Genomic DNA, 226783 nt, shown 5'->3' with positions numbered 1-226783 from the left:
GTGTCCGATGGATCTGATTCGGTTGCCGGCAGTCACACCAAAAAGCCGCGCGAGAAAACCCGCGCGGCTTGTCAGCGAACAGGACCTGCGTCAGGCGGCGTGGCCGTGCAACCGGTTGTGGAACATCGGGTTGTTACGCGTGCCGGAGAACGTCTTGGCGAGCGCCAGGACGCCGAGATCGGCCAGCGGTTCGATGATGATCACCAGCATGTAGGCCGCGCCGAAGGCTGCGATCTGCGACAGGTTTTCGGCGCCGAAGCCATGGCCGTACAGTGCCCAGAAGCCGACCCACATGACGATGCCGCCCTGATAGCTGGTCGACAGCGCCAGGGCCTGCTTGTAGCTCACATCCTTGTAGGCGGTGCCCGCCGGGATGATGCGCTTTGCGATCAGCGACATGGCATAGAGCGGCACCAGAAGCGTGGTGACGTTCATGCCGTATTGCGGCAGGTCGAAGGGGGCGAAGGCAACACCCTGGATCAGCAGGCCAAGTGCCAGACCGATTGCCGCCGGCCCGGCGCCGAACAACAGATAGAGCGTCGAGCCGAGGATCAGGTGAACTTCGGACACGCCGACCGCGTGATGCGGGAACACTTCAAAGAAGGTGAAGACCATAAGCGTGGTGACGACCGAGCGCATGCCAAGGGCTGCAAGGCCGCCATCGTTGCGGATCGTGTCCCAGGACATTTTCATCATCAGGCCGCCTGCGGCAGCGGCCGTGGCATAGCTCAAGGCCAGTTTTGCGCCGTCAACGACGCCAGGTTCGATATGCATGGTGTAATCCTTTCCGCACCCTTCGTGCGACAGGTTGAATTCGGAAGCTGTTGTGCTTCCCCGAAATCCGGGCAGGTCTCCTGGCTCGCGCTTGATTGCCGGCATCCGCCTTCCCGGGTTTCCCCAGTGGCATTGTGGATGCGGCTCACGCTCACAGTTGCGAGGGCAGCCACGGATCGGGCCCCTTTATTGGGTCGTCCCTACCGTGTTCCCTTTTCATCCCAAAGGCTTGGCCTTCATGGAACCCGAATCCGCGCAAGCTACGCCGCCGGTTTGAGATTTGCAATTGTCAGAAACGACGGTTTTTGCCGTAGGGCTGGTAGCGGTGCGCGACTTGAAACTGTCCTTGCGCGAACGCGGAGAGGGCCGCCGCGACGGTCGGCTCCGGGCCCTTTTCATAGCCTCGATCTTTAGCGGTGACCGGCACTCACGGCCCAAAGCCGACCTACGTTTTTAGGCAGCCCAGGCGCGGTTGGAGCCCATACCTACCCAGAACGCTGTCGAAGTATGCTGACAATCGGAAGACATGCTTTCGACGGCAAACTGATCAGGGCAGGGCCGACAACTGGTTCACTCAAGTGCCACGAGTTCGCGATCATGTCGCGGCGATCGTCCAAATTTTCGGGAATATTCCCTCGAAAATTGTGCCGAGCTTTCGTATCCAACACCGAATGCGATCTCCGACACTTTCGCGCTGGAGGTCTGAAGCGCTTCGCGCGCCCGGAGCAGGCGCAAATCCTTCTGGTATTGCAGCGGAGACGTTCCGGTCACAGCCTTGAATTGCTCGAAAAAGGCCGAACTGCTCATGCCTACATCCCGGGCCAGTTCCTTGACGGCTATGGCCCTGGCGAGATGGGTTTGTATGTCCCTCGTCGCCTGAAAAATGCGACTGGCCGTGCTCTCATGCCACAGCAGTTTATGAAGCGTCTCGCCGTGCGGCCCCATCAGCAGGCGGGCGTGGATTTCCCGGGCGGTGATCGGGGCCAAAAGGCGGCGGGTCGCGTCGGTATCGCATTGGCTGAAATAGCGCCATAGTGCATCTTCGATCTCTTCGTCCGTGTCGCAAAGGTGAATTGAAAACGGTTCCGAAGCCCGCGAGACTGACGAAGGCAACACTGCCGGGGCCAACGAGCGGAGCAGGTCCAGATCAAGCGGGAAGACCAGCGCAACATAGGGTAAATCGGGCGCTGCCTCGGTAATTCGTGACACAACCGGCAAGGCGTGGCTGACGATCAAAGACTGGCCTGCGCGCACGGTTATTGTTCTTTTATTGGTTCCAACCTCTTTTGCACCTTGCAGGATGAGGCAAATCAGTGGCCGATAGACGGTGGGATTCTGGCCCGTGGGAGCCTCGTGGCGAAGAAGGTGTGTTCCACTGTCCTCATGGAAAAGCGCCCCCTCGCGCAATCCCGATTGATCAAGCAGTGACGACACTCGGGTGACCAGTGCCTTGCGTATCATGACAATTTCCTTTGCTCAGGCGCTACGCATAGCATGGAAAGGCGAACGAAATTACCAAAAAAGTCCGGATCTGGAGGATCGTGCAAGAAATCAAGACAAATCATAAAGATTAGGGCGGTTGCGTCGACTATCGTGCTGATATCAACACGAAGGGATAGCAGAGATGAAAAATGTCTTCATAACCGGTATCGCAGGTGGCTTCGGCAAACCCACGGCGCTGGCTCTCTTGGCAAGGGGCTACGTCGTCGCCGGAAGTGTCCGCAGCCGCAGCGGAAAGAATGCCGCGACTGTTGCCGAACTGGAAGCGGCCGGCGCGAGGATTATCGAGATGGACGTGACCGACACGGCGAGCACCGAACGCGGTGTCTCTGATGCCATCTCGCAACTTGGCGGGCTCGACATCTTGTTCAACAATGCGGGCATTGGCTCCTATGGCATCCAGGAGCTGATGTCTCCAGAGGACATGACACGGGTTCTCGACGTGAACGTCATGGGCGTTCAACGGGTCATGCGGGCAGCGTTGCCGCATCTGCGGGCGCAGGGGCGCGGCACCGTGCTCTACACCTCCAGTTTGATCGGACGGATTGCGACCCCGTTCTACGGCACCTATTCGGCATCGAAATGGGCGCTGGAAGCTATCGTCGAATGCTACCGTACCGAGCTATCAGGGTTCGGGATCGAATCCTGCATCATCGAACCCGGCGCCATGCCGACAGCCTTCTTTGATGGCATGGTGACACCGAACGATGCTGCACGCGAGGCCGAATACGGCGACTTCGCCGCTGTGCCCGCGATGTCCAGCAACGGACTGGTCCAGATGCTCGACGCAACTCCCGATCAGCGGCCGGAGCGCATTGCGGAGGCGGTCGTCGCTCTTCTGGACAGGCCGCTTGGTGAAAAGCCCTTCCGCACGGTGGTCGACTATGTCGGCGTCGGCCCTGAGATCGAGCGTTACAACGAAGTGCTCCACGACGTCACCCGCAATATCTTCACCAGTTTCGGCATCGAACAGATGCTCGATCTGAACGCTTGAGGCGGCTTACATGAAAACCATACTGATCACAGGAGCCTCATCGGGCATCGGCGAAGCAACGGCGCGGCACTTTCAGGCAAGAGGTTGGAACGTCATCGCCACGATGCGTGCTCCGTCCGAAGACAGCACACTTGCCGATCTGGACAATGTGCTGGTGACGCGACTGGATGTCACCGATGCCGCCTCCATCCCGGTGGCAGTGGCGGCGGGCATTGAGAAGTTCGGTAAGATCGACGTGCTGCTCAACAACGCGGGCTACGGCGCTTACGGTGCGCTTGAGGCGTTTACGATGGAGCGTATTCGGCGACAGTTTGACACCAATGTTGTCGGTCTCCTGGAAGTAACCAAGGCCGTTCTGCCCCATATGCGCCAAAATCGTTCGGGCACGGTCATCAATATCTCTTCCATCGGCGGCCAGATCACCTTTCCCCTTGGCACCTTGTACCACGGCACCAAGTTCGCGGTCGAAGGTCTTTCAGAGGCCCTGCACTACGAACTTGAACCGCTTGGCATTCGGGTGCGCATTGTTGAACCCGGAATGATCAAAACGAACTTCGGCGGCAGGTCTTTCGATTTCGCGATGGATGAGGGCCTTTCGGACTATGCACCGACCGCCGAGGCGATGGGCCGCCTGTTCGGCAAGCTGGCATCAAACCCTTCCGCACCTGAAACGGTAGCGGAGGTCATTTGGGAAGCCGCGCATGAGGACGGAGATCGTTTGCGTTTCCGCGCCGGAGAGGATGCCGCACGGCTGTTGGAAGACCGAAAGAGCCAGGATGACGGAACCTTCATCGGTGGCATCAAGAAGTTGATGAGTGGCTGAGCCAATGTTTGCTACGTTCGCATTCTCGGCAATGGTTTCCGGTGCACCAAATGTCCGCTCCCCGCCCTTTTCGCGTTTACGACCATATCAGTGGCCGTCAATAACGTGGCCGTATTGAAAATTGCCAAAGCCAAACGTGAATGGATAGGATTTGCGGCCAACGTTCTGTTGGTGCTGCGGACGGTAGGGGAGGCATGGAGAAAGCGCCATGTCTGCTTCGAACCTACCTATGGTTATACCCTCAAAGAAGGCTTGGAATAACGGCCGCATCATAGGGCAAAAACGACCACTGCTGCCTAAGCATGTCTGGGCTATCCGCGTGCGCCTCGAATTGGCAAATTGTGTCCGCGATCTGGCGCTCTTCAATTTGGCCGTCGATAGCAAACTCAGAGGATGCGATCTTGTCAAACTCAAGGTGGCGGATGTCTATGCATCCGGGACGATAAAAGAACGAACCTCAATTCTGCAGAGCAAGACCAAGACCCCCGTCCGGTTCGAGATTACCGAAGGTACCAGGAAGGCGCTCGCAGACTGGATCAATGATCCGCAAATGCGTGGGCATGATCATCTTTGGCCTGGACGAGTGCATAGTCGGTTGCACATATCGACCCGCCAGTATGCGCGACTTCTCAAGAACTGGGTATGTTCCATTGGTCTCGAACCATGTGCCTACGGAACGCATTCAATGCGGCGGACCAAGGTAGCCCAGATATACAAGAAGACTGGCAACTTACGCGCCGTCCAGCTCCTACTTGGACATACGAAGATGGATAGCACTGTCCGCTATCTCGGCGTGGATTTAGAGGATGCTCTGACGATCTCTGAAGCTGTCGAAATTTGATAGTTAAAGGGCCGACGTTTTTGTCGGCCCTCGGGAGACAGTCAGCCATAATCCGGCGTGCTGCGGCACGCCCCATCGATGCGGCCATTCGTTACTGGTGCAGAATCTCAGGGGTCGTGGTGTCATCCTGTGCTGACAGCATGGAACTGCAGCGCCTTCTGTGGCAGCATCTTGACATGATCGAATTCCGCACTCTCGCCGATGACCATCCCGATCTCGCGCATTCTCCCCTCCTTCGGGGCGCTCTCCTGACCCTGCAATATGCGCAGGAACACGGATCAATCGGCCTGACCAAAACCAAGGCCTTTAAGCGCGTTTTCGTCCATTGGGCCGTCGAGAATTTCAACTGGCCAGGGAAAAGCGCAGAAGAGATGTTCCGCTACAACAAGGTAGTCAATGAATATGAGTTTCCCCCGGTCGAGGTTCTTCATTTCCTGCTGATTTCCCTGCGCCTGGGACGCCATATCAAGGGTGAGTTTCGGTTGACCAAGCGTGGCACAAAGCTGGCGCAAGCCCCTGGCCACCTGTTTGCCGAGTTGATCCCATACTTTGTGCTCCAGATCGATCACGCTTCTTATGCGCGCTTTGACAACCGACCCTTCGGAAAGTGGGACGTCTGGATGAACGTGATTAACGTCGAAGCCGATCATGGCACGACCGAGGCTGCCTTGTTCAAAACGTTCTACGGTGAGCCGCAAGACTGGCACACCGTGGGGTGGCGAGAGATGGCTGCGTTCTCAGCTTGCGTGCTTCGGCCGCTCGAATGGGCTGGATTGCTGATGGAGACTCGCAAAGACGACGGCGGCAAGCATGTGTGTCATGTGTTCAAAACCCCGCTCTGGCGCAGCGCAATCAAACTCGACACCGACGACATGCTGCGACCAATGTCCCTTCAGTGAGAGAGCTTTTCCCTGTTCGCAAGACAAAGCGCTGTTTGCGCATAGCGGCCCAAAGCCGACCTACGTCTATAAGCAGCCCAGGTTCAATTAGAGCCCATACCTACCGAGAGCGCGGTCGAAGTATGCTGACGATCGGATGACATGCCTTCGACAACTGGTTCACTCAAACGCCACAAGTTTACGGTCTTGTCGCAGTTATCGTCCGAATTTTCGGGAATATTCCCTCATTTATGGAGATGTCTTTGATTTCAGATGTTTTTTGTCGATTTTATTTTTGCCCATATTGCATTGCGTTGCATAAACCTTTGGGTCCGAAATCATTGACTCACTTAAAAAATGAGGTTTTGTTAATCCTTATTTCCAGTCGACCATGGGTGCAATATGAACTTTCTTATTCGCTTTTTGGCAACTCTCGCTCTGGTTTGCTCTGTCACTTCCACAATGCATGCTCAAGAAAACGCTGTCGCATCTGCCGAAGTCGGCAAGGTGATGATCGTGCTTGATGGCTCCAACAGCATGTGGGGGCAGGTCGATGGTGAGGCCAAGATCACCATTGCCAAAGAGGTGATGACTGATCTCATCACAAATTGGGATGACAGTGTGGATCTTGGCTTGACGGTTTATGGGCATCGCCGCAAGGGCGATTGTGCAGATATCGAGGTTGTTGCCATGCCTGGAAAGGTCGACCGGCAGGCTCTCATCGACAAAGTCCAGTCTATCACCCCCCGCGGAAAAACTCCAATCAGCAAGACGCTGTCGCTGGCGGCCTTAAGCGTTGGCTTTTTTTCCGGCAAATCATCCGTGGTGCTTGTCAGTGACGGGTTGGAAACCTGCAATGCAGATCCATGCGCCCAGGCCAAATCACTTGGGATCATCAATCCCGGATTTGATGTTCACGTCATTGGTTTTGATGTGACTGAAGAGGAGTTCAAAAGCCTGCAATGCATCGCCACCGAGACCGGCGGGAAATTTTTCCGAGCCAACAACGCCGAGGAACTCAAGGATGCGCTTCGTCAGACAGTTGCCGCCACTCCGGCTCCAGATCCTACGCCGCCTGCGGAGCCCGAGCCTTCATTCTTTCTTTATGCAAAGCTATGCGAGACTTGCGATCGGTTGCCAAATCTAGATGTAAGCTGGGATGTAAAACGCGGTGGTGCGGATTTTTATAAGGGCTTGGGTGTTCTGTATCCGAACGACCCGGTGTTTGAACCTGGCTCTTATCCGGTCACAGCCCGCTATTTCTCCAGTGCATTGGCGAGAAATGCGGAGATTGTGGTTGGCCAGAACGGTCAGCAGATCGGAGAAGTCAATCTTGATGGCGGCGGTGTAATTCTCTCTGCTTATGCTGGTGATGACAAGACTCTTGCCGCGGATTCCATGTTCTACGAGTTCTTCCCAATTGTCGATGGAGCTGTCTCAAGCAAGAGAATCAACATTGCTGTTGAGGGCGGCGGAGTGACGTGGCTGCCTGCTGGTAATTATAAGGTGGTTGCAAAACACCAGTCGATTACGGAAACGGTCGAATTGGAGATTGTTGCCGGCGAGACCATCAAGCATACCTTCGATATGCGGTTTGGGTACTTAAAACCAAGTGCCGTGATGATGCCTGGCGGTCCGACAGTGCCAAGTATGGCCTTTGAGGTCTATTCGAACCGGGATGCCGCGAACGCAGGTGGTGGCGACAACCTTGCATTTGGTCTTCTTGGTGCCAAGATTGCCCTCAAACCTGGAGCCTACTTTCTTAGGACATTCTACTCGGTTTCATCGGTATATACGGCGCGGGTTGACCCTGTGAACGTCGAGTCCAATGCAATCGCGGAACCCGTTATCAATCTGAATGTGGGGCTGGTCGATTATAAAATCGTCAGTGCCGAGAACGCTTACAAGTATTTTGGTGTGGATCTGCTGAGAGTAACGGCCGATGCGCCGGATGGTGCCGAGCTAAGTTTTTCCGTTAATAGGATAGGCAAAGCAGTTCTTCCAGCAGGCCAGCACCGATTGGGAATTTACAACCGCGGTGAGTATCAACTCAGTGATGTCTTTGAGGTGGTTGCAGGTGAAACAACCAAGTTGAACGTCAGTATTCCATAAGGATCTTCTTCAATGATCATGAGCTCAAGGTCAACGATCATGGCTGTCGCGTTTGGATGCGCTTTCGTGGTGCAGCCGGCAAATGCCCAGTCGCTTGATGTGCCAGTGATGGAATACGCGTCTGATGATCTGGATACCTGCGCCTTGGGAGAGGTTTTCGGCCTCAAATCCGATGGCGATGGATTCCTTGCAGTGCGATCGGGGCCCGGCAGTGATTTCGCCAAGCTTGATGAAATTCACAATGGAGACCGGGTCTGGCTGTTTGAACAGCGCGGCGATTGGATTGGCATTTTGTATGGTGCAAATGAAGTGAGCTGTAGCCCCATAAAAAAGGACCGCATTGTCCCATATCCAGGCAAAAAGGGCTGGGTGCACCAAAAATGGATCGCGGTTATCGCGGGCTAACGGTTTATTTTCTCGAATAGAACGAGCGGAGCGCTGCAGATGTCCAAGATTTCAAGGCCAAGGAATTTCAATGCCCGTTCAGTTGGTCGCGTTTTATGCCTCACATTCTTGCTGAGCAGCACACCCCTTGCCAACGCTGATACATGGGAGATCGAAGGTCTGGAGCCCGCAGGTGAACTTGCAACTGCGGAGTTCGAGTTTTTGAAGGTGCGTCGTGCCGAAAACGCCATAGGCGACACGCCCCAAAACGCGCTGGATACGGTTGCTTCCATTCGGGAAGAGCTTTCTGAACTTAACCGGAAAATCGATGAAGGAACATCTGCCTACAATATCCGCCGAGAAGCGATGCAGGATGAAATCGCCCATGACGAAAACCTGCTCGCAATAGCAACAAAACGTGTTGCAGCGGAACGCGCCGAACTCAATCAGCGGCAAGACACCATCCTCGCTGCGCTGAACAGAATTCTCGACAATGGCGACGCTACGGCCAGTCAACTGGAGGAAATGCGCACCAGATTTGGCGGCGAGTTGACCGAGATTGAGGATAGGCGGGCGACGCTTCGGCAGGAATTGACGAATGTTGAAACAGCACTCAAACGCCGGGATGCCCAGCGCGAAATAGAACTTGATGAACTGAGAAGCCAAATCCCTGACGCTTCCGAGCGAATGAGTATCGAAGAGCGGCTCAGGCTTGCGAGCCGCATCGGGTTTGAGGCTGAGGAGAAGTTGTCGAAACTGCGTGCCCTTGCGCATGAGAGGGCAACAACGTTTTTGGAAAAAATGTTGGAAACTGCCCCGGAGCACCTTGAAAGTGTCACTGCCAGCTTCAAAGGCGAGGAGTTTTACAGCGCCAGATGGGTTCCCGAAGGAGAAGCTGAAGCTTCTAGTGAAGCGGAACAGGCGGCAGCGGCGGCGATCCTGATGAAAGAAGAAGAAAACCTGGCCATTCTTGAGAATTCGACCCGTGTCTGGCGCAGCAAGGTGCGCGAATTGGCTCAAGCTATCAAGCAGGAATCCGATACGGCGACGCAGATGCTCAATCTCATCGCCGAGGAAAACATCCGTACGATCTATATCAATACGGCAGTGGAAATGGGCGGTACCATTGCAGGCGCGCTGGCGACCGGTGGCATAGCTGCGATCACCAAGTTCGCAGCTGAAACCAGTACCTTTGTCGACGGTATCGGCAAGGTTCGAAGATCATTTGCCGAAATGCCACTGATAGACGAAAAATCTATCGTGGAGACAGTGGGGGCAACTGTTGCAAAGATTATCAATTTGGAGGCCGTGGAAACACTCACGCAAGCTGACAATATCTACGATTTGGGGACAACCATAACAGTCAATCAAAAAACGGGCTTGCGATCTGATGCAGCTCTGCTCATTGCCGGAGACATGTCGGAAATGCTCGCGACAAAAGGTCTTGAAGCGGGTGTCGCGATAGCAACGAGCTACCTCGGCAAAGTGTCGTCCAAAGCGGCGGAAAGCACCAGTAGTATTGTGCGCGGCGCTGGTATTGATTTTGCCACAACGGGTATTAAAGCAGCGGTTACTGCTCGCGCCCAGGCGGTGAATAAAGCGCGCGCGGAAGCCTATTTTGAAGCTCATTTGGCCGCGCAAACGCTGCATGTAACCTTTTTGGAGGCCAAGCGCATTTGGTTGAGGCTGGATGCAGTTTCCAAAGCGCAGAAAGAGTTGGTCGATGCAGCGCGGGTCATCGCAAAAAACGGTCCGCAACCCCTGAAACTTGACGTGCAAGGCAAGGCTGCCGGGGCGGCAAAAGGCGATACGATTGAGCTAGAACTGACGTTTTCGAAACCCACGATCGCAGCTCCGCAGGTTCAGGCGAGCGGGCTTTCGTTCACAGACTTAAAAAAGAGCGATGCAAGCAACCGACGCTGGAAAGTGACTGCAACGCTCGACGAAGATATTGAAAATGTCACCCTTGATATTGGATATGATAAGCAGGAACGCCCCTGGTTTTTACTTGACAGCAACCCCGCGACACCGCCCCGTCTTGCCTCGCTTCTAAAAGATCATTGGGAGGGGTATGAAGCGGGAGCAGACCAAAACCACGTCATCACACTGCAAAACAACAGCACAAACTATGTCTGTGCCCTACCGGAGGTCGCCAACAAACCAAGTGATGAAAACACTATCGTGGCGGGCATCGTTCAGCGCGAAACGCTGGCCGATTGCAGCTACTGGGGGGTCGAAGGATTCGGCGTCCTTGCAATGCAACGCAGTGGCGATGAATTCACGCTCGAATGGGCCAAGACATTCAAATATGACCCGACTTCAAGTCATGACACACGCAGGGTTCTGAACCGTCGAGCCAGTGGTATTAGATATTGGGATTTCGACAAAGGCCCGTTCGTAAAAGCAAGAATAATCCCGCCGCCTACTGACGATGACATTTGGGATGACGATCACTTTGTGCTGACCGGCACAGCGCAAGCCAGCGTCAGTCGCAACTGCGGAATGAGAGATGCGCCGGAAAAATACGTTCAGGAAACGCTGGGCGAGACGGTTTACATGCTGATGAGCCCCTTAGTTTCCGGTCACTACGATGGCCTCATCGGGCGAGGCGCGCTCACAATCGTTTTTGATCGTTCAGAGATGTTTAAGCGGGAAACGGTTTATACGGTGCAGGCCAGTGAATTCAGGACCGAGCGCTATATCGGAATACCTGACTGTGTCCGTCATCTCTATCCCGCCACGCCGACGAAGACAGATGGCGGCGGTCTTGATTTCCAGAAGGACACGTCCACTCCAAAAAGTGGGCGGATCCCACTTCATGCCAGGCGGTTGGATGCTGGCATTAGCCTGGATGACGTTACGCTCGACAAACTTGCAGAGCTCACCTCCGATGATTCCCTGAAAAACATTCCCTATGTCGCTCCCGACCCTCAAAAACAGATCGAGCTAATGAACCAAATACTGGAAAGGGGCGAACATCCAGGCGAAGCCAGGTGGCGCCAATTCATGGTGAGCGTGGATGACCATATTCCATTCACAGGCGCGGAATTGGACCAGATCAAGAAGCATCAAGATTCTCTGAACGAGTAAAGTGTAGTGGTTCAGATGGTCACGAACAAATCAAAGACAAGTGGAGGTCGACGCAGAACGTCCACTTCCCGCCCGCTTCAGCCGTTGGTGGAAAATCCGCTCTTGGTCGATTCGTCGGCTCAGCACCCGTCGATGCACAGCCCTATGGCCGGTGTTATGCCGGTTCCCCAACACACCGATTGCCGCAGCCTCCAGTGGCTGATACCGAAATCCAATGGAACGGCGTGATTCAGACCGGTGGGATGTGATGGGGAGCGGGCTTGCGACCGCCGGGATCATCCTGGCGTCGGCCGGCTTTGGGCTGGTGCCGTATTTCGCGCGCTCGCTGACGGCGGAGGGCATGGCGCCGCATGCGGTTGCCTTTTTCCGGTATGCCATTGCTGCAAGTGTGTTGCTGCCGTTTGTCTGGCAGGCGCGGGCAAACTGGAAAGCGCTTCTGTGGGGGCTGTGTGCCGGTGTCTCGATGGGCGTTGGCTGGATCGGCTATGTGCGTGCGGTGGAGGTGGCGCCTGTTTCGACGGTGGGCGTTCTCTACATGACCTATCCGGTGTTCACGCTGCTGATCGCCTGGCTGGTGTTTGGCGACCGGCCCGGCAGGTGGGCCGTGACCGGAGCCATCATGATCATTGTGGCCGCTGCGCTGGCCTCGTCGCCCGCGGCGGTGGCGGCAGAGCATCTTCCCGCCCTTGTGCTGTCGCTTGCCGCGCCGTTGGGGTTCGGCTTCGGCATCAATGTGCTGGTGCACAAGCTGGTGGTGCTCAAGCCGCTGGCGCGGATTTCCTGTGTCAGTCTCGGTTCGGTGCTGGGGCTGTTGCCGCTGCTCGCGGCAACGCCGATTGAGGCTTTGCGGCCTGTCAGTGCTGAGGGCTGGTGGCTGGTCGTGGGCATCGCGCTGGGCTCGGCGCTGGTGCCGCAATTGCTCTATACGGTCTGCGCGCCGGTGATCGGAACCGCCCGGACATCGATTGCCGGAAGCTTCGAGCTGCCGACCATGTTTCTGGTGGGCTGGTTCGCCTTTGCCGAGCCGGTGGGCCTTGCGCAATGGGCGGCCTGCGCCATCGTGATATCGGCAATTGTGCTCACGCCCGGAAAGCCGGTCAGGAGCATTGCCGGCACTGCCGCGGTGGGCATTGATGACCGCGGAGGCCGCTGAGTTTTTTGGTGCAATGCAGCGTAAATCCAGCCGCGGCCTTGACATGGCCGCATTTGTAAGGCCTAAGAGGGCAACTGGATAGGGGCCCTTTCGGCCGCTGCACGCCGCCATGATGCTGAGCGTGTTCTGACTTCCCCTAAAATCCACCTTGAAATTTTCGCGTCGGCCAGCGGCGATGCGCCCAACCCGAACACCTCCGATCGCGGCTTTGCCGCACCGGCGGGATTGTTGTTATCGGGCATGGTCCGCGTTTGGCGGCGCTGAAGCGCACGCCCCGATGCCTGCCCCCATTGAAAGATATATCATGTTGTTTTCCCAACTCGGCCTGTCCAAGGCCCTTCTCGATACGCTTGACCAGTTGCACCTGACCACGCCGACGCCGATCCAGACGCAGGCGATTCCGCCCGTCCTTGAAGGCCGCGACGTGATCGGCCTGGCACAGACCGGCACCGGCAAGACCGCGGCGTTCACGCTGCCGATCCTGCACCGCCTGGCGCCCGGCAAGCCCGCCGGCCCGAAAAAGGCGCGTGTGCTGATCCTTTCGCCCACCCGCGAACTCTCGGCGCAGATCGCCAAGACCGTCAAGGATCTCGGCCGCAAGCTCAGCCTGCGGTCCGCCGTGGTTGTCGGCGGCGTTTCGATCCGTCCGCAGATCAAGACACTGGCCTCGGGCGTTGATGTGCTCATCGCCACGCCGGGCCGTCTGATGGACCTGATCGAACAGCGCGCCGTCTCTTTGAACGAGATCGAAGTGGTTGTCCTCGACGAGGCTGACCAGATGCTCGACATCGGTTTCATGCCGGCGATCAAGCGGATTCTGGCGATGACGCCTGCGACGCGGCAGACGCTGTTGTTCTCGGCCACCATGCCCAAGGAAATCCGCCAGCTTTCCGACCGTCACCTGACCGATCCGATCGAAGTCTCGGTGATCCCGGCCAAGAAGACCGCCGACCGCGTCGAGCATTCGGTGATGCACATGCAGCCCGGCGCCAAGATGGGCGCGCTGGCGAGCCTGATCCGGGACCGCAAGGGCGAGCGCGTGATCGTGTTCACCCGCACCAAGCGTGGCGCCGACAAGGCTGCCAAGCGGCTTGAGGGTGACGGCATCAATGCCGCCGCCATTCACGGCAACAAGTCCCAGGGCCAGCGCGAGCGCGCGCTTGCGGGTTTCCGTGCCGGCACCGTGCCGGTGCTGATCGCCACCGACATCGCCGCGCGCGGCATCGACGTGCCGGGTGTGAGCCTGGTGGTCAATTACGAGTTGCCCAATGTTCCCGAAGTCTATGTTCACCGCATCGGGCGCACCGCGCGCGCCGGCGCCGAAGGCACGGCGGTGACGTTTTGCGCACCGGATGAACGCTCGCTGCTGCGCGACATTGAAAAGATGCTGAAGGTGGCGATTCCGGTCGAGAATGCGCCGGAAGGCACCTATGTGGATGCGCTGGCCGATCCCGATGGCGATTTCGCGCCGCTCAACCGCACCCAGCGTCCGCGCCAGGGGGCGCGTCCGCAAGGCGCCAAACCGCAAGGCCAGGGCCGCAACCGGTCCGGCAATGGCCAGGGCCGCGGCAAGCCCGGCGGCGGCCAGGGCCGCAAGCCCGGTGGCAACGGCCTTGGCCGTGCGCCTGCTGAGGCCCAGGGTGAAGGCAAGCCTGCCGCCAACCGGCATCAGCCGGCCGCCAATTCCAACCGCAATGGTGAACAGCCCGCAGCCGCAAAACCGCGCCGCCGCCGCCGCCGCCGCAATGGCGAAGGCGGGCAGGGCGCAGGCCAGGGCGGCAACCAGGCTGTTGCGCGCGGCTGAGCCCACGCGTTTGACAGTGGTCTGACAAATCAGGATCCCAGATATGCCCTCCGGCGCGTGCGTTTGCCGTTCGCGCCGGAATGCTGTCTGGGGTTCTGTTTAACCTTCCTTTGCGCTCTGCCATTGTTTCGCGGGCTGGTTCGTACTATCTGCGAAGCACAGGAATCACACGGAGACTGGCCATGAGCGACGACGACGACAAGACAACCGAACTGCCACTGGGCAAGGAGGCGGAAGCCAACCTTTTCAAGTCGCGCTCGATCTTCATCTATGGCGGCATCACCCAGGAACTGGCGCACAAGGTCTGCGCCCAGCTCGCAGCCCTGGCAGCGGCCAGCGACGATGATATCCGCATCTTCGTCAACTCGCCCGGCGGCCATGTCGAATCGGGCGATTCGATCCATGACATGATCGGCTTCATCAAGCCCAAGGTGTGGATCATCGGCACCGGCTGGGTCGCCTCCGCGGGCGCGCTGATCTATGTGTCGGTGCCGAAAGAGCAGCGGCTTTGCCTGCCCAACACCCGCTTCCTGCTGCATCAACCCTCGGGCGGCACCCGCGGCATGGTCTCCGACATCGAGATCCAGGCCCGCGAGATCATCAAGATGAATGCACGGCTCAACGCGATCTTCGCCAAGGCCACCGGCCAGAAGATCGAAAAGATCGCCGCCGACACCGACCGCGACTACTGGCTCTCTGCCGAGGAAGCCAAGGATTACGGCCTGGTGGGCAAGATCATCACCAATCAGAGCGAAATCTGAAATCAGTCAATCAACTGACTTATGGAAACCCCGCAGGTGAAAGCCGGCGGGGTTTTTTGTTGGGCTCGCTTTTTGGCCTATCTGGATTTGTGCTTCTTGGCCTGCTTGACCATCTTGCCAAACGCCTTGTCCTTCGAGCGGCGCTGGGCGAGGGTTGCGGTGTTGTGCCGGTCTTCGGCCAGCAGTTTGCGCCAGCGCGCCAGCCGCGCCTCGTCGATCAGGCCCTTGTCGAGGGCGGCGAGTACCGCGCAACCCGGTTCGCTGACATGGCTGCAATCATTGAAGCGGCAGTCGCCGGCCAGTTCATCGAGATCTGAAAACACCTCGGCCACGCCGGATTCGGCATCGGTCAATTGCAGCTCGCGCACGCCGGGCGTGTCGAGCACGGCGCAGCGGCCGGCAATGATGTGCAATTGCCGGTGCGAGGTGGTGTGGCGGCCCTTGGCATCATCCTCGCGGATCGAGTTGGTGGCGGCGACCTCGCGGGCGGAGAGCGCATTGGTCAGCGTTGACTTGCCGACGCCCGACGAGCCGAGAAACGCCACCGTCTGGCCGGGCTTGCACCAGGGGGCGAGCAGGGTGAGCGGATCGTCGCTCCTGGCGTTGAGCGTGAGCACCGTGACCGCATCGGAAATTGCCTGGGCCTCGGTGACATAGGGCAAGGTGTTGCGGCACAGATCGGCTTTGGTCAGCAGGATCACCGGCGTCACCTCGGCCTCGAAGGCGAGCGCCACGTAGCGCTCGAGCCGGGCGACGTTGAAATCGGCGTTGCAGGAGGTGACGATGAAGGCGGTGTCGATGTTGGCGGCGATCAGCTGCACGCTGACATCATGGCCCGCGGCGCGGCGCTTGATCAGGCTCTTGCGCTCGAGCAGCCGGCTGGCGCTCGGCAATTCGTAATTCAACAGCAGCCAGTCGCCCACCGTGGCATCGGCGCGCGGCGGCACCACCATGTCGATCCCGTCGCCCAGCACCCGCAAGCCGCTGCGATGCACCTCCGTCACCCGCACCGGCGGGGTCGTGGCGAGCTCGTCGACGCTGGTCTGCCGGGCAAAGAAGGGCTGCCAGCCGAGTTCCTGCAGCTGCGAAAGCGCGGGCGTTTTGCCCGTATCGTCTGCGCCGGGCAGCGTGAATTTGGAAAAATCGCGTGGCATGCATCATGGCTTTCGACAGGAGAGCCGCCCGGTGCGGCGCCCGGACAATCCCTTAGCAGACTTGCGGCGGGCGCGCACCTTCAGCGCTTGGAAAGAGTGCATGTACGGTATCGCTCAATGGAATCCAGTTGAGTGCGGCATGCATCGCCATGAGCGGGGTGAGGGCGGAACGCGGGCAGGTTCCAGGCCACGCCAAATCCTCCGCGCGCGAGATTCTCGCCAGCGGGGTTGATCAGTGTCCGGAGGGCCGCACGCGGGCTTTGCCTTACGGAATGGTTTTGGTGTGTGCATGCGCGTTATCGCTAACGCTACATGCACGGGGTGGCGCAGCGCGCGCGCGGCCCAAAGATTGCCGGATGATGTCCGCATCCGACAGGCAGATCCTCGCATTCCCGGGATTTCACCCCCGCCCGGATTGCTCCGGCCGCAGCCTGGACAGGCCGCGGGAATGGTTTTCTCGGAGTCCGGCACGGACCCTGACGCGCCACGATTGACGCCTCATGTCCGCCACAGGCCCGCACCGGTGTTCCATCACACAGCCTGCCTTTCGGCCGGCATGATGCGAAACCCGGCCCGGTGGCTGGCTTTGCACGGTCCTCAAGCAAGAACCGCCCGCCAGCGGAGCTCCGATGGTGTCCGCCTCCTCAAGCGACCTGCCGCACGTTACGCCAGATCCCAAGAGGCCTTCCTCCCGCCTGGTCCGACACGTTCGCGATCCATCCGGCAGCGGGAGTACGAAGATGATGGCATGGCGGCTGAGGGTGGGGATGAAATTGGCGTGGGTTTTGGATAAGGGGTTGTTTTGATTGAAGCTGATTGCTTTTCCCCTCCCCCTTGAGGGGAGGGGTCAGGGGTGGGGGTAAGGCCACAGCACAGATGTTGATGGCGGCTCACTGGCTCCAGCAAAATACCCCCACCCGGATCGCCTGCGCTGACGCTTGTCTCTCCGACCTCCCCTCAAGGGGGAGGTGGGGTGCTGCGGGCGCTACGTCCGATCTCCCCCTTGCGGGGGAGATGCCCGACAGGGCAGAGGGGGGTATTGATCCGGCTTCGGTGCTTGCGGCGTCACCCCCCCTCTGTCACCTACGGTGACCAAGGGCGAGCCACGGGTCTCGCCCGTCCTTCGGACCCCGCCGCAGGGGGGGGAGATTGGGGCCGTGGACCCTCACACACCGTCATGCCGGACCCCGAGCCGGGAGACCCATTCTCACCAATATTGAAAAGAGTCTCTCACCGCGCGGACGCGCGGTGGCTGGATCCCGGATCAAGTCCGGGATGAGGGGGGAGGGGCGGTACGAAATTCTTCAAAGACAGTGGAGAAAGTGGGCGATGTCATTCCAATCCGGATTCATTGTCTCAATCAGATCGATCTTCCATTGCCGGGGCCAGTTCTTGATGGTTTTTTCGCGTGCGATTGCTTCCGTCACGAGGTCGTGCTCCTCGAACCAGACCAGCGTTTTCACCCCGTATTTCGAGGTAAAGCCCGGCGTCAGGTTGTTCTGGTGCTCATAGAGGCGGCCCGGCAGGTCGCTGGTCACGCCGGTGTAGAGCGTGCCATTGCGCCTGGAGGCAAGGATATAGACATAGCCTTTCCGCATTCAGTCATGATTGCATGACATGTACCTGCTCGCAAAAGTTTTGAGGCTTGTCGCAAGGGTTGATTGCGCTTGCCTTTCCCGGTGATGCCAGACTTTCCGGTACCTCCCTCTCCTCCGTCATGCCGGGCTCGATCCGGCATCCAGCAGGCGAGCGTCTGCGAGCCGGAAAACTGATATGTTTATGAAGTGAAGGAGTCTCTCACCGGGCAGACGCCCGGTGGCTGGACCCCGGATCAAGTCCGGGGTGACGGTTGGAGGGGATGCCGATGAAAGCGGTCATTGGCGGCAGCTGCGACCATAAGATCTGATGTCGTTGACGGAGAACGAGAAATATATTGTGGTCGTGAAGGACGCATTGGAGCGTGATTCCCCGAACCGGAAGACACTATCCGGGCCAGTTACAAGAAAAGTCTCTCACCGCGCGGACGCGCGGTGGCTGGATCCGGGGGCTACGACGTCGCTTCGCTTGTTTGGATCAAGCCCGGTATGACGGGGTGAAGCGGGAGAGTGCTTTGCTCTTCTAAATTTTCTTGCCATCCCCCCGATCCCGCGCTATCACGCCACCCATGAACACCAACGCGCCCAAGTTCCAGTCGTCCTTTGCCCGCTTTGCGGCGGCGACGGCTTTGCATGCGCGGCTTGGCGGCCTGCTTCTTCTCGCACTTAGCGGCGATCGCCGGGCCCGTTGAGGAGCGTCCGGCGGTCGAACCGCCGCTGATGCGCTCCTGCTCCTCTCCAGACTTTACATTTTTCCGACAATGCAACATGACGGCCTGAGGCCTGTTGACGCCGCGCGATACGCGGCCTCCGGCCGGGCCAGGAACGAGAGAGCACAATGACCGCACATACCGCATCCGGACCCAAGGGCATGCCGAAGGCAGCCGAGAAATACCACGCCTATCCGTTGATCGATCTTGCCGACCGGACCTGGCCGTCCAGGCAGATTACTCAAGCGCCGATCTGGTGCTCGGTGGATCTTCGCGACGGCAATCAGGCGCTGGTTGATCCGATGGGCCATGACCGCAAGGCGCGGATGTTTCAGCTGCTCTTGGACATGGGATTCAAGGAAATCGAGATCGGGTTTCCCTCGGCCTCGCAGACCGATTTCGATTTTGCGCGCTGGTGCATCGAGGAGGGCAATGTGCCCTCCGATGTGTCGCTGCAGGTGCTGGTGCAGTGCCGGCCCGAGCTGATCACCCGCACCTTTGAAGCGCTGGAGGGCGCGCACCGGCCGATCGTGCATTTTTACAATTCGACATCGGAATTGCAGCGCCGGGTGGTGTTCGGCAAGGATGTGGCGGGCATCAAGCAGATCGCGGTGGATGCGGCGAAGATGGTCAGCGACATGGCGGCGAAAGCGGGCGGCGGCTACCGGTTCGAATATTCGCCCGAGAGCTTCACCGGAACCGAACTCGAGGTGGCGCTGGAGATCTGCAATGCGGTGATCGAGGAGATGCAGCCGACGCCTGACAACAAGTTGATCCTCAACCTGCCCTCGACGGTGGAGATGTCGACGCCCAATATCTATGCCGACCAGATCGAGTGGATGTGCCGCAACATCGACAGGCGCGACAGCGTGCTGATCTCGCTGCATCCGCACAATGACCGCGGCACCGGCGTGGCGGCCGCCGAGCTGGGGCTGATGGCGGGCGCCGACCGGGTCGAGGGCACGCTGTTCGGCAATGGCGAGCGCACCGGCAATGTCGATGTGGTGACCATGGCGCTCAACATGTTCACGCAAGGGGTGGACCCGATGCTCGACTGCACCGACATCGAGCGGATGAAGGCGGTGTATGAATATTCCAACCAGATGGCGATCGGCGAACGGCATCCTTATGTGGGCGAACTGGTCTATACCGCGTTTTCCGGCTCGCACCAGGATGCGATCAACAAGGGCATGAAGGCGATCCGCCAGGCCAACAAGCCGGACTGGGAAGTGCCTTATCTGCCGATCGACCCGCAGGATGTGGGGCGCACCTATGAGGCGATCATCCGGATCAACTCGCAATCGGGCAAGGGCGGCATCGCCTATATCCTGCAGGAGGATTACGGGCTCAACCTGCCGCGGGCGCTGCAGGTGGAGTTCCGCGAGGAAATCCAGAACATCACCGATGTCGAGGGCCGCGAGCTGCCATCGTCGCGGATCCATGAGAGCTTCATGGAGATCTATGTCAACCAGCCCGGCGCGCGGCTCGGATTCGTCGATCATCACACCCACACCGATCCCAACGCCAAGGGTGTGCGCGTCATCTCCGCCGAAATCACCGACAATGGCGAGACCAGGCGTATCGAGGGCCGCGGCACCGGTCCGATCGACGGGTTTGTGAATGCGCTTTCAACCTACCTCGGATTTGAGCTGACGGTGGCCAACTATTCCGAGCACTCGATGCAGCATGGCTCCAATGCGGCGGCGATCTGCTACATGGAAATGGAAACGCCGTCGGGCAAGCGGTTCGGTGTGGGGATCAACACCAACATTGTGGCGGCCTCGCTTGCGGCCATCGTGTCTGCCGCCAACCGCACGCTTGCGGCTGAGAAGAACTGACAGCCTGAAGACCGCCGCCGGGCTGGTGCCTGGGCGGCGGTCTCTCCATCTGCCGGGATGCACAAGTGACGTGCAGGGACAGGGTGGCTGGCGACAAGCTCTTGGGAGGAGCGCGCGATGAGCGGGATTCACATGACGGTATCGGGCGCGCCCGAGGGGATGTCCGGGGAGATACCGCTGGTGCTGCTGCACGGCTTTGGCGGATCGGGCCATGCCTGGGATGGGGTTATCCCCCATCTGCCCGGGAGTGTGCGGGTGATCGCGGTGGATCTGCCGGGCCATGGCAAGTCGCTCAACTCTGAAGGCCGTGGCGGGGCCGGGCGGATGGCCAAGGCCATTCTTGCCGCCCTTGATGAAGCCGGTGTCGAGGCGTTTCACATTGCCGGGCATTCGATGGGTGGTGCGGTGTCGGCGCTGATAGCCCTGCGTGCAGGTGCGCGGGTGAAATCGCTGACGCTGGTGGCTCCGGGCGGCATGGCGCGCGAGATCAATGCGGATCTGCTGGCGCGCTACGCCAAGGCTGCGAGCGAGGCGGATATCCGCGCCAGCCTTGCCGAAATGTCGGCGCCGGGCTTTGTCATCCCGCAGGCGGTGATTGACGGATTTGTCAGCGAACGTGCCCGGCCCGGCGCGCTCGAGGCACTTGCCGAGACCTATGAGGCGATGTTCCCGGACGGGCCCGAACACGGGCAGGGCGTGTTGCCGTTTGATGCGCTGGCCGCGCTCGACATGCCGGTGTTCGTGATCTGGGGGCTGGCGGATGCGGTGCTGCCGTGCCCGTCCCCCGCGGCTCTTCCGGCGTCTTTCGCCTTCTCCGTGTTGCCGGAGCTCGGCCACATGCTGCCCGAGGAAGCGCCCGAGATCGTGGCCGGTGTGCTGACCCAGGCGGTGTCGGCCCCCTCCTGAGGCCGCTTTCCGGGCGATCCACAGGTCTTTACCATGCGGGAAGAGGGTTTTGGCCTGATTGTCGCCATCAGGCGCCGGCTGTGCTAAGAGATTGTTAACCAATCGAACCCGTTCCAACCAGCAGAAGCCAAGGCCATGACCGACACTTCAAAACCGACTTCGTTCGACCGCCGGCTGGCGGACATCGTGCGTGACGTGAAGATTTCCGCGGCCGACCGCACCGATGTCGTGGTCGACATGCGCGACGCTGACCGGGCGCGGCTCGAACTTCTGGCGCAGGAACTTCAGCCGGTGATCAACGACATCGACCCAACCGACGACCGGTTTGATTTCGGCGTGTCGGCCGGGCTGCAGCCGCGGCTTTGGGTGGATGCGGTGGCGCATGTGCATATGGGCCATGACCGGCGGATCTATCGCTTCGTGCGCGACACGCGGCTGGGGCGCAAGTTGATCTCGGACACCAGCGACATGGCGGCAACCGCGGATGCGGTGGCGCGTTACATCGCCGAGCGGGTGATCGAGCGTGAGCGGATCCTGGCGGGTGATTTCGAAACCCTCAAGGAGTCAGCCGGGAAGAGCATTGAGCCTGCTCCGGCTCAGGCGGCTGATGAGGCCGGTGGCGATGCCGGCAGCGCCACAACGGCCAATGAACCAGCTCAGAGCGAGGATCAGGGCGCAAGCGCGGCGAGTGCTGTTTCCAAGGCTTCGCAGGTGCCCGAACCTCAGGCGCGCAACAGCAGCGGATTTGCGCTTGGCGCGTCCTGGTTCATTCTCGGCTGTGTCGCGGGAGCTGCGGCTCTTGTCGTGGCGTTCTGGGACCGGCTCTCGGCACTGATCAGCTGATCGCCGCGGATTTGATCTGACCGGTTGAGGTTTGGCAAAGCCCTGCGCCGTCACCGGACAGCTTCATGCGTCTGTGCACGAGTTTCCAGGTGTCCCTGTCGCCATCGATCTCGAACATGTTAAACCCTGCAGTCGGCCTATGCGAGTCGGGTCCCTGGCTGGCGGATGCGATTCCGACCACCGGAACATCACCATGCCTGCCGGCGAGGTAGTGCAGCGTGTCGAGATGGGTGTGACCGTGCAGCACCAGTTCCGCGCCGTGAAGCTTGAGCATTTTCGAGAAGTGGCCGGTGCCGCGCATCCGTTTGTGCCAGCGGGTGGCGCCCCGGACTGGCGGATGATGGATCATGAGAACACGGAACAGCCCGTCATCGTGGGCCTGATCGAGCAGCTTTCCTGCGGCAATGGCCTGCTTGTGGCCGAAATCGCCGGTCGCCATGAAGGGCAGGGTGGCATTTGCGGTCGACAGGCCGATCAGCGCCACCGGGCCGCGACGGCGGCAGTTGGGAAACAGCTTGCCCTGACTTGCCGGGTTGTCGGAGGCAATCCAGGGCTCCCAGGCTTCCGTCGAACGGGCAAAGGCGCCGGGCACATAGGCATCGTGGTTACCGGGAACGAATGTTGCGTTGGCGGGATCGAAATGGGTTTCCAGCCAGAGCCGGGCGGCTTCGATCTCCGTGCGGGTCGCCAGATTGACCAGGTCGCCGGTGATCGCGACATGATCGGGGGCCTCGGCGCGCATTCCGTCGAGCAGCTGTTCCAGCGTGTTGCCAAAAAGATGCTTGCGGCGGTTGCGCTGCCAGTTCAGATAGCCTGTGATCCGCTTGGAGGCGAGCTCGGCCGGGCTTACCCGAGGCAGCGGTCCCAAATGAATGTCGGAAATATGCGCAAGACGAAACATGATGTGAGCCATAACGGCAGGCAGGGCGGCCCGCAAGCGGCTGTCGAAGACAGCGTGGCGCCGCCGGAGTTGCGCAACTGGCGCGCACTGCTGGTGACGCGGCTGATCCATGTCTGGTTTCTGCTCACCCGCAGCATGACGCTGGGTGTTCGTGCCGCCGCCTTTGACGACACGGGCCGGGTGTTTCTGGTGCGTCATTCCTATGTGCCGGGCTGGCATATGCCCGGTGGCGGGGTCGAGCGCGGTGAAACCACCGGCGACGCCCTGGCAAAGGAGTTGCGCGAGGAAGGCAATCTGGAGATGGTTGGCGCGCCCGAGCTCGTCACCATCTATTTCAACCAGCGCACAAGCCGGCGTGACCATGTCGCTTTCTACCGGTGCACGGTCCGGCAAACCGCGCCGAAATTGCCGGACAGGGAAATCCTGGAATCAGGGTTCTTCGCGCTTGACGCTTTGCCCGATGGCATCACTGCGGCCACGAAACGCCGGCTCGCCGAACTTGCTGGAGAGCTGCCGTTTCGCGACATCTGGTAGGGTGGATGGACAGGCGGTTCGTTCAGGCCGCCTTGCCCAGGATCTCCCGGCCATGGGGCGCGGACAGGTCAAGCGCCGGTCCAACAGGGACGATTCCGGTTGGATTGATGCTGTCGTGGCTGCCGTAATAATGGTTCTTGATGTGGTCCATGTTCACGGTCCCGGCGATGCCCGGCATCTGGTAGAGCTCTCGCAAATAGCCTGACAGGGACGGATAGTCGGCGATCCGGCGAATGTTGCATTTGAAGTGCCCGACATAGACCGGGTCAAAGCGCACCAGCGTGGTGAACAGACGCCAGTCGGCCTCGGTCAGATCACCGCCCATCAGGTAGCGGTTTTTGCTCAGCCGTTCGTCGAGCATGTCGAGGGTGTCGAACAGGGCGCCCACACTTTCCTCATAGGCTTCCTGAGTGGTTGCAAAGCCTGACTTGTAAACCCCGTTGTTGACCTTGTGATAGACGATTTCGTTGATCTCATCGATGCCCTCACGCAGTGCAGCGGGATAGTAGTCCGGGCCCGGCTTGGCGATCGCGTTGAAGGCGGAGTTGAACATCCGGATGATTTCCGAGGATTCATTGGAGACCACGGTGCCGGTCTTCTTGTCCCACAGCACCGGCACGGTGACCCGGCCCGAGTAATCCTTTTTGGCGGCAACATAGACCTGCCACATGAAGTCCGCCCCGCCGATATGATCGCTGGTGCCGCCGTCGCGGTCATGAAACTCCCAGCCGTTCTTGCCCATATAGGGATCGACGATGGACACCGAGATGGCGTCCTCAAGCCCCTTGAGCTTGCGGAAGATCAGGGTCCGGTGCGCCCAGGGACAGGCAAGCGAGACATAGAGATGATAGCGGCCGGCCTCCGCAGCGAAGCCGCCGGTTCCCGATGGTCCAGGTGCGCCATCAGCGGTCACCCAGTTGCGGAAGGCGGCTTCCGAGCGCTTGAAATGGCCGCCTGTCGATTTGGTGTCGTACCATACGTCGTTCCAGACGCCTTCAACCAGCATTCCCATGAGCAATCTCCTTTGATTTCTGACATAGGCCGGAAAAGCAGAAATGCGAAGAAAATCACGGTGAACGGTGCGTTTTGCATTGGACGGGGCAGACCGGCTTTGCTAAAGGCAAATGAGAAAAGGATTTCCGGATGCCTGCTACGGCCTTGCGACGACGCTGAACGAGAACACCCCGCGCCCTTGCGCGCGCCTTGTCACGTCCCGTTGTCTCTACCTGGAAACATTTCCATGCCCTGCCACGATTTTGTCTTTCTCACCGAAGACGCGTCTCATGACGCGGCCATCAATCACATCAACGAAGAAGCCTTTGGTCCGGGGCGGTTTGTCCGCTCGTCCGAACGTGTTCGCGAACAGGGGCCGCATGACCGCCAATTGTCCTTTGTGGCAACCGATCGCGGCGAAACGATTGGCTCGGTGCGGATGACGCCGATCCTTGCCGGGACCACAACGGGGTACCTGCTTGGTCCGCTGGCTGTTCGCCCCTCGCACAAGAATCTCGGCATTGGCCGCGAACTGGTCCGGATTGCCTTGGCTGCCGCAGAAAAATCGGGAAGTCCGATGGTTCTGCTTGTCGGGGATCCGCCTTATTACGCGCCGCTCGGTTTTGCGCCGACAAAGCCTGGCGCGTTGACAATGCCGGGGCCGTTTGATGCGCACCGGCTTCTTGCAGCCTGTTTTGGCAAGATCGACCCGATGGCGCTTGAAGGTGAAATCCAGCACATGAACCGCCATCCACAGGTTTGACGTTTGCTGACGTGGCAACCCGGGCGCCGGAGCCAGTTTTGCCTTGAATCCCAAGGGGTGGTTGCCTTGCGGAAACTGGGTGATATTGGGCAATTCCTGCCGGTTTCCCTGGTGTTATGCTGCGTTGCGGCGACTGAAAAGTTGCAATGCAGCAAAAAGGACCCTACATAGGGCCATATGACTTATCTAGGCACACAAGCCGAAGACCTGTCCTCTCCGTCCCTTCCCTTCCGTAAAATCTGCGTTGTTGGCGCGGGTTCATGGGGAACAGCCTTGGCCTCAGTGGCGCGCAGCGCCGGCCGCGAAACGTCGATCTGGGGACGTGACGAGGCAACGGTCGAGGCCATCAATTCACGTCTCGAAAATCCGAAATATCTTCCCGGCATCCCACTGCCGGAGGGAATCCGGGCAACAACCGATATCGCCGAGGCGCTTGATGGCGCAGAGGCCGTCCTGCTGGTGACGCCGTCGCGCACCTTGCGCGACATCTGTCTTCAGATGCGCCCGCATCTGGGCAAGGGCGTGCCGATCGCATTGTGCGCCAAGGGCATCGAGGCCGGAACGGGATGTCTTCTCAGTGAGGTGGCGTCGGAAATCCTGACCGATCACCAGATTGGCGCCCTTTCAGGCCCGACCTTTGCCTCCGAAACCGCTCGTGGTCACCTGACTGCGGCGACCATTGCCTTTCAGTTCTCCTATGCCGACCGGCTCGACACCGCTTCGAGCCCCGCAGCCCGGTTTGCTGTTTCGCTCGGGTCGGACTTCTTCAGGCCCTACATCTCCGACGATCTCGTCGGCGTGGAAGTGGGTGGTGCAATCAAGAACGTGATCGCCATTGCCTGCGGAATGATGACCGGCGCCGGCTATGCCGAGAACACCCGCGCGGCGCTGATCGTTCGGGGCATGGATGAAATGAAGACGCTTGCGGATGTGTTCGGCGGCCGCCGCGAAACAGTGACGGGCCTGGCCGGGGCCGGCGACCTGACACTGACCTGCTCTTCGCAGACCTCGCGCAACATGTCGCTCGGGGTTCAGCTCGGAAGGGGCATCCCGCGCGAGCACTGCTTTGACGGCAAGGCCGTTGTGGTGGAGGGCGAGGTGAACTCGGTTTCCGTCATGGACCTTGCGCGCCGGATGAAACTCGAAATGCCGATATGCGAATGTGTCTACCGGATTCTGCACCAGGGCGCAGATGTGAAGGAAACATTTGCGGAGTTCTGGGCGCGCCCGATCGAAGGCGAGCGCCGTGGGCTTTCGATCTCAATAGATCGCCCCGTTGCAGCAGCCGTGGAGATAACCCAATGACGCTTGCGAAGACCCAGACACCTGATCTGACCACCCGGAAACTTGTTCTGGCGACGGATCTGGACGGCACCTTCCTGGGGGGCAGCGATGAAGACCGAAGCCGCCTCTACGGCTGGATTGAAGACAATCGCGCCACTGTCGGCCTGATCTTTGTCACTGGGCGGGATCCCAAATTTATCGGCGAACTCTGCCGCGACCATGGTGTGCCCTGGCCGGACTATGCCGTGGGTGATGTCGGAACAACCATCGCCACGGTCTCGCCCGAGACCGGCGTGGAACCGATCGAGCACCTGGAGCAGGAGATCTCCGCGCGATGGGGTGATGCCGGCGACAGGATCCGGGCGCGGCTCGACGGCCATCCGGGCCTGAGTTTGCAGCCGACCGATTTCCGCTACCGGGTCAGCTATGACATCGACAGCGACCGTTTCGACGCGTCCGCCTGGGACATCGTTCTGGACATGGGATTCCAGCCGCTGATCTCCGACAACAGGTTCTTTGATGTGCTGCCCGATGGCGTCAGCAAAGGCCCGTCACTGCGGCGGCTGGTGAGTTATCTCGATATCCAGCAGGACCGCGTTCTGTGCGCGGGCGATACGCTGAATGATCTTTCTATGCTCGAATGCGGTTTACCGGCAGTCGCCGTCGGTAATTCGGAACCGGACTTAATCTCGCGCGTTGCTCACCTCGAGCACCTGCACATGGCTCAAGCCCATGGTGCGGCAGGCATTCTGGAGGCAATTCGTGCCTTCGACATGCATGACCTCCCGAAAGGATACTGACTCATGGCCAGTGATCTCGTCATTGTTTATCATCGCCAACCCTACGAGGAAGTCGAAGAGGACGGTAAGATCGTCCTCAGGGAGAACAAGAGCCCAAATGGCATCGTGCCGACCCTGAAGGGTTTTTTCGGCCGCGTCGACAAGGGGGCCTGGGTTGCCTGGAAACTCGCCGAGGATGCGGCCAATCCCGATTTCGAACGGGTCATCGACATCGAGGACAGTTACGGCAAATACTCGGTCACCCGGCTGCCTTTGACGCCCGACCAAGTGTCGAGCTTTTATCACATCACCTCGAAGGAAGCGTTCTGGCCGATCCTGCATTCGTTCAAGGAACGCTACAATTATGACCCCGTCGACTGGCCGACGTTCCGTGAAGTGAACTGGGCCTTTGCCGAAGCCGCCGCCGCTGAAGCGGCGCCGGGCGCTGTGGTGTGGGTGCATGATTACAATCTCTGGCTGGTTCCGGGATATCTGCGCAAGCTCAGGCCCGATGTGCGAATTTCATTCTTCCACCACACGCCGTTTCCTTCAGCGGACATGTTCAACGTGCTGCCGTGGAGGCGCGAGATCGTCGAAAGCCTTTTGGCATGCGATGTGGTGGGGTTTCATATCCCGCGCTATGCGGTCAATTTTGTCCATGTCGCGCAGAGCCTTCTGGAAGTCGGTCCTGTGGAACGCAAGGATGTGAACCCCGATTTCATCTGGGAAGGAACAGCGCTGTCGGACCGGCGGGTGCCTGAAGCGGTGATGTATCAAGGACGCCGGATCAAGATTTCCAGCGCGCCTGTCGGCATTGACTGGGACTATATCCAGGAATGCGCCGCTTCCGAGGAAACCTGCGAGAACGTTGCGGCGATCCGCTCCGAGCTGGGCGATTGCAAACTTGTTCTTTCGGTCGGCCGAACGGACTACACCAAGGGCGGTGTGCAGCAGCTCGAGAGCTATGAACGGTTGCTGCAGGCCCATCCGGAGTTGCATGGCAATGTGCGGCTGATGCATGTGTCCGTCGGCGCCAACCGCAACATGGCGGCCTATGAAGAGATTCAGGGCGAAATCGAACAGGTTGCCGGTCGTATCAACGGCACTTTCGGATCGTTCGAATGGCAGCCCGTGGCGCTGATTTCGACGGCGGTATCGTTCAAGGACCTGATTGCCTATTACCAGCAGGCAGATGTCTGCTGGATCACACCGCTGGCCGACGGCATGAATCTGGTCTGCAAGGAATATGTGGCGGCCCGTACCGATGGCGATGGCGTGCTGGTGTTGTCCGAATTTGCCGGTGCTTCGGTTGAACTGTCCTCGGCGGTCATCACCAATCCGTTTTCTCACCGCTCGATGGATCAGGCGATCGAACAGGCTCTGGCCATGCCGGAGGAGGAGCGCCGTAAACGCATGGCCATGATGCGCGAAACCGTGAAGCGTTACGGCATCAAGGCCTGGGCCGAAGACCAGATGGGGTATTTCGACAGTATCGAGACAACGCTGTCAGAAGCGAGCTGAACGCCATTTTCCAAAACAGCAGGATGTTTGCGGTGGCCACGACATTGTCGCCGCCGCTTTCTTTGTGCAGACTTAGCGGCCTTCGCGGAACCAGGTTGCACCCAGCGCCAGGATCAACAGGGCCAGCCCCAGAAACCCGCCGAACAACGGCACGGCGCGCACGCCCTTGAGCACGCTTTCGTTGCTGGCGCGCAGACCCATGCGGTCGCCTGCGTTCACCGAGGCCGCGCGGGTGGGCAGGATCTGTGGCAGATTGGTGGCCGCCGCATTGACCCGGGCCACAAGTCCACCGCTCTCAGCTGCAACCGGGTCCAGAACGCTGGTTGTTGAAACAGTGGCGCGGAATTCGGGTGCATCGACTGCGCCGACATGGGCCAACGCCGTCAGCTCGCCCGATGTCACTTCCACAAGGCCGGGTTCGTCAAGTGCCAGTTCTGCAGTGAACAGCCCTTCTTCGGTGGGCTGGAGCTGCACATCGCGGACTTCGCCCGAGGGCAGTTTCACGGTTGCGGGACCGGTGGTCTCGCTCATGGTCTGACGCTCGATGCGCAAGGTCCGGCCCAGGGCCGTGGCACGCACCGCTTCCTCTTCGAGAGACGGTTCCTGCATCAGCCAATGCGCGATGCGGCGGTAGAGCGCGACATGCGGGCCGCCGCCTTCAAAGCCGCGGGCCCAGAGCCAGCCATGATCGGACAGCAGCATTGCCACCCGGCCGTCACCAAAGCGGTTGAGCACCAGCAATGGTTGGCCGTCAGCGCCCTGCATAACCTCGTCGCCGATCGTGTCGCGTACGCCGACGGTGCGGAACCAGCGGCCCCAGCCGGGCGGTTCGATGCCGCCGCCGGGCAGATCGCGGGTGACGGGATGACGCCGGCCATCATCGGAGAGACGGGGATAGAAGCCGGACAGCGTCACGTCGCCTGTCGGCAACGCCGGAAGTGCGGGCGCCAGCGGGGTTTCGGCAATGGATTCGATGCCCGCCAGTTCCGGCCCGGCCGCAACCAGCAGCGCGCCGCCTTCTTCGACATAGCGGGCGATGTAATCGTAGTAGAGCACCGGCAGCACGCCGCGGTTCTGGTAGCGGTCAAAAATGATCAGGTCGAACTCGTCGATCTTCTCGACGAAGAGTTCGCGGGTCGGAAAGGCGATCAGCGAGAGCTCGGAGATCGGCGTTCCGTCCTGTTTTTCCGGTGGCCGCAGAATGGTGAAATGCACCAGATCCACGGCGGCGTCGGATTTGAGCAGGTTGCGCCAGGCGCGCTCGCCGGCATGGGGCTCGCCGGACACCAGCAGCACCCGGAGATTTTCGCGGATGCCCTCGATCAGCACCACGGCGCGGTTGTTGGCGGGCGTGACCTCGTCATCAATCACATCGACGGAAAGCTCAACGATGTTCTCGCCGCCGCGCGGAAGGTCGAGATAAAACGAGCTGTCCTCGCCGGTGTTGGCGGTTTCGACCGCAATCTCTTCTCCATTGACCCGGACGGTGACTGCAACCGGAACAGAGCCCTCAGACGCACCGTCATCGCTGACCCGGTAGACGATCTCCTGATCCTCCCCGACAATGCCGAAGCGCGGGCTGCGCACGACATCGACCCGGCGGTCGATCTCGTTTTCATCGCCGACGATGAGGCCGTGCAACGGTGCATCAAGACCCAGAGCGCCAAGTGAGCCCGGCACATCATGGATCTGGCCGTCGGTGATCATCACCGCGCCGGCGAGACGTGAGCTCGGGACATCGCGAATGCCCGAGGCCAGAGCCTCGAACAGCTGGGTGGAGGGCGATTGTGCGTCTGGATCGGTGACCGCCTCGATGATCCGGGTTTCGAAGGACGGGTAGCGGGCCAACCGCTCGGTCAGCGCCTTGAGCGCCGCATCGGTGCGCGCGGTGCGGTCCATGCTCATCTGGCTGGGGCTGCGGTCGACAACGATTGCAACGATGCTGGTGACCGGTTCGCGCTCCTCGAAATTGGCGACGGGATTGGCAAGCGCCAGGACAAGGGCAGCAAGCGCGAGCGCGCGCAGCAACGCCCCGCGCATCCGTCTGAACAGGGCCCAGCCGACCAGAAGGGCGGCGGCCAACGCGAGCACGGCAATCAATGGCAGAGGCAGCAGGGGGCTGAAGGCGATGTTCATCTCACTGCCCCAATCGTTCGAGCAGAGCTGGAATGTGCACTTGGTCGGCCTTGTAGTTGCCGGTGAGCATGTACATCACGATGTTGACGCCGGCGCGATAGGCGTATTCGCGCTGCCAGGGATCGGGCGGCACCGTCGAGAACATCGGATAGCCGCGTTCATCGAGCGCCCAGGCCGCGGCCAAGTCGTTGCCGGTGATCAGGATCGACGAGACCCCGTCGCCCGCGCGCGCAGGCCGTGTCGCCGGATCCTCGGTTTCAGGGATTGCCTCGACCCAGAGCGGCCCGTCCGCATAGCGCCCTGGGAAGGCGTCGAGCAGGAAGAAGGATTTTGTCAGCACGTGGTCTTCCGGCACCGGCTCGAGCGGCGGGATGTCGAGATTGGCGAGGATCCGCTGCATTTTCAGCGTCAGGCTGCTCGAGCCGCCGCCAAGTTCGGCGATCCGGTCACGGGTGTCGAACAGCACCGTGCCACCGCTTTTCATATAGGCGTCGATTCGGCTGATGGCGGCGGGGGAGGGATCATCCGCATCCTCGCTCATAGGCCAGTAGATCAGCGAGTACAGTGCAAGCTGATCGGTCTCGATGTCGACGCCGATGGCCGTTCCGGGCTCCAGCGCGGTGCGGCTTGTGAGGAAATTCGACAGGCTGTCGAGGCCCATCTTGCTGGTCTCGTCGGTGTCGTCGTCGCCGGTGATCACATAGGCGAGGCGGGTTTGGTCAAGACTTTCGAGGAGCTCGGTGTCGCCAGGCTGCGAATCCTGGGCATGGGCCGGGCCCGGAGCGAAGCCGAGGCCAAGCGGCAGGGCAATGGCCAGCAGCAGTGCCGCGGCTGCTGCTGCTGAAGCGGGTATGACGCCCCGGCGGCGCATGCCACCGCGGAAGCCGCCATTCAGGACCAGCACGATCAGCGTGTCGGCGAGCAGCGCGGCAAGGGCAGCGCCGAACAGCCAGGGCCTGAAATCCACAGCGCTGTCGCCGGTCAGTTGCGCCCGGGTCACCGGTGCATCGAAGGCGGGAATCTCGATGGGTGCGAGCGTTTCGCCCGGGGCAAACAGGTTGAGGGCGACGAAACCGTCCTCGGTGCCGTAGAGCCCGGGCGGATTGTCATGGCCAGCGCGGATCGTGTCTGTGCCGGTCAGGTCCAGCGGTTTGGCGTCACCGCTTGCAGGAAGCAGCGCGCCCGAAGCGTCAAGCAGGCGCCATGGTGGCAGAATGCCGGATCCGGCCTCGCCGCCGCCGCTGACGGCGCGGGACAATTGAACGACGCGGCGGAGCATATCAACGAAATGGCCAGAGATCGGAAGCGTCGACCAGCTGGCTTCCGCGGTGACATGAAACAGCACGATCCGGCCTGAACCGCGCTCCGACGCGGTCACCAGTGGCGTTCCATCCGCAAGACTGGCCCAGGTGCGCGCCGCGAGCTCTGCGGAGGGCTCGGCCAGAACCTGGCGGCTGACTGTGACGTCGCGCGGGGTCGGCAATCCGGCAAAGGGACTGTTGGGCGGATAGCCGGCCAGCGGCTGTGGCTCGATCCAGGACAGCGCGCCGCCCAGTTCGCGCTCGCCCTTGCGCAGCAGCACCGGCGCCAGCGGATCGTCGGCGGGTGCTGCGGCCAGCCGCGGTCCGGCGAAGCGTATCAGTGTACCGCCGCGTTCGATCCATTCATTGAGCGGGCCTGCGACCTCGCCGGGCAGGGTGCCGATGTCGGCCAGCACGATCACGGCCGGCGACAGTCTGAGTAGTTCGGGGACTGCCGTGGTCATGTCGGCGGTCTCGGCCTCGATCAGATCGGCATAGGGGGAGAGCGCACGGTTGATGTAGTAAAGCGGTGAGAGCAGGGGCTGGGCGATGTCGGCTGCCTCGCCGGAAATCAACGCCACACGGCGGCGGCGAAAGCTGTCGTCAAGTAGCTGGCCTGCAGCGCTTTCGCGTCCGAGGACATCGATCCGGGCAATGTCGTTGCGGATTTCGAAAGGTGCGGTGATGGTGCCGCTGGCACTCGCTTCGCCTGCATCGAAAGCCAAGGGACCGGTGGCAATCTCGCGGCCCTTGCTGTCGCGGGCGACGAGGCGGAAGTTTTCGGAGTCCTGGGTTTCCAGACGGCTGGCCTCGACGGTGAGAGAGTCTGCGCCATTGTCCGATTGGGTCAGGATCAGGCCTGCAGGGTCGTCGGCGCCAATGATGCGGATGGCGGCAGGATTGAGGCCCGAGAGCCGGGTGAGTGCCGCGTTGGTCTCTTCGGTGTCGATGTCATCGGTCAGGAACGCGATGGTGCCGGGTGCGGTTTCGCCGAAGGCTGCAATCAGTGCGGTGACCGCGGCATCGCGCTCAGGCTTCAAAGGCCGCGGCTTGGCCGCACGTAGTTGGTCACGGGCGCGTTCGACGGTGGTCGGTGTTGCGTCATGGCGGCGGTCGGCGGTCAGAACGATGGACACCGGCAGATTGCTGCTTTCTGCTTCGGCAATCAGCGCCTCGGCAGCCTCGACGCGGGCATCCCAGTCAGAGGCGCTGGCCCAGCTGTTGTCGATGATCAGAGCCAGCGGTCCGTTGGTGCTGAGCGCCCTGTCGCGGGGATTGAGCACCGGCTCGGCAAGCGCCAGGATCACCAGAGCGGCTATCAGCAGTCTGAGCAAGGTCAGCCACCAGGGGCTGCGCGACGGGGTTTCCTCGGGCTTGAGCACGCGGGCCAGGATCGCCAGCGGTGCGAAGGGTTCAGCGGCCGGTCTTGGCGGGGTCAGCCGCAACAGCCACCAGATCACCGGCAGGGCCAGGAGCCCGAACAGGATGGCCGGAGCGCCGAAGGCAATGGGCAGACCGGCGATCATGTGGACACCACCTTCCTTGCCGCAGGAATTCCGGAAAGCCGGCCGTGGGCGGCGGCCAGGGCTTCGGAGGCGAGCCGGTCCGTGCGGTGCGGCAGGTAGCTCCAGCCGAGCCGGCGCACGCTCTGGGCCATGGTTTCCCGCCGGGCAAGCCAGGCCCGGCGGTAATCCTCGGCAACTGTTTCGGCGCGGCCGGCGACCAGTTTCTGGCCGGTTTCGGGATCACGAAATTCGGTCCGGCCGGAATAGGGAAAGACTTCCTCGGCGGGGTCGCAGATCTCGATCACATGGCCACGAATGCCGCGCTTTGCGGCAGGGCCTATGGATGTTTCCATGGCATCGGCCTCGTCGAGAAAGTCGCTGATCAGCACCACATCGCTCATCCTGCCGATCTGGCTGAGATCGGGCAGTCCGGTCTCAGCCGGTGCATGCGAGAGCGCGAGCGCCAGCCGTTCGGCGGCGTTGCGCGATGCGACCGGTTCCATCACGCCGGGGCAGCCGATGCGCTCGCCGGAGCGCGCCAGAATTTCCGCGAGCGCCAGCAGCAAGACCAGCGCGCGGCTTTCCTTGCCCACCATCGCAGTGTCGGATTTGAACAGCATTGACGGCGAGCGGTCGGCCCAGAGCCAGATGGTGTGGGCAGCTTCCCATTCGCGGTCGCGGACATAGAGATTGTCGTCGCGGGCCGAACGGCGCCAATCGATGCGCGACAGCGATTCGCCATCCACATAGGGCCGGAATTGCCAGAAGGTTTCCCCAATGCCGCGCTTGCGGCGGCCGTGCCAGCCGGCAATCACCGTGTTGGCCACACGCCGGGCCTCGGCCAGGCAATCGGGCAGCAGCGCCGCGCGCTGGCGCGCCCGGGCGAGCGCATCCAGCCGTGCGGTGGGTTGGGTGAGCTGGCCGACCGGAGCCATCGGTTACCCGGCCTTCGTGGCGACGAGATCGGCGATCACATCGCGAATCCCGATGCCTTCGGCGCGCGCCGAGAAGGTCAGCGCCATGCGGTGCTGCAGGATCGGTTCGGCAAGAGCGCGGACATCGTCCACGGACGGCGCAAGACGGCCGTCATAGAGGGCGCGGGCGCGGGTGCACAGCATCATGGCCTGCCCGGCACGCGGACCGGGGCCCCAGGAGACGCTCTCATCCACCTTGGCATTGCCATGTCCCGGACGGGCGGCGCGGACCAGTTCGAGGATCGCATCGACAACCGATTCGGGCACCGGCATCTTGCGGATCAGGGCCTGGATCTCGGCAAGCCGTTCCATGGTGATGGCCGCGCGCGGCGTGGCATCGGCACCGCCGGTGGTTTCCAGCAGGATCCGGCGCTCTGCCGCCATTTCCGGATAGGACACGTCGACCTGCAGCAAGAAGCGGTCGAGCTGGGCTTCGGGCAGGGGGTAGGTGCCTTCCTGCTCGAGCGGGTTCTGGGTTGCCAGCACATGGAAGGGGCGCGGCAGATCATGGGCGGCGCCGGCCACGGTGACATGATACTCCTGCATCGCCTGCAAAAGCGCGGACTGGGTGCGCGGCGAGGCGCGGTTGATCTCATCGGCCATCAGCAGTTGTGTGAACACCGGGCCGGGCAGAAACCGGAACGAGCGGCGATTGTTCTCGTCCTGGTCCATCACTTCCGAGCCCAAAATGTCCGACGGCATCAGGTCCGGGGTGAACTGGATGCGGTTTGCGGACAGGCCAAGAACCGCGCCAAGCGTCGTGACCAGCTTGGTCTTGGCGAGACCGGGGACACCGACGAGCAGCGCATGGCCACCCGAGAGCACCGCGAGCAGGGTCTGCTCGACCACGCTTTCCTGTCCGAAGATCACCTCGGAGACCGCCTTCTTGACTTCTGATATGTCAGCCAGTGCCTTCTCGGCAGCGGCGATCACGGCTTTCTCGTCAATCGGATCAGCGCTGGTTTCGATGCGTCCCATGGGAATCTCCGCGTTATCGTAATAGGCCTGAAGGATAGCTTATTGAAGGCGGAGAGGCTGACAAGGGCCGCCGTGTTGACTATCTGGTTACCTCTAACCATAGCTGGACAGGACAATGGCAAAAACAAGGACCAACGCGAAAACAGATGCCGCCGATCTCGCGGCAATGATTACGCGTGCGCAGGCCGACAGGAATGCCGGAAAAGACGGTTTGCCGCCGGTTGAGCGCTGGAATCCGCCCTTTTGCGGCGATATCGACATGGAAATCAGGCCCGACGGGACCTGGTTCTACATGGGCACGCCAATCGGCCGGCCGGCGCTGGTGCGGCTTTTTTCGACTGTTTTGCGCTGCGACGGTGACAACCGGATCTATCTCGTTACACCTGTGGAAAAGATCGGAATTCGCGTTCTGGATGCGCCTTTCGTCGCTGTGGAGATGACGGTGAGCGAAGAAGAGGGTGGTCAGGTGCTCACTTTCAGGACCAATGTCGGTGACATTGTCCGTGCCGGGCCGGACAATCCGCTCAGGTTTGCCACCCATGGCGAGACCGAGCAGCTCAAGCCCTATGTTCTGGTGCGCGGGCGGCTCGAGGCTCTGGTCAATCGCGCCGTGACCTATGATCTGCTGGCGCTTGGCGAAGCGGTGGAGATCGATGGCGAGGAGATGTTTGCGATCAGCTCCGGCGGGGCTGTCTTTCCGGTGATGGCCATGGCCGAGCTGGAGGCCAAGGTTTGAGTTCCGCTGCGTCTGCGCTGCCGTCCGGCTTTGATGCGCGTGATTTCAGGAAACGGGCACGGGGCCATGACCCTGATCATGCGCTTGGCGCCGACCCGGCGCATCTGGCCCATGGGGATCACGTGCTCAACCGGGATCTGATGGTCCATCTCGATGGGATCAAACTGCGGGAGGCTGCGGTGCTGGTGCCGGTGACCGATGACGGGGCCGATGCGCAGGTGATCCTGACGCGGCGGGCTGTGGCCATGCGCAAGCATTCCGGACAGGTGGCGTTTCCGGGCGGAGCGATCGACCCGGAGGACGGCAGTGCCGAAATTGCCGCGATGCGCGAGGCGGAGGAGGAGATCGGGCTCGATCGCCGCTTTGTCGAGCCGGTGGGCCGCCTGCCGGTCTATCTGACGTCCACCGGGTTTCGCATCACGCCGGTGCTGGCCGTGGTGCAGCCGGGCTACGAGCTTGTCGCCAATCCCGCCGAGGTCGATGCGGTGTTTCAAACCCCGCTGTCGTTCCTGATGGATCCGGCCAATCACAAGCGTGAAAGCCGCGTGTGGGAAAACGTTGAACGGCATTACTATGTCATGCCCTATGGCGAGCACCACATCTGGGGTGTGACCGCGGGCATTATCAGAACCATGTATGAAAGGCTCTATCTATGAGCGACCGGGCATGAGCAACGAATCGAGCGTTGCTGGCGAGGACTGGTTTGCAAATCCAGCCCTTGGCCGGATCTTTGCGGTCTTCAATCAGGACGGTGAGGAAATCCGCGTGGTCGGGGGTGCGGTGCGCAATGCACTGATGGGACTGCCGGTCAGCGATGTTGATCTGGCCACCACCTGGGCGCCCGAGCAGGTGGTTGCACGCGCTGAGGCAGAGGGTATCCGTGCTGTTCCGACCGGCATCGACCATGGCACTGTCACGCTGGTGATCGACGGGCAGGGGTTCGAGATCACCACGCTGCGCCATGACGCGGAGACCGACGGCCGCCGTGCCAAGGTCAATTTCGGGCAGGACTGGCAAGTGGACGCCGAAAGGCGGGATTTCACCATCAATGCGCTTTACGCCAACCAGAAGGGCGAGATTATCGACCTGATTGGTGGGCTCGAGGATATCGAGAGCCGCACGGTGCGATTCATCGGCGCGGCTGATGCGCGCGTGGCGGAGGATTACCTCCGGGTGCTGCGTTATTTCCGCTTCTATGCGGGTTACGGGAGCGGCCGTCCCGACGCTGCGGCGTTGAAGGCCTGTACACGGGCGCGTGACAGGCTTTCAAGCCTTTCGGCGGAGCGGATCTGGAAGGAACTCAAGCTGCTTTTCGCCGCGCGTGATCCGGGCAGGGCGCTGTTGTGGATGCGCCAGACCGGGGTGCTTACCGCGGTTCTGCCGGAGACCGAAAAATGGGGCATCGATTCGGTTGCCGGGCTGATCGCCACGGAGACGGCGCTCGACTGGGACGTGGATCCGATGTTGCGGCTGATGGCGATTGTCCCGCCCGATGGCGAACGCATGAAGGCGCTCGCGGCGCAGCTGAAGATGTCACGGGCCGAAGCGGAACGGCTTTCGGCATGGGCGGCTGCGCCTGTGGTCAAACCGACGGCGGCGATCACGGTGCTGGACCGGTTGCTCTACCGTCACGGGGTTGAACCGCTGTGCGACCGGATCCGTCTTTCCATCGTCTCGGCGCGCACACGTGTGGAAACCGACACCGCAGCGATGACCGAAGCGGCCGGCTTTACCCGCCACCTGGCGCATGCCAGTGGCTGGACGCGTCCCGTGTTCCCGGTCTCGGGCGCGGATCTGATCGCCATGGGGGTTGAGCCCGGGCCCGAGATGGGCGCAAGATTGAACGCGCTCGAAGACCGTTGGGTCGACAGCAATTTTGCGCTTTCAAAAGACGCGTTGCTCGACAGCGCCGGTTAAGACCGGATCCGGATCCCCTATCAGGCGGCGGATTGGTCGTCCGCCATCCGTTCCTTGATCTGCTCGACGATGGACGGCCGGATGATGGTTTCGCCGTGGGCTTCGCGCAGATGGTCAACGGCGCGGGAGACGATTTCTGCCTCGCTGTCAGAGCGGGTGTGCCACTGGCAGCCGGGAACGAGGGATCCACAATGGAATGTCTTCATGGCTTTTCCTCCTTTTCGATGCCGAAAGCCGGAGTGCCGCCTTACAAGACCAGCAAGGCCGGCACACGGGCTGACAGATTGAAAGTGTAGCACAAAAACGCCGCCAAGGCACTTCACGGCTTGGTTTGGGGCCTTTTTCACATCCCTTCGACAGGTCCGGCAGGGCATACAGCACCCAACGGGCCCTTTGAAACCGCTGCGTGATGGTTCCGGTTGTTAACTTTTCCCCGCTTATCATCAGCAGGTCGTTGGAGCGCTCATCCGCACAGCCGCGAAGTTAAGCGGCAGGGGTCGAGCGCTTGTGATGGTGGTCTCGCGCAACAGGACTGAGTGATGATACTGGGCCAAAGCCTGTTCGACAGCGTTCTCGACAAGGTCGGCCGGGAGAACTCCGGTGGGTCTCAGTCAGAATATTCCGGCCGGGTCAGTGTCCGCGGTCTGAGCAGCATCTTCTTCGGGTCAGGTTCGCCGGGCGCGGTCCCGCATCCCGGCAATCAGCCCGGCAATCAGACTGATACCGAAACCGTTCAAGCCTATCTTGCCCTGAATGCGGATGGCTTCGAGCCGGTTCCCGAGCCTGTGATTGATTATTCGAGGTTCGAGCGGATCACCTTGCGGGAGATCGAACAGGATCTGGCGATCGCGGCATCGGACACCCGCTCCGCCCTGAAAGCCAAACGGCGCGAATTTGCGCGGCTCAATCACCCTGACGGGGTGCCGGAGGAATGGCGCGAGGCGGCAACGATGCGGATGAAGACCGCGAATTTGCTGATCGATCAGGCTCTGCGAACCTCAACCCGGAAGCCACGCTGACGCGCGGCGCCATGCGCCGCGTTCAGCGAAATAGCGCCATGGCTGCCAGCCGGGGCTTATGGATACATCACCACGGGCGGCAGCGAGGACAGGATCGAGGCGACATTGCCGCCGGTCTTCAGCCCGAAAATCGTGCCGCGGTCGTAAAGCAGGTTGAATTCGACATAGCGGCCGCGGCGAATCAGCTGCTCGGTGCGCTCTTCCTCACTCCAGGGCTTCATGAAGTTGGAGCGGACAATCTTCGGATAGACAACATTGAAGGCGCGGCCGACATCCTGGGTGAAGGCCAGATCCGCGTCCCAGCCGCCCTTGTCGTCCGCGGTGTGAAGCCAGTCATAGAAAATGCCGCCGATGCCGCGCGGTTCGTCACGGTGCGGTAGGTAGAAATACTCCTCGCACCAAGCCTTGAATTTCGGGTAATCGGCCACGGCATGGCGCCGGCAGGCGATCTCCATGGCACGGTGAAACAACAGCGTGTCGGGGTCGGTCTGGGTGCGGCGGTTGTCGAGCACCGGCGTCAGGTCTGCGCCGCCGCCGAACCACTGGCTGGAGGTGACCACCATGCGGGTGTTCATGTGCACCGTCGGCACATGCGGATTGACCGGATGAGCGATCAGTGAAATGCCCGAGGCCCAGAATTTCGGGTCTTCCTCTGCGCCCGGGATCTGCTTGCGGAATTCGGGAGAGAATTCGCCATGCACAGTTGATGTGTGAACGCCGACCTTCTCGAACAGCCGCCCCTTCATGATCGACATGGTGCCGCCGCCGCCTGCGCCCTCGTCGCGCAGCCATGGGGTGCGCTCGAACCGGCCTGCCTCGCCGGGCGACTGGGGATGCTCGGCCTCGTCCTCCAATGTCTCGAAGCTTTCGCAGATCTGGTCACGCAGATGCTCGAACCATTCGCGGGCTTTGGTCTTTTTCTCTTCGATGTCGTCGGGCAGTCCGACCGGCAGGTTGGGGCGTTCCATGGGTGCTCCTCGTCAAATCAGGCCCGAAGTCATAACAGCACAATTGGCATGATGTAACCTTGTGTTTTTGCTCGGAATGGCGTGGTCCGGCCATCTGTTCTTTGAGCTGCAATGGTGCGGGACTCGCCGAAGGGCCGGTTTTGCGCTAGATTTGGTTGTGGAAGGAAACAGCGTTGAGCAGATACAACCAACCTCCGCCGCTTGAAGGCCTGCGCCGCGAAATCGCCCGCGCACGCGAACGCAAGTCACAAGGCCTGCAGAGCGGATTTGTGCGCGAGACCTACCGGTTGAACCGAGAGGAGGCGCGCGCCAAGGCCAAGGAGTGGTTCTCCACCTGGCCCAAGGCCGCCTACTGGACCGAAGTTGAAAGCTGGCGGATGCTGGACGGCGAGGGTGACACGATCGAGTTCACCATGCGCAGGCTGCCGACGGCGGATTGAACAGCTCGTTCCCGCCTTACCGTCACGCTCCATTGTTTGATGTCTGAACCACGAGACGGGGGCCGGTTCCGCTCTCGGCCATCCTGTCGCCGGGATTGTAGAGCTTGCAGGCTACGAGCGACAGGCAGCCGCAGCCGATGCAGCCGTCGAGCCGGTCCCTGAGCCGCTCGAGCATGGCGATGCGCTCATCGAGATGGGTGCGAAAGCCTCGGCTGATCTTTTCCCAGTCGCGCTTTGTCGGCGTGCGCTCCAGCGGCAATTGCTTGAGTTGAGTGCGAATCTCCTCGAGCGAAAATCCCATTTTCTGGGCAATCAGGATGAAGGACAGCCTGCGGATGTCGGAGCGGATGAACATCCGCTTGCCGCCCGGCGTCCGCCGCGCGGAGACCAGACCCTCATCATCGTAGTAGCGGATCGCGGAGACCGCCAGACCAGTGCGCCGGGCGACATCGCCAATCGTCAGCAGACCTTTGTTTGTCGGTGCAGACATGAATCAAAAAACCTCTTGACCTAAAGTTCACTTGAGAAAGTAGCATGGGTTTCATCACAGGCAAACAGCAAGGAAAACAGGAGCAAGACAATGGCCGTATCCACACTCGAACATGTGAACTTCACCGTCAAAGACCCGATCAGGACCGCCAAGGCGATCTGCGATATCTACGGCTGGGAGATCCGCTGGGAAGGTCCGGCGATCGCTGGCGGGTATGCAGTGCATGTGGGAAATGACACTGCCTACCTGGCGCTGTATTCCCCCAGCCAGCCCCATGAACGCGATCTCACCGACCGCGCGGCGATCGGCAACCTCAACCATGTCGGCCTGGTCGTCGATGACCTCGATGCGGTTGAGGCCAGGGTGAAGGCCCATGGCTATGAGACGCACAATCATGCTGATTACGAGCCCGGGCGGCGGTTCTACTACAATGACGATGATGGCATCGAGTATGAGGTCGTCAGCTATGGCTGAGCTCAGTCCCAGCCTGCCTTTGCTCTACAATCCGAACCGGCGGTTGATCTCGCCAGCGACCATCGCAACGCTCATCGCAAGATTGAGGCTGCGCCGGCCCTCGATCATGGGAATGGTCAGGCGAAGATCGGCGGCGTCATGGACCCTTTCGGGCGCGCCGACGCTTTCGCGGCCGAACAGCACCACATCCTGGGCGCTCAGGGTCTGGACCGTGTCATCCATATAGGAAACCGCGGATTTCGTGGTCATCAGCACCAGGCGGCGGCCTTCGGCCTTGCGCCAGGCCTCGAACTCCTCCCAGCCGTCATGGCGGGTCAGAGTGGCCATTTCGATGTAGTCCATGCCGGCACGCTTGAGCGCCCGGTCGGAGAGGTCAAAGCCCGCCGGGCCGATGATGTGGATGCCGATGCCCATGCAGGCGCCAAGCCTCATGATCGCGCCGGTGTTGCCGGGAATGTCGGGCTGGTAAAGCGCAATGAGAGGTTTTGTCATGGAACTTACGGGGCCAATGTCTGTGTTGTTTTTATCACTGTTTCAGGCAGGAAACCGATCGGGGGCTTTGAATCCACCGATGCCGGTCTGGTCGATCCTGCCGATCTGGTTTACACAGACTCATCTTAAACGCGAACCTAGGGAGGCTGTCATGCGCATTATTCCAGTCAGTCTTCCGCCGGTGGCCATGGGCTTCCGATAGAACGGGCTTTCGCGGTTTCTGTTTCATAGTTGATCTCGCCAGCTCTCGTTCGCACCCGACGAACGCAGTTGTGTGATCTTTGTTTTCCAGCGGTATTGGCAGTGCTTCACAGGTGTGCTGCAGCAACCCCACTTTCAGGAGACATCCATGTTTGGATGGTTTGAACGTCGGCTCAACCCCTATCCGGAAACCCGGCCCACGGCGCCGCCCGAAGGGCTTGTCGCCTTTTGCTGGCATTATTCGCGCGAAGCCGGGCCCTGGCTGATTGCAATGAGCGTGCTCACCGCGCTGATCTCGATCGGTGAAGTGCTGCTCTTCGGCTTTCTCGGTTCGATCGTGGACTGGCTCGCCAATTCGGATCCTCAAGGCTTTCTGGATCGCGAATCGGGCCGGCTTTTCTGGATGGGCGGATTGGTGCTGATCGGCCTGCCGTTGACCGTTCTGATTCACTCGCTGATCGTTCATCAGACGTTGCTTGGCAATTATCCGATGATCGCGCGCTGGCAGATGCACCGCTATCTGCTGCGCCAGAGTCTGAGCTTCTTTTCCGACGAATTTGCCGGCCGTGTCGCCACCAAGGTGATGCAGACTTCGCTGTCGATCCGCGAAGCGGTGATGAAGATTCTCGATGTGTTCGTCTATGTCTCGGTCTATTTCATTGCCATGATCGGTATGGTGGCGAGCGCGGACTGGCGTCTGGTGCTGCCGCTTCTGTTCTGGCTTGTCGTCTATATCGGACTGATCACCTACTTCGTGCCGCGGATGAAACGGATCTCTGCCGACCAGGCCGATGCCCGTTCGGCGATGACCGGGCGGGTGGTCGACAGCTACACCAACATCTCGACCGTCAAATTGTTCTCCCATGCCGGGCGCGAGGAAGCCTATGCGCGTGAAAGCATGGACATGTTTCTCGAGACCGTGCACCGGCAGATGCGGCTGGTGACGATGTTCCAGTCGCTGATCTATTTCAACAACTCGGTTCTGGTATTTGTGGTGTCGGTTATGTCGATCGGCTTCTGGCTGACGGGCATCGTGTCGGTCGGTTCGATCGCGATTGTCATCGGCCTATCGCTTCGGATCAACGGCATGTCGCAATGGATCATGTGGGAGGTCTCGGGCTTCTTCGAGAACATCGGCGTGGTGCAGGACGGCATGGGCATGATGATCAAGCCGCATGATGTGGTCGACAGGCCCGGCGCTGGTGACATCGTTGCGAAAAAGGGTGCGATCGGTTTTGACAATGTCCGCTTCCATTATGGCAAGCAGAGCGGGGTGATCGAGAACCTGTCGCTCGACATCAAGCCGGGTGAAAAGATCGGCCTGGTCGGTCGCTCGGGTGCCGGCAAGACCACGCTCGTCAATCTGCTGCTCAGGTTCTACAATCTTGAATCGGGCAGAGTGCTGATCGATGGCCAGGACATCTCCCAGGTCAGTCAGGACAGCCTTCGCGCGCAGGTGGGCATGGTCAGTCAGGATACGTCGCTGCTGCATCGCTCGGTGCGCGACAACATTGCCTATGGGCGGCCTGACGCCACGGAGGATGAAATCATCGAAGCGGCGCGCAAGGCCAATGCGCTTGATTTCATCGCCGGGCTCGAGGATCTGGCCGGGCGCACCGGGTTCGATGCCCATGTCGGCGAACGCGGGGTCAAGCTTTCGGGCGGGCAGCGTCAGCGAATCGCGATTGCGCGGGTGTTCTTGAAGGATGCGCCGATCCTGGTTCTCGACGAGGCGACCTCTGCGCTCGATTCCGAAGTGGAGTCGGCGATCCAGGAAAATCTGTTCGCGCTGATGGAGAACAAGACGGTGATCGCCATCGCCCACCGGCTGTCGACGATTGCGCAGATGGACAGGCTTGTGGTGCTCGATCAAGGCGAGATCGTCGAGACCGGGGTGCATGACGAACTGATCACGTCGGGCGGTATCTATGCCGATCTGTGGTCGCGGCAGTCGGGCGGGTTCATCGATGCAGCGGTTGAAAATGCAGCGGAATAGGCGCGTGATTTTATTGCCAAACCACAACCACGCCCTATTGTTGCTGGCATGATTTTCAAACCGGTTCTCAACCTGTTCGAACGCTGGATCGATCCGTTTGCCCGGCGCCAGGACTACCAGCCGCCATCGTCCACCTCCGGCTTCCTGCGCCACTATGTGGGGCAGGCCAAGGGGGCGTTTGCGGCCATGCTGGCGCTGGGTGGATTGGTGGCGCTGCTCGAGGCGGCGATGTTCTATTTCGTCGGACGGCTGGTCGATGTGCTTGACACGACCGAGCCGTCGGCGGGATGGGACGGGTTGATTGCGGCACATGGCCCGACGCTGGCCTTCATGCTGTGCGTCGTGCTGGTCGGCCGCTTTGTGGTGGTCACGCTGGCAGCACTGGTCGAGGAGCAGACGGTGGTGCCCGGGTTCTTCAACCTGGTGCGGTGGCAGGCGCACGCGCATGTGTCGCGTCAGGATCTGAGCTTCTTCCAGAATGATTTCGCCGGCCGGATCGTCAACAAGGTCTGGACAGCGGGGCAGGCGACCGGCGACTTCATGGTCTCGCTGCTTCAGGTGGCCTGGTTCATCTTCATCTACACGTTGACCACCATTGCGCTGGTGGCGCAGCTGGATTGGCGGTTGTCGGCGCTGGTGCTGGTATGGGTCACCGCCTTCGCTCTCCTGGCACGGTATTTTGTACCGCGGATCCGCCGCCACGCCCGCGCCAGCGCGGAAGCTTCGGCCATGCTGACGGGGCGGCTGACCGACAGCTATTCCAACATACAGACCGTCAAGCTTTATGCCCGTGATGCTGACAATGACCGCTACATCCGCGAGGGGTTTGACCAGTTCATCGGGGCGATCCTGCCTTTTACCCGGCATCTGACCGGGGTTCGCGCCTCGCTGGCGGCACTGTCCGGCGTCATGATCGCGGCGATCGCCATCTTCTCGATCAATCTCTGGCTGGCGGGCGCGATCTCGGTCGGCTCCGTGGCCTTCACCTTGTCGCTGGTGCTCAGGCTCAACATGCTGTTCGGCAGGATGATGACCCAGCTCAACAGCCTGATGCGCAATCTCGGGACGGTGCAGAACTCCGCGGACATGGTGGCGCGCCCGGTGGGGTTGAGCGACCGCGCGGGGGCGGCAGAGCTCAAGGTCGAGCGCGCTGCGATCCGGTTCGAGGGAGCAAGCTTTGCCTACGATCCGGCGATTCCGGTGATCAGGGACCTGTCGCTGTCGATCAAGCCGGGCGAAAAGATCGGTCTGGTGGGGCGCTCGGGTGCCGGGAAGTCCACCTTTGTCAATCTGCTGCTGCGGTTTTACGATCTGGAGGCGGGCCGAATCGAGATTGATGGTCAGGACATCGCCGGCGTGACGCAGGAATCGCTGCGCCAGCACATCGGTATGGTGACGCAGGACACATCGCTGCTGCACCGGTCGATTCGCGAAAACATCATTTTCGGCCGTCCCGAAGCGGATGACAGGGCCATTCGCGAAGCGGCCCGCCGCGCCGAGGCGCTTGACTTTATCGATGAGCTTTCGGACCAGCGCGGCCGCAAGGGTCTCGACGCCCATGTCGGGGACCGCGGCGTGAAACTCTCGGGCGGCCAGCGCCAACGTATTGCCATTGCCCGGGTGATGCTCAAGGACGCGCCGATTCTGGTGCTGGACGAGGCGACTTCGGCGCTCGATTCGGAGGTTGAGGCCGCGATTCAGGAGAATCTTGAGGAATTGATGACTGGTAAGACGGTGATTGCCATTGCGCACCGGCTCTCGACGATCGCCCGTATGGACCGGCTGATCGTGATGGATCAGGGCCGAATTCTTGAAATGGGAAGCCATGCCGAATTGCTTGCCAATGGCGGTTTGTATGCCGAATTGTGGGCGCGCCAGTCGGGCGGGTTCCTCGGTGTCGGTGAAGCGGCTGAGTAAGCGGTCGTTTTTCCCGCGACATTGTGCCCTTCTAGCCCTGTCTGGTCTGGACTTTACATTCTATCCCGCTTAGAAACCGCGCGATTGACAGAATTCCGCCGCATTGTCGGCAGCGGTCTGATTGCCCCAGGGGAATCAGGCCGGATCTACCAGAGGCGGTGGGACGGAATGCTGGTCCAAACGCAGCTTGAGAGGATATTGAGCCGTGAGTGAGCCAATGACACAGAGCGAAGGCGCGGGCGAACCTACCCGCCGTGATTTCCTTTACATCGCCACCGGAATGGCTGGCGTGGTCGGTGCAGGCAGCTTTGCCTGGCCGTTTATCGATCAGATGCGTCCGGATGCATCGACGCTGGCACTGGCCTCGATTGAGGTGAATGTCGGAGCGCTTGAGCCGGGCATGTCTCTGACGGTGAAATGGCGCGGCAAGCCGGTGTTCATTCGCAACCGTACGGACGAGGAAATTGCCGAGGCTCAGGCTGTTGCGATGGAGGATCTCAAGGATCCGATCGCACGCAACGCCAACCTCGCCGACGCTGCACCAGCGACCGATGTTGACCGTTCCGCCGGTGAAGGCTTGGAAAACTGGATCGTGATGATCGGTTCCTGCACCCATCTGGGTTGCGTGCCGCTTGGTCAGGCTGGTGATTTCGGCGGCTGGTTCTGCCCCTGCCACGGCTCGCACTATGATACCGCAGGCCGCATCCGCAAGGGCCCGGCCCCGACGAACCTTCCGGTGCCGCCTTTCGCCTTCGTGTCTGACTCCGTTATTAAAATCGGCTGAGGGGGCTTTACACCATGAGCAGCGATCACTCGACATATCAGCCCACATCCGGTCTCGGAAAGTGGGTCGACTCACGCCTGCCGCTTCCACGGCTGGTCCATGACAGTTTCGTCTCCTACCCGGTGCCGCGGAACCTTAATTACGCCTACACATTCGGCGGCATCCTGATGGTGATGTTGGTTGTGCAGATCCTCACCGGCGTCGTGCTTGCCATGCACTATGCGGCTGACACCGCGATCGCCTTCCAGTCGGTCGAAAAGATCATGCGCGACGTCAACTCCGGCTGGCTGCTGCGCTACATGCATGCCAACGGCGCATCGTTCTTCTTTGTTGCGGTCTATCTGCACATTGCCCGCGGCATGTATTACGGCTCCTACAAGGCGCCGCGCGAGATCCTCTGGATCCTTGGCGTTGTCATCCTTCTGCTGATGATGGCCACCGCGTTCATGGGCTACGTGCTGCCCTGGGGCCAGATGTCGTTCTGGGGTGCAACCGTGATCACCGGCTTCTTCACGGCGTTCCCGGGCATCGGCGAGCCGATCCAGCAGCTTCTGCTTGGCGGTTTCGCAGTGGACAACCCCACGCTCAACCGCTTCTTCTCGCTGCACTACCTGCTGCCGTTCATGATTACCGGCGTGGTGATCCTGCACGTCTGGGCGCTGCATGTGACCGGTCAGACCAACCCGACCGGCGTTGAAGTGAAGAGCAAGACCGATACGGTGCCGTTCACGCCCTATGCGACCGTCAAGGACGCGCTGGCGATGAGCATCTTCCTCATCGTGTTCGCCTACTTCATTTTCTTCATGCCGAACTATCTCGGCCATGCGGACAACTACATCCCGGCTGACGCGCTGAAGACACCGGCGCATATCGTTCCGGAATGGTACTTCCTGCCGTTCTACGCGATCCTTCGCGCCATCACCTTCGATGTCGGTCCGATCGACTCCAAGCTTGGCGGCGTTCTGGCGATGTTCGGCTCGATCGCAGTGCTGTTCGTGCTGCCCTGGCTCGATACGTCCAAGGTACGCTCGGCGGTCTACCGTCCCTGGTACAAGCTATTCTTCTGGATCTTTGTTGCCAATGCCATCTTCCTGGGATGGCTCGGCGCCAAGCCGGCGGAAGGTGTCTACACGGCGCTGGCTCAGATCTCGACGCTATACTACTTCGGGTTCTTCCTGGTCATCCTTCCGGTGCTCGGACTTGTCGAAACACCGAAGCGTCTGCCCAACTCAATCACCGAAGCCGTGCTCGCCAAGAAGGCCGGCAATGGCGGTGCTGCGGCAGCTGCTGCGGCATCACCGGAAACCCGCGGCTGAGCGGCGCGCGACGGAAAGGAACCGAAGATATGAAAAAGCTTCTTGCAAGCATCGTTCCGGCCGCCATGGCATTGGTCATTGGCGCGGGGTCAGCATTTGCCGCGAGCTATCCGATCAACAAGCCGCGTGAACTCGACTGGTCTTTTGCGGGCATTTTTGGCACCTACGACAAGGCACAGCTGCAGCGCGGTCTTAAGGTCTATGTGGAAGGCTGTGCAGCCTGTCACTCGATGAACCTGGTGACGTTCCGCACACTTGAGGACCTTGGTTACTCCGAGGACCAGGTCAAGTCGCTGGCGGCCAATTACGAGGTTGAAGACGGACCTGACGCCGATGGTGAAATGTTCACCCGCGCAGCATTGCCGACGGACCATTTCCCGTCGCCGTTTCCCAACCAGGAAGCGGCAGCCGCGGCCAACAATGGTGCGGCTCCTCCGGACTTCTCGCTGCTGGCCAAGGCACGTTATGTCGAACGCGGGTTCCCGCAGTTCATCTTCGACATCTTCACAGCCTATGCCGAGAGCGGCCCCAACTACATCTATTCGCTGCTGACCGGCTACCAGGATCCTCCGGCGGATCATGAAGTGCCGGAGGGGACACACTACAATCCCTATTTTGCAGCTGGATCTGCGCTGGCAATGGCAGCACCGCTGTTTGATGAGATGGTTACCTATGACGACGGTAGTCCGGAGACGGTCGATCAGTATGCGCAGGATGTGGCGGCATTCCTGATGTGGGCCGCTGAGCCGCATATGGAAGAGCGCAAGCAGACCGGCTTCATGGTCATTATGTTCCTGCTGATCTTCACGTCACTGCTGTATCTGACCAAGAAGTCGATCTTCGCCAACAAGGACTGATAGGCAGACTGCCGACTGTCCCGTTCTTTGCAAACGCCGCCTTCGGGCGGCGTTTTCGTGTCGGCCAAAATGCCTCTTGCGCGGCAAATTCCGGTATCGCACATTGCAATGGAGACGCAGTGATTGATGGATGAGGCGGCAGGTTGCCGGGAATGACCGTTTACAGATCCGCCAGACCCGTCGAGCCTGCGTTGCCTTCCCGCTATGCTGTTTCCAGCCAGTCTCCAATGAACAACAGGAAAATGCCCGATGTCCAATCTGACAGATGAACTTGAGGCCTCGATCCGCACGATCAAGGACTATCCGAAGCCCGGCATCCTGTTTCGCGACATCACCACATTGCTGGGCCAGCCAAGGGCATTCCGCCGTGCGGTCGACGAGCTGGTGCATCCCTATGCCGGCCAGCAGATCTCCAAGATCGCCGGCATCGAGGCGCGCGGTTTCATCCTCGGCGGCGCCATGGCGCATCAGCTGTCCGCCGGCTTTGTTCCGATCCGAAAGAAGGGCAAGCTGCCGCATGAGACGGTGCGGGTTGCCTACAGCCTCGAATATGGGGTCGACGAGATGGAGATGCACAAGGACGCTGTGAAAGAAGGCGAGAGCGTCATTCTGGTGGACGATCTGATCGCCACCGGGGGCACCGCGGAAGGCGCGGTCAAGCTGCTCCGGCAGATGGGCGCCAACATCGTGGCAGCCTGCTTCGTGATCGACCTGCCGGATCTCGGCGGCCGCAGGAAGCTCGAGGATCTGGGTGTCCAGGTGCGCACACTGATTGAATATCCCGGACACTGACAGGCGGCGCAACGACCGGGCGCGACGGGGCCTTGGCGTTCTTCGTGGTGAGCGTGTGGGGCTTCGGCTTTACGCTGGCCAAGCCTGTTGTCGGTCCTACACGGCTTGGCCGCCAGGATCGGCGCCCGGCAGCTTGATAAGGGCCGCAGTGCGGAAGCTCATGACCATTTGACCGGAAAGGTCCTGTGCTTCGGCATCGGTCTCGAGGAGGGACCAGCCCGGCCGGGATGCCAGGGGCCGCACGGACCTGAATGTTTTCGAGTACCGGATTTGGTCGCCGGCAAAAACCGGGCGGAACCATCTGAGATCCCGGAAACCGGGTGAGGGGCCAAATTCGGGGACAGCGTTGCCCTCTGCGCGTGCGCTGGCGAGGGTGGTGTTCATCCAGGCCACATTCAGTTTCATCCAGATCGATGCAGTGTGCCAGCCGGAGGCGCACAGCCCGCCAAAGACGCTCTCCCGGGCGGCGTGCTCATCGATGTGAAAGCGTTGGGGGTCATACTTGCTGGCGAATTCGATGATGGCTGCAGCGGTGAACAGGTGGCTGCCCAATTCGGTGCGCTGGCCGGGACGGAAAGAAAGATCAAAGCTCACGGATCAACCCTCCTGTGGCGTGCGCAGACGCACCATGACCGGGTTTTCGGACACAAGGACGGTTTCGCCGCGCTGGTTGCGCAGTTCATGGCGCAGATGAACGATCCCGATACCCGGCCGCGATTTCGACGCGCGCCGTTCCACCACCCTGGTTTCCCCGGACAAGACATCATCGACCAGCACCGGACGGGTCCATTTGACATAATCGAGCCCCGGAGCGCCCTCGGCGGCTGTGCGCAGCATGTAGCTGTCGCACATCATCCGCATCATCATGGCGCAGCTGTGCCAGCCCGAAGCGGCCAGCCCGCCCAGAATCGAGGCCTTGCCGGCTTCGGTATCGAGATGCATGGGCTGCGGGTCATACTCGCTTGCGAAAGCGATGACTTCGTCCGTGCGAACATGTTTGGGGCCGAGCGGGTATTCGGTTCCCGGGCTCATGTCCTCGAAATGAATGAGATCGTGCTGCGGCATTGGTGTCTTGATATCCTTCGGGCTGTGTTGGCGTCAACCTAGAGCATTTCCGGTGAAAATGGAGTCACCGTAAATGCTCTATCTTGTTGTTTTTACGCAATTCCGGACGCGAAACCGGTTCCCACTTTCGCTGGAATTGCTCTAGTCGACTTCCTTTAAGTGTGAAAGGAATTCCGCTCCGGTGTTGATCCCGGTCAAGTCGCCTGGAAATATATGGTGTAAATTGAATGCATGTTGGCGGAAGTGTCTGCCCATGTCTCAAAGGAGCCAGAAATGTTCAAGACCAATGTTGGCGGTATCGACCGCGTTCTCCGCATCGCTGCAGGCATCGTGCTGATCGGGATGTTTTTCCTCTATCCGGAAGCACCATGGCGCTATTTCACGCTGATCGGTATCATCCCGCTGGCCACGGGCCTGTTTCGGACCTGCCCGCTCTATTCGATCATCGGGTTGTCGACCTGTCCGGTGAAGAAGGTCTAGACCGAGCACCATCCGGCCGTCCCTTTTACCTGGCTTCGTGATCAGGCCGCTGCTGCCTTGGAGATGGCGGCGAAGTGATCGCTGTGGCCGCCGAGCAGCACGAACCAGACGTAGGGAACCGCGTAGCTGACCACGGCCAGGGCGAGGAAGGCGCGGAGCAGCCGGCCCGTGAAACGGCGCCAGAGGATGACGATCAGCAACAGTCCCAGTCCGAGTTCGATCAGCGCAAAGATGTTTCCGTAATGCCGCGGATCCCAGTAGGAGATTGGCGAGACAAACCGCCATTCCGACAACGGCACGAAATGGGCGTGCCCGTCATCGACGTGAAACGGAAGATCGCCGAGCAGGTGAATGATCGCCGCCAGCGCAAACAGCATCAGGGCGGATGACAGAAGGTTCGATGCCGGAGGATCCTTGGGCAGCATCCAGCCCACGAGCAGGATTGTGCCAAACAGCGGCAACGAGTTCATCCAGTCAATGGCGGTCAGCCAGGGCGGATTGAAATACCAGTCCGACCAGACCTCCGATTCCGGAGCGCCGGTCAGCTTGGACCAGCCGAACATCACGAAGATCACGGCGTCGGGCAGCAGCGCGCCGGTGATCACCGCGGCGTTGCGCAGCCGGTTCTCGCGTCCCGGCCGGGCAAGCAGAGCGGCCGCCAGGAGCAGATGCGATTGCGTGTTCATTGGCGGAACCTGCACCCTGCGGCGCGATTGGGCAAGGCGGAAGCGCCTGCGGCGTGGAAGCTTCCGGCCTCAGGTGTTGAAGCGGAAGTGGATCACGTCGCCGTCCTGGACCACATATTCCTTGCCTTCATCCCGCGCCTTGCCGGCTTCCTTGGCAGGCACTTCTCCGCCCAGATTGACATAGTCGTCATAGGCGATGGTGAAGGCGCGGATGAAGCCGCGTTCGAAATCGGTGTGAATGACGCCGGCTGCACCGGGCGCCTTGGTGCCGCGTTCAATGGTCCAGGCGCGGGTTTCCTTGGGGCCGACGGTGAAATAGGTGATGAGGTCGAGCAGGCTGTAACCGGCGCGGATCAGCCGGTCGAGGCCGGCCTCTTCCAGTCCCAGAGCGGCAAGAAACTCCTCTGACTCCTCGTCAGGCAATTGCGCCACTTCGGATTCGATGGCGGCGGAGACGACAATGCTCTCCGCCCCCTGTTCAGCGGCCATTTTCGCGACCGCTTCGGTGTGGGCGTTGCCGGTTGCCGCATCGGCTTCCGAAACGTTGCACACATAGAGCACAGGGTGCGAGGTCAACAGGTTCAGGCCATGAAGGATCTTGAGGTCTTCATCTGCCAGAGTCTTGAGCATCGTGCGCACCGGCTTGCCGTCCTGAAGCAGCTTCAATGCCGCTTCCATCATCGGCAGGACTGTCAGCGATTCCTTGTCCTTGGCGGCGGCGCGCTTGCGGGTCTGTTCGGTGCGGCGCTCGAGGCTCTCGAGGTCGGAGATCATCAGTTCGGTTTCGATGGTGTCGGCGTCCCCCACCGGGTCGATGCGGCCCTCGACATGGGTGATGTCATCATCCTCGAAGCATCTGAGCACATGCACGATGGCATCGACTTCGCGGATGTTGGCAAGGAACTTGTTGCCCAGGCCTTCCCCCTTCGAGGCGCCACGCACCAGGCCGGCGATGTCGACGAAGGCAATCCGGGTCGGGATGATTTCCTTGGAGCCGGCAATTTCCGCAAGCTTCTTGAGCCGCGTATCGGGAACCGCAACTTCGCCGGTGTTGGGCTCGATCGTGCAGAACGGATAGTTCGCCGCCTGTGCCGCGGCGGTCCGCGTCAGCGCGTTGAAGAGGGTGGACTTGCCGACATTCGGCAGGCCAACGATGCCGCATTTGAAACCCATGGATTTTCTCGTCTCGTGTCTTATCAGGAATTGCCGCTGGCTATGCGGGAAAGGGCTTGCATGGTCAAGTCCCGGGTGCTTTCGCCCATCAACCCGATGGCAAGCTTTTTGCCCTACTGTCACTGTCGAACACTTGATGGAGACCCAAATGGAAACCGAACTTGCCACCTGGCATTTTGCCGTCGCGGGCATCCTGTTCGTCGTGCTGGGCACGCTCGCGCATGTCATCCGCGCCGTGTTCAACGTGTTTCCCGACAAGCTGTCAGACACGCCCGCGGTCAATGTGCTGGTCTCAAGTGACTACAGCTGGGGTGATTATCTGATCGGAACCGAGTTCGATTATGCCGGCTATTACCGGCTCGACAGCCTCAAGAACCTCAGGAATTCAGTCAGCTACTGGTTGATTGCGGGATTTGGCCTGATGCTGTTTTCCGCTGAAGCGGCGCAGCTGATCGCCTACGGCATCGAAGCCGGCATTGCCGGCTTCGTCGATCTGTTCTGGCAGCGCATCGAAGATCTCAAGGCCTGATCAGAGACGCGTCGTTGCGTCCGGCCACCTACTGTGTGGCCCAATAGGCGTCTGCCTTGGTGATATAGCCGGCTGTGTCCTCGCGCCAGGTGCTTTGAACCCGGCCATTGTAGTTGAGATAAAGCTTGCCATCGACCAGGGTGAACTTGTCGGCTTCCACCGGCGCATTGTAGCCCTGTGAGGCGCCGTAGGCGCAGTAGCCGCCATATTGTGGTGTGTATTTGGCCGGATCAGCCTCAAACAGCGCCTTGTGGTCTTGCGAGCTGAAATGATAGGTCGCGCCGCCATGTGTTGCCGTGATGGCCTTGTCGCCGCGCACAGCCTTGTTCATGGTGAAATAGGCCACGGGATCATGGCCGTCGATGGCCACGCCAGACTTGGTGGTGTTGACCGGGTTGGCCATTGCGGGGCCGGTTCTGGTGAGGGACAGCGCCGCAATACCAATTCCAAGACCAAACAGAGCTCTTCGGGTGAATGCTGCATTGTTCATGATTGCCTCTTCCATCCTGGGTGCGGCAAGTGGCTGGAGCGTCTGGCCGCGGCTTGATCGATGTGAGGATATTGCCCGGATTGGTGATCAAGAGCGAATGACGATGGTGTGAATGTGCGGGAGGTCTGGGTCACGGACATGCAAGCGGATGTCATCCGGCGTCAGCGGCTTTGTGTGCTCAGTCCTTGTTGCCGAACAGCTTCTTTAGCATGTCGGCCATTGGGCCGGATGTCGGCAGTGTTTTCGGCTGTGCCGAATTGCGGGCCTGGCGGATGTGGGATTTTGAAAGTGGTTTGGGTTTGCCGCCCGCTGCCGTTTCAGTTTTTTTTTCCGGCTTTGCCGGTCCGGGTGATGCACTGCCTGTCGCAAGCGCGATCTTGTTCAGAAACCCTGCGTCGTCGCCCTTGGCCATCAGATCGGCATGGTCGGCGATGGTGTCGAGCAACGGTTCCAGCCATACCAGATCGGCCTTGGAGAAATCACCCAGCACATGGCTGTTGACGCGGTCCTTGTGGCCGGGATGGCCGATGCCGACCCGCAAGCGCTTGTAATCCTTGCCGCAATGGGCGTCGATGGACTTCAGCCCATTGTGGCCGCCATGGCCGCCGCCGGTCTTGAGCCTGAGCTTGCCGGGGGCCAGGTCGAGTTCGTCATGAATGACGATGATGTCGGACGGGGAGAGCTTGTAGAACCGCATGGCCTCACCGACGCTGTCGCCGGACAGGTTCATGAAGGTCATGGGTTTGAGCAGCAGGACTTTCTCGCCGGCGATCTCGCCATCGGCGATTTCACCGCGGAACTTCTTCGAAAATCCGGAAAACGAATGGCGGCGGGCAATTGCGTCCGCCGCCATGAAGCCGACATTGTGCCGGTGCTTGGCGTATTGAGGGCCGGGGTTTCCAAGTCCTGCGATGAGCAACATGGAGCCTGATCCTCAAAAATGCGCCGGCGGAGCTTAGTCTTCGCTCTCGCCTTCGGCTGCTTCGTCGCCGCCGTCGCCAGAGGCGTTGTCGTCGCTCTTGAGGCCAGCAGGGGCTGCGACGGTGGCGATGGTGAAGTCGCGATCGGTGATCGTCGGGTGAACGCCTTCAGGCAGCGTGACGTGCGAGATGTGCACACCGTCGCCGACTTCGAGACCGGTGAGGTCGACGATCAGGGCTTCCGGGATCGAATTGGCCGGGCAGTTGCACTCGACCGTGTGACGCACGACGTTGAGAACGCCGCCGCGCTTGATGCCGGGGGACTTTTCTTCGTTTTCGAAGTGCACCGGAATTTCGACGGTCACCTGGGTGTTCTTCGAAATCCGCAGGAAGTCGACATGCATGAGGAAGTCGCGGACCGGATCAAGCTGGTAGTCCTTGGGCAGGACGCTGTACTTGGTGCCGTCGACATCGATGGTGGCGATCGTGGTCATGAAGCCGCCAGCATGAATTTTCAGCGTGACGTCCTTGCGCGACAGCGCGATCGAAACAGGGTCTTTCTTGTCACCATAGATGACAGCGGGAATCAAACCGTTGCGGCGAAGTTCACGGGCGGACCCCTTACCGACCTGTGCGCGCGCCTCGGCCTTGAGCTCATATGTGTTGCTCATGGCATTTCCTTTCGAGGTTCTTATAAAGGCTGCTTGCCGGGATCCGTTGTGGCAGGTCCCGAAAAACATCAAGCGCCGCCTCTTTTGAAGAGATAGACGGCGCCTCATCCGTGTTGCCTCCAAGGGTGTCTGCACGGACGGGCGTGCTATAGCGGAGCAGTTGCGGGAATGCAAGGCTCTGGGCGGTGTTTGAGGCGGCAGCCATGCCTTGTTTATACCGATTGACCCTGGGCGGGGCAGCAGCTAGTTTGCTGGTCACGGGGAAATCCGGATCTCCCGTTGAGAGCCTACCGCTGTGTGGACTGGCTCCAAGCTCCGCGACCAACGCAATTTCTTGCGGAGCTTGTCTATGTCACAAAACCACAATCAAACCTCTATATCGCCCGTTGATCTGGCAAATGAGCCGGACAGATGGATTGTTATCGATGTCCGCAAACCCACGGCGCGGCTGGCGTCGGGATTGGCCATGCCGGGCGCTGTCTGGCGGCATCCCTTCGATGCCGCGAACTGGGCTGATGCATACAGGGGCATGCGTGTTGCCGTGTGTTGTGTGCATGGGCATGAGGTCAGCCAGGCGGTGCGAGGGTTTATGGCGGACACTGGTATCGAGGCCGTGATTGTCGAGGGCGGGTTTGAAGCGTGGAAAGCGGCTGGCCTGCCGGTCACGCCAGTGGAGCGCGCGGATGTCTGAGCGTCACGACGATGCGCCATCCTATGGCGAGATGTTCCGCGTCTTCGGCCGCATCGGGCTTCTCTCCTTCGGTGGCCCTGCCGGACAGATTTCGCTGATGCATCGCGAGCTGGTTGAGGAGCGCGGCTGGCTTGATGAGCCGCGGTTTCTGCATGCGCTGAATTTCTGCATGCTGCTGCCGGGGCCGGAAGCGATGCAGTTGGCGACCTATTCGGGCTGGCTGCTGCGTGGGGTCAAAGGCGGGCTTCTGGCCGGGCTCCTGTTCGTGCTGCCGGGCTTTGCCGTGATCATGGCGTTGTCCGCTCTGTACTTCCACTATGGCGATCTGCCGGTGGTGGCGGGCGTGTTGTTCGGGCTCAAGGCGGCGGTGCTGGCAATCGTGGTCGAAGCAATGATGAAGGTGTCGCGCCGGGCACTCAAATCACGTCTTGCCTGGGGGCTCGCTGTCGCGGCCTTCGTGGCGATCGCGCTGTTGAAGCTGCCGTTTCCGCTGATCGTGCTGGGGGCAGGCCTGATCGGCATTCTGGTCTCCAAGCTGAGCCGGCCGCCAGAGCTGGGGAACGAGCCTGTCCAGACAAGCCTGGATGCCGAGCCGCAGCGAGAGGCCTTGCCGGGGCTGACCGGTCCCACATTGCGGACAATTCTTGTCTGGGGTGCGATCTGGCTCTGGCCTCTGGCTCTGCTTTTGCTGCTGCCTGGCATTCCAGACGCGTTTGCTGCAATGGCGCTGTTTTTCTCCAAGGCGGCGATTGTGACCTTTGGCGGCGCCTATGCGGTGCTGGCCTATGTCGGGCAACAGGCCGTCGAGGTGCATGGCTGGCTGATGCCCGGCGACATGCTGGCGGGTCTTGGCCTGGCCGAGACAACGCCGGGGCCGCTCATTCTGGTTCTGGTCTTTGTGGGCTTTCTGGGAGGCGCGCGCGAGGCCGGGCTTGACCCGGCGTTGGGCGGCGTTCTGGGTGGAACGGTGGCGCTGTTCTTTACCTTTGCGCCGTGTTTCCTCTGGATCTTTGCGGGTGCGCCCCATATCGAGCGACTGCGCTCGGTCAAATGGCTGTCGGCGGGCCTGGCGGCGATTACAGCCGCCGTGGTGGGCGTCATTGCCAATCTCGCGGTGTGGTTCGCGCTCAATGTGCTGTTCGCCGAGCTTGGCGAAATCCGCTTCGGGCCGCTCACCCTGCCTCAGCCGGATGTGGCCTCGCTCAATGTTGCGGCACTGGCTATTGCGCTAGGTGCGGCAATCGCGCTGTTGCGCTTTCACCTCAATCTGTTCTGGGTTCTGGGTGCTGCAACGCTTGAAGGCGTTGCCTTCAGCCTGCTGGGGTAAGCGATCAGTCGAAAAGGGACGAGACCGATTGCTCGGCCGCGGTGCGGTTGATGGCTTCGCCGATCAGCGTGTCGGTGGAGATGACACGGATATTGGGCGCGCTCAGCACCTCCTGGGTCGGCTGGATCGAGTCGGTGATGACCAGTTCCTTGAGCATGGACGAGGCGACACGGGCCACGGCCCCGCCGGACAGCACGCCGTGAGTGATGTAGGCGGTCACGCTGGTCGCGCCCTTTGCCAGAAGCGCCTCGGCGGCGTTGCACAGGGTGCCGCCCGAATCGACGATGTCGTCGATCAGCAGACAGTCCTTGCCGGCGATGTCACCGATCACGTTCATGACCTCGGATTCGCCCGGGCGCTCGCGGCGCTTGTCGACGATGGCAAGTGTGGATTGCGGATCAATGCGCTTGGACAGCGCGCGGGCGCGGACCACGCCGCCAACATCGGGAGACACCACCATCAAGGAGCCCTTGGCGTAGCGGTCCTTCACATCACGGGCCAGCAACGGGACCGCGAAGAGGTTGTCGGTCGGTATGTCGAAAAAGCCCTGGATCTGGCCCGCGTGCAGGTCCAGCGTCAGGACCCGGTCGGCGCCGGCTTCGGTGATCAGATTGGCCACCAGCTTGGCCGAGATTGGCGTGCGGCCCGAGGCGCGGCGGTCCTGACGGGCATAGCCGAAATAGGGAATGACAGCGGTGATGCGTTTGGCTGACGAGCGACGGAAGGCGTCGATCATGATCAGCAGTTCCATCAGATTGTCATTTGTCGGGTAGGAGGTCGATTGCACCACGAAGACATCCTCGCCGCGCACATTCTCCTGAATCTCGACAAAAATCTCCTGGTCGGCGAAGCGCCGGACACTGGCCTTGCCGAGCGGCACATTGAGATAGTTGCAAATAGATTCAGCCAAGCGCCGGTTCGAGTTTCCCGCGAAAACCTTCATCTGGGACCGCCTGTTTTTCTGGCTGCGTCACCTCATGAGCTTCAGTGCCCATGGCGACGGAACGCCAACCTGTTTGCCCGCGTTTTAGCGGTGCTTGGAACGATTGCAAGGGCGCATTGTTTGCGGCGGTTATTTTTCTGTTGAATGATCGCGAAATCGAATAGCCGGCAAAGCGTCACGCGGCGAGGACTTGTCCTGTCAAAGTCCGCGCCAGTTGGCGTATTCGTCGATCGAGCGGGTGGCGATGCGCTCCATCACATTTGCCGGAACCGAGGCCCAGGGATCACCGGCGCTGCCCGGAAATGCTTCCTGACCTTGAATGCGGTGGAGCCGCGCGCCCGATGGGTCCAGAATATCCCAGACATAGAACACCGTTGTCTGGCCGTTGAAGGTCTCGGCGGAGAAGTACCCCTTGAGCACATGGTCGCCGCCAGGGGCTGATGCGCTCAAAATCGCCAGTCCGCGGTTGCGGGCTTCGACGGCCAGTTGCCGCGACAGCGGCGTGACGGCATTCACCGGCGCGCCGATCACCGGCATGAAGCGGATCTGGCCACGGACCTGGCCTGCGGGGAGCGATGTGAGTGTTGGCGAAGCGGTGGCCGGTGCTGCGAGAGCCGGCGTTGCCGGTGCGGTGCCCGCGGGTTGGCCAGGATCGCCGAGCAGGGGCGCGCTGGCTTGATCATCCACCGGTGCCCCATCGCCCGGAATTGGCGCAAGCGTATCGGTGCTGTTGCAGCCGCTAGCCAAGAGCCCTACGAGGGCCAATGCGCCTATGATCTTGATAGCTTGCCTCATGCTTCCCGCCCGTTCGCTGACACTGTTATGAAATCTAGGGGGCGGACCTGTCAATTGCAGGGTGTTTGCGTCACGGTTTTCCCGCTGGCACAACAATGAGATCAAGGGGTTTTGCTGACAGCGATATTGCCTCTGCATTTGTGGTCAAATAGGTCTGCCCCAGGCTCATCGCCGTGTTGGTTTCTGAATCCATGATGATCATGTGCACGAACAGTGTCATGTCGGGTTCGATGGCGAGCGGGTTTCCATCGTGGAACATCTGGTGCTCCATCCAGCTCGGGGTAAAGCGTGCGCCGAGCGAGTAGCCGCAGGCATTGAGCCGGTGCCGGGTCAGGCCGCGTTCGTCCATGACGTCGGCATGGGCATCAAACACGTCGCCGAACGTCGTTCCGGGCTTGAGGATTTCGGTGATTGCGCCCATGGCTTCGCGGCAGGCATCGTAGAGCTCGATGTGGCGCGCCGACGGTTCGCCGATGATGATCGTGCGCATCATGGCCGCATGGTAATGGGCGTAGCTGCCGGCCCATTCGAGCGTCAGCTGGTCGTTGGCATCGAGTTTGCGGCGTCCGGCCTTGTAGCGGCACAAAAGGGCGTCTTCGCCCGAACCGATGATGAACTCATTGGCCGGGTAATCACCGCCGCCGGCAAAGACCGCGCCCTGCATGGCGGCGAGAATATCGGCTTCGTTGGCCCCCGGCTTGACCAGCAGCATGGCCGCGTCCAGCGCCGCATCCGCAAGTTCGGCTGCGCGACGGGCATAAACGATCTCCGCCGGGCTTTTGATCAACCGCAGACGGCTGACCATGTAGGAGGCGTCAATCAGTTCGGCAAAGCTCTGCAACTGGTTGTCGAGCTTGTGGCAGTTCGCACCGGTCAGGCCATGGGTGTCGTATTCGACGCCGATGCGGGTGCCGAGAAGGTCGAGATCCGACAGCAGGTTCTTCAGATCCATCGCCGGATCGGCCTTGGTCCGGTCGGTCCACACCACGATCCGCTCAATGTTGGATGTCTGGCGCGCCTGACGCAGGTCGGCAGAGCGGGTGAGCAAGGTCATGCTCCCGTCCGCCTTGACCACCAGGCACTGGAAAAAGCAGAAGCCGAAGGTGTCGTAGCCGGTCAGCCAGTACATGCTCTCCTGGGCGAACAGCAACATGGCGTCGATGTTCTCGTCGCGCATGCTCGCCGTCAGCTTGCTCAAACGGGCGGCGTATTCCTCACGTTCAAAATGCAGGGCCATGGGGGTCCTCCTTTATGGTGATGGCGGATATCTGTCGTCCGTAATCGGGTTCGTTGCGGTGTGTGGAACGGCGATAGGAAAACCAGGCGTCCTCGTCCGCATAGGTGCAGTCGCTGACCATCTCTGCCTGCACCCCGCAAGCACGCAGCCTGTCGAGTGTCAGCTGCCTCAAGTCAAACATCGAGTGCCCAGGTTTGTCCGACGGTTTGAAGTAGGCCTTATGGGCAGTGTCGCGCTGAATGAAGCGTTCGACGAATTCCGGTCCGACCTCGTAATTGGCCTGACTTATCGATGGGCCAAGAACAGCGGTGATACGGGTGCGCGAGGCGCCGAGCCTTTCCATGGCTTTGACCGTGTTTTCAAGCACGCCATCGAATGCGCCGCGCCAGCCCGCATGGGCCGCGCCGACGACACCGGATTGCGGATCGGCAAAAAGCACCGGCCCGCAATCGGCGGTGAGGACGCCGATCACCAATCCCGGTGTGTTGGTGACAAGGGCATCGGCTTTGGGGCGATCGGTTGCATTGTCTGGTGTTGCGACATGAACATCGGGCGAGTGCACCTGGTGCACGGTTACCAGCCTGGACGGATCCTGGGCGAACCAGCCGCTGACCCGGGCGCGGTTTTCCATCACATCGGCGCGATCGTCATCGGAGCCGAGCCCCACATTCAAGCCACGGTAAATCCCACGGGAGACGCCGCCCACACGGCTGAAAAAGCCATGGGCAATGCGCCCATCACCAGAGGCGCCATCCAGCATGGTGCTGCGGACCGGGTTCGGTCCGTGGCGGTCAAGCGTCATGATTTGGTCCTCCCATCGGCCCCGCAGGGATGCCGAATCCGCAGCTTAATCCTCGTTTGCGCGCAAATGGTGGCCATCTGCGCCGCGTCTGTCAAATGCAGATATCAAGCTGAGGCCGGATCAAACGGGGCAATTCTGACTTGTGCGCCGCTTATTGCGAGCACCTTGAACAGCGCTCCCATGCGGCCTTCGCCCTCTCCGGCGAGCCGGTTGACCGCATCGCGTATCGCCGCCTGGGTCAATGCGTCGCGACCTGATCCGAGTGCGCCGGCGCGCTCGACCAGGCCCAGTCCCACCAGGAATTCGCCCTGGGTCAGGGGCCGGTGCAGATGCGCTCCCGCGGCCACGGCGGCTTCGGCAAGGGCCTGAAAATCCACATGGCTGGTCAGATCGGCTTCCCCGGGTCGGGCCAGAGGGGTGTCGAATTCATGCCGGTACACAGCCTGCAAGGTATCCCCGAAGCCGGTGACCAGATGGCCGTAATCGATGGAGAGCGCGGTTCCGCCGTCGCGGACCAGCTTGGACGCCACGGCTTGCATGACTGCCGACCGCGCCGGTGCAAGCTCGAAGATCTCTCCTTCGGGCACAGCCGCCTCATCAACGGGCAGCAGAGAGGGGTCGAAACTGCCGGTGCCAATCCCGAAGGCGAGGCGGCCGTTTTCGTCGAGGCCGACCACGCGTTCGCGAAATCCGTTGGGGGTCTTGACGAACTGGTGGATGGGAATCGCGTCAAACAGCTCATTGGCGACCATCAGGGTGAACCCGGCCGGGATCTCCTCGAAAGCCTGATGCCAGCATATCCGGTCCTTGATGCGGACCAGCGTCTGGCGCTGCTCATTGCGCAGCCGGTCGCTGGTCTCGACCATGTGGATGGTGGCGTTGGCGTAGAGATCGGGAGCGAGCTTGGCGATCACACGCAACGCATCCGACATCAAAGTGCCGCGGCCAGGCCCGATCTCGGCGATCCGCACCTGATCCGGCGCACCCTGCGCTTGCCAGGCGTGGACCAGGAACACACCGATCATCTCACCGAACAATTGCGACACTTCCGGAGCGGTGATGAAATCGCCGGAACGGCCGAAAGGCTCGCGGGTCTTATAATAGCCGTGGTCGGGGTCGGCCAGGCACAGGGCAAAGAAATCGGAGATCTTGAGCGGTCCTGCCTGCTCGATGATCCGCGCCATCTTTTCAGCCAGCGGGGTCCTCAGCGGAGGGGTGCTTGATTTGGGGGGCAGGTTCATGGCGCTGATCTTCCTGGTTTCACTCAGGCGCGCGACCGAGCCGACAGCACGGCCCAGAGGCCGACAGCGATCATCGGCGTCGACAGCACCATTCCCATGGTCAACCAGCCGCCGAACAGAAAGCCGATATGGGCGTCGGGTTCGCGGTAGAATTCGACTGCAATGCGGGAAAGAGCATAGCCTATGAGAAAGCAGCCGGCGATCAGGCCGGGTGAAGCCAGCGCACCGCGCCGATAGATCAGGGCGGCCAGGACAGCGAGCAGCAACAGCCCTTCGAGAGCTGCCTCATAAAGCTGGGTTGGATGGCGGGGAAACGGTCCTCCGGTGGGAAAGACAAAGGCCCAGGGCACGTCTGTGAGGCGTCCCCAGAGTTCGGCGTTGATGAAGTTGGCGACGCGGCCAAAGAAAATGCCGACCGGCACCACGGCGCAGACCACATCGAACAGGTTGAAAACAGGGATTTTGCGGCTGCGGGCAAACAGAACCATTGCCAGCAGCGTGCCCAGCACACCGCCATGAAACGACATGCCGCCATTCCAGATTTCCAAGGCCCGGAACGGATTGGCGGCAATGGCGGCGAAATCATAAAACAGGATGTAGCCGATGCGACCGCCGGCAACGATGCCGATCGTCGCCCAGACAAGGAAGTCATCCATATCCAGCGGCGTGATCGGGGAGCGTCCGCCGGGCCAAAGACTGGTGTTGGCGGCGAGCCGCCTTGCATAGCGCCAGCCGAGCAGGATGCCCACGACGTAGGCGATGCCGTACCAGCGGATATGCAGCGGGCCAAGAGATATAAGGACCGGATCGATATCCGGAAAACTCATCAGCGACAGCATCGCAGCCATGTAGTCCAATGCGCGGTCCTCCCTGCCAGGTCAGCCGCCTGCGACTTCGGCCTTGGTTCGTGACGCGGATTTGTGGCCGTTTCCGGGCCGCTTGCTCCGCGTAATTTGCCCGTGTTGCATGGCATATGGGCTTTGCGCAAGGCTTGCGGCAATTGTGCTGCTTGCAACTGCCAGCCGGAGCGCTTACCTCAAGATCACGTTTATTGCCTCAAAACCATGCGAACGCAGGGATGAAAATCATGAACAACGGATCCAACCGCATTCTCGATGAACTTGCCAAGCTGATGACCGATGCGGCGGGTGCGGCGCAGGGCGTGCGCCGTGAGGCGGAGACTGCGATCCAGGCCCAGCTTGAACGGCTGATCAATTCGATGGACCTGGTCAAGCGAGAGGAATTCGAGGCGGTCCGCGAGATGGCGGTAAAGGCGCGTGAGGAAAACGATGCGCTGGCCGCGCGGCTTGCGGAACTCGAACAAAAACTCGGCTCCAAACCCGCTTCGAAGGCCCAATCGACAGCAAAACCTGCTGCAGCCAGGCGCGGACCTTCCAAGAAGGCCTGACCCGGCCGGTTTGCCCAATTTTTTTTGCACAGGTTTTCCACCGGCAACCGAAGCTCAAAAAGCCTTTTGCGTGAGTCAGTTATGAGTCACGGCGGAATCATTTTCGCAGGTCGGTCCACAGGCTCTCCCTGACAAAATGCAAGCGAGGGACTGGCGCTCCGAGTCTGCATTTATACACTGATTCTAAATGATGATTCGGATCGGGCAGCAAAAAGCCCTGGTGGGAGTCGCGGCGGCGAACCCACAAGGGCGTCCTCTGACTCATGCAAAAAGTACCGTCTTTTGAGCGACCGGCAGCGTCGGTTCGCAAAGACGTCAAAGGGAACCAGGTGGGGCATGAATCTTAGTAATTTCGAATTCGAACGGCATTCCAATCCAGTGGACATGATCGAATTCGTGGCGGCGGCGAATGATTGGACATTCGAACGCTCCGGCGAACATGAAATCGCGATGACCGTCGAAGGCCATTGGACCGATTATCATGTTTCGTTTTCCTGGATGGAAGACTGCGAGGCGCTGCATATTGCCAGCGCCTTTGACATCAAGGTTCCCGATGCGCGGGTGACCGAGGTGATGCGGCTCTTGTCCCATGTCAATGGCCAGGTGCTGATGGGGCATTTCGACCTTTGGCAGCAGGAAAGCGTTGTCATTTTCCGCCAGTCGCTGCTGCTTGCAGGTGGAGCGGAACCGACCAACCAGCAGGTTGAGGTTCTGCTCTCCAATGCGCTTGATTCCTGTGAAGCCTATTTCCAGGCATTCCAGTTCGTTGTCTGGTCCGGAATGGATGCCCGTTCGGCGATCGAGGCAGTGATGTTCGAAACCCGCGGCGAGGCCTGATGTGATTTCGCCCGCCAGTCCCCTTGTGCTTGTTGGTGCCGGCAATATGGGCGGCGCGATGCTCAATGGCTGGCTGGATGCGGGAACCGATCCGGCCGCGATCCTGGTGATTGATCCGAAATTGTCAGAGGCAATGACCGTCCGGCTTTCCGATGCCGGCGTTCGCTTCGAGACTGCTGCGCCTGAAGGCGTGGCGGCTGGGATTTTGATGCTGGCGGTCAAACCGCAGATGATGGAAGCGGTTGTTGCCGGACTTGGCGGGCTTGTCGGGCCGCAGACCGTGACGCTGTCGGTTGCCGCGGGCAAGACGATTTCCTTCTTCGAACAGCATCTTGGCGGCGCCGTGGTGCGCTCGATTCCCAACACCCCTGCGATGGTGGGCCGCGGGATCACGGGTGCCGTTGCCAATGCCGCGGTCACCGCCGAGGCAAAGGCCGAGATTGACCGGTTGTTGTCGGTTTGCGGTCCGGTCGAGTGGGTCGAAGACGAAGCCATGATCGATGCGGTCACGGCGGTGTCGGGCAGCGGCCCGGCCTATGTGTTTTATCTCGTTGAGTGCATGGCGGAGGCAGGCCGTAAACTGGGCCTGCCGGCGGACCTCGCCATGCGGCTCGCGCGCGCGACCGTTACGGGGGCTGGTGAATTGATGCACCGGTCCCCGGACGGCGCCGGCCAGCTTCGCCAGAATGTGACCTCGCCGAACGGCACCACCGCGGCAGCACTCGATGTGCTGATGTCGGATGAGGCCATGCAGCCGCTGTTTGACGCAGCGATCAAGGCGGCCGCCGACCGCTCCCGGGAACTTGCAAGCTAAGCCTGTTGCGCTGGGAGCTGGGCACCGCTCCCGGTTCAGGCGCCTCTTGCTCTTTCCCTGCCAATGTTAAAATCAGATCAGGACTTTGCCATGAGCCAGACCATCAGCTGGGATGATTTCGAGAAAGTCGACATCCGGACCGGAACTGTGATTGCAGCGGAAGCGTTTCCCCAGGCGCGCAAGCCGGCCTACAAGCTGGTGATCGATTTCGGGCCGGAGATCGGTGAGAAGAAGTCTTCCGCGCAGATCACCGTGCACTACACGCCCGAAACGCTTGTTGGACGTCAGGTGATGGCGGTGGTCAATTTCCCGCCCAGGCAGATTGGCCCGTTCATGTCGGAAGTTCTGACCCTCGGTTTTGCCGATGACAATGGCGATATCGTGCTTGCATCCATCGACAAAACCGTGCCCAACGGCGCACGGTTGATGTAGCCCGGAGCCAAAGTCCCGGGTCCCGGATTGCCCTTGCTTCAGACCGGCAGCCGCACCGTCGCGCGCAGGCCGCCCATGGCGCTGTCAGAGAGCATGACGTCGCCGCCATGGCTGCGGGCGATGTCGCGCACGATGGCCAGGCCGAGGCCTGAACCGGTCTCATCCTGGTTGCGGGCTTCATCGAGGCGGTAGAAGGGCCTGAACACATCCTCGCGGGCATCGATCGGGATTCCCGGCCCATCATCGTCAATGGCGATGGTCAGCCATTTGCCGCGGTTCTGTGCGTGGATGGTGACTTCGTCGGCATGACGGCAGGCGTTGGAGACCAGGTTGGTCAGCAGCCGGTCAAACGCGTTCGGCCTGACATTGATGTCATCGTCACCTTCCACCGTCACACTGACATTGGCGCCGCGCAGTCGGCCGTCGGCGGCGACCTTTTCAACGGTCGTCTTGAGGCTCATCACGCCCACATCCTCCTCGGCCTCGCCGCGGGCAAAGGAGAGGTAACTGTCGAGCATCGACTGCATGTCGTCGATGTCCTTGTTGAGCGCGTCCAGCTCCGGCCCGTCGCTGACCAGCGCCAGTTGCAGCCGGAAGCGGGTGAGGATGGTGCGCAGGTCGTGGCTGACGCCCGAGAGCATTGCCGTGCGCTGTTCGATCTGGCGCTCGATGCGCTCGCGCATCTTGATGAATGCAATGCCGGCGCGGCGCACTTCATCAGCGCCGCGGGGACGGAAATCGTCGGGCATGCGCTGGCCCTTGCCGAAACTCTCCGCGGCCTGGGTCAGTTTGAGGATCGGACGGATCTGGCCGCGCAGGAACAGGATCGCGATCACCAGCAGCACAAGCGAGGTGCCGACCATCCACAAAAGGAAGATATGGGTGTTGGAAGCGTAGGCCTGGCTGCGTTTGGCGAAGACCCGGAGGATGCTGTTTTCGAGCTTGATCCGGATCTCGACAATGTTGGAATTGCCCACCGTGTCGATCCAGAATGGCAGCCGGATCTGGCGGGTGATTTCCTCGGAAAGGGTCTGGTCGAGAATCGAAAAGAACGGTTTCGGCCGTGGCGGTGGCAGGTCGCCGGCGGGCTCGATTGCAACCGACAGATCCAGCCGTTCGCGTGCGATCCGGATCATCTCGTCCTGGGCGGTCTTGTCCGGGAAGCTGTTGATCACGTCGATCGTGGCCGCGATATCGCGGGTCACGGCCATCGACAGCCTCTGGGTCACCGTCTGCCAGTGGCGTTCCATGAACACGAAGGCGATCACCGATTGCAGCAAAACCATCGGGATGATGATGATCAGCAGCGCACGGGCGTAGAGCCGGGTCGGAATCCTTTTGGTGAACCAGCGCGTGAAGCGGCGTAGCCCATTGGGCGGATAACGCTCGTACTCACGGCGAATAGAGTCGATGCTGGCCATGGCTCCCAACCTCCCGCCCTGCGGATAGTCCTGTTCGCCCGTGGTTATAAACAAGCTGAAGCCGAATGGGTAGCGACAAGCGGCGGCATGCCAGCATGTTGCCGCGCGGATCATCTGGGTTTCAATGCAGCATCTGTTGGACAGATTATGCAAAGAGCTTGCAAATTCGGCGAATACCCCCACTTAATCGGGACTGTTCTGGGAGGAGCATCACGCATATGGAACGACCTTGGACTTCTTTTTACGGGCCATCCGTCCGTGCGCAGATCGATGAATTGCCGTTTCGCAATCTCGGTGATCTGGTCAGCCACACCGCCTCGGTCTATGGCGACGCACCCGCATTCACAGTCTGTCTTCCCAATGGAATGAATGGAACCCTGAGCTTCCGGCAGGTCGACGAGATGTCGAGCGCGCTTGCCGCCTATCTGCGCGAGGTCGCGGGTCTTGAGGCCGGGGACCGGGTGGCCCTGCAGGCACCCAACGGCCTGCCGTTTCCGGTGATCGCCTTTGGCGTGTTCAAGGCGGGCTGCGTGCTGGTCAATGTCAATCCGCTCTATACGGCCGAGGAGATGGCCAGGCAATTTGCAGACTCCAAGCCGGCGGCGCTGGTGATTGTCGACATGTTTGCCGACAAGCTGCCCGAGGCGCTCAAGGGCCATCACATCCCGACGGTGATTGTCACCCGGGTGGCCGAGTTCATGCCTATGCTGCCGAGGATGATTGTCGGCGCGGTCCAGAAATACTGGGACAAGACCATCCATCCGGTGGATGTGGCGCATATCCGGCTGCCCGACGCGATTGCCGCCGGAGCCGCCCGGCGGGATGAGGGAAAGATCGGCGCGGGATCCTACACCGCTTCCGTCGACCCCGATGACATCGCCTGTCTGCAATACACCGGCGGCACCACCGGGGTGTCGAAGGGCGCGATGCTGTCGCATCGCAACATCATCATGAACATGGCGCAGACCATGGAGATGATCAGTGGTGTGAAGAAGGGCGAGGAAGTGGCTCTGACGGCGCTGCCGATGTACCACATCTTCGCGTTCACCGTGAACCTTGTCGGCTTCTACTGGCTTGGTGCGCGCAACATCCTGATTCCCAATCCGCGGCCGTTGTCCAATCTCAAGCGGGCGTTCGAGAACTACAAGATCACCTGGATGAGTGGCGTCAACACGCTGTTCAACGGTCTGTCGAACGAGATCTGGTTTCTCGACACCCCACCCAAGCATCTCAAATTCGCATCCGCTGGCGGCATGGCGCTGCAAAAGGCGGTTGCCGAGCGATGGGAAGAGATCACCGGAAAGCCGGTTCTGGAGGGCTACGGGCTGACCGAATCTTCGCCGGTGATCACCTTCAACCCGCTGGGGCGGACCCGCAGCAACTCGATCGGCGTGCCTGTGCCTTCAACCGACGTGGCCTGCCTGGATGGCGATGGCCAACCGGTGGCGCCGGGGGAGGTGGGCGAGCTTGCAGCGCGCGGGCCGCAGATCATGCTGGGCTACTGGAAGCGGCCCGAGGAAACGGAAAAGACCATCAAGGACGGCTGGCTGCTCACCGGCGACATCGCCACCATGGATGCTGACGGCTATTTCCGGATTGTCGACCGCAAGAAGGACATGGTGCTGGTGTCGGGCTTCAACGTCTATCCCAACGAGATCGAGGACTGCCTTGCTGCCCATCCGGGCATTGTCGAGTCCGCTGTGATCGGGGTTCCCGACGGCGCCGCGGGCGAGGCGGTGAAGGCCTTTGTCGTCAGCCGCGATCCTGCGCTGACGGTCGAGGACATAAGGGCGCACTGCAAGGCGCATCTGACCGGCTACAAGGTGCCAAAGCTGGTCGAGTTCCGCGATGAGCTGCCGAAATCGAATGTCGGCAAGATCCTGCGCAAGGATTTGCGCGTGGAGCATCCGGTCGAGACTTCGCAGGTTGCAAACGCTTAGGACAAGCCATGGTGGTCCCTGAGTGCTTTGGTGCTCAGCGGATCGAACAGAAACGACCGGCTTTCAGGGAGGAACCATGGTCGGACCTTTGGAACAGGCAATTCTCGCCCTTATGATCTTTGTGATCATGCTTGGCATGGGCGCGTCGCTGACCCCGCGCGATTTTGCATTGGCGCTGAAGCGGCCCTACGGACTGATCATCGGGGTCGCGTCGCAATATGGCTTCATGCCGTTTATCGCCTTCCTGCTGGCGATCAGCCTGCCGGTGCCGGATTCGATCAAGATCGGCATCCTGATCATGGGCTGCATGCCCGGGGGAACCACGTCAAACATCTTCACCTATTTCTCGAAGGGAAATCTGGCGCTGTCGGTTCTCATGACCGTTAATTCGACCGTCTTCGGCGTGGTGTTGATCCCGCTGGTGCTGGTGCTCTATGCGGGGGCGCTCGATTTGCAGATCCCGCGCGAGAACATCATCGCGACGCTGGTGCTGCTGCTGGTGCCGGTGGCAATCGGCATGGGCCTTCGCAAACTCAACGCCAATACCGGGGCGGTGACGGAGTTTCTCGGTTCGCTGCTCGCCATCATCTTCATTCTGTTTCTGATCGTGTCCTGGATTCCAAGAAACTGGGACTTTCTGATGACGACATCCTGGGCCACCTATTTCGGCGCCATTGCGCTTGGGTTGTTCGGATTTGCCATTGGCTACGGGTTTGCGTCGCTGCTCAAGCTGCATCCGCGTAGCGCCCGCACCATTGCATTGGAAACCGGCATTCAGAACGGGCCGTTGGCGATTGCCATCATCGCCTTTACCTTCTCCGGGACCGAGGCGCAGGCGGTGATGGCGGTGCCGGCACTCTATTCGCTGTTTATCGTGCTGAGCTCGACCATGCTGACCTTCTGGTTCCGCCGGATCAACAGCGCCGGAGAGCAAAAACTGCCTGACGGTCTGCTCTGACACCTGGCCATGCATTAGCGGCCGGTTGCCGGAACAAAGGACATGAAAAAACGGCCCGTGCAATGTGCACGGGCCGTTTGGTTTACGGGACGGCCTGTTGAGGCCGAAGACCGATCAGGCGGCGCGTTTGGTCTGCGATACCTGGGTCAGGCTTGACGAGACCTCGAACCGGCCGATCATGCGCGTCAGGCTTTGTGCGCTCTCGGCCAGGCGGTGCATGACAGCGGTGGATTCTTCCACCATTGCTGCGTTCTGCTGGGTCACCTGATCCATCTGGTTGACAGCGCCGTTGATCTCGCTCAGCCCGGTTGTCTGTTCGCGGGTTGCGGTGGCAATCGATGCGATGTGATCGTTGATCGCATTGACCTGCTCGGAGATCTCGCCCAGGGCTTCGCCGGTGTTGTTGACCAGTTCCACTCCGCCGGACACGGCCTCACCGGATTTGGTGATCAGTTCCTTGATGTCCTTTGCTGCGGACGCTGAGCGTTGGGCCAGTTCGCGCACTTCCTGTGCCACGACTGCGAAGCCCTTGCCGGCTTCACCGGCACGTGCTGCCTCCACACCGGCATTGAGCGCCAGCAGGTTGGTCTGGAAGGCGATCTCGTCAATCACGTTGATGATGTTGGAGATTTCGCCCGATGCCGTTTCGATGCGCGCCATGGCGTCAACGGCATTGGAGACAACCTTACGGGAGTTCACGGTGCTGGCCTGTGCGTTTTCGGCCATGCCGCGGGCTTCTTCTGCACGGGTGGCAGCACTGCGCACGGTTGCGGTGATTTCATCCAGTGCGGCCGAAGTTTCTTCCAGCGAAGCGGCCTGCTGCTCCGTGCGGCGAGAGAGATCGTTGGATGCATCGAGCATTTCCGCTGCGCCTGCATCGATCTCGCTGGTTTCGCTGCGCAGTTCCGCCATGGTCTGGCTCAGACGCTCGACGGTCTGATTGAAGTCGGTGCGCAGCGTTTCCAGTTCGCCGGAGAACGGAGTGTCGAGGTGAACGGTGAGGTCGCCGTTCCTCATGGCGCTCAGGGCGGTACCGAGCTGGGTGACTGCGGCCTGAACTTCATGGGACTGGGCGGCTTTCTCGGCTTCGCGGCGTTGCCGTTCGGCCTCAACCTGCTGGCCAGACTGAGCAGACTGTTGTTCCAGCTCCAGTTTTTCAACAGCACCCTCGCGCAACACTTCCAGAGCGCGTGCGAGTGCGCCGATTTCGTTGCGGCTTTCGCGGCCGGGAACTTCGATGTCGAGGTTGCCTTCCGCCAGGTTGGCTGCAACGCTGGTGAGCTTGGGAATAGGTCCGAGAATGGACTTGTTCACAAAGACAATGATTGCTGTTGCGATGGCCAGGACAAGTGCGGAGACGATACCGATCGTGGTTGTGATCTCGCCGGAAATGGCATCAATGTCAGCGGACCGCACACCTGCGTAGAGGATGCCGATCGTGTCACCAGCAGGGGAGAAGATGGGCTCGTAGATGGTGTAGTAGGGCGTTCCCAGGATCACCGCTTCACCGCGGAAGGTCTCGCCCTTTGTGAGGACCGGATAAACCGCACCCTTCTGCCCCAGTGGCGTGCCGACTGCGCGGTTGCCATCGGGCTTGATGATGTTTGTGGTCTTGCGCCAGAAATCCTTGCTTTCGGGATCCCATGCAAAAATCGTTGCCGTCTGGCCTGTCATCCGGCCAACGGTGTCGATCATTTCGTGGCTTTCGTAGTCGCCCGGGATGGTGTCCATCACGATGCGATCAACGTTGCCGTCTTTCGCCCAGGTGACCGTTGTGCCCGGAACATCACGCTCAACGATGGTTGCGGCGGTGCGCAGGCTGGTGTTCTGGCTGGTGATTGCCTGATGCTGGATCTGGCCGCTGATGTTGCTGGAAACAGCCAGAGTTACGGCGGCGAGTGCGATCAGCAGAATGCTGACGGCCATTACTGTTACGGTCTTGACCAGACCGAATCGTGAGAAGAGTGTCATGGATACCCCCAAAATCTAATAGGGGCAAAAATAAGGTGCGAAAGGTTAAAGCAATCTCTCGCCAGAAAGTGGTTTTTTACCGATGTTTTTTAGGGGGGTACGCTTCAGCCGGTTGTCTCCACGCTCAGGCGGTAGCCGATCCCACGAACAGTCTGTAGCCAGATCGGGTTTGCGGGATCGTCTTCGATCTTGCGCCTCAGGCGGTTGATCTGCACATCGATGGTGCGCTCCCCGATTTCGGTGTCGCCGCCGGCAAGCTCATGGCGCGGCACCGTCTCGCCGGCGTTCTCGGCGAAGGTGACCATGATTTCGCGCTCACGGTCGGTGAGCCGGACCTGTTCCCCGGACTTCTTCAATTCACGTCGCGCAAGCACGAATGTGTAGGGGCCGAACACCACCTGTTCGATCTTGGGAACGCCGGGCTGCCCGCCGCGCTTTAGGATGTTGTTGATCCTGAGCACCAGTTCGCGGGGATTGAAGGGCTTGGCCAGATAGTCATCCGCACCCGCCTCGAGACCGTCGATGCGCGCGTCACCCTCGGCCAGCGCCGTCAGCATCAGGATCGGCACGGTCTTGATTTCACGCAATGAGCGGGTCAGTGACAGCCCGCTTTCGCCGGGCATCATGACATCAATGACAAGAAGATCGAAATCGATGCCCTCGAGCTTTCGGCGGGCCTCGCTGGCGTCCGCCGCGGTTGTCACACGAAAGCCCTGGTCCGTAAGATAGCGCGACAGCAGGTCGCGAATGCGGGTGTCGTCATCAACAACAAGAAGATGTGCAGCGTCATCGCTGAGTGTTTGCGTGGTCATTCGGATTACCCCTCCTGCTTGCTGTCACGGCTCTCGAGTTCGCTTCCGGTCCCCGGCTCGATCATCCCTGACAAAAACTCCGAAACGGCCTTGCGGCCCTCGGCGTCGAGATTTTCAAGTGCATTGGCGATGCGGCGAGACTGTGGCCGTGCCAGTGCGAGTGCAAGCTCGCGGCCGCGCTGGGTGGGAAAGAGCCGCCGCTGGCGGCGGTCCTCGGGCCCCGCAACCTGTTCGATATAGCCTGAGTCGATGAGCTGCTTGAGGACTCTGGCCAGGGACTGCTTGGTGATCTTGAGAGTTTCCAGCAGGGCGGCGACTGTCAGTCCGGGCTCACGGTTGACAAAGTGAACCACGCGGTGATGGGCGCGTCCGAAGCCATACGTGTCGAGAATGGCATCGGGATCGGAAATGAAATCGCGATAGGCGAAGAACAGCAGCTCGATGATCTCGAAGTCTATGCCCTCGTCTTCCCCCATGGGGGTTTCCAGAACTCCGGTGGAACCTGCACGGATTGCGCCAGTCTGGCTCATTGCGACTTTTCCTTTCGAATATGTCAGTCATGTTGACATAATTTGGCGCAATTGTTAGCGTCGATCCGTGCGCGCGGCAAGTTTGCCCGGCCCACCGGCTTGCCATTGACCGTCTTCTGCGTGAAGTTTCGACGCGCGACCGGTGCTAAGCAAGGCCGGTTTCAAACAATTACCGAGTGTGGCGGGAAACCGCCTGGAGGAAACACGATGGCGTCCGTGCCTTTTGACCAGCTTGACGGCGAAATCTGGTACAATGGTGAATTCGTTCCGTGGCAAGATGCGAAGATGCATGTGCTCAGCCATGGTTTGCATTATGCCAGTGCCGTGTTTGAAGGCGAACGCGCCTATGGCGGCGAAATCTTCAAGCTGACCGAGCATACCGAGCGACTTCACACATCCGGCGAGATCCTCGGCTTCAAGATCCCCTTCAGCGTTGCCGAGATCGATCAGGCCTGCATCGAGCTTCTGGCGCGGCAGGGGCTCGAGGATGCCTATGTGCGCCCGATTGCCTGGCGCGGTTCGGAGATGATGGGCGTTTCGGCCCAGAAGAACCGGATCAATCTGGCCATCGCGATCTGGCAATGGCCAAGCTATTTCGATCCCGAACAGCGTATGAAGGGGATCAGGCTGGATATGGCCGAATACCGCCGTCCTGATCCGATGACGGCACCGTCGCGCTCCAAGGCTGCGGGCCTTTACATGATCTGCACCCTGTCCAAGCATCGCGCGGAAGAACGCGGCTATGCCGATGCGCTGATGCTGGATTGGCGCGGCCGGGTGGCTGAAGCCACCGGCGCCAACATCTTCTTCGTCAAGGACGGCAAGATCCACACACCGACGCCTGACTGTTTCCTTGACGGCATCACCCGCCGTACCGTGATCGCTCTTGCAAAGCAGCGCGGTTACGAGGTGATCGAGCGGGCAATCCTGCCCGAGGAACTCGAAGGCTTCGAGCAATGTTTTCTCACCGGGACCGCTGCGGAAGTGACGCCGGTGTCTGAGATCGGCCCTTACACATTCACCGTTGGCGAGATTACCCAGAACCTGGTCAATGACTATATGGCCGAGGTTCAGCCCAAGCGCGCTGCGGCGGAATAGATTTTTCCTGATTGCATGAAAAAGGCGGCGTTTCCGAAAGGAGCGCCGCCTTCTTGTTTGTACGTGACGTCCGGTCCCTATTCGGCGGCGTCGGTGAACACGCCGCGGCGGATCTGGTCTTCCTCGATGGATTCGAACAGGGCGCGGAAGTTGCCTTCGCCAAAGCCCTCGTCACCCTTGCGCTGGATGAACTCGAAAAAGATCGGCCCGATCACTGTCTTGGAGAACACCTGCAGCAGAATCTTGGTGATGCCGCCTTCGATCACGCCTTCGCCATCGATCAGGATGCCGTGCTTCTTCATCCGCTCGATGGGCTCGTCATGGTCATGCACACGGGTCTTGGAAAGATCGTAATAGGTGTCGGGCGGGCCGGGCATGAATTTCACGCCCTTGTCGGCGATCCAGTCGGTGGCGGAATAGATGTCGTCTGTGCCCACGGCGATGTGCTGGATTCCCTCGCCATTGTATTTGCGCAGATATTCCTCGATCTGGCTCTTGTCATCGGTGGATTCATTGAGCGGGATGCGGATGCGGCCGCAGGGCGAGGTGATGGCGCGTGACACCAGCCCGGTTAGCTTGCCCTCGATGTCGAAAAAGTGGATCTGCTTGAAATTGAACAGGTCACGGTAGAAATCCCACCACTTGTCCATGTTGCCGCGGATCACATTGTGGGTCAGGTGGTCGAGATAATAGTAGCCTGCGCCTTTGGGCTTCGGGTCGCGTTCGCCGAGCCATTCGAAGTCTGCGTCATAGGCAGAGCCGGAGTCGCCCCAGGTGTCGACGAAATAGAGCAGCGAGCCGCCAATGCCGACGATGGCCGGCACATCGAGCGTCTTGTCGTCGCCGGTGTATTCCTCAGCCCCCTTCGAGACGGCGTGGGCAAGTGCCTGTTTGGCGTCGGCGACGCGCCAGGCCATTGATGGCGCGCAGGGGCCATGGATCTCGACAAACCGGTCTGCGAAGGAGCCTTTTTCGGCATTTAGGATGTAGTTGATGTCACCCTGGCGCCAGATGGTGATGGCCTTCTCACGGTGGCGGGCGACCGGGGAATAGCCCATGCGGGCAAACAACTCTTCGAGCTTCTCGGGCTCGGGATGGGCGAACTCGACAAATTCGAAACCGTTGGTGCCGGCCGGGTTGTCGGCCGAGATTTCTGCGCGCGGTGCATCGTGCGGGAACGGACCCATTCTGTCTCTCCTCTTGTCGTCGCCGGGATCATCAGTGCCCGCGCTTGTTGACTGATGCGCATGATGCGTCATATTTGCTGCAAGGTGCGTGCAATCCGTATGTGTTTAGCCCTAAATGCGCACGAAACGTGTAGATGTAAGTGAAGAATGGAGAATTATGTGCATCTGGATGAGTTTGACCGGAAAATGCTCAGGCTGTTGCAGCGGGATGGCCGGCTGACCAACAACGAGCTTGCCCATGAGATCAATCTTTCGGCCTCGCAATGCTCGCGGCGGCGCAGCCGGCTTGAGGATGAGGGCTTCATCAAGGGGTACCGTGCCGATCTCGACCGGGACAAGCTCGGCGTTGGCATTGTCAATCTGATCACGGTGACGCTGGCGACGCACAACCGCGACAATGCGCAGCGCTTCGCGCGGCTGATCGACAGCCTGCCCGAGGTGCTGGAGGCCTATTCGCTGACGGGCGAAATGGACTATATCCTGAAGGTGGTGACGCCGGACCTGCGCAGCCTGTCGGCCTTCGTCAGCGATGTGCTGTTGCCTCATGAATCGGTCCAGCACGTCAAGACGGCGATTGTGCTCGATACGCTCAAGGAGGGCGGCGGCCTGCCTGTCTGATCCGGGCTGGTGATCAGTTGCCGGGTGGGCTGGATGCATTGCGGGGGTGACATCGGAGCGCAGTACGTCCACCTTGCGCAGACTGAGTCGAAGCCAGACGGGATCTTGATCATGGGCAATTTGCGCGCGGGAATCATTCCCGTCACCCCATTCCAGCAGAATTGTACGGTGCTGTTTGATGAGGACACCAAATCCGGCGTGGTGATTGATCCGGGCGGTGACGTTGACGTGATCCTGCAAACGATCAGCGAGAACGGCCTGACCATCGAGGCGATCTGGCTTACCCATGGGCACATCGATCATGCCGGCGGTGCCGACGAATTGTGCGAGACGCTTGGCGTGAAGATCATCGGTCCGCACAAAGACGATGTCCCCCTGCTTTCCGGGCTCGAAGACCAGGCCAGGATGTTCGGGCTCGATATGGAGGTGCGCAATGTCACGCCGGACCAATGGCTTGAGGACGGGGAAAAGGTGTCATTCGGTGCCCACGAATTCGAGGTCTATCACACGCCGGGGCACGCGCCGGGCCATGTGATCTATTTCAACCGCGCACAGGGTTTTGCGCATCTGGGTGACGTGCTGTTTGCGGGCTCGATCGGGCGCACCGATTTGCCGGGCGGCGATCACCAGACCCTGATCAACTCGATCCGCGACAAAGTGCTGCCGCTGGGCGATGAGATCGGTTTCATTTGCGGCCACGGGCCCGGCGGCAAGATCGGCGATGAGCGGCGCACCAATCCTTTCCTGAAGGACATCTGACCCGTCTGCGGCGGATTTGGCCCGCAGCCCCAATGAAAAACCGGCCGCCGCGGGTGCGGGGCCGGTTGTTTGAGTGTGGCTGCGGGATTCACAGCCTGCTTCGGGCTTAGCGCACGACGCAGAAGTGATCGCGTCCGTCATAACCGCGGTATGTGCCGGTCGAAGCGTTGAAGGACCGGTACTTGTTGGAGCAGTAACGGAACCAGGACTGGGTCCACGGCTCGAAGCTGCCACCGCCATTGACAACCCGGGGCTGGCCGTAGTGACGCACATTGGGGGCAGGGCGGTGGATCACCCGGGGACTGTTGTGGCTGTTGGCAATCGCGCCGCCGATAATAGCGCCAACGCCGAGCCCGATGATGCCAAGTGTGACAGCGTCCTTGTTGCTGTGACCACGGTAGACATGGCGCTGTTTGCCATGACCACGATAGTTGTGGTGCTTCCAGCTTCTGTGTTTGTAGCTGCCGTTCGTTTCACGCTGCCAGGCATCGCTGTCGCCGCCCGCATGGGCTACCGAAACGAGTGGTGTGAAGGCGGTGGCAGCTGCGAGCAGGGTGATGCTCAGTGTTTTAGCAGTGCTTTTCATCGAAACATCCTTTCGGGTTTGACGGATCCGTTTGCTCGATGGCTTGCCCGTCTTGTCTGCAAACCTAGTTCTTCGAAGCTGAACGGTAGCTGAACACGATCTTAGCACATCGGGAACCGTCAGGCACGGCTGGGTCTAATACCGAGACTTGGTACAAAGCGTGCTGGCGGACACGAAAAAGCCCGGCGTCCCTGCGGCGCCGGGCTTTCGCTGATTCAGATGCGAGTGGCTGTCAGGCCAGGCGCAGGTTCACGGCCTTGGGGCCTTTTCCGCGGCGATCAGGTTCGGTGTCGAAAGAAACCTTCTGGTTTTCTTCCAATCCGGTCATGCCGGAAGCCTGAACGGCTGAGATGTGAACAAAAATGTCGGCGCCGCCATTGTCAGGCTTGATGAAGCCAAAACCTTTGTCGACGTTGAAGAATTTTACGGTACCAGTTTCGGCCATGCTGTCAGGTCCTTTGATTGCCTTCCGGAGTTTGTGGGGTTTTCCGGTCAGCGAGCATCATGTCATATCCCGCATTTGCGCGGGGGTTATGGCAGGCAGTTCTCGAAATGTATGGAAAGGTCCTGATTTTTAGCGACTTTGAGCCTTCATATCCTTGGATATGAGGCTTTTCATCCCAGCCGCCCGAAGGTTTTTGTGCGTCTTCGGTTCGCATGTTTCTGGTCTTCCCGTGTTCGCAAATTGCCCGAACATCCAAAAGATGCTTGTTTTGTGGGAAATTGGCAAGCAAAACTTTGATGATGCTTGCCTGACCCGGCCGGACCGCGCGGGGGCGATCCGGCCAAGCAATTGCGATTATTCGACGATCGCGATCTCTGTTGCGACGTTGGTGCTGTCGTCAAACATGATCATGACTGTCTTGCCTGCCTCGACGCCTTCCAGCGACACGCCTTCGGCCGCGGTGAAGCTTTCACCGGATTCCAGGGCAACTGTCGCTGTGCCGGCGTCAACAGAACTGACAACGCCTTCGACTTCGCCTGCAAAAGCGGACGAGATCATGGCTGCGGATGCGAATGCGATTGCAACGAACTTGTTCATTGATTTTTTCCATAGGTTGATCACCCGCGTCCTCCGGCCGGCAGGTTTGCCGGGCGATGTCGGAAGCTGCGGAGCAGCGCGCATATGCGCCTGTCCCTGCAACTCCACAAGGGGTGAAAAGATATATTTTTCAGAGCTGTACTTGGCGTAATTTTGCCATGATCAGGTATAAGCGATGATGGTTTTGCGCGCGTGTCGTACAGCCAGTGGGGAAGCCATTGGGGAGCCGCAGATTTGCAGTCCCCGTCCTTGAGATGAGGCGCTATTCCATGATGGCGACGGAGGTCGCGTCGGTGGTGCCGTCATCAAAGGTGATCACCACCTTGCCGCCGGGCTGCAGGCCATCGAGCTGGACGCCGTCGACAAGGCGGAAAGCCTCTCCGCTTTCCAGCACGATCATGCGGGTTGCAGGATCGTAATTGGTGACGACGCCCTCGACCTCGCCGGCGAAGGCCGCCCCGGCCAACGTCAGCAATGATGCGGTTGTGACAATTGTCTTGAACATTGGAATGTCTCCCTGTTTTGCAATTGCGCCGTTAGTGGCGTTTGCAGGGGGAAACTAGGTTGGCCGTGGCATCGAAATCAAATCACTTGGTGTGAATAAACTCAACAAAAACAATGACATATTTACGCCCTATTGTGAATTTTTCGCCTTGTTTCTGACCTGCTTCACAAGCTTCCGGAAGCAAAAGGCTTGGCATCCAAGGGTTTCCCGCAGCCGCGATCCTGCCGTTATTGCGGCGTTGTTGTGGCGCCATACTGGCCGATCCAATCACGCAATGCTGTTTTGGTCAGCTGTTTGAAACGCTGCCATTGGTTTTTTTCATTCGCATCGGGCCGAGCTCGGCCAGCAGGATGGCCAGAAAGATCAGCAAGCCGCCGGCATAGCCGATGCCCGGGATCTGCTCGCCCAGCAGTAGGGCTGCAAATAGGGCGGCGAACAAGGACTCCGTTGAGATGAAAATCGCAGCCTGCGGGGCTGTGGTGTAGCGCTGGCCGATCACCTGCAAGGTGAAGGCGAGACCGGTGGCGATCACGCCGGAATAGAGGATCTCCGGCATGGCCTGCATCAGCATCGCGCTGTCGAACGGTTCGATTGCCAATCCGAGGCCAAGGCCAGGGATTGCGGCAGTCAGATACTGGACAAAGGACAATGTCAGCGGCCGCCCGCTCGGCCCGACAAAGCGGGCGACGAGGATCATCTGGACAGCGAACAGCAGCGCACAGCCAATGGTAAGCAGATCACCGCCATTGAGTGATGTGATGCTGCCACCGGCGAGCATCCAGATGCCTGCGAAAGTCATCAGCACCGCGGGCCAGATGACGGGATGCAGCGGCTGACCGAGCACGAAAAGGGTGATGAAGGGCACAAACACCACATAGAGGCCGGTCAGGAAGCCCGAATTGGTGACCGTTGTCAGGGTCAGGCCCACCTGCTGCAAGGACATGGCCGAGAACAACGCCAGTCCGACGAACACGAACCCACGCAAATGCACGAATGACACCGGGGTTTCCGCCTGTTGTGCTTCGCGCCAGGCAAAGGGAGCGAGCACGGCAGCTGCCACGAGGAACCGCATGCCGATGAAAAGGAACGGGCCGATGCTCTGCATGGCGGTCGATTGCGCCACGAAACCGATGCCCCAGATGGCGCCGGCGAGCAGCAGCAGAAGATTGGCGAGATGGCGCGGCATGGGCGGGTCCGGGAAGCGGTGGTCGGTTGGCTGGCGAGCGCTAACAGGTGCGTCCTGCCGCAGCAAGCCTGTCGTCCCTGAGGGCCATGGCTTAGGGGAGCGTCCGTCAGGGCAATGCAGATGCGTCAGTTCTGCGGGAACAGGGCTTCCAGCCGTTCTCGGTTCTTGCCCAGATCATTGGTGCCCAGCTGTGCCTTCGCATAGGCCATGACGCCAGTGCGTCCATTTGGCAGCGGGCGGGCTTCAATGTGGATCATGTCGGGAAACCGCATGATCGGGGAGTGGGTCACAAAGCGCGCCTTTGCCGGGTTGCTGCGGTCGTCGACGCGGCGCGCCAGTTCATCGCTTGCAAGCAGACGCTGGCTGAGACGCTCAATGACGATCTCCGGCGCGTCGTCAAAAGGTGCGATCAGAAAATCCGGATTTTCGTACAGGCCTTCCGTGCAGGCGAGTGCGTCATTGGCGGTCGAGCTGCGGGGGGCTGTGGTGAAGTCATAGGGGCCCCGGTCGGGCGGTCCGGCCATTTTCTCCCAGCTCTTTTCGGGTCCGATCACATAGAAAAACAACACCGATGCGATGGCGATGAGCATGAGGATGCTCAGGAGAATGGTTTTCAACATCGAGATGCACTGCTTTTATGATTTTCACGGGCGTGACCAAACTGAAAGCCACGCCCACCTATATCAGCAATCAGTCGACTTGGGCAGGCGTGCGCGACAGTCTCAGCACGGCGCCTTTGTCGTCATCGGTGACCATCAGAAGCGCTCCGTCAGGCGCAACAATCACATCACGGATTCGTCCGTAGTCGCCCTTTAGAAAACGCTCTTCTCCAAGCACTTCGCCGGTTTTGGGGTCGAGATCGAGCCTGACCAACATCTGGTATTTGAGGGCTGCAACCAGAAGGTCACCGTCCCACTCGGGAAACATGTCTCCGCGATAGACGGCCATGCCGCCGGGCGCGATCGAAGGGTCCCAGTAATGCACGGGTTGCTCGAAGCCCTCGGCGGCTGTGCCAACACCGATTTCCCCGCCGGAGTAATGGCGTCCGTAGGAAATCACTGGCCAGCCATAGTTCAGGCCGGGTTTTGGGCGGTTGATCTCATCGCCGCCGCGGGCGCCATGCTCGACGGCGTAAAGCACGCCGGTTTTGGAATCAAAATCCATTCCCTGTGGATTGCGGTGGCCTTTGGACCAGATTCCCGGTGCGGCGGATGCGCCCAAAATCGGGTTGTCCTCGGGGATGGACCCATCCGGATTGATCCGCACGACCGCGCCGGCATGGTCACTCATATCCTGCGCGCGGTCGTCTTCGCCACGGTCGCCAATTGTGAAAAACAGCGTCCCATCGGATGCGACCGCGATGCGTGAACCGAAATGGCGGCCACCGCCGCTGAACCGGTTCATCCGGAAGATTTCCTTGACATCGGCGAGCGCACCGCCGTCAGCCGAGAGCCTGGCGCGGGCGATGGCCGTTCCGAGGCCATCCGGCGAGCGGGTGCTGTAGCTCAGGAACAAGGTCCGGCTGTCGGCAAAATCATTGGCGAGTGCCACGTCGAGCAATCCGCCCTGACCCCGGGCGGCGATTTGCGGCAATCCGCTGATCGGGCGTGACAGTGATCCATCACGCAACAGCCTGAGCGAACCGCTGCGTTCGGTCACCAGGAGCGCGCCATCGGGCAGCACTTCGACACCCCAGGGATGATTGAGCCCGGTTGCCAGCACCTCGACATCGACACTGACCTCCTGGGTCGGCACGGTGTCGCGTGCCTGGGCGGGAAGGGCGCTTGCGATCAGCAACAATGCGGCACAGAGGCCGGCGCCTTTTTTGCTCAGAAGCTTGGGGCTGTTGGTGCTTAACTGGTTCTGCATGGCTTCCCTCTTTTGACTATGCCTTCGATATGGTGCGTCAAGTCCGCAGGAAAAGACCCGGACCAAGCGATGGCGCATGACATTGGCAAAAATCCGGATAAACTCCGCGCTCATGGATGAGGCTTATTCGCAGGCTGACCAGAAAATTCGTCAAACTGATGACCGGTCTTCGCGGCGGCTGGTCTGGCGCGCCAGCCCGCTGGCGCTCTTGCTGCCGGGCCTGGCGGTGGCGCTTGGCTATGCGGGGCTGTGGCTCTATCTGATGCAGGCAGGCAGGGCAGACAGCAATCTGGCTCGTGTCAGCCTTCTGGTGCTTGTGATCGGGGTGCCGTGCCTGCTGGCCCATGCCGGTTTGCGGCTTTCGACCACCCGGTTGACGGCGCGTGGAGCCCATCTCGAGGCCCATCCGGGCTTTCCTGCGCGCGATCCGCTGATTGTGGCCTATCCGGCGATCACCGGCGCGAGCGTCAAGCGCGGGCTTTCAGGATGGCTGACGGGGGCGGGGTCTCTCGTCATTGAGCGCGAAACCGGCGCGCCGGTGGTTGTTTCGGGCCTCGGACAGGCGGACGCGGCGCTTGCCGAGGTGAAGGCCCGAAGTCCGGCCCTCAACGGGACCGTTCAGCGGGTGTGAAGATGGTCAGTCCCGGCGGCGGCGCCGTGGACGCGGGCGGTGTTTCGCCGATCATCCCCACGGATGTCTTCGGGACCGTCGAGCCGTAGGCCGATGTGGGGGCGCCGGTCGCGGCTGTGGCCTGACCCACCAGCACAGCCATCAAAGCGAGACAGCCCATCAACGCCATCAAGGCGATGCGGAGGACCGCCTGGTGTTCTTTGGCGGCCGGCTTGAGCCGCAGATAATCGTCTTCCGGAAGCATGTCTGGATCCCCTTGGTTTGGTTCGGGGGACAGATAGCCGGTGTAAATCGGCTTCATTCAGACCGGAATGTGGCGGTGCAGGACAGATCTGGTGTCAACATTGTGTTTCACGCTGTTATGTGGCGTGTTTGCAGCTGATGGTCAAAGCCAACGGCAATCTGCCCTGTCACAGTGTACGTTTGCCAAAGGCCACCGTGCGGCGGCCAAATGACTGCGTGGACTTTGCAGCAGGAGCTGCGTTGCCATGATCTTTGCTGACGGATGCGGGCGGCATGTGCAGCGACGGCATCAGCGGCGGTGCATCAAGCTGGCGGATGCTGTGGCGGGCTTCCTCCCCGTTGTTGGCTTCAGGAAATCTCTCGCCAAAGCTTGTCGGCACAATTTCAGGCCGCGCCAGCGCATATCCCTGCATCAGCTGCACGCCGATCTCGTTGCAGAATGTGATCTGATGCTCTTCCTCGAGCCCTTCGAAAAGGACGGTGATGCCGCGTTCGATAAACTGCTGGACTGACAGTTTCAGAAGCGCCATTCCGGGATGGGTTTCGGTGAATCTGCGGACCCATTCGGCATCGAACTTCAGGATGTCCGGATTGAGATCCGTTACCCTCTGGATGTCGGAATCATCTGCGCCGAAATCATCAACGGCAATCTTGAATTTCCGTGCCCGCAATCCACCGACAAGCCTGTCGAGCGCGGCCTTGTTACCGCTGCCCTGCTCGGTGATCTCGCATACGATGCGGCTTGGAATGAGCCCTGCGCTCAGGGTGATCTCGACCATGCGATCAATTTCGGAACCAATGTCGGCAACGGCATCAAACAGAGCGGGATTGAAGTTGATGAACAAGCGCGCCTTTTTCCGTCCCAGCACCCCCATGTTGAGAATGTGCAACTCTCGGCAAAGCGTATCGATCGTTACCGCGTCCTCAAGAGGCACTCTGGAAAAGAACTCATAGGGAGCAACCGGCCGGCCGCCCTGGCTGGCCCGGATCAGCGCCTCGAAGGCTTCGATTGTCAGCCGCCCGTTGGCTTCCTGGCTGAAGATCGGCTGGAATGCAGAGCGTAGCACAAAGGGTCCATAGGATGTGGTGTAAAATCCCAAGGCGTCTTGAATGAAATGTGGTCTGCTTGCCCCAGTCATTGGGTGCGGGTCTCCGGCCACGGTCCTGTGTTACATCAACCGTAGTCGGCAAAGCTTTCCCGCGCGTTAAGTCTTGGTCCCCTTTCTTGGTGTAATGGAGCTTCCGGCTTGCATCAATGGCGGGGTTGCGACATAGAAAGTGCCGGGCGCAAGAGCCGCGTCCTTTTGTTTTATTCGCACCACCGGAGCGCAAGCCATGGCCTTTCTCGCCGATGCCCTTTCCCGGGTCAAACCATCCGCCACCATCGCTGTCAGCCAGAAGGCACGGGAACTCAAGGCCAGTGGCCGCGACGTGATCGGTCTTGGCGCAGGCGAGCCGGATTTCGATACGCCGGAAAACATCAAGGCAGCGGCAGTGGACGCGATCAACCGTGGTGAGACCAAGTACACGCCGGTGTCCGGTATTCCGGAACTGCGCAAGGCGATTGCGGCCAAGTTCAAGCGCGAAAACAATCTCGATTATGACTGGCAGCAGACCATTGTCGGCACTGGCGGCAAGCAGATCCTGTTCAACGCCTTTATGGCGACACTGAACGCCGGGGACGAGGTTGTCATCCCGGCACCCTACTGGGTGAGCTATCCTGAAATGGTCGCGATCTGCGGCGGAACACCGGTTTTCGTCTCGACCACGATCGAGAATGATTTCAAGCTGACGCCGGCGGATCTGGAAGCGGCGATCACGCCCAAGACCAAGTGGCTGATCTTCAACTCGCCGTCCAACCCCTCGGGGGCGGCCTATTCCGAGGCCGAGCTCAAGGCGCTCACCGATGTGCTGTTGCGCCATCCGCAGGTCTGGATCCTGACCGACGACATGTATGAGCACCTGACCTATGGTGATTTCGTCTTCACCACGCCGGCCCAGATTGAACCTTCTCTCAAGGACCGGACGCTGACCATGAACGGTGTGTCCAAGGCCTATGCAATGACCGGCTGGCGCATCGGCTATGCAGCGGGTCCGCTTGAGCTGATCAAGGCCATGGACATGATCCAGGGCCAGCAGACCTCGGGTGCCTGCTCGATAGCCCAATGGGCAGCCGTCGAGGCGCTCAACGGCACCCAGGAGTTCATTCCGGCCAACAAGGAGATCTTCCGTGGCCGCCGCGATCTTGTGGTTTCGATGCTCAACCAGGCCAAGGGCATCAAGTGCCCGACACCTGAAGGCGCGTTCTATGTCTATCCGTCCTGTGCAGGGACCATTGGCAAGACAGCGCCGTCGGGCAAGGTGATCGAGTCCGATGAGGACTTTGTGACCGAACTGCTTGAAACCGAAGGCGTGGCTGTGGTGCATGGCTCGGCCTTTGGACTGGGTCCGAATTTCCGGATTTCCTACGCGACCTCGGAAGAGTTGCTTGAGGAAGCCTGCAAGCGCATCCAGCGCTTCTGCGCAGCGCTTCGCTAAACAGCGGTTCGGCTACAGTCCCTGTGGCGAATTCGGCCGCTGCCGTTTGAGATCAGAAAACGCCGCCCGTTCAAGCAAACGGGCGGTGTTTTTCATGGATTGAGTGCTGCTTTGAAACGGGCGTTCATCGTGTCACGCGGGCTGTGGCGCCGGAACCAGTGTGCGCAGGGCTCCTGCATGCAGAATAAGCTCGACTTCGCGCTCCAGTGCAACGATCTCCCCGTCGATGGCCGCCTTGAGGCTTTTGGGAGGTGAGGGGAATTTGAGCGTGACCCTGGGTTCCGTTCGCACATCGACATTCGGGTTGTCTTCAAGCTTTCCGCGCGCTGCATCCAAGGTCATGCGGATCACGCTTGCAGTCCCGAGCGCAGCGGAGCAGGAAATGCCCAGCACGCCGGTATCAAGCCTCTCCGCATAGGGTGCAGGCAGTTCCGTGAGCACATTGTTGGACACGGATATGGCGGACAGGGTCTGCCGCTGCGTGTGCGAGTCGATGGTGAGTTCGAGATCAAACCGCGGTGGATCGAGAACGACCTTGCCCAGAGCCGCGAGCGTCGACGCAAGCTTGCGCAGTCTGGTTGATGTGTTCATCCCGGACCGCAATTTGACCAGCCTCGAATGCAGGCCGACCGAGTACTGGTGAATGAAGGGGCGCCCGTTGGCCGTGGCTATGTCGAGGTCGCGGGACGTCGCGGTGGTGAGCGCTTCCACGGCGGCAATGGGATCCAATGGCAGGCGCAGGCTTCGGGCAAACAAGTTCATGGTGCCAAGCGGCAGCACGCCCAATGTCTTTCCGGCGCGAAAGCAGGTGGCTGCGGTCGCGGAAACGGTGCCATCTCCACCGGCAGCTATGATTGTCCCGGTTGTCTTGTCGCCGGCCGTCTCTTGGAGCGCGCCAATGAGGTCCACGCCGGAGACCAGCTTGACCGTGCATTGCTCGCCGGTGGCCTCAAGCCGCTTTGCAACCAGTTCAGCGAACTGCTTGCTGTTCATTCCGCGGCTGGTGCCACCGCTCTGATTGAGAATGAGGGTCGTTCGCTTGGGGTCTGTCATGTGATCGAGGTGGTCCCTTGAGCCATGTGGCCGGTGTCGCTGTGGCCATAGCCGCTGTGAGAATGACAGCTGCAGCAGGGCCGGAGTGTTGCATGCTTTCCGGGCTGGGTGACCACAAAAACTGATTGCAAAAAAAATGGGCCGCGAGATTTCTCTCGGGCCCAATAGGTATGAAGGTCAAAAACCTCCAGAGGGGAACAGCTCATGCGGTGGCACTGGGAGGAGTAGGCCACCAAAGGTGCATCAGCTGTAGTCGATATGGTGCTTTATTGAGCATTCAGCAAGAGGGAAGAGCGCATGCCAGCCATGTTGTTAACGCATGGCTGTATTATTGCCTAAAAAAACAGCAAGCTTGTGTTTGCCGTATTTTTTTGCGGTGGGTGCTGCGGGCCACTGCCGCCGCCCTTCGATCAGAAGTTCCAGTTGCGCGCCTTTGAGACCAGGAAATCCCGGAAGGCCTTGAGTTTCGCAGCGTTTTTCATCTCTTCCGTATAGCAGAAATAGGTATCGAAGGATGGAATGTCGGCAGGAATGTCCAGCTGCACCAGCGCCAGATCACGGCTGATCATATAATCGGGCAGCAGTGAAATGCCCGCACCATTGATGGTGGCGCGCCTGATGGCCGGCAGGTTGTTCACTTGTAATTGTGCGATTCGCGGGTTGTCGGGTGTGCGTCCAGCCTGCTCGAGCCAGTTCACATCGCGCAGATAGTTGGGTGCGGGCTCGCCGAAGGTGATGATTCGGTGGTTGTCCAGATCCTCCAGCGTCTTGGGTTCGCCATGACGGGCAAGGTAGGAGGGGGCGGCATAAATGTGGAAATGCACCGTGAACATGCGGCGCTGGATCAGGTCCGGCTGCTGGGGCTGGCGCAACCTGATGGCGCAATCCGCCTGGCGCATGTTGACGTCAAGCTCTTCATTGTCGAGCAACAGCTGAACCTGAACATCGGGATAGAGTGCCTGGAACTCCTGGACCTTTTCCGTAAGCCAGGCCTGGCCAAGACCGACAGTCGTTGTCACCCGCAATTTGCCGGAGGGGCGTTCGCGTGTCTCGGTGAGCTGGTTCTTCACCGCTTCGAGCTTCATCAGCACTTCATGAGCGGTCTGGTAGAGGATCTCGCCCTGCTCGGAGAGGATCAGGCCGCGGGCATGGCGGTGGAACAGTTTGGCGCCGATATCCATTTCCAGCGACGAGACCTGGCGGCTGATCGCAGACTGTGACAGATGCAGCTTCTCCGCCGCATGGGTGAACGAGCCGGCCTCCGCGGCCGCGTGAAAAATGCGCAATTTATCCCAGTCGAGCGGCACCATGTCGATTCTTGTCCCCTCTGACCGTTTGCCGGTCTAGATGTGGCGCGGTTCGCGCCTTATTCGGCGGCCTCGGCATGCCGGACCACGCCGGCCAGGTAGCGTTCGGCTTCCAGCGCCGCCATGCAGCCCATGCCTGCGGCGGTCACGGCCTGGCGGTAGATGTCGTCGGTCACGTCGCCAGCGGCAAAAACCCCGGGCACATCGGTGGCCGTCGAGTCCGGCGCGGTCCAGAGATAGCCGTTCGGCTTGTGCTTGAGCTTGTCCTTGAACAGGCTGACCGCCGGGGCGTGACCGATCGCGACGAATACGCCGTCAATGGCCATGTCGGTGATGTCGCCGGTCTTGCGGTTCTTGAGCTTGACGCCATTGACCGAGGCGGGCATTGGCGGCTGCGCCGGCGCGCCGAGATATTCGATCACTTCGGTGTCCCAGATCACCTCGATGTTTTCCTTGTCGAACAGCCGCTGCTGCAGGATCTTTTCGGCGCGGAATTCATCACGGCGGTGAACCACGGTCACCTTTGCTGCAAGATTGGAGAGATAGAGAGCCTCCTCAACGGCGGAATTGCCGCCGCCGACGACAATGACGTTCTTGCCGCGGTAGAAGAATCCATCACAGGTGGCGCAGGCGGAGACGCCAAAGCCCATGAAGTCCTTTTCGGTGGGGATGCCGAGCCACTTGGCCTGCGCGCCGGTGGCGATGATCAGCGAATCGCAGGTCCACACCGCGCCGGAATCCGTCTTGATGGTGAATGGACGGTTTGTCATTTCGACCTCGGTGACCAGATCATTGACGATCTCGGCCCCCACATGTTCAGCCTGCTTGAGCATCTGCTCCATCATCCACGGACCCTGCACGGGATCGGCATAGCCTGGATAATTTTCCACATCGGTGGTGATCATCAGCTGTCCGCCCTGTTCCATGCCGGCGATCAGCACAGGGTTGAGCAGCGCGCGCGCGGCATAGATTGCGGCCGTATAGCCGGCCGGTCCGGAGCCGATGATGAGAACGGGAACGTGGCGGGCGGTCATGGCGGTTTCCTGAAACAGTGTTGCGAGCGGGCAGTGTGGGCCAACTCCGGTAAAGCAGCAATGGCAAAAGCTGCAATCGGCAGCGGGCGCAGCGGCTTCCTTTGGAGTGTCATTTAGGGATGGCTGCCGGTGAGTTTCAAGCTCACCAACACGGTTACGCACAGAACTTCGCCCTGCAATGGCCGCAGATGGCTTTACACGGGCGGCGCGCTGGCGCAATAAAGTTTCGTCGCAGCGTATGAATTGCTCTTGAGTCTGCGCCGGTAGAGTTGTCCATACGGGAAGCGAAAGATGACCATCAAGGCCGAACTTGATACGATCGACCTCAAGATTCTGCGCGAACTGCAGCGTGACGGGCGGATCACCAATGTGGAACTGTCAGAGCGGGTGGGCATTTCCGCGCCACCATGCTTGCGGCGGGTGCGCAAGCTCGAACAGGCGGGTTTCATCCGCGGTTACCGTGCAGTGCTGCACGCGCCCAGCCTCGGCTTTGACCTGGTGGCCTTTTGCACGGTTGGCCTCAAGCATCAGTCCGATGCAAACCTCAAGGCTTTCGCAGCCATGACCAATCAATGGCCGATCGTGCGGGAAACCTGGATGGTCTCGGGCGAAAGCGATTTTCTGCTGCACTGCGTGGCCCGCAATCTCTCCCATTTCCAGGATTTCGTCATCGAGGAACTGACGGCTGCAGAAAATGTCGACACGGTGCGGACCATGCTGACCATCCGTCAGGTCAAGGATGAGGGCCTGGTGGCAATCTGATTTTCGGGCCTGACGACGGGGCTTGGGGCCGGGCCGGGTTTCAAGGGCTCTTCTGTCAGGCTTCCGACCAGAGCTGATGATAGACCGCGTTGATGGCATCGGCCTCCGCGGCGACACTGAAGTGGCTTGCTGCCCGCTCACGTGCGGCCTCTGCCATAGTGCGATGGCGCTGCGGATCAGACAGGATTTCAACTGTCGCCGCAGCGGCGGCCTCCGGATCGCCATCGGTGACAATCGTTCCGGCCGCGCCGTCCCCTGAAAACGTCTCGAACCAGCCCGCATTGCTGGCAACAAAGGGCACGCCGGAGGCCATCGCCTCGAGCGGGGTCACGCCGTACCCCTCATAGCGTGGCAACGCCACCAACAGGCTGAGCCCGCGGATCAGGCCGGGCATGGTGTCAGCCAGCACTTCACCGGGAAACAGAATCCGTTCGCTGAGCCTCGCTTCTGCAACCCTGGTCTTGAGCGTGTCGAGAAAGCCCGCATGTTCATGGGCGGCCTTGCCGATGACAAGCGCCGTGTGTCCCGGAAGTGCGGGAAACGCCCTGATCATGGTGTCGACAAAGCGGTCGGTGCCCTTTTCCGGGCGGATCCGCCCGATTGTGGCAATGCCTGCCGTTCCCGGCTGGCCGGTGGCTGCCCAGGCTTCGATCCTCGATTCTGCGGGGTGAAACCGGCCGATGTCGACGCCGTGGGGCGCCACCGCGCGGACATGCGGGACAAATTCGGCCGCTGCCGGGGTGGTGGCGATCACCGCGTCCATCTTCGAGATCAGCCATCGAGGGATGAGGCTGTGGCGGCGCTGGGCCGCGGAGGTGAAGACCAGCCTGATGGGCAGCCGCAGCACATCGCGGGCGAAGATCCCGGCGCGCATTTCCGGGTTGCGGCGCACATGCCAGATATGAAACGGCTTGCCCGGCGGGAGCGTTCGCGACAGCTTGACGGCCTGGCGGAAGCCGATCGGTTCGGGGCATCCGGGCAGGGAACCGCCCACCAGCTTGAGGGCGTAATGTTTTTGTTGCTGGCGGACCACCGCCGCGGCCGTGGCCGATACGCCGGTGAAGTTGCGGTGCATGTTGAGCACGAACAACGGGTCCGGCCCCGCCGTGTTGCCGGTGTGATTGCCGGCTGGGCGAGGGCTGGAGCCGTTGTCTTTGCTCATAGTGTGCTCGGGTGTTTGCCGCAGGGGGCGCTCAGCCCCACTTGACGGCGAGGATTTCGTAGGCCTTGGAGCCACCCGGGGCGACAACCTCGATGGAATCGCCGACGGATTTGCCGATCAGGGCGCGCGAAATCGGCGAGGAGATCGAAATCCGGCCCTGCTTCACATCGGCTTCCTGGTCGCCGACGATCTGGTAGGTCTTTTCCTCGTCGGTGTCCTCGTCAACGAGGCTGACCGTGGCGCCGAACTTGACGGTGTCGCCGGACATCTTGGAGACATCGATGATTTCCGCGCGCGAGGTATAGTCCTCAAGCTCGCCAATGCGGCCCTCATTGTGGCTCTGGGCTTCCTTGGCCGCATGATATTCCGCGTTCTCGGACAGATCGCCATGGGCGCGGGCTTCTGAGATCGCCTCGATGATACGCGGCCGTTCGGATTGCTGACGCCAGCGCAGTTCTTCCTGCAGCTTGGTGTAGCCTCCTTGCGTCATCGGAACCTTCTCAACCATTAGTCTTTTCCTTGTTCCTCTTGCCTGCCGCTGTTTTTGAAAGAGCGGCAGAAAACAAAAACGAAACGGCTTCCGAAGTGGACACTTCGAAGCCGTTCCAACGTTTCCATTCCCCAGCCTTAACAAATCTGCCAGAAAAATTCACCAGAAAAAAATTTGACCGGTTTTGCCCCCAATTCCCCGGTGAAAACAGATGTTTTGGCGAATTGTTGCATCGGTGTCATGATGATGCCGCAGAGCTTATTTTCCTGATCCTGCAATTGCGGAGAGTGCAATGACAAACGTTCTGGTTGCCACCCTCAATCTCTATCATTTCGCAGCTCCCGGCATTTTCTGGCATGCGCGAAAACCCACAGCGACCTATTCGCAAGCCGAATGGGACGCCAAGAAGAACTGGATCATCACGCTGCTGTCCGAGATGAACGCCGATGTGATCGGGCTTCAGGAAGTGGTGTCCCAGGACGAGTTGAAGGCACTGCTGGCAGCCAATGGCTATCCCTATTTCTACTGCCCCGTGGCGCCCGCCTTTGATGCGGATGACCCTGAAATCTATGTCAACGCAACCGTGGCGATCGCCTCGCGCTATCCCTTTATCAGTGCAGAACCGCTTTCCGGTGTCGCCGGTGTGCCCCAGGACACGGTGATTGACGAGGATTTCAGGTTTTCGCGCACGCCGGTTGATGCGGTGATCGATCTGCCCGGCATCGGCCAGACCCGCTTCTTCGTCTGCCATTTCAAGTCCCAGGGCGCTTTTGTCGATGACGAGATCATCGACGGGCTGGCCGATTGGGGCGACAAGATCCGCACCACCTATATGGAGCGCGCCATGGCGGGCGTGAACCAGGTTGCCAAGCGGGCGGCGGAGGCCGGTGCCATTTACCGGATGTTCCGCCAGTCGATCGATGCCGATGCCGACGCGCCGGTGATCCTGCTGGGCGATCTCAATGAGGATCCGGCGTCGCACACGATCTCGATCCTGACCCAGGCCGACCGGGTCTGGTCCTGGGGCAGCGTTGCAGCCAACGGCATCCCCGACCCCTTCGCCTTTCTCAAGCATGTCTACAAGCTCTATGATGCCTTCAACCTGGTGCCGATGCAGGGCTTTGTCCGGCCCAACACCCATGGCGGTGTCGGTTCGGGGTCGACGCTTGATTATGTGGTGGTGTCCAACGGCCTCAACCCGAAGAATCCGCGCCGCCGCGGCGAGGTGGCCAAGGTCGAGGTCTATGACGATCATTTCGCCGCCGGGCTGCCCAAGGACCGCTCGTCGGACCACGCACCGGTGATCGCCACGATCAAGAGTGTTGGCGGATGATCGCCTTGCCTTTCTTGGTCCGACGCCGTTTGCTGAACGGGCAACAAAGGAGCCAGATCATGCGCCACTCAGGCCTCGCCATGCTGTTTGGGCTTTTGCCGATGTTTGCCACGCCGGCATCGGGACTTCAGAAATTCGAGCAGTACCGGATCATGGGTAGCGAGATCAGCGCGGTCCGGATCGGGCCGCAGGAGGTTGAGGATCCGGAGACGCTGATCATTGAACTCGTGTCGGAGACATCCGAGCCGGTCGAGATCATGCTTGAGTCCGACGGAGATCTCGAAGAATGCAAGCTCACCATTGAATATGCCATTGGTGACAAGGGCAGCTACATTCAGATTACGCAACACCTCACCGCCGATACGATGAACGGGGTGATGGTTACGGAATGCGCGAGGATCTCGATTTCCGGCTCTTGATTTCAACAGTGTGCAGCCGCACAAATAGGTTCTGAAACAGGCGTTTCCTTCCCGCCTTGTTCCCGGAGCATTCATGCCTTTTCGATCTGCGGCCCCCATTACCGATCAATCCCCGGTCACCTTTTCCGATCCGCTGCCTTCCGAGGTTGATGTGGTGATTGCCGGCGCTGGCGTGATCGGGATCATGAGCGCGCTTTATCTCAGGCGGGCCGGACTGTCCGTGTTTGTGGTCGAGAAGGGCCGGGTGGCGGGCGAGCAATCCTCGCGCAACTGGGGCTGGATCCGCCAGCTCGGGCGCGACGAGGCTGAACTGCCGGTCATGATGGAAGCCTCAAGGCTTTGGGAGCAGATCGACGGCGAGACCGGCAACGCCACCGGCTTTCGCCGCACCGGGATCATGTATCTGGCGAGCACAGACGAAGAGATGGAACAGCGGGCCAAATGGCTTGATGTGGCGCGCCGGCATCAGCTTGATGTGCGGGCCATAGATGGCGACGAGGTTGCTGGCCGGATCGACACCGGGCCCGGCGGCAGGCGCTGGAGAGGTGCCGTCTGGTCGCCCACCGATGCCCGTGGCGAGCCCTGGGTTGCGGTGCCCGCGGTGGCGGCGCTGGCCCACAGCGAAGGTGTCGGTATTCGCGAGAACTGCGCGATCCGGACACTGGAAACCAAGGCCGGAAGCCTGTCCGGCGTGCACACGGAGGATGGCTTTATCGCCGCCTCGCAGGTGGTGGCTGCGGGTGGTGCCTGGACATCGCTGCTGTTGCGCAATCAGGGCATCTCGCTGCCGCAGCTCTCGGTGCGCTCGACGGTGATGCGCACCGCGCCGATGCCCGAAGTTTATGATGGTGCTGCGCTCGACGAAGAGCTGGCATTGCGGCGGCGCGAGGATGGCAGCTACACCCTCTCGGCGCTCGATGCCCATGACCTGCTGATCGGCCCGGATTCGTTCCGGCATCTCGCCACCTGGCTGCCGCTGGCGGCGAAGGTGCTGGGCCAGACCCGGTTTCTGCCGAAAGCCCCGAAACACTATCCCGATGCCTGGGGCACCGCGCGATCCTGGGGTTCGGGTGACGAGACTCCGTTCGAGCGCTGCCGCGTGCTCGATCCGAAACCCAATGCGAGCCGCACTGCTGTGCTCAAACGGCGCTTTGCGGCGCGGTTCCCCTCGCTCGGGGAGCCGGAGATCACCCATGCCTGGGCCGGCATGATCGACGCGATGCCCGATGTCGTTCCGGTGGTCGACCGTGCGCCCGCGCTTGAAGGCCTGATCATCGCCACCGGCATGAGCGGCCATGGTTTCGGCATCGGGCCCGGTTTCGGCAGGGTTGTGGCCAACATCGCCACCGGCCGGCCCACCGGCCACGACATCTCGCGTTTCCGCTTTTCGCGCTTCACCGATGGCAGCAAGCTGGTTCCCGGTCCTGCGCTGTAAAGCGATGGACCCATTATGATCAGGTCTTGGGCGGGACGGCCGGTGGCGTGCGCGTCTTCACCACTTCATAGGTTCCGGGCAGGTTCGGCGGCTTGTAGTCGGGGCGTTTGTCCAGCCGTTCGATCACGGCTTCGTGGAGCTTTGCGCCCTCGGGGATCTTGCGGTGGTCGAACAGCGGAATGTAGAAATTGCCGAGCCTGAAACGGATGCGGAAGGCGGTCGCCATGATCTTGCGGGGCAGGAACTCGGCGATCGGCCAGCCGCCCCGCATGGACTGATTGATATCGGCGAGCGGATCGGGGCCCGTGTAGTCCTTGGTGCGCTTGGTGGCCTCGTCCCGGGCAAGATCCTCGTCCGGTCCGGCGCGGTCTCCGGTCCGCTTGCCATGCACCAGCAGCTCGAACACCGTCTCGTCACCGATGATGCCTGCGGCCTCCGCCTCGCGGAAGAGCCATTCCAGCGGGATCTTGGCAAGGCCGCTTTTGGCATCGGGATAGCCGCCGCCGACATCGCCATGGCAGCCTGCGAACCAGACCTCCTCGAAATCCTGCGGCTTTTTGACAAAGCCCTTCTTGCGCCTCGACCATTCCTCGTAATCCTGCCCGGGTTCCCACAATGACGGCTGGAAATAGGTCCGCTGTTCGTCGATGGCGACGGCGTGGCGGACGATCTTCACCCGGTCGTTCTGGTTGGTGTAGGCTTTCTGGGTGGTGGTCAGCCAAGGGAAATCAGACCTGGCATCAAACACCGAAGCAACAGTGTCCCAAAGACCGAGGAACTCGATGCGCGCGCCATGGCCGCCCAGCACCTTCTGGTAATGGCCGATCTCTGCGGAAAAATCCTTGCTGCCGGGCTGGCCGAGGCGGGTGTAGGCACGCCAGGCAAAGCGCAACAGATGCAGCTGTTCGCGCCGCACCAGCCCGAAAATGCGGATGAAACCGGTGAGCAGACGCGCGGTGTAGGCGCCGCGCGAAAAGCCCAGGACATAGATCCTGTCGCCAAACTCCCAATTCTCGACCAGGAACTGGTAAGCCTCCATCACATTGTCGGAAATGCCTGCGCCGGTGGCGAGCCCCATGATGATGCGGATGTTCGACCGCAGCTGCCGCCACCAGCCAATCAGCCCGAAGGTGCCGACGCCGGGCTGGTAAAACACCAGCTGCTTCTTCGACCGCTCGAGGCTGCCATAGAGCCTGAGCACATTGGTGCGGTCACCGGAGATCTGGTTCGACGTGCCATCCAGAAGGATGACAATGTTCTTGGCCATGGCGCGGCCCTCCACCAGAGGCATGATACGCGAGAAGGAGGAGGGGTGCAATTAATGGGGGAAGAGAGAGTTCCGAGATGAACTTGCCGTGCAGGCCCTCAGGCAGCGTCGGCCATACCAGGCGCCGGGGTTACGGCGGCGACCACGGCGTCGGTTGAGAGGTCCAGAAAGACAGGATCCTGCCGCAGGGCGTCAAGCGTACGGGGGGCAGGACGCTCGCCATTCCAGTCTTCAAAGGCGAATCCCAGCGCGTTTGCGGCTTCGCTCATTGCCTCGTCAAGGGTGTCGGCGACGGTGGTGACGCCGGGGACATCCGGGAAAGACACGCCGAACCCGCTATCGGGTTCCTTGTGAATGAGGGCGATGTAGTAAGCCATGGTCTCAGTCCTTGGGCCAGCGTGCTTGCGTGTAGATCGAGCGAACGGTTCCCACCGGAATATCCTTGCGCGGATGGGTGACGATCACAATCCTGCCGTCCGAAGGATGCCGGAACTTGTGGTGAGATCCCCGCGTCGAGACCAGCACGAAACCATCAGACTTCCGGCGCTTGATGATATCGCGGCTGTCTCGCAGCATCAACTCACCCCTCAAGCAGCCGGAAAATAACTCTGCAGCGGATGCACTTCCAGGTTTCCGGCCTTCAGGGCGGCGATCGCCTTGGCGGCGGAGAGGCTGCCGGCCATGGTGGTGAAGTAGGGTACTTTCTGCATCAGCGCGGCGCGGCGCAGCGACTTGGAATCCGAGATCGTCTTGGCGCCTTCGGTGGTGTTGAGCACCATCTGGACCTGGCGGTTGCGGATCGCGTCCTCAATGTGTGGACGGCCTTCCATCACCTTGTTGACGCGCTCGACGGCAAAGCCCTGCTCGCTCAAATAATCGGCGGTGCCGGCGGTGGCCATCAGCTTGAAGCCGTTGCCGGTGAGGATCCGGACCGCCTCAACGACGCGCGGCTTGTCCTCGTCGCGCACCGAGACGAACACGGTGCCTGAGCGCGGCAGCTCGTTGCCCGCGCCGAGCTGGGCCTTGGCAAAGGCCAGCGCATAGTCGCGGTCAAGACCCATGACCTCGCCGGTGGAGCGCATTTCGGGCCCGAGCAGCGTGTCGACGCCGGGGAACTTGGCGAAGGGGAAGACGGCCTCTTTCACGGCGATGTGGTTGAGCTTGCGGTGGTCGGGCACAGCGCCATAGGCGGCAAAGGCGTCGGCCAGGTTTTCGCCCGCCATCACCCGGGCCGCCACCTTGGCGATCGGCGCGCCGACGGTCTTGGCGACGAACGGCACCGTCCGCGAGGCGCGCGGATTGACCTCGAGCACATAGATCACATCGTCCTTGATGGCATATTGGACGTTCATCAGACCGCCGACATTCAAGGCCCGTGCAAGCGCCTCGGTCTGGGTCTCGAGCCGGTCAACCATCTCGGGCGACAGCGTGTGAACTGGCAGCGAGCACGCCGAGTCGCCCGAATGGATGCCGGCTTCCTCGATGTGCTCCATTATGCCGGTGACATTGACGTTCTCGCCGTCGCAGAGGCAATCGACGTCCACTTCGATGGCGTTGGTCAGGTAGCTGTCAAACAGCAGCGGGTTGGTGCCGAGCAGCGTGTTGATCTGGCCGGTCTTGTCATTGGGATAGCGCGCCTTGATGTCCTCGGGCACCAGTTCGGGCACTGTGCCGAGCAGATAGTTGGACAGACCGGCCTCGTCGCGGATGATCTGCATGGCGCGGCCGCCAAGCACATAGGACGGGCGGACGACCAGCGGGAAGCCAATGTCGGTGGCGACCAGCCGGGCCTGCTCGACCGAATAGGCGATGCCGTTGTTGGGCTGGACCAGATCGAGCTTGGTGAGAAGCTTCTGGAACCGGTCGCGGTCCTCGGCCAGATCGATCATGTCGGGCGCGGTGCCGAGAATCGGGATGCCGGCCTTTTCCAGCGCGTCGGCGAGCTTTAGCGGGGTCTGGCCGCCAAACTGCACGATCACGCCCAGAAGCGTTCCGGCTTCTTTTTCCTTGGTGAGGATTTCGAGCACGTCCTCGTCTGTCAGCGGATCGAAATAGAGCCGGTCGGAGGTGTCGTAATCGGTCGACACGGTTTCCGGGTTGCAGTTGATCATGATCGCCTCGTAGCCCGCATCTTTCAGCGCGAAAGCAGCGTGGCAGCAGCAATAGTCAAACTCGATGCCCTGGCCGATGCGGTTCGGGCCACCGCCGAGGATGACGACCTTGGTGCGGTCGGAGACGCGCGCCTCGCAGGCGAGGCTGCCTGCAAAAGGGGCCTCGTAGGTCGAATACATGTAGGCTGTGGGCGAGGCGAATTCGGCGGCGCAGGTGTCGATGCGCTTGTAGACCGGGCGCACATCCATGTCGCGGCGCAGCTTGGCCACTTCATGGGCGCGCTTTCCGGTGAGCGAGCCGAGCCGGGCATCGGAAAAGCCCATGGCCTTGATCTTGCGCATGTTCTCGGCATCGCCCGGCAGGCCGTGCTCGCGGATGCGGGCTTCCATATCGAGAATATCGGACATCTGGGCCAGGAACCACGGGTCGATCTTGCAGATCGAATGCACCTCTTCTGCGCTCATGCCTAGCCGCATGGCCTGCGCCACCATCCTCAGCCGGTCCGGCGTGGGCGTGCCGATGGCGGCCTTGATGGCGTTGTCGTCATCGCCTTCACCGAGGCCGGGGATTTCGATTTCGTCGAGCCCGGTCAGGCCGGTCTCAAGTCCGCGCAGCGCCTTTTGCAGGCTCTCGGCAAAGGTACGGCCAATGGCCATGACTTCGCCCACCGATTTCATCGCGGTGGTCAAGAGCGGTTCTGCGCCGGGGAATTTTTCAAAGGCAAAGCGCGGGATCTTGGTGACGACATAATCGATCGAGGGTTCAAACGAGGCGGGTGTCGCACCTTGCGTGATGTCGTTTTCGAGCTCGTCGAGCGTGTAGCCGACGGCGAGCTTGGCGGCGACCTTGGCGATCGGGAAGCCGGTGGCCTTTGATGCCAGGGCTGACGAGCGCGAAACCCGCGGGTTCATCTCGATGACCACCAGGCGGCCATCCTTGGGGTTGACCGCGAACTGCACGTTGGAGCCGCCGGTTTCAACGCCGATCTCGCGCAGCACCGCGATCGAGGCGTTGCGCATGATCTGGTATTCCTTGTCGGTCAGCGTCAGCGCCGGCGCCACGGTGATACTGTCACCGGTGTGCACGCCCATCGGGTCGAGGTTCTCGATCGAGCAGATGATGATGCAGTTGTCGGCGGTGTCGCGCACCACCTCCATCTCGTATTCCTTCCAGCCGAGCACCGATTCCTCGATCAGCACTTCGGTGGTGGGCGAGGCATCGAGCCCGCGCTCGATGATCTCGTAGAATTCCGAGCGGTTGTAGGCAATGCCGCCGCCGGTGCCGCCCATGGTGAAGGAGGGCCGGATGATGGCGGGCAGGCCGATCAGGTCGAGCGCCTTGGCGGCCTGGGCCATGGCGTGGCTCATGTAGCGCTGCTTGCGGTCGGTTTCGCCAAGATTCCAGGTGTTTTCGAGCGCATCGAGTGCTGCGTCGAGGTCATCGCCGGAGAGCTTGGCGCGCAGCCCGGCCCGCTCGCCCTCGTGCAGCTTGCGGTCGGTGTCCTTGATCTCGGTGGCGTTGGCGAGGAACGAGCGCGGCGTCTCAAGCCCGATGCGCGCCATCGCCTCGCGGAACAGCGCCCGGTCCTCGGCCATGTCTATTGCCGCCGGCTTGGCGCCGATCATCTCGACATTGTAGCGCTCGAGCACGCCCATCCGCTTCAAGGACAGTGCGGTGTTGAGCGCGGTTTGGCCGCCCATGGTCGGCAGCAGCGCGTCGGGGCGTTCGCGCGCGATGATCTTGGCCACCACTTCGGGCGTGATCGGCTCGATATAGGTGGCATCGGCGAGGCCCGGATCGGTCATGATGGTGGCCGGATTGGAGTTGACCAGGATGACCCGGTAGCCCTCTTCCTTGAGCGCCTTGACGGCCTGGGTGCCGGAATAGTCGAACTCGCAGGCCTGCCCGATGACAATCGGTCCCGCACCGATGATGAGGATCGACTGGATATCGGTGCGTTTTGGCATGGTCAGGGTCCCTGTTGCGCGGACTTCGCGCAAAAAGCCCCCCGCCGGAATTCAACCGTTCGGGAGACGCCATGCGCAATCTGTGAGGCTAGACGCGGCTTATAGGGAAATCTTGGCCCGGGCGAAACCCCAAAACGGTGTTGTTAAGGGGAAAGTGGCCTTTCGGCGGGTTTGTCCAAAGTGCAATCCGACATAGAAATCAAATCATGCCGCAAAGCTGCTGTCCGGACCAAATGCAGCTGCCACTTTCAAGAATGCGGAATGCTTGTGCTGCGCCTGCCGCTGATGGTTAATGATTTCTATATGTGGTTTCTGTTAACTCTATGATATTACGACGAAAAATTAACATGCAAGTAGTGTAATATTAATATCCATCCGCTAAAAGTAGCTGCAATTTTTTACGGAGATGCAGATGCATTCAGTCAGCCAATATCTTCGCAGCCGCGATGGAAATTTTGGATTGCTAGCTGGTTTGGTCATGGTGGCACTTGTCTGGGTGGCTGGCTTGGCGGTTGATTTTTCCAATGCATTGAGGGTGAAGACGACTGCCCAGGATATCGTTGATGCGACGGTGCTACGTGCAACCCGCGACATCATCGAAGAGGGGAAGACGCTCGCGGAAGCTGAGTTGAGCGCCCGCAAATATTTTGATGCCGAATTGGCGTTCAGTTCCGGTGTTGGCTTGGAAGTCTCAACTTTCACGTTGACCCAGGGCGTCGACGGTATTGTCAAACTCGGTGTATCGGGAAAAACCTCGACGAGCCTGCTCAAGGCGGTCGGGCGTGAAGAGATACCGGTTTCCGTCGATGCAGCCGCCCATGTCGGTGGTGGCAGCGTTGAAATCGCGATCGCCTTTGATGTTACAAATTCCATGGGTTTTGGGACCACTTGGGGCGAGGCCACTTCGGTGATCGCCTCGGCGCTCAACGCTCTTAAGGCCAATTCCGGAAGTATGGCGCTGACCTTCATCCCCTTTACCGACCGCGTGAATGTTGGAATGGGGCGTGCCAATCTGCTCAACCCGGGTGACCAGACTGCCGTTAAGAAGGGCGGCTGGGGCGGGTGCGTTGATGTCAGGGCAACAAAGAAAAAGAACAAGGGAGAGACGGAGTATTTCATGCCAGACTCGGCACCGGAGAAAGGCGACCGATTTACAAAGTTCGACAACGGGACCCCGGCCGCGCACAAAAGCGGGTACAAGCTTGCCTGCAATCCGCAATCGATCATCGGACCAACTTCCAATGTCAGTGATGTGACTTCACAACTTGGCAAGTTGACCAAAGGCGGTACTGGCCGCTTTGATCTCGGCTTTGCCTGGCTCTGGTATGCCTTGTCGCCCAATTGGAAGGGGTTCTGGTCGGGTGGTGCACCTGCCGACAACGGTGTCAATCTGGCGGACTATCCGACCGCCTCCACCAACACCAGGAAGATCGCGGTGCTGGCGACGGACGGGCTGACAAACGCCTATGTCTATGAATATGGCAAAACCAACCTGGCGGGCTGGAACACCGGATCCAAGGACCACTTCGAAAATGTAGTCGCTATCTGCAAGAGCATGGCTGCACAGAAGATTGAGGTTCATGTCATGCACGTAAACGGCAACGACAAGGCTGAACCATATTTCCGCGAGTGCGCATCGGCGACGGGCGGTGGTTACTACAAGGTCGCCTCCAAGCAAACGCTGGTCGATGCCCTTACCGGTATCACCAACGGCGGCGGAAACCTGCGGCTCGTCAACTGACGGTGTGGCTCCGCCGACGTCAGGGGGCAACGCGATCTTCGCTTGAGGTGAAGTTGCGTTGCCCGCGTGATTGGTTTTTTTGGCAGGCTTTTGCCGATGTTTCCAGTTGGCGAGGAGGCCGGCGAAACTCCCTTTAACTCAAGCCTGTAGAAATCGTCGCAATCGGTGGCGGCTGAGACCCCAGTCCTGACCTATAAGGCGTCCACAAGGCTTGTGACAAGACCACCGTTTGTCTGATCTGCCGGCCAGAGGCCAGTTGCATACTCCCATTTTGTTTTGAGCACCGCACAGACAACTCGGCGGAGTGCATTGTGGTCCGGAAGCCGGTCTTGGTCGTGCGGATTCGCCATCTTGCCTTCGCAATCAAATCTCTGGGTGTTCAGCTCAAACAATATCTTAACTTGCATGGGGCATTGTCGGTCTTCGAAACGCCGGTATGCGGAGTGAAGGTGCATGACACGAGAACTGAAGGTTCTGCGAATGCAGATGCTGTTCGGGGTGCTGGCCAGCGGTGCGCTCATCATGGTGATGTTGCAGGCTTCCAAGATCACTCTTGATTGGGGCTCGCTTCTGTCGCCGGCAGGGTCTTTGGCCTTGCTGGTTTTCGCGGCAATTGTCTGTCGAAGGCGCGGTTTCGAGAAATCTTCGCTGATCATGGAGGTCCTGGCTGGTGGAGTTGCCTTCTCGATCCTGGTGTTGCTTTCCACCTATCTGGTGATTTCACTCAATACACCGACGGCTGATGCCAGCCTGATTGCGCTGGACCAGTGGATGGGATTTGACGGCGTGGCATTCATACGTCTTGTCGACGGCATGCCCTGGCTGTCATGGGCGCTGATGCATGCTTACGCATCATTTGCGTTTCAGCTTTTGTTGTTGCCGATGTTGCTGATCCTGTTTGGTCAGCCGTCGCGGGCTTTCGTCCTGGTCCTGGCCTATGCAGCGGTTGGCTATATCGCCAGTGTTGTTTCGATCTGGTTTCCTGCATTGGGGTCACATGTGGTTTATGGTATTGACCCGTCTTCCCTGTCATCGATCAATGCGCATTTCGGTCACGCCTTTCTCTCCGAGTTCCATGCGGTCCGTGAGCAGTCAGAGTTCGTTTTCTCGCTCGATGCAGCGCAAGGAATTCTGACCTTTCCCTCGGTCCATGCCGCTGTTGCTTTGATATGCGCCGTTTGCGCCTTCAGCGTTCCGTTGCTGCGGTATCCATTCCTTGCGCTCAACATCCTGATGGCGGCTTCCACACTGACCCATGGCGGCCATTATATTGTCGATACTCTTGCGGGCATGGGTGTTGCCGCTTTGGCGCTGTATTGCGCCTTCGCTCTGTCCAGGGTCCCGGCCTATCAAGGCGTTGCCTGGGCGGGTGTCCGTGGTGAGCGGCGCGCCTGAACCACTGCTCATTTCTGTTTTCTCTGCAGATCCATGAGCCATTCCACCACGTCGGCCTTCTCGTGTTCAAATCGTCGGAACGCGGTCATCGGGAAACGGGTGTTGCTGCGAAAGGTTTGGCAGCGACAGGCCTGGACAAATTGGTAAGCGTCTTTGACCGGGGTGTGGAAGGATTCAGCAGCAGAGTTCCGATATAGTTGGCTGCGGGCATCTGCTGTTGCCAATCCTGCTCTGCTGCCTGTCCCATCAGCTGGGCCAGCGAGCCGTATCGGTTGTGGCCCAGGGGGTTGGGATCCTGTAGTGATGTGATGTCGACAATGCGCACAAGATCAGCTCGCGCTGCCCTCTTTGTCAGAGGCGCAGCGGCACTGATTTGGCCCACGCGCGGCCGCTTGCTGCCTAACAGACTTGAAGCGACAAGCGCCTTGTCTTCCTTCGAAACCAGCAGGGTGATTGGGATGGGCAGGGGGCCGATGTCGCGCAGCTGGGATTCAAACAGATCGACGTCGATGTCTGCAGCTGCAAGCACGATTTCCATCCTGTTCAAAAGATCATCGCGCCCTTCAAATTTGAGCTGACGCACAGCCTCTACCGCAAGCATCGCTCCCATGCTGTGCGCGAAAATCACGACATGCTTCACCTTGGGCGCTTTGTTGACCGTTTCGAGCAATGCCGCCAGTTCGGTTCGCGAAGCCAGCGCGGCATCGCGATCTGCGACATAGCCTGAAACGCTTGCTGTCGAGGGCCACGAGAACAGGACTGGAGGGCTCAATTCGCCGGCATCGGCAGCCAGCTGGGCGGTTCTGAAAAGGGCTTCCTGGTAGGTGTAGTTGTAGCCATGAATGAACACGCAGAGTGTTCCGTCATCGTTGGTTTGCGCGTTCACATTCTCAATGAATGCGACTTCACTCAAGGCCTTCCTTTGCGTCACAAAATATTGCCGCTCCGGATCAATTTTTCTGGTCGGGTAGACAATATCGTTCACCTTCCGCTTGGCTGGGATTGAGAACGAATACTGCTCGAATGTCAGCGAGTCACTTCGCCTGTCGGGCTTGTTTTTTCTGTTCTCGTGGAGTCTGCGGTTTGTGGACGTCAGTATTGTTCTTTGTTGTGTTCCTGGTGTGGTGATCGCCACTGGCTCCAGGACATCACTCGCCGGACGTGTGGCGCATCCGCCCGCAATCAAAATGGATGCGAGCAGGATGGCGGGACCGCAATGCAGTCTCCCTGGTATGTTCGAGCAGGCATTTCGCATCCGGAAGCGCTTGAAGATCATGGTCCGCTGCCTTGTGCCCCGCAGTTTTCAAATGGCAACATAGACAGCGCCGGATAGCCCCTATCGCTGCGTTTATCTCCCAGCCTTGTCGGTCCATTCCGGCGGGGCGCCGACCATGCTGCCGACCATGCCGGGAACGCCGGGTGCGCGGCCGAAGGTGTTGCAGGCGGCGTATTTCGGCTTGCCACCAAAGAAGGCGTTGATCCGCTGCCTGGAGGGCATGCTGATGTCGATTGCCGCGGGCGCCTTGCCCTTGATCAACAGCTTGGAGAAGCTGTCACCATAGGCTGCGGCGAGTGCGTAGGCGTCACCCACCTGAGACAAGCGCGGACTGGTGGTGATCGAGTTGGCGCCCTTGGCCCACACCATGGCGGCAAGCTGGTTGTTTTCCGGCCCCAGCACCTCGCCTTCGACGGCCAGGCCGCCGAGGCCGAAGGGCAGCCGCGGAACGCTGACCGGCAGCACGAAGCTGCTTCCGAACGAGACCGCGGTTGAAACGCCGGCCAAGGCCTTGTTGGTGGGCACGATGCCGGTGACGACGTTGCGCACCGTGAGATCGGCTGGCTGGTCGGCCGGCACGATCACATATTTGTCGCTGAGCGCCACACAGATCGCCCGGTCGAGCGCATTGCGGACCAGCAGGCGGTCTTGTGGTTTTGTGATCTTGCCGGCAGCGGCGCCCGAGAACGCGGCGGGCAGTATGTGTACGGTTCTTGCAGCGGCAACGGCGGGCTTGTCGACAAAGGTCCGGGATTTGGTCAGCTGTCCGGTCTTCTGGCCGAGATTGCTGTAAGAGGACAATGCGCCAGTTTCGGTCAGATCAACGCTTGTGCAACCCGTGGTGAGGGCAGCGGTCGTGATCAGGCATCCCGCAAGCATGGCTTTTCTGCGGGATGCGCCTGTGAGCCTGTCCGCCAGGGCCGCGCCTTTGCGCGCCTCGGCGGGAGAGGTGTCTGTATCAATCATGTCAGATTTGTTTCCCTGGTTCAGGTGGGAGTGTCGTCGAAGGCAGCACCTGGTCCACGTTTCCGGCCCGGCTGCACTTGAGCTCGACGTGAAGCTAGGCCTTGGTTCCAAACGAATCATCATCTCCGGCGTTGATCCAGTCTTTCTCGGAGGTTGATGTTGAAGTGAACGATGTTCAGGGCGCTGAAAACGGTCCGAGGGCTTGACCGATCTCGCCAGTCTTACGTCTTGAAGGCGTGTTATTGGGATGTTTAAGTATCTGAAATTTATGTGTTTTTCTCGTAAAAAGGATCAAGCACATTCTGTTCTGGAGTCGCTTTCGCGCATCGCATCGCTGCCTGTAAACGGGCTGTCAGGCCACTCGGCCTGATCAAAGCAGATGTCTCGGAGCGCCACGATATTGCCACCTTGTTCGACATCGGTCCGTCATTGCCTCAATGTTCGGGCAAACCTTGGTCGATTTTATGGCAGCCGGGCTTTTGCCAGCATCACTTTCCCCGTCGCTGCAGATCCATGAGCCATTCCACCACATCGGCCTTTTCATGGTCGAACAGGCGGAACGTCGTCATCGGGAAATGATCGTCCTTGAGGAACTGCTCGAACCAGGCGCGGTCACGGCCGTCGATAGCGACGATCACTGAATAGGGCGGCGCCATGTCGGGGGTGAGCTGTTCGCCTTCGCGGACATGGCAGTCGCGGCACCATTCATCGACCACCTTCTGGCCACGCGCAATAGCGGCCTCGCCGGCCAGCGTGGGCGTGACGGCCAACAGTGCGGCTGCCATCAACTTCATAAGCATCGATGGCAGTGCGAACACGAGCATACGGACAGGCAGCGGGTGCAATCTGCTTGGCACCGGTACGTCAACGATGATCTTCATCGGGGGCTCGTTCGTTTGTGCGGATCCAGGTGATGTCATTGCAGCACCATCATGCATCCGCGCTAGGCGCGCCATGATCGGGATCAATCAGCGCCCGGCATCATTTTGCAATCCTGCGGCCCCAGCGCGCCCTGACCTTGTCGAGGTGGCTGCGGCTGACCGGCAGGGTCTCGCCGTCTGCGGTCTCAATCTGCAGGCGCGGGTTCTTGCCGGTTTGCCGGCTGATCCGCTCGATGCCCTGATCGCCCACCCAGTGTGAGCGGTGGATCTGCAGGCCGGTGTTGCCGCCTGTCTCGGCGATCGCGTCGCCCAATCGCATCAGCAACAGCTCCGAGCCTTTGGTGGTGACCGCGCGCACATAATGATCCTGCACCTCGAGCCTGATCAGTGCTCCGCGCTTGTTGGCGGGAAGCCGGTCCAACAGGGCAGGGCGTTGCGTTGGGGGTCCGGCCTGTGGTGATGGTGGCGCGGCCGGGCGCTCGGCGGTTCCGGTTTCGGTCTCGGGGGATGTGCGGGGATTGGCGCTGTCCGGGCGGGCTTGTGCGTCATCGCCTGAAACCGTCTTGCCGCCGCTCATGCTGAGCCAGCTGAGCAGGCAGAAGCCGATCGAAATCGGGGCCGAAATCAGGACGTTCCCGCCGATCCTGGCGAAGTTTAGCGGTGTGTGGAGAATGGCGGCATTGATCACCGTGATCGCCAGTCCGATCGGCAAGGCTGCAACGATTGCGCCTATGAGCATGCGGTAAAGCCGGTTGCTTATCCGCGACGCCAGAGCCGCGTCAAACAGGGCGACGAAGACCAGCGCGGTGCTCCAGGTCGCGGCATGAAGCATCAGCCAGTAGCCAAGTCGGGTGGGCAAGGCCAGGCGCTCATAGGTGCCGAAGGGACCGGTCAGAACAAATAGGCCAACCACCAATGCGAAAACCATCCAGAGCCGTGGATGGCTCAACAGCGTGCGCAGTTCACGAAGCGTGGATTGCAGCATCGTGTCGCTCACGAAGTTCTCCGGGTTACAGGCGCATAAGGCGTTGAGGGTGTGTGTGGACCATGGCCGATGGGGGCAGCTTTTGCAATCCGGTTGCCTTGCGGGGGATCTTCCCTGTGGCAATCCACAAAACGGATCCAATTTCATGACCCTCGAACCTCTTGTTCATGCAAACTCCGCAATCCAGCTTCACGTCCTTGCCGTCATACCGGCTGCGTTGATAGGCGGTTTCATGCTGTGGGCCCAAAAGGGCACGTGGTTGCATCGCTTGTGCGGCCGGGTGTGGATTACACTCATGGTGCTGACGGCGCTGTCCTCGTTCTTCATCCACGAAATCAGGCTGATTGGTGACTTTTCGCCGATCCACATGCTCTCCATTGTCGTCCTGGCGAGTGCGTTCGAGGTGGTGCGATCTGCGCGGCAACGCGATTTCGTGCGTCACCAGCGGGTGGTGAAGTCGCTTTATTTCGGCGCGATCGGAATTGCGGGTGCCTTTACGTTGATGCCGGGCCGCATCATGCATGATGTAGTCTTTGGTCAGGCGTCGCGAGTGGACGCGGAAGCGCTGGCTATGGCGGGGATGGCCGGACAGATTGCGGGCGGCGCGCCGGTCTGGGTCTGGCCGTTGCTGATTGCGCTGATCGCGCTGGGTGTGAGCCGCAGGCGCGACCGCGAGATGGCCGTCTGGAGGCTGCTGCTGCTGCCCGCGATCCTGGCCGGACTGTCGGTGTTCATGGCGGTGAGCAGCCAGTTGACCGGTTCGGGTCTGGCTGCGGCGATGGCCGCGGTGGCGGCGGGCACTCTCGCGGGCTGGTGGTCGCTGCGCCATTCACCGGCGATTCTGCTTGACCGCAACCGGGTGCGGGTTAAGGGCGAGGTGGTTTCCTTGATCGCAATCCTGGTGATCTTTGTTGCCCGTTTCGCCTCCGGTGCGGTTTCCACCACCCATCCGGAATTGGCGCAGACGCCTGTGATCTCGGCCCTGTTCGCCGCTGTGCCGCTTTTCTGTGCTGCGCTGATGGCCGCACGGGCGCTGGCCCAGGCGGGAATCAATCCACTGCAGCGGCAAAGCAAGCGCTTCATCGGGGCCGCGGACTGTTGAAACTGGTTGCGGCGGCCCGTACAAACACTGCATAAGCAAATGCTGAAACCGCCGGGGAGTTTGAAGCATGGACTGGAAGGGCCGTCGCCAGAGCGACAACATCGAAGACCGGCGCGGATCCCGCTCGCGCGGCGGCAATCCCTTCGGCCGCGGCGGGATGCGGCTGCCCTCGGGTGGCATCCGGCGCTCGGGCCTGAGCTTCAAGACCATCCTGATCATCGGTGTGGTCTATTTGGTGCTCAAGCTTGTCGGCATCGACCCTTTGCAGCTGCTTGGTGGTGATCCCGGCGCGATTCTCACGGGCCAGCCCTCCGCACCGGCAAACCAGATTTCGCCGGCCCGGCAGGACGAGATGACCCAGTTTGTCGCCACGGTGCTGGCGGAAACCGAGGATGTCTGGAACGGCATCATGCAATCACAGGGCTTCGACTATCCTGAGCCGACACTCGTGCTGTTTTCCGGCGCGGTGGCGTCGGCCTGCGGCAATGCCAGTTCGGCATCCGGGCCGTTCTACTGCCCGGGTGATCAGAAGGTTTACATCGACCTTTCTTTCTTTGACGAGCTGGCGCAGCGGTTCAAGGCGTCGGGTGATTTCGCCCAGGCCTATGTGATTGCCCACGAGGTTGGCCATCACGTGCAGAACCTGATTGGCGTGCTGCCGAGATTCAATCAGATGCGGCGTTCGATGAGCCAGGCGGAACAGAACCAAATGTCGATCCGGGTCGAGCTTCAGGCCGATTGCTTTGCGGGCATCTGGGGCCACTACACGGCGCAGAAAGGCCTGCTGGAACGCGGTGACCTGGAAGAGGCGCTCAATGCGGCCCAGCAGATCGGCGACGACACCATCCAGCGCCGCACCCAGGGCTATATTGTGCCTGAAAGTTTCAGCCACGGCACTGCCGCGCAACGCAAGACCTGGTTCGCCCGCGGCTTCGACAGCGGCCGGCTCGAAGCCTGTGATACGTTCAACAATCCGGTGTGATGGGCTTGCCACCAATCCTGCGGACACGGGAAAAATACTTGCCGGTTGCCGGAAGCAGCTTCACATCGGTCCGGTCCTGGGTCGTTGCAATGGGACTGTTTTGGTTCCAGGAGAGCGGAAAGGGCATTTTCCCGGGGCCTTGCGGATTGATCCGATCGGCAATAAAGCCGCTCGATTGAGGCTGCAACGCGCTGACTATTGTAGTCGATCCATAAATCAAACGGGCTGCTCCCGATTCAAAGTGAATTAACTGTCTATGATTTATCTTGTCTCACTATTTGTGGAGCCCGATTTGCCGTGAACATTCCATATGGCCTTAATGTGCCAAAGCCCATCATCAGGACTGTTGCACGTCCGGTACCATCCGGAACGATGGATCTGGATGTTTCGTCGACCGGGCTTCCCCAGATCCTTCTGATCGAAGATTCGGTGGCTGTGGCCAATCTGGTCGTGACCCGCCTGCAGGAAGTCTCGAGCGCCAAAATTTGCTGCTGCTCTTCACTTTCGCAAGCTCGCGAGGCGATCAAGGTTGAGCGTTTCGCTTTCGCCGTCGCCGGTCTGAACCTGCCCGACGCCAAGGGCGATGAGATCCTGTCTGTTCTCGAGGAAGCCGGGATTGCCACGATTGTCTATACGGCCAAACATGATCCCGATGCGGAATCGCGTTATGCGGAAATGCAGCTGCTTGATTACTGCGTCAAGGACGATAGCGGAGCGCTGAACAGGGTGGTCCAGACCGCAAACCGTGTTCTCGGGAATGCGCATATCAAAGTTCTTGTGGTGGATGACCAGCGCAGCGCGAGAATGAGCCTTGTGGAAGTTCTTGCGCGACACAATTTTGACGTCTGCGAGGCGCGTTCGGGCAGCGAAGCACTTTCCATACTCGAAGCTGAACCAGATACTCATCTGTTGATCACGGACTACAACATGCCCGATATGGATGGGTATCAACTGGTGCGTGCGATCCGGCAAAACCCGACGCATACGGCATTGCGAATCATCGGTGTCACATCATCCTCCGACCGGCGTGTCAGCGCGCAGTTTCTCAAGGCCGGTGCAAATGATTTCATGTATCGGCCGTTGTTGCCGGAAGAGTTTCAGTGCCGCATCGACAGCAATGTCGACACCATCAAGCTGGTCAGTCGCCTGCGCCACCATGCTGAGCGGGACCAGCTGACGAACCTTCCGAACCGGCGATACTTCTTTGAGGCGGTGTCGAAACTGATGTGTGAAGACCAGGCGAAGGGTCTTCAGAGCGCAGTTGCTCTACTGGACATAGACTTCTTCAAGAAGGTCAACGACACCTATGGTCACGAGGCGGGTGATGAAACCTTGCGTGCAATTGCCAGGTCCCTGAAAACAGCACTTGGGCGGACGCCGCATATGGCCGCACGGCTTGGTGGCGAGGAATTCGCAATCTACCTGCGCGGACTGGAAGGGCAGGGAGCCCACGACTTCTGCGAGGCAATCCGAAGCTCAATCGAAGACACAAGGATTGAGCTTCGCAATGGCAAAATCATTGCCGTTACGACCTCTGTCGGTCTTGTCGATATCCACGCCAATGAACCGGTGGACAATCAGCTGCATGCGGCTGACCAGCTGCTGTACATGGCGAAAGCTGGCGGACGTAACCGCGTGTTTTCGGAACTGTCCCTGGCCCAACAATGATCGCCGGACGCAGGACTTGATGTCCTTGGATGCGCTTTTCCGGTTTGCTCTGCAGGGGTTCGTCAATGTTTTTGCCCGCCTTGACAGTCTCCGGATCCAACAAGACTGTTTCCTGCGCGACACGCCAAATCTGTTACTCAGCCATTCCGGCCGCGGCCCCAGCCATAAGCGGTTGCCATGCTCCTGAGGCGGGCGCATAAGCGCTCCTGAAACGTGGGTCTGCGAAAAGGTATCTGGTCATGGCTTCGGGTGCGCTGGGTACAGCCGACGGGCAAAGCTGGGGTGCGCATGCGCGTGCCACGCTGGCGCTTGGGCTGCCGCTGGTCGGCACCCAGATCGCCCAGATTGCGATCACAACCACCGATGTCGTGATGCTGGGCTGGTACGGCACCGAGGAACTGGCCGCCACCGTGCTGGCCTCGCAGGCGTTTTTCGTCGTCTTTATCTTTGGTATCGGCTTTTCCAGCGCGGTCTTGCCGTTGGCTGCGCAGGCTGAAGGCCGCAACGATCCCACCCATGTGCGCCGCTCGGTGCGAATGGGCATGTGGATACTGCTCTTGTTTTCGGCTCTGGTGATGCCTTTGCTTTGGTATCTGGAACCGGTGCTGGTCGCGCTCGGCCAGAAACCCGAAATTGCAGCGCTCGCCGGTGACTATATCAGGATCGCGCAATGGGGCATGTTCCCGGCGCTGATGATGATGGCATTGCGGTCGTTTTTCGCCGCCCGCTCAAGGGCCGGGATTGTGCTCTGGTCGGCGCTGATCGGAACGCTGGTCAACGGCGTTCTCAATTACCTGCTGATCTTCGGCCATTTCGGCGCGCCGGAGATGGGCGTGCGCGGTGCGGCGGTGGCCTCGGTGATCAGCTCTACGGTGATCTTCCTGATCATGGCCGGCTGGGCCCTGTTTCATCGGGCTCACCGCGACTACCGGCTGTTCCAGCGGTTCTGGCGGCCGGAATGGCCGGCCTTTTTCGAGGTTTTCCGACTTGGTTTGCCGATCGGCTTCACTATTCTGGCCGAGGCCGGCCTGTTCATGGCCGCCTCGTTGATGATGGGGTGGCTTGGGACCGTGCAGCTGGCTGCCCATGGCATCGCCATCCAGCTCGCCTCGATCAGCTTCATGATCCCGCTGGGCCTTTCCCATGCGGCCACCGTGCGGGTGGGGCAAGCCTATGGGCGTGGCGACCGGGTGTCGCTGGCGCGTGCGGCGCACACCGTAATGGGTTTGGCGGTGGTGATATCATTTGCTGCCGGGCTGTTGTTCTGGCTGGTGCCTGAAGCGCTGATCGGGCTGTTCATCGATGAAACCAATGTGGATGCGGCGGATCTGCTTGCGGCGGCGGTGCCGCTGCTTCTGGTCGCAGGCGCGTTTCAGATGGTGGATGCCATCCAGGTGATCGGGGCAGGGCTTTTGCGTGGCCTCAAGGACACCCGCATTCCCATGTATGTCGCCATGATCAGCTACTGGCCCATTGGCCTGTCAACGGCCTACGGGCTGGGCTTCGGGCTCGACCTGGGTGGTCCGGGCATCTGGGCAGGCCTTGCCATCGGCCTGGGTGTTGCCGCGGTGCTGCTCAATGTGCGCTTCGCCCGGCGCGAGCGGTTTTTGGATGTGAAGGGGTGAGCGGCATTGGCCGGGGCCCTGTCATTCATTCCAAGCCATGGGCCAACTCGGTAACCATCTTCCGTGTCGCCTCGTCGGCCGGGAACAGGTGTTCGATCTTCCAGTCGGCCAGCGCAATGTCTTCGGCAGTGGAGAACTGGCTGATGGTGGAGAAGAAGGACAGGGTCACGTCTCCCAGCCTGTAGCGGGTGGGGATGACGGCCTCGCTTCCGGTGCCCGGACCGGGTGCTGCGGCGTCCACGCATGCGCTCAGCTTCGTGGCCATCTCCTCGAGCCAGGGGTCGCCGCCGAGATGGGCGGCTTCGGCGCGCAGGCGGTGGATCAGGTGCTGCGCCACCTCCTGCCAGTTCTCGATCAGCGCCGGCAGCCCGGCCTCGTCGAGCAGCGCTTCCACGAGGTTCGCGTCGGCTGACAGCCCCAGTTGCCCGAGCATCATCGTGGCCATCGCATTGGCGCGGACGATGGTCCAGCGGCGATCAAGCACCATGGCCGGGTAGGGCATGTGCCGCTCCAGCATCCAGTCGAGCGCCGAGGCGATCGGGCCCATCTCGGCCTCGTCCATCGCCCTTGTGCGGTAGCTCGGCGCGAAGCCGGCCGCATTGAGCATCATGTTGCGCGAGCCGCGCGGCACCTCAAGCACGCCGCCGAGATTGAGCACCATGGCGCGGCTGGGGCGGGCGCGGCCGGTTTCGAGAAAGGAGATGTGGCGCGCCGAGACATTGGCGCTGAGGCCGAGGTCGAGCTGGCTGAGCTTTCGCGCCTCGCGCCAGTGCTTGAGCAGGTCTCCGAATTGTGTGGTCATCGCCGTCTCCTTCGCCGCGGTTGCAGCACTTGTTCAAGCGTCCGAACGTCACCCATCATAGAGAGGCGGCAAGGTCTGTCACTTACCTTCAAGGTAATTGCGCAGCGTCGGGTGGGGCGCTCTCATGGCATCGTCAACAAGGGAGTTTTCGACATGGACATTGCAACTAAGCAAACCTGGCTCAAGGCCGCTTCGGCCGTCGTCATCGGCTTCGGACTGCTGCTGGCCGCCGGCGCCTGGCCGCCGCTGGCCGGGCCGGTAATGATACTCGCGGATCTGCTGATCTGGCCGATGGATGGGCTGCAAACTCTCGCACTGCCCGAAACCCGTGTCTTCATGGCGATTTCCGGCGGCGTCATGGTCGGCTGGGGCGTGACGCTGTGGAAACTGGCGGATTATCTGATGCCCGAACACCTTGCCGCCGTCCGCTCGATCACCATGACCGGGCTCTACAGCTGGTTCGTGGTGGATTCTATCGGGTCGATCGCAGCCGGTGTGCCGCTCAACGCTCTCGCCAATCTCACCTTCGTGATTCTGTTCCTGCTGGTGTTCCGCAGTCCGCGCCAGGCGCACGCCTGAGTGTTTTCGCGGTCTTTCAGGTCGCCGCGGCGGGCGTCCCCTGCCGCGGCCTTGTCCTTGAGTATGGGCTTGAGCGCGTGTCGTCCGGCCGCTTGACTTCAGCGCTCCGAAAGCGAGGGCTCACCCTGACGTTCGCGCACGAGGTTCATGAAGCGGCGGAAGAGATAGTGGCTGTCCTGCGGGCCGGGCGAGGCTTCCGGGTGATGCTGCACCGAGAACACCGGCTTGCCGGCCAGGCGCAGACCGCAATTGGTGCCGTCAAACAGCGACACATGCGTTTCCTCGACGCCTTCGGGCAGGCTGTCCGAATCCACCGCAAAACCATGGTTCATGGACACGATCTCGACCTTGCCGGTGGTGTGATCCTTGACCGGGTGGTTGGCCCCGTGATGGCCCTGATGCATTTTCATCGTGGTGCCGCCGAGCGCCAGCGCCAGCATCTGGTGGCCAAGGCAGATCCCGAAGACCGGAATGCCGCTGTCGACCAGCTTTTTGATGACCGGCACCGCATATTCGCCGGTGGCCGCCGGGTCGCCAGGGCCGTTGGACAGGAAGATGCCGTCGGGCGCCATCGCCAGAATGTCCTCGGCGCCCATGTTGGCAGGCACAACGGTGACCTTGCAGCCAAGCCCTGAGAAAAGCCGCAGGATGTTGCGCTTGACGCCATAATCGATGGCGACGATGTGGGCGGTCGTTTCGCCATTCTCCGCGAATCCCTGATCCCAGACCCAGGGGCCTTGCGTCCAGCTCGATGACTGGCCGGATGTTGCATCCTTGGCCAGATCAAGGCCTTCCAGGCCGCTCCACGCTGCTGCCTGGGCCGTGAGCGCAGGAATATCGAAATTGCCGGACGGATCGTGCGCGATGACTGCATTGGGCGCACCGTTTTCGCGGATCCAGGCAGTCAGGGCGCGGGTGTCGATGCCGGAAAGGCCGATAATGCCGCGGGCCTTGAGCCAGGCGTCAAAATGCTTGGCCGAGCGGTAGTTCGATGGTTCGGTCACGTCTGCCTTGAACACGGCTCCAAGCGCGCCGGTGCGCGCCGCCGGGGTCAGATCCTCGATGTCCTCGTCATTGGCGCCGATGTTGCCGATATGGGGGAATGTGAAGGTCACGATCTGTCCCATATAGGATGGGTCGGTGAGGATCTCCTGGTACCCTGTCAAAGCGGTGTTGAAGCAGACCTCCGCCTGCACCTGGCCAGTGGCGCCCACGCCCTGGCCCTCGATGACGGTTCCGTCGGCAAACACCAGAACGGCAGTTGGCTTGGTCTTGGTCCAGGGGCTCGTGGTCATGTCCGCTCCATTGGCTTTGCCCTGTCGGCATTGACGGGCCTGCATTGTCACCACTTGCGCCCCTTGATACGAGGCAGGACAGTGGCCATTTTACTCAGGAAGAAAGCCGGACGCGGAATGCAGTTCCCGTGTCCAATGCGCGCTCCATCCAGTCATGCAGATGCCGGTAAATAGACAAGGCTCGGGCTGCGGTCAATCAGCCCAGCCTGCCTGCACAGGCAATAATTTGCTTGAACAGGACGTGGCGCTAAGGCTAATCCTGTGAACCTGTGACTGCAGGTCCCCGATGTGGACGTAAGAAACTGCCGGAGATATTTTGATCATGCGCGAACGTTTTAACGAAACGCTCAAGGATGCCATTCGCAGCAAAGACTCGCGCCGCGTGTCGACGCTGAGGTTGATTCAGGCTGCAATCAAGGACCGTGATATTGCGAATCGCGGTGCCGGCAAGGATCCCGTCAGCGACGAGGAGATTCTCCAGATCCTGACCAAGATGATCAAGCAGCGTGAAGAATCTGCGGCGATCTATGAGGAAAATGCCCGGCTTGAACTGGCTGAGCAGGAACGCGATGAAATTGCCATCATTCGCCAGTTTCTTCCCAAGCAGCTTCCGGAAGAGGAAGTGCGTGAGTTGTGCGCCGGGGTCATCAACGAGACCGGTGCGCAAGGCTTGCGCGACATGGGCAAGTGCATGAACGTGCTCAAGGAGCGCTATCCCGGTCAGATGGATTTTTCCAAGGCAAGCGGAATGGTAAAAGGCCTGTTGCAATAGGCCTGTGTCGCCGCCCCTTGCATGGGTGGTAAACTTTTGTCTGGAAAACGAGAATTGCGCTCCGGCTTTGGCGCAATAGGCTAGATTTCGCTTATTGATTGTGTGGGTCGGCGCGGCTAACGGTCAGGTCCCACGTTCCTGGCGCTTTTTTAGCCGTGCCTAGGTTTTTCTCACAGAAGGGCTGTTGATGTCGCGAGAGGTTGTTTCACCTATACATTTCGTTTGGGTTCGCGAGGGGGCGCGTGCCGAAACCAACCGTCCGCTGTTTCCGGCAAAAAAAGCGGACGATTCACTGGGCGTGCGCCGATTTGCACGCCGCAATGGCGTTCGCTTTGCCATTTGTGCCAAGGATGATGGGCAGGGCCGGCGCGTGCTTGCCGGCCCCAACAGCTTGCGTCTGCGCAAGACAAAGGGCGATCCATTTGCCGGTGAGCAGATGTGCCGGATGTTGATCCGCCCCGTTCTTGCGACGGAGGCTTGATTGATGAATGCGCTTTCAAATCCTGTTTATTCCACACCGCTTTATGAACCAATTTCCAAGATCCGGACCACATTTGATGCCATCCAGGTGCTGCGAAAGACCTGCTTAAGCTATGGTTTTCGCTATTTTTCGGTGCTGACGATACCGGCGATGGTCTCGGAAAGCGCACAGGTGATGTCCCACATATCGGTGATTTCGAGCTGGCCCCCGGAGCTGATCGCCGACTATGATCGTCTCGAGCTTGGCAAGAACAGCCCGGTGCTTGAGAGGCTGCGCAAGCAGATCACGCCGCTTCTGTTTGAAGTTGAAAACATCGACAGTGAGCGCGATGGCGCCGAGCAGGCATCCGCCAAGGAGCTGTTCACCCGTTTCGGTGTGACAATGGGTGTCTATTTTCCGGTGCAGGATGGGCGTGGCCAGCGGTTTGCCGTGTGCTTCATGGGGGCGCGCAAGCCGCTTTCCGCGACGGAGCTGCCGTCATTGGCGATGTTCGCAACCCTGCTGGTGGACCAGCTTTCTCAGATCACCGCAAACGAGGACACGGCCAAGCTGGTTCTCAATGCCCGGGAAACCGAAGTGCTGCAGTGGACCGCAGAGGGCAAGACGAGCGCGGAAATCGCGCGGATCACCGGCCTTTCCGAGCACACGGTCAATCATTACGCGACCATTGCCACCCAGAAGCTTGGCTGCTCCAACCGCACCCAGGCTGTGGTTCAGGCCATCCGGCTGGGCTTGTTCCGCTAAAGCAATTCCAGGAAAAGTGGGAACCGGTTTTCCGTCCGGAATTGCGCTGCGGCCAAGCAATTCCAGGAAAAGTGGGAACCGGTTTTCCGTCCGGAATTGCGTTGTACCCAAGCAGTTTACGGAAAAGTGGCCCATAGGACCGGTCTGGCTTGGGCGACAAAGCGGGTGCGCCTTGTGCAAAACCGGGAGAGGCTCGCCAAGGTCTTTGCCTGTCCGGCGCGCGAGGCCTATATAGGGTGTTGTCCCTCAACCATTGCCAGGCACCGGAGGCCTATCGGATCTTGCGGTTTTCCCCGTCCTTTCTTGACGACATCCGCGAGCGCGTCCCGATCTCGGACGTGATCGGGCGTCATGTGACGTGGGACCGGAAAAAGACCAACACGTCGCGTGGCGACTGGTGGGCCTGCTGCCCGTTCCATGGCGAGAAGAGCCCAAGTTTCCACTGCGAGGACCGCAAGGGCCGCTACCATTGCTTTGGCTGCGGTGTGTCGGGCGACCATTTCAAGTTTCTGACCGAGCTGGAAAACCTGAATTTCCCTGAAGCCGTGGAACGGATTGCGGATATGGCGGGCGTGGCCATGCCTGCGCCTGACCCCGAGGCTGCGCGCCGTGAACAAAAGCGCGCCAGCCTGGAAGATGTGATGGAGATGGCGGCGGAGTTCTTCGAAAGCCAGCTTCAGGGCGCGGAAGGTGCCAAGGCGCGCGCCTATCTGCGTGACCGCGGCCTGTCGGGGCGCACCATCGTAGCCTTCCGGCTTGGCTACAGTCCCGACAGCCGCAGCGCGCTCAAGGAGCACCTGGCGTCACGCGGCGTTGACAAGGACCAGATCGAGGCCTGTGGCCTGGTGGTGCACGGGCCCGATATCGCTGTCTCCTATGACCGGTTCCGCGATCGCATCATGTTTCCGATCCTGTCCTCGCGCGAGCGTGTGATCGCCTTTGGCGGGCGGGCGCTGTCTCCCACTGCGCCAGCCAAGTATCTCAATTCCAACGAGACCGAGCTGTTTCACAAGAGCAATGTTCTTTACAATTTTGCCCGTGCCCGGCGCGCCTGCGGCCAGGACGGCACCCTGGTCGTTGTTGAGGGCTATATGGATGTGATCGCGCTGGCCCAGGCCGGCGTCGAGAACGCGGTTGCGCCGCTGGGCACGGCGCTGACGGAGAACCAGCTCAAGCTGATATGGCGGGTCACGCCTCAGCCGGTGCTGTGCTTTGACGGCGATGAGGCCGGCCAGCGCGCCGCCAACCGCACCGCCGATCTGGCACTGCCGCTGATCGCGCCGGGCCGTTCGCTGCGCTTTGCGGTGCTGCCACCGGGCAAGGATCCCGACGATCTGGTGCGTCAGGACGGCCGGGCGCCGTTTGATCAGCTGCTGGAACAGGCGCGCGCGCTTGCCGATGTGGTGTGGAGCCGGGAGGCCGGGTCCGGGGTGTTCGAGACACCTGAAAGCCGCGCCGAACTTGAAGCCAGGCTGCGCCAGATCACCTCGCAGATCGCCGATGAGAGTGTCCGGCGGCATTACCAGCAGGACATGCGCGAGCGGATGCAGGCGTTTTTTGGCGGTGGCGGCTACGGGCAACGAAATGGTGATGGACGCGGCGGCTACCAGCGTGGCGGCGGCGGCCGTGGCGGATCCGAGCGCGGTTATGGTGGCGGGCGTGGCGGCGGGCCACAATCGATGCAATCGTCACGCGGGCTGGCGGTGTCGGAGCGGCTGACACGCTCCGGGCTGGTGCGCGGTCATGGCGAAATGCCGTCGCTGCGCGAAACCGTGCTGGTGATGACGGTCGCCAACCATCCGCAGATGCTGCACGAGGATTTTGACGAGCTTTCGACGCTGGAATTTGACGACAAGGGGCTGATGCGGATCTGGCAGGTGATGCTTGATGCTGCATCGGTCGGCGGGCGGTTTGACCGCGAACGGCTCTATGAAGCGTTGGAGGCGGAGGGGCAGGGGGAGTTGCTCGCCCGTCTGGAAAGCCAGGTCCGCAACGCGCGGATCTGGACCGCGACCGTGGAGGCCGCTGCCGAAGACGCCCGTGAGGGCTACAGCCAGGCGCTGGCGCTGCACAAGCGAACCCGGGATCTCAAGTGGCAAAAGGCCGAGCTCGAACGCGACATCGTCGAGTGCGAGGATGCCGAGCAGAGCTACGCCATCATGGCGGCGCTGCAGCAGGTGCAGCTGGAGATTGCCCGGCTCGAGAACCAGGAGGCCATTATCGACGGCTTCGGCGTATTGTCCGGGCGGGTCAAGGGTGGCCGGGGCCAGGCCGGTTGAGGCGGCAGAAGTCGCGATTCTGCCTGGGCGCATGGGATTCTGCCCTGGCCCACTTGTGTCGCCGGATCAGGCTCCTACATAGGGGGATCGGAGTTCCGGATCCAGCCTCGGCTATGGCGGTGAAATCGGTGAATCTGGCTGTAATTGCCACAAAGACCCGGTTTTTGCCCGTTTGGCCTTGACGGAGCGGTTTTTTGTGGGAATCACCTAATGCGTATCGCGTTGGTCAGATTTAATGCGTTCACTGAGGATGGCGACTTGGCGCTTGCTGGGCAAAACCCTGGACACTTCCTCGATGAATGCTTGCCGCTGCGCGACGCGAAAATTGACGAAACAGGAATGGTATCACGCGGCTTGTGGGGTGAGCGGTGGTGCTGGACCATCCGGCCATCTTCACGGTGGCAGGGCCTAATGGCTGGCATGGTTAATAGGGAATTAAGCATCGGTAGGCCACAACAATCCGGATGATTGGCGACAAGAGCCCGTTATCGGCGGGGTCAGGCGCCGGTTCGCAGGCACCAGGCTGACATCAACCGAATGAGATCCGGGGAAAGTGACTGTTCATGGCAAGCAAGGTAAAAGAAGCAGCAGACGACACCGAGAACGAGCGCGAGGCCGGTGGGCCTGACGGGCCGTTGCTCGACCTGTCGGATGATGCCGTCAAAAAGATGATCAAGACCTCGAAAAAACGAGGTTACGTTACCATGGACGAGCTCAATGCTGTTCTGCCGTCGGAGGAAGTGACCTCCGAACAGATCGAGGACATCCTTTCGATGCTCTCCGATATGGGCATCAATGTGGTCGAGGAAGACGAGGCCAGCGAGGACAAGGACAGCGACGACGACTCTGCGGAAACGAGCGAGGGCGGCGAAGTTGCAACCGCTGGCGGCACGGCCGTTGCTGCCACAAAGAAAAAAGAGCCGACCGACCGCACCGATGATCCGGTGCGCATGTATCTGCGCGAAATGGGCTCGGTGGAGCTACTGTCGCGCGAGGGCGAAATCGCCATTGCCAAGCGCATCGAGGCAGGCCGCGAGACCATGATCGCGGGCCTCTGCGAAAGCCCGCTGACCTTCCAGGCGATCATCATCTGGCGCGAGGAGCTCAATGAGGGCGCCACGCTGCTGCGTGAGATCATCGATCTGGAAACCACCTATTCCGGTCCCGAGGCCAAGGCTGCGCCGCAGTTCCAGAGCCCCGAGAAGATCGAGGCTGACCGCAAGGTCGCCGAGGAGAAGGAAAAGGCGCGCGCCGAGAAGGCCAAGTCCGACGACATCACCAATGTCGGCGGCGAAGGTCAGTATGAAGAGGACGATGACGACGACGACGAGAACAATCTCTCGCTCGCCGCCATGGAAGCGGAGCTGCGCCCGCAGGTGATGGAAACGCTCGACACCATCGCGGACACCTACAAGAAGCTGAGAAAGCTTCAGGACCAGCAGGTCGAGGCCCGCCTTGCCGCCACCGGCACGCTGTCGCCGGCTCAGGAGCGCCGCTACAAGGAGCTCAAGGAAGCTCTGATCACTGCGGTCAAGTCGCTGTCGCTCAACCAGAACCGCATCGACAGCCTTGTCGAGCAGCTCTACGACATCAACAAGCGTCTGGTTTCCAATGAAGGCCGCCTGCTGCGCCTGGCCGAAAGCTATGGTGTGAAGCGCGACGACTTCCTGGCGCAATATTCCGGTGCCGAGCTTGACCCCAACTGGATGAAGTCGATCGCCAACCTGTCCGCCAAGGGCTGGAAGGATTTCGCCAAGTCCGAATCCACCAACATTCGCGACCTGCGTGCCGAGATCCAGTATCTGGCCCAGGAAACCGGCATCTCGATCTCCGAATTCCGCCGCATCGTGCAGATGGTGCAGAAGGGTGAGCGCGAGGCGCGCATCGCCAAGAAGGAAATGGTCGAGGCCAATCTCCGCCTGGTGATCTCGATTGCCAAGAAATACACCAACCGCGGCCTGCAGTTCCTGGATCTGATCCAGGAAGGCAATATCGGGTTGATGAAGGCGGTGGACAAGTTCGAATACCGCCGCGGCTACAAGTTTTCGACCTATGCCACCTGGTGGATCCGGCAGGCGATCACCCGCTCGATCGCCGACCAGGCGCGCACCATCCGTATTCCGGTGCACATGATCGAGACCATCAACAAGATCGTCCGCACATCGCGCCAGATGCTGCACGAGATCGGCCGCGAGCCGACTCCGGAAGAACTGGCCGAAAAGCTCGCCATGCCGCTCGAGAAGGTGCGCAAGGTGCTGAAAATCGCCAAGGAGCCGATCAGCCTCGAAACGCCGGTCGGCGACGAGGAAGATTCGCATCTGGGAGACTTCATCGAGGACAAGAACGCCATCCTGCCGATCGACGCGGCGATCCAGGCGAACCTGCGCGAGACCACCACCCGCGTGCTAGCCTCGCTGACGCCACGCGAAGAACGCGTGCTCAGAATGCGCTTCGGCATCGGCATGAACACCGACCACACGCTTGAGGAAGTCGGCCAGCAATTCTCGGTCACCCGCGAACGCATCCGCCAGATCGAGGCCAAGGCGCTGCGCAAGCTCAAGCACCCGAGCCGGTCACGCAAGCTCAGGAGCTTCCTGGACAGCTGATGGATTCTCTCTCCTCTGGTGGGAGAGACTTCGAAGCGATTGCCGTAGGCAAGAGATCAACACAGTTGATTTCAGCGCACGAAGGTTGCCTGCCGCCCTTGCTGTCGCCAAGCGACAGAAGTCGCAAGTGAGGGGGCAACTCCCAAACTCAAAACCCGGCCATAGTGCCGGGTTCTTTGTTTTCCGCCAGCCGCCGTAGCTGGGCTTTCTTGTGAGCTTGCCTGACCACGCGGTTCGCAATGGCAGTTGCTTTCTTCACAATTTGGTTGCGTAAAAGGTTACGGTCAACCTTACCGACTAATTAATCAAAAAATATGAAAAATTACAGGTATCGTTCAATAATGAAATGATTTCTTAATGTGACAAGCAAGATATTGCCGCCCGGGCATGAAGCCTCCGAACCGCCTTCAAGGCGCCTGTTTGTTCCAACAGATTATGCGAGGCCGACATGTCCAATCTGCTTACGAAACTCACCATCTCCAAACGTATTGCGCTTGTGGTGGTGCTTCCGCTGATCGCCTTGCTTGCGGTTTCACTCATCAGCTTTACCAGCACTTTGAAAGAAAATTCGGAGGCGCGGTTCCTGGCTGAACTGGTCGAGGTTGTCGTCGAGCTGGGCGATCTTGTTCACACGATGCAGACCGAGCGCGGAACATCCGCCGGCTTTATCGGATCAGGTTCGGATGCGGCGCAGGCGGCGATGCTTGCTGCGCGGCTGAAGGTTGATAGTGAAATCAAGCGCTATCATGATGTCGTGGAACATTTTGGCCATCTCACACATGGCGAGCTTTATGAGAGCTTTGTCGAGATTGAAGAGGAAGTCAAAGGTATCGCCGCGCACCGTGCGGCGATCGACGCCAAGTCCATCAGCCTGGATGCTAACCTCGATTTCTATGCCAAGATTATCCATCATGTGATGGACGTCGGGTTTCACGCGGCCCAATTGTCTCCGGATGTCCGGGTGGCCACGCAGATCGTGGCGCTGACCGATCTTGGCGACGTCAAGGAATATGCAGGTCTTGAACGCGGACTTGTGGCGGGCGCCATTGCCACTGGAGAGTTGGCCGAGAAGAACTATCTCGAGTTCAACAAGGATATCGGGAAGCAGAACCTTCTGACCGATCTCTTCCTGGCCAACGAGCCTGCCGACAAGCGCGAAAAATACAAAAAACTCCTGAAAGAGGCCGGCATTGACCGGGTCCAGGAACTTCGCACCGCATTGATCACCGCGCACGGCGATATCAAGGCCTCCGGAATTGATGGCAAGACCTGGTTCGACGTGACGACCGCGCGCATCGAAGCGCTCAGAGCAATGGAAAAAATGGTTGCCGAAGACATCCTGCATGATGTCGAAGCAATCGCCGGTGCCGGTACGCGCCACATGATTGTTTCGGGAGCCAGCAATCTCGCTGTGATCGTTGCAGTGGCGGTGGCTGCGTTGCTGGTGATCCGTTCGATCACCGGTCCGCTGGCGGGGCTTACCCAGGCCATGACCAGCATTGCCCGTGGTGATCTCGATCTCACTGTTCCGGGGCAAAAGCTTACCGATGAGATTGGCAGCATGTCCCGGGCCCTCAAGGTGTTTCAGGATCAGGGGCTGGAGAAGATCCGCATCCAAGGCGAAATCGAGCAGCAGCGCTCGCTCACCGATCAGGAGCGCTCTGCCCGTGAGGCTGCAAAGGCGGCTGATGCGGCTGCAACCGATCACGCCGTGGCAACTTTCGCGGATGCGCTCAACCAGCTTGCCGAGGGCAATCTGATGGTGTCGATCGACACACCGTTCTCCGCGGAGCTCGACAAGTTGAGACTCAACTTCAATGCGGCGGTTGAGCGCCTGGGCGACACCATGTCCCGGGTCAAAGGGGCGATTGATCCTATCAATGCGGGCGCCGGTGAAATGCGCGCCGCGGCGGACGATCTGTGCAATCGCACGGAACAGCAGGCCGCAGCGCTTCAGGAAACGTCTTCGGCGCTTGAGCAGATCACTGCAACGGTCAGCCACTCGTCCGTCAGCGCGCGCGATGCGTCCAAGATGGCTGCCGAGACGCGCAAAAGCACCGATGATTCGCTTGTCGTCGTCCGCAATGCGGTTGAGTCCATGGGCAAGATCGAGAGTGCGTCAGGCCGGATCAATTCGATCATCGGTGTGATCGATGACATCGCATTCCAGACCAACCTGCTGGCGCTCAATGCCGGTGTTGAGGCTGCCCGCGCCGGGGAAGCTGGCAAGGGGTTTGCCGTGGTTGCTCAGGAAGTGCGCGAGCTGGCACAGCGCTCGGCGACGGCGGCCAAGGAAATCAAGGAACTGATCAGCGAGTCCTCGGTTGAAGTGGCCGATGGCGTCAAACATGTGACCGCCACGGGCGAAGCGCTCGATCTGATCGCCCAGCACATCAATGACATTTCCAAGCATATCGAGAGCATCGCGACGGCTGCAAGCGAGCAGTCCACCGGGCTGAACGAATGCAACAACGCGGTCAGCAGCCTGGATCAGTCCACCCAGCAGAACGCCGCGATGGTGGAAGAGACCACGGCCGTGACCCACCGTTTGGCGAGCGACAGCTCAGAGCTCGCCGCGCTTGTCGGGCAGTTTCGCTTCGCCGAGACCAATGGATCTGCGAAACAGGGTCAGCGCCGCGCGGCTTGAGCCAAGGCGGACGCAAGCCGCACCGGTTTTGCCGGTGATCGAAAGCAAGGGCGGTGCTCAGGCGGCGGGGATTTCGAACTTTTCGTGATCCTTGCTGCTTGAGCCCGCCCGGCCTACCCGCCAAACCCCTGATTTTCCCAGGCCGTGCGCACCGCTTCATTCTCCAGTACATGGGCAACCAGCGTTGCGATCTCCGGCAGTTGCATCGCCGGAGCGTGCCAGTCGGCGAGCATGGCGGCATAGACATCGGTGATGGTCATGGTCTCGCCGAGCAGGAACGGCCCTTCGATGGCTGAGGCGATCTGGGCGAAGTCGCGGTCCATGTCGAGAGCTGACTGCCGCTTGATCGCCGCGGCCGCCGCGGGGCTTGTGTCTGTGGTGTGGCGCTCGGGGTAATAGTAGCGCAGGTCTGCGGTGTAGATGTTGGCGCTCATGAAGATCAGCCATTGCACGGCCTTGGAGCGTCCCGGCGTGCCGTGCGGCGGCAACAGCCTCGCTTCGGGCAACAGATCATCGAGCACCAGCAGGATCGCGGCACTTTCGGCAATCACCGGGCCCGAGGGGCAGGCGAGCACCGGCACTTTCCCGGCCGGGTTGAGCGCCAGGAATTCCGGCGTCTGGCACATGGCGCTGTCTTGCATCTCGACACAGTTGAAATCCGCGCCGATCATGCGCAGCGCGGCCTCGATCACCACCGATCCCGAGCCCCGCCTCCAGTACAGCGTGTATCCGCTCATCTGCCTGTTCCTCCGTGGGTTCCGTGTTGCTCACCGAAGTCTTCGCAGGCGCCGGGCCGGCGGGCAAGCGCGGATTTGATCAGGCCGGGATTTGATCGGGCCGGGTCCTGCGGCCGCCAGCGGTCCTGGATCAGGGCGCGTAAACCCGTCGGCTCCCATGCAAATGGTTGAAAACATCAATGTGATCACAAAGCTTTGCTGCAGTGCCCTCAAAGACACGCATTTGCTGCTATGGAATGCGTCATGCGTGTTTTTCAAAGCGTCAGGTTCGGACCATTCGCCAGGGGATTATCCATCTCGCTGGGTCTGCATGGCCTGATCCTGGCCTGGCTGTTCCTGGACCCGAGCTTGCCCGAGCGCCCGCCGGAGCCTGAAGATACCGCGATTGAGGTCACGCTGGTCCCTCCACCCGAACCTGAGCCAGAGCCTGAACCTGAGCCCGAGCCGGCTGGGGAGCCTGAGGCTGACCCGGTGGAGGAGGCCGTACCGGAAGAACCGGCACCGGAGCCGGAGCCGGAAGTCGTGGAAGAGCCAGCGCCCGAACCCGAAGCCCCCGAACCCGAGGCCCCGGAACCCGAGGCCCCGGAACCGGAACCCGAGCCGGAACCTGAGCCTGAGCCAGAACCGCAATCCCCGCCCGAGGCGGCCGCGTTGCCAACGCCGCCGGACGCCATCGCGGCGGATCGCATCCCGATACCCACCCTCAGGCCGGTGTTCGAGTTTGGCGAGGAGGAGCGCGGTTCGGAGCCGGCGCCCGATGGCGGACGCGTCGACGCGCCCGAGCCGCCAGCGCAAGACGCGGCAACCGACCCGGTCGAAGACGCAGAGACCCCGGCACCAGGTGAGTCGGACTCCGCCATCTCCCTGCCGGAGATTGCCTTGCCGGAAAGCGGTCTGCCCGAAAACGGTTTGGGTGAGGGCGAGGGCCTGGGGGAAGCGGCCGAGGCCACCGTTGCGCCAACTAACACCACGGTTGAGGAACCGGCCGAAACCGTACCGCCTTCCGAATCAGAGCCGCTGGCAAAGGCCGAGCAGCTGTTTTCACCGGATCTGACGCAGAACCGGGCGGCGCTGACGGCGTTGGGCGATCTGCCGCGCGACGTGCGCGCCAGCCAGCTTTGCACCACCGAGCTGCGCGAACAATTGCGCTACGGCGCGCCGCCCTTCCGCCCCGAATTGCTGCCCGCCTACCAGCTCGAAAGCGGCAATGTGCTCGCCGTCCCCAATGCCGCCTTCCGCGCCGATGGCGCCTGGTACAATCTCAATTTCCGCTGCACCGTCGACGACGGCGCCCTGCGCGTCATCGACTTCGCGCTCAAGGTCGGCGACCCGATTCCGCGCGAAGAGTGGCGGGCAAGGGGCTTTCCGGATTTTTGAGGGGTCGCCCTGATCTCCCCCGCAAGGAGGGACATTGAGGTTCGCTGAACGTTGCTGGCTCTGGGGAAAATCCGCAATGGCAAGTCCAGCAATTTCAATGGTCTGTCACAATGCATCCCCCAATTTCATCCCCACTTCCGGCATCCGTGCCATCATTTTCGCACTCCCGTCACCGGATGGACCCGAAAACGTACCGGGCCAGGCGGGAGGAAGGCCTCCCGGTTTCTGCGGTAACGTGCGGCAGGACGACGGAGGAGGCGGTGCACCGGCGGGTTCCGCTGGCAGCAGGATCAGCCCTGAGGGGTTTCCTTGAAGGGATGATCGGCCAAGCCAGCCACCGGAGAACCCCTTGTCCCTTGTGCCGGCCAGCGCCGGCCGGCAGCCGGGACGGGGGAGGAAACGGGCCTGTGGCGGGCCGCCTTGCGGATGCGGAGCGGGCGTTTGACATCCTGTTCGGCGCTTGGGCGTCTTCGCATTTTCAACGCAAGGTCAGGCACGTGCCGGATGAAGCCGGATGCCGTTTTGAGCCGCTCGTGTCCGGGTGGCGATTAAGCGGCACGCGACCGCCTGTCGGATGCGGACACCATCCGGCGGCAATCGGGCCCGCGCGCAAGCTGCGCCACCCAGCATGTCTCGTCTCTGACGGAACATGCACACCAACCAAATTTCCGAACGGCACAGCCTGCGCGCGGCCCTCCGGACCTTCACCTGCTTCGAACCCGCCGGCGGTTTGCGCCGAAGGGGGATCTGGCGTGCGCGGTGACGCGCGTTGCCTGCGCCGCCGCATCGTTCTGCATGATACGGGCAGTGAAGTGATGCTGCCCTCTTGCCTGATTGTCGTGGCCTGTGGCACCAGTGCTGAAACTGCAATTCCCTTCCGGAGACCACCATGAGCCGTGATGCCACTGCCGCCCTGATCCGCACCTATCTTGAGGCCTTCAACGCCAAGGATTTTGACGGGATGCTTGCCTGTCTCGGCGAGGATGTGATCCATGATGTGAACCAGGGCGGGCGCGAGATCGGCCGGGAGAAATTCCGCTGGTTCAACGCCAGGATGACCCGGCATTATGACGAAAACCTCGCCGACATCGAAATCATGGTCAATGAGAGCGGCAGCCGGTCGGCGGCCGAATTCACCGTGCATGGCAGCTATCTTGCCACCGACGAGGGGCTGCCCGAGGCCAATGGCCAGCGCTATTCGCTGCCCGCCGGCATCTTCTTCGAAATCGATGACGGGCTGATCAGCCGGGTAACGACCACCTACAATCTCAATGACTGGATCGCCCAGGTGAAGGCCGGCTGAGCCGATGGTTGCTGGTGCGCTGTCCTTTTCGGTGCTTGCGGCAAGCGAGCTTGAGGCAGCGCTTGATGATCTGGCGCGGCTCAGGATCGCGGTGTTTGCCGACTGGCCTTATCTCTATGATGGCGATCTTGACTATGAGCGGCGCTATCTCAGCCGCTTCGCTGCCTCCGATGGCGCGGTGATCGTGGCCGCGCGTGATGGCTCCGGGCGCATGGTGGGGGCGGCAACGGCCGCACCGCTGGCCGATCATGCGAGAGAGTTCGCGGCCCCCTTTGCCCGCGCCGGGCTTGATCCGAAGGACTTTTTCTATCTCGCCGAATCGGTGCTGCTGCCCGGGTATCGGGGGCAGGGCGCGGGCCGCGCCTTCTTCGAGATGCGTGAGGCGGCAGCGCGCTCGCAGGGCTTTGAGAAGGCCGTGTTTGCCTCTGTGGTGCGGCCTGCCGATCATCCGGCGCGGCCAGCGGACTATGTGCCGCTCGACGCTTTCTGGCGGCGCATCGGCTATAGGCCGCTCGAGGGTTTGCAGGCCGAATTTTCCTGGCGCGATGCGGGGGAGGCTCACGAAAGCGTCAAACCGCTCCAGGTCTGGGGCCGTGACATCTGAGACGGCGAAATAGAAGGCTGGTGGCGGTGGCGTAGCGCGCCCGGGGAGCATCCCGTCTAGCTGAACGCAACATGAATGGAGGGTTCCGGTTCGGTTCAGGCGGACGGGTCTAGGGTGGTCTCAATCGATCAGGCTAACCGGTCGAGACAACAGGCCAGAGACCCAGATCCAGCCCCAAAGCTCAGGCGCAACGCCGCCAAACCAGGAGAACCGCCATGAACACCATGTTCCGCAATGCCCTCGCAGCCATCGTCGTCGCAACCGCCGGCTTTGCCGCCTCCGCTCCCGCCGCCACCGCCGGCGATGTCGGTTTCAGCCTTTCCATTGGCGGCGGAGGCAGCGGTTTCATGATCCATGACCGTGACCATCGCGGCGGCTGGGATCGCCATCATCGCGGTGGATGGGACCGTTTTGAAGGCCGCCGCGGCTACGACCGGGGCTTCTGCAAGCCGCACCGCGCGCTCAAGAAGGCCCGCCACATGGGCGTCCGTCGCGCCGACATCGTTCGCGCCGGTTACCGCCGGGTTGTCATTGAGGGCTTCAAGCACCACCGCCCGGTGCGGGTTGTTTTTGCCAATGAGCACCGTTGCCCGGTGATCGCCGTCCGCCGCTAGAGCCGCCACACAACAGCTTTTGACACAAAACCCCGGGAGCTCAGCGTCCCGGGGTTTTGCTGTGTCAATTCAGGCCCTGGCGTTGCTACTGGTCGATTTCCCAGGTGACGCTGACGGTGACGCGATACTCGCTCTCGCCGGCTGCCACCGGGACCGCGTCCGCGGATCTGGAGGCCATTGCCATCTCGGCCTGCATCATCGGTATTGGAGCGCTGCCGCGGGCGTTCTCGGACACCTGCTTGATGCGGCCAAGCTCGACGCCGAGCGCTTCGGAGATTGTCTCTGCTTTGGCTTTGGCCTTGTTGACCGCGTCAATGCGGGCGGTCTGGCGGATCGCCTCCTGATCATCATTGGTGAACAGGATGTTGCCACCCTGGTTGACCCCGAGGCTGACCGAGCTGTCGAGAATGGCGCCAAGGCGGGCCAGGTCGCGAAGGCGCACGGTGAGCGTGTTGTTGACCGTGTAGCCGACGATCCGCGGCTCTTCTGCCTGGTTGTTGGTTTGCTGCGGGTAGACCCAGCGCGGCTGGATCGAGAAATTGCCTGTCTGCAGATCGCGCTCGGCGATGCCTTCGGCCTTCATGGCTTCGAGAACCTGGCTCATCGCCTCGTTGTTGGCATCAAGGGCCGCGCGCGCGGTTTCAGCTTCGCGCAGCACGGTCAGCGAGATCACGGCCATGTCGGGTGCAATTGCGGCCACGCCTTCTGCGGACACGGTGATCACACCGGGCTCAGCCGCGCCGGCCTCCTGGGCATGGGCGGCAGGCTGGGGCGCGAGCAAGCCCGCGGCAAACAGGCCGGCTGCGAAAGCGCCCGCGACAAGCGCGCGGCGGCGCGCAAGCAATGCTGAGGTCATGAAAATCTCCGATCCGATTGGTGCACAATGTTGTGACGGCCCTTTTCTGGCGCGCGAATGTGGACGCATTGCGGCGAGCGGCTTTAGCCTGCAAGCGTTCTCTTCCGCTCAAGGCTGTGCGGTGTCAGGGTTTTCGGCCGGTATAGAGCAACCGTTTGGCTGTAACGCCGGGGCTATGGCCTGGGGCTCGCGCACTGTGCCCGGCATCGCAATTGCGTGCTTGCGCCTTCTTGTGAAGGCAGATGTTTTGGGCTAAACCGCCAACCTCCGGACGGTCAGTCCGGTCGAGGATATTGGCCACAATTTTTGCAATTGCGGCCTGCGCGCAGCACAATGGGCTGCCGTGACCCTCCGGGCCTGTAGCTCAACTGGTTAGAGCCGTCCGCTCATAACGGATTGGTTGGGGGTTCGAGTCCCTCCGGGCCCACCATTTCTGTCCATCGCCACAACAGGGCGGACTCAGCCACCACAAGTCCGGACTCGTCGCCACATAAGTGCGGACTCAATTAAGATTCTTGTTGATTTTTTGGGAACATGTGCGGTATAAGAAAGTTGTAATTTGAGCTTCTGCGATGAAACGCGTGGAGGTAGCTAGCGATAGAGCGACTGACGCAGTATACTGCGGATAGCGCTAGCCCACTGGGGGAGACCTCAGTCATACGGTTACGCCGATGGGCCGAAAGGCTTGGTAGGTCGAGTTGGAATACCACTAAGGGCGGCTTTTGCCGCCTTTAGTTTGCTGAATTCCAAAGACAGTCTCTTCCACAACTCGTCCAAACGGGGCTCGTCTCCTGACATCAATGCGCAACTCCTTTGCGTACGCGCTCTCTACGTACAGAATCACCTCATGTCGCCCATTGTTCTGGATACCTGTTCCTTTCACATGAAAGAAAATATAGTATCTGTCTCCGTGCTTCAATGGAGGCTCCATAGCGAGCACAAGACTCATCCAATTGCGTTTTTGCGTGAGATTAACTCCGGTCCCTGGTTTACAAATAAGCGAATTAAGTAGATGAGGAAGTTGTATCGATCTTGCATATCGATCAGGGCAAAAAACTCTGTTTTTTATATTGCCTTCAACAGCGTAGCAGCCCTCTACGAAAGGTAACTGTTCGTCTGTGTAACAATGATCGGTAAACATCGTGGTAACGTCAAAAACTACCGTTTCACCAGTGACTTTTCGCCACTCGAACGAGTCAGTTCGGGCCCACAGGTGCTTCAGCGAAAAGTCGGTTCCGAGATGTGTGATTTTTTCAGGATGTTGCAAAAAAAACTACCATAACTCGGCCAAAAGTTAAACGCCTAACGCGAACACCCTTACACGTTTCTCGTGATGCCGTCATATTGAAATTGAACCAATCGCAATTGTAGGTATTTGAATTACCCCTAGATTTGTAGATGTCTTCTCCCCTTCTTTCGAGGAAAGAAGGCCTTGATGGGCAAAGTCAAATTGAGTGACGATTTCGAGCGGGATGGTGACGCTCAGATTACCGAGCGGGGTTATTCGGTTGTGGAGGTTTCGATCGTGTCCCCCGGCGTGGTGGAACAGGCTAACCCAAAATCGAGGACATCTCAGGGAAGCAGGTCAGAGAAGTCAGCCCTATCTGATAAACGGTTCGACCATAAGTTTAACGAGTATTAGTCTGAACCGGGCTTGCTGGACCAACAATGATACCAAGCGAGAATTCTGCTACACGACTCAGTGACCATCGGGCATTGTGCTCTTAAGAGCTGAGCCAAGTTAGGGCGGCGTGACAGGGGTCGCTGTTTGAATCCGAACTTATCTGGCGATGAGACCTCTGAATCCGCACTTATGTGGCGACGAGTCCGGGAACCAAATATGGCAAGCACCCAATTAGCCAATAGAATCAATGAATCTGAATCCGGGTTGTTGTGGCGACGCACAATTTCTTTTAAAAACAATGACTTGTGGAAGATAAGGGTCTGCCGGGCCGGGTGCGAGGACCGCTCGACTCGTGGCTGGAGGCTGCGGCGTCAAACGGGTGGCGTGGGCTGACTGCAAAAACTTTCAACAAAAAGTCCGGTTTTAGGATTCCCGCTGTTGACACCGTTCTGGGTGATTAATAAACATGATATTAACAGTCATGTTTAATTGTCTGAAACCCAGGGAGGTTATCTATGGCCATTTCGGCTCCAAGACTGCTCGCGCTTCTCGCTTCTGTTTCGATGTTTGCCGGCACGGCCCTTCCGGCGCATGCGGAAGGTGAGGTCAATATCTATTCCTCGCGCCACTATGACACCGACGAGCGGCTTTACAGCGATTTCACCGATGCCACCGGCATCAAGGTCAACCTGATCGAGGCCAAGGATGACGAGCTGATCGAGCGGCTGAAGGCGGAAGGCGCCAACAGCCCGGCCGATGTGTTCATCACCGTCGATGCCGGCCGCATCTGGCGCGCCGACCAGGCCGGATTGCTGGCTCCGGTGCAGTCGGAGGTGCTTGCAGAGCGCATTCCCGAAGCATTGCGTCATCCCGATGGCCACTGGTTCGGCGTGTCGACCCGCGCCCGAGTGATCTTCTATGACAAGGACAAGGTCAGCGAACCGCCGCAGACCTATGCCGATCTGGCCGACCCGAAATACAAGGGCCAGGTCTGCGCCCGCTCGGGCACCAACATCTACATGCTCTCGCTGCTTGCCTCGCAGATCGCGCACAATGGCGAAGAGGCCGCCAAGGCCTGGGCACAGGGTCTGAAGGACAATCTGGCGCGTGAGCCGCAGGGCGGCGACACCGACCAGCTTCGCGGCATTGCCTCGGGCGAATGCGCGATCGCGCTGTCCAACACCTATTATTTCGTGCGCGCGATCACCGGCTCCGTGGAAGGGCTGAGCGACGCGGTTGAGCGGATCGGCATCGTCTTCCCGGACCAGGGCGGCAATGGCACCCATGTCAACATCTCGGGTGTTGCCCTGACCGCGCATGCTCCGCATGCTGAAAATGCGGTGAAGTTCATGGAGTATCTGACCAGCGAATCCGCCCAGAGCTACTTCGCCAATGGCAACAATGAATATCCGGTCGTGGAAGGCGTCGAAGCCAATTCGGCGGTCGAGGGCCTGGGCGAGTTTACCGCCGATACGCTCAACCTGTCGGCGCTGGGTGAAAACCAGACCCGCGCCCAGGAAATCTACAATGAGGTCGGCTACAAGTAAGCCGCGACAGAGCCAACAGAGTTCACTCCCGGGGCAATGACCGTTCGCCCCCGGGAGACATGAAGAGGCCTGGGCATTTGGCGTCCGGGCCTTTTTGTGTGCGGTGGTGTGGTGTGGTGGGGCTTTCGGCCCTTGAGCGGACATGCGCGCTCCATCTGTTAATGTCAGGTCTCATCCTCAAGTATCGAACGCAAGAATAACGAGTGGCACCGTGGCTCTAGAAACCAACCACTTCGCTTTGCGTGATAGGTTGATCTTCGATCTTCAGCTGATCACTATGCCACGACGGGTCGTGGCCGCAGATACCAGTACCAAATACGGTAGGCCTCAAGCACGATCAGGGGACCAAAGTGGATCAGGGCGGGTGCCGCGCCGTCCCAATCGTTCAATGCGGCCCAGTGCACCAGTGTCAACACGGCGGCGGCATAGGTCCAGCGTTGCAACCACTTCCACCACTTGCCCATTTTGCGCACGAAGTAATCCATGGACGTCAGAGCCAGTGGCACAAATATGATAAACGCGATCCAGCCGGTCCAGATATAAAGCCGCGGCAATTCCCCGACCACAGTGGCCACAGACGCTTTGTCTAGCAGGTAGAAAATCGTGTGCAGCAGCGCATAGCCAAAAGAAGCAACGCCCAAGTAACGGCGGTTGCGTTTCAACCATTGCGGTCCGCGCCATCCCTTCAGCAGCATCGCCAAAGGGGTCGCCATCATCAGCACGATCAACAACCGTGCGGAGGTTTCACCGGACGGGTGCACTAGTTGATGGAAAATCCGAGGATCATCGGATGTCAGCGCGGTGAATGTCATCATGATCCCGAGAGAAGCCAGCACTGCCCATGTGAAGTAAGGTGAGGTTGCTTCAAAGAAACGTTTCATTTCGGGGTCCAAACTCATGTGGATTTCGGGGTGATACGCCCGAGCCGTTGGTTTCCGTCGCGTCTCGGGCGATATCTTCACTTCTTAATGGCAGGGATCATCCGCGCCAGCGTGCCGTCCTTGCGCACGTACTGGTTAAAAATGGCCGCAGCAGCGTGGGCGGTGATCAGGCCGAAGAGCACAATATTCAAAAGCCAATGCACATAGCCCAAATCAGCGACACCGTTCCATGTCATCCCACCCGTGATCACCATGCCAATCAGTGTTCCGTAAAGCGACCAGTGTACAATTGTGGCAATCTTGGCCTGCGTCGGGGATGTGCCAGGGGCGTGACCAGGCGCACCAAAGCGGTAGCGCAGATAAAGCCGTGCCATCACAGCAATAAAGATCGTCGATCCAAAGCCTACATGAACCCAGGCCATGGTCATGTCGTTGCCTGCAGACGTAGCGCCAGTCTGCATCGCCTCTATGGTGCGTTTCATAGGCTCGTTGATAAGCCATTGCACCCAGATGGCCGCGAAAACGACCCAGTGCAAAACGATCTGTGCGGGGCGGTAGGATGTCGGGGAATTTGTCATGAGGCGCCCCTATTTGGCACTGCGAAGGGTAACTGCGACGCCTGCGGGATCGGTTCCGCGCAAGGCATCGCCGTCTTGGCGCAGATGTGGTGAGGCGACAATCTCGCTGTGTGTGATCAATTCGTAGTGCACCAACCCAGCCATACCTTGCGGCATAGGCGGGTTATTGGGGCCGGCCCAGATATTCATGGCCAAACGGTGCGTGTTGGGAGCGCCCGCGCCCATATCGGCAAAGCCCCAAGCGTCCAGCGTCAGGTGACGCTCAAATCCAAGGGTCTCGTACCATTCCAAAGCAGGCTCAAGTGCTGGGACTTTGAAGTGCAGATGCGCGAGGTAGCTGTCGTCCGCCAAGGGTGCCATCGGGTCTGCGCCCGCCGCATGTGACAGTTCGGCCCGCACATCCAGCGGTCCGCGCCCAGAATGGGCTTCGCCGTTAACACTGTACAAAGTCAGGCCCTTAGACATATCGCCGAAATGGCCAAACCTTTCAGGTGTCTCATAGGTGATCTCGATCTCCAGGCCATCAGGATCTTGGAGATATAGCGATTTCGCCATCAAGTGATCCGTCGGCCCGACTTGCACGTTCAGTTGGATCAAACGGGCAAGCATGCGGGAAAATTCGGCCTGACTGCGCACGCCAATCGCGACATGATACATGCCCGTGTAAGGGGCTGCGACAGGGGTATCCGCGCCGGAATGAAGGACGATCAGTGTGCGATCCCTTGTTCCGAGTGCGATGCCGGACGCTGACTGATCGCGTTCGATCAATCCCAGGGCCGAGCTCCAGAATTCAATCGCACGATCAAGGTCGGTCACCTGAAGCTCGACCACCCCCCACGACACGCGGTCATATTGCGGGGAAAGGTTTGTTTTGGTGAGGGGCACGGAATTGAGCATGGGATGGCGACCTATTGCAGAAGAAAGGGCGCCCCGGCGGGAGAGGCCGGGGCGCGTCAGGGTGGATCAAGCGCGCGGTGCGATCGGTGCCTTCTTGGTGCGGCCCCAGATCACAAATGCGGTCAGTGCAAAGAGGATCACGTTGACCGGCACCACTTCGAATTCGCCGCGTGTGATGTGCAGGCCAGCGGCCAGAACCATAATCACGGCCAGACCGGTCGCGGCCAGTTTCGTCAGATGCGGCATGATGCGTGTCGCAGATGGCAGGATCAGGCCAAGCGCGCCTGCTACCTCGGCAAGGCCAATGAATTTGATCAGGAATAAGGGCGCGTTTTCCGCCCAGCCCATACCCATCGCGACCAATTCGGCCGATCCGGACATCAGCTTTGTCGAGCCTGCCATCAGGAACATTGCGGCCAAAAGGCCTTGGGCGCCCCATAGGCCAATAGTCCAGCCCTTGCCGGCTTGTACGGGGTTCGTGTCAATCGTTGTCATGTCGTTCTCTTCCTAAAAACCGCTTCTTTAGCGTGTTGGGATGAGATCAGGAATAAACCATTCCCCTAGAGGCATCATTAGGCTATTAATTGGTCTACCGTTTACTGTGAGTTGATAATGGACACACTTCTGAGCCTGCGTGTTTTTGCCGAAGTCGCTGAACACAAAAACTTCTCTGCCGTGGCGGAGCGCCTTGGCCTCTCGCCTGCGATGACCAGCAAACACGTCAAACATGTCGAAGCGCGCGTCGGTGCGCGCCTGCTCAATCGCAACAGCCGGAACGTCAGTCTGACCGAGGCTGGCGCGCAGTACCTGCAAACGATCCGCCCTTTGCTTGACGAGCTAGCCAAAGCCGAAGCGCAATTGATCTCAAACAGTCTTTCGCCGCGCGGTACGCTCAGAATGTCGATGCCTGTCTGGATGTCCAATCCGGCCTTTGCGAAACTATTGACCGCCTATCATCAGCTAAACCCGCATGTGACTTTTGATGTCGACTTAAGTGGCCGCAAGATAAGCATGGTTGAAGAGGGTGTCGATCTGGCACTGCGTGTTGCGTTTAAGTTGGATGAGGGCTTGATCGCGCGAAAACTGGCAGATGTTACGTTTCAACTGGTAGCTGCCCCTGCTTTTCTGGATAACTTTGGCCGTCCCAAAACCACCGGTGATCTCAACAACGCGCCTATGCTTGCTTATGATCAGGTAGCTGCGGACGGCCGGATCAAGTTCGGCGGTGAAGACGGGGTAGATGTCAAACTCAGGCCAATCTTGGTGAGCGCCAACGAGAGCATTCTCCATCAAGCGGCTGTTGCTGGCATGGGCTTTGCCATGCTTCCGAACTGGGCCGCTCAGGACGATATAGAAGACGGCAGACTTGAAGCCGTACTGCCGATGATCGCGTGGCCGAAATTACATATTCAGGCCATCTATGCTGATCGCAGCTATCTGCCTGCGAAGGTGAGAAGTTTTCTGGATTTCTTGGCCGGACCCGATGGATTTTCCAGCATCTTGAAGTAGCCTATCGAAGGCCAGATGTGTGACTGAGAGGGTCCAGTTTGTTTGGTGTATTCTACATCGTCCTGCATAGCGGACCTTGGCGCAGCCCGCAGCGAAAGACTGCTCCCCGCCCTCAGCGGACCTCACCCGGCTGGCACGAACGCATCAATCTTCGGCCTGACCGCTGTTTTGGTCCGGCCTGTCTTGCCGATCGTGTAGCACAGCAGGATCACCGGCAGCAGGCCGAAGCCGACGATCATCAGCGAGGGCAGGGCTGCCTGTTGCAGGCGTTCGTCGGAGGCGAGGCGGTAGGCCTGGACGGCCAGCGTGTCGAAATTGAAGGGCCGCATGATCAGGGTTGCCGGCAGTTCCTTCATGACGTCGACAAAGACGATCAGCAGCGCGGTGAGCAGGCTCGGCCTGAGCAGCGGCAGGTGGATCTCGAACAGCATCCGGCCGGAGCCGCGTCCGAGCGTGCGCGCGGCGGCGTCGATGTTGGGCTTGATTGCGGAAATGCCGGTGTCGAAGGCACCGAGGGCGGCGGCGATGAAGCGGACCATATAGGCCACCACCAGAAGCCCGATGGATCCGGTGAACAGGAGGCCGGTGGAAACTTCGAAATTGGTCCGCGCCCAGGCGTCGATCATGTTGTCGAGGGCTGCGAATGGGACAAGCAGGCCGACCGCGATGACACCGCCGGGCACGGCGTAACCGATGCCGGCCGCGGTGGCGGAAAAGCGCGCGGCCAGGCTAGGTGCAATGCGGGCGCAAAAGCCGATAACAACCGCGGCTGCGACGGTGATCAGTGCCGTGATCGAGGCCAGTGTCAGGGTGTTTTCGACATAGCCGAGATAGCGCGGCGAAAACGGCGATCGGCCGGCGTCAATTGCCATGTCGAACAGTACCACGAGCGGGATCGCAAAGCCGATTGCCACCGGCACCGCACAGGCTGCGAAGGCGCTCGCGGCGCGCCAGCCTGCGAGCGGGTGGCGTTCCATGGTTTCCTGTCTCGACCCGGCAGGGAAGCGTTTGGCAGCGCCTCGCTGGGCGCGTTCCAGCAGGGCGAAGGTCAGCGCCACGACGAGCAGGCAGAGCGCCAGCTGCGAAGCGGCCATGCGGTCACCCATCGAGAACCAGGCGTGATAGATCCCGGTGGCGAAGGTCTGCACGCCGAAATGCGCCACGGTGCCGAAATCGGCAATGGTTTCCATCAGCGCCAGCAGCACACCACCGGCGATGGCTGGCCGCGCCATCGGCAGGCTGACGCGCCAGAAGGCGGACCAGGGCGTGTGGCCGAGGGTGCGGGCGGCGAAATAGGCGGTCGGCGACTGCTTCAGGAACGCAGCGCGGGCGAGCAGATAAACATAGGGGTAGAGCACGAAAACCAGCATCGCGGCGGCGCCGCCGAGCGAGCGGATTTCGGGGAACCAGTAATCGCGCGGCCCCCAGCCGGTGACATCACGCAGCGCCGTCTGCACCGCGCCGGGGTGATCGAGCAGATCGGTGTAGGCATAGGCGAGCACATAGGCGGGAAATGCCAGCGGCAGCGCCAGCACGATCTCGAAGGTGCGGCGGAAGGGGAAATGGCAGGTGGTCACCAGCCAGGCGGTTGCCGTGCCGACAATTGCCGTGCCAATCCCCACCAGAACGACCAGTTGCAGCGTGGTCCAGGCATAGCCCGGCATCACCGTGCCCATCAGGCTGTTCCAGGTGTCGAAGGTTCCCGACACGGCCGCGAAGGCGACCGCAACAATGGGCGCCAGGCACAGCAGCGAGACTATCCAGGCCAGGATCTTGAGTGCGCGTTCGCCCACGGGCGGGATGTCCTTTGTCTAAGGTGCCAGACGTCGCTGTATCAAAGTGCTTCCGCATCCTGTGAAGACATGGAAACGCCATGCTGTGTGATTGTGGAGTAATTCATGCAGGTTTTAGCGTCAACCGGCGGCACAGGCGTTGCTCGTGGCACATTGACGCCGCGCAGGCCATTGCCTAAACCTTGCACACAGCAATTCTTGCCGCCGCTCCGGCCCCGCCGCGCGGCCTCCTTGCAGAAAACGGGCATCGTCATGGACCTTCGACCGATCAATGAAACCTATTCCGTCGCCGGGCAGATTTCCGCCGAGGACCTCGAAGCCATCAAGGCGGCCGGGTTCAAGTCAATCGTCTGTCACCGTCCCGACGGCGAAGCGCCGGACCAGCCGGGCTTTGACAGCGTCAAGCAGGCCGCTGAAGCGCTCGGGCTTGAGGTGCGGCATATTCCCATCGGCCCGATGGGCGTGACGGCGGATGCGGTGCGCGAGATGGTCGACGCGATCGAGGAAATGCCTCAACCCATGCTTGGCTATTGCCGCTCTGGCGCGCGTTCGACCTCTGTCTATCAGCACACGGCGCATCTGAGAGGCTGATTTACCCGGACCGGGCTGGTGTTGCGCTTCGGGCCAGGGTCAGGTGATGGCCTTGGCAACCGCTTCGCGGCGGGCGCGATGGCCGCGCTGCCATTTGAGAAATCCGAGATAGCCGAGTTTTGCGAGCTGCCGGATGCCGGGCGTGTGAAACAGGAATGCGCCTCGTCTCAGCCAGGGCAGCCGCTGCCAGATCGCGGCAAAGGCATCCACCCCGATCAGGTAGCCGTCCTTGTTGTCCGGGCGATCGCTTCCGGCGCTCTGCGGGCGGGTGTGAAACCGGCCAAGCAGATCGTCGCGGCTCTTGCCGGGCGGCAACTCAGTGTCGTCAAGTGCGCCAATATCGACCCAGTTGATCAGGTCATGGCGGTCCATGCGGCTGTACAGCGTCACCTCCTGGCGGCACACGGGGCATTCGCCATCATACCAGACGGTGAGGGGCGTAAGATTTTTCATGCTCTGCATGTGGTGCGGCATTGCGCACTTGCAAGACGGCTTCCTGTCAGCTGCGCGCCTTTGTCACCCCGCTGCCCGAGATTTGCTCCAATGTCCGTGTCGGGGTGATCGCCTGTTGATCAAGCTTGACCTCGATGATCGCCGGTATGCCGCTGGCTTCGGCGCGTTGGAAGGCGGCGGCGAAGTCTTGGGTTCTCTCCACCGTCTCGCCATGGCCGCCATAGGCGCGGGCCAGCGCCGCGAAGTCCGGATTGGTCAGTTCGGTCGCGCTCACACGGCCCGGGTAGTCGCGCTCCTGATGCATGCGGATGGTGCCGTACATCGAGTTGTTGACCACCACGATGATGACCGGAAGCTTGTGCTGGATCGCGGTGGCGAACTCCTGGCCGTGCATCATGAAGCAGCCATCACCTGCGAAGGCCACGACGGTGCGCTCCGGGAAGGCCTGCTTGGCGGCCACAGCGGCGGGCACGCCATAGCCCATCGAACCCGAGGCGGGGGCGGCCTGGGTGGCGAATTTCTGGAAGCGCACATAGCGGTGCACCCAGGTGGCGTAATTGCCCGCGCCATTGGTCAGGATCGCGTCTTCGGGCAGGTGATCGCGCAGCCAGTTGATGATCGGGCCCATATGAACGTCGCCCGGTCCGGTTTCGGGCGGGGTTGACCAGGTGAGATAGGCGTCATGGATGCGCGCGACCCGCTCGGCCCTGCCAGGCGAGGGGGCAGTGTCGATGGCGGACAGCGCCTCGGCGAAAGAGGCCGGATCCGCGTTGATCGCCAGGGTCGGGCGGTAGACACGGCCAAGCTCGTCGCTGTCGGCATGGACATGCACCAGCGGCTGGCGGGGATGCGGAATGTCCATCAACGTGTAGCCCGAGGAGGGCATTTCGGAGAAACGTCCGCCGACCAGCAGCACCAGATCGGAGTTGGTGATCTCATCAGCTAACGCCGGGTTGATGCCGATGCCGACATCGCCGGCATAGCAGGGGTGGGTGTGGTCAAACAGCATCTGGCGGCGGAACGAGCAGCCAACGGGGATCTGCGCCCGCTCGGCGAAGCGCTCGACCTGCTGGACCGCTCCTTCGGTCCAGCGGGTGCCGCCGAGGATCATCACCGGGCGCTCGGCACGGGCGAGGCGTTCTGCAAGATCCTTGATCTGGGCCGCGCCCGGATGAATCGCGGGAACCGGGTTCGCAAGGATTTCGGCGGGCGGGTTCTCGACCATCTCGCGCAACACGTCCTCGGGCAGCGCCAGCACCACAGGACCAGGGCGGCCGGACTGGGCGACGGAGAAGGCGCGGTTGACGAATTCGGGGATGCGGGCCGGATCATCGATCTCGGCCACCCATTTGGCGAATTCGGTGAAGGCGCGGCGGTATTCGACCTCCTGGAAGGCCTCGCGTTCGCGCGCATCGCGCTGCACCTGGCCGATGAACAGCACCATCGGGATCGAATCCTGGCGCGCGATGTGCAGACCGGCGGTGGCATTGGTGGCACCGGGGCCGCGGGTGACGAAGCAGACGCCGGGTTTGCCGGTGAGTCGTCCCCAGCTATCTGCCATCATTGCCGCGCCGCCCTCCTGACGGCAGACGGTGACGCCGACGCCCGAATCCACCAGCGCGTCGAGAACTGCGAGATAGCTCTCGCCGGGCACACAGAACAGCCGCTCCACGCCATTGGCCTTGAGCGCGTCGACAATGAGTTGCCCGCCGGTTCGCATGCCAGTCATCAGGTCTTCTTCCTTGTGCTTTTCAAACGTTCGAGTTCTTCGAGAACATCATCGGTGTGTTCACCCAGACGCGGACTCGGCCGGTCGTAATTGAGCGGCGAGGCAGGCAGGATGATCGGTGCGCGCACCGAAGGAATTCCCGTGCCCGCCTGATCGGTCAGCTCCATCTGCATGCCGCGGGCAATTGCCTGCGGGTCATCGAACATCTCGGCGATAGTGTTGATCGGTCCGGCAGGCACGGCGTTGGCTTCGCAGGCGGCGAGCATCCCGGCCTTGGTGAAGCGGCTCATTGCCGCGATGATTTCTGTGCGCAGCCGCTCGCGGTGAGCAACGCGCGACGGGTTGGTCTGGAAATCCGGATCGGCGGCCATGGCGCCGGCGCCCAGCAGTTTGCAGAAGCGCTGGAACTGGCCGTCATTGCCGACCGCGATGATGACGTGGCCATCAGAGACCGGGAACACCTCATAGGGCGCGATGTTCATATGGGCATTGCCCATCTGCACCGGGGCCTCGCCGGAGACCAGATAGTTGAGGTTCTGGTTGCCCAGAATTCCGGCCTGGGTGTCAAACAGCGCCATGTCGATCATCTGACCTTCGCCGGTCTTTTCCGCATGGCGAAGGGCTGCCTGAATGGCGATGACCGAATAGAGCCCGGTGAAGATGTCGGAGATGGCAACGCCCGCCTTTTGCGGCTCGCGGCCGGGCTCGCCGGTGATCGACATCATGCCGGCCATGGCCTGGATGATGAAATCATAACCGGCGCGCGGGGCGTAAGGCCCGGTCTGGCCGAAGCCGGTGATCGAGCAATAGACGAGACGCGGATTGGCGGCCTTGAGACTGTCATAGTCGAGGCCGTATTTCTTCAGGCCGCCAACCTTGAAGTTCTCGATCACCGCATCAGCGGTGGCGATCAGATCACGTGCGGTCCGAGCCCCCTCGGCGCTGGCGATGTCGAGCGTGATCGAGCGCTTGCCGCGGTTGGCCGAATGATAATAGGCGGCCGAGAGGTTTTCGCCATCCGCACCGGTGACGAAGGGCGGACCCCAGCGCCGGGTGTCGTCGCCGCCCTGAGGATGCTCGATCTTGATCACATCGGCACCGAGATCGGCGAGCAGCTGACCGGCCCAGGGCCCGGCCAGAATGCGTGCCAGTTCGATCACCCGGACACCGGCAAGCGGGGCCGGTGCGGTGTGCGAGGGGTCAGGATTGCTCATGCGGTATCAGGCTCCGGTCTTGTTCTTGAGCGCGCGCTCGGCAAGCAGCCGCTTCTGGTAGCGCGACTGTACGATTTCGACTGCGACCAGGGTCACCAGCACGAAGTAGAAGGTGGTCTTGGCCATCGGCTCGACAGGGAAGCCGAAGAAGGTGAGATGGGCGATGTGACCGCCTTCCGACATCAGCATGAAACCGACCAGCAACAACACGAACAGGCCCAGCACCTCGTACATGCGGTTCTTGTTGAGGAAGCTTGCAACCGTGTCGGCCATCAGCACCATCAGCGCGCCTGAAACAACGATCGCTGCGGTCATGACGATGAAATGGTCGGTCAGCGCGACCGCCGAGAGCACGGTGTCAAAGGAGAAGACGAGGTTCATGACGACGATCCAGACCAGGGCGACGGCGACCGAGCGGCGCACCGGACGGTTGGTGTCGTGCTCCAGATCATCGACGCCGATCATGTGGAAAATCTCCTTGGTCGCGGTGTAGATCAGGAACACGCCACCGACTAGCACAATCAGCGAATGGCCGCTGACGGCTCCTGAGAAAAAGGGCAAGGCGATCTCGAAGAACGGCTCGTCGAACAGGGCGATCAGGTGCAGCACCACAAACAGCAGCACGATCCTGAGCACAATGGCGAGAATGATGCCCCAGCGGCGCACCATCGCCGCGCGGGCCGGATCGACCTTTTTCGCCTCGATCGAGATGTAGAGCAAATTGTCAAAACCGAGCACTGTTTCCAGCGCGGTCAAAACCAGGAATGTGGTGAAATTGTCGAGTGTGAAAAGGTCTGCAAACATGGTCGGCCCTCCGGTTCGCGGATTGTCAGTTAGCAGGTTTTTCCGGAGTGTGTCACGCCCGCAGCTGCGCCTTTCCGAGCCTTGGGTGTTGCGACAGTTTTTGCAGGTCGAGGATCAGGCCGCTGGCGCGATGACCTGATCAAGCCAGTTTGCAAAATCAGCCATGGCCTTGTCGCTGTTGATCTCGTTGAGGGTTTCGTGCCGGGTCCCCGCCAGCACTTCGGCGCTGACATCGGTAAGACCGGCTTTCCTCATCTGCGAGACCAGCCAGATGACCGCCGCGCCCTTGTCGGTTGCGGGGTCTTCGGCGCCGCCGATCAGATGGACCGGCAGGGATTTTGGCAGCCGCGCCAGATTATCGGCTCTGCTGCCGGCATAGATCATGTCGAAAATATCGCGCCACATGCTGACGGTGGCATCCCAGCCGCAAAGCGGATCGGCGATATAGGAATCGACCTCGGCCTCATCGCGTGAGAGCCAGTCGGAATCGGTTCGGCTGTCTTTCATTGCCTTTGCCCAGGTCTGGAAGGTGAGTTTGGGCAGGATCGTGCTGGGTGTGTCCGAGCCCTTGAAAAAGGCTTCGACCGCTAGCAGCGCCTGGCCAGCCCGTCCGAGCACTCCGGCATTGAAATTGGAATTCCAGATCGCAACTGCCGCGCTTGCCTGAGGGTGGGCTTGAGCGAAATTCAGAGTGATTAAACCGCCCATGGAATGGCCGAAGGTGACAACCGGCAGGCCGGGATGGCGCTCGGCGATCAGTGCATGGATGGCTGTAACATCGGCGATGACCTTTGCCGCGCCGCCGGACCCGGAAAAGGCGCCGGGGATCGAATCAGGGGCGCGGGTGGCGCCATGGCCGCGATGGTCGTGGGCATAGGCGTGATAGCCACGGGCCGCGAGAAACCTGGCAAAGCGTTCATAGCGGGCGGCGTGCTCGGCCAGGCCATGGTTGATCTGCACCACGCCGCGGGCCTGGCCCTGGGGCGGCATGTGGCGCACGGCAAGATGGGCGCCGGTGGGGCTTTGTATAGGGAAGGGAGAAAAAATCGGTTCGGTCATGGACCACAAATGCCCCTTCCAACGCGGCATGGTCAAGCGGCAACAGCCATGCATTTGTAGTGTCATGGATCACTGCTTACCGATCTTCTTTTCCTTTCTACGTTCTTTGGCTAGAGTTCGCCTTGGGCTGCTGCATGGCCAGTTGGTCTTGAGGGAGGCTTTGGGCAACCGGGGATTGGGACGTGGCTGGAAAGGATGACTTTGACGCCAGCGATCTGGATGCGGCGTTGAGCGACGATGAAGACGCTGCAGGGCGTCAACTTGAGGCAGGGAAAGAACGCAGCCGCTCTGCCGGACGTTCCGGGGTGGGGTTCTTGCTTTTCGTGCTGGGTGTTGCCTGCGGGATTCCGGCGGCAATCTTCATGCCGGGGTTTCTCAGCGATCATGGATCGGTGGTGCTTGGGATCATCCTTGGGGCCTTGCTGTTCGTCCTCGTCATCCTCTCGCTGGTGTTCGTGTTCCGGCAGCCCTTGTGGCGCTGGATGTTCCGCCGCTCGGAGATTGAAGTCACCCGGTTCGCCGGGCCACTTGCCGATGTGGCGCGCTATGCAGCGGGCCAGAAGGTGGAAGAGGCCACCAATGCCGCACGGGATTTCGCCGAGATTGCGCTGGCGCGTTACGCATGGGTGTCGAGCCGTCGCTGGCTGGTCGCGTCGATCACTGGCTTGATTGCCGCCATGGCGGCTCTTGCGGGCTCTGCATTGCTGTTTGAGCAAAACAAACTGCTTCGTGCGCAATCGGTGTTGCTGGTGGAGCAGAACCAGCGCATCGATTTCCAGAATTCGCTGATCGATACCCAGATCCAGCTCGCGGAAGCCGAACGCAGTGCCCAGATCGGCCCGGAAGTGGTGGAGATCGGGGCTCTGATCGGAGCGGAACGGCAAGCATTTCTGGATGCTGGCGGCAAAATCGACAATTTCGGATTGTCGAATCTTTCAAGTTCCACCCGCGGGCGCATTGTCGCCGCTAGCCTCGTGGCCCGACCCTACCGGTATCTTGCACCGTCCAATGCAAATCCACGCGATGCCGACGGATTGATCCGGACGGCGCTTGCCCACAGACCGGATGCGCTGGCAGACCCCAGCCTACTGGATGCCGGCGGGGAAGGCGCGGACAATGAGCGTCTGGTGGACCGCTCAGTCAGCCCTGAGCGTGGCGACCTGCTGACCATGCTGACAGCCAATTCCATTCTCGAGACCGAAATGCTGACCGCCCTTGGAGCGGATTTTTCCTTTGCCGAGTTCCGCCGCGAACTGGCGGGCGGGCTTTCGATGCAGCATGCGCGGCTGGCTTTTGCCGATTTCTCCTGGACGCGGATGGTCGGCTGCCTGTTCGGGGCGGCGCAGCTCGATCATGCCCGGATCGAAAATGCGGTGGTTCGCGATTCGGATTTCTCCTCTCTGGCGGCGGGCGATGTGTCGGAGCTGTTTACCGCGGGCGATTTCGACTATCTGCCCACCAGCATGGCCGGGATCAGTTTCAGCAACAGCGTGATCCACAAAACCGGGTTTGCGCGCGTCAATGCCATTGCGCCGGTGTTTGACGGCGCGGTTGTTGCCATGGTGGACTTCACAGGGGCTTCGATCGCCGGGGCGAGCTTCCGGGATGCGATGATCATCGAGAGCAGCTTTGAGGGGGCCAGCCTGCTCTCAATGGACCTTGAGGGGGCCATCGTCTTCGACCAGACATTTTTGCAGACCCTGGCGCAAACCGCGATGCCGGGCTCGTTCGTTCCCGAACGCTGGAGCTTGGTTTCAATCGCCGCCGGGGAGGTCGCCGATCATCCGCGCTACATCGAGATGACCAATCATGTGCCTGAAGCTTCCTATGCCGGTGTTCAGGCCTGGCGGATCAGCCGGGTAGAGCCGGTGGCGGATTGAGCTGCCATGTTGATGGCGGTCTTGCCGCTTGCTCTTGCCGCAAAAATCGCTAGTTGAAGGCCAACAAGTGATGGAGTGCCGACATTTGAGCGATCTGACCCTGAACCAAGCCATCGACAACATCTACGCGTCGATCAACAACGACAATGAAGAGCTGGACATCCATATCGCTGCGCTCAAGGCTGCCATGGCGCGCGAAGGTGTTAAGCAAGCCGTGTTCGATCCGGCCAAGCTGGTGCAGCCGAACCGGCAGGGACGCAAGATCATGCAGTCCTATTTCCGCAAAAAGGGCGTGACGGTCGGCTTCTCTGCCTAGAGCGCTTTGGCTCCAACGCCAGGAAGCGCGTGGACAAGACGTCAGTGCATCGCAGCGGTGACATTTGCACCTTCAAGACTGGGTTCGTTTTCAAGTCTTGAAGGCTGATCGGCTGGGGGAGTCCGGCCCGTCCGCATTGCCCTTGGCCGCCATTTCGCTTAGACAGCGCTCAAACCATCCCAATTCTTGTCTGGAGCGCATCGTGGCACGGCAATTCATCTATCACATGGCGGGGCTGAACAAGGCCTATGGCGCCAAGAAGGTCCTCGAAAACGTTCATCTGTCGTTCTACCCGGACGCCAAGATCGGTATTCTCGGTCCCAACGGCGCGGGCAAGTCGACTGTCCTGCGGATCATGGCCGGCCTGGACACCGAGTTCACCGGCGAAGCCTGGCTGGCCCAGGGCGCGACGCTTGGCTACCTGCCGCAGGAGCCGCAGCTCGATGAAAGCAAGACGGTGCTCGAAAATGTCAAGGAAGGCGTTGCTGAAAAGCAGGCGATCCTCGACCGCTACAACGAGCTGATGATGAACTACTCCGACGAGACCGCCGACGAGGGCGCTCAGTTGCAGGATGTCATCGATTCGCAAAACCTGTGGGATCTCGACAGCCAGGTGGAAATGGCGATGGAAGCGCTGCGCTGCCCGCCCGGCGAAGCCTCGGTCGAAGGGCTTTCGGGTGGTGAGAAGCGCCGCGTGGCGCTCTGTGCTTTGCTGCTTCGCCAGCCGGATCTGATCCTGCTTGATGAGCCGACCAACCACCTTGACGCGGAAAGCATCGCCTGGCTTGAAAAGCACCTCAGGGAATATCCCGGCGCCGTGATCATGATCACCCATGACCGCTACTTCCTCGACAATGTGACGGGCTGGATTCTCGAGCTCGACCGTGGCCGCGGCATTCCCTATGAGGGCAATTACACTGCCTATCTGGAAGCCAAGGCCAAGCGCATGAAGCAGGAGGGCCGCGAGGAAGCGTCGCGGCAGAAATCGCTGGCGCGCGAACAGGAATGGATTGCCTCCTCGCCGAAAGCCCGTCAGGCCAAGTCCAAGGCGCGTATCCGGGCCTATGACGAACTGGTCAAGGCCGCCGGTGACCGCCGCCCCGGCGAGGCACAGATTGTCATCCCGACCGGTGAACGGCTCGGCAATCAGGTGATCGACGTCGAAGGCCTCTCCAAGGCCTATGGTGACCGGCTGCTGATCGATGATCTCACCTTCAAGCTGCCGCCCGGCGGCATAGTCGGCGTGATCGGCCCCAACGGCGCGGGCAAGACCACGCTGTTCCGGATGATCACCGGGCAGGAACAGCCTGATTCCGGCACGGTCACCATGGGTGAAACCGTGCAGCTCGCCTATGTCGACCAGAGCCGGGATTCGCTTGATGGCAGCAAGACTGTCTGGGAGGAAATCTCGGGCGGAAATGACATCATCAAGCTCGGCAAGCACGAGATGAATTCGCGCGCCTATTGCTCGACCTTCAACTTCAAGGGCGGCGACCAGCAGCAGAAGGTTGGCACGCTGTCTGGCGGCCAGCGCAACCGCGTGCATCTGGCCAAGCTGCTCAAATCCGGCGGCAACCTGCTGCTGCTCGATGAGCCGACCAACGATCTCGACACCGAAACGCTCGGCGCGCTCGAAGAGGCGCTCGAAAACTTCGCCGGCTGCGCCGTCATCATTTCGCATGACCGCATGTTCCTCGACCGCCTTGCCACCCACATTCTGGCCTTCGAGGGCGACAGCCACGTGGAATGGTTCGAGGGCAATTTCGAGGATTACGAGCAGGACAAGATCCGGAGGCTGGGCGCGGACTCGGTGAACCCGAAGCGGGTGACGTACAAGCCGCTGACGCGATAGGCCTCTGCCATCGGAGATACGCGATACACAATCAGGCCTTGCTTGGCCTGATTGTGGTGCAGTTGAATTGCATTGCCGTGCGCATTACAATCCGGTGCAAAGGAATGCCGTGATGATCACACTCGATCTGCCGAAAGAGCTTGAAAATCTGCTCGACCGCTTCGCCAAGGATCTTGGTGTGAGCAAGGAGGAGTTTGTGCTTCAGGCAATCCGGGAGCGCGTTGAGGATCTGGAAGACCTGGCAACCGCTGAGGCCGCTCTTGCCAAGGATGGTGGCGAACGCATTCCCCTGGCCGATATCATCGCCGAGTTTGGCGATGGCACTGACGAGAACGGAAATTCGCTGCACGCCGCAGAATGACCTGGGCGGTCTCGTTCACCAAATCGGCGCGCAAGCAGTTTTCAAAACTCAACCCGACAGACCGCAGCAGGGTGCTCAAATTCCTGCATGAACGGGTTGTGCCTCACCCTGACCCCCGGCTGCTGGCAAAGCGATTGCAGGGGAAGACCGAAGAGCTTTGGCGATTTCGTGTCGGCGACCTGCGGATTATTGTGCAGATATCAGAGGGGCTGATGACCATAGTGGTCATCGAGATAGGCCACCGCAGAGAGATTTATCGTTGACCACCAATCGGGGCATCGGGCTTGAACTGGCCAAACAGGCGCTGGCAAAAGGCTGGACGGTTTTTGGCTCGGCGCTGAATAGGTCAGTTGCAAGCGGGTGACGCGTTGATAAAAAGGACGGAGAGGGCGGTCGTGTCCTCTACGTCGCTGTTTTTTGCGCTTTGGCAAAAACAACCCTTGATCTCAAGTTGACTTGATATTCTAGGGTCTGTTCAACGTTCTCGGAACTGTTGAACAAGGACGCCTCCCCATGACCACCATCCTCATCACCGGCACCAATCGGGGCATCGGGCTTGAACTGGCCAAACAGGCGCTTGCGAAAGGCTGGACGGTTTATGGGTCGGCGCGTAGCGAGGTGACGGATCCGGATGCGCATATCTGCGAACACCCAAAGTTTCATGACCTGGTGTTCGATGTGACTGATTACGAGGCGGTGCGGGCGGCGGCGTCTTCGATCAGCGAACCGATCGACATCCTGATCAACAATGCCGGCATCATCGGGCCCGACCGTCAATCGACGCTGGACATGGATTTTGACGGGTTTGCGCAGACGATTGCCGTCAACACGCTGGCGCCGCTGGCGGTAAGCCAGGCGTTCCTGCCGCATCTCCGGCGTAGCGCGGCCCCGCGTATACTCACGATTTCCTCGTCCATGGGTAGCCTGTCCTATGCCAAGTCCGACCGGATCGCCTACCGGGCGTCAAAAGCGGCGGTCAACAAGGTGATGCAGGGTTTGGCCACCGATCTTGAACCGATAGGGATCGCGGTGGCGATGTTGCATCCTGGCTGGGTCAGGACCGACATGGGCGGCGCGGAGGCCGATATCGATGCGGGCACCAGCGCCAACGGGATCCTCAAGATCGCCGAGGGGCTGACGCTGAAGCGCACAGGACGGTTCTTCAACTGGGACGGTTCAAGCGCGGCCTGGTGACGCTCTCTATTCGACCCTGCAGCAAAAGGGAAAGAACGGTTCGGACAGACCCGGTGCGCCGGTGGGCGTGAAGGTGAAGTCGCTGACCCGGTCGCTCTCGTCTGTGCAGCCATTGGGCGTGTAGGCAATCGAGCCGGTGACCGGATGGCTGGTCGCAAGCTGCCAGGGGTCTTCGCTGGCGAAGCTGATGCTGCCCGGCGTGGTCTGGATGCCGTCGCCCGAGAAGGCGTCGATGAAGTTTGATGCAGCTTCACCATTGCAGGTGATCTCGAGGGCCCAGTTGGGTTCGAAGCCCGAGCATATCATTTTCTGCCCCGGTTCGAGCAACCGGTTGCAGGACATGTCGGCAGCCATCAGGGCTGCGGGATGAGCGGCGGTGAGGGCCAGTGCGAGGCCCGCCAGGCGTGTGAGTGGGCTGGCAAATGGTCGGCTGAATGATCGTGCAAGCATCCGGATGTTCTCCCTGATCCAGAAATCGCGCCCCCGCAGGATAAGTTTAGCACATCTCGAAGCTGCCGTCGAAACCGTGTTGTGGGAGATGACAGGCTGCTGTTTCCGGCGTGTTTCAGTGAGGGTGCGAACTTTCCGGTCACGGTGCGGCAAATCGGGCCACGGGTCTGTCATCCCTCTGTCACCGAGGCGGATTAACGCTGCCCGACGTCAGTCTATGAACCGAATTATCGAACCCAACCATGGAGTTGCCCAGATGCACCGTCTGCTTCCGATCTCGCTCGGCCTGATGGCCTCGTTCGCCGTTCTCGCCTCCCCGGCCCATGCGGTCGATGGTACGCTGACGCTCTACACCAGCCAGCCCAACACTGATGCGCAGCAGTCGATCGATGCCTTCATGCAGGCCTATCCGGATGTGAAGGTGACTTTCGTGCGCGACGGCACCACCAAGATCATGGCCAAGCTCGAGGCGGAACTTGCGGCCGGATCGACACCCGCCGATGTGCTGCTGATAGCAGACAGTGTGACCATGGAAGGGCTGAAGGCCCGCGATCTGCTGATGGCGCATCCCGATGCGGATGTCTCGGCCTATGCCGCGGGCACCCATGACGCCGACAAGACATGGTTCGGCACCAAGCTGATCACCACCGGCATCATGTAGAACACCGCGGCCACCATGATCCCGTCCTCCTGGGAAGATCTTCTCAAGGACGAGGCCAAGGGCCAGCTAGCAATGCCGTCGCCACTGACCTCGGGCGCTGCGCTGATCCACACCGCCACGCTGGTGGGTAATCTGGATGCGGGCTGGAGCTATTATGAGGGGCTGGCGGCCAACGGCGCGCAGGCCTCGGGCGGCAATGGCGGCGTGCTCAAGCAGGTTGCCGGCGGCGAGAAGCTCTACGGCATGGTCGTCGACTTCCTGCCGATCCGCGAGAAGGCCAAGGGCGCACCGGTTGAGTTCGTGTTTCCCGAAGAGGGCGTGTCGGCGATTTCCGAGCCGGTGGCGATCCTTTCCTCGACCCAGAACGCTGATGCCGCCAAGGCGTTTGTCGACTTCCTGATTTCGAAGGAAGGCCAGGAACTGGCGCTGAGCCAGGGCTATCTGCCGGCGCATCCCGATGTGGCCGTGCCTGCCGGTTTCCCTGACCGCAGCGCGATCAAGGTGATGCCGTTTGATGCCGCCAAGGCGCTCAAGGAAGCTGACGCCAACAAGGCCCGTTTTGCTGAAATCTTCGGCCAGTAAGGCACAGGGTTGACCGTTTCCGACATTGCCGGACCGCGCATCAGGCTGCGCGGTCCGGTCCGTTTCAAGTGGCGCTGGCGCGAGGGCACGGGCCTGGCGCTGTTGCTGGCGGCTGCGATCCTGGTGCTCTCTATCCTGCCGGTCGGGCGGCTGCTGCTAACCGCGCTGGAGGGCGGGGCTGGCGCTTTCTGGTCGGTGCTCAACACTGGCGATGTCCGGCAGGCGACACTCAACACATTGGTGATTGCTTTTGGTTCGGGCGCCGTGGCGATGGGCATCGGGCTGGTGTTCAGCCTGGCGCTGGCGGTGACCAATATGCGCGGGCGCGGGGCGATGGCTTTCATCATGGTGCTGTCGCTGATGATCGCGCCGCAGATTTCCGCTCTCGCCTTCAAGACGCTTGCCGGGCCGGCTTCCCCGCTTCTCAAGCTGATTGGCCTTGCGCCGGCGCCGGGCACGCCCAACCCGATGCTGGGTGAATTCGGCATCATCCTGGTGATGGGGCTGCATCATGCGCCGCTTGTGGCAATCACATTGGCGGCAGGACTTTCGAGCCTGCCACGGCCGCTGATCGAGGCGGCGCTGCTTGACGGGGCGTCCCCCTGGCAGGTGGTCCGTCGGATCATCATGCCGCTGCTCGGCCCGTTCCTGCTCTCCGCCGCGATCCTGGTGTTTGTGGCCGGAACCGGCAATTTTGGCATTCCGGCCTTGCTTGGCCTGCCGGTGGGTTATCTCACGCTGCCGACCCTGCTTTACCAGAAGCTCGCCAGTTTCGGCCCCTCCACGATCAATGATGCGGCGGCGATATCGGTGCTGATTGCAGCGATTGCCGGAACCGGGGTGGTGGCTGCGGGATGGTTGCTGGCGCGGCGGCAAAGCCGGCTCGAGGCGGATTTCCCGCTGGAACCGTTCTGGAAGCTTGGCCGGGCGCGATTGCCGATCGAGATTGGTGTCTGGTGCTTCATTGCGGTTGCGATCCTGCTGCCTCTTGCATCGCTTGTCGCCACCTCGCTGGTGCCGGCCTATGGCGTCAGGCTCTCGCTTGAGAGCCTGACCCTGGCGCAATATTGGGAAGTGCTGTTGCGGCAGGACCTGACGGTGCGGGCGTTCGAGAATTCGATGCTGTTTGCCGGTGCTGCGGCGCTCAGCCTGGCCTGTCTTGCGCTGGGGTTCGCCTATCTGCTTGACCGTGCGGGCGCCAAGCTGAAGGCGGCGTCGCTTGCGTTGATCGAGTTGCCCTATGCGGCGCCCGGCATCGTGCTGGCGATCGCCTGCATCCTGCTTTTCATAAAGCCGCTGCCGGTTATTGGCATATCTATTTATGCCACACCCTGGATCATCCTGTTTGCCTATCATGCAAGGTTCCTGGCGATTGCGCTCAAGCCGGTGCTGGCGGCAATGGCAACGCTTGATTCTGCGGTTGAGGAGGCGGCCATCTGTGATGGCGCGCGGCTCGGCCAGCGGCTTCGCTACATCATCATGCCAATGGTGCTGCCGGCAGTGCTGGCCGGTGCGCTGATGGTGTTCCTGCTGGCCTTCAACGAACTGACCGTGTCGGCGCTGTTATGGTCTGCTGGCAATGAGACGCTGGGGGTGGCATTGCTCAGCCTTGAGGATGCAGGCCTGGGCTCGGAAGCCGCGGCGGTTGCGGTCGCGGCGTCGGTGCTTGTTTGTCTGCTGATGCTGATCCTGCAATTGCTGGCCCGCAGGCTGCCCGAAAACGCGTTGCCCTGGCAGGCGCTGGGCGGCCGGCGTTTGCGTTCCGAACGGGCTGGGATCCTGCGCAGCCGTGAAGGCAACGGGGCCGTTGCATCGGGCTGAAGGATTGCGTCACGCTTATTGATTGGTTCATCAACGCGCCTTGGGGTATTCCGGAACCTGCTTTCATCCCAACGACCGGAGCGCATGATGACCCTGCCGATGTTTCCCGATGCCCCTGTAACCCTGCCCGAGATCATTGCTGCACGCAAAATCAAGGGCATGGTCAGTGCCGTGCTGGATGCGCGCGGTGGGGATTTCCCGAGCGATGCGGCGGCCAGGCTTGTGGTCGGGTTCGAGGGGATCGCGGATGACTACCATGCCGGCCATACACGCAAGTCCGGCGGGCGCGAGCCCTGGTATCCGCGCGGCACCGAGATCTGCAATGAACGCCAGGTCTCGATCGTGGCGGCGGACGAGCTGGCGATGGCCGCGAAGGATATGGGGATCGACCGGATCGAACCGGGCTGGATCGGCGCCAATCTGGTGATCGAGGGCATCCCGCTGCTGTCGATGCTGCCGCCGCGCACGCAACTGTTCTTTGAAGGCGGGGTGACGCTGCGCATCGACGGCGACAACGCGCCGTGCAAGATTGCCGGGGCGCAGATCGCCAAAAACTTCCCCGATAGGGACCAGACCGGGCTGGCGCTGAGCTTCGTGAGTGCAGCCAAACGCCGCCGCGGTGTGGTGGCCTGGGTGGAAAAGCCGGGCACCATCTCTGCGGGCGAGGCCGTCACGGCGCGGATCTGGGAACAGTGGACCTATCCGGGCGCCTGAGCGCGGAGTTCTTTTTCGCTGCTGTTGCTTCAGATGATGCGGGCCAGGCGCACGGGTATCTGCTCTGCTGTTGGTCAGGCAATGGGTCCGTTCACCTTGAATTTTGGGAGAATGCGACAGATTGTTTGATCTGGGCGACATGGGGCTTGCCAAAACCTCGAAAATGACATAAACATATCTTTATATCATTTTCGAGGTTATGCATGTTGTCATTGTCACCGCTATCGCTTGAGGAATGTGTCGAGGTACTCAAGGCCGCGGGCGAGCCGACGCGGTTGCGGCTGATTGCGCTTTTGAGCCATGGCGACCTTACGGTCAGTGAAATGACCGAGGTGCTTGGGCAATCGCAGCCGCGGATTTCACGTCATCTCAAGCTGTTGGGCGAAGCCGGACTGGTGGAGCGCTATCAGGAAGGCGCTTGGGCTTATTTCCGGCTGTCGCGCGATGGGTTGCGCGCCAAGCTGATGGGCGAGGCGCTGGCCGCAGCCTCTCCGTCCGATCCGCATCTCGCCCGTGACGTCGAGCGTCTTGCCTCTGTCAAGCAGGCGCGGGCCAGCCGTGCGGAAGCCTATTTCTCCGCCAATGCCGCGAGCTGGAACGAGTTGCGGCAGATGCATGTGTCTGATGACAGCGTCGAGGCCGAGATATTAAAGCTGATCGGCCGGACCCCGTTTGACGGGCTGCTGGATCTGGGCACCGGAACCGGGCGGATGCTGGAACTGCTTTCCGACCGCTATCGCCGGGCCATCGGTGTGGATTCCAGCCGTGACATGCTGGCCATCGCCCGTGCCCAGCTTGATGAGGCCGGGATTACCCACGCCTCGGTGCGTCAGGGCGATATCTTCAACCTGCCGCTCGATCGTGAAAATTTCGATGTGGTCACCATCCATCAGGTGCTTCACTTTCTGCACGATCCGCTGCCTGCAATCAGCGAGGCGGCGCGCATGCTCAGGCCTGGCGGGCGGGTGATCATTGTTGATTTTGCCCCGCACGACCATGAGGCATTGCGGCTTGATCACGCCCACGCCCGCCTCGGCTTCAGCCATGGCCAGGTGAGCGACTGGCTCGAGCAATGCGGCCTCACGGTCGAGAAAATCGTTGATCTGCCTGCGGGCACAGACACCAGCGGCGCATTGACCGTGACGCTCTGGCTTGCGCGTGATCCGCGCTTGCTGATCGCCAGTGACACGTCCTTCCCCAAAACAGGAACCGTATAAATGCCAAGCTCCCCACGCGCCAGCGCCGAGGACCTCTCCGACCGGATCAAGGTTTCCTTCGAGTTCTTCCCGCCCAAGAACGGGGATATGGAAAACCAGCTCTGGGAAAGCATCACCAAGCTGGCACCGTTCCAGCCCGATTTCGTGTCGGTGACCTATGGCGCCGGCGGCTCGACCAAGCAGCCGACGCTCAAGACCGTGAGCCGGATCGCTTCGGAAACCAGCCTGGCACCGGCGGCGCATCTGACCTGTGTGGGTTCAGACAAGGCCTCCGTCGATGCGGTTGCACGCGAGTTCAAATCGGTCGGTGTGAAGCATTTTGTGGCACTCAGGGGTGACCCGCCGGAGGGTGTGGGTGCTGCCTACCAGCCGCATCCCGAAGGCTATGCCAATGGAGCGGAACTGGTCGCGGGCCTTCGTGCCATCGACGATTTCGAAATCTCGGTGTCAGCCTATCCCGAACGTCATCCCGAAAGCCCGGATTTTGCCACCGACATCGACATGCTCAAGCGCAAGGTGGATGCAGGTGCAACGCGGGCGATCACCCAGTTCTTTTTCGACAATGATCTCTATGAGCGCTATGTCGAACGGGTGCGCCGGGCAGGAATCTATATTCCGATCGTGCCGGGCATCCTGCCGATCCACAATTTTGGCCAGGTGGCACGGTTCTCAAAACTTTGCGGCACATCGATCCCCGATTGGCTGGCGCGGCGCTTTGACGGCCTGGAGAAGGACCCCGAAACCCGCGCATTGGTGGCGGCGGCGATTGCGGCGGATCAGGTGACCGACCTTGTCGAGCGCGGAGTCGATGATTTCCACTTCTACACCATGAACCGGGCCCAGCTGGTTTATGCAATCTGCCATCTGCTGGGATTGCGCAGCGGTGAAACCCCTGCGGTGGGCGCTGCGGCTTGATCTTGTCCGGCGCCTCCGGGCACAAAAAAACGGGAGCGCCGAAACGCTCCCGTCATTGAACTTTTCCCATCGTGGCGGCGCTTTACACAGCTAGATGAAAAGCAGTGCGCCGACAAACATGAACGCTGCACAGATCACGAGGGCATTGAGCGATTGCGTAAATCCCATGGTGGTCCTCCTAGGCGTTGTACCTTGGAATGATAGACACGGGTTTGAGTTGCTGGAAAGCAAATTCGTTGCTGCATTGCAGCTAAAGTGCGCAAAAAGTCCCCTGTGGCGCTGTATAAGTGCCTGCAATATATAGGTTATCAGCGCGTTCAAAAACTGTTAAGAAACTGTCAAATACAGCTATTCCGTGTTTGGACGCGCTGATGCACCTCTCGGATTTGCCCTTGTTCGGCCTGATTTCAAGCGAAGCAGGACAGCAACCGGGAACGCTTGCCTCAGGCTCAGAACAGTGTTTCCAGCCTTGCTGCGGTGGAGAGCAAGGCCTTGTCCTGGCCAAACCGCGCGACCGCCTGAATGCCCAGAGGCAGGCCGTTTGCGGCCGTGAAACCCGGAATGTTGAGCGCCGGAGTGCCCATCAACGTCCAGAGCTTGTTGAAGCGGGGATCACCCGTGGTTTCAAGTCCTGACGGAGCGGCGCCAGGGGCGGAGGGCGTCAGCAGAATATCGACTTCGCCAAACAGCAGCCGTGCAGCGGCGCGTCCTCGTTTGGCGTGCCGGCGCGCCTCGTCATAGGTTGCGGGCGCAATTGCCTGGCCGCGTTCGATGGCCTCGATCAGGCGTGGGCTCATCTGGTCGCGGAACCTTGCCAGATCCGGGCCGCAGACGAGTCCTGCCTCATGATCCTGAATGATCGAATGCGCTTGCCTGGCCTGTGCCATGGCCTCCGGTTCGGCGATCTCGCCCACATCGAAACCCGCTTCTGCGGCGTTGTCGGCGGCCCTATCGAGAGCGTCGCGCATTTCGGGGTCAGCGGTTTCGAGTTCGCTGCAGCGGTAAAGGCCGATCCGGATTTTTGCGGGGTCCACCGATGCCGCGCTCAGGTCACGGCCGGTCAGGAGTTCTGCAAGGAGTGCGACATCGCTCACGCTTGCGGCAAACAGGCCAACGGTGTCGAGCGAAGGTGCGAAATGTTTCATGCCGGTGGCCGGCAGCAGCCGGAAACTCGGCTTGTAGCCGGCAACACCGCAGAAGCTTGCCGGCCTGACGACGGAGCCGCCGGTCTGGGTGCCGATGGCGGCGGGGATCATGCCTGCGGCAATCGCCGCCGCAGAGCCCGACGACGAACCGCCAGGGGTGTGGGCGGGATTGTGCGGATTGACCGTTTCTGCGGGGTGAAAGAAGGCAAATTCGGTGGTCGCGGTCTTGCCGATGATGGTTGCGCCGCGGCGGCGCGCCATATCAATGATCGCCGCGTCAACGGCGGGCTGGTGTGCGGCGTAGGCCAGGGAGCCATAGGCGGTCGGCTGATCAAAGCTGTCGAAGATGTCCTTGACGCCGATGGCAATGCCTGCGAGCGGTCCGCTTGATGTGATCACGGGATCTTCCGCCACATGGGCGAAGGCCTTGACGGCCCCGTCCTCGCGGGCAATGGCGTCACGGCACAAGGCCACCATCAGGTCTGGCGTCGCCTTGCCCGCGTCACGCGCAGCGACAAGTGCCGCCAGGCTCATCATCTGGTTTTTTGCCAAAGTCCCGTTTCCCGTCCACTGGTGACTGGCGCTGTGCCGGCCGCTACCGCTTTATGGCCAGACGGTTGTCCAGTGACAAGAGGCCCAGTGCGATCAGGCCGAGGCCGAGCGCTTCGGTGAGCGATAGGGTTTCGCCCAGAAACAGAATGCCGAGCAGGATGGCGGCGGGCGGCACCAGCAGCGTGACAAGCGAGGCGGAAGTGGCTCCTGCTACGCTGAGGATCCGGAAGAACACGACATAGGCGAAGGCGGTGGAAACCAAGGCCAGCGCCAGTATGGCGGCGATCACATCGAGCGGTGGAACCGGCAGTGCCCATGGCTGGTCGACTATCAAGGCCAGTGGCAGCATGATCAGGGTAGAGGCGGTCAGTTGCCCGGTGGCGGTAACGCGCGGCGAGATGCCCTTGAAGCGCTTGCCGAAGGAGGCTGCAAAACCATAGGAGATTGCGGCGCCGACCACGGCAAGCTTCGCCCAGAGCGGGCTGTCGGCAATGCCGAGTGCGGCCGGACCCATGAGCATGACCATGCCGGCGAGCCCCAAAGCGCAACCGATCAGCTTGGCGGCGGTGATCTTTTCGTCCGTGGTGAACACCTGCGCGACCAGCACCGCCCAGAGCGGGGTTGTGGCGTTGAGGATCGAGGCGAGACCCGATCCGATCTCGGTCTGGCCGGCAAAGATCAGGGTGAAAGGAATGGCATTGTTGATCAGTCCCATGGTCAAAAGAGCGCGCCAATGGCCGACAAGGGTCTGGTAGAAGCCGGGCATGCGGGCGAACGCCAGATGCAGTGCAATCGCTGCAAGGCTGACGCGACACAGCACCAGGGTCATCGGTGGCACGTGCTGGACCGCGATGCGGCCAAAGAAGAACGAGCCACCCCAGATCAGACCCAGCAAGAGCAGCAGCCCCCAGGTGGCAAGGTCCATGGAACGATTGGTGGTCTGGGGCATCTGACTTCCTTTTTGTGAGGTGCACTCGCTTGCCACACCCGCAAGGCTGGTGCCACCCGAAATCAGCACGGCCATCAATGCGTTGTCGTTTGCCGGTTGCACAGGCGGTTGATACTGTCGCCAACCAATCAGGAGAGCAAAATGCAACGATTCGCCAATGGAACTGAGGCTGTACTGACGCTCCGGCCGGATCAGCCGCTCTACTGCTTCAGACCGGATGTGCTCAAGCAGGATGCGCGCCAGTTCATGAAGCTGTTCCCCGGCGAAACCGCCTATGCGGTGAAGACAAATGGCGAGCCCATGGTGCTCAAGACTCTGGTTGAGGCGGGGGTGAAGATCTTCGACGTGGCCTCGCCGGGCGAATTCGAGGCGGTGCGTGCTGCGTCACCTGATGCGGAGATGCTCTACATGCATCCGGTCAAGGCGCAGTCGGACATCCGCCTGGCGCTTGAGACCTATGGCATCCGGGTGATGTCGCTCGATCATGAGGACGAGATTGCCAAGGTGCTTCGTATCGTCCGTGCGCTTGACCTGGACCCGGCCTCGATCACCATATTCGTGCGGCTGCAGACCAAGGGCCACGCGATGTACGAGCTGTCGAAGAAATTCGGTGCTGCGCCCGGACATGCGGTGGAACTGGTGCAGCGGCTCGACCGGATCGGGTTCAAGGTGGGGCTGTGTTTTCACGTCGGCAGCCAGGTGGAGGAGCCGGACTCCTACGAGCAGGCGCTCAAATCGGCTGACTGGGTGCGCAACCGGGCAGGCGTCAATCTGGTGGGGCTTGATGTGGGCGGCGGGTTCCCTGCGGTCTATGGCCATGATCCGAACCGCAAGGCGAAACCGATGCCGCCGCTTGAGGAACTGATGGGGGACCTCAGGGCCAACATCAAGGAGTGGGCGTTTGACGACATGCCACTGGTGGCCGAGCCGGGCCGGGTGGTGGTGGCGCGGGCGTTTTCGCTGATCGTGCGGGTACTTCTTAGAAAAGGGCGCAGGCTCTACATCAATGACGGGATCTGGGCGTCGCTGTCAGACAGCTGGACCGGCAAGATCACCCTGCCGGCGCGGTTCATTCCCGATCCGGCGCGGAAGATCCGCAAGGGCAAGGCCGGCACCGTGGTGCCGTTCCGGGTGTGCGGCGCAACCTGCGATTCCGTCGACATCCTGTCACGGCCGTTCTGGCTTCCCGAAACGGTGGACACCGGCGACTGGATCGAGATCGGCCATATCGGCGCCTATTCGCTGTCGCTCAGGACCAGGTTCAACGGGTTTTATCCCAATGATTTTGTCGAGGTGACCACACCATTCGGCGGTGAGGGTGCGCCGGACGGCTTTGCCAGCCTTGAAACCATGGCGGATTGAGCCATGTCATCGGGGCGGGCGTGCTGATCCGTCACATGGCGGGATCTGCATATGCGCTGCAGAGTGGGTCTGGCCGCGTTGCCATGGTCTAGTGCGGTTCGAGGGAGATGCCTCTTCCAAGGAGCAAGTTCCATGCCCAAACTGATCCGTTTCGTCCTCATAAACTCCGCCTTCGGGGTGTTGATCGGCTGGGGCGTGGCGGCGGCGGTGGTGTATTTCAACATCAACGGCTTCGGCGACCTGATCTGGAACTCTTCAAACCGGATCGTGGCCCTGTTCATTCTGCTGATGTCGTTTGGCTCCACCTTCGGATTTGCGGTGATGGCCACGGCCGTGATGCTGATGCCGGTCGACAAGGACGAGTTCGACAAACTCTGATCCTTTTGGCTTTTACGCACCCTAACTCCATCTGATCCGTTTCCCTTTTGCTGCAAAGCACACTAGGTTCGGTCGGCAAGGAGTGATTGATGGAAGAAGAGATCGTCGTCGCTGTCAAAGCGGTTGAGACCGCAGTGGCTAAGGTGGTTGAGCAAGCTGCTGAGCAGGGGGCACACCATGGCGACGCGCTGATCTGGATTGCCGTTGCCATTGCGGTCGCAGCTCTTCTGGGCCTGGGCTTCATGCGTCTCAAGCAACCTCCGCTGGTGGGGTTCATCCTGGCCGGCTTGCTGCTCGGCCCCACCGGGATGGGGGTGATCTCGACATCTGAAAATGTCGCGCTTCTGGCCGAGATGGGCGTGGTGGTGCTGTTGTTCTTCATCGGCATGGAATTGTCGGTAAAGGCCTTCGTGCGCAGCATCAACCAGGCGGTGCTGGTGGCGGGCGGTCAGCTTGTGGCCTCGATGGCACTGGCGGCGCTGCTTGCCTATGCGCTCGATGCGAGCCTGCCGGAAACCATCATTCTGGGGTTCATCATCGCTCTGTCGAGCACGGTGGTGGCGATGAAGATGCTCGACGAGATGGGCGAATTGCGCTCGGAACCGGGCCGTGTGGCCATCGGCGTGCTGATCGCGCAGGACATTGCCGTGGTGCCGATGCTGATCCTGGTTTCGAGTCTCGGCGGCGACAGTATCGATTTTGGAGCAATCGCGTTCAAGGTCATCGTCGCCGTGGCGCTGCTTGGCGGGCTGTTGTGGTGGTTTGGGCGCAATCCGAAGCTCAAGCTGCCCTTTGCCGAAGCGATCGAGGACAATGTCGACCTGTTGGCGATCGGGTCGCTGGCGATGTGTTTTTCTGCGGCCGCACTCTCAGGTCTGGCCGGGCTTTCGCCGGTCTATGGCGCGTTTCTGGCGGGCATCATTGTCGGCAACTCAACGCTTCGCAGCCGCGTCATCCCGGTGATCGAACCGATCCAGAGCATTCTTCTGGTGGTGTTCTTCCTGTCGATCGGACTGCTGATTGACCTGGATTTCATCCTCGACAACATCTGGCTGGTGCTGGCGGCGGCGCTGCTGGTGGTGGCGCTGAAGACCGTGCTCAACATCCTGCTGCTCAGGATCACCGGATCGGACCCGAAGACGGCGCTGGTGGCTGGGCTTTCGATGGCGCAGATCGGGGAGTTTTCCTTCGTGCTGGCGGCAGCGGGTTTCGCCTCGGGTGCCTTTGGCTCCGATATCTACAGGCTGGCGATTGCCGTCACCGCGATCTCGCTGCTGGTCTCGCCGGTCTGGTTCAACCTGATGGAGCGGGTTGAGAACCTTGCGACCGAGGGTCTCGGGTCCTACAAGGAGGCGCTGGCGCAAGCCTATGAGGGCGAGCTGGACGGGGTGGAAAATGTTGTCTGGTCAGCTCGCGCGCGCTATCGCGCGCTGCGCTTTGCGCTCTACCAGCGCCGCGCCCGCCGTGCCGAAGCCAAGCCGTTGAGCGCCGCCGCAACGGCTGCGGACGAGGCTGCGCCTGAAACCTCGGGTGATGCGGAGGCCGGCACCGCGGATGCGGCCGGCGCTTCCGGGACGTCCCCGTCAAAGCCTTCTAAAGACGGTTGAGCAGGTCCGCCGTTGGCCAGCCATCGGCGGGCATGCCGAGGCGCAATTGTTCGCCGCGGGTTGCCGCGCGGGTGCCAGCCCCCAGAATGCCATCGATCTTGCCGACATCATGGCCGCGCGCGGCCAGTTTTGTCTGAAGCTGCTTCATCGCCGCGTCGTCAAGGCCGGGCGCCGGGTTGCCGGCGTCATAGCGCTCCGCCCCGCCGAGCCGTGTGGCGAAATAGGCGGCGGATGTGGTGTAGATGAAGCTCTGGTTCCATTCGAGGTAGATGTGGAAGTTCGGGAACGCCAGGAAGGCGGGACCGCCACGGCCCTGCGGCAGCAGCAGCTCTGCGGGCAGGTTTTCCGATGTCGGCTGGCCATTGCGGAAGGTGATGCCGAGCGCGGTCCAGTCATTGAGGTTCATGCCCTGACGCAGGCCGGATTTTTCATAAGGGAATGGTCCGGAAGGCACCGAGACCTCCGCAAGCCAGGGCTGTCCGGCCTTCCAGCCCAGCGACTTGATGAATTTGGCTGCGGTCAGAATTGCGTCGGGCGAGGACTTCTTCAGATCGACATGACCGTCGCCATCTCCGTCGACGCCAAATTCAATGATGTCGCGCGGCAGCATCTGCACCTGGCCGATCTCGCCTGCCCAGGCACCGGTGGTGCGGGCGGGATCGAGGTCGCCATGGCCGACCATCTCGATGGCGGCGATCAATTGCGGCCGGAACAGTTCCGGCCTGCGGCAGTCATGGGCGAGCGTCACCAGCGCATTCATGGTGTTGAAATCGCCCTGAAAGCCGCCAAAATCGGTTTCGAGTCCCCAGAAGGCGGTGAGCACCGGGGCGGGCACGCCATATTCGGCCTCCGCGCGGGCGAAGGTCTTGGCGAACTGCGTCATCTTCTGGGCGCCAACCTGCATGCGGTTGGCGCTGACCGAGCGCTTGGAGAACTCGAGGAATGTCTGCCGGAACACGCCCTGAGCGCGGTCGCGCGAGAGCACCTTGCGGTCGATCGCGGCATTGCGCAGCGCCTGCCGCGCCGCATCGGGGCTGACGCCCTTGGCAACGGCTTCCGCCTTCACCCCTTCGAGAAACGAACCGAGATCGCCGCCGCAGGCGACGCTTTGCGCCATCGCGGGCGTGGCAACAAGGCTTGCAAGCAGCAGGGCGAGGGGGAATTTCGATGTCATGATGGCGTGGCCTCCCTTTAGAGCGCCGTGCGTCCAATTGGACGCATAAAGGTCGCTCTAACACTTTGATTTGATGCATGTACGTTATCACTCAATTGAATCCAATTGAGTGCGACATGCATTAGGGGCGCATACCACCCCGGATTTGTGGCGATGATGCGATGATTCCCGCAATTGGCCAACTGCTTGCGTCTGCCACGAACCATAGCGTTCCATAGCGTAAGCTGAACTTATGAGCATTTACCTCAAATTAATAAGAATAGTAGAACTATCTGCAAGTGATCGCGCCTTGGAGAGTTCTATGTCCATCCTGAATGGGAACCTGAAAAGCAAAGTAATGGTTCCCATCTGGATCGTTGGTTTTTTTGCGGTTCTTGTCGGTGGATTGAGCCTTCAAAAGTTCAATAGCATGATCAACAAGGGTCATATCGAGAAGGTGCGCGTACTTGTCGAGTCCGGCGTGAGCATTGCCGAGGAAAACCATCGGCTGTTCAAGGCCGGGGCGTTGAGCGAGGCAGAAGCCCAGAACCGTGCCCGCGATGCAATCCGTGCGATGATTTTCGATGGCGGCGCACGGGTGTTTGTGTTTAACGAACAGGGCGTCCGGGTTGTGAGCAACACCAGGGCTGACGAGGGCACCAGTGCCTGGGCGTCGCCTCACACCCAGTCGATGGTCAAACACGCGCTTGAAGGTGGCGGCATAACCTACTATCGCGGCGCGCGGACGCTGAACGGTGTCACCACCTCCAAAAATCCCAAGGCGGCCTGGTCGCAAAGCTTCGCACCCTGGGGCTGGGTTGTCGCGTCAGCAGTGTATCTCGATGATGTCCGTGAGGCCTTTCTCTCAAGGCTGATTGAATTTGCAGGTCTGTTTCTGGCGGGTGCCGTCATCCTTGTCCTGGTGGTCCGGTGTATCGTTCGCAGCCTGACCCTGCCTCTGGAGCGCTTGACCAACACCATTGTCGAACTGGCCAATGGCACGAGAGATGTTCGTGTCAGCGACACTGGTCTTGGCAATGAAATCGGCGACATGGCCCGCGCGGTGGAGACGCTTGCCCGTTTCGAGACGGAGCGGCGCGAGCTGCAGGATCAGCTGGGGCAACTGGCCTACACCGACCAGCTTACCGGCCTGCCCAACAAGGAGGCGCTGCACCAGACGCTGTCGAAAGTTGTGCAGCGCGCCTCCGCCCGCAATCGTGAATGCGGATTGATCGTTTTCGATCTGGACCGCTTCAAGACGATCAATGACACGCTCGGTGACATCTCGGGTGACGAGATCCTGAAGTCAGTTGCCACCCGGCTGAAGCGGGCGGTTGGCCGACGGGGCGTGGTTGGCCGGAAATCCGGCGACGAGTTCTTTGTCGTGATACCCGATCTGGTTAAATCCGGCGGCTTGGCCAGTCTTGTGGCGCGCATCAGGGACAAGGTTGTCGGGCCGATTGATGTGGCCGGCACATCTGTCGAAATTGCAATCAGTGTCGGGCACGCCATCAGTCCCGTCGATACCGCAGATGAAAGGTGCCTTGTCCGCTTTGCCGACATGGCACTGCATCAGGCAAAGAACTCGGGTGGCAATTCCGTATGCGCCTATTCGCCGGATATGAGTGAGGCGGTTGAAACACGCTTCAGCACGGAAGCGATGATCAATGACGGGCTGCGCCAGGGCGAGTTCCTGCCCTATTATCAGGCCAAGGTGGATCTGGCGTCGGGGGATGTCATCGGCGCCGAAGCGCTTTGCCGTTGGAAGAGGCCGGAGACAGGGTTGGTCAGCCCGACCGACTTCATTCCGCTGGCTGAAGAGACCGGGCAGATCGTCCCGATCGGCAATCTGATGCTCAGGGAAGCCTGCGCCTTTGCCGTGGAATGTAACAGCGGGCGAACCACACCGTTTGTGGTGGCTGTCAATGTGTCACCGCGGCAGTTGATGTATGGCCAGTTCCTCAGGAACCTTCAGCAAAGCCTTGAGGAAACCGGATGCGAGCCCGGCTGGGTCTCGCTCGAGATCACGGAAAGCCTACTGATCACCGACGATGGGGCGGTGATGGAGACGCTCAATGCGATTGCCGGTCTGGGGATCGAGATTGCTATCGATGATTTCGGAACCGGCTATTCGGCGCTGGGCTATCTCACGCGCTTTCCGATCAGTTGCCTGAAGATCGACCAGTCCTTCGTGCGCAGGATTGTCGATGATCCGCAGCAAGAGATCCTGGTGCGGGCGATCCTGACCATGGCGCATGGGCTGGGCATGAAGGTTGTCGCCGAAGGCATCGAAAGCCAGCGGGTCGCCGATATGCTGCACGCAATGAAGTGCGAAATCGGCCAGGGCTACCTCTGGCACAAGCCGTCTCCCGCAAAAGACTTCCTGGCCGGACTGGCCAAGCACCCCCTGATGAAAATCGCCTCCTGATCCGGTTGCCTGAACGGGCAGATCGATGGTCCGGCTTTTATCAAAGATCTCTTGCAAGCCTGGCGCTTCACGGCCCCCACAGTGCCGGATCGCGCCAAGGGGCGGGGACGGTCAGGGTTGCGGAGGTTGGGAGTGGCGCGGCATCGAGGCTGACCGATTGCCAGGCATCGCGGTATTCATCAGGCAAAGGGTAGGGTGGCGCAATGCTGGTTTCCGGTTTGAATCCGCTCCGGCCGTAGTAGCCCGGATCACCGAGCACGAAGACCTGGGTGACGCCGCCTGATTTCATGCGTTCCAGGCCCTCGCGGATCAGTGCCGTGCCGACGCCTTGGCGCTGGCTTGCAGGCGCCACGGCAAGGGGGGGCAGCATGGAGAGTTCTGCATCCGCGTCGGCATCGCTCGCGCAAGGGGTGAAGATCACATGGCCGATGAGGCTTTCGCGCTGAAATGCGCCAAGCGAGAGCAGGCCGGGCACGCCCTCTAGCACTTGGCCAACCACTGGCAGCAGATCCTCATCCGGGAAGGCCGACGGGTAGAGTGCCTGGATGGCCGGTATGTCCTGCGGGCGTGTTTCGCGGATGTGGATGCCGAGCATGGGGTTTGGCCGCTCCCGTGGTGTTGCGAGCACAGAATAGTCCCTGCGGCGAGGCTTTGGAAATCAGCGTTGAACCGGGCCTGACGGTCAGGAATAGTCCTCATCGCAGTCGTTCGGCAAGGCGGATTTTGAAAGCTCGTTCAAGAAAAACTGGATCGCCTTCGGGTCGAGTTCGTCCTTTGACATGCGGAAATCGCCGCCGAGGCTGTCGAACTGTTCGACCGTTTCGTTCTCGACATCGCTCGAGAGAATGCCGATCGGGTTGGTGTAGCCGGCCTTACGCAACCGGGGCAGGCTGGCCCGTATGTCGATCTCGGGGCCGAGATGATTGTCGAGCAGCACAAGATCTATGCTCTTCTTGCTGAGCAGGTCGATGGCATCTTCGACATTCACGCAATGAAAAATCTCGAACGCGTGACCTGCCACCTTGGAAAAATTCCGCCGAACAATGTCGTAGTCGGTCTCGTCGTCCTCGATTACGAGTATTGAGTGCGTGTTGATCATCTATCCAATCAGGCCTTTGCGGATTGCGGTGGCGATCAGTTGTGGCCGGTTCAAAACCCCCAATCGGCGAATCATGCTGGCCACATTTGCATTTACGGTGTGCTCAGAGATCTTCAGCTCTACGGCGATCTGTTGCGAGGTCAATCCCTCGGATGTGAGTGAAAGAATCGCGGCGTCACGCGCATCGAATTCATCCGAATTGTCTGCATTGAGCAAATGCATGTTCAGCCTGTCGAAGCAGGCAAGCGCATCAAGCATCAGCGCGCCGGTGTTGCGGTTCTCCGGTGTGTCTTTGCGCGCGAAAAAGGCAATTGCGTAACGCGTCAATGTCAGACTTGGAAGATTGAATGCCACACAGACATTGATCCCGTAGTGGCGCAACAGGCCTTTTGCCAAATCTATCGCATCGTTTGAAGTTAGCCGCAGCTCATAGGGAACTGCCCAATGCATCAGATGCTCCAACACGGGTTCGGCGCTGCAGCCTCCCTCCAGGTCCAGCATCTCAAGCTCGATTTCCGACAGCGAGTGAAGATCGAATATCGAGCGAAAGTTGGCGGACTTCAGACTCTGCGGCAGCCGCAACAAGGCGAAATCATCGAAACTGTATTCCTGCGCCAGGTCTTTGAGCAAGCGGTAGCCATCAATCCGATTTGCAATCTTGCCAACGCTTTTTCTCGGCTTTCTGGAGCTCAAGTCTGTATCCGAACTGATTTCGATCACCGGCGATTTCGCGTTTGTCTGGGGCAGCGGTCCGTCGGCTGGTTTAATGGGACGTGGCTTCATGGCATCAGGTGTTCAATTTAAAGATAGAGCGTGGGCGCAATCAAAAATCAAGCGCTGTGAGAATGTTTCCAAATCCAGCTGTGATTTTTGAAGCTTAAACATGTCGGGACAACCTCAAATGAGATGCTGATTCTATGCCGGAGTGTGTCTCCAGTTAAAGTGGGCGGCACATTACAGCGCTTTGGTGCGATCATTGCGGTGGTCTGCTGCTTTACCCATCATGGAAAGGCAGGTGAGCAGATCGGAGAGGCAACAATGCATTTTGGCGGGGGCGGTTGCCATTGATTTGGCGGGTCCGATCTGACCACGAATCAGCAATACCACAAAATACTAAAAATAGCACATCCTTCGTATTATAATTTCTATTTTGCCTGCTTAATTAATAGTGTGCGGATTTCAAACGGTCGATTGCTGTGCTAAACGCAGTTCAAATATGTGGAGGTCTAAGGGGGCGAGCGGAAGTGCCATTGGTCGGCTTGGAATCTGCGAGGCTGAAGAAACTGGATGAGCTCGGACTGACCGGTCCGGCCGTTGACACTCAGTTGCAACCTATTGTCGCTTTGCTGGCACGGTCGATCGACGTTCCAATTGCGCTTGTCACGATCATCGGCGAAAACTCCCAATGGTTTCGTGCAAAAATCGGTCTCGAGCTGGACGGAACGCCCCGTGACGAGGCGTTTTGCAATCATTGTATCCGTCAGGACAACGTGTTCGTGGTCTCCGACGCAACGCGTGATCCGCGGTTTTCCCATTTTCCCACTGTCGCAGGTGACACCGCAGTTCGCTTTTATGCCGGTGCTCCAATTTTTGTTGATGGAGCGGCTGTAGGATCTGTCTGTGTTCTTGATCGCAAAGTGCGCGATATCAATGTTGCCGAGCGCAAACAGCTTCAGGATGCTGCAGCCGTCATTGCCGACATAATGGAGGCTGCCCTGCCGAGACCGGTGGCGAATGCACCGTCTCCGAATACGGGCCATTATCTCGAAGCGGAATTTCAAGAGTTGATCCGTTCAGATTCCGATGCGTTCAGGTTCTTTCAGGAGAGTTCGCTGGATGGTGTTTGGTATTGGGATCTTGAAAATCCCGAAAGCGAATGGCTCAGCCCTCGCTTCAAGGAGGTTTTTGGCTACGAAGATCATGAAATGGAGAATTCACCGCGCTGGTGGCAGCAAGCGATTCATCCAGATGACCTTGTTACAGCCATGCGCAATTTTGAAGAGCATCGTGACGATCCCAGAAAGCCATACATCCAAGATGTTCGTTACCGCCACCGAGACGGATCAACCGTTTGGATCCGCTGCCGTGGGCTGATCATCCGGGACAGCACCGGCAAGCCGCGCAGAATGTTTGGTGCGCACACAGACATAACCGCTCTTAAGAACCTGGAGCGCTCGGCAACAGAACGCGCCAGTTTGGTGAGCGCCATCCTCGATGCCGCCGATGAGGGCATCATGCTGTTCGAGGGTGTTTGGAACGGTGAGGGGCAGGTGGAGGATCTTGTCTTTCGTGAAGCCAATCCGGCCAGTCTTGGGATTACTGGACGAAGCAGGGACGAGTTGATTGGTGAGCGTCTCAGCAAGGCATTTCCCGGCAATTTCGAGACCGGTATCTTCCTGCATTACAAGCGTGCGCTGGAAACCATGGAGTCGGTGCAGTTCGAGATTCACTATCAGTATGAAGGACTCGACCATTGGTTCATGGTCAGAGCAGCGCCCTCAAGCAAGAGATTGCTGGTTGTCACCTTTGTTGATATTTCGGCGCTCAAACGCGCCAATGTCGAGCTAGAACGGCGCGGCGCCGAGATGCGCTTCATTCTCGACACGATACCGGTTCGCGTCTGGTTGAAGGATCTGGAAGGTAAAATCTTGCGGCTCAACAAAGCTGCTGCAGATTCCGTTTCCTTGCCCGTGGACGAGGTCGAGGGTGTTTCGACGTCGGAGCTGATGCCTGACAGTTTCGAACGGTACCTGATTGAGGACCGAAGGGTTGTCGAGACCGGTGAGCCGATCAGGGGCCTGCTGGAGCGTTTTGATGCAATAGAGAGCCACAAAGGCTGGGTTCGTACCGACAAATATCCTTTGCCCGAGGAGCTCGGTCATGGACAGGGCGTGATTGTGGTATCGGTGGATGTCACAAGCGAGCAGACTGCTCTGAACAATCTCGAAATCGCGAATTCGTCCCTCAAGCAGTTTGCGTCACTGGCGTCGCATGACTTGCAGGCACCGCTTCGACAAATCACGTTCCTAGCAGATTTTCTTGTTGAAGATCATGCTGATGAAATGTCTGAGGAGGCGGTCGAAACACTTTTGCGGATCCAAAAGGTCGTAGGTACCATGCGAACGCTGGTGCGTGATCTGTTGTCTTTCAGCTCCGATCCAATCTCCCAGGACAGATTGGAACCAGTTCCCGTCAGGGAGCTGCTTAAAGCCGTTGCCCAGGAGCTTGAACCCGATTTGTCGGAGCTGCAGGCCGAACTCTCCGTCAAGTTGCCTGCCGTCAAGGTTCTGGCAACGAACACCATTTTGCGGCAGGTGATGCTGAACCTCATTGGAAATTCGCTCAAGTTCCGAAGTGAGGCTGCCCCGATTGTAGCCGTCAAGGGGCGCAAACTTGGGAGCATGTTGGAAATCGTCGTTGAAGATAACGGGATAGGCCTCAAACCGGAACTCCATGATACCGCGTTCAGGTTGTTCGGACGCGCGCATCACAAGGCGGTATCGGGGAACGGGATCGGTCTCGCTTTCTGCCGCAAGGCGGTGACCGCATTTGGCGGTACAATTTACATCGATCCTGATTATAGCAAAGGATGCCGAATTATCATGTCACTGGCTTTGGTGTAACCGATGAAGACTATCCTGGTGATCGATGACGATGAACTTGACCGCTTTACTCTCAACCGGACGATCAAATCGATCTGTGATGATGTCGTAATCCATGAACTGGACAGTGGCGAGACTGCGGTCGAGATGATCAGCAGTCTGAATCCGGATCATACGTTTCTGGACCTTTGGATGCCCGGTGTCGATGGCTTTGGGGTATTGCGGGCCGTTGCGTCGGAAGGGTTGGAGCCCAAACCCAAAATTCATGTCGTTTCAACATCAGACCACATCGATGACAAGAAGCGTGCCTTGGAACTTGGCTGCACCGACTACCATGTCAAACCCGACAGCAAAGCCGGATATCTGGCGTTGGTCAGGTCAATCCTGAATGCGGACTAGAGCCATTTGTCCACCGCGCTGCGGTGGTGCTTCAACGTAACCACTCTGCTGTCCCGCTCCGGCCTTGTTTGCGGCAGATGGCCAGCTGTTGGATTGGATCCCTGGCCGGCTCGCGGCTCGCCGGATTGACCACTTTACACGTCCGGTCCGGTGGTGACGCAGACCATGTCCGTCAGCGCGCGTATTTCCGCAGCCAGTCCTGCCATTGTTTTTTGCTTCCGGCAAAGGCGTTGATGTCGGTGTGGCCCTTGATGCCGTCCATCATGCCGGTGCCGGTGTATTGCCAGAAGGTCCAGGGGTGGTCGGGATAGATGTCCTGGGGGTGGGCGGCGACCGAGCGGAGCCAGAACTGGTAGCCCTTGAAATGGCCGTCGAGATTCTCGCGGTGAAAATCGACCGGAGTGTAGATGATCGGGCGCTTGCCGTAATGGCGGGCGACCATGTCCATCCAGATTTTCATCTCGGCGCGGACCGTTGCCGGGTCGGGGCGCGTGGTGCAGGTCTTGGAGGCGTGGTTCCACTCGACATCGAGAACGGGGGGCATCTGGACTGAGGCCCGCGGCACATTTGCGATGAACCATTCGGCCTGCTCGCGCGCCGGGCGGCAGAAATAATAGAAGTGATAGGGCGCGTGGGGGATGCCGACTGCGCGCGCCTGCCGCCAATATTCATTGAAGCGGCTGTCATTGTGGTCGCCGCCTTCGGTGGACTTGATGAAGGCAAAGGCAACGCCGGCGCGTTTGACCGCATTCCAGTCGATGTCGCCTTGCCATTTCGAGACATCAATGCCGTGGACGGGGTAGAGGTCGGGATGGCGCTTGCCGAAATCGACCGGCTTGTGATCGCCAAAGCGCAGGGGGCCAGGGGGATCGAGCTTTTTCACGTCTGGGCGGGCGGGGGTGCTTGCCGGTTTGCGGGTTTCGTTTCCAATGGGTTGCAGACCATCGGTCAGGCTCGATGAGTTGCAGCCACTTAGCGCGAGAGCCGCGCCAAGCAGCATTGCTGCAGTGGCAGCACCTTGCGGGCGGCCTAAACGCATGGGCGCAAAAAGGCGTTTCAGACTGGCGGCAAACTGGTGGAGGCGGGGCATGATTGTGCCTTTGGGCGAATCAACGGGTTTCATCACGGTGCTACACGGTTCGCTCCCGTGCGTGAATCCCGCTGCATTGTCGCAGACAGGATGCGGGGCACCGGGAGGATGGATGCGACCCGAATTTAGCGGCAAAAGCTTAAATTTTGAAAAACACTATAAAACATATGTTTACCACAAATTCTGTCGGTCACTATTTGTTAAATGCTGATGCGGCAAGGTGAAGTTGCAGAACAGGAGTATTTAGCATGATGCTGAATCCTTACCTGCCAAACAGATTTCGGCGATATGCGTTCGCTGGTTTGGCAATTGGACTTTTGACAGCTCTGGCGTTGTACGCCGGGGAGAGTCTTGCTGGTGTGTCGTCGATCCAGGCGGTTATGCGCGCCGCGGATTTTCCGTTTTCCATAGCTCTTCTGAGTGTGCCCACCGGGTTTGCCCTGATTTTGGCCTTGGCGTTCGGGCTGATGCAATCGCACCTTTCCAGGCAACTCTCCAGCGAGCGCGCGGCCGCACAAACACTTCGTCAGGCCGCCAATCACGACAGTCTCACCGGCCTGCGCAACCGCCGGGCGCTGGGCGAGGATGTTGCAATCCTTTTGGCGGACACCAAAGATCCGGGCACGCGGCTGGCGCTGTTGCTGTTTGATCTCGACCGTTTCAAATTCATCAATGACACGCTGGGGCATGGCGTCGGCGACACCGTTCTCAAGGCACTGGGCTTGCGCATTGGTGTTGCCTGCAATTCAGCGCAGCGGGCCTACCGGCTTGGCGGTGACGAGTTTCTGGTGCTTTGGGAGAACGCCCCTTGCGACGCCGCCATCAGCGAGTTTTGCCGCGGGCTGGAAGCCACCGTGTTCAGGCCGGTCGATTGCGCCGACAGTGCGTTGGAGACCGCCGGGAGCATTGGCATTTCCTGTGCCGATCAGGGCGACTTTGTGCTTTCCGACATGCTCAAGCGTGCCGACCTGGCACTTTATAGGGCGAAGGAAACGCCTGGTGTGAGCCACGCTTTCTTTAGCGCAGACATGGACAGCGACTATCGGCTTCGCCGCGAGCTCGAGGCAGACATGCGGTCGGGTCTGACGTCGGGGGCATTTGGCATCGAGTACTTGCCGGTGTATGAAGCCCAATCCATGCAGCCGACCGGATTCAGCGCAAAGCTCAAATGGACCCATCCGGTTCACGGAGATGTCGCGCCAACAAAGTTCATGCCGGTTGCAGAGGAAAGCGGGCTTGTTGTGATGATCGGCAAATGGATGCTTGCCGAGGCATTGCTTGCGGCGCAATCCTGGGGCCGCAGCGGCGAAATCATCGTGCCGGTGTCAAAGGCGCAACTCTCCGATCCCGGGTTTTCCTGCTTGGTTGAAACTCTGCTCAAGGACACCGGCGTGGAAGCACAACGTCTGGTGCTTGATGTCCGGGCCCGCGCAGTGCCCGAGGATGATCTGGTGGCCATGGCAACGATTGCGCGCCTGCGAAGCGCCGGCGTCAGGATCGCCGTGAGCGATTTTTCCGCCGGCATTGCAGGTCTGGCGATGTCGAGGCCGCATCCTGTCGACCGGGTGCGGCTCGATCTGGCGCATATAAAGGCAATTGCCGGTCAGGAGCGGTTCGCGGTGATGCTTGGTCTGTTCGTTCAACTGGCGAGAACGGTGAACACGCAGGTGACGCTGACCGGCGTCGACGGACCCACCGATGTCGAAAGCGCGATCGCGGCCGGGGTGTTGGAAGTCGAAGGCCGTTTTGCCGGCCCTTCGTTGAGCGCGCGTAAGGCTTCGGCGGTCTTCCAGTCGCGGAAAACCAAAACCCCTGTGGTCCGCCTTGCAAGCTGATGGCCACCGCTGCGGCACCGCCGCCGTGGCGTTTTGCAACGGCCACGCCTTTGCTTGATTGGCCGGCCCAGACTCGGGCGTGTTTGCTAGCGCTTGCCCGCACCCCCTGGCGTTGGCGTCGTCAGGACAACTGCGTCACCGGCCTCCAGCACTGTCTGGTCGCAGGCTTTGAGCGTTTCAATGGTCCCGTCGCGGCGTCTCACCTCGGTCTTGCCGACTTCGCCTGAAGCGCCGCCATCGATGCCCAGAGGCGGGCGGTTGCGGTGCGAGGAGAGGATCGAGAGATCCATGCGCTCGAGAAAGCGGATGGTCCGGCGTGTGCCGTTGCCCGCTGTAAACTGCCCCTTGCCGCCAGACCCTTCGCGGATGTGGAAATCCTCGAGCTGAACCGGAAAGCGCATTTCCAGGATTTCCGGGTCGGTGAGGCGTGAGTTGGTCATGTGGGTGTGGACCCCGGAGGTGCCGTTGAAGCCCCGGCCGGAATTCTCGTAACCCGCCGGCGAGCCCGAACAGATTGTCTCGTAGTATTGATACTTCTCGTTGCCGAAGGTCAGGTTGTTCATCGTGCCCTGGCTGTTGGCAAGCGCGCCCAATGCGCCGAAGATGGCGTTGGTGACATGCTGCGAGGTCTCGACATTGCCTGCGACCACGGCGCGCGGATAGGCCGGCTTGAGCATCGAACCTTCCGGGATGATGATCCTGATCGGACGCAGGCATCCGGCATTCATCGGGATCGGCTTTTCCACCATCACCCGGAAGCAATAGAGCACGGCGGCGCGGGCCACCGGTTCGGGCGCGTTGAAGTTGTTTTCCATGGCATCGGAAGTGCCGGTGAAATCAACGGTCGCCTCACGCTTGTCGCGGTCGACCGAGATCTTCACCTTGATCACCTGGCCGGTGTCGGTGGGGTATTCGTACTCGCAGTCCGACAGGGTGGAGAGCACCCGCGCGACGCTTTCGGCCGCATTGTCCTGGACGTGGCCCATATAGGCCTCGACCACATCGAGCCCGAAGTCATTCACCATCTTTCTCAGATCCGCCATGCCCTTTTCATTGGCGGCAATCTGAGCCTTCAGATCGGCGACATTCTGGGTGACGTTGCGCACCGGGTAGGGGTGGCTGGTGAGAAGCTCAACCAGCTCGTCCTCGCGGAAGCGGCCGCGCTCGACCAGGCGGAAATTGTCGATCAGCACGCCTTCCTCGTCGACGGTGGTGGCAAGCGGCGTCATCGAGCCGGGCGCGGTGCCGCCGACATCGGCGTGGTGGCCGCGCGAGGCTGCCCAGAACAGGATTTCGCTGCCGTCATCGGAGAATACAGGCGTGACGACGGTGATGTCGGGCAAATGGGTGCCGCCATTGTAAGGGGCATTGAGCGCAAAGACGTCGCCGGGATGGATGTCGCCCTTGTTGAGCCGGATGATGGTTTCCACCGAGCGGTCCATCGAACCCAGATGCACCGGCATGTGCGGGGCGTTGGCGACCAGGGCGCCGGTGCGGTCGAAGACGGCGCAGGAGAAATCCAGCCGCTCCTTGATGTTGACCGAGTACGCCGTGTTCTGCAGCGTCAGGCCCATCTGCTCGGCGATCGACATGAACAGGTTGTTGAACACTTCGAGCAGGATCGGGTCGGCCTGGTCGGCGCCGATTGCGAGCGCGCGTTCGAGCTTTTCAAAGCGGGTCAGCACCACATGATCGCGGGCGTTGATTGCGGCTTCCCAGCCTGGCTCGATGACGATGGTCTGGTTGGGTTCGATGATCAGCGCCGGACCCTTGAGGCGGTGGCCGGGCTTCAGGCGGTCGCGGCGGACGACGCGGGCATCGTGCCACTGGCCTCCGGAATAGACCGGACGGGTGTCGCCGTCCTCGATCCGGGCGTCGACCATATCATGCTCGGGTTCGATGCGGTTGTCCTGGCGGTCGTCGATGGCTTCCACCGAGATCGCCTCGATGATGACGGTCTTGTTGTCATAGACAAAACCGAACTGCGCCTTGTGGGCGGTTTCGAATTCGGCGCGGGCAGCTTCAAAATTAAAGTCGGAAAAGGCCACGGGAATAGTGGTGTCGGTGCCGTCATATCTCAGTTGCAGCATCGGCCGCCAGCTGATGGCGCTGTCGGGCACGCCCTGGCTGTCGAGCTCCTCGAAGACGCCCTTGCACAGATGATCGATGAGCAGCTTGATGTCGGTGCGGCTTGCTTCTTCCAGCGGCTTGATCAGGGCCTGCTGGCGGCTGGCGAAGACGCTCGCCAGACCGATGCCATAGGCCGAAAGCAGACCGGAGAAGGGGTGGATCAGGATCGATTCCATACCCAGCGCGTCGGCCACAAGGCAGGCATGCTGACCACCGGCGCCGCCGAAGCAATTGAGCAAATAGCGGGTGACGTCATAGCCGCGCTGGACCGAGATCTTCTTGATTGCATTGGCCATGTTCTCGACCGCGATGGTGATGAAGCCTTCTGCGATGTCTTCCGCTGACTTGCCCGTTTCCGCCTTGGCGAGCTCACCGAAGGCCAGCGCAACGGCGTCGCGGTCAAGCGGCTTGTCCTGGTGGGGGCCAAAGATGGCGGGGAAGAAGTCAGGCTGCAGCTTGCCGAGCATGACGTTGGCGTCGGTCACGGTCAGCGGTCCGCCACGGCGGTAGCAGGTGGGGCCTGGATTGGCGCCGGCGCTGTCGGGGCCTGCGCGGAAGCGGCCTCCATCGGCATGCAGGATCGAGCCGCCGCCGGCGGCAACGGTGTGGATGCGCATCATCGGGGCACGGATGCGCACGCCGGCGACTTCGGTGTCGAAAGCGCGTTCATAGTCGCCATCATAATGGGCGACGTCGGTGGAGGTGCCGCCCATGTCAAAGCCGATGACCTTGTCAAATCCCGCGAGCGCCGCAGTCTCGACCATGCCGACGACGCCGCCTGCAGGGCCTGAGAGGATGGCGTCCTTGCCGCGAAACATGTCGGCTGCGGTCAGGCCGCCCGAGGACATCATGAATTGCAGTGTCGGTCCGGGCTCGCCCGAGGGGGTGGCGCCGAGTTCACCGGCGACGCGGTCGACATAGCGCCTGAGGATCGGCGAGAGGTAGGCGTCGACCACGGTGGTGTCGCCGCGTCCGACCAGCTTGGCCAGCGGCGAGACCTGGTGGCTGACCGAGATCTGGGCAAAGCCCGTGCGTTCGCAGACACCTTCGACAATGGCTTCGTGGATCGGGTTCTGCCAGGCGTGCATCAGCACCACCGCGACCGAATCGATGCCGTCGGCGCGAGCCTTGGCGAGTTCGGGCTCGAGGGCTTCAAGGTCCGGGCCATGCACGGCCTTGCCGTCGGCCATGACGCGTTCACTGACTTCAATGACGCGTTCATAAAGCTGTTCGGGGAGGATGATCTCCTTGGCGAAGATGTCCGGCCGTGCCTGGTAGGCGATGCGCAGCGCGTCGCGAAAGCCCTTGGTGATGACCAGCAGCGTCCGGTCGCCCTTGCGTTCAAGAAGCGCGTTGGTGGCGACCGTCGTGCCCATCTTGACGTGACCGACATGGGCCGGGGGGATCGGGGTGTCCTTGCCGATGCCGAGCAGATCGCGGATGCCCTGAATGGCGGCATCGGGATAGGCTTCGGGGTTTTCCGACAGAAGCTTGCGCTGGTGCAGCGAGCCGTCCGGTGCCCGTCCGACCACATCGGTGAAGGTGCCGCCACGGTCGATCCAGAAATCCCAGGTCTCGGTCATGGTCTGCTCCTTCAAGCTTTGCTGCGGCCGTTGCTGCGGATCCTGCGGTTCGATCTTGCCTGATCTGGTCTGATCTGGCTTGGCGCAATGGATCCTGTCGCAATGGACAAAGGGTTTGGTCTGCGTATAATGCGCATTGTCAGCATAACGTCAATAAATTATCGACAAAATGTGAGTGAAAACTGTGACCCCACCGAAAACGCCATCCGAAAATGAGGTTGGTCCGATTGTATCCGCCGCGCATCTGGCCGATGGCGGGATGCCGTCGCTGTCGGAAATGGAGTTTGCGCTGGTGATCGCAAGCAATGCCTTTCAGCGCTGGATCACCCGCTGCACGGCGGCTGCGGGTGGGGAAGGCCTGTCGAGCATGGAAGTGCAGATCCTGCATGCGGTCAATCACCGGGAGCGTGACAAGACACAGGCGGATCTGTGCATGATGTTCAACATCGAGGACACCCATGTGGTGGCCTATGCGCTCAAGAAGCTGCAGACGCTGGGGCTGGTCGCCCCCGGCCGCCGCGGCAAGGAAAAGACAGCGCGGATCACCCGCGAGGGGGCGGACCTGTGCCTGCGCTACCGCGATCTGCGGGAAAAACTGTTGGTCGATCAGATCAAGTCACTGGGACTCGACGAGGCGCGGATCAGCGAGATCGCGGCCCTGATGCGGGTGATGTCGGGCCAGTACGACCAGGCTTCGCGCGCGGCGACGAGCTATTGACCCGGTGCGGGTCGGCTCTCTATCGTCGCGCCACAATTCACATATGACAGGAGAGACACATGGACCATGTTCGGCTGGGGAAAACGGGTCTGAAAGTCTCGCGGCTTTGCCTTGGATGCATGAGTTTCGGCACGCCGGGCGGTCCGACGCACCCCTGGGTGCTGCCCGAGGATGAGGCGCAGCCCTTCTTCCGCAAGGCGATCGAAAGCGGGATCAATTTCTTCGACACCGCCAATCATTACAATTACGGCGATTCCGAAAAGATCACAGGCAAGGCGTTGAAGGCCTATGCGCGGCGTGACGAGATCGTGGTGGCGACCAAGGTCGGGCTCGCCATGGGTGACGGGCGGCCCAATGACCGCGGGCTGTCCCGCAAGCACGTGTTTGACCAGATCGACCAGTCGCTGGCCCGGCTCGGCATGGATTATGTCGACATTCTCTATGTCCACCGGCTGGATCCGGACACCGGGTTCGACGAGATGCTCGACGCGCTGGAAGCGGTGATCCAGAGCGGCAAGGTGCGCTATATCGCGGCGTCCTCGATGTGGGCCTGGCAATTCGCCAAGCTTCGCGAAATGCAGAAGGCGCGGGGCTACCAGCAATTCATCGCCATGCAGAATTTCTACAATCTGGCGTACCGTGAGGAAGAGCGCGAGATGATGCCCTATTGTGCATCCGAGGGTGTCGGTGTGGTGCCATGGTCGCCGATTGCGCGCGGCTTTCTTGCCGGCAACCGGCCCAAGGACGGTCAGACCACCAAACGCGGCGCAACCGACGGGCGAAGCCACGACTATTTCGGTTCGGCACAGGATTATGCGCTTCTGGACCGGGTTGAAAAGGTGGCAGCAAAGCTTGGCGTCAAGCCGGCGCAGGTGGCCTATGCCTGGGTTCTTTCCAAGCCCTACATCACCTCGCCAATCGTCGGGGTTACCAGGCTGGGTCAGCTTGAAGAAGCCATTGGTGCGCTGGACATCAAGCTCGATGCCGCGTCGGTCCGGTCGCTGGAAGCGCCCTACAAGCCGCGCGCGGTGACAGGGCATAGCTGACGAAACGCCGGTGACAGGTTCAGCCGATGGCAAGCCGGGGTGGCTCAGCCCACCTTGGCCTTGCGGCCGAACCAGACGACGAGTGCGACCGCAACGGCAAAGCCGAGTGTGACCCAGGTGATCTGCTCGCCCAGCAAAAGGGCCGAGAGAGCCAGCGTGACGAAGCTTTGCAGCAGTTGCACCTGACCGACGCGCGCAATGCCGCCGATGGCCATGCCCCAGTTCCAGAAGATGAAGCCGGCGAACATCGAGCCGAGCGAGAGATAGATGAAGCCCATCAGAGCTGCCGTATCTGGGTTGGTGACGCCGCTGTCCCAACTGTAAAGCGCGCCCGCGAGCGACAGCGGGGCGGTGATCACCAGGGCCCAGCTGATCACTTCCCATCCCGGTTGCGTGCGCGCCAGCTTGCCGCAAATGACATAACCGCAGGAGGCGGAAAGTGCGGCGCATCCAAGCCAGACATCGCCCAGACCGGGCTCGATGTCGGCGCCGGAAAGCGAGAAAATCACCACCAGCGCCGCGCCCGTGATGCTCCAGGCCCAGAAGGCGAGACCCGGCTTCTCGCCGCCGAACAGGGCCGCGAATGTGGCGGTCATCAGCGGCAGCACGCCGAGCACTACTCCGCCATGGGAAGCGGGCACGGTCTGCATGGCGACACTTGAAAAGCCGGGAAAGCCGTAGACCAGCAACACACCGGCGGCGAGAAACGACAGCGCATGCTGGCGCGGAAAGTGTTTGCCGAGCGCGAAAAGCGCAATGCCTGCGACCAGGGCCGCGAGAGCGGCGCGGCCAAAGGTTATGAAAGCGGGTGAAAAGCCTTCAAGCGCAATCCGGGTTGCGGGCAGGGTGGCGCCGAAGATCACGACCCCGACAAAGCCCAGCGCCAGGCCTGCGAGCGGATGCGCGGGCGGCCTCTGCAAGGCTGGGGAAGGGGCTCGCGCCGCGGGTGAAGGCTCTGTCATGGGCGAGCCTTAGCTGGCATCTGCAGCGCACGTCCAGCGTTTTCGCTTGATCAATCATATCCTCAAGATTGATGGATCGTTCAGTGATAGAGCGGTGCGTGATACTCGATTTTTGAGACTAATTATTATAAGGACAAGCCATGTCTCTTTTCAGCCGCTTGTTCGACGTCATTGGTGAAACCGCTGCAACCGCCTTTTCCGGCGTTGTCGAAGCCGTGCGCACGGTGTTTGCCGGCGACCCTGAAACACGGCGCCGGGTGGCGTTCTCCGTGGCGGTGATTGCGCTGTCGGCGAAGATGGCAAAGGCCGACGGGATTGTGGCTCCCGAAGAGGTGCGTGCCTTCCAGGAGATCTTCACGATCCCGGAGGCCGAAGCCAACAATGTGGCGCGGCTTTACAATCTCGCCAAGCAGGATGTGGCGGGTTACGAGGCCTACGCGCAACGCGTGGCGGGCATGTGCGGTTCGGGGGAATCCAACTGCGCCATGCTTGAGGACGTTCTCGACGGGCTGTTTCACATCGCCAAGGCGGATGGGCTGGTTCATGAAAAAGAACTCGAGTTCATCGCCAATGTGGCCGATATCTTCCGTGTCGACGAAGCCCATTTCGAACGCATTCTGGCGCGTCATGTGCATCCGGACGGGATCGATCCCTATGCGGTGCTTGGCGTTCCCGAATCAACGCCTTTTGACGAGGTGAAGAAGCGCTACCGGACGCTGGCGTCCGAAAGCCACCCCGACCGGCTCAGGGCGCGCGGGGTGCCGGAAGAGTTCCTCACCATTGCCAATGACCGGATGGCCGCACTCAATGACGCGTTTGCCACGATCGAAAAGGCGCGCGCTGCCGCATGAGTGCATTCCAACCTGATTTTGCCAAGCCGGATTTCGCTGGCGCGCAGGTCCGCCCTTCGCCCAATTGCGGTGAGCGCAGAAACGGCCGAAAGCCGGATATGCTGATCCTGCACTACACCGGCATGGCGACGGCCCAGGCGGCGCTTGACTGGCTCTGTGCCGAGGAAAGCCAGGTGTCGAGCCATTATTTTGTCGATGAGGCCGGCCTGATTACCCAGATGGTGCCGGAAGCGGCGCGCGCCTGGCATGCGGGCGAAAGCAAATGGAAGGGTGAGACCGACAACAATTCGGCCTCGATCGGTATCGAGATCGCCCATGTCGGTCACCGTGAGGACGCCACGCCGGATTTTCCGGATGTGCAGATCGAGGCTGTGATTGCGCTATGCAAGGACATTGTCGAGCGTAACGGGATCGCCGCTGAGCGGGTGCTGGCGCATTCCGACATCGCACCCATGCGCAAGCAGGATCCGGGCGAGATGTTTCCCTGGAACAGGCTCTATCGCGAAGGCATCGGCCATTGGGTTGAACCGCTGCCGGTCGGCGGCGGGCGGTTTTTCCAGGAAGGCGACTCCGGCCAGCCGGTGGAAGCACTGCAGACCATGCTGGCGCTGTACGGTTATGGTCTCGAGGTTGACGGGGTCTACAGTGCCCAGACCGCGGCTGTGGTGCGTGCCTTTCAGCGCCATTTCCGGCCCGCGCGGGTGGATGGTATCGCCGATGCCTCGACCATCGGCACGCTGCACAAGCTGCTCAGCGAGCTGCCCGGCGTCGCCTGAAGAGCGTTTCTGTATCGTTTCGAAACACTTGAGCGCAAATATTACAGCCTGAAACGCAAGTTTATGGCGATGCAGCATTTTGGGCTTGTCCGGCCATAAAATAACCGTCAGAAGCCGCGATCTATAAGTTTCAAGCGCATGGATCACGCCCGGCATCAGGCCTCAGGCGGATCTGTGGCAGATGCAAAACGCGCCAGGGGCAAGGCCCGCTCCCTTCCATGAACGGATGGGCAAGGCGCTTTCGGAGTAACTCAAAAATGCGTTCAATTTTACCGGCTGCCGCGGCGGCCTTGCTCACACTTGTGCTTGCGGGCTGCGAAACCACCGGAACTTCGGGTGAAACAACCGGCTCTATCTCGAAGGGCAAGACGTCGCAAACCACGCTTGAACTGGGCTATGCAGGCAGGCCGCACGGCAAGCTGATTTCGTCCTACGCCAAGGCCAACGGCATTCCTGAATCGCTTGCCCATGCGGTGATTACGGTTGAGAGCAATTACCGCGCCAGTGCACGCGGGGCCGCGGGTGAAGTCGGGCTGATGCAGATCAAGCCGTCCACCGCGCGGATGATGGGCTATCGCGGTTCGACCAAGGGCCTCTATCATCCCGAGACCAACATCAAATATGGGATGAAGTATCTCGCCATGGCGCACAAGCTGGGCGGCGGCACGACCTGCGGCACCATCCTCAAATACAATGCCGGCCATGCAGCCAAGCGGATGAACCCGATCTCCAAGCGCTATTGCGGCAAGGTCGCGCGGTTGATGAAGTAAGGCCGGGGGCGGCCATTGCGACGCGGGGAATGCTCTGGCCATCTCTTCGCCGGTGGTCTAAGGAGAGCACGCCAGTCGGCCGGGCAGCCGCACTTTGCAACGTCGAAAGACAGCAGGGTGAGGAAAGTCCGGGCTCCACGGATAAGCGGTGCCGGATAACGTCCGGCGGGGGCGACCCCAGGGAAAGTGCCACAGAAAGCAAACCGCCCCGCCACCTGATCGCCGGATCCGATTCCAGGATCGAGCGGCAATGAGGCGGCGGGGTAAGGGTGAAAGGGTGGGGTAAGAGCCCACCGCGCGACCGGCAACGGAAGCGGCACGGTAAACCCCACCGGGAGCAAAACCGAATAGGGATGACGCAGGGCGAAAGCCCGGCCCTTTTTCCGGGGTTGATCATCCGGGTAGGTTGCTTGAGGTGCGCAGCAATGCGTGTCCCAGAGGAATGGCTGCCACGTTTTGGCCCGCAAGGGTCAAGGCCATACAGAACCCGGCTTACAGGCCGGCTGGCAATTTCACACCGTTTCGCGACCAGGCTTGCCGTGGGCGCGCAGATTGCGTGGCTCAGCGCCAGACCAGCCGTATGGTTGTGCCGTCGCTGCCGCTGCTCAGATCGAATTCGGCACCGATGCTGGCGGCGCGGCGGCGCATGCCGGCGAGGCCATGGCCGTGGTGCCTGCGTCCGTCCGGTGCCGGATCAAAGCCCTTGCCGTTGTCGCGGATGGTGATCGAATCCTTGTCTGATGCAACGGTGATGATGCTGGCTTCGGCGTGCTTGATGACGTTGGTGATGCTTTCCTGGACGATGCGCAAGAGGTTGAGGTTCTGTGATGGGCCAGGATGGGGCAGTTCCGGCTCGTCATCGATGCGCCAGTCGAATTCGAGCGCATGTTCGGCCAGCAAGGCTTCCAGCCGGGTGCGCAACATGCCGAGCAGCGTCGATATGCTGGCATCGGTTTCCAGGCTGTCGAGCATCAGAGACAGGTCGCGCAACGCGTCTTCAAGGGCCGTCTGGATGACCGTGTCGCCCCTCTGGTTGTTCTGCATGTAGGCCAGTGTGTTGACCAGCTGACCGCCGATGCCGTCATGCAGGTCGAGCATGATGCGCTGCCGCTCGTCATTGATCGCCTTGAGCCGTTCCACCTGTCCGAGTTTCTCATAGGTGAGCCGCAGTTCCTCGGTCTTGGCGGTGACGGTCTCCTGGAGGCTTCCGGTCAGTTCCTCGTAGTTGCGAAGCGAGAGCATGAAGCGTGAAATCACCAGCCAGAGGCAGACGCAAAGCATCGCCAGCGGCATGAACTGGAAAATATGCTGATTGCGTCCCGGATCCACAACCGCGGTGATGTAGAGCTCATACACGCCTATGGCCGAAGCCATGGAGAGGAAAAAGAAGAAGATGCGCAAGTCGGGTTTGTCGATCTTGCTCCGGTTGCCGAGCAGCACCGCCAGTACGAGAAACGACAGGATCGCCGGGTGCAGTTTGAAGAAAAGCAGAGTATCAAAAAAATAGGCGGCGGGAACGAGGGCGCCGACCACCAGTTCAGCCATGATGAACACCAGGCTGACGGTCTCGAGCGGTTTGAGGTCCTCGCCGATATAGTGATTGCAGAACTTGAAGATCAGCAACACATAGATGCTCACCGAGGCCTGCCAGGCCAGTGTCGACCAGCGGTAGCCGATGGCGCTGGTGTCGAAGCCGAAATGGATGCAGATGACGCAAGCAAAGGCGCATGACGTGGCGAGCAGCGCGTAGATCGGTTCGTTGCGCCGGGCGAGCCAGATGATTGCGAGCATGAGCCCGGCAATGGCCATGAAACCCAGATTGAACCGCGCCATCCCGGCGCTGGTGATGAAGCGCCAATTGTAGTGCGGGGCCAGAAGTTGTGCCTCACCGAAATGGAAGGGCTCGAGCACCAGCCCTTCCTGCGGATAGCCGTAAAGCGCGATGTCGATCTGGTTTTGACCGGTGTGCAGAAGGCTTGGCGGGATTGTCGCCAGCACCGGGATGTTCCACATCCGGGCGGGCTGGCGCCCCCCCAGTTCGCTGCCATGGACGGTGACGCCGTTGACCCGGATGAAGACCTCGTCGGCATAGCTCGGCAGGTAGACCGCCTGGAGATCTTGCGGCACTGTCGGCAGCGACAAGTCAAAGCGCAGGTGCCGGGTTTCGTGGCCGGCGGCATAGTGCGCCGGAAAATGGACCGGAAGCGCAATGTCGCTGGCTTGCGCGCAATCGCGCGTTTCACAGACCTGTCCATCGGTCAGCAGAACCGTATTGTCGATCGGCTTGATGGTGCCGATGTTCAGCGCCCAGATAAGCCCCGCAATGGTGGCGATCCAGGCGAGGACGATGAGCAACGGACGGCCGTTTATCACCTAGAGCAGTCCCATGCGGGTCGCCCGGGCAATGGCCTCGGTGTTCGAATTGACGTTGAGCTTCTGATAGATGTTGTTGATGTGGTTGCCGACAGTGCCGGTGGAGATGCCCAGTTTTTCGCCGATCTCACGGCGCTTGTAGCCTTTGGCGACAGCATTGAGGATTTCGGTTTCACGGTTGGTCAGATCGATCTGGGGGGCGCCTTCGGACGATCCCGCAGCGCCGGAACTGACCATCGCCAGCAGATGGCGGGCAATCTGCGGGCTGATCGGGCTGCCGCCCTCGATCACTGATAGCACATCCTTGCCGATGGTCGCCAGTGAGCCGCTCTTGAGCACATAGCCGCGGGCGCCGGCGCGCAGGGCTTCAATGACCCGGCCCTCGTCGCCGAAGATGCTGACGACCAGGGCCTCGCAGCTCCAGGCTGCCTCGGACACGGCCTTGATCACCTCAATGCCCGAACCGTCGGGCAGGCCGAGATCGACGAGCACGATACGGGGCTTGTGCGCAAAAAGCTGGTTCAGCCCGCCATCAACATCATCGGCGACGGCGCAGACGGTGAGTTCGGGCGTCTTCTCGATGGCGGATTTGAGCCGCAATGCGATCTCGTGCCGGTCTTCGACAATGAGAACGGAGTGCTGAACGGTGTCAGGCGTGGGATGGGCAGACATGGACCGGGCCGCTTCTTTGAATACGCTCACCTGCAGCTTAGCAAAGGAAGCCGTGGGCTTGCATGTATTAATCCATCTATTGAGCGGAGGTGTCGCTGGCAAATAGGTTTGGGCTCGTTCAAGCCAAATCATCATCGGGAAAACGCCATGTCTGAACAAGCTCGTTGCAATTTCACCTCGTATCGCTTCCGTCGCGTGCTGCGCGCCAGCAGCGGCATGGTGGTGGTGCTCGGAACCATGTTGATGGTAGCGGTCCTGGCCGCCCAGGCCACGGAGTTGACAGTGTATGAGTGCGAACCCGAGGGCGACGTCTTCTACGAGGTGGAAGTGTTCTGGGCTGATGGAAACTCCACCGCACGGATCACACCCAAGAGCGAATATATCAGTGCGGCGGAGTCGGCGGCGCAAACCGAAACCGCGCGGGAGCAGCGCGTGGCCAGCGGGTTCAGCTTCGACAGCCGCAGCTACCGCTTCTTTGGCAAGGGCACCGATGCGCGGCTTGGTTTCAAGCAGTACCCGAACGACAGCGCGGTGCCCTGCACTGAAAGCACCAGGGGGCAGACCCATGCGTCGGATGCGGTGGGCGGCAATGAAACGATGCTCGGCAATGCCGCGGCCCGTTCGCTCGGCGGGCGCCTGCGCAACGGGCCGGGAACGAATTTCGGTCAGGCCGGAAGCCTGCGCGAAGGCGCGCCCGTGACGGTGACGATGAACACCGGCGTGCGGTTCGATGGCTATGATTGGTTCGAAATCCGGCAACCCGGCGGTCCGGCCTACCAATGGGGCGGGATCATGTGCTGGGAAGGCCAGCCGATTGCCGGCATGTATGGCGAGTGCGGCGCGGTGCTTGGCGGCCAGAACAGTGCGTCCGCGCAGGGCGGATCGAACGGCACGGGGTGGATGGCTTTCGCCATCGGCAACAATGGCCGTTTCGGCCACGGTGCCGGGGTAAGCCGCGAGGAGGCGCAGTCCTATGCGATGCAATATTGCGGCGATGTCTCCTGTGGCATCGAGGACATGACCCAGGCGCAATGCCACGCACTGGCATCGGGCAGTGGCGGTCACTGGTTCGGCGCCGGCACCAGCAAACGGGCGGCGGAAAGCTATGCCATGGGGTTCTGCGCCAATGCTGGTGCGGTCTGTACCGTGCAATATTCCTTCTGCCGTTGAGCAGGGGTTCTGCCGGTTGAAAGCGGGCTGATCCGCAAAAAGCGACGCAAGTGTATGATTCCATACATTCCGGCTGCCAGGCCCGGCGGGTAGTTAGACCCCATCATGATCTTGAGCAGGAATATTTCATGAAGGTCGCATCCTATCTCACCGCAGCAGTCGCCATTGCAGCGGAACTGGCCCTTTCAACCGGCGCACAGGCCCAGGATGGAGCGCTGACGTCCGCGAAGGATCTCTATTTCAGCGGCACCATCGGTGGTGGCGTGATGGTGTTCAGCGGCTCTTCCAATGTGGCATCCACCTATTACGGCGTTGATGCTTCCGCGGAAGTCTGCCGCGCCAATGGCAGCGGGTGGGACCTTTGCGGCGGGGCCAGCCTGTTTCAGTCGCTGGGCGATGCAAGCAAGACCACGACAACGGGAACGGTCAATGTCACCACCGAGACAGACGTGACGGCAATCGGAGGTTTCGTCAAAGCGCGCAAACAGGTCGAGCAGTTCGGGATTGCGCCCTATGCCGGTTTCCGCCGCTTTCTCTCCGAGAGCACTGTCACGGGTCTCGGGGCAGCCACGAAAATCGATGACAATGCCAATGGGGCTTTTGGCGGCGTCGAGCTGGATTACGCCCTCAGGGAGGAGAAGGTATTCTTGTCGCTGAAGGCGTAAGTCGGCCGGACCTTCGGTGTCCAGACCAACCGGACCACCTTCCTGTTTGCGCCGGGCGTTAAGGTCAAATTCTAGTCCAAACCTCAGTTTCGATCCCCGCTTTTTCCGATCGGGATATGGGGATCCTCCTGCTGGCGGCATCTTGTCCTGCCGCCAGCAGGCTTCTGTGGAGACTCCCCCCGGCCGCTAAGGCGATCCACCAGCTTTGGCAATGAAGCCAGTTTGCCTATTGAGCGGGATTGCTGCCGGTAACAGCGCGAAGCGATGCTTCGATCTCGCCGCTGCACCATGCCTCGCCGTAGGCCGCGTCGCTCTTTTCGCGAAGTTCGGTTTGGGAGGGCATTGCGCCGATGCGGTCGCACAGGCTGGTGATCCCCGGTGCATGGGTTTCGAGCACCGGCCTCAGCGCCGGAAATTTGGTGGTCATGGTGCCCCATAATGTTGCCGTCACGAGATCGGCAAGGCAGGGTGCCTCAGTTCCAAGAATGAAACCTGACTGAGCCGTCAGGCCATAGCGCCGGCCGGTTTCCTCGAAAATCTCCATCCAGCGCTGAAGCCTTGGCTGAAACTCGGCCCAGGCCTCATTTGTCCACTGCTGTGCGCCATTGTGACGGGTCATCTCGTAGAGCACATCATTGGCATCATCGATCAGCTTGGTGTTCATCGCCCTGAGCACCAGATCATCGTCTATGAGCCCGTGTTTTTCACCGAGATAGGCAAGAATCGCAGCCATCTGGGAGATGCTGAATTCGCGGCTGTGATCGGTGAGGACGGGCGGCCCCATATGCGGGATCAGTTGCGCGGAGGGTTGGGCGGATTTCTGGGCGATGATTTCGTCGAAGCCGACCTCATTCCAGGACGCGCCGGCATGGGCGAGGACGGCGCGGATGAATTGGCCGCGAAGCTGAATCGGCCAGTAGTAGAGTGTGTAATCAACCATCTTCAGTGTGTTCGACCTCGATCAATCTTTGGGTGACTTCAGTTTAGCATGGGACGCCTGCAAGTGGGCACGGGAAGCTGGAAAGCTTTGCCCAGCTGGGTTTTGCACGTCACTTCAGAGCCGTGATCAGCCGCCTTGCGACCTGCTGATCGAAATGGCCGATGGTGGCGTCGATGAAGGCTTGCGCAAGCCGTCTTTGTTTGCCGCCGGTGTGGCCGACGGCCAGCTCCAGGGCCTGAGCCCTTGCCTTGAGCGGTCTGGCGACAACCTGGTCGCCGGAATAGGTGGCGGCGGTTTCGGGCCGCATGTTGAGGATTGAGAAGCCGATGTTCTTGCCGACCAGGCTGCGGACCATTTCATGGGTGTTGGCCTGGACCACGATCTGGCTGGTGACATCGGTTCCGGCAAACACATTGCGGTAATAGTCGCTGGTCATCGGCAGGTCGAGCAGCACCATCGGTTCGTTGCTCAGATCGTCCGGCGTGACAAATGCCTGGTCGGCGAGACGGTGTTTTGCCGAGACGAGCACATAGGGCGGGGCTTCAATCAGCTTTTGGTGAACGATGCCGGCCCTGATGTTGTTGGCGACGAAGATGATCAGATCGAACTCGCCTGCGAGAAGCCGGTCCTGCACCGCTTCATTGTCCGTCTCGGTCAGCTTGAGCCGGATTCCCGGATTGGTCTTCAGCATCGGTGCGAAGATCGAGGGTATGAAGGCGGACGCGACCGGGGCGTAATAGCCGACGGAGATGTGCCCGGAAAGCGCGGTTTTCAGCTCGGTGCCTTGCTGAAGCAAGAGCTCGTAGTCATCCACCAGGTTCCGGATCTTCTGGATGACGACCGAGCCCGGTGCGGTGAGCGTGATCCCCTTTGCCGGAAAGCGCTGCACCAGTTGAAGCCCGAAGGCGGTCTCGACCATATCAATGGCGTTTGAGACGGCTGATGGCACCACATTGAGCCCTTTTGCAGCCTTGACGATGGAGCCCTGCTCCGCTGCCGCCAGGAAATACTGCATCGCCTTGATCGAAACGCTCATCTGGCAGGGCCTTTCATCAGGATCATTGCTCGGAAAAAATGATGTTATCGGTCGGAAAGTTCTGTTTTTCAAGTTGTTTGGGCTGTGGGAGATTTGGACATCCAAAGACAGGCAAGAGACCAAAGGCCAGCTAGAGGGGTGTTGCAGTGGGTGAACAAAGCGACGTGAACACACAGCCTGCCGCGAGCGGATTTGCCGGGCAATGGCATCACCGTCCGCAGGTCCCGATCAAGGTCTCTCCGTTCTTCAGCTGGCCGCCGGATCCCCGGCGCATGGTCACATGGGTTGCGGACCGGTGGTTCGCGGTTGCCGAGAATTCAATTCTGGTCCTGATCAGCCTGACCTGCTGGATGTGGTTCCAGCCGTCGATGGAAGAGGCCAAGACCCTTTCGATCGGGTGGATCGCCGAGATCTATGTTCGAAATCTGATCCTGCTGTTTGGCGTCGCGGGTGGTCTGCATCTCTATTTCTTTGTTTGGAAACGGCAGCGGATGGAGCTGAAGTTCGACAAGCGGGATCTGGCAAAGGAGAGCCGGGCCTTTACCTTCAAGAACCAGGTTCATGACAACATGTTCTGGTCGCTTGGCAGCGGCGTTCTGTTCTGGTCGGCCTATGAGGCCTTGATGTTCTGGGCCATGGCGAACGGCTATGCGCCAATGCTGCACTGGAGCGGCAATCCGGTCTGGTTCGTGCTGCTGTTTGCGTTGACGCCGGTCTGGATCTCGTTCCATTTCTACTGGATCCACCGGCTCATTCATGTGCCGCGCCTGTACAAGGCCTTTCACGCTCTGCATCACAGAAACATCAATGTCGGGCCCTGGTCGGGGCTGTCGATGCACCCGGTCGAGCATCTGCTGTTTTTCTCGTCGGTGCTGATCCACTTCATCGTGCCGGCGCATCCGTTGCACATTCTCTTCCACATGCAGCATCAGGCGCTGACGGCGGCGACGTCACACACCGGATTTGAGGGGCTGGTGGTCAAGGACGAGAACCGGCTGGCGCTCGGAACCTTCCATCACCAGATGCACCACCGCTATTTCGAGTGCAATTACGGCAATCTCGAAATGCCCTGGGACAAGTGGTTCGGATCGTTCCATGACGGGACTGATCAATCCCATCAGGCGTTCAAGAACCGGCGCAGCGGGCGCTGAACCCGGACTGGCAGGGCGTGTCGGCGGCGGCTCATTTCATCATAGCGTCGATGGTTTCCTGCAGCGAATGGGACGCGAATTCGCGTCCCCAGCCCGGGTTCCAGGCCCAATGCAGGATCAGGGCGTGATCGAGATGTGCCGCAACCTCGCGAATGCTCCGACAGCCATTTCGGACAGGATCCTTGAGCTGAACGGTGGCAGGCCTTACGCGAAATCGACGAATTTGCTGAACGGCATTTCCCTCAAGCGGATGCCGGTGGCGGCGAAGATCGCCCCCGCAAGTGCAGGGGCTGCAGGCGGAACCGGCGGTTCGCCAATGCCGAGCGTCCGAGATCCGTTTTCCAGGCCCCGAACCTCGATCTCAGGGCACTGGTGCATGCGCATGCCTTCAAAGACGTGGAAATTGTCCTGATCCGCAATGCCGTCGGTGTAGGTGATTTCGCAATTCATGGCGTGGCCGAGACCGAAGATCACCCCGCCCTTGACCAGATTGTCGAAATTCACCGGGTCGATCACGGTGCCGACTTCGGCGGCGGCATAGACCTTGTCGATCTTGATTCCTGCGTCGGTCATCGTCACCTCGATCACCTCGGCGCAGTGAACGCCGAAGGATTGAGTGAGCGCTACACCCCGGCCGCGGCCATTGCCCAGCACACCATCCCAGCCGGACATTTCTGCAACCGCCTCAAGCACCTTGCGGGCTTCGTCGTTGGAGCAAAGCCGCAGCCGTTCTTCCATCGGATCCGCGCCCGCGGCATGGATCAGTTCATCAAGGCCGGCATTGTAGAAGAAGCCGTTTGACGATGCGCCGACCGAGCGCCAGGAACTGCTTGGGGCGAGCTCGGGCGCGCGGTAGCCGGTGACCCTCTGATTGGGGATGGCAAAAGGCTGATCCCACGCGCCAGCGACAATCTGGCTGTCGGGGCCGGGCACCGACAGACCCTGACGGGCCATCTGCGAGGCCACAACGGAGGGCATGGTGATGCCCAGATCATAGGTCTCGACCTTGCCGTCGCGGACCACGCCGCGCATCCTTGCCATGGCGATCTGGCGGGGGAAGTCATGGACCATGTCTTCTTCGCGTGAATAGGTGAGCTTGACCGGCGTCCCCTTCATCTGCATGGCGATTTCGGTTGCCTGTTTGACCACCTCATCCTCAAGCCGGTGGCCGAAGCTGCCGCCCATATAGAGCACATGCACGATCACCATGTCGGCATCGATGCCGGTGATCTTGCTGATATTGTTCTGGATGAAACGCGGGATCTGCGTCCCGGTCCAGACCTCCACCATATCGTCATCGACACGAACGATGGCGCTGATCGGCTCCAGCGGTGCATGTGCCAGATAGGGCGCACGGTATTCCGCGCTGATGACTTCGCCGGTTTCAGCGAAAGAGATTTCGACATCGCCGTCATCGCGCTGGCGGCTGTCCAATGCGTCGTCGTTGAAGCTGTTGCTGAGCGCCTGCCAATGATCCTCCATGGCGGCGGGGAAGGGCGCGGGGCCCCAGTCGAATTCGATCGCCCGGGCGGCCTGGAAGGCGCGCCAGGTGTTGTCGGCGATGATGCCGACGCCGCCGGTGATTTCGACCACATCCTTGATGCCGCGCATTTTCAGCGCCTCGCTGGCGTCAAAGCTGTTCATCGGTCCGGTCTGGGCGGGGTTAAGCACCACGGTTGCATGCACCATGCCGTCGATCTTGTGATCAATGCCATAGTTCAGAGTGCCGGTGGACTTCTCCACGATATCGACGCGCTGCATGGGTTTGCCGATCAGGCGCCATTGGGACGGATCGCGCAAGGCGACATCCTGGGGCGGCTCGATGCCTGCGGCAATGGTGGCCAGTTCGGAATAGGGGATGGAAGTGCCATCGGGCAGGATCACCTGGCCTGCCTTAGTCTCGAGCTCACTTGCTGCGATGCCGGTTTTCTGGGCTGCCGCCAGTCTCAGGGTTTCCCGCGCCGAGGCGCCGGCCTGACGCAGTTTGACAAAGCCGTCGGGGACGGTGGTCGAGCCACCGGTGATCTGCATTCCGATGGTTTTCATCGCGGCGGACAAGAAACCGTGGGCCGCCCAGTTGGTCACCCCGTCGCCCGGGGCCATGAAGGCAGCTGCTTCTTCGGCCAGGGCCTCATTCCAATAGGCGGGCGAAGGCGGGCCTGGATCGACCTTGATCTGGTCGAGCTCGATGTCGAGTTCCTCGGCGATCAGGGCCGCCTGGACCGAATAGGCGCCCTGGCCCTTGTCGGCGCGTGGGGTGATCAGCGTTACGCCGTCGGCATCGATGCGAACATAGGGGGTAAGTGCGGCCTCGCCGGTCTTAAGATCAGCGAGCAGCGGATTTTTGTGCGGCGTGCGGACCGTGTAGACCCCAAAGGCAACGCCGCCCACGACCGCGGCAGATCCGACCAGGAACGCACGGCGGGTGAAGGTTTTCAAACGACCCATCTCATGCGCTCCTTATTGTCTGTGCGGCGGCCTTGATGGCTTCGCGAATACGGGGGTAGGTGCCGCAACGGCAAAGATTACCGCTCATGGCATCGTCAATGTCCTGGTCGCTGGGATCGTTGTTTTCGGCAAGAAGGGCCGCTGCCGACATCATCTGGCCGGACTGGCAATAGCCGCATTGCGCAACCTGATGCTTGATCCAGGCGGCTTGCACGGCGTGCAGAGCGTCCGGTGTTCCCAGACCCTCAATCGTGGTGATCTCGCCCTCGACATCGCCGACCCACTGCTGACAGGAGCGCGTCGGAATGCCGTCGATGTGGACGGTGCAGGCGCCGCACATGGCAATGCCGCAGCCATATTTGACGCCGGTGATGCCAAGTTCGTCTCGCAGCACCCACAACAGCGGCATGTCCGGTTCGACATCCACCTCGTGGGTCTGACCGTTCACGGAAATCTTCATGTGCTTGCCTCCGGGCCCTGCAATGGTTGATAAGTCGGTGATGTCGGTTCGCCCCGGCAAGCGAAACAGATAACTTCGTCTGTTTCATGTCCATCGTCTGTCCAGGGTTCTTATGCTTACTTTGACAAATCGACAAAAAATGTCAAGTTGTTCGAAATGAATGATCGGCAGAAAAAAATATTGGACGCAGCAATCGCGGTGTTCTCACGCTACGGCTTGCGCAAGGCGACAATGGGCGACATTGCCGAACAGGCAGGGATCTCGCGGCAGACCCTTTATGCGCGCTATTCCAACAAGGAAGAGATCATATCGGCTGCAATGGAACTGATCGCCGAGCAGGTCTGCCGTGAAGTGAAAGAGGGCTGGGGTCCCGCCCGGAGCATTGGCGAGCGGCTTGATATCTTTCTCGACGCAGCCGTTGTGCAGTTCTTCGATCAGGTTCGCCAGATGCCTGACGCCAGCGATCTTCTGATCGGCAACAGCGATGGCGCGAAGGGCGCGCATATGGCCGCCGAGCAAGGCAAGATCGATCTGCTGACCTGCCTGTTCGAACCCTTTGGCGAAGCGCTTGCTGCCAAAGGCAGCAGCCCCGAAGCCCTTGCCGAATTCTTCTATGCCAGTGCGGCGAGCTACAAGTTCATCGCCCGGGATGCAGATCATCTGCACTCGCTGCTTGCAACCTTGAAGCAAAACACGCTGATCATGCTCGGCGAGGGATAGCCGTTCAGGCATGCCGTTTTCCGGTCAGGCAGATAGCGCGCTCCTGCGTGCCCGGGGCTGTTTCCGGTCTCCGTCAAATTTGGTCTCCCCCGGTAAATTGCGAAGCGGCATTTTTCATGCGAAGAACGGCCTTCGGAATAGGAGTTCTGAACACAAGCTTATTGGGAGAAAGCACTTGAAACATACTTCACTCGTTCTGGCGCTCGGTCTCGCCGCCGGTTTCGTCACCTCGGCTGCGTTTGCTGAAACGCGCATCACCTACAAATCCGCCAAGACCGGCTCATCCTATTATCAGATGGGTGTCCAGCTGGCAGAGGCGATGAAGGCCGGTACAGATGGTGAGGTGATCGTCACCGTTGAGGAGAGCCAGGGTTCGGTTCAAAACGTCATGGAAGTCAAAGCGCGCGGTGGTGACTATGTCTTCACAACGCCGCCGGTGCTGGTCAAGCTCGCGCAGGGCGGAAAAGCCATGTTCGAGGGCAAGAGCGATCCGAAATTCGACGAGATCCGGGCACTGTTCCCGATCCCGTCGCTGACGATGCATTTCGTCATGTCCGCTGACAGTGGCGTCACCGACTTCGCAGGCATGGAAGGCAAGACCGTTCTGCTGGGCAAAGGTTCATTCGGCGCCCGGGAGGGCGAAAAGTACCTCAAGCTGTTCGGGCTTGAAGGCAAGGTCAATCTTGCTGAAGTCGAACTGTCCAACGCCGTTCCGGCACTCAAGAACGGGCAGATCGACGGCTTTGTAACAGCAGGCTCATGGCCGGCGCCAAATGTTATTGAAGCGGCAGCCTCCGCGGATGTGGTGGTGCTGTCGCTCAGCGATGAGCAGATCGCCGAAACCAAGCGTGCGAAGCTGGTCATCCCCGCAGGCACCTACAGTGGCCAGGACAACGACATCACCACCACCTCGCTGCCGGTGGCGGCCTTCACCACCACGGCGATGAGCGATGACGCGGCCTATGAGCTGACCAAGACGTTCTGGGAAAGCAAGGCCGCCATGGCCGAAAGTGCTCCTTGGTGGAACGGAGTCGATGCGGCGCTGATGTCCAACATCACCGGCAAGCTGCACCCGGGCGCGATCCGCTACTACACCGAAGCCGGGTTTGAGCTGACTGCTGAGCAGCAGTAAGTCCGTCCTGCGCTTTCAATCTGGCGCCACTGGTTCCGCGCTCTCCGGCTTTCATTGGCCGGGGAGCGCGTCGGCCGGATGCCGGCAAAGCATCATCTTGAACTACAGGAGCCTGTCGGATGCGAATGGCCATGATCGCCAGTGCTGCATGCCTGGTGGCATTTCATCTGGGCCTGATCTTCTGGGGGCTGGTCCCCAATCTGGTGAGCCGGCCTTTGCATCTGGCATTGGCGCTGCCGTGGATTTTCCTGTTTGCCGACGGTGGCAGATTTGCCCGCCTGAGTGGAATTGCGTTCTGTGCCTTGGGGATCGCCGCGAGTGCCTGGATCGCCTGGAACCAGTCGGCGCTTGGCGATCAATACGGGTTTCTCGAGGGTAATCTTCAGATTGGCGTTGCCGTCGTGCTGCTCGTCGTGGTGCTGGAAGCCGCGCGCCGGGCTATCAGCTGGCCGCTGCCGCTGGTGGCGTTGCTGGCTTTGCTCTATGGGCTTTTCGGTCAATACATCCCGGGCGAATTCGGTCATTCGGGCACGCCGCTTGCCAGTTTTCTGGGCACGCTGACAATTGCCGAGGGCGGCATCTGGGGCAGCCTGGCGGGCGTCTCGGTGAGCGTGGTGGCGATCTTTGTAATCTTCGGTGCGGTCCTCAATGCCGGCGAGGCGGGGCAGGGCTTCATGAACATTGCCTCGGCAGCGGCGGGGCGGCTCAAGGGTGGAGCCGCCAAGGTATCGGTGATTTCCTCGGCGCTGTTTGGCTCGATCTCCGGCTCGGCTTCGGCCAATGTCGCCTCCACCGGGGCGATCACGCTTCCGGCAATGACGAAGCTCGGCTATCCCAAGCGGCTGGCTGCGGCGGTCGAGGCGGTGGCGTCCTCGGGCGGCCAGATCATGCCGCCCCTGATGGGGGCGGGCGCTTTCGTCATGGTCGAGCTGACGGGTGTGCCCTACACCGCGATCATGGCGGCGGCAGTGTTGCCTGCACTGTTGTATTTCTTTGCCGTCTGGGTTGGGATCAACGCCTATGCCGGGCGTCATGAGCTGGGTGGCCTTGCGGAAGAAGACCGCCCCGGTCTGCGCGCGGTGATCATCACCTCGGCGTTCTTTGCCGTTCCCTTTGCGGTGCTGATGTGGGGCATGTTCGGCGCGGGCTACACTCCACAATATGCTGCCTGCATGGCGATCCTGGTCGGCTTTGTGATGCTGTTCTTCCATGCCGACGGCACGTTTGATTTCGGCCGGACACTGGGCAGGCTGGAGAATGCGATTCTCAACGCCGCGCGGCAGGTGTCGATGATCGCGGCCATCATCCTGTGTGCTTCGATTATCATCGGCGTGCTGTCGATAACCGGGCTGGGGGTGAAGATCACCTCGCTGATCCTGTCGGCATCGGGCGGCCTGTTGTGGCCGTCGCTGCTTCTGACCGCGCTCGCCTGCCTGGTGCTGGGCATGGAGGTGCCGACCACAGCCGCCTATGTGATCTGCGTTTCGGTCGCCGGGCCGGCGCTGATCCAGCTGGGGCTCGAGCCGCTGCAGGCGCATCTGTTCGTGTTCTGGTTTGCACTCCTGTCGACCATCACGCCGCCGGTCTGCGGTGCGGTGTTCATCGCGGCGGGCATGATCGGCGAGAACTGGCTCAAGGTGGCGCTGACCGCGATGAGTCTGGGCGTCGGGCTGTACTTCATTCCGTTGACGATGGTTGCCAATCCCTCGATCATTGCCCTGGCAACCGACCCGATGGCCGCCGTCATTGCACTTGTGCAGATAGGGTTTGGCCTCGGCCTGATTTCCTATGCGCTGATCGGGGCGTTTGCGCCGATGCTGCGCGTGGGTTTCGCGGTGGCCGGGATCCTGGTGCTGTTCGGGCCGGTGATGATCGGCTGAGAGGCCACCGGGCACCTAGAACGGCTCCGGGGCTTTCGGTATGGTGTAGGCTGCCGACCGTGATCAGGGCGAAAGCGTTTAAAACCGCTGTTTTCAGACCCAGCACTTTCCCCAACAACGGCAGAGTATCAAACATGGTGCCGCCTATATCCTGCCAGACCAAGACGACGACACCAGAGATCCCGCTAGCTGGCTAAAGCTTCCGTTAAATCCGCGAGTGCAATCGCCAAGGTTTTACGCATCTGTTCGAACCACATTCATGCCGCTTGTTCCGCACGGCGCCAGAGCGGGAAGGGGTCGACATAATCCGGCAAATCGTCCAGACATGAGGCTTCCGAAGCTGGAACCAGGCAGGCGTCCAGACGCGCTTTCAGCGCGATCCAATCAATGCCCACACCGATAAACACGATCTCCTGACGACGATCACCCCAGGGTTCTTGCCAGTTTGCTTGAAGATAAGCGCGAGCGGCTTCATGGGTGGGCCTGCGTTCTACCGGAACATTCGCCCACCATTGTCCCAACGGAGTGACGCTGGAAAGCGCGCCAGCCAACGAAAACTCTGCGACCCATTCCGGTCGAGAGGCGAGCCAGAAATGCCCTTTTGCGCGGACAACGCCTGGCATTGCGCCATTCAAAACCTCTTGGATTTTTTCAGGCACGAAGGGCTGGCGTGCGCGATAGACGAAAGATTGCACGCCGTACTCCTCCGTCTCGGGAACATGGTCGGCAAAGCCGTACAATTCCTTCGCCCACATCGGATGTTCGTGGGCTTTCTGAAAATCAAACAAACCGGTATCGAGAATTGCCTCCGCTGGAACATCGGAATGGTTGGTCTCGATAATCCGCGCATCCGCGTTCAGGCTGCGGACAATCTTGCGTGCCGCATCCGTCCGCTCAGGGCCAGCATCTTTGACCTTGTTTATGATGACGACATCGGCAAACTCAATCTGGTCGGTCAGCAGATGCACAAGCTTGCGCTCGTCTTCATCCCCCATCGTTTCACCGCGGTCGCTCAGGAAGTCATGGCTTGAATAGTCGTTTAGCAGATTTGCTGCATCGACGACCGTGACCATCGTATCAATCCGGGAGACGTCTGACAGGCTGACGCCATTCTCGTCGCGAAAATCGAAGGTTGCGGCAACCGGCAGTGGTTCGGAGATGCCCGTGGATTCAATGAGCAGATAGTCAAAACGGCCCTCGCCGGCCAAGCGCCGAACCTCATTCAGCAAATCATCGCGCAGCGTGCAACAGATGCAGCCATTGGACATTTCAACGAGGGTTTCGTCAGTTCGGCTCAATTCCGTATCCGCGCGCACAAGGTCGGCATCGATGTTCACTTCCGACATATCGTTGACGATGACAGCAACCCTGCGTCCCTCACGATTGCTAAGAACGCGGTTGAGCAGCGTGGTTTTGCCGGCGCCGAGAAAACCGGACAGGACCGTGACTGGCAGGCGGGTATCGGGCATTGTTCGAACTCCAGTTGATCGCAGGGCAGGTATCTATCGCAGTTACCAGACACGCACAACAAAAATGTTACGTTATAACAAATCTAAATTCAGAAGCCTGACGTTTGAAAAGAAACAGTCGCCCTTCTCTGACGCTTCAAATTTTGGGCTGTATGATTGGAGATCCGGACCGGCTTCGGACCTTTGGCAAGATCGCCGATCATGCTGCGATGAATGTAGTCGTCGAGCGGCTTGTGTCGGGCAAACTTCCCGGGGCAGGACCCTCTGTCTCTGAAAAAGCCGTTCCGGCAATCCGCACGATTTCTTCCTGACACGATTCACACTCCGTCCACCTTTCCTAACCCTTCGTTAATCTTGACGGGGTATTAACGGGCATCCGTGACTGCATTTGAGGGGGCGTGTTCCCATTGACGCCCAAATTGGCCCATGATATCCCAAATGCCTAAGATCAGCAGGCGGGCATCCGCCGTTTTTTGCTCATTTGAACCGTGGCTCTTCATCGGCGCCGCACAGGCGAATTTCGCCGCCAAAGGTTCTTCAGAGGGCGAAATCCGGTTGAGGCGAAGCGGAGGGTCGATGGCGTGGGGCCACAAGGCGGAAACGGCGGTACAGCGTAATGAACCGGTTCCTGTCGCATGCGACAAACAGGATCGACGCGAAGGGGCGGGTTTCCGTGCCCTCGATGTTTCGTGCCGTCCTGGCCCGTTCGGGCGTCGAAGAGCTCTATGTCTGGCAGGATTTTGTGTTTCCGGCGATCTCGATGGCCGGGCCGGACGTGCTGGAGCGCTTCGAGCGGATGATCGGGTCACAGGATCCTTTCTCGCTGGAGGCCAACAAGATGTCGCTGCTCATTCACGGCGGCGGCGTGTTCATGAAGCTCGACGGCGAGGGTCGGCTTCTGGTGACGGATTTCATCCGCGATTTCACGGGCATCACCGATCAGGTGACGTTTGCGGGGCGCGGCGACCATTTTCAGCTCTGGGCACCGGCGGCATTCGAGGAAATGCAGTCGCAAGCCCGGAAAGACCGGACGGCCAGTTCCTGACCGTTCATCACGGATGGAGAAACGGAATGGCGGCGGACATGGGCGAAGGACATTCTGACGCCCAAGGCGGACCTGTTCGCCACATTCCGGTTCTTCTCCGAGAGGTTCTGGCGGCGCTCGAAGCGGCGCCGTCGCAGCTCATCGTTGATGGCACCTTTGGCGCTGGCGGCTACACCGCCGCCATTCTCGAGGCCGGCGCCTCGGTGATCGGCTTTGACCGCGACCCCGAGGCCATCGCCAATGGCGCGGAAATGGCGGCGGCGTCCGGCGGACGGCTCAAGCTCATTCACGCACAGTTCTCGCATCTTCTCGAACATGTCGAGGAAGCCAGCCTAGATGGCCTGGTGCTCGACATCGGCGTCTCCTCGATGCAGATCGATGAGGCGGAGCGTGGTTTCTCCTTCATGCGCGACGGGCCGCTCGACATGCGCATGGCGCAGGCCGGGATCAGCGCCGCCGATGTGGTCAATCGGGCCAAGGCCTCGGATCTGACCCGCATCTTCGGGATCCTGGGTGAGGAACGGCATGCCGGCCGCATTGCCCGGGCGATCGAGGCCGAGCGTGCCAAACACCCCTTTTCAACCACGCGGCAACTGGCAGGGCTGATCGAAAAGGTCTCGCCGCGCCGGCCGCAGGACAAGATCCACCCGGCAACACGGGTGTTCCAGGCGCTGCGCACCTATGTCAATGACGAGCTGGGCGAACTTGCCACCGCGCTGTTTGCCGCCGAAAAGGCGCTCAAGCCGGGCGGGCGCCTGGTCGTGGTGACCTTCCATTCGCTTGAAGACCGGATCGTCAAGCGCTTCTTTCAGGACCGTTCCGGCAAGGCGTCCGGATCGCGGCATCTGCCGGCAGTGCAGGAGCGCAAGGCAACCTTTACCGCCATCGGCAAGCAACCCGTGGTCGCGGGCGAGGAGGAGTGTGAGGCCAATCCGCGCGCCCGCTCCGCCAAACTTCGTGCCGGTCTGCGTTCGGATGCGCCTGCGGGGCCCACCGGGTCAGACATCCTGCCGGTTCCCAATCTCGTTGCGTTAGGAGGCTGAGCCATGCTGCGAACTCTCGACCTGGTGCTGGTCGGCGCGATGATCACTGCGGCGACAATCACCTATCAGATCAAGCACAATGCCGAGGAAAAGCTCGCGCAGGTGCGGGAGCTGCAAGCGGCGATCAAGCTTCAGGAAGAAACGATCGACCTGCTCGAGGCCGACTGGAGCCTGCTCAACCAGCCATCGCGTCTCCAGCGGCTTTCCGAAGCGTTTGAAGAAGAATTGCAATTGAAGCCGATCGAGACCTTCCAGATGGCGGCACCTGACGAATTGCCCGGACGCGCCAGCGACTTTGCGCCGCTGGTGGCCGAAAACGAAGATGGCGACGCCGATGCGGCGCTGACAACCGGGTCGGTGAACCCATGAGCGGCCTTGGCGCATTTTTCCGCAGTTTTGCCCCCAGGCGCGCTGCGCATGCGGCCGCGGGCCGGACCCATCTCGAATTCGAAGGTGTGCGTAAGGCGCAGGGCGATCAGGCTAAAAACCGCATCATCATCGCCATTGCCTGTTTCGGCGTGCTTTACTCCGTGATTGGCGGCCGGCTGGTCTATTTTGGTCTAAAGGCACCGGAAATCGTGTCCTCGATCAACCGCTCGAATCAGCTGCTGGCCTCGCGTCCTGATCTGCTGGACCGCAATGGCGAGGTGTTGGCCACGGACATCCGCACGGTGTCGCTGTTTGCGGAACCGAACAAGATTGTCGATGCCGACGAGGCCGTCGAATTGCTTGCGACGGTGCTGCCCGATCTTGACCTGCGGGATATCCACCGCAAGCTTTCTTCCAATTCCCGCTTCCAGTGGCTGCGACGTCAGCTCACCCCCAAGCAGCAGAGCCAGATCCTGGCGCTGGGCATTCCCGGTGTCGGATTCCGGCCCGAGACCCGCCGTTTCTATCCGGGCGGCCCGACCGCGTCGCATGTTGTCGGTCACGTCAACATCGACAACAAGGGCATCGCCGGCATGGAGAAATATGTCGACGGGCAGGGGCTCGGCGACCTTGCGGCCGTTGGCATGACGTTCAACGAGGATCTCAATCCGGTGCGGCTTTCTCTGGATCTCAGGGTCCAGCATGTGCTGCGCGATGAGCTGGCCGCGGCAATCGACCGCTACAAGGCGATCGCGGCGGCGGGCGTGGTGCTCAATATCCACACCGGCGAAGTGCTCGCCATGTCGTCACTGCCCGACTACGATCCGAACAATCCGGTCGAAGCGCTCCAAAAGGACCGGCTCAACCGGATGTCTGCGGGCACCTACGAAATGGGCTCGACCTTCAAGGCCTTCACCACGGCAATGGCGCTCGATTCGGGCAAGGTGAAGATGACCGATTCCTTCGATGCACGCGGCTCGATCCGGATTGGCGGCTTCACGATTTCTGATTTCCACGGCAAGAACCGGGTGCTCACCGTGCCGGAGATCTTCATCTATTCCTCCAATATCGGCACGGCGCGGATGGCCGATTTGGTGGGCATTGAGGGGCATAAGGAGTTTCTGACCCGGCTGGGGCTTCTCACCCGGATGCAGACGGAACTCCCCGAGGTTGCGATGCCGCACCAGCCGGCGGAATGGAAGAAGATCAACTCGATCACCATTTCCTTCGGCCATGGTGTTCGACGACACCGCTTCAGACCGCGGTGGCTGCGGCAGCGTTGATGAATGGCGGCAAGCTGATCGAACCGACATTCCTGCCGCGAATCAGAAGACTGCTGAAAGCCTTGCGGTTCAGGTGCTTGACCCAACGACCAGCTTGTACATGCGTGACCTGATGAAGATGAATGTGGCCAAGGGTTCGGGCCGGCGCGCCCAGGTTCCGGGTTTTGATGTCGGCGGCAAGACCGGGACCGCCGAAAAGGTGGTCAACGGACGCTACTCCTCGGCAGTGCGGTTCAATGCCTTCCTGTCCGCTTTCCCGATCGACAATCCTCAATATGTGGTGCTGGTGGTGATCGATGAGCCCAAGCCGGAAGAGGGCAAGCCGTCCGCAACCGCGGGTCTCAACACTGCACCGACGGTGGGCGCGATCATCCGCCGCTCGGGTGCGTTTCTTGGGATCAGGCCGCATTTCGGAAATGGCGCTCAGGCGTTGTCCTTGTCATATTGACACCACAAGCGGCGGGCAGGGCTAGCCCGGCCGCAACGCAAACGAAAGACCTGAGCATTTTATGAACCTATCAGCCCTGATCTCGGCCCTGCCACCTGGAACCCTCTCAGCACCGTCGTCGGCGAACCTGGATTTTTCTGTCACCGGCCTGACGGCCGACAGCCGTGTGGTCGAGCCGAGCAATCTGTTTTTTGCCCTCGCCGGGGTCAAGACGGATGGGGCAAGGTTTGTGCAGGAAGCCATCTCGAAGGGGGCCGCCGCAATCGTGGCTGCGAGCGGTGCCGGTATCTCCACGGACGGTGTGGCGGTGTTGCGCAGCGACGATCCGCGGTTGGCGCTGGCGCGCATGGCCGCAGCCTTTTTCGGACCGCAGCCACGCGTGATGGCGGCGGTGACCGGGACGGCGGGCAAGACTTCGGTTGCCTCTTTCCTGCGTCAGATCTGGGCCCATGCGGGTGAAAAGGCTGCAATGCTGGGCACCACTGGCGTCGTCGCGCCGGGACGGAGCGAATACGGATCGCTGACGACACCCGATCCGGTGGCTCTGCACCGGCTTCTCGCGGAGCTGGCAAGCGAAGGTGTCACCCATGCGGCGATGGAGGCTTCAAGCCATGGCCTTGACCAGCGCCGGCTTGACGGTGTGATGCTCAGTGTCGCGGGTTTTACGAATCTTGGCCGCGACCACATGGATTACCACCCGACCATGGAAGATTACATGGCTGCGAAGATGCGCCTGTTTGACACCTTGTTGCCCAAGGGTGCGCCGGCGGTTATCTTTGCCGATGATCCCTGGTCTGAACAAGCTGTCGAAGTTGCCGAAAGAGCCGGCGCGCGGGTGCTGACCGTGGGCCGCAAGGGCGGATTCCTGAGCCTCAAACGGGTTGAGCATCTGCGCCACAAGCAGATTGCTGAAGTGCATCTCGACGGACGTATCTTCGAAATTCATGTGCCGTTGGCCGGCGACTTTCAGATTTCCAATGCGCTGGTGGCAGCCGGCATGGCGATTGCCACGGGCACAGGAGCGGATCAGGCCATGGCCGCGCTCGAGCATCTCACCGGTGCATCTGGCCGTCTCGAACTGGTCGGATCGACCGGGGACGGCGCGCCGGCCTATGTCGATTATGCGCACAAGCCTGAAGCCATGGAAAATGTCCTCGACGCGGTGCGTCCGTTCACCACCGGCCGCATCATCATGGTGTTTGGCTGCGGCGGAGACCGGGACCGCGGCAAACGTCCGATCATGGGGTCGATCGCCACCAAGCTCGCCGATGTGGTGATCGTGACCGACGACAATCCGCGCACGGAAGACCCGGCAGAAATCCGAAGTGAAATCCTGGTTGCGGCACCTGGCGCCACGGAGATCGCGGACCGGGCAGAGGCAATTCGCACGGCGGTTGAGATGCTTGAGGCCGGGGACACGCTAATCGTCGCAGGCAAGGGGCATGAGCAGGGGCAAACGGTTGGAGACACCGTTCTGCATTTCTCCGATCATGAGGAAATCCGTGCCGCGTTAAAGGGGGTGAGCGCATGAGCTTGCTGTGGACCGTTCAAGAGATGACCGAGGCCATGGACGGCCGTCCCTTGGGCAACCTACCCGACGGGGTGACCGGGATTTCAATTGACAGCCGGACGGTTGGGGAAGGGGATGCCTTCTTCGCCATCAAGGGTGATAAGTTTGACGGACATGATTTCGCCAGTGCGGCAATTGCAACTGGTGCGGCACTGCTGGTGGTCGCGGAAGCCAAATTGCCTGCGCTTGGACGGCTGACTGCGCCTATGATCGTGGTCAATGACGTGCTGTCAGCGCTTGAGGATCTGGGCCGGGCGGCACGGGCGCGCTCGGAGGCGAAGATCATCGCGATCACCGGATCGGTGGGCAAGACCTCGAGCAAGGAGATGCTGCGCCGGGCGCTTGAGCCATCAGGCGAAGTGCATGCCTCTGCCGCCTCCTTCAACAATCACTGGGGCGTGCCGCTGACGCTGGCGCGGATGCCGGCGAGCGCTCAATACGGCGTCTTTGAAGTGGGCATGAACCATCCCGATGAAATCCGGCCGCTGGTCAAGATGGTGCGTCCGCATGTGGCGATCATCACCACCATTGCCGCAGCCCATCTTGGCAACTTCAAGAACCTCACCGAGATCGCCGCTGCCAAGGCCGAAATCATGGAAGGTGTGGTCAAGAACGGCCACGTCCTGCTCAATCGGGACAATGAGAAATTCAGCTGGCTGAAGAAGCGGGCCTCCGAACTGAGCTCAGCCAAGGTTCTGGCCTTCGGCGAGCATGCCAAGGCGGATTACCGGCTTCTCAATTGCAAGCTTCTTGCCGATTGCTCGACCATCACCGCACGGATCGGCAAGGATGATGTTGTCGTCAAGATCGGCGCGCCCGGCCGCCATCTGGTTCAGAACGCGCTTGCGGTGCTCGGCGCGGTTCAGCTGGCTGGCGCTGACCTTGCGAAGGCAAGCCATGCACTGGCCGCAATCTCTGCGGAGAAGGGGCGCGGGGCGCGCCATGAACTCTCGATCGACGGCGGAAGCTTTGTCCTGATTGATGAGAGCTACAACGCCAATCCGGCCTCGATGCGCGCGGCGCTCGAATTGTTGCGCGACACGCCTGTGCGGCTGAGAGGGCGGCGCATTGCGGTGCTGGGTGACATGCTGGAAATGGGCAAATTCGCCGAGCGGGTGCACCGGGAACTGGCCGAGCCAGTCCGCCAGGCGCATGCCGACATGGTTTGCCTTTCAGGATCCGAGATGAAGGCGCTGCGCGACGAACTCGGCAATGAGGTTGAGACGGTCTACCGCGACACTGCCGATGACCTGGCAGACCATCTCAAAAATGTGCTCAGGGATGGCGATGTGGTGATGGTGAAGTCTTCGCTCGGCATCGGTTTCGGGCGCATTGTTAAGGCTTTGCTTGACAAGTATCCGGTGCTGGCTGACAGCAACGCCAACGACTGAAATTATTCGGGGGACTGGAATTCATGCTCATCTGGCTTGTGGATTTGGCGGACCAAATCCAGTTCTTCAATCTTTTCAGATATATCACCTTCAGGACGGGTGCGGCGATGTTTACCTCGGCGCTGATTGTCTTCCTGTTTGGGCCGCGAATCATCGCGTCTTTGAGGGTTCGGCAGGGCCGCGGTCAGCCAATTCGCGCCGACGGACCGCAAACCCATTTCCTCAAGGCAGGCACCCCGACCATGGGCGGGTTGATGATCCTGGCGGGCATTGTCGGCTCGTCGCTGCTTTGGGCGGATCTTTCGAGTGTTTATGTGGTGACCACGCTTCTGGTGACGCTGGGTTTCGGCGCGATCGGGTTTTACGACGATTATCTCAAGGTGACCAAGCAAAGCGACAAGGGCTTTTCGGGCAAGGCCCGGCTTGGGCTCGAATTCATCATTGCCGGCATCGCGGTGTTCTTCATCATGCAGGCCTCGATGGCTGCCTCTAACGCTAGCGGAGCCGAATTCGGTTCGTCGGTGGCGTTTCCGTTCTTCAAGGACCTGCTTCTTGATCTGGGATGGTTCTTTATCGTGTTTGGTGCATTCGTGATCGTGTCGGCGGGCAATGCGGTCAATCTCACCGACGGGCTTGACGGTCTGGCGATCGTTCCGGTGATGATCGCGGCTGCCTCGTTTGGCGCGATCGCCTATCTCGCCGGTAACGCGGTCTTTGCCAATTACCTGCAGATCCATTTTGTTCCTGGAACCGGCGAACTTGCCGTCATCCTTGGTGCGGTGATTGGCGCGGGCCTCGGATTCCTGTGGTTCAACGCGCCCCCGGCCGCGATCTTTATGGGCGACACCGGCTCGCTGGCGCTCGGTGGACTTATCGGCACGGTCGCAGTAGCGACCAAGCACGAGATCGTCATGGCAATCATTGGCGGGTTGTTCGTGATCGAGGCGCTGTCGGTGATCATCCAGGTGGCGTCGTTCAAGCTAACCGGCAAACGGGTCTTCCTGATGGCGCCGATCCACCATCATTTCGAGAAAAAGGGATGGACCGAAAGCCAGGTTGTGGTGCGGTTCTGGATCATTTCCGTGGGCCTCGCCATGATCGGGCTGGCCACGCTGAAGCTGAGATAGGCCATGATTGCGGCGTCGACATTCAAGGGCAGGCGGGTGGCGCTGTTCGGGCTGGGCGGCTCGGGCCTTGCCACCGCCAGGTCGCTTGTCGCCGGGGGTGCCGAGCTGATTGCCTGGGATGACAATCCGGCCCAGGTCGAGGCCGCCGCCAAGGCGGGCATCGCAGTGGGGGATCTTCGCGAGATCGACTGGGCCAGGATCCAGACGCTGGTGCTTGCGCCCGGTGTCCCGCTCACCCATCCCAAGCCGCACTGGACCGCGGATCTTGCCAATATGTATGCGGTTGAAATCATCGGCGATGTGGAAATCTTTGCACGCGAGCGCCGGGCCCATGCTCCGGACGCCGCGTTCATCGCCATCACCGGCACCAACGGCAAATCCACCACCACCGCCCTGATTGCCCACCTGATTGAGCACAGCGGCCGCGATGCGCAGCTTGGCGGCAATATCGGCACCGCGGTTCTGACCCTGGAGCCGCTCACCGATGACCGGGTCTATGTGATCGAATGTTCGTCCTACCAGATCGATCTGGCCCCCTCTCTCGATCCCAGCGCCGGATTGCTGCTCAATCTTACGCCCGACCATCTCGACCGTCATGGGTCGATGCAGCACTATGCCGAGGTGAAGACGCGGCTGGTGGCGCAAAGTGACATGGCGATCATCGGTGTCGATGATGATTGGTGCCGTGACATCGCAACGCAGATCGAGGCGGACGGGCGCAAGGTCGAACGGATCTCCAAGTCGCTGCCGCTGTCACGCGGAATTTTCGCCGATGGCGGCAAGATCCGCCAGGCGGCAGATGGCGCAGTGCAGGAGATTGCCGATCTTTCAGGGATCCCGACCCTGCGCGGTCAGCACAATGCCCAGAATGCCGCTGCCGCAATCGCAGCCTGCCGCGTGACCGGGCTCAGCGACGCGGAAATCCGTACGGGGCTTGCCACCTTTCCCGGCCTCAAGCACCGGATGCAGCCGGTTGGGCGGCAAGGACGCGTGGTCTTCGTCAATGATTCCAAGGCCACCAATGCGGAAGCCGCGGCACCTGCGCTGCAGAGCTTCAAACCGATCTACTGGATTGCCGGCGGGCTTGCCAAGGAAGGCGGAATTGCTGCGCTGGAGCCATATTTTCCCCGCATTGCGAAGGCCTATCTGATCGGCGAAGCAGCTGCGGAATTTGCCGCAAGCATCGGTGAGCGGGCGCCATTCGAGATTTCCGGCACGCTTGATCGTGCGGTCGCAAATGCGGCGCGTGATGCGGGGCAGGATGCGGCCGAGATGCCGGCGGTGTTGTTGTCGCCGGCCTGCGCCAGTTTTGACCAGTACCGGAATTTCGAAGTCCGCGGCGACGCCTTCGTAAGCCTCGTGGCAGCGTTGGATGATATTGAAATGCTTGTGGAGGTCGGGCGCAAAGGAGAATTGAATGGTTAGCCGTGCTGAACGCGGGCTGGTCGCGGACTGGTTCTGGACCATTGATCGGCTTTTCCTGGCGGCCTTTGTCGCCCTTATGGGCATTGGACTGATGATGTCGTTTGCAGCCAGCCCGGCGGTGGCGGAGCGGCTCGGGCTTGACAGTTTCCATTTCGTCGAACGTCACGGGGTGTTTTTGCTGCCGGCGCTTGCGGTGATGATCGGGGTGTCGTTTCTGAACGCGCGGCAGGTGCGGCGGCTGGCTCTGCTGCTTCTGATCGGAGCGATCGCGATGATGGTGCTGGCGCTGTTTTTCGGTGTTGAGATCAAGGGGTCGCGACGCTGGATTTCGATCATGGGAATCTCGGTTCAGCCGTCCGAGTTCATGAAACCGGCCTTCGTGGTGATCTGCGCATGGTTGTTTTCGGAGCGGTCACGCCATCCCGAAATCCCGGGCAATCTGTTCGCCATCATCCTGTTCGGCATTGTCGCAGCCCTTCTGGTGGCGCAGCCGGACCTTGGCCAGACCATGCTGACGGCCGCTGTCTGGGGTGGGATGTTCTTCATGGCCGGCATGTCCTGGTTCTGGATCCTGCTCCTGGGCGGACTGGCTATTCTGGGTTTTGTTTCGGCCTATGTGGTGTTCCCGCATGTGGCCGAGCGCATCAACGGCTTCCTGTTTGGCGAGGGAGACAGCTTCCAGATCGACACGGCGCGCGAGGCCATCATTCGCGGTGACTGGTTCGGCCAGGGGCCGGGCGAGGGGACGATTAAGCGAATCCTGCCCGACAGCCACACCGATTTCGTCTTCTCGGTGGCCGCCGAGGAGTTCGGGATCGTGTTCTGCATGGTGCTGGTGGCGCTGTTCGCCTTCGTGGTGCTGCGTGGGCTGACCCGCGCTGGTGCGCTTCAGGATGATTTCACACGGCTCGCCGTGGCTGGATTGTCGCTGCTGATCGGCTTCCAGTCCTTCATCAATATTGGGGTCAATCTCGAATTGCTGCCGGCCAAGGGCATGACGTTGCCGCTGGTCTCCTATGGTGGTTCGTCGATGATTGCGGTGGCGATCACGGCGGGCTTCCTGCTGGCGCTCACCCGACGCAGGCCGGAAAACCGGGCACAACCGAGACCGTTCTTCCGGGCGGCCGAGAGTGTGGCGGCGGAGTAGAATTCATGGCTAAGGGCAAACTCTTTCTGCTGTCTGCGGGCGGCACCGGCGGACATCTGTTTCCCGCTCAGGCGCTGGCGCATGAGCTGGTGGCGCGCGGCCATCGCGTGCATCTGGTGACGGACAGCCGTGCCGAACGCTTTGCCGGCAAGTTTCCCGCATCCGAAATCCATATCGTACGCTCTGCAACCATCGGCTCGAAGAACCCGATCAAGCTGGTAAAGGCCTTGTGGACGCTGTTTTCCGGCGTGCGCGAGGCCGGTGCGCTGATCCGGAAAATCCGGCCTGACGCGGTGATTGGATTTGGCGGTTATCCGACAATCCCGCCGCTGCTGGCGGCTTCGAATGCCGGTCTGCCAACGATGATCCATGAGCAGAATGCGGTGATGGGACGCGCCAACAAGGCGTTGGCCACCCGCGTCAAGGCAATTGCCGGCGGTTTCCTGCCAGAAGGTCAGGGCACGCATGCGGCCAAGACCGTGATCACCGGCAACCCGGTGCGGCCGGAGGTGCTGGCGGCAGCTGCCATTCCCTTTAAACCGTCGAAGGATGATGAACCATTCCGGCTTGTTGTGTTTGGCGGCAGCCAGGGTGCGCAGTTCTTCTCCGATGCCATTCCTTCAGCGATCGCGCTGTTGCCAGATCCGCTGCGGGCGCGGCTTGAGCTGACCCAGCAGGCCAGACCCGAGGACGAGGAGCAGGTCCGCGCCCGGCTCATCGAGCTTGGCGTCAAGGCTGATGTCTCTCCCTTCTTCACCGATATGGCAGCGCGCATCGGAGCCGCACATCTGGTGATCTCGCGCTCGGGCGCATCGACCGTTTCGGAGATCGCGGTGATTGGACGTTCGGCCATTCTGGTGCCTTACCCTCACGCCCTTGATCATGATCAGGCTGCCAATGCGGCGGCGCTGATGGCCAAGGGAGGGGCCAGCGTGGTCCGGCAGTCCGAGCTCTCGGCGCAAATGTTGTCCGACATGATCGCCGAGCGTATGAACGATCCCGCAGGCCTTGCAGCCACAGCCGCAGCAGCGCAGGCCACGGGAAAACCTGATGCCGCGCGCTTGCTTGCCAATCTGGCGGAGGCTATCTCGGAAGGTATCAGCCCGGAACAGTTCAGGAGCACATCCGCATGAAAATGCCGCAAACCATCGGCCTCGTTCACTTTATCGGCATTGGCGGCATCGGCATGAGCGGGATTGCCGAGGTGCTCAACAATCTCGGCTACAAGGTGCAGGGCTCGGACCAGTCCGAAAGCGCCAATGTGCAGCGGCTCAGGGACAAGGGCATTGAGGTGCATATCGGCCATTCGGCGGCCAATCTCGGTGATGCCGAAGTCGTTGTGGTCTCGACCGCGATCAAGAAGAGCAATCCCGAACTGATGGCGGCGCGCGAGCGGCTGCTTCCGGTGGTGCGCCGGGCCGAAATGCTGGCCGAGCTGATGCGCTTCCGCAATGCGATTGCCATTGGCGGCACCCACGGCAAGACCACGACCACATCCATGGTGGCAACGCTTCTGGAGGCCGGCGGGCTGGATCCCACGGTGATCAATGGCGGCATCATCAATGCCTATGGCACCAATGCGCGCATGGGCGAGGGCGAGTGGATGGTGGTGGAGGCCGACGAAAGCGACGGCACGTTCCTTAAACTACCCGCCGAGATTGCGGTCATCACCAACATCGATCCCGAGCATCTCGACCACTACGGCACTTTTGACGCGGCGCGTGCTGCGTTTCGTCAGTTTGCGGAGAATGTGCCGTTTTACGGCTTCGGCGTGATGTGTCTTGACCATCCGGAAGTGCAGGCTCTGGTCAGCCGCATCGAGGACCGCCGGGTGATCACCTATGGCGAAAACCCGCAGTCGGATGTGCGCTTTTTCAACCACCGCATGGACGGGCCGGTATCGGTGTTCGACGTTGTGATCAACAGCCGCAAGACCGGCGAGACGGTCGAGCTGAAGGATCTGCGGCTGCCGATGCCGGGCAAGCACAATGTGTCGAATGCGGTTGCCGCAATTGCGGTCGCCTTCGAGCTGGGCCTGACGCCTGATCAGATCTCCAAGGGGCTGGGTCAGTTCGGCGGGGTCAAGCGCCGCTTCACCCACACCGGTTCCTGGAACGGGGTCGAGATCTTCGACGATTACGGCCACCATCCCGTCGAGATCAAGGCGGTGCTCTCGGCAGCGCGCGATGCCTGTCAGGGACGGGTCATCGCGGTGCACCAGCCGCACCGCTTTTCAAGGCTCTCCAGCCTGTTTGATGATTTTTCCGCCTGCTTCAACGATGCCAACACGGTGATGCTGGCGCCGGTCTATGCTGCGGGCGAAGATCCGATCGAGGGCATTGATTCCGCGCATCTGGTGATGAGCATGAAGGCGGGCGGCCATCGTGACGTTCGTCTGGTGGACGGACCTTCAGCTCTTGCGCCGATCATTGCCGACATCGCCAAACCGGGCGATTATGTGGTGTTGCTCGGGGCAGGCACCATCACCCAATGGGCCAACCAGTTGCCCAAGGAGCTCAATACGCTCAAGCCTGATGCGGAGAACAGTGCATGAAGGCGCTGCAGGTCGATGGAGAAAAGCTGCTTGCGTCGCTCAGTGGCAAACTGGACGATGTTCGCGGGCGGCTGACGCCGAATGCCGAGATGTCGAAGGTCACCTGGTTCCGTACCGGTGGTCCGGCTGAACTCTTGTTCCAACCGCTCGATGAGGACGATCTTTCGGCGTTTCTCACCGTGTTGCCTGAAGAGGTTCCGGTGCTGCCGGTTGGCATCGGCTCCAATCTGCTGGTGCGGGATGGCGGCATTCCGGGTGTGGTCATCCGGCTGTCGGCCAAGGGCTTTGGCCGGGCCGAGCAGGTCTCGGACACACGGCTTATGGCCGGCGCCGTCTGCCCCGACAAGCATCTTGCCGCGCTGGCGCTCGAGACCGGGCTTGGCGGGTTTCATTTCTATCATGGCATTCCCGGCGCGATTGGCGGCGCCCTGCGGATGAATGCCGGGGCCAATGGCGTTGAAACCCGCGAGCGCGTGGTCGAGGTTCATGCTGTCGATCGCAAGGGCGAACGCCATGTGCTGTCCAATGCCGATATGGGCTACGCCTACCGGCATTCCTCCGCACCCAAGGACCTGATCTTTACCCGCGCCATCTTCGAGGGCGCGCCCGCAGACAAGGACGAGATCCGGCAAGCCATGGATGCCGTGCAGCATCATCGCGAGACGGTGCAGCCGATCCGGGAGAAAACCGGCGGATCGACCTTCAAGAATCCGGAAGGCCATTCGGCCTGGAAGGTGATTGATGAGGCGGGCTGCCGCGGCTTGACCGTAGGCGGGGCGCAGATGTCGCCGATGCACTGCAACTTCATGATCAACACCGGCTCGGCTTCGGGCTATGAACTCGAAAACCTCGGCGAAACCGTGCGCGCGCGGGTGCTGGAGAATTCCGGTGTCCGGCTCGAATGGGAGATCAAACGGCTGGGCCTGTTTGATCCTGAACAGACGGTGCAGGAATTCCTGGGACAGTTGGTCTAATCAAGCCACCGCCGCGAATGCGTTTGGCATGCCATCGCTCCCGCAGAGCCGACACCCACCAACTCTGATCATTCTTGTCAAATTCCGCCGCTTTCTTTGCTGATGCCGGTTTGAGGACTTGCGCCGCGAATACGTCATTTGAGAGCGAAAGCTGCCGTTGGGAACAGGTCTTTTCCGCTGACGGCGGTGAGAGCCCGGGAACCAACCGGATCAAGCCGTTCAGCCGCACATTCTGAATGGAAATAGCTGTGGATAACAGCGCCCAGCCCTAGGCGAGTGTCGGATCTGGCCATGCTTTTGAAGGACATTGTTAAGGCTACCAGCCTAGCTTCCGTCGCGCCGATGGAGGTGAAACAGTGGTTGCCATGATACGTGACTGGATTGTAAAGCAGCTTATGCTCGGGGAGTTTTCCTCCTACGGTGACGTGTGCCGGAAGTCCGTCCTGGTTGGCCTCAAGGTTTCACTGGTTGCCTATCTTCTCAATCTTTCTCTCCATGGTCTGCTCTATTTTTCAGGCCTGATGCCCTATGAGAAAATGGGCGACGCGCTGTTCCTTGCCACGGTTCTGACGCCGCCCATTGCCTTTACGATTTCTGTTGCCGCTTACATTGCGGTCGGATTTGCAATTCATGATCTGGGTGTGTCGCGCGATGAGCTGGAGTGGCTGAGCCGCACAGACATGCTTTCAGGGCTTGCCAACAGACGGGCCTTCCTGACAGCCTTCGAAACCACCGAGGGCGAAAAGACCATGGTTGTTTTCGATATCGACCGGTTCAAGACTGTCAATGATTCTCATGGCCACTCGGCCGGCGACAAGGTGATCGGCGAAGTCGCAAACATGTTGTCTACGGTGTTTGGCGATAGGTCTCTGTGTGCCCGTCTCGGCGGAGAGGAATTTGCTGTGTTCAGCGGCGAGGTGCCTTTTGGAGAATTCGCGGCACTGAGCGAATTGGCTCGTATGCGCATTGCCGGTCTTCAAATTGAGGTGGATGATTCCGTCGTGCAGGTGACGGTTTCCGCCGGGATTGCCCGCTGCTCGGAAAACGAAACGTTCAGCCAGACCTTTTCCCGTGCCGACAAGCTGCTGTATCGGGCCAAGACCAGCGGGCGTAACAGAGTGATGTTCTGCTTCGGACCCGGTTCTCCCACCGAGACAGTCTTTCAGGCGAAAAGCGCCTGACCCCCGATTGGGCCACTCTTTTTTTGTCTTCGCTTGGATTTTGATTCCGCGTGTCCCGCCTTTTGAGGCGATGCCCGCAAAAATCAGGATGAGCCCTGGAAAGCATAGTCCCAATCTGGGTTCTTGTTCCCTTAAGACCCTTGTGCTCCCGCCTTTGAGACGGAAGAAGGGGGGTGTCTTGGAGCTCAACTCAAGGCTGACAGGCCCTCGTGTTGATCCGGGGCGGCGTTTCCGTGATTGGATTGTTCCTGCTGCCGGTCGATCATGTCCCGTGCATCGCTGTCCTTCATCGGTTTGCCATACAGGTATCCCTGGATCAGATCCGGTTTCATCGGGGACAGGATTGCCATTTCACTTTCGGTTTCCACGCCTTCAAGAACGCAACGCAGATCGAGTTTCCGGCACAACCCGATAACGCCGGCCACAATTTCGCGCGATGTGTCGCTGTGGGGAACCTTGCGGATAAAGCTCCTGTCGATCTTGACCTTGTCGAGCGGCAACTGGTCGAGATATTCAAAGCTCGAATACCCCGATCCGAAATCATCGAGAGCGATCTTGCAGCCGCTGGAGCGCAATGTCTGAAGAAGCTGCCTGGAGGTTTCAAGATCGGACATCACGGCAGTCTCGGTGATCTCGAACTCGATCCGGTGCGGCGAGATCCCTGACTTCATGATTGCGGACAACAGAGACAGGATAAAGGATCGGTCCGAGATGTCCTGGGCCGACAGGTTGAAGGAAAAGCTGATGTCCCGCGGCCACTTGGCCAGTGCGTCGAGCCCCTTGTTGAACAGGATACCGGTCACCTTGCGGATGTGGCCGGACCGTTCCGCCGCGCGTATGAACTGATCTGGCTGCACAAGACCGAGCTTCGGGCTTTGCCAACGGGCCAGAGCTTCAAAGCTGACAACCTTTTGAAGGCTCGGTGAATACTGCGGCTGAAACAGAAGGAAGAGTTCGTTTTCGAGATCGCATTCTCGCAATTCGCGTTCGATCTCGATCGCCTGCTTCATTTCCTTGTCTTCAGCGGTGTCAAACAGAATGCACTGGCCTCGTTGGTGGGCCTTGGCCTTGTAGAGCGCGAAATCCGCCTTTTCGTAGAGCTGGGCAGATGATGACCCCATGCTTGGGAAGTGCGCAAATCCGGCCGAGGCGCCGATCGTGAGTTCAAGAAGGTCCATCGGGTAGGGGCTGCTGATCGCATCTATGGTGTCTTTGCCAAGACGTTTGACTTCTTCTTCAGTCATTGTTCCGGGAAGAATGGCAATGAATTCATCGCCACCAATACGCCCGAAAGTGACGCCCTCAAGATTGATGTCTTTGGCGCGATCGACGATGGCGCACAGCAGGCGATCGCCCATTATGTGGCCATACACATCATTGATCGCCTTGAAGCCATCGAGGTCCAGAATGCCCATCCAGAACGGTCTGCCCTGTTTGACAAAATAATCGATCTTCTCAAACACGGCGCGTCGGTTTGGTACGCCGGTCAGCATGTCAGTATCTGCCAGGCGCTGTGCCTTGGCTGTCAATTTGTCTGCAAGCAGACGCGCATCGATCTGCCGGAAGATTGCCTTGCGCAAAAGCGTTGCCATGCACAATGATGCGACAGCGGTGGCGACCCCGATGGAGACATACTGATTGAAGAGTTCAGGCGATAAGTCAGACGCGAACCAGAACAATGTCGCCAACGACAGGAAAATCGTGAACAGGGTGGAACGAAGCGTCACGCCTGTGGTCGAAAAAATCACTGCCATCAGCGCAAAATAGATGAGCTTGGTTTGCTCGAAATTCATGATTGTGTATATTAAGACGTTGAAATATATTAATAAATTTGCAATGAAGCCGGCAAGTTCCAAGCGCGCCAAAGTCACGGATTCTTCCGAGACCATGAACTGCCTTATCAGCAGAAAGCATAGTGCCGTGACTGAGGTGATTGAGCCGAGGATGAGGAGGGACAGGCCTGTTTCATCGCGCCAGTGGGCCCAGGTAACATACAGGTAGTAAGCCGCCCCAGGAAGCAAGAGAACGCGGACGATGGGGCAATAGGCTTTGGCCAGAGCCTGCTGTCTCACAGGATCTATCCAGGTTTTGTAGGTGTCGAAGCGACTCGCCGTTCTCATGCGTGCATCTCTCATTTCGGCGATTGCCGGAAAACAATCGGTCCTGTTCCTCGTCGCCGCGCCACTTTGAGATGGAGGAAGTGTGCTGATCACGGCTTGTGTGATGAGCGCCAAAAGTCCTTTTCCATTGGAAGGACAGTCTTATCGGGCTAGGCCAAGGCCGAATCTTGCTCGCATGTTCGATCATGAACAGCATTCCGGCTCTTGTTACGCAGAGAGTCTTATCAAAAAATTGTTAACGTACAGTTCTTTAGGGCCTGTGGACAATCATCTTGACGCAATCAGGGTCGCGGCAAGGTTCCAACTGGCTGTGTAGCTACAGTCCGTTTTGTCATAGCGTGTTGCTATGCCTCTGAATTCCTTGATCTTCGCGAAGTAGTTTTCAACCAGATGCCGCCACTTGTAGGCTTCGACATCGTAGTCACGCTGTTGCTTTCGGTTTGATTTCGGTGGGATCACGGCGCTTGCGCCACGCTCATCCAACTCCTCTAGAAGCCAGTTCGCGTCGAATGCTTTATCCGCCATTAGCGCGCCGAAGGAGACATCCCGGATCAGCGGCGCAACGCCTTTCATGTCGTGCGCATGACCCGGCAGCAGCAGAAAGCGGACCAAGTTGCCAAGAGCATCGACGAGTGCAACGATTTTGGTCGTCAGGCCGCCGCGTGAGCGCCCGATGGCCTGAGCCTGAGTCCCCCTTTTGCGCCAGCTGCCTTCTGGTGAACCTGAACAATGGTGCCGTCGATGAGCGCATATTCGAGGTCGGGGTCACCGCTCATGGCTTTGAAAAGACCCTCGAATACTCCCGCCTTCGCCCAGCGGCGAAACCGCCGAAACTGACTGTTCCAATTCCCGAAAGCTGGCGGCAGGTCGCGCCATGGTGAGCCGGTCCGAACGCGCCAAAAAACTGATTCAAGAAACAGCCGATTGTCTCTTGCCGTGGCTCCCGCATCGCTGGCCTTTCCACGCAAATGCGGCTCAAGTCGCTGCCATACATCATCCGTCACCACAAAGCGCTGCTCGTTCATTCAAACCTCCGTTTGGAAAGTTTGAATCAGAAATCAAACCCGATGGGAATCCTGAATGTCCACAGGCCCTAGCAGATGAGTGTTTGCAACGGGCGATCCAGATCTTGCCGCCTGATTGTATCCGCAATCGGCGGGCAACACTCATGTTCGGTGTTCGGTCCGCAAGGTGTGCGCGTTCGTGGGCGAACGGTTTGGCGCAACCTTCGCCGTGTATTCTGACCTGTAGGTGGCGGGTGAGCATGCATCCGGTGAGTGTTAGCAGAATTGGCGGAGAATTCTCGGTCATTTGGCATGGACCGGGGCGATTCGAGGGAAATGGATGACGTCCGACAAAGCGAAAAAACATGTGGCCGTGCTGATGGGCGGGTTTTCATCGGAGCGCCCTGTCAGTCTGGCTACGGGCAATCCGTGTGCCGATGCACTTGAGAGTGCGGGGTACAAGGTCACCCGTGTCGATGTCGGCACCGATGTGGCTTCGGTGCTGACCGAACTGAAGCCCGATGTCTGCTTCAACGCGCTGCACGGGCCTTTTGGCGAAGATGGCAGCATCCAGGGCGTTCTCGAATATCTGGGAATCCCCTACACCCATTCGGGTGTGACCGCGTCAGCGCTGGCCATGGACAAGCGGTTGTCGAAGATCGTCGCCAAGGCGGTTGGCATTCCGGTGGCTGAGTCCAAGGTGATGAACCGTCACGACTTTACCTCGGCCCACCCGATGCAGCCGCCCTATGTGGTCAAGCCGGTAAATGAGGGATCGAGCTTCGGCGTCGTCATCGTTCAGGAAAATCAGACGCATCCGCCGCAGGTGATTACCTCCAGCGAGTGGAAATATGGCGATGAGGTGATGGTCGAACGCTATGTGCCGGGACGTGAACTGACCTGCACGATCATGGGCAATGTGGCGCTGGCGGTCACCGAGATCGTGCCGCAGGGGCACAGCTTTTATGATTATGATTCAAAATATGTCGCCGGGGGCTCCAAACATGTCTGCCCCGCAGAAATTTCACCAATTGTTTACCAAAAAATACGTAGGTTGGCGTTGAAGGCGCATCAAGCGATCGGTTGTCGCGGCGTGAGCAGGTCAGATTTCCGGTACGATGACCGTTTCTCCGAGAACGGAGAGGTCATATGGCTCGAAATCAACACCCAGCCCGGCATGACACCGACATCGCTCGCGCCTGAGATGGCCCTGCAGGCAGGCCACTCGTTTGAAGAATTTGTCAGCTGGATGGTGGAGGACGCTTCGTGTCGCCGATGACGGGAACCAGGGCAGGAGCCAATGAGGCTCAAACAACAAGAACGTCCGGGCGCGCAGCGTTTCCGGGCGCTTTTGTTCTGCCGCGTATTCTGCGCCGGCCCGTGCGCGCGTTTGCCGCGCTCGCCAGCGGCCGCGTCACCATTCGCCCTCATCTGGGATCCGTCGCAGCCGTTGTCTTCCTTGCTTCCACCGGGCTTTACGGCATGGAGACCGGTGGACATACCACGACCGTCACCCAGGCGTTGACCAGTGGCGTGGGGTTCGCGCTCGAAGATGTGCAGGTCAGCGGAAATGTGGAAACGTCCGACATCGACATCCTGCAGCAGCTTGGGCTTGACGGTTCCACCTCGGTGGTCGCGATCGACGCGCATGCGGCGCGTCAGAAACTGATGGAACTGCCCTGGGTCACCGATGCCCATGTTCAGAAGATCTATCCGCGTGGCCTGATGGTGCGGCTTGTCGAACGCAAGGCTGTTGGGATCTGGCAGCATGGCGACGCCCTGTCCCTGATTGATGTGCGCGGCGATGTGATTGCGCCGCTGACGGGTGCTCGTCACGCCGATCTGCCGCTGTATGTCGGCCTTGGCGCGGACCGCCATTCCGATGAGCTTGAAGCCCGGCTGCTGTTTCACCCGGAGTTGCGTGCGCGGGTCAAGGCGGCGATCCGGATTGCAGACCGGCGCTGGGATCTCCGGCTCGACAATGGCGTGACCATCAGTCTGCCCGAGGACAATGTCGGCGAAGCGCTCAAGCGTTTTGCGGCGTTTGATGCGGGCCGGGACGTGCTTTCACGCGATATCACCGCTGTGGATCTCAGGCTTGATGACCGGATCGCGCTGCGCCTGAGCGAAGCGGCATTCGAGCGCCGTACCCAGGCTCTGGAAGAGCGCGCCAAGTTGATCAAGGCTGCGGAGAAGAACTCATGAGTTTCTTCCGGCCCTCATCGATGCTGCCGCGGCTCACGCCGCTATCGTCCAAGCGCACCAGCATTGTCACCGTGCTCGATATCGGCTCCTCAAAGGTCGTATGCATGATCGGGCGGCTGACGCCGTTTGATGCGGCCGAGGTGCTTGCCGGGCGGACCCACAAGATCGAGATCCTGGGGATCGGCCACCAGAAGTCCCGCGGGCTCAAGGCGGGCGTGATTTCCGACATGGACGCTGTCGAGAGTTCGGTGCGGCTTGCCGTTGACGCGGCCGAACGTATGGCCGGGGTGACGGTGGAAAGCCTGATCATCAATGTCACAGCCGGGCGTCTCAAGAGTGAGACCCACTCGGCCTCGGTCAATCTGGGCGGTCATGAGATCGCTTCGGGGGATCTGAGGAAGGTGGTCAATGCCGCAACGCGGCAAAGCCAGCAGCAGGAGCGGGCGATTCTACACTCGCTGCCATCCAGCTACACGCTTGATGGCGAGCGTGGCATTCGTGATCCCGGTGGCATGTATGGTGACGTGCTCGGTGTCGACATGCATGTGTTGACCGCCGACCGTGCGCCTTTGCGCAATCTCGAACTTTCGGTCAACCGCGCCCATCTCACCGTCGAGGCGATGATTGCAACCCCTTATGCATCAGGTCTTGCAGCGCTGGTGGCTGATGAAGCCGAAATGGGCTGTGCCGCCATTGATATGGGCGGCGGAACCACCACGATTTCAGTGTTCTACGAAGGCCGGCTGGTGCATGCCGATGCGATTGCGCTTGGCGGCCAGCACGTCACCATGGATCTGGCACGCGGCCTTTCGACCCGGCTTGAAGACGCCGAGCGGATCAAGGTTGTGCATGGTTCAGCGCTGCCTCAGGCGGGTGAGGATCGTGACGTGATCTCGGTGCCGCCGATTGGCGATGACGAGCGTGACCAGCCGACCCATGTGCCGCGCGGCCTGGTCTCGCGGATTGTACGTGCCCGCGTCGAGGAGACGCTGGAAATGCTGCGGGACCGGATCCAGCAATCGGGCTATTCGACGCTGGTGGGCAAGCGCATCGTGTTGACCGGCGGCGCCAGCCAGATGACGGGCCTGTCGGAATCGGCACGGCGGATTCTGGCGCGCAATGTCCGCGTTGGCCGGCCTCTCGGGGTGTCCGGGCTGCCAGCGGCCGCGAAAGGCCCGACATTCTCAACTGCGGTTGGCCTGATGATCTATCCCCAGGTCGCCCATCTTGAATCCCACGGTGCAGGCGAGGGCGGTTTTGCCGCGATCGCAGGTGCCGGTGGCCGTCTGTCCCGCATGGGCCAGTGGCTTAAAGAGAGTTTTTGATTTTACCGAATTGACCACACGGCGGTGTGGTCATGCCAAAGGAAGGAACGGGTGCCATGACCATCAATTTGCAGAAGCCGGACATCACCGAGCTGAAGCCCCGCATCACGGTGTTCGGGGTCGGCGGTGGCGGCGGAAACGCCGTCAACAACATGATCAATGCAGGGCTGCAGGGTGTCGATTTCGTCGTCGCCAACACGGATGCCCAGGCGCTGACGATGTCCAAGGCGGACCGCCTGGTTCAGCTCGGCGTCGCTGTGACCGAAGGCCTCGGCGCGGGCTCGCAGCCGGAAGTCGGCCGCGCGGCAGCGGAGGAATGCATCGATGAACTCATCGATCATCTCAGTGGCACCCACATGTGCTTCGTCACCGCAGGCATGGGCGGCGGCACCGGCACAGGCGCTGCGCCGGTTGTTGCCCAGGCGGCACGCGACAAGGGCATCCTCACGGTCGGCGTGGTCACCAAGCCGTTCCACTTCGAAGGTCAGCGGCGCATGCGGCTGGCTGAAGCGGGAATCGAAGAGCTGCAGAAATGCGTCGATACGCTGATCGTTATCCCGAACCAGAACCTGTTCCGCATTGCCAATGACAAGACCACCTTCGCCGACGCTTTCGCGATGGCTGATCAGGTGCTCTATTCCGGCGTTGCCTGCATCACTGACCTGATGGTCAAGGAAGGCCTGATCAATCTCGACTTCGCCGACGTCCGTTCGGTGATGCGCGAGATGGGCCGCGCGATGATGGGGACTGGCGAAGCATCCGGCGAAGGCCGTGCGATGGCTGCAGCGGAAGCCGCAATCGCCAATCCGCTGCTTGACGAGACCACCATGAAGGGTGCTCAAGGCCTACTGATCTCGATCACCGGTGGCCGCGACATGACCCTGTTCGAGGTCGACGAGGCGGCAACCCGTATCCGTGAGGAAGTGGATGCGGACGCCAACATCATTCTTGGCGCCACCTTCGATGAAGCGCTTGAAGGTCTGATTCGTGTCTCCGTTGTCGCAACCGGTATCGACCGGGTCGAAAGCGAAGCCGATCAGCGTCCACCAGTGTCTGCGGCTCGCCCCGCCGCCCGTCCCGCAGCAACTGCGCAGCAGCAGCCTCCAGCGTCGCGCCCGGCACCGGCGCAACCGGCCGCTGCTCCCGCAACCGCTGCAAAGGATCCGGTTGGCGAAACCATTGTTTCGGTGGAAGCCGAGCTCGAGCGTGAGTTGGAGATTGCCAACCAGGCTGAAATGGCTGCCAAGAGCCAGGCCTCGCCTGCTCCTGCTCCCTCAGCCCCGGAGTTCCAGCCGCAAAGTCGGCTGTTTGCCGGTGCACCGGAGGCAAACGCCCAAACCGCCGCGCCACGACAGGCCCCGGCGCCAATGCCGCAAGCATCTGCAAGCCGTTCTGCCGCACAGCCCGCTCCGGCGCTGCGCAGCGAGCCCGAGCCGACACGCATGCCCCGGATCGAGGACTTTCCGCCGGTTGTGAAGGCTGAAATGGAGCAGCGCGACATGCCGCATGCCCATCAGGTCGATGAGCGCGGTCCGATGGGGCTTCTCAAGCGGTTGTCGAGCTCGCTGGGGCGCCGCGAAGAGGAAGATGCTGCGATGTCAGGGACTTCGGAACAGATGCCTCAGCGCCGTCCGCTGTCTGCGGAGGCAAGTGTCTATGCGCCGCGTCGCGGTCAGCTTGACGATCAGGGCCGGGTGACGCCGCAAGCGCGCACGACTCACGAAGACGACCAGTTGGAGATTCCCGCCTTCCTGCGCCGACAGGCGAAGTAAGGCGCTTGTTGGAATGTGTAACAATTGCGATCTGGCGGCGATGACGCCGCCAGATCGTTTCTGGTAACACTCTGTTAACCATAGGATTTTAGGGTGAACGGCCTGTTTTCCCAACGTAACATATCGAAAAAAAGCGTGATTTGGAAAGTCACGATCGCCACCGTATCTTGCAAGCCATATTTTGGGACATTGGCGAACAACCGCGTGAAAAGATACACGGGATCGCTTTATCGGACTGGGGACAGCCAAGCCTTTGGGGGGCTTAGGCCATAAAGCGGGAAACGGCGGATCTTATGAGTAGTGATGTAGTAGGATTGCAGACCACGATTTCGCGGTCGATCTCACTGTCTGGCGTTGGCGTCCATTCGGGCGAAAATGTCTCCATTACTTTCCATCCCGCCGATCCTGATACCGGAATTGTTTTCAACCGACACTTGCCATCCGGCGACATTGTCAGCGTCCGCGCTGTGTCCTCGCAGGTGGGCTCGACAGATCTTTGCACCCTGTTGGGCAAGGCTCCCGACCAGTCGGTCGCGACCGTCGAGCATCTGATGGCGGCCCTCTATGCGCTGGGTGTCGACAATATCAGCATCGATCTTGAAGGCAGTGAAGTGCCGATCATGGATGGCAGTGCAGCGGTCTTTATCGATGCGATCGACAATGCCGGACTGGTCAATCATTCGGTCAAGCGCCGCTATATCCGCGTGATCAAGCCGGTTCGCATTGAAATGGGCGGTTCATGGGCCGAGTTCACGCCGCACAATGGCACCCGGTTCGAAATCGACATCGATTTTGAAACGCCCTTGATTGGCCGCCAGAGCTGGAAGGGTGAAGTTACCGCCGACAGCTTCCGCCGCGAACTTGCCCGTGCACGGACATTCGGTTTCATGCGCGATGTCGAGCGGCTTTGGGCTTCCGGCCACGCACTGGGCTCTTCGCTGGAGAATTCGGTTGTCATCGGTGATGATGACAAGGTCATCAATGTCGAAGGTCTGCGTTTCCGCGATGAGTTCGTCCGTCACAAGACGCTTGATGCTGTGGGCGACCTTGCTCTGGCCGGTGCGCAGTTCATTGGCTGCTACCGCAGCTACCGCGGTGGCCACAAGCTCAACGCTTTGGCGCTTCGTGCGCTTCTGGCTGATGCGTCGGCCTACGAAGTGGTGGAAGCTCCGGCGCGGCGCGACACGGTTCGCCACGGTGAACTGGTTGCTGTCAACGCTGCTGCTTTTGCACCCTGGGCTCTCTGATCCGCAAGATCTGCGGCAAAGACCTGTCCAAAACAATGCGCAACTGCGTTTTTTCCCGGGCTTAACTGCTGAATATTAAGAGACATCTGCCACAAAAATGCGGCAAAGCGTCGTCATGACGTTGCGAAGTCCGGTGAATTCCGGATAGAAACGCGTGTCTGGTTCCGTGGGTGAATGCGCCTGCGGCTGTTGAGAGGTTGTGCAGGATGGATACTTCGGTCATGGGTAGGCGCGGGCGCGCAGTTCGTGTTGCGCTCTTTATCGCCGGGCTGACCGGCGTCGCGTCACTGGTCAGTGGTTGCCAGTCCGATCCGGACATTGATATCACCGCCTATGCACAGACGATCGAACCCGCTGATGTGCTCTACAATCAGGGGCTGGCCAACATTCAGGCCGGGCAGCTCACAGAAGCCAGCCGGAAATTCCAGGCCGTCGACAAACAGCATCCCTATTCGGAATATGCCCGCAAGGCGATGGTGATGAGCGCGTTCACAAACTATCGCCAGGGCCAGTATTCCGAGGCGATCAATACCGCCAGCCGTTATCTGAGCCTGTATCCCAATGATGAAGACGCGGCCTATGCGCAATACATCGTCGGGCTCTCCTATTATCGGCAGATCCCGGAGGTGACACGTGACCAGCGGACCTCCGCACGTGCGATTGCTGCTTTCACCGAAGTGATCGAGCGGTTTCCCGAATCCGAGTATGTCGAGGATAGCCAGGCCAAGCTGCGCTATGCACGTGACCAGCTCGCCGGCAAGGAAATGCAGGTGGGCCGCTATTATCTCGAGCGCAAGGAATTTGTCGCTGCGGCGAACCGTTTCCGGTTGGTGGTCGAGCGATATCCCAACACCCGCCAGATCGAAGAGGCACTGGCGCGTCTGGTGGAAACCTATTACGCGATGGGACTTGAAAGCGAAGCCCAGACCGCAGCGGCTGTGCTTGGGCACAATTTCCCCGACAGTCAGTGGTATGCGGATTCCTTCAATCTATTGCGGACTGGTGGGCTCGAGCCGCGGGAGAACAAAGGCTCCTGGAT

Annotated in this window: 202 protein-coding genes, 1 tRNA gene, 1 other RNA gene, 3 pseudogenes and 1 riboswitch (1 of these 208 only partly in view); of the genes and pseudogenes, 119 read left to right on the top strand and 88 right to left on the bottom strand. The window is 60.4% G+C overall.

Annotated features, from left to right (window positions below; genetic code table 11):
• Positions 1-90: 90 nt before the first annotated feature.
• Both HPDFL43_RS16770 and HPDFL43_RS16765 read right to left on the bottom strand, forming a co-directional pair.
• Positions 91-774 (bottom strand): energy-coupling factor ABC transporter permease, encoded by a 684-nt coding sequence (locus tag HPDFL43_RS16770; protein ID WP_040450416.1) that lies wholly within the window; start codon positions 772-774, stop codon positions 91-93.
• Between the two features lie 53 nt (positions 775-827).
• Positions 828-1038, bottom strand: a riboswitch (cobalamin riboswitch).
• Between the two features lie 306 nt (positions 1039-1344).
• Positions 1345-2235, bottom strand: coding sequence for an AraC family transcriptional regulator (locus HPDFL43_RS16765; protein WP_007198580.1), 891 nt, complete (start codon positions 2233-2235; stop codon positions 1345-1347).
• Between the two features lie 163 nt (positions 2236-2398).
• On the opposite strand from HPDFL43_RS16765, the gene HPDFL43_RS16760 reads away from it, so the two are divergent.
• The 10 genes from HPDFL43_RS16760 (at position 2399) to HPDFL43_RS16715 (ending at position 15114) form a co-directional block, all read left to right on the top strand.
• Positions 2399-3268, top strand: coding sequence for an SDR family NAD(P)-dependent oxidoreductase (locus HPDFL43_RS16760; protein WP_007198579.1), 870 nt, complete (start codon positions 2399-2401; stop codon positions 3266-3268).
• A 10-nt stretch (positions 3269-3278) separates the two neighbouring features.
• Positions 3279-4091, top strand: coding sequence for an SDR family oxidoreductase (locus HPDFL43_RS16755; protein ID WP_007198578.1), 813 nt, complete (start codon positions 3279-3281; stop codon positions 4089-4091).
• A 208-nt stretch (positions 4092-4299) separates the two neighbouring features.
• Positions 4300-4932: a tyrosine-type recombinase/integrase gene (locus HPDFL43_RS16750; RefSeq protein WP_040449296.1), complete on the top strand. Its 633-nt coding sequence runs from the start codon at positions 4300-4302 to the stop codon at positions 4930-4932.
• A 140-nt stretch (positions 4933-5072) separates the two neighbouring features.
• Positions 5073-5831, top strand: a complete 759-nt coding sequence (locus tag HPDFL43_RS16745; RefSeq protein ID WP_007198576.1) for a hypothetical protein — start codon at positions 5073-5075, stop codon at positions 5829-5831.
• Between the two features lie 381 nt (positions 5832-6212).
• Complete coding sequence (locus tag HPDFL43_RS16740) at positions 6213-7922, top strand: vWA domain-containing protein (protein ID WP_156970314.1); 1710 nt, start codon at positions 6213-6215, stop codon at positions 7920-7922.
• Between the two features lie 12 nt (positions 7923-7934).
• Complete coding sequence (locus tag HPDFL43_RS16735; RefSeq protein ID WP_007198574.1) at positions 7935-8327, top strand: SH3 domain-containing protein; 393 nt, start codon at positions 7935-7937, stop codon at positions 8325-8327.
• 39 nt (positions 8328-8366) lie between these two features.
• Entirely contained in the window at positions 8367-11396 is a 3030-nt protein-coding gene (locus HPDFL43_RS16730) for a hypothetical protein (protein ID WP_156970313.1), read from the top strand.
• Positions 11397-11610: 214 nt separating this feature from the next.
• Positions 11611-12549: a DMT family transporter gene (locus HPDFL43_RS16725; protein WP_007198572.1), complete on the top strand. Its 939-nt coding sequence runs from the start codon at positions 11611-11613 to the stop codon at positions 12547-12549.
• A gap of 304 nt (positions 12550-12853) precedes the next feature.
• The gene (locus HPDFL43_RS16720; RefSeq protein ID WP_040450413.1) at positions 12854-14353 is read left to right on the top strand and encodes a DEAD/DEAH box helicase; all 1500 of its coding nucleotides are present in this window, start codon (positions 12854-12856) and stop codon (positions 14351-14353) included.
• A 182-nt stretch (positions 14354-14535) separates the two neighbouring features.
• Positions 14536-15114, top strand: a complete 579-nt coding sequence (locus HPDFL43_RS16715; RefSeq protein WP_007198570.1) for an ATP-dependent Clp protease proteolytic subunit — start codon at positions 14536-14538, stop codon at positions 15112-15114.
• Positions 15115-15191: 77 nt separating this feature from the next.
• On the opposite strand, the gene rsgA is transcribed toward HPDFL43_RS16715, so the two are convergent.
• Together rsgA and HPDFL43_RS16705 are read right to left on the bottom strand one after the other, a co-directional pair.
• A complete protein-coding gene (gene rsgA / locus HPDFL43_RS16710; RefSeq protein WP_007198569.1) occupies positions 15192-16268 on the bottom strand; it encodes a ribosome small subunit-dependent GTPase A in 1077 nt (358 codons plus the stop codon).
• Between the two features lie 1304 nt (positions 16269-17572).
• Positions 17573-17866: a GIY-YIG nuclease family protein gene (locus tag HPDFL43_RS16705; RefSeq protein ID WP_007198568.1), complete on the bottom strand. Its 294-nt coding sequence runs from the start codon at positions 17864-17866 to the stop codon at positions 17573-17575.
• An 835-nt stretch (positions 17867-18701) separates the two neighbouring features.
• Between HPDFL43_RS16705 and leuA the strand changes: the two genes are divergently transcribed.
• The 3 genes from leuA to HPDFL43_RS16690 all read left to right on the top strand — a co-directional run bounded on the left by leuA (position 18702) and on the right by HPDFL43_RS16690 (position 22160).
• Positions 18702-20411, top strand: coding sequence for a 2-isopropylmalate synthase (gene leuA / locus HPDFL43_RS16700; protein ID WP_007198566.1), 1710 nt, complete (start codon positions 18702-18704; stop codon positions 20409-20411).
• A 117-nt stretch (positions 20412-20528) separates the two neighbouring features.
• Complete coding sequence (locus HPDFL43_RS16695; RefSeq protein WP_007198565.1) at positions 20529-21317, top strand: alpha/beta fold hydrolase; 789 nt, start codon at positions 20529-20531, stop codon at positions 21315-21317.
• 135 nt (positions 21318-21452) lie between these two features.
• Entirely contained in the window at positions 21453-22160 is a 708-nt protein-coding gene (locus tag HPDFL43_RS16690; protein ID WP_007198564.1) for a hypothetical protein, read from the top strand.
• Here HPDFL43_RS16690 and HPDFL43_RS16685 read toward each other — a convergent pair.
• On the bottom strand, positions 22153-23061 hold the full coding sequence (locus HPDFL43_RS16685; protein ID WP_040449294.1) for a metallophosphoesterase family protein: 909 nt from the start codon (positions 23059-23061) through the stop codon (positions 22153-22155). The genes HPDFL43_RS16690 and HPDFL43_RS16685 overlap by 8 nt on opposite strands.
• Here HPDFL43_RS16685 and HPDFL43_RS16680 point away from each other — a divergent pair.
• Positions 23044-23595: an NUDIX domain-containing protein gene (locus tag HPDFL43_RS16680; RefSeq protein ID WP_052093223.1), complete on the top strand. Its 552-nt coding sequence runs from the start codon at positions 23044-23046 to the stop codon at positions 23593-23595. The genes HPDFL43_RS16685 and HPDFL43_RS16680 overlap by 18 nt on opposite strands.
• Before the next feature lie 22 nt (positions 23596-23617).
• Here HPDFL43_RS16680 and HPDFL43_RS16675 read toward each other — a convergent pair whose 3' ends face one another.
• Positions 23618-24607, bottom strand: coding sequence for a glutathione S-transferase family protein (locus tag HPDFL43_RS16675; RefSeq protein WP_007198561.1), 990 nt, complete (start codon positions 24605-24607; stop codon positions 23618-23620).
• Positions 24608-24835: 228 nt separating this feature from the next.
• Here HPDFL43_RS16675 and HPDFL43_RS16670 point away from each other — a divergent pair, with 228 nt between their 5' ends.
• The 4 genes from HPDFL43_RS16670 (at position 24836) to ggpS (ending at position 28935) form a co-directional block, all read left to right on the top strand.
• Positions 24836-25351, top strand: a complete 516-nt coding sequence (locus HPDFL43_RS16670; RefSeq protein WP_007198560.1) for a GNAT family N-acetyltransferase — start codon at positions 24836-24838, stop codon at positions 25349-25351.
• A gap of 177 nt (positions 25352-25528) precedes the next feature.
• Positions 25529-26656: an NAD(P)H-dependent glycerol-3-phosphate dehydrogenase gene (locus HPDFL43_RS16665; protein WP_084594697.1), complete on the top strand. Its 1128-nt coding sequence runs from the start codon at positions 25529-25531 to the stop codon at positions 26654-26656.
• Complete coding sequence (locus tag HPDFL43_RS16660) at positions 26653-27435, top strand: HAD family hydrolase (protein ID WP_007198558.1); 783 nt, start codon at positions 26653-26655, stop codon at positions 27433-27435. The genes HPDFL43_RS16665 and HPDFL43_RS16660 overlap by 4 nt, the downstream gene beginning before the upstream one ends.
• A gap of 3 nt (positions 27436-27438) precedes the next feature.
• Positions 27439-28935: a glucosylglycerol-phosphate synthase gene (gene ggpS, locus HPDFL43_RS16655; protein ID WP_007198557.1), complete on the top strand. Its 1497-nt coding sequence runs from the start codon at positions 27439-27441 to the stop codon at positions 28933-28935.
• 72 nt (positions 28936-29007) lie between these two features.
• On the opposite strand, the gene HPDFL43_RS16650 is transcribed toward ggpS, so the two are convergent.
• From HPDFL43_RS16650 to HPDFL43_RS16635, 4 genes are read right to left on the bottom strand one after another with little or no spacing between them, the layout of a single operon-like run.
• A complete protein-coding gene (locus HPDFL43_RS16650) occupies positions 29008-31071 on the bottom strand; it encodes a hypothetical protein (protein ID WP_007198556.1) in 2064 nt (687 codons plus the stop codon).
• A gap of 1 nt (position 31072) precedes the next feature.
• Positions 31073-33898, bottom strand: coding sequence for a DUF4159 domain-containing protein (locus HPDFL43_RS16645; protein WP_007198555.1), 2826 nt, complete (start codon positions 33896-33898; stop codon positions 31073-31075).
• Positions 33895-34812 carry a DUF58 domain-containing protein gene (locus HPDFL43_RS16640; RefSeq protein WP_007198554.1) on the bottom strand — a complete coding sequence of 306 codons (918 nt, stop codon included), beginning with the start codon at positions 34810-34812 and terminating at the stop codon, positions 33895-33897. The genes HPDFL43_RS16645 and HPDFL43_RS16640 overlap by 4 nt, the downstream gene beginning before the upstream one ends.
• Positions 34813-34815: 3 nt before the next feature.
• Positions 34816-35829 (bottom strand): AAA family ATPase, encoded by a 1014-nt coding sequence (locus HPDFL43_RS16635; protein ID WP_007198553.1) that lies wholly within the window; start codon positions 35827-35829, stop codon positions 34816-34818.
• 115 nt (positions 35830-35944) lie between these two features.
• Between HPDFL43_RS16635 and HPDFL43_RS16630 the strand changes: the two genes are divergently transcribed.
• Genes HPDFL43_RS16630 through HPDFL43_RS16620 form a run of 3 tightly spaced genes read left to right on the top strand, consistent with a single transcriptional unit; the run spans position 35945 to position 38482 of the window.
• Entirely contained in the window at positions 35945-36565 is a 621-nt protein-coding gene (locus HPDFL43_RS16630) for a DUF1285 domain-containing protein (RefSeq protein WP_007198552.1), read from the top strand.
• A complete protein-coding gene (locus HPDFL43_RS16625; RefSeq protein WP_040449293.1) occupies positions 36562-37221 on the top strand; it encodes a CoA pyrophosphatase in 660 nt (219 codons plus the stop codon). The genes HPDFL43_RS16630 and HPDFL43_RS16625 overlap by 4 nt, the downstream gene beginning before the upstream one ends.
• A gap of 10 nt (positions 37222-37231) precedes the next feature.
• Positions 37232-38482, top strand: a complete 1251-nt coding sequence (locus tag HPDFL43_RS16620) for a CCA tRNA nucleotidyltransferase (RefSeq protein WP_040449292.1) — start codon at positions 37232-37234, stop codon at positions 38480-38482.
• A gap of 20 nt (positions 38483-38502) precedes the next feature.
• Here HPDFL43_RS16620 and HPDFL43_RS16615 read toward each other — a convergent pair whose 3' ends face one another.
• The gene (locus HPDFL43_RS16615) at positions 38503-38688 is read right to left on the bottom strand and encodes a DUF1059 domain-containing protein (RefSeq protein ID WP_007198550.1); all 186 of its coding nucleotides are present in this window, start codon (positions 38686-38688) and stop codon (positions 38503-38505) included.
• A gap of 333 nt (positions 38689-39021) precedes the next feature.
• Between HPDFL43_RS16615 and HPDFL43_RS16610 the strand changes: the two genes are divergently transcribed.
• On the top strand, positions 39022-39501 hold the full coding sequence (locus HPDFL43_RS16610; protein ID WP_007198549.1) for a hypothetical protein: 480 nt from the start codon (positions 39022-39024) through the stop codon (positions 39499-39501).
• Between the two features lie 56 nt (positions 39502-39557).
• Here HPDFL43_RS16610 and hemF read toward each other — a convergent pair whose 3' ends face one another.
• Entirely contained in the window at positions 39558-40469 is a 912-nt protein-coding gene (gene hemF / locus HPDFL43_RS16605) for an oxygen-dependent coproporphyrinogen oxidase (protein WP_007198548.1), read from the bottom strand.
• A gap of 173 nt (positions 40470-40642) precedes the next feature.
• On the opposite strand from hemF, the gene HPDFL43_RS16600 reads away from it, so the two are divergent.
• A complete protein-coding gene (locus HPDFL43_RS16600) occupies positions 40643-40909 on the top strand; it encodes a hypothetical protein (protein ID WP_040450409.1) in 267 nt (88 codons plus the stop codon).
• 22 nt (positions 40910-40931) lie between these two features.
• On the opposite strand, the gene soxR is transcribed toward HPDFL43_RS16600, so the two are convergent.
• Complete coding sequence (gene soxR / locus HPDFL43_RS16595) at positions 40932-41399, bottom strand: redox-sensitive transcriptional activator SoxR (protein ID WP_007198546.1); 468 nt, start codon at positions 41397-41399, stop codon at positions 40932-40934.
• Between the two features lie 90 nt (positions 41400-41489).
• On the opposite strand from soxR, the gene HPDFL43_RS16590 reads away from it, so the two are divergent.
• Positions 41490-41873, top strand: a complete 384-nt coding sequence (locus HPDFL43_RS16590; protein ID WP_007198545.1) for a VOC family protein — start codon at positions 41490-41492, stop codon at positions 41871-41873.
• Between the two features lie 24 nt (positions 41874-41897).
• On the opposite strand, the gene HPDFL43_RS16585 is transcribed toward HPDFL43_RS16590, so the two are convergent.
• On the bottom strand, positions 41898-42365 hold the full coding sequence (locus tag HPDFL43_RS16585) for a tRNA (cytidine(34)-2'-O)-methyltransferase (protein ID WP_007198544.1): 468 nt from the start codon (positions 42363-42365) through the stop codon (positions 41898-41900).
• A 349-nt stretch (positions 42366-42714) separates the two neighbouring features.
• Between HPDFL43_RS16585 and HPDFL43_RS16580 the strand changes: the two genes are divergently transcribed.
• The 6 genes from HPDFL43_RS16580 to HPDFL43_RS16555 all read left to right on the top strand — a co-directional run bounded on the left by HPDFL43_RS16580 (position 42715) and on the right by HPDFL43_RS16555 (position 50228).
• Positions 42715-44562, top strand: a complete 1848-nt coding sequence (locus tag HPDFL43_RS16580; protein WP_007198543.1) for an ABC transporter ATP-binding protein — start codon at positions 42715-42717, stop codon at positions 44560-44562.
• A gap of 48 nt (positions 44563-44610) precedes the next feature.
• Positions 44611-46479, top strand: a complete 1869-nt coding sequence (locus tag HPDFL43_RS16575) for an ABC transporter ATP-binding protein (RefSeq protein WP_007198542.1) — start codon at positions 44611-44613, stop codon at positions 46477-46479.
• A 205-nt stretch (positions 46480-46684) separates the two neighbouring features.
• Positions 46685-47263 carry a ubiquinol-cytochrome c reductase iron-sulfur subunit gene (petA, locus tag HPDFL43_RS16570; protein WP_040449291.1) on the top strand — a complete coding sequence of 193 codons (579 nt, stop codon included), beginning with the start codon at positions 46685-46687 and terminating at the stop codon, positions 47261-47263.
• A 14-nt stretch (positions 47264-47277) separates the two neighbouring features.
• Entirely contained in the window at positions 47278-48579 is a 1302-nt protein-coding gene (locus tag HPDFL43_RS16565; protein ID WP_007198540.1) for a cytochrome b, read from the top strand.
• A gap of 29 nt (positions 48580-48608) precedes the next feature.
• Positions 48609-49436 (top strand): cytochrome c1, encoded by an 828-nt coding sequence (locus HPDFL43_RS16560; protein ID WP_007198539.1) that lies wholly within the window; start codon positions 48609-48611, stop codon positions 49434-49436.
• Positions 49437-49685: 249 nt separating this feature from the next.
• Positions 49686-50228: an adenine phosphoribosyltransferase gene (locus HPDFL43_RS16555; protein ID WP_007198538.1), complete on the top strand. Its 543-nt coding sequence runs from the start codon at positions 49686-49688 to the stop codon at positions 50226-50228.
• Positions 50229-50324: 96 nt separating this feature from the next.
• Here the strand turns inward: HPDFL43_RS16555 and HPDFL43_RS16550 are convergent, their stop codons facing one another.
• Both HPDFL43_RS16550 and HPDFL43_RS16545 read right to left on the bottom strand, forming a co-directional pair.
• On the bottom strand, positions 50325-50822 hold the full coding sequence (locus tag HPDFL43_RS16550; protein WP_007198537.1) for a MaoC family dehydratase: 498 nt from the start codon (positions 50820-50822) through the stop codon (positions 50325-50327).
• Positions 50823-50825: 3 nt separating this feature from the next.
• Positions 50826-51293: a MaoC family dehydratase gene (locus HPDFL43_RS16545; RefSeq protein WP_007198536.1), complete on the bottom strand. Its 468-nt coding sequence runs from the start codon at positions 51291-51293 to the stop codon at positions 50826-50828.
• A gap of 273 nt (positions 51294-51566) precedes the next feature.
• Here HPDFL43_RS16545 and HPDFL43_RS16540 point away from each other — a divergent pair, with 273 nt between their 5' ends.
• Positions 51567-51773 (top strand): YgaP family membrane protein, encoded by a 207-nt coding sequence (locus HPDFL43_RS16540; protein ID WP_040450408.1) that lies wholly within the window; start codon positions 51567-51569, stop codon positions 51771-51773.
• A gap of 41 nt (positions 51774-51814) precedes the next feature.
• Here the strand turns inward: HPDFL43_RS16540 and HPDFL43_RS16535 are convergent, their stop codons facing one another.
• Both HPDFL43_RS16535 and ychF read right to left on the bottom strand, forming a co-directional pair.
• Entirely contained in the window at positions 51815-52459 is a 645-nt protein-coding gene (locus HPDFL43_RS16535; protein ID WP_007198534.1) for a hypothetical protein, read from the bottom strand.
• A 69-nt stretch (positions 52460-52528) separates the two neighbouring features.
• A complete protein-coding gene (gene ychF, locus HPDFL43_RS16530; RefSeq protein WP_007198533.1) occupies positions 52529-53632 on the bottom strand; it encodes a redox-regulated ATPase YchF in 1104 nt (367 codons plus the stop codon).
• Between the two features lie 148 nt (positions 53633-53780).
• Here ychF and HPDFL43_RS16525 point away from each other — a divergent pair, with 148 nt between their 5' ends.
• Entirely contained in the window at positions 53781-54161 is a 381-nt protein-coding gene (locus HPDFL43_RS16525; protein ID WP_156970312.1) for a hypothetical protein, read from the top strand.
• Between the two features lie 28 nt (positions 54162-54189).
• Here the strand turns inward: HPDFL43_RS16525 and HPDFL43_RS16520 are convergent, their stop codons facing one another.
• The 3 genes from HPDFL43_RS16520 to HPDFL43_RS16510 form a co-directional block, all read right to left on the bottom strand.
• Positions 54190-54651, bottom strand: coding sequence for a YHS domain-containing (seleno)protein (locus tag HPDFL43_RS16520; protein WP_156970311.1), 462 nt, complete (start codon positions 54649-54651; stop codon positions 54190-54192).
• A gap of 178 nt (positions 54652-54829) precedes the next feature.
• Entirely contained in the window at positions 54830-55573 is a 744-nt protein-coding gene (gene pth, locus HPDFL43_RS16515; RefSeq protein WP_007198530.1) for an aminoacyl-tRNA hydrolase, read from the bottom strand.
• 33 nt (positions 55574-55606) lie between these two features.
• Complete coding sequence (locus tag HPDFL43_RS16510; protein WP_040449290.1) at positions 55607-56242, bottom strand: 50S ribosomal protein L25/general stress protein Ctc; 636 nt, start codon at positions 56240-56242, stop codon at positions 55607-55609.
• A gap of 349 nt (positions 56243-56591) precedes the next feature.
• On the opposite strand from HPDFL43_RS16510, the gene HPDFL43_RS16505 reads away from it, so the two are divergent.
• Positions 56592-56933 (top strand): rhodanese-like domain-containing protein, encoded by a 342-nt coding sequence (locus HPDFL43_RS16505; protein ID WP_007198528.1) that lies wholly within the window; start codon positions 56592-56594, stop codon positions 56931-56933.
• Positions 56926-58260 carry a chromate efflux transporter gene (gene chrA, locus HPDFL43_RS16500; protein ID WP_007198527.1) on the top strand — a complete coding sequence of 445 codons (1335 nt, stop codon included), beginning with the start codon at positions 56926-56928 and terminating at the stop codon, positions 58258-58260. The genes HPDFL43_RS16505 and chrA overlap by 8 nt, the downstream gene beginning before the upstream one ends.
• 4 nt (positions 58261-58264) lie before the next feature.
• On the opposite strand, the gene HPDFL43_RS16495 is transcribed toward chrA, so the two are convergent.
• From HPDFL43_RS16495 to lgt, 6 genes are all read right to left on the bottom strand, one after another.
• Positions 58265-59203: a ribose-phosphate pyrophosphokinase gene (locus HPDFL43_RS16495; protein ID WP_007198526.1), complete on the bottom strand. Its 939-nt coding sequence runs from the start codon at positions 59201-59203 to the stop codon at positions 58265-58267.
• Between the two features lie 198 nt (positions 59204-59401).
• On the bottom strand, positions 59402-59998 hold the full coding sequence (locus tag HPDFL43_RS22435) for a hypothetical protein (RefSeq protein WP_007198525.1): 597 nt from the start codon (positions 59996-59998) through the stop codon (positions 59402-59404).
• 70 nt (positions 59999-60068) lie between these two features.
• The gene (locus HPDFL43_RS16485) at positions 60069-61235 is read right to left on the bottom strand and encodes a M24 family metallopeptidase (RefSeq protein WP_007198524.1); all 1167 of its coding nucleotides are present in this window, start codon (positions 61233-61235) and stop codon (positions 60069-60071) included.
• On the bottom strand, positions 61219-62037 hold the full coding sequence (gene pgeF / locus HPDFL43_RS16480) for a peptidoglycan editing factor PgeF (protein WP_007198523.1): 819 nt from the start codon (positions 62035-62037) through the stop codon (positions 61219-61221). The genes HPDFL43_RS16485 and pgeF overlap by 17 nt, the downstream gene beginning before the upstream one ends.
• Positions 62038-62141: 104 nt before the next feature.
• Positions 62142-63245, bottom strand: a complete 1104-nt coding sequence (locus HPDFL43_RS16475; RefSeq protein ID WP_040450405.1) for a class I SAM-dependent methyltransferase — start codon at positions 63243-63245, stop codon at positions 62142-62144.
• Positions 63246-63301: 56 nt separating this feature from the next.
• Positions 63302-64126, bottom strand: coding sequence for a prolipoprotein diacylglyceryl transferase (lgt, locus tag HPDFL43_RS16470; RefSeq protein ID WP_007198521.1), 825 nt, complete (start codon positions 64124-64126; stop codon positions 63302-63304).
• A 239-nt stretch (positions 64127-64365) separates the two neighbouring features.
• Between lgt and HPDFL43_RS16465 the strand changes: the two genes are divergently transcribed.
• The 4 genes from HPDFL43_RS16465 to HPDFL43_RS16450 all read left to right on the top strand — a co-directional run bounded on the left by HPDFL43_RS16465 (position 64366) and on the right by HPDFL43_RS16450 (position 66769).
• Complete coding sequence (locus tag HPDFL43_RS16465) at positions 64366-64686, top strand: accessory factor UbiK family protein (RefSeq protein ID WP_040450402.1); 321 nt, start codon at positions 64366-64368, stop codon at positions 64684-64686.
• A 336-nt stretch (positions 64687-65022) separates the two neighbouring features.
• Positions 65023-65523: a type III secretion system chaperone family protein gene (locus HPDFL43_RS16460; RefSeq protein ID WP_007198519.1), complete on the top strand. Its 501-nt coding sequence runs from the start codon at positions 65023-65025 to the stop codon at positions 65521-65523.
• A 1-nt stretch (position 65524) separates the two neighbouring features.
• On the top strand, positions 65525-66337 hold the full coding sequence (gene proC / locus HPDFL43_RS16455) for a pyrroline-5-carboxylate reductase (protein WP_425348795.1): 813 nt from the start codon (positions 65525-65527) through the stop codon (positions 66335-66337).
• A gap of 90 nt (positions 66338-66427) precedes the next feature.
• Entirely contained in the window at positions 66428-66769 is a 342-nt protein-coding gene (locus tag HPDFL43_RS16450) for a tRNA-binding protein (protein WP_007198517.1), read from the top strand.
• A 38-nt stretch (positions 66770-66807) separates the two neighbouring features.
• On the opposite strand, the gene HPDFL43_RS16445 is transcribed toward HPDFL43_RS16450, so the two are convergent.
• Entirely contained in the window at positions 66808-68190 is a 1383-nt protein-coding gene (locus HPDFL43_RS16445) for an ATP-binding protein (protein WP_040450400.1), read from the bottom strand.
• Positions 68191-68408: 218 nt separating this feature from the next.
• Here HPDFL43_RS16445 and HPDFL43_RS16440 point away from each other — a divergent pair, with 218 nt between their 5' ends.
• Positions 68409-70130, top strand: a complete 1722-nt coding sequence (locus HPDFL43_RS16440) for an AMP-binding protein (protein ID WP_210165606.1) — start codon at positions 68409-68411, stop codon at positions 70128-70130.
• A gap of 76 nt (positions 70131-70206) precedes the next feature.
• Positions 70207-71088 carry a bile acid:sodium symporter family protein gene (locus tag HPDFL43_RS16435; RefSeq protein ID WP_007198514.1) on the top strand — a complete coding sequence of 294 codons (882 nt, stop codon included), beginning with the start codon at positions 70207-70209 and terminating at the stop codon, positions 71086-71088.
• Positions 71089-71202: 114 nt separating this feature from the next.
• Here HPDFL43_RS16435 and HPDFL43_RS16430 read toward each other — a convergent pair whose 3' ends face one another.
• The 3 genes from HPDFL43_RS16430 to HPDFL43_RS16420 form a co-directional block, all read right to left on the bottom strand.
• Complete coding sequence (locus tag HPDFL43_RS16430) at positions 71203-73059, bottom strand: methyl-accepting chemotaxis protein (protein WP_007198513.1); 1857 nt, start codon at positions 73057-73059, stop codon at positions 71203-71205.
• A gap of 104 nt (positions 73060-73163) precedes the next feature.
• On the bottom strand, positions 73164-73871 hold the full coding sequence (locus HPDFL43_RS16425; protein WP_007198512.1) for a response regulator: 708 nt from the start codon (positions 73869-73871) through the stop codon (positions 73164-73166).
• 5 nt (positions 73872-73876) lie between these two features.
• Positions 73877-74401, bottom strand: a complete 525-nt coding sequence (locus tag HPDFL43_RS16420; protein ID WP_007198511.1) for a MarR family winged helix-turn-helix transcriptional regulator — start codon at positions 74399-74401, stop codon at positions 73877-73879.
• 207 nt (positions 74402-74608) lie between these two features.
• Between HPDFL43_RS16420 and HPDFL43_RS16415 the strand changes: the two genes are divergently transcribed.
• The gene (locus HPDFL43_RS16415; RefSeq protein ID WP_007198510.1) at positions 74609-75499 is read left to right on the top strand and encodes a branched-chain amino acid aminotransferase; all 891 of its coding nucleotides are present in this window, start codon (positions 74609-74611) and stop codon (positions 75497-75499) included.
• Between the two features lie 77 nt (positions 75500-75576).
• On the opposite strand, the gene hppD is transcribed toward HPDFL43_RS16415, so the two are convergent.
• Entirely contained in the window at positions 75577-76686 is a 1110-nt protein-coding gene (hppD, locus tag HPDFL43_RS16410) for a 4-hydroxyphenylpyruvate dioxygenase (protein WP_007198509.1), read from the bottom strand.
• Positions 76687-76833: 147 nt separating this feature from the next.
• Here hppD and HPDFL43_RS16405 point away from each other — a divergent pair, with 147 nt between their 5' ends.
• Both HPDFL43_RS16405 and HPDFL43_RS16400 read left to right on the top strand, forming a co-directional pair.
• Complete coding sequence (locus HPDFL43_RS16405; RefSeq protein WP_007198508.1) at positions 76834-77304, top strand: Lrp/AsnC family transcriptional regulator; 471 nt, start codon at positions 76834-76836, stop codon at positions 77302-77304.
• A 111-nt stretch (positions 77305-77415) separates the two neighbouring features.
• Positions 77416-78063: an MBL fold metallo-hydrolase gene (locus HPDFL43_RS16400; RefSeq protein WP_007198507.1), complete on the top strand. Its 648-nt coding sequence runs from the start codon at positions 77416-77418 to the stop codon at positions 78061-78063.
• 106 nt (positions 78064-78169) lie between these two features.
• Here the strand turns inward: HPDFL43_RS16400 and HPDFL43_RS16395 are convergent, their stop codons facing one another.
• From HPDFL43_RS16395 to HPDFL43_RS16365, 8 genes are all read right to left on the bottom strand, one after another.
• Positions 78170-78649: a BA14K family protein gene (locus tag HPDFL43_RS16395; protein WP_007198506.1), complete on the bottom strand. Its 480-nt coding sequence runs from the start codon at positions 78647-78649 to the stop codon at positions 78170-78172.
• A 232-nt stretch (positions 78650-78881) separates the two neighbouring features.
• Positions 78882-79094 carry a cold-shock protein gene (locus tag HPDFL43_RS16390; protein ID WP_007198505.1) on the bottom strand — a complete coding sequence of 71 codons (213 nt, stop codon included), beginning with the start codon at positions 79092-79094 and terminating at the stop codon, positions 78882-78884.
• 354 nt (positions 79095-79448) lie between these two features.
• On the bottom strand, positions 79449-79691 hold the full coding sequence (locus HPDFL43_RS16385) for a DUF1344 domain-containing protein (RefSeq protein WP_040450397.1): 243 nt from the start codon (positions 79689-79691) through the stop codon (positions 79449-79451).
• Between the two features lie 262 nt (positions 79692-79953).
• A complete protein-coding gene (locus HPDFL43_RS16380; protein WP_007198503.1) occupies positions 79954-80196 on the bottom strand; it encodes a DUF1344 domain-containing protein in 243 nt (80 codons plus the stop codon).
• An 82-nt stretch (positions 80197-80278) separates the two neighbouring features.
• Entirely contained in the window at positions 80279-80449 is a 171-nt protein-coding gene (locus HPDFL43_RS22015; protein WP_156970309.1) for a hypothetical protein, read from the bottom strand.
• Between the two features lie 33 nt (positions 80450-80482).
• Entirely contained in the window at positions 80483-81382 is a 900-nt protein-coding gene (locus tag HPDFL43_RS16375; RefSeq protein ID WP_007198502.1) for a DMT family transporter, read from the bottom strand.
• Between the two features lie 125 nt (positions 81383-81507).
• Positions 81508-82002: a DUF1499 domain-containing protein gene (locus HPDFL43_RS16370; RefSeq protein WP_007198501.1), complete on the bottom strand. Its 495-nt coding sequence runs from the start codon at positions 82000-82002 to the stop codon at positions 81508-81510.
• 70 nt (positions 82003-82072) lie between these two features.
• Positions 82073-83251, bottom strand: coding sequence for a PQQ-dependent sugar dehydrogenase (locus tag HPDFL43_RS16365; RefSeq protein ID WP_040450396.1), 1179 nt, complete (start codon positions 83249-83251; stop codon positions 82073-82075).
• A gap of 76 nt (positions 83252-83327) precedes the next feature.
• On the opposite strand from HPDFL43_RS16365, the gene HPDFL43_RS16360 reads away from it, so the two are divergent.
• Positions 83328-83882: a hypothetical protein gene (locus tag HPDFL43_RS16360; protein ID WP_156970308.1), complete on the top strand. Its 555-nt coding sequence runs from the start codon at positions 83328-83330 to the stop codon at positions 83880-83882.
• Here HPDFL43_RS16360 and HPDFL43_RS16355 read toward each other — a convergent pair.
• Together HPDFL43_RS16355 and HPDFL43_RS16350 are read right to left on the bottom strand one after the other, a co-directional pair.
• Entirely contained in the window at positions 83857-84126 is a 270-nt protein-coding gene (locus tag HPDFL43_RS16355; protein WP_156970307.1) for a hypothetical protein, read from the bottom strand. The two genes, HPDFL43_RS16360 and HPDFL43_RS16355, sit on opposite strands and share 26 nt — an antisense overlap.
• A 166-nt stretch (positions 84127-84292) precedes the next feature.
• A complete protein-coding gene (locus tag HPDFL43_RS16350; protein WP_084594695.1) occupies positions 84293-85264 on the bottom strand; it encodes an EAL domain-containing protein in 972 nt (323 codons plus the stop codon).
• A gap of 196 nt (positions 85265-85460) precedes the next feature.
• On the opposite strand from HPDFL43_RS16350, the gene HPDFL43_RS16345 reads away from it, so the two are divergent.
• Positions 85461-86663, top strand: coding sequence for a pyridoxal phosphate-dependent aminotransferase (locus HPDFL43_RS16345; RefSeq protein ID WP_007198496.1), 1203 nt, complete (start codon positions 85461-85463; stop codon positions 86661-86663).
• A 132-nt stretch (positions 86664-86795) separates the two neighbouring features.
• On the opposite strand, the gene HPDFL43_RS16340 is transcribed toward HPDFL43_RS16345, so the two are convergent.
• From HPDFL43_RS16340 to trxB, 3 genes are all read right to left on the bottom strand, one after another.
• Positions 86796-87716 (bottom strand): diacylglycerol/lipid kinase family protein, encoded by a 921-nt coding sequence (locus HPDFL43_RS16340; protein WP_007198495.1) that lies wholly within the window; start codon positions 87714-87716, stop codon positions 86796-86798.
• A 410-nt stretch (positions 87717-88126) separates the two neighbouring features.
• Positions 88127-89026 (bottom strand): LysR family transcriptional regulator, encoded by a 900-nt coding sequence (locus HPDFL43_RS16335; protein WP_156970306.1) that lies wholly within the window; start codon positions 89024-89026, stop codon positions 88127-88129.
• Positions 89027-89082: 56 nt separating this feature from the next.
• Complete coding sequence (gene trxB / locus HPDFL43_RS16330) at positions 89083-90057, bottom strand: thioredoxin-disulfide reductase (RefSeq protein WP_007198493.1); 975 nt, start codon at positions 90055-90057, stop codon at positions 89083-89085.
• Between the two features lie 291 nt (positions 90058-90348).
• Between trxB and HPDFL43_RS16325 the strand changes: the two genes are divergently transcribed.
• Positions 90349-90819: an Lrp/AsnC family transcriptional regulator gene (locus tag HPDFL43_RS16325; RefSeq protein WP_007198492.1), complete on the top strand. Its 471-nt coding sequence runs from the start codon at positions 90349-90351 to the stop codon at positions 90817-90819.
• A 55-nt stretch (positions 90820-90874) separates the two neighbouring features.
• Here the strand turns inward: HPDFL43_RS16325 and HPDFL43_RS16320 are convergent, their stop codons facing one another.
• Positions 90875-91981: a glycosyltransferase family 4 protein gene (locus HPDFL43_RS16320; RefSeq protein WP_007198491.1), complete on the bottom strand. Its 1107-nt coding sequence runs from the start codon at positions 91979-91981 to the stop codon at positions 90875-90877.
• 31 nt (positions 91982-92012) lie between these two features.
• The gene (gene greA / locus HPDFL43_RS16315; protein WP_007198490.1) at positions 92013-92489 is read right to left on the bottom strand and encodes a transcription elongation factor GreA; all 477 of its coding nucleotides are present in this window, start codon (positions 92487-92489) and stop codon (positions 92013-92015) included.
• A gap of 274 nt (positions 92490-92763) precedes the next feature.
• Here greA and HPDFL43_RS16310 point away from each other — a divergent pair, with 274 nt between their 5' ends.
• The 3 genes from HPDFL43_RS16310 to HPDFL43_RS16300 all read left to right on the top strand — a co-directional run bounded on the left by HPDFL43_RS16310 (position 92764) and on the right by HPDFL43_RS16300 (position 95658).
• Positions 92764-93804, top strand: coding sequence for an endonuclease/exonuclease/phosphatase family protein (locus HPDFL43_RS16310; protein WP_007198488.1), 1041 nt, complete (start codon positions 92764-92766; stop codon positions 93802-93804).
• A gap of 59 nt (positions 93805-93863) precedes the next feature.
• Positions 93864-94223: a hypothetical protein gene (locus HPDFL43_RS16305; RefSeq protein ID WP_040449289.1), complete on the top strand. Its 360-nt coding sequence runs from the start codon at positions 93864-93866 to the stop codon at positions 94221-94223.
• A 73-nt stretch (positions 94224-94296) separates the two neighbouring features.
• A complete protein-coding gene (locus tag HPDFL43_RS16300) occupies positions 94297-95658 on the top strand; it encodes an NAD(P)/FAD-dependent oxidoreductase (protein ID WP_007198486.1) in 1362 nt (453 codons plus the stop codon).
• Positions 95659-95677: 19 nt separating this feature from the next.
• On the opposite strand, the gene HPDFL43_RS16295 is transcribed toward HPDFL43_RS16300, so the two are convergent.
• The 4 genes from HPDFL43_RS16295 to carB form a co-directional block, all read right to left on the bottom strand.
• Positions 95678-96925: a DUF2235 domain-containing protein gene (locus HPDFL43_RS16295; RefSeq protein ID WP_040450392.1), complete on the bottom strand. Its 1248-nt coding sequence runs from the start codon at positions 96923-96925 to the stop codon at positions 95678-95680.
• Positions 96926-97023: 98 nt separating this feature from the next.
• On the bottom strand, positions 97024-97302 hold the full coding sequence (locus HPDFL43_RS16290; RefSeq protein ID WP_007198484.1) for a type II toxin-antitoxin system HicB family antitoxin: 279 nt from the start codon (positions 97300-97302) through the stop codon (positions 97024-97026).
• A gap of 4 nt (positions 97303-97306) precedes the next feature.
• The gene (locus HPDFL43_RS16285; RefSeq protein WP_007198483.1) at positions 97307-97501 is read right to left on the bottom strand and encodes a type II toxin-antitoxin system HicA family toxin; all 195 of its coding nucleotides are present in this window, start codon (positions 97499-97501) and stop codon (positions 97307-97309) included.
• 11 nt (positions 97502-97512) lie between these two features.
• Positions 97513-101004, bottom strand: a complete 3492-nt coding sequence (gene carB, locus HPDFL43_RS16280) for a carbamoyl-phosphate synthase large subunit (protein WP_007198482.1) — start codon at positions 101002-101004, stop codon at positions 97513-97515.
• 406 nt (positions 101005-101410) lie between these two features.
• On the opposite strand from carB, the gene HPDFL43_RS16275 reads away from it, so the two are divergent.
• Together HPDFL43_RS16275 and HPDFL43_RS16265 are read left to right on the top strand one after the other, a co-directional pair.
• Positions 101411-102745, top strand: a complete 1335-nt coding sequence (locus tag HPDFL43_RS16275; protein ID WP_007198481.1) for a pilus assembly protein TadG-related protein — start codon at positions 101411-101413, stop codon at positions 102743-102745.
• 453 nt (positions 102746-103198) lie between these two features.
• Positions 103199-104140, top strand: coding sequence for a phosphatase PAP2 family protein (locus HPDFL43_RS16265; RefSeq protein ID WP_084594693.1), 942 nt, complete (start codon positions 103199-103201; stop codon positions 104138-104140).
• An 85-nt stretch (positions 104141-104225) separates the two neighbouring features.
• Here the strand turns inward: HPDFL43_RS16265 and HPDFL43_RS16260 are convergent, their stop codons facing one another.
• The 4 genes from HPDFL43_RS16260 to HPDFL43_RS16245 all read right to left on the bottom strand — a co-directional run bounded on the left by HPDFL43_RS16260 (position 104226) and on the right by HPDFL43_RS16245 (position 108260).
• Entirely contained in the window at positions 104226-105416 is a 1191-nt protein-coding gene (locus HPDFL43_RS16260) for an alpha/beta hydrolase (RefSeq protein ID WP_007198477.1), read from the bottom strand.
• A gap of 72 nt (positions 105417-105488) precedes the next feature.
• Positions 105489-106382: a DUF3313 domain-containing protein gene (locus HPDFL43_RS16255; protein WP_007198476.1), complete on the bottom strand. Its 894-nt coding sequence runs from the start codon at positions 106380-106382 to the stop codon at positions 105489-105491.
• A gap of 488 nt (positions 106383-106870) precedes the next feature.
• Positions 106871-107263 (bottom strand): c-type cytochrome, encoded by a 393-nt coding sequence (locus HPDFL43_RS16250; RefSeq protein ID WP_245271058.1) that lies wholly within the window; start codon positions 107261-107263, stop codon positions 106871-106873.
• Positions 107264-107363: 100 nt separating this feature from the next.
• On the bottom strand, positions 107364-108260 hold the full coding sequence (locus tag HPDFL43_RS16245; protein WP_169743261.1) for a LytTR family DNA-binding domain-containing protein: 897 nt from the start codon (positions 108258-108260) through the stop codon (positions 107364-107366).
• A gap of 133 nt (positions 108261-108393) precedes the next feature.
• Here HPDFL43_RS16245 and HPDFL43_RS21735 point away from each other — a divergent pair, with 133 nt between their 5' ends.
• The 4 genes from HPDFL43_RS21735 to HPDFL43_RS16220 all read left to right on the top strand — a co-directional run bounded on the left by HPDFL43_RS21735 (position 108394) and on the right by HPDFL43_RS16220 (position 113625).
• On the top strand, positions 108394-109350 hold the full coding sequence (locus tag HPDFL43_RS21735) for a DUF2306 domain-containing protein (protein ID WP_007198473.1): 957 nt from the start codon (positions 108394-108396) through the stop codon (positions 109348-109350).
• 67 nt (positions 109351-109417) lie between these two features.
• Positions 109418-110332 (top strand): KPN_02809 family neutral zinc metallopeptidase, encoded by a 915-nt coding sequence (gene ypfJ, locus HPDFL43_RS16235; protein ID WP_007198472.1) that lies wholly within the window; start codon positions 109418-109420, stop codon positions 110330-110332.
• 297 nt (positions 110333-110629) lie between these two features.
• Positions 110630-112000 (top strand): GGDEF domain-containing response regulator, encoded by a 1371-nt coding sequence (locus HPDFL43_RS16225; RefSeq protein ID WP_245271057.1) that lies wholly within the window; start codon positions 110630-110632, stop codon positions 111998-112000.
• 239 nt (positions 112001-112239) lie between these two features.
• Positions 112240-113625: an MATE family efflux transporter gene (locus HPDFL43_RS16220; RefSeq protein WP_007198469.1), complete on the top strand. Its 1386-nt coding sequence runs from the start codon at positions 112240-112242 to the stop codon at positions 113623-113625.
• Between the two features lie 25 nt (positions 113626-113650).
• Here HPDFL43_RS16220 and HPDFL43_RS16215 read toward each other — a convergent pair whose 3' ends face one another.
• Positions 113651-114427, bottom strand: a complete 777-nt coding sequence (locus HPDFL43_RS16215; RefSeq protein ID WP_007198468.1) for a helix-turn-helix domain-containing protein — start codon at positions 114425-114427, stop codon at positions 113651-113653.
• Positions 114428-114580: 153 nt separating this feature from the next.
• Between HPDFL43_RS16215 and HPDFL43_RS16210 the strand changes: the two genes are divergently transcribed.
• Complete coding sequence (locus tag HPDFL43_RS16210) at positions 114581-115006, top strand: hypothetical protein (protein WP_007198467.1); 426 nt, start codon at positions 114581-114583, stop codon at positions 115004-115006.
• A 98-nt stretch (positions 115007-115104) separates the two neighbouring features.
• Here HPDFL43_RS16210 and carA read toward each other — a convergent pair whose 3' ends face one another.
• Positions 115105-116301, bottom strand: a complete 1197-nt coding sequence (gene carA / locus HPDFL43_RS16205; protein ID WP_040450387.1) for a glutamine-hydrolyzing carbamoyl-phosphate synthase small subunit — start codon at positions 116299-116301, stop codon at positions 115105-115107.
• A gap of 322 nt (positions 116302-116623) precedes the next feature.
• Here carA and HPDFL43_RS16200 point away from each other — a divergent pair, with 322 nt between their 5' ends.
• From HPDFL43_RS16200 to HPDFL43_RS21470, 6 genes are all read left to right on the top strand, one after another.
• Complete coding sequence (locus HPDFL43_RS16200) at positions 116624-117073, top strand: GatB/YqeY domain-containing protein (RefSeq protein ID WP_007198465.1); 450 nt, start codon at positions 116624-116626, stop codon at positions 117071-117073.
• 187 nt (positions 117074-117260) lie between these two features.
• Positions 117261-117554 carry a hypothetical protein gene (locus HPDFL43_RS16195; RefSeq protein WP_007198464.1) on the top strand — a complete coding sequence of 98 codons (294 nt, stop codon included), beginning with the start codon at positions 117261-117263 and terminating at the stop codon, positions 117552-117554.
• A gap of 3 nt (positions 117555-117557) precedes the next feature.
• Entirely contained in the window at positions 117558-118298 is a 741-nt protein-coding gene (locus HPDFL43_RS16190) for a helix-turn-helix transcriptional regulator (RefSeq protein ID WP_007198463.1), read from the top strand.
• 281 nt (positions 118299-118579) lie between these two features.
• Positions 118580-120577: a DNA primase gene (dnaG, locus tag HPDFL43_RS16185; protein WP_040450386.1), complete on the top strand. Its 1998-nt coding sequence runs from the start codon at positions 118580-118582 to the stop codon at positions 120575-120577.
• 563 nt (positions 120578-121140) lie between these two features.
• On the top strand, positions 121141-123183 hold the full coding sequence (rpoD, locus tag HPDFL43_RS16180) for an RNA polymerase sigma factor RpoD (protein WP_007198461.1): 2043 nt from the start codon (positions 121141-121143) through the stop codon (positions 123181-123183).
• Positions 123184-123631: 448 nt separating this feature from the next.
• Positions 123632-125830: a methyl-accepting chemotaxis protein gene (locus HPDFL43_RS21470; protein WP_007198460.1), complete on the top strand. Its 2199-nt coding sequence runs from the start codon at positions 123632-123634 to the stop codon at positions 125828-125830.
• Positions 125831-125943: 113 nt separating this feature from the next.
• Here HPDFL43_RS21470 and HPDFL43_RS16170 read toward each other — a convergent pair whose 3' ends face one another.
• Positions 125944-126567: a glutathione S-transferase family protein gene (locus HPDFL43_RS16170; protein ID WP_007198459.1), complete on the bottom strand. Its 624-nt coding sequence runs from the start codon at positions 126565-126567 to the stop codon at positions 125944-125946.
• Positions 126568-126810: 243 nt separating this feature from the next.
• Here HPDFL43_RS16170 and HPDFL43_RS16165 point away from each other — a divergent pair, with 243 nt between their 5' ends.
• The 4 genes from HPDFL43_RS16165 (at position 126811) to HPDFL43_RS16150 (ending at position 130465) form a co-directional block, all read left to right on the top strand.
• A complete protein-coding gene (locus HPDFL43_RS16165) occupies positions 126811-127944 on the top strand; it encodes a DUF930 domain-containing protein (protein WP_156970305.1) in 1134 nt (377 codons plus the stop codon).
• An 889-nt stretch (positions 127945-128833) separates the two neighbouring features.
• Positions 128834-129247: a ketosteroid isomerase-related protein gene (locus HPDFL43_RS16160; RefSeq protein ID WP_007198457.1), complete on the top strand. Its 414-nt coding sequence runs from the start codon at positions 128834-128836 to the stop codon at positions 129245-129247.
• A 4-nt stretch (positions 129248-129251) separates the two neighbouring features.
• Positions 129252-129851 carry a GNAT family N-acetyltransferase gene (locus HPDFL43_RS16155; RefSeq protein ID WP_007198456.1) on the top strand — a complete coding sequence of 200 codons (600 nt, stop codon included), beginning with the start codon at positions 129252-129254 and terminating at the stop codon, positions 129849-129851.
• Positions 129852-130066: 215 nt separating this feature from the next.
• Positions 130067-130465, top strand: a complete 399-nt coding sequence (locus HPDFL43_RS16150) for a hypothetical protein (protein ID WP_007198455.1) — start codon at positions 130067-130069, stop codon at positions 130463-130465.
• A gap of 85 nt (positions 130466-130550) precedes the next feature.
• Here the strand turns inward: HPDFL43_RS16150 and HPDFL43_RS16145 are convergent, their stop codons facing one another.
• Positions 130551-131321, bottom strand: coding sequence for an SIMPL domain-containing protein (locus HPDFL43_RS16145; RefSeq protein WP_040449287.1), 771 nt, complete (start codon positions 131319-131321; stop codon positions 130551-130553).
• 353 nt (positions 131322-131674) lie between these two features.
• On the opposite strand from HPDFL43_RS16145, the gene HPDFL43_RS16140 reads away from it, so the two are divergent.
• Positions 131675-131751, top strand: a tRNA-Ile gene (locus HPDFL43_RS16140).
• Between the two features lie 1709 nt (positions 131752-133460).
• Complete coding sequence (locus tag HPDFL43_RS16125; protein WP_007198451.1) at positions 133461-134492, top strand: Fe(3+) ABC transporter substrate-binding protein; 1032 nt, start codon at positions 133461-133463, stop codon at positions 134490-134492.
• Between the two features lie 275 nt (positions 134493-134767).
• Here HPDFL43_RS16125 and HPDFL43_RS16120 read toward each other — a convergent pair whose 3' ends face one another.
• The 4 genes from HPDFL43_RS16120 to HPDFL43_RS16105 form a co-directional block, all read right to left on the bottom strand.
• Positions 134768-135373: a protein-methionine-sulfoxide reductase heme-binding subunit MsrQ gene (locus HPDFL43_RS16120; protein ID WP_007198450.1), complete on the bottom strand. Its 606-nt coding sequence runs from the start codon at positions 135371-135373 to the stop codon at positions 134768-134770.
• Between the two features lie 77 nt (positions 135374-135450).
• Entirely contained in the window at positions 135451-135951 is a 501-nt protein-coding gene (locus tag HPDFL43_RS16115) for a cytochrome b (RefSeq protein WP_007198449.1), read from the bottom strand.
• A 9-nt stretch (positions 135952-135960) separates the two neighbouring features.
• Positions 135961-136848: a VOC family protein gene (locus HPDFL43_RS16110; protein ID WP_007198448.1), complete on the bottom strand. Its 888-nt coding sequence runs from the start codon at positions 136846-136848 to the stop codon at positions 135961-135963.
• Between the two features lie 66 nt (positions 136849-136914).
• Entirely contained in the window at positions 136915-137343 is a 429-nt protein-coding gene (locus HPDFL43_RS16105; RefSeq protein WP_040449009.1) for a DoxX family protein, read from the bottom strand.
• Between the two features lie 117 nt (positions 137344-137460).
• Here HPDFL43_RS16105 and HPDFL43_RS16100 point away from each other — a divergent pair, with 117 nt between their 5' ends.
• On the top strand, positions 137461-138357 hold the full coding sequence (locus HPDFL43_RS16100; RefSeq protein ID WP_007195890.1) for a LysR family transcriptional regulator: 897 nt from the start codon (positions 137461-137463) through the stop codon (positions 138355-138357).
• A 122-nt stretch (positions 138358-138479) separates the two neighbouring features.
• Here the strand turns inward: HPDFL43_RS16100 and HPDFL43_RS16095 are convergent, their stop codons facing one another.
• Positions 138480-140150 (bottom strand): ABC transporter permease, encoded by a 1671-nt coding sequence (locus HPDFL43_RS16095; protein WP_007198447.1) that lies wholly within the window; start codon positions 140148-140150, stop codon positions 138480-138482.
• 252 nt (positions 140151-140402) lie between these two features.
• Between HPDFL43_RS16095 and HPDFL43_RS16090 the strand changes: the two genes are divergently transcribed.
• Positions 140403-140741, top strand: coding sequence for a protein tyrosine phosphatase family protein (locus HPDFL43_RS16090; protein ID WP_040450377.1), 339 nt, complete (start codon positions 140403-140405; stop codon positions 140739-140741).
• A 39-nt stretch (positions 140742-140780) separates the two neighbouring features.
• Here HPDFL43_RS16090 and HPDFL43_RS21465 read toward each other — a convergent pair whose 3' ends face one another.
• The 5 genes from HPDFL43_RS21465 to HPDFL43_RS16065 form a co-directional block, all read right to left on the bottom strand.
• Positions 140781-141194: a thiol-disulfide oxidoreductase DCC family protein gene (locus tag HPDFL43_RS21465; RefSeq protein ID WP_169743260.1), complete on the bottom strand. Its 414-nt coding sequence runs from the start codon at positions 141192-141194 to the stop codon at positions 140781-140783.
• 46 nt (positions 141195-141240) lie between these two features.
• Positions 141241-142914, bottom strand: a complete 1674-nt coding sequence (locus tag HPDFL43_RS16080) for a thiamine pyrophosphate-binding protein (RefSeq protein ID WP_040450373.1) — start codon at positions 142912-142914, stop codon at positions 141241-141243.
• A gap of 8 nt (positions 142915-142922) precedes the next feature.
• Positions 142923-144137 (bottom strand): CaiB/BaiF CoA transferase family protein, encoded by a 1215-nt coding sequence (locus tag HPDFL43_RS16075; RefSeq protein ID WP_007198443.1) that lies wholly within the window; start codon positions 144135-144137, stop codon positions 142923-142925.
• A 6-nt stretch (positions 144138-144143) separates the two neighbouring features.
• Complete coding sequence (locus HPDFL43_RS16070; protein ID WP_007198442.1) at positions 144144-144941, bottom strand: TerC family protein; 798 nt, start codon at positions 144939-144941, stop codon at positions 144144-144146.
• A gap of 114 nt (positions 144942-145055) precedes the next feature.
• A complete protein-coding gene (locus tag HPDFL43_RS16065) occupies positions 145056-146000 on the bottom strand; it encodes an alpha/beta fold hydrolase (protein WP_007198441.1) in 945 nt (314 codons plus the stop codon).
• A gap of 182 nt (positions 146001-146182) precedes the next feature.
• Between HPDFL43_RS16065 and HPDFL43_RS16060 the strand changes: the two genes are divergently transcribed.
• From HPDFL43_RS16060 to HPDFL43_RS16035, 6 genes are all read left to right on the top strand, one after another.
• Entirely contained in the window at positions 146183-147880 is a 1698-nt protein-coding gene (locus HPDFL43_RS16060) for a pentapeptide repeat-containing protein (RefSeq protein WP_007198440.1), read from the top strand.
• Positions 147881-147965: 85 nt separating this feature from the next.
• Positions 147966-148196: a hypothetical protein gene (locus HPDFL43_RS16055; RefSeq protein WP_156970304.1), complete on the top strand. Its 231-nt coding sequence runs from the start codon at positions 147966-147968 to the stop codon at positions 148194-148196.
• A gap of 202 nt (positions 148197-148398) precedes the next feature.
• Positions 148399-150048: an energy-dependent translational throttle protein EttA gene (gene ettA, locus HPDFL43_RS16050; protein WP_007198438.1), complete on the top strand. Its 1650-nt coding sequence runs from the start codon at positions 148399-148401 to the stop codon at positions 150046-150048.
• Between the two features lie 112 nt (positions 150049-150160).
• Entirely contained in the window at positions 150161-150409 is a 249-nt protein-coding gene (locus HPDFL43_RS16045; RefSeq protein ID WP_007198437.1) for a DUF6290 family protein, read from the top strand.
• The gene (locus HPDFL43_RS16040; RefSeq protein WP_007198436.1) at positions 150406-150672 is read left to right on the top strand and encodes a type II toxin-antitoxin system RelE family toxin; all 267 of its coding nucleotides are present in this window, start codon (positions 150406-150408) and stop codon (positions 150670-150672) included. Before HPDFL43_RS16045 ends, HPDFL43_RS16040 begins: the two co-directional genes overlap by 4 nt.
• A 250-nt stretch (positions 150673-150922) precedes the next feature.
• Positions 150923-151603 (top strand): SDR family oxidoreductase, encoded by a 681-nt coding sequence (locus HPDFL43_RS16035; RefSeq protein WP_007198435.1) that lies wholly within the window; start codon positions 150923-150925, stop codon positions 151601-151603.
• 6 nt (positions 151604-151609) lie between these two features.
• On the opposite strand, the gene HPDFL43_RS16030 is transcribed toward HPDFL43_RS16035, so the two are convergent.
• Entirely contained in the window at positions 151610-152053 is a 444-nt protein-coding gene (locus HPDFL43_RS16030; RefSeq protein ID WP_007198434.1) for a hypothetical protein, read from the bottom strand.
• A gap of 256 nt (positions 152054-152309) precedes the next feature.
• Between HPDFL43_RS16030 and HPDFL43_RS16025 the strand changes: the two are divergent.
• The 5 genes and pseudogenes from HPDFL43_RS16025 (at position 152310) to metF (ending at position 157963) form a co-directional block, all read left to right on the top strand.
• Positions 152310-153296: pseudogene (locus tag HPDFL43_RS16025) on the top strand (ABC transporter substrate-binding protein).
• Positions 153297-153305: 9 nt separating this feature from the next.
• A complete protein-coding gene (locus HPDFL43_RS16020) occupies positions 153306-155117 on the top strand; it encodes an ABC transporter permease (RefSeq protein ID WP_007198431.1) in 1812 nt (603 codons plus the stop codon).
• An 84-nt stretch (positions 155118-155201) separates the two neighbouring features.
• Complete coding sequence (locus HPDFL43_RS16015; protein ID WP_007198430.1) at positions 155202-155831, top strand: MOSC domain-containing protein; 630 nt, start codon at positions 155202-155204, stop codon at positions 155829-155831.
• Between the two features lie 203 nt (positions 155832-156034).
• Positions 156035-157048 (top strand): ArsR/SmtB family transcription factor, encoded by a 1014-nt coding sequence (locus HPDFL43_RS16010; protein ID WP_007198429.1) that lies wholly within the window; start codon positions 156035-156037, stop codon positions 157046-157048.
• Positions 157049-157963: a methylenetetrahydrofolate reductase [NAD(P)H] gene (metF, locus tag HPDFL43_RS16005; protein WP_007198428.1), complete on the top strand. Its 915-nt coding sequence runs from the start codon at positions 157049-157051 to the stop codon at positions 157961-157963.
• Between the two features lie 449 nt (positions 157964-158412).
• Here the strand turns inward: metF and HPDFL43_RS16000 are convergent, their stop codons facing one another.
• A complete protein-coding gene (locus tag HPDFL43_RS16000; RefSeq protein WP_245271056.1) occupies positions 158413-159660 on the bottom strand; it encodes an amidase in 1248 nt (415 codons plus the stop codon).
• A gap of 43 nt (positions 159661-159703) precedes the next feature.
• Positions 159704-160609, bottom strand: coding sequence for a DMT family transporter (locus tag HPDFL43_RS15995; protein ID WP_245271055.1), 906 nt, complete (start codon positions 160607-160609; stop codon positions 159704-159706).
• A 141-nt stretch (positions 160610-160750) separates the two neighbouring features.
• Between HPDFL43_RS15995 and HPDFL43_RS15990 the strand changes: the two genes are divergently transcribed.
• The 3 genes from HPDFL43_RS15990 to HPDFL43_RS15980 all read left to right on the top strand — a co-directional run bounded on the left by HPDFL43_RS15990 (position 160751) and on the right by HPDFL43_RS15980 (position 163956).
• Complete coding sequence (locus tag HPDFL43_RS15990; RefSeq protein WP_040450364.1) at positions 160751-161971, top strand: alanine racemase; 1221 nt, start codon at positions 160751-160753, stop codon at positions 161969-161971.
• A gap of 132 nt (positions 161972-162103) precedes the next feature.
• The gene (locus HPDFL43_RS15985; protein WP_007198423.1) at positions 162104-162349 is read left to right on the top strand and encodes a hypothetical protein; all 246 of its coding nucleotides are present in this window, start codon (positions 162104-162106) and stop codon (positions 162347-162349) included.
• 89 nt (positions 162350-162438) lie between these two features.
• Positions 162439-163956: a cation:proton antiporter gene (locus tag HPDFL43_RS15980; protein ID WP_007198422.1), complete on the top strand. Its 1518-nt coding sequence runs from the start codon at positions 162439-162441 to the stop codon at positions 163954-163956.
• Here HPDFL43_RS15980 and HPDFL43_RS15975 read toward each other — a convergent pair.
• Positions 163943-165130, bottom strand: a complete 1188-nt coding sequence (locus tag HPDFL43_RS15975) for a lytic murein transglycosylase (RefSeq protein ID WP_007198421.1) — start codon at positions 165128-165130, stop codon at positions 163943-163945. The genes HPDFL43_RS15980 and HPDFL43_RS15975 overlap by 14 nt on opposite strands.
• Before the next feature lie 409 nt (positions 165131-165539).
• On the opposite strand from HPDFL43_RS15975, the gene HPDFL43_RS15970 reads away from it, so the two are divergent.
• On the top strand, positions 165540-167537 hold the full coding sequence (locus HPDFL43_RS15970; RefSeq protein ID WP_210165605.1) for an EAL domain-containing protein: 1998 nt from the start codon (positions 165540-165542) through the stop codon (positions 167535-167537).
• A 67-nt stretch (positions 167538-167604) separates the two neighbouring features.
• Here the strand turns inward: HPDFL43_RS15970 and HPDFL43_RS15965 are convergent, their stop codons facing one another.
• The 3 genes from HPDFL43_RS15965 to HPDFL43_RS21460 form a co-directional block, all read right to left on the bottom strand.
• Positions 167605-168132: a GNAT family N-acetyltransferase gene (locus HPDFL43_RS15965; RefSeq protein WP_007198419.1), complete on the bottom strand. Its 528-nt coding sequence runs from the start codon at positions 168130-168132 to the stop codon at positions 167605-167607.
• An 87-nt stretch (positions 168133-168219) separates the two neighbouring features.
• Positions 168220-168636 carry a response regulator gene (locus HPDFL43_RS15960; RefSeq protein ID WP_007198418.1) on the bottom strand — a complete coding sequence of 139 codons (417 nt, stop codon included), beginning with the start codon at positions 168634-168636 and terminating at the stop codon, positions 168220-168222.
• Positions 168637-169329 (bottom strand): helix-turn-helix transcriptional regulator, encoded by a 693-nt coding sequence (locus HPDFL43_RS21460; protein ID WP_169743259.1) that lies wholly within the window; start codon positions 169327-169329, stop codon positions 168637-168639. It lies immediately after the preceding gene.
• 557 nt (positions 169330-169886) lie between these two features.
• Here HPDFL43_RS21460 and HPDFL43_RS21455 point away from each other — a divergent pair.
• Both HPDFL43_RS21455 and HPDFL43_RS15945 read left to right on the top strand, forming a co-directional pair.
• Positions 169887-172259, top strand: a complete 2373-nt coding sequence (locus HPDFL43_RS21455; RefSeq protein ID WP_007198415.1) for a PAS domain-containing protein — start codon at positions 169887-169889, stop codon at positions 172257-172259.
• A gap of 3 nt (positions 172260-172262) precedes the next feature.
• Complete coding sequence (locus HPDFL43_RS15945) at positions 172263-172637, top strand: response regulator transcription factor (RefSeq protein ID WP_007198414.1); 375 nt, start codon at positions 172263-172265, stop codon at positions 172635-172637.
• A gap of 172 nt (positions 172638-172809) precedes the next feature.
• Here HPDFL43_RS15945 and HPDFL43_RS15940 read toward each other — a convergent pair whose 3' ends face one another.
• Complete coding sequence (locus HPDFL43_RS15940; protein ID WP_007198413.1) at positions 172810-173637, bottom strand: glycoside hydrolase family 25 protein; 828 nt, start codon at positions 173635-173637, stop codon at positions 172810-172812.
• 449 nt (positions 173638-174086) lie between these two features.
• On the opposite strand from HPDFL43_RS15940, the gene HPDFL43_RS15935 reads away from it, so the two are divergent.
• Positions 174087-175562 carry an EAL domain-containing protein gene (locus HPDFL43_RS15935; RefSeq protein WP_007198412.1) on the top strand — a complete coding sequence of 492 codons (1476 nt, stop codon included), beginning with the start codon at positions 174087-174089 and terminating at the stop codon, positions 175560-175562.
• Positions 175563-175648: 86 nt separating this feature from the next.
• On the opposite strand, the gene HPDFL43_RS15930 is transcribed toward HPDFL43_RS15935, so the two are convergent.
• Positions 175649-179275 (bottom strand): hydantoinase B/oxoprolinase family protein, encoded by a 3627-nt coding sequence (locus HPDFL43_RS15930; protein ID WP_007198411.1) that lies wholly within the window; start codon positions 179273-179275, stop codon positions 175649-175651.
• 184 nt (positions 179276-179459) lie between these two features.
• Here HPDFL43_RS15930 and HPDFL43_RS15925 point away from each other — a divergent pair, with 184 nt between their 5' ends.
• Together HPDFL43_RS15925 and HPDFL43_RS15920 are read left to right on the top strand one after the other, a co-directional pair.
• Positions 179460-179993 carry a winged helix DNA-binding protein gene (locus HPDFL43_RS15925; protein WP_007198410.1) on the top strand — a complete coding sequence of 178 codons (534 nt, stop codon included), beginning with the start codon at positions 179460-179462 and terminating at the stop codon, positions 179991-179993.
• A gap of 59 nt (positions 179994-180052) precedes the next feature.
• Positions 180053-181039 carry an aldo/keto reductase gene (locus tag HPDFL43_RS15920; protein ID WP_040449284.1) on the top strand — a complete coding sequence of 329 codons (987 nt, stop codon included), beginning with the start codon at positions 180053-180055 and terminating at the stop codon, positions 181037-181039.
• A 44-nt stretch (positions 181040-181083) separates the two neighbouring features.
• Here HPDFL43_RS15920 and HPDFL43_RS15915 read toward each other — a convergent pair whose 3' ends face one another.
• Positions 181084-182001, bottom strand: a complete 918-nt coding sequence (locus HPDFL43_RS15915; RefSeq protein WP_040449283.1) for a DMT family transporter — start codon at positions 181999-182001, stop codon at positions 181084-181086.
• A gap of 140 nt (positions 182002-182141) precedes the next feature.
• Between HPDFL43_RS15915 and HPDFL43_RS15910 the strand changes: the two genes are divergently transcribed.
• From HPDFL43_RS15910 to rnpB, 4 genes are all read left to right on the top strand, one after another.
• Complete coding sequence (locus tag HPDFL43_RS15910; RefSeq protein ID WP_007198407.1) at positions 182142-182852, top strand: J domain-containing protein; 711 nt, start codon at positions 182142-182144, stop codon at positions 182850-182852.
• Positions 182849-183628 carry an N-acetylmuramoyl-L-alanine amidase gene (locus HPDFL43_RS15905; RefSeq protein WP_007198406.1) on the top strand — a complete coding sequence of 260 codons (780 nt, stop codon included), beginning with the start codon at positions 182849-182851 and terminating at the stop codon, positions 183626-183628. The genes HPDFL43_RS15910 and HPDFL43_RS15905 overlap by 4 nt, the downstream gene beginning before the upstream one ends.
• A gap of 257 nt (positions 183629-183885) precedes the next feature.
• Positions 183886-184398 carry a lytic transglycosylase domain-containing protein gene (locus HPDFL43_RS15900; protein WP_007198405.1) on the top strand — a complete coding sequence of 171 codons (513 nt, stop codon included), beginning with the start codon at positions 183886-183888 and terminating at the stop codon, positions 184396-184398.
• 71 nt (positions 184399-184469) lie between these two features.
• Positions 184470-184909: RNase P RNA component class A (gene rnpB / locus HPDFL43_RS21535), an RNA gene on the top strand.
• Between the two features lie 50 nt (positions 184910-184959).
• Here rnpB and HPDFL43_RS15895 read toward each other — a convergent pair.
• Positions 184960-186771: a sensor histidine kinase gene (locus HPDFL43_RS15895; RefSeq protein ID WP_007198404.1), complete on the bottom strand. Its 1812-nt coding sequence runs from the start codon at positions 186769-186771 to the stop codon at positions 184960-184962.
• Positions 186772-187443: a LuxR C-terminal-related transcriptional regulator gene (locus HPDFL43_RS15890; RefSeq protein WP_007198403.1), complete on the bottom strand. Its 672-nt coding sequence runs from the start codon at positions 187441-187443 to the stop codon at positions 186772-186774.
• A gap of 147 nt (positions 187444-187590) precedes the next feature.
• On the opposite strand from HPDFL43_RS15890, the gene HPDFL43_RS15885 reads away from it, so the two are divergent.
• Both HPDFL43_RS15885 and HPDFL43_RS15880 read left to right on the top strand, forming a co-directional pair.
• Positions 187591-188613 carry a DUF4189 domain-containing protein gene (locus HPDFL43_RS15885; RefSeq protein WP_169743258.1) on the top strand — a complete coding sequence of 341 codons (1023 nt, stop codon included), beginning with the start codon at positions 187591-187593 and terminating at the stop codon, positions 188611-188613.
• A gap of 128 nt (positions 188614-188741) precedes the next feature.
• Positions 188742-189278 carry a hypothetical protein gene (locus HPDFL43_RS15880; RefSeq protein WP_007198401.1) on the top strand — a complete coding sequence of 179 codons (537 nt, stop codon included), beginning with the start codon at positions 188742-188744 and terminating at the stop codon, positions 189276-189278.
• A 226-nt stretch (positions 189279-189504) separates the two neighbouring features.
• On the opposite strand, the gene HPDFL43_RS15875 is transcribed toward HPDFL43_RS15880, so the two are convergent.
• Positions 189505-190218: a glutathione S-transferase gene (locus HPDFL43_RS15875; RefSeq protein ID WP_007198400.1), complete on the bottom strand. Its 714-nt coding sequence runs from the start codon at positions 190216-190218 to the stop codon at positions 189505-189507.
• 109 nt (positions 190219-190327) lie between these two features.
• On the bottom strand, positions 190328-191254 hold the full coding sequence (locus tag HPDFL43_RS15870; protein ID WP_007198399.1) for a LysR family transcriptional regulator: 927 nt from the start codon (positions 191252-191254) through the stop codon (positions 190328-190330).
• Between the two features lie 164 nt (positions 191255-191418).
• Here HPDFL43_RS15870 and HPDFL43_RS15865 point away from each other — a divergent pair, with 164 nt between their 5' ends.
• Positions 191419-192405: a sterol desaturase family protein gene (locus HPDFL43_RS15865; protein WP_052093339.1), complete on the top strand. Its 987-nt coding sequence runs from the start codon at positions 191419-191421 to the stop codon at positions 192403-192405.
• A gap of 204 nt (positions 192406-192609) precedes the next feature.
• Here the strand turns inward: HPDFL43_RS15865 and HPDFL43_RS15860 are convergent, their stop codons facing one another.
• On the bottom strand, positions 192610-194853 hold the full coding sequence (locus HPDFL43_RS15860) for a xanthine dehydrogenase family protein molybdopterin-binding subunit (RefSeq protein ID WP_007198397.1): 2244 nt from the start codon (positions 194851-194853) through the stop codon (positions 192610-192612).
• Position 194854: 1 nt separating this feature from the next.
• Positions 194855-195313: a (2Fe-2S)-binding protein gene (locus tag HPDFL43_RS15855; RefSeq protein WP_007198396.1), complete on the bottom strand. Its 459-nt coding sequence runs from the start codon at positions 195311-195313 to the stop codon at positions 194855-194857.
• A gap of 180 nt (positions 195314-195493) precedes the next feature.
• Between HPDFL43_RS15855 and HPDFL43_RS21450 the strand changes: the two genes are divergently transcribed.
• The 3 genes from HPDFL43_RS21450 (at position 195494) to HPDFL43_RS15840 (ending at position 199045) form a co-directional block, all read left to right on the top strand.
• Positions 195494-196033, top strand: coding sequence for a TetR/AcrR family transcriptional regulator (locus tag HPDFL43_RS21450; RefSeq protein ID WP_169743257.1), 540 nt, complete (start codon positions 195494-195496; stop codon positions 196031-196033).
• Positions 196034-196208: 175 nt separating this feature from the next.
• Positions 196209-197165 (top strand): TAXI family TRAP transporter solute-binding subunit, encoded by a 957-nt coding sequence (locus HPDFL43_RS15845; RefSeq protein WP_007198394.1) that lies wholly within the window; start codon positions 196209-196211, stop codon positions 197163-197165.
• Positions 197166-197290: 125 nt separating this feature from the next.
• Positions 197291-199045 carry a TRAP transporter permease gene (locus tag HPDFL43_RS15840; protein WP_007198393.1) on the top strand — a complete coding sequence of 585 codons (1755 nt, stop codon included), beginning with the start codon at positions 197291-197293 and terminating at the stop codon, positions 199043-199045.
• 257 nt (positions 199046-199302) lie between these two features.
• Here HPDFL43_RS15840 and HPDFL43_RS15835 read toward each other — a convergent pair whose 3' ends face one another.
• Positions 199303-200514 (bottom strand): GTP-binding protein, encoded by a 1212-nt coding sequence (locus HPDFL43_RS15835; protein WP_007198392.1) that lies wholly within the window; start codon positions 200512-200514, stop codon positions 199303-199305.
• 616 nt (positions 200515-201130) lie between these two features.
• Here HPDFL43_RS15835 and mraZ point away from each other — a divergent pair.
• The 13 genes and pseudogenes from mraZ to HPDFL43_RS15765 all read left to right on the top strand — a co-directional run bounded on the left by mraZ (position 201131) and on the right by HPDFL43_RS15765 (position 216071).
• Complete coding sequence (mraZ, locus tag HPDFL43_RS15825; protein WP_007198390.1) at positions 201131-201559, top strand: division/cell wall cluster transcriptional repressor MraZ; 429 nt, start codon at positions 201131-201133, stop codon at positions 201557-201559.
• 26 nt (positions 201560-201585) lie between these two features.
• On the top strand, positions 201586-202602 hold the full coding sequence (rsmH, locus tag HPDFL43_RS15820) for a 16S rRNA (cytosine(1402)-N(4))-methyltransferase RsmH (protein ID WP_007198389.1): 1017 nt from the start codon (positions 201586-201588) through the stop codon (positions 202600-202602).
• A 3-nt stretch (positions 202603-202605) separates the two neighbouring features.
• Positions 202606-202971 carry a cell division protein FtsL gene (gene ftsL / locus HPDFL43_RS15815; RefSeq protein WP_007198388.1) on the top strand — a complete coding sequence of 122 codons (366 nt, stop codon included), beginning with the start codon at positions 202606-202608 and terminating at the stop codon, positions 202969-202971.
• A pseudogene (locus tag HPDFL43_RS15810) lies at positions 202968-204702 on the top strand (peptidoglycan D,D-transpeptidase FtsI family protein). The gene ftsL and the pseudogene HPDFL43_RS15810 overlap by 4 nt, the downstream one beginning before the upstream one ends.
• Positions 204703-204763: 61 nt before the next feature.
• A complete protein-coding gene (locus HPDFL43_RS15805) occupies positions 204764-206233 on the top strand; it encodes a UDP-N-acetylmuramoyl-L-alanyl-D-glutamate--2,6-diaminopimelate ligase (protein WP_007198385.1) in 1470 nt (489 codons plus the stop codon).
• The gene (locus tag HPDFL43_RS15800) at positions 206230-207663 is read left to right on the top strand and encodes a UDP-N-acetylmuramoylalanyl-D-glutamyl-2,6-diaminopimelate--D-alanyl-D-alanine ligase (protein ID WP_007198384.1); all 1434 of its coding nucleotides are present in this window, start codon (positions 206230-206232) and stop codon (positions 207661-207663) included. Before HPDFL43_RS15805 ends, HPDFL43_RS15800 begins: the two co-directional genes overlap by 4 nt.
• A gap of 23 nt (positions 207664-207686) precedes the next feature.
• Positions 207687-208790, top strand: a complete 1104-nt coding sequence (gene mraY, locus HPDFL43_RS15795; protein ID WP_007198383.1) for a phospho-N-acetylmuramoyl-pentapeptide-transferase — start codon at positions 207687-207689, stop codon at positions 208788-208790.
• 3 nt (positions 208791-208793) lie between these two features.
• Positions 208794-210215, top strand: coding sequence for a UDP-N-acetylmuramoyl-L-alanine--D-glutamate ligase (gene murD, locus HPDFL43_RS15790; protein ID WP_007198382.1), 1422 nt, complete (start codon positions 208794-208796; stop codon positions 210213-210215).
• Complete coding sequence (gene ftsW / locus HPDFL43_RS15785) at positions 210208-211362, top strand: putative lipid II flippase FtsW (protein WP_007198381.1); 1155 nt, start codon at positions 210208-210210, stop codon at positions 211360-211362. Before murD ends, ftsW begins: the two co-directional genes overlap by 8 nt.
• A 5-nt stretch (positions 211363-211367) precedes the next feature.
• Positions 211368-212495, top strand: coding sequence for an undecaprenyldiphospho-muramoylpentapeptide beta-N-acetylglucosaminyltransferase (gene murG, locus HPDFL43_RS15780; protein WP_007198380.1), 1128 nt, complete (start codon positions 211368-211370; stop codon positions 212493-212495).
• Positions 212492-213916: a UDP-N-acetylmuramate--L-alanine ligase gene (gene murC / locus HPDFL43_RS15775; protein WP_007198379.1), complete on the top strand. Its 1425-nt coding sequence runs from the start codon at positions 212492-212494 to the stop codon at positions 213914-213916. The genes murG and murC overlap by 4 nt, the downstream gene beginning before the upstream one ends.
• On the top strand, positions 213913-214890 hold the full coding sequence (gene murB / locus HPDFL43_RS15770) for a UDP-N-acetylmuramate dehydrogenase (protein WP_007198378.1): 978 nt from the start codon (positions 213913-213915) through the stop codon (positions 214888-214890). The genes murC and murB overlap by 4 nt, the downstream gene beginning before the upstream one ends.
• A gap of 365 nt (positions 214891-215255) precedes the next feature.
• The gene (locus HPDFL43_RS15765; protein ID WP_084594679.1) at positions 215256-216071 is read left to right on the top strand and encodes a GGDEF domain-containing protein; all 816 of its coding nucleotides are present in this window, start codon (positions 215256-215258) and stop codon (positions 216069-216071) included.
• Between the two features lie 185 nt (positions 216072-216256).
• On the opposite strand, the gene HPDFL43_RS21445 is transcribed toward HPDFL43_RS15765, so the two are convergent.
• Positions 216257-218305, bottom strand: coding sequence for a putative bifunctional diguanylate cyclase/phosphodiesterase (locus HPDFL43_RS21445; protein ID WP_210165602.1), 2049 nt, complete (start codon positions 218303-218305; stop codon positions 216257-216259).
• A gap of 153 nt (positions 218306-218458) precedes the next feature.
• Positions 218459-219216 (bottom strand): annotated as a pseudogene (locus HPDFL43_RS21725) (IS5 family transposase).
• Between the two features lie 319 nt (positions 219217-219535).
• Between HPDFL43_RS21725 and HPDFL43_RS15740 the strand changes: the two are divergent.
• The 6 genes from HPDFL43_RS15740 to HPDFL43_RS15715 form a co-directional block, all read left to right on the top strand.
• A complete protein-coding gene (locus HPDFL43_RS15740) occupies positions 219536-220474 on the top strand; it encodes a D-alanine--D-alanine ligase (protein WP_007198375.1) in 939 nt (312 codons plus the stop codon).
• Complete coding sequence (locus tag HPDFL43_RS15735; protein ID WP_007198374.1) at positions 220471-221400, top strand: cell division protein FtsQ/DivIB; 930 nt, start codon at positions 220471-220473, stop codon at positions 221398-221400. Before HPDFL43_RS15740 ends, HPDFL43_RS15735 begins: the two co-directional genes overlap by 4 nt.
• The gene (ftsA, locus tag HPDFL43_RS15730; RefSeq protein WP_007198373.1) at positions 221397-222725 is read left to right on the top strand and encodes a cell division protein FtsA; all 1329 of its coding nucleotides are present in this window, start codon (positions 221397-221399) and stop codon (positions 222723-222725) included. Before HPDFL43_RS15735 ends, ftsA begins: the two co-directional genes overlap by 4 nt.
• A gap of 56 nt (positions 222726-222781) precedes the next feature.
• Complete coding sequence (gene ftsZ, locus HPDFL43_RS15725; protein ID WP_040450343.1) at positions 222782-224497, top strand: cell division protein FtsZ; 1716 nt, start codon at positions 222782-222784, stop codon at positions 224495-224497.
• 293 nt (positions 224498-224790) lie between these two features.
• Complete coding sequence (lpxC, locus tag HPDFL43_RS15720; protein WP_040449281.1) at positions 224791-225744, top strand: UDP-3-O-acyl-N-acetylglucosamine deacetylase; 954 nt, start codon at positions 224791-224793, stop codon at positions 225742-225744.
• Between the two features lie 206 nt (positions 225745-225950).
• Positions 225951-226783 carry the 5' portion of an outer membrane protein assembly factor BamD gene (locus HPDFL43_RS15715; RefSeq protein ID WP_007198370.1) on the top strand. Its footprint extends 34 nt past the window's final position, so the window shows 833 of its 867 coding nt (coding positions 1-833); the start codon lies at positions 225951-225953; the stop codon falls past the right edge of the window.

It is taken from the genome of Hoeflea phototrophica DFL-43 (assembly GCF_000154705.2).
Classification (GTDB): domain Bacteria; phylum Pseudomonadota; class Alphaproteobacteria; order Rhizobiales; family Rhizobiaceae; genus Hoeflea; species Hoeflea phototrophica.
Note: the sequence above shows the minus strand (reverse complement) of the source record. Positions and strands in the feature narration are given on the sequence as shown.

Excerpts from the sequence above, each read along its gene's own strand:
- HPDFL43_RS16770 (WP_040450416.1), bottom strand. The coding sequence starts at position 774 with ATGCATATCGAACCTGGCGTCGTTGACGGCGCAAAACTGGCCTTGAGC.
- HPDFL43_RS16765 (WP_007198580.1), bottom strand. The coding sequence starts at position 2,235 with ATGATACGCAAGGCACTGGTCACCCGAGTGTCGTCACTGCTTGATCAA.
- HPDFL43_RS16760 (WP_007198579.1), top strand. The coding sequence starts at position 2,399 with ATGAAAAATGTCTTCATAACCGGTATCGCAGGTGGCTTCGGCAAACCC.
- HPDFL43_RS16755 (WP_007198578.1), top strand. The coding sequence starts at position 3,279 with ATGAAAACCATACTGATCACAGGAGCCTCATCGGGCATCGGCGAAGCA.
- HPDFL43_RS16750 (WP_040449296.1), top strand. The coding sequence starts at position 4,300 with ATGTCTGCTTCGAACCTACCTATGGTTATACCCTCAAAGAAGGCTTGG.
- HPDFL43_RS16745 (WP_007198576.1), top strand. The coding sequence starts at position 5,073 with ATGGAACTGCAGCGCCTTCTGTGGCAGCATCTTGACATGATCGAATTC.
- HPDFL43_RS16740 (WP_156970314.1), top strand. The coding sequence starts at position 6,213 with ATGAACTTTCTTATTCGCTTTTTGGCAACTCTCGCTCTGGTTTGCTCT.
- HPDFL43_RS16735 (WP_007198574.1), top strand. The coding sequence starts at position 7,935 with ATGATCATGAGCTCAAGGTCAACGATCATGGCTGTCGCGTTTGGATGC.
- HPDFL43_RS16730 (WP_156970313.1), top strand. The coding sequence starts at position 8,367 with ATGTCCAAGATTTCAAGGCCAAGGAATTTCAATGCCCGTTCAGTTGGT.
- HPDFL43_RS16725 (WP_007198572.1), top strand. The coding sequence starts at position 11,611 with ATGGAACGGCGTGATTCAGACCGGTGGGATGTGATGGGGAGCGGGCTT.
- HPDFL43_RS16720 (WP_040450413.1), top strand. The coding sequence starts at position 12,854 with ATGTTGTTTTCCCAACTCGGCCTGTCCAAGGCCCTTCTCGATACGCTT.
- HPDFL43_RS16715 (WP_007198570.1), top strand. The coding sequence starts at position 14,536 with ATGAGCGACGACGACGACAAGACAACCGAACTGCCACTGGGCAAGGAG.
- rsgA (WP_007198569.1), bottom strand. The coding sequence starts at position 16,268 with ATGCCACGCGATTTTTCCAAATTCACGCTGCCCGGCGCAGACGATACG.
- HPDFL43_RS16705 (WP_007198568.1), bottom strand. The coding sequence starts at position 17,866 with ATGCGGAAAGGCTATGTCTATATCCTTGCCTCCAGGCGCAATGGCACG.
- leuA (WP_007198566.1), top strand. The coding sequence starts at position 18,702 with ATGACCGCACATACCGCATCCGGACCCAAGGGCATGCCGAAGGCAGCC.
- HPDFL43_RS16695 (WP_007198565.1), top strand. The coding sequence starts at position 20,529 with ATGAGCGGGATTCACATGACGGTATCGGGCGCGCCCGAGGGGATGTCC.
- HPDFL43_RS16690 (WP_007198564.1), top strand. The coding sequence starts at position 21,453 with ATGACCGACACTTCAAAACCGACTTCGTTCGACCGCCGGCTGGCGGAC.
- HPDFL43_RS16680 (WP_052093223.1), top strand. The coding sequence starts at position 23,044 with ATGCGCAAGACGAAACATGATGTGAGCCATAACGGCAGGCAGGGCGGC.
- HPDFL43_RS16685 (WP_040449294.1), bottom strand. The coding sequence starts at position 23,061 with ATGTTTCGTCTTGCGCATATTTCCGACATTCATTTGGGACCGCTGCCT.
- HPDFL43_RS16675 (WP_007198561.1), bottom strand. The coding sequence starts at position 24,607 with ATGGGAATGCTGGTTGAAGGCGTCTGGAACGACGTATGGTACGACACC.
- HPDFL43_RS16670 (WP_007198560.1), top strand. The coding sequence starts at position 24,836 with ATGCCCTGCCACGATTTTGTCTTTCTCACCGAAGACGCGTCTCATGAC.
- HPDFL43_RS16665 (WP_084594697.1), top strand. The coding sequence starts at position 25,529 with ATGACTTATCTAGGCACACAAGCCGAAGACCTGTCCTCTCCGTCCCTT.
- HPDFL43_RS16660 (WP_007198558.1), top strand. The coding sequence starts at position 26,653 with ATGACGCTTGCGAAGACCCAGACACCTGATCTGACCACCCGGAAACTT.
- ggpS (WP_007198557.1), top strand. The coding sequence starts at position 27,439 with ATGGCCAGTGATCTCGTCATTGTTTATCATCGCCAACCCTACGAGGAA.
- HPDFL43_RS16650 (WP_007198556.1), bottom strand. The coding sequence starts at position 31,071 with ATGAACATCGCCTTCAGCCCCCTGCTGCCTCTGCCATTGATTGCCGTG.
- HPDFL43_RS16645 (WP_007198555.1), bottom strand. The coding sequence starts at position 33,898 with ATGATCGCCGGTCTGCCCATTGCCTTCGGCGCTCCGGCCATCCTGTTC.
- HPDFL43_RS16640 (WP_007198554.1), bottom strand. The coding sequence starts at position 34,812 with ATGGCTCCGGTCGGCCAGCTCACCCAACCCACCGCACGGCTGGATGCG.
- HPDFL43_RS16635 (WP_007198553.1), bottom strand. The coding sequence starts at position 35,829 with ATGGGACGCATCGAAACCAGCGCTGATCCGATTGACGAGAAAGCCGTG.
- HPDFL43_RS16630 (WP_007198552.1), top strand. The coding sequence starts at position 35,945 with ATGGCAAAAACAAGGACCAACGCGAAAACAGATGCCGCCGATCTCGCG.
- HPDFL43_RS16620 (WP_040449292.1), top strand. The coding sequence starts at position 37,232 with ATGAGCAACGAATCGAGCGTTGCTGGCGAGGACTGGTTTGCAAATCCA.
- HPDFL43_RS16615 (WP_007198550.1), bottom strand. The coding sequence starts at position 38,688 with ATGAAGACATTCCATTGTGGATCCCTCGTTCCCGGCTGCCAGTGGCAC.
- HPDFL43_RS16610 (WP_007198549.1), top strand. The coding sequence starts at position 39,022 with ATGATACTGGGCCAAAGCCTGTTCGACAGCGTTCTCGACAAGGTCGGC.
- hemF (WP_007198548.1), bottom strand. The coding sequence starts at position 40,469 with ATGGAACGCCCCAACCTGCCGGTCGGACTGCCCGACGACATCGAAGAG.
- soxR (WP_007198546.1), bottom strand. The coding sequence starts at position 41,399 with ATGTCTGCACCGACAAACAAAGGTCTGCTGACGATTGGCGATGTCGCC.
- HPDFL43_RS16590 (WP_007198545.1), top strand. The coding sequence starts at position 41,490 with ATGGCCGTATCCACACTCGAACATGTGAACTTCACCGTCAAAGACCCG.
- HPDFL43_RS16585 (WP_007198544.1), bottom strand. The coding sequence starts at position 42,365 with ATGACAAAACCTCTCATTGCGCTTTACCAGCCCGACATTCCCGGCAAC.
- HPDFL43_RS16580 (WP_007198543.1), top strand. The coding sequence starts at position 42,715 with ATGTTTGGATGGTTTGAACGTCGGCTCAACCCCTATCCGGAAACCCGG.
- HPDFL43_RS16575 (WP_007198542.1), top strand. The coding sequence starts at position 44,611 with ATGATTTTCAAACCGGTTCTCAACCTGTTCGAACGCTGGATCGATCCG.
- HPDFL43_RS16565 (WP_007198540.1), top strand. The coding sequence starts at position 47,278 with ATGAGCAGCGATCACTCGACATATCAGCCCACATCCGGTCTCGGAAAG.
- HPDFL43_RS16560 (WP_007198539.1), top strand. The coding sequence starts at position 48,609 with ATGAAAAAGCTTCTTGCAAGCATCGTTCCGGCCGCCATGGCATTGGTC.
- HPDFL43_RS16555 (WP_007198538.1), top strand. The coding sequence starts at position 49,686 with ATGTCCAATCTGACAGATGAACTTGAGGCCTCGATCCGCACGATCAAG.
- HPDFL43_RS16545 (WP_007198536.1), bottom strand. The coding sequence starts at position 51,293 with ATGCCGCAGCACGATCTCATTCATTTCGAGGACATGAGCCCGGGAACC.
- HPDFL43_RS16540 (WP_040450408.1), top strand. The coding sequence starts at position 51,567 with ATGTTCAAGACCAATGTTGGCGGTATCGACCGCGTTCTCCGCATCGCT.
- HPDFL43_RS16535 (WP_007198534.1), bottom strand. The coding sequence starts at position 52,459 with ATGAACACGCAATCGCATCTGCTCCTGGCGGCCGCTCTGCTTGCCCGG.
- ychF (WP_007198533.1), bottom strand. The coding sequence starts at position 53,632 with ATGGGTTTCAAATGCGGCATCGTTGGCCTGCCGAATGTCGGCAAGTCC.
- HPDFL43_RS16525 (WP_156970312.1), top strand. The coding sequence starts at position 53,781 with ATGGAAACCGAACTTGCCACCTGGCATTTTGCCGTCGCGGGCATCCTG.
- HPDFL43_RS16520 (WP_156970311.1), bottom strand. The coding sequence starts at position 54,651 with ATGAACAATGCAGCATTCACCCGAAGAGCTCTGTTTGGTCTTGGAATT.
- pth (WP_007198530.1), bottom strand. The coding sequence starts at position 55,573 with ATGTTGCTCATCGCAGGACTTGGAAACCCCGGCCCTCAATACGCCAAG.
- HPDFL43_RS16510 (WP_040449290.1), bottom strand. The coding sequence starts at position 56,242 with ATGAGCAACACATATGAGCTCAAGGCCGAGGCGCGCGCACAGGTCGGT.
- HPDFL43_RS16505 (WP_007198528.1), top strand. The coding sequence starts at position 56,592 with ATGTCACAAAACCACAATCAAACCTCTATATCGCCCGTTGATCTGGCA.
- chrA (WP_007198527.1), top strand. The coding sequence starts at position 56,926 with ATGTCTGAGCGTCACGACGATGCGCCATCCTATGGCGAGATGTTCCGC.
- HPDFL43_RS16495 (WP_007198526.1), bottom strand. The coding sequence starts at position 59,203 with ATGAAGGTTTTCGCGGGAAACTCGAACCGGCGCTTGGCTGAATCTATT.
- HPDFL43_RS22435 (WP_007198525.1), bottom strand. The coding sequence starts at position 59,998 with ATGAGGCAAGCTATCAAGATCATAGGCGCATTGGCCCTCGTAGGGCTC.
- HPDFL43_RS16485 (WP_007198524.1), bottom strand. The coding sequence starts at position 61,235 with ATGGCCCTGCATTTTGAACGTGAGGAATACGCCGCCCGTTTGAGCAAG.
- pgeF (WP_007198523.1), bottom strand. The coding sequence starts at position 62,037 with ATGACGCTTGACCGCCACGGACCGAACCCGGTCCGCAGCACCATGCTG.
- lgt (WP_007198521.1), bottom strand. The coding sequence starts at position 64,126 with ATGGCTGCGATGCTGTCGCTGATGAGTTTTCCGGATATCGATCCGGTC.
- HPDFL43_RS16465 (WP_040450402.1), top strand. The coding sequence starts at position 64,366 with ATGAACAACGGATCCAACCGCATTCTCGATGAACTTGCCAAGCTGATG.
- HPDFL43_RS16460 (WP_007198519.1), top strand. The coding sequence starts at position 65,023 with ATGAATCTTAGTAATTTCGAATTCGAACGGCATTCCAATCCAGTGGAC.
- HPDFL43_RS16450 (WP_007198517.1), top strand. The coding sequence starts at position 66,428 with ATGAGCCAGACCATCAGCTGGGATGATTTCGAGAAAGTCGACATCCGG.
- HPDFL43_RS16445 (WP_040450400.1), bottom strand. The coding sequence starts at position 68,190 with ATGGCCAGCATCGACTCTATTCGCCGTGAGTACGAGCGTTATCCGCCC.
- HPDFL43_RS16440 (WP_210165606.1), top strand. The coding sequence starts at position 68,409 with ATGGAACGACCTTGGACTTCTTTTTACGGGCCATCCGTCCGTGCGCAG.
- HPDFL43_RS16435 (WP_007198514.1), top strand. The coding sequence starts at position 70,207 with ATGGTCGGACCTTTGGAACAGGCAATTCTCGCCCTTATGATCTTTGTG.
- HPDFL43_RS16430 (WP_007198513.1), bottom strand. The coding sequence starts at position 73,059 with ATGACACTCTTCTCACGATTCGGTCTGGTCAAGACCGTAACAGTAATG.
- HPDFL43_RS16425 (WP_007198512.1), bottom strand. The coding sequence starts at position 73,871 with ATGACCACGCAAACACTCAGCGATGACGCTGCACATCTTCTTGTTGTT.
- HPDFL43_RS16420 (WP_007198511.1), bottom strand. The coding sequence starts at position 74,401 with ATGAGCCAGACTGGCGCAATCCGTGCAGGTTCCACCGGAGTTCTGGAA.
- HPDFL43_RS16415 (WP_007198510.1), top strand. The coding sequence starts at position 74,609 with ATGGCGTCCGTGCCTTTTGACCAGCTTGACGGCGAAATCTGGTACAAT.
- hppD (WP_007198509.1), bottom strand. The coding sequence starts at position 76,686 with ATGGGTCCGTTCCCGCACGATGCACCGCGCGCAGAAATCTCGGCCGAC.
- HPDFL43_RS16405 (WP_007198508.1), top strand. The coding sequence starts at position 76,834 with ATGGAGAATTATGTGCATCTGGATGAGTTTGACCGGAAAATGCTCAGG.
- HPDFL43_RS16400 (WP_007198507.1), top strand. The coding sequence starts at position 77,416 with ATGGGCAATTTGCGCGCGGGAATCATTCCCGTCACCCCATTCCAGCAG.
- HPDFL43_RS16395 (WP_007198506.1), bottom strand. The coding sequence starts at position 78,649 with ATGAAAAGCACTGCTAAAACACTGAGCATCACCCTGCTCGCAGCTGCC.
- HPDFL43_RS16390 (WP_007198505.1), bottom strand. The coding sequence starts at position 79,094 with ATGGCCGAAACTGGTACCGTAAAATTCTTCAACGTCGACAAAGGTTTT.
- HPDFL43_RS16385 (WP_040450397.1), bottom strand. The coding sequence starts at position 79,691 with ATGAACAAGTTCGTTGCAATCGCATTCGCATCCGCAGCCATGATCTCG.
- HPDFL43_RS16380 (WP_007198503.1), bottom strand. The coding sequence starts at position 80,196 with ATGTTCAAGACAATTGTCACAACCGCATCATTGCTGACGTTGGCCGGG.
- HPDFL43_RS22015 (WP_156970309.1), bottom strand. The coding sequence starts at position 80,449 with ATGGCGCCACAACAACGCCGCAATAACGGCAGGATCGCGGCTGCGGGA.
- HPDFL43_RS16375 (WP_007198502.1), bottom strand. The coding sequence starts at position 81,382 with ATGCCGCGCCATCTCGCCAATCTTCTGCTGCTGCTCGCCGGCGCCATC.
- HPDFL43_RS16370 (WP_007198501.1), bottom strand. The coding sequence starts at position 82,002 with ATGTTGAAAACCATTCTCCTGAGCATCCTCATGCTCATCGCCATCGCA.
- HPDFL43_RS16365 (WP_040450396.1), bottom strand. The coding sequence starts at position 83,251 with ATGCAGAACCAGTTAAGCACCAACAGCCCCAAGCTTCTGAGCAAAAAA.
- HPDFL43_RS16360 (WP_156970308.1), top strand. The coding sequence starts at position 83,328 with ATGACATTGGCAAAAATCCGGATAAACTCCGCGCTCATGGATGAGGCT.
- HPDFL43_RS16355 (WP_156970307.1), bottom strand. The coding sequence starts at position 84,126 with ATGCTTCCGGAAGACGATTATCTGCGGCTCAAGCCGGCCGCCAAAGAA.
- HPDFL43_RS16350 (WP_084594695.1), bottom strand. The coding sequence starts at position 85,264 with ATGACTGGGGCAAGCAGACCACATTTCATTCAAGACGCCTTGGGATTT.
- HPDFL43_RS16345 (WP_007198496.1), top strand. The coding sequence starts at position 85,461 with ATGGCCTTTCTCGCCGATGCCCTTTCCCGGGTCAAACCATCCGCCACC.
- HPDFL43_RS16340 (WP_007198495.1), bottom strand. The coding sequence starts at position 87,716 with ATGACAGACCCCAAGCGAACGACCCTCATTCTCAATCAGAGCGGTGGC.
- HPDFL43_RS16335 (WP_156970306.1), bottom strand. The coding sequence starts at position 89,026 with ATGGTGCCGCTCGACTGGGATAAATTGCGCATTTTTCACGCGGCCGCG.
- trxB (WP_007198493.1), bottom strand. The coding sequence starts at position 90,057 with ATGACCGCCCGCCACGTTCCCGTTCTCATCATCGGCTCCGGACCGGCC.
- HPDFL43_RS16325 (WP_007198492.1), top strand. The coding sequence starts at position 90,349 with ATGACCATCAAGGCCGAACTTGATACGATCGACCTCAAGATTCTGCGC.
- HPDFL43_RS16320 (WP_007198491.1), bottom strand. The coding sequence starts at position 91,981 with ATGAGCAAAGACAACGGCTCCAGCCCTCGCCCAGCCGGCAATCACACC.
- greA (WP_007198490.1), bottom strand. The coding sequence starts at position 92,489 with ATGGTTGAGAAGGTTCCGATGACGCAAGGAGGCTACACCAAGCTGCAG.
- HPDFL43_RS16310 (WP_007198488.1), top strand. The coding sequence starts at position 92,764 with ATGACAAACGTTCTGGTTGCCACCCTCAATCTCTATCATTTCGCAGCT.
- HPDFL43_RS16305 (WP_040449289.1), top strand. The coding sequence starts at position 93,864 with ATGCGCCACTCAGGCCTCGCCATGCTGTTTGGGCTTTTGCCGATGTTT.
- HPDFL43_RS16300 (WP_007198486.1), top strand. The coding sequence starts at position 94,297 with ATGCCTTTTCGATCTGCGGCCCCCATTACCGATCAATCCCCGGTCACC.
- HPDFL43_RS16295 (WP_040450392.1), bottom strand. The coding sequence starts at position 96,925 with ATGGCCAAGAACATTGTCATCCTTCTGGATGGCACGTCGAACCAGATC.
- HPDFL43_RS16290 (WP_007198484.1), bottom strand. The coding sequence starts at position 97,302 with ATGGCTTACTACATCGCCCTCATTCACAAGGAACCCGATAGCGGGTTC.
- HPDFL43_RS16285 (WP_007198483.1), bottom strand. The coding sequence starts at position 97,501 with ATGCTGCGAGACAGCCGCGATATCATCAAGCGCCGGAAGTCTGATGGT.
- carB (WP_007198482.1), bottom strand. The coding sequence starts at position 101,004 with ATGCCAAAACGCACCGATATCCAGTCGATCCTCATCATCGGTGCGGGA.
- HPDFL43_RS16275 (WP_007198481.1), top strand. The coding sequence starts at position 101,411 with ATGCAGATGCATTCAGTCAGCCAATATCTTCGCAGCCGCGATGGAAAT.
- HPDFL43_RS16265 (WP_084594693.1), top strand. The coding sequence starts at position 103,199 with ATGACACGAGAACTGAAGGTTCTGCGAATGCAGATGCTGTTCGGGGTG.
- HPDFL43_RS16260 (WP_007198477.1), bottom strand. The coding sequence starts at position 105,416 with ATGATCTTCAAGCGCTTCCGGATGCGAAATGCCTGCTCGAACATACCA.
- HPDFL43_RS16255 (WP_007198476.1), bottom strand. The coding sequence starts at position 106,382 with ATGATTGATACAGACACCTCTCCCGCCGAGGCGCGCAAAGGCGCGGCC.
- HPDFL43_RS16250 (WP_245271058.1), bottom strand. The coding sequence starts at position 107,263 with ATGAAGATCATCGTTGACGTACCGGTGCCAAGCAGATTGCACCCGCTG.
- HPDFL43_RS21735 (WP_007198473.1), top strand. The coding sequence starts at position 108,394 with ATGACCCTCGAACCTCTTGTTCATGCAAACTCCGCAATCCAGCTTCAC.
- ypfJ (WP_007198472.1), top strand. The coding sequence starts at position 109,418 with ATGGACTGGAAGGGCCGTCGCCAGAGCGACAACATCGAAGACCGGCGC.
- HPDFL43_RS16220 (WP_007198469.1), top strand. The coding sequence starts at position 112,240 with ATGGCTTCGGGTGCGCTGGGTACAGCCGACGGGCAAAGCTGGGGTGCG.
- HPDFL43_RS16215 (WP_007198468.1), bottom strand. The coding sequence starts at position 114,427 with ATGACCACACAATTCGGAGACCTGCTCAAGCACTGGCGCGAGGCGCGA.
- HPDFL43_RS16210 (WP_007198467.1), top strand. The coding sequence starts at position 114,581 with ATGGACATTGCAACTAAGCAAACCTGGCTCAAGGCCGCTTCGGCCGTC.
- carA (WP_040450387.1), bottom strand. The coding sequence starts at position 116,301 with ATGACCACGAGCCCCTGGACCAAGACCAAGCCAACTGCCGTTCTGGTG.
- HPDFL43_RS16200 (WP_007198465.1), top strand. The coding sequence starts at position 116,624 with ATGCGCGAACGTTTTAACGAAACGCTCAAGGATGCCATTCGCAGCAAA.
- HPDFL43_RS16195 (WP_007198464.1), top strand. The coding sequence starts at position 117,261 with ATGTCGCGAGAGGTTGTTTCACCTATACATTTCGTTTGGGTTCGCGAG.
- HPDFL43_RS16190 (WP_007198463.1), top strand. The coding sequence starts at position 117,558 with ATGAATGCGCTTTCAAATCCTGTTTATTCCACACCGCTTTATGAACCA.
- rpoD (WP_007198461.1), top strand. The coding sequence starts at position 121,141 with ATGGCAAGCAAGGTAAAAGAAGCAGCAGACGACACCGAGAACGAGCGC.
- HPDFL43_RS21470 (WP_007198460.1), top strand. The coding sequence starts at position 123,632 with ATGTCCAATCTGCTTACGAAACTCACCATCTCCAAACGTATTGCGCTT.
- HPDFL43_RS16170 (WP_007198459.1), bottom strand. The coding sequence starts at position 126,567 with ATGAGCGGATACACGCTGTACTGGAGGCGGGGCTCGGGATCGGTGGTG.
- HPDFL43_RS16165 (WP_156970305.1), top strand. The coding sequence starts at position 126,811 with ATGCGTGTTTTTCAAAGCGTCAGGTTCGGACCATTCGCCAGGGGATTA.
- HPDFL43_RS16160 (WP_007198457.1), top strand. The coding sequence starts at position 128,834 with ATGAGCCGTGATGCCACTGCCGCCCTGATCCGCACCTATCTTGAGGCC.
- HPDFL43_RS16155 (WP_007198456.1), top strand. The coding sequence starts at position 129,252 with ATGGTTGCTGGTGCGCTGTCCTTTTCGGTGCTTGCGGCAAGCGAGCTT.
- HPDFL43_RS16150 (WP_007198455.1), top strand. The coding sequence starts at position 130,067 with ATGAACACCATGTTCCGCAATGCCCTCGCAGCCATCGTCGTCGCAACC.
- HPDFL43_RS16145 (WP_040449287.1), bottom strand. The coding sequence starts at position 131,321 with ATGACCTCAGCATTGCTTGCGCGCCGCCGCGCGCTTGTCGCGGGCGCT.
- HPDFL43_RS16125 (WP_007198451.1), top strand. The coding sequence starts at position 133,461 with ATGGCCATTTCGGCTCCAAGACTGCTCGCGCTTCTCGCTTCTGTTTCG.
- HPDFL43_RS16120 (WP_007198450.1), bottom strand. The coding sequence starts at position 135,373 with ATGAAACGTTTCTTTGAAGCAACCTCACCTTACTTCACATGGGCAGTG.
- HPDFL43_RS16115 (WP_007198449.1), bottom strand. The coding sequence starts at position 135,951 with ATGACAAATTCCCCGACATCCTACCGCCCCGCACAGATCGTTTTGCAC.
- HPDFL43_RS16110 (WP_007198448.1), bottom strand. The coding sequence starts at position 136,848 with ATGCTCAATTCCGTGCCCCTCACCAAAACAAACCTTTCCCCGCAATAT.
- HPDFL43_RS16105 (WP_040449009.1), bottom strand. The coding sequence starts at position 137,343 with ATGACAACGATTGACACGAACCCCGTACAAGCCGGCAAGGGCTGGACT.
- HPDFL43_RS16100 (WP_007195890.1), top strand. The coding sequence starts at position 137,461 with ATGGACACACTTCTGAGCCTGCGTGTTTTTGCCGAAGTCGCTGAACAC.
- HPDFL43_RS16090 (WP_040450377.1), top strand. The coding sequence starts at position 140,403 with ATGGACCTTCGACCGATCAATGAAACCTATTCCGTCGCCGGGCAGATT.
- HPDFL43_RS21465 (WP_169743260.1), bottom strand. The coding sequence starts at position 141,194 with ATGAAAAATCTTACGCCCCTCACCGTCTGGTATGATGGCGAATGCCCC.
- HPDFL43_RS16080 (WP_040450373.1), bottom strand. The coding sequence starts at position 142,914 with ATGCGAACCGGCGGGCAACTCATTGTCGACGCGCTCAAGGCCAATGGC.
- HPDFL43_RS16075 (WP_007198443.1), bottom strand. The coding sequence starts at position 144,137 with ATGAGCAATCCTGACCCCTCGCACACCGCACCGGCCCCGCTTGCCGGT.
- HPDFL43_RS16070 (WP_007198442.1), bottom strand. The coding sequence starts at position 144,941 with ATGTTTGCAGACCTTTTCACACTCGACAATTTCACCACATTCCTGGTT.
- HPDFL43_RS16065 (WP_007198441.1), bottom strand. The coding sequence starts at position 146,000 with ATGACCGAACCGATTTTTTCTCCCTTCCCTATACAAAGCCCCACCGGC.
- HPDFL43_RS16045 (WP_007198437.1), top strand. The coding sequence starts at position 150,161 with ATGATCACACTCGATCTGCCGAAAGAGCTTGAAAATCTGCTCGACCGC.
- HPDFL43_RS16040 (WP_007198436.1), top strand. The coding sequence starts at position 150,406 with ATGACCTGGGCGGTCTCGTTCACCAAATCGGCGCGCAAGCAGTTTTCA.
- HPDFL43_RS16035 (WP_007198435.1), top strand. The coding sequence starts at position 150,923 with ATGACCACCATCCTCATCACCGGCACCAATCGGGGCATCGGGCTTGAA.
- HPDFL43_RS16030 (WP_007198434.1), bottom strand. The coding sequence starts at position 152,053 with ATGCTTGCACGATCATTCAGCCGACCATTTGCCAGCCCACTCACACGC.
- HPDFL43_RS16015 (WP_007198430.1), top strand. The coding sequence starts at position 155,202 with ATGATGACCCTGCCGATGTTTCCCGATGCCCCTGTAACCCTGCCCGAG.
- HPDFL43_RS16010 (WP_007198429.1), top strand. The coding sequence starts at position 156,035 with ATGTTGTCATTGTCACCGCTATCGCTTGAGGAATGTGTCGAGGTACTC.
- metF (WP_007198428.1), top strand. The coding sequence starts at position 157,049 with ATGCCAAGCTCCCCACGCGCCAGCGCCGAGGACCTCTCCGACCGGATC.
- HPDFL43_RS15995 (WP_245271055.1), bottom strand. The coding sequence starts at position 160,609 with ATGCCCCAGACCACCAATCGTTCCATGGACCTTGCCACCTGGGGGCTG.
- HPDFL43_RS15990 (WP_040450364.1), top strand. The coding sequence starts at position 160,751 with ATGCAACGATTCGCCAATGGAACTGAGGCTGTACTGACGCTCCGGCCG.
- HPDFL43_RS15985 (WP_007198423.1), top strand. The coding sequence starts at position 162,104 with ATGCCCAAACTGATCCGTTTCGTCCTCATAAACTCCGCCTTCGGGGTG.
- HPDFL43_RS15980 (WP_007198422.1), top strand. The coding sequence starts at position 162,439 with ATGGAAGAAGAGATCGTCGTCGCTGTCAAAGCGGTTGAGACCGCAGTG.
- HPDFL43_RS15975 (WP_007198421.1), bottom strand. The coding sequence starts at position 165,130 with ATGACATCGAAATTCCCCCTCGCCCTGCTGCTTGCAAGCCTTGTTGCC.
- HPDFL43_RS15970 (WP_210165605.1), top strand. The coding sequence starts at position 165,540 with ATGATCAACAAGGGTCATATCGAGAAGGTGCGCGTACTTGTCGAGTCC.
- HPDFL43_RS15965 (WP_007198419.1), bottom strand. The coding sequence starts at position 168,132 with ATGCTCGGCATCCACATCCGCGAAACACGCCCGCAGGACATACCGGCC.
- HPDFL43_RS15960 (WP_007198418.1), bottom strand. The coding sequence starts at position 168,636 with ATGATCAACACGCACTCAATACTCGTAATCGAGGACGACGAGACCGAC.
- HPDFL43_RS15945 (WP_007198414.1), top strand. The coding sequence starts at position 172,263 with ATGAAGACTATCCTGGTGATCGATGACGATGAACTTGACCGCTTTACT.
- HPDFL43_RS15940 (WP_007198413.1), bottom strand. The coding sequence starts at position 173,637 with ATGCTGCTTGGCGCGGCTCTCGCGCTAAGTGGCTGCAACTCATCGAGC.
- HPDFL43_RS15930 (WP_007198411.1), bottom strand. The coding sequence starts at position 179,275 with ATGACCGAGACCTGGGATTTCTGGATCGACCGTGGCGGCACCTTCACC.
- HPDFL43_RS15920 (WP_040449284.1), top strand. The coding sequence starts at position 180,053 with ATGGACCATGTTCGGCTGGGGAAAACGGGTCTGAAAGTCTCGCGGCTT.
- HPDFL43_RS15915 (WP_040449283.1), bottom strand. The coding sequence starts at position 182,001 with ATGACAGAGCCTTCACCCGCGGCGCGAGCCCCTTCCCCAGCCTTGCAG.
- HPDFL43_RS15910 (WP_007198407.1), top strand. The coding sequence starts at position 182,142 with ATGTCTCTTTTCAGCCGCTTGTTCGACGTCATTGGTGAAACCGCTGCA.
- HPDFL43_RS15905 (WP_007198406.1), top strand. The coding sequence starts at position 182,849 with ATGAGTGCATTCCAACCTGATTTTGCCAAGCCGGATTTCGCTGGCGCG.
- HPDFL43_RS15900 (WP_007198405.1), top strand. The coding sequence starts at position 183,886 with ATGCGTTCAATTTTACCGGCTGCCGCGGCGGCCTTGCTCACACTTGTG.
- HPDFL43_RS15890 (WP_007198403.1), bottom strand. The coding sequence starts at position 187,443 with ATGTCTGCCCATCCCACGCCTGACACCGTTCAGCACTCCGTTCTCATT.
- HPDFL43_RS15885 (WP_169743258.1), top strand. The coding sequence starts at position 187,591 with ATGTCTGAACAAGCTCGTTGCAATTTCACCTCGTATCGCTTCCGTCGC.
- HPDFL43_RS15880 (WP_007198401.1), top strand. The coding sequence starts at position 188,742 with ATGAAGGTCGCATCCTATCTCACCGCAGCAGTCGCCATTGCAGCGGAA.
- HPDFL43_RS15875 (WP_007198400.1), bottom strand. The coding sequence starts at position 190,218 with ATGGTTGATTACACACTCTACTACTGGCCGATTCAGCTTCGCGGCCAA.
- HPDFL43_RS15870 (WP_007198399.1), bottom strand. The coding sequence starts at position 191,254 with ATGAGCGTTTCGATCAAGGCGATGCAGTATTTCCTGGCGGCAGCGGAG.
- HPDFL43_RS15860 (WP_007198397.1), bottom strand. The coding sequence starts at position 194,853 with ATGGGTCGTTTGAAAACCTTCACCCGCCGTGCGTTCCTGGTCGGATCT.
- HPDFL43_RS15855 (WP_007198396.1), bottom strand. The coding sequence starts at position 195,313 with ATGAAGATTTCCGTGAACGGTCAGACCCACGAGGTGGATGTCGAACCG.
- HPDFL43_RS15840 (WP_007198393.1), top strand. The coding sequence starts at position 197,291 with ATGGCCATGATCGCCAGTGCTGCATGCCTGGTGGCATTTCATCTGGGC.
- HPDFL43_RS15835 (WP_007198392.1), bottom strand. The coding sequence starts at position 200,514 with ATGCCCGATACCCGCCTGCCAGTCACGGTCCTGTCCGGTTTTCTCGGC.
- mraZ (WP_007198390.1), top strand. The coding sequence starts at position 201,131 with ATGAACCGGTTCCTGTCGCATGCGACAAACAGGATCGACGCGAAGGGG.
- rsmH (WP_007198389.1), top strand. The coding sequence starts at position 201,586 with ATGGCGGCGGACATGGGCGAAGGACATTCTGACGCCCAAGGCGGACCT.
- ftsL (WP_007198388.1), top strand. The coding sequence starts at position 202,606 with ATGCTGCGAACTCTCGACCTGGTGCTGGTCGGCGCGATGATCACTGCG.
- HPDFL43_RS15805 (WP_007198385.1), top strand. The coding sequence starts at position 204,764 with ATGAACCTATCAGCCCTGATCTCGGCCCTGCCACCTGGAACCCTCTCA.
- HPDFL43_RS15800 (WP_007198384.1), top strand. The coding sequence starts at position 206,230 with ATGAGCTTGCTGTGGACCGTTCAAGAGATGACCGAGGCCATGGACGGC.
- mraY (WP_007198383.1), top strand. The coding sequence starts at position 207,687 with ATGCTCATCTGGCTTGTGGATTTGGCGGACCAAATCCAGTTCTTCAAT.
- murD (WP_007198382.1), top strand. The coding sequence starts at position 208,794 with ATGATTGCGGCGTCGACATTCAAGGGCAGGCGGGTGGCGCTGTTCGGG.
- ftsW (WP_007198381.1), top strand. The coding sequence starts at position 210,208 with ATGGTTAGCCGTGCTGAACGCGGGCTGGTCGCGGACTGGTTCTGGACC.
- murG (WP_007198380.1), top strand. The coding sequence starts at position 211,368 with ATGGCTAAGGGCAAACTCTTTCTGCTGTCTGCGGGCGGCACCGGCGGA.
- murC (WP_007198379.1), top strand. The coding sequence starts at position 212,492 with ATGAAAATGCCGCAAACCATCGGCCTCGTTCACTTTATCGGCATTGGC.
- murB (WP_007198378.1), top strand. The coding sequence starts at position 213,913 with ATGAAGGCGCTGCAGGTCGATGGAGAAAAGCTGCTTGCGTCGCTCAGT.
- HPDFL43_RS15765 (WP_084594679.1), top strand. The coding sequence starts at position 215,256 with ATGATACGTGACTGGATTGTAAAGCAGCTTATGCTCGGGGAGTTTTCC.
- HPDFL43_RS15740 (WP_007198375.1), top strand. The coding sequence starts at position 219,536 with ATGACGTCCGACAAAGCGAAAAAACATGTGGCCGTGCTGATGGGCGGG.
- HPDFL43_RS15735 (WP_007198374.1), top strand. The coding sequence starts at position 220,471 with ATGACGGGAACCAGGGCAGGAGCCAATGAGGCTCAAACAACAAGAACG.
- ftsA (WP_007198373.1), top strand. The coding sequence starts at position 221,397 with ATGAGTTTCTTCCGGCCCTCATCGATGCTGCCGCGGCTCACGCCGCTA.
- ftsZ (WP_040450343.1), top strand. The coding sequence starts at position 222,782 with ATGACCATCAATTTGCAGAAGCCGGACATCACCGAGCTGAAGCCCCGC.
- lpxC (WP_040449281.1), top strand. The coding sequence starts at position 224,791 with ATGAGTAGTGATGTAGTAGGATTGCAGACCACGATTTCGCGGTCGATC.